Source organism: Flavobacterium sp. HNIBRBA15423 (assembly GCF_052655965.1).
The window spans coordinates 3806319-4037004 of the sequence record NZ_CP199751.1 but is presented as its reverse complement, the minus strand read 5'-3'; the positions used below and the strand labels follow the sequence as shown (position 1 = coordinate 4037004).

Annotated in this window: 203 protein-coding genes and 1 tRNA gene (2 of these 204 only partly in view); 115 read left to right on the top strand and 89 right to left on the bottom strand. The window is 29.2% G+C overall.

The annotated features are described in order from the left end of the window. The 13 genes from ACULEV_RS17975 to ACULEV_RS17915 all read left to right on the top strand — a co-directional run. Positions 1 to 284: the final stretch of a hypothetical protein gene (locus ACULEV_RS17975; protein ID WP_445456431.1), read on the top strand. It extends 379 nt beyond the left edge of the window; the window shows 284 of its 663 coding nt (coding positions 380-663); the start codon falls outside the window, past its left edge; its stop codon occupies positions 282 to 284. A gap of 156 nt (positions 285 to 440) precedes the next feature. Next, positions 441 to 1439: a hypothetical protein gene (locus tag ACULEV_RS17970; protein ID WP_445456430.1), complete on the top strand. Its 999-nt coding sequence runs from the start codon at positions 441 to 443 to the stop codon at positions 1437 to 1439. Between the two features lie 214 nt (positions 1440 to 1653). Then, a complete protein-coding gene (locus tag ACULEV_RS17965; protein WP_445456429.1) occupies positions 1654 to 2472 on the top strand; it encodes a helix-turn-helix domain-containing protein in 819 nt (272 codons plus the stop codon). A gap of 92 nt (positions 2473 to 2564) precedes the next feature. Beyond that, a complete protein-coding gene (locus tag ACULEV_RS17960) occupies positions 2565 to 2987 on the top strand; it encodes an SRPBCC family protein (protein ID WP_445456428.1) in 423 nt (140 codons plus the stop codon). 160 nt (positions 2988 to 3147) lie between these two features. Continuing rightward, positions 3148 to 3513: a glyoxalase gene (locus tag ACULEV_RS17955; RefSeq protein ID WP_445456427.1), complete on the top strand. Its 366-nt coding sequence runs from the start codon at positions 3148 to 3150 to the stop codon at positions 3511 to 3513. 193 nt (positions 3514 to 3706) lie between these two features. Continuing rightward, positions 3707 to 4240, top strand: a complete 534-nt coding sequence (locus ACULEV_RS17950; protein WP_445456426.1) for an STM3941 family protein — start codon at positions 3707 to 3709, stop codon at positions 4238 to 4240. Between the two features lie 183 nt (positions 4241 to 4423). Continuing rightward, positions 4424 to 5071 (top strand): hypothetical protein, encoded by a 648-nt coding sequence (locus tag ACULEV_RS17945; RefSeq protein WP_445456425.1) that lies wholly within the window; start codon positions 4424 to 4426, stop codon positions 5069 to 5071. A 163-nt stretch (positions 5072 to 5234) separates the two neighbouring features. After that, entirely contained in the window at positions 5235 to 5639 is a 405-nt protein-coding gene (locus tag ACULEV_RS17940) for a hypothetical protein (protein ID WP_445456424.1), read from the top strand. Between the two features lie 23 nt (positions 5640 to 5662). Then, positions 5663 to 5845, top strand: coding sequence for a hypothetical protein (locus ACULEV_RS17935; RefSeq protein ID WP_445456423.1), 183 nt, complete (start codon positions 5663 to 5665; stop codon positions 5843 to 5845). Between the two features lie 91 nt (positions 5846 to 5936). Continuing rightward, positions 5937 to 6728, top strand: coding sequence for a hypothetical protein (locus ACULEV_RS17930; protein ID WP_445456422.1), 792 nt, complete (start codon positions 5937 to 5939; stop codon positions 6726 to 6728). 494 nt (positions 6729 to 7222) lie between these two features. Next, on the top strand, positions 7223 to 7804 hold the full coding sequence (locus ACULEV_RS17925) for a hypothetical protein (protein ID WP_445456421.1): 582 nt from the start codon (positions 7223 to 7225) through the stop codon (positions 7802 to 7804). Between the two features lie 180 nt (positions 7805 to 7984). After that, positions 7985 to 8728 carry a lysostaphin resistance A-like protein gene (locus ACULEV_RS17920; protein ID WP_445456420.1) on the top strand — a complete coding sequence of 248 codons (744 nt, stop codon included), beginning with the start codon at positions 7985 to 7987 and terminating at the stop codon, positions 8726 to 8728. Between the two features lie 174 nt (positions 8729 to 8902). Further along, positions 8903 to 9535 carry a class I SAM-dependent DNA methyltransferase gene (locus ACULEV_RS17915; protein WP_445456419.1) on the top strand — a complete coding sequence of 211 codons (633 nt, stop codon included), beginning with the start codon at positions 8903 to 8905 and terminating at the stop codon, positions 9533 to 9535. A gap of 246 nt (positions 9536 to 9781) precedes the next feature. On the opposite strand, the gene ACULEV_RS17910 is transcribed toward ACULEV_RS17915, so the two are convergent. From ACULEV_RS17910 to ACULEV_RS17900, 3 genes are read right to left on the bottom strand one after another with little or no spacing between them, the layout of a single operon-like run. Continuing rightward, the gene (locus ACULEV_RS17910) at positions 9782 to 10015 is read right to left on the bottom strand and encodes a thioredoxin family protein (protein ID WP_445456418.1); all 234 of its coding nucleotides are present in this window, start codon (positions 10013 to 10015) and stop codon (positions 9782 to 9784) included. Positions 10016 to 10027: 12 nt separating this feature from the next. Further along, complete coding sequence (locus ACULEV_RS17905) at positions 10028 to 10906, bottom strand: dihydrodipicolinate synthase family protein (RefSeq protein ID WP_445456417.1); 879 nt, start codon at positions 10904 to 10906, stop codon at positions 10028 to 10030. A gap of 34 nt (positions 10907 to 10940) precedes the next feature. Beyond that, complete coding sequence (locus ACULEV_RS17900; RefSeq protein WP_445456416.1) at positions 10941 to 11402, bottom strand: cupin domain-containing protein; 462 nt, start codon at positions 11400 to 11402, stop codon at positions 10941 to 10943. 97 nt (positions 11403 to 11499) lie between these two features. On the opposite strand from ACULEV_RS17900, the gene pdxR reads away from it, so the two are divergent. The 18 genes from pdxR to ACULEV_RS17810 all read left to right on the top strand — a co-directional run bounded on the left by pdxR (position 11500) and on the right by ACULEV_RS17810 (position 25835). After that, positions 11500 to 12912: a MocR-like pyridoxine biosynthesis transcription factor PdxR gene (gene pdxR, locus ACULEV_RS17895; RefSeq protein ID WP_445456415.1), complete on the top strand. Its 1413-nt coding sequence runs from the start codon at positions 11500 to 11502 to the stop codon at positions 12910 to 12912. Between the two features lie 281 nt (positions 12913 to 13193). Further along, on the top strand, positions 13194 to 13814 hold the full coding sequence (locus ACULEV_RS17890) for a dihydrofolate reductase family protein (protein WP_445456414.1): 621 nt from the start codon (positions 13194 to 13196) through the stop codon (positions 13812 to 13814). A 42-nt stretch (positions 13815 to 13856) separates the two neighbouring features. After that, the gene (locus ACULEV_RS17885) at positions 13857 to 14405 is read left to right on the top strand and encodes a lysozyme inhibitor LprI family protein (RefSeq protein ID WP_445456413.1); all 549 of its coding nucleotides are present in this window, start codon (positions 13857 to 13859) and stop codon (positions 14403 to 14405) included. A gap of 305 nt (positions 14406 to 14710) precedes the next feature. Continuing rightward, positions 14711 to 15277, top strand: coding sequence for a T6SS immunity protein Tdi1 domain-containing protein (locus tag ACULEV_RS17880; RefSeq protein ID WP_445456412.1), 567 nt, complete (start codon positions 14711 to 14713; stop codon positions 15275 to 15277). A gap of 226 nt (positions 15278 to 15503) precedes the next feature. After that, positions 15504 to 16196 carry a helix-turn-helix transcriptional regulator gene (locus tag ACULEV_RS17875; RefSeq protein ID WP_445456411.1) on the top strand — a complete coding sequence of 231 codons (693 nt, stop codon included), beginning with the start codon at positions 15504 to 15506 and terminating at the stop codon, positions 16194 to 16196. 69 nt (positions 16197 to 16265) lie between these two features. Next, positions 16266 to 16895, top strand: coding sequence for a hypothetical protein (locus tag ACULEV_RS17870; RefSeq protein WP_445456410.1), 630 nt, complete (start codon positions 16266 to 16268; stop codon positions 16893 to 16895). Positions 16896 to 16898: 3 nt separating this feature from the next. Continuing rightward, entirely contained in the window at positions 16899 to 17372 is a 474-nt protein-coding gene (locus ACULEV_RS17865) for a YdeI/OmpD-associated family protein (protein WP_445456409.1), read from the top strand. Between the two features lie 159 nt (positions 17373 to 17531). Continuing rightward, positions 17532 to 17882: a bleomycin resistance protein gene (locus ACULEV_RS17860; RefSeq protein ID WP_445456408.1), complete on the top strand. Its 351-nt coding sequence runs from the start codon at positions 17532 to 17534 to the stop codon at positions 17880 to 17882. Between the two features lie 118 nt (positions 17883 to 18000). Then, the gene (locus ACULEV_RS17855) at positions 18001 to 18981 is read left to right on the top strand and encodes a BtrH N-terminal domain-containing protein (RefSeq protein ID WP_445456407.1); all 981 of its coding nucleotides are present in this window, start codon (positions 18001 to 18003) and stop codon (positions 18979 to 18981) included. A 144-nt stretch (positions 18982 to 19125) separates the two neighbouring features. Further along, positions 19126 to 19596, top strand: coding sequence for a DinB family protein (locus ACULEV_RS17850; protein ID WP_445456406.1), 471 nt, complete (start codon positions 19126 to 19128; stop codon positions 19594 to 19596). Positions 19597 to 19891: 295 nt separating this feature from the next. Then, positions 19892 to 20749, top strand: a complete 858-nt coding sequence (locus ACULEV_RS17845; protein ID WP_445456405.1) for a hypothetical protein — start codon at positions 19892 to 19894, stop codon at positions 20747 to 20749. Between the two features lie 339 nt (positions 20750 to 21088). Continuing rightward, positions 21089 to 21553 (top strand): GyrI-like domain-containing protein, encoded by a 465-nt coding sequence (locus tag ACULEV_RS17840; protein WP_445456404.1) that lies wholly within the window; start codon positions 21089 to 21091, stop codon positions 21551 to 21553. 173 nt (positions 21554 to 21726) lie between these two features. Then, positions 21727 to 22197 (top strand): hypothetical protein, encoded by a 471-nt coding sequence (locus ACULEV_RS17835; RefSeq protein ID WP_445456403.1) that lies wholly within the window; start codon positions 21727 to 21729, stop codon positions 22195 to 22197. Positions 22198 to 22423: 226 nt separating this feature from the next. Further along, positions 22424 to 22900 carry a hypothetical protein gene (locus ACULEV_RS17830; RefSeq protein WP_445456402.1) on the top strand — a complete coding sequence of 159 codons (477 nt, stop codon included), beginning with the start codon at positions 22424 to 22426 and terminating at the stop codon, positions 22898 to 22900. Positions 22901 to 23091: 191 nt separating this feature from the next. Beyond that, positions 23092 to 24195 carry a hypothetical protein gene (locus ACULEV_RS17825; RefSeq protein WP_445456401.1) on the top strand — a complete coding sequence of 368 codons (1104 nt, stop codon included), beginning with the start codon at positions 23092 to 23094 and terminating at the stop codon, positions 24193 to 24195. A gap of 173 nt (positions 24196 to 24368) precedes the next feature. Continuing rightward, positions 24369 to 25172: a DUF2314 domain-containing protein gene (locus ACULEV_RS17820; protein ID WP_445456400.1), complete on the top strand. Its 804-nt coding sequence runs from the start codon at positions 24369 to 24371 to the stop codon at positions 25170 to 25172. Positions 25173 to 25236: 64 nt separating this feature from the next. Beyond that, entirely contained in the window at positions 25237 to 25599 is a 363-nt protein-coding gene (locus ACULEV_RS17815; protein WP_445456399.1) for a transposase, read from the top strand. A 20-nt stretch (positions 25600 to 25619) separates the two neighbouring features. Then, entirely contained in the window at positions 25620 to 25835 is a 216-nt protein-coding gene (locus ACULEV_RS17810; protein ID WP_445456398.1) for a hypothetical protein, read from the top strand. Here the strand turns inward: ACULEV_RS17810 and ACULEV_RS17805 are convergent. After that, a complete protein-coding gene (locus ACULEV_RS17805) occupies positions 25832 to 26074 on the bottom strand; it encodes a hypothetical protein (RefSeq protein ID WP_445456397.1) in 243 nt (80 codons plus the stop codon). The genes ACULEV_RS17810 and ACULEV_RS17805 overlap by 4 nt on opposite strands. A 79-nt stretch (positions 26075 to 26153) precedes the next feature. On the opposite strand from ACULEV_RS17805, the gene ACULEV_RS17800 reads away from it, so the two are divergent. Both ACULEV_RS17800 and ACULEV_RS17795 read left to right on the top strand, forming a co-directional pair. Further along, entirely contained in the window at positions 26154 to 26729 is a 576-nt protein-coding gene (locus ACULEV_RS17800; protein WP_445456396.1) for a sigma-70 family RNA polymerase sigma factor, read from the top strand. Between the two features lie 49 nt (positions 26730 to 26778). Beyond that, complete coding sequence (locus ACULEV_RS17795; RefSeq protein ID WP_445456395.1) at positions 26779 to 27678, top strand: sterol desaturase family protein; 900 nt, start codon at positions 26779 to 26781, stop codon at positions 27676 to 27678. 317 nt (positions 27679 to 27995) lie between these two features. Here ACULEV_RS17795 and ACULEV_RS17790 read toward each other — a convergent pair whose 3' ends face one another. The 4 genes from ACULEV_RS17790 to gdhA form a co-directional block, all read right to left on the bottom strand. Continuing rightward, positions 27996 to 33614, bottom strand: coding sequence for a GEVED domain-containing protein (locus tag ACULEV_RS17790; protein ID WP_445456394.1), 5619 nt, complete (start codon positions 33612 to 33614; stop codon positions 27996 to 27998). A gap of 305 nt (positions 33615 to 33919) precedes the next feature. Then, positions 33920 to 34633 (bottom strand): DNA repair protein RecO, encoded by a 714-nt coding sequence (gene recO / locus ACULEV_RS17785; protein ID WP_445456393.1) that lies wholly within the window; start codon positions 34631 to 34633, stop codon positions 33920 to 33922. Beyond that, on the bottom strand, positions 34633 to 36918 hold the full coding sequence (gene porZ / locus ACULEV_RS17780) for a type IX secretion system anionic LPS delivery protein PorZ (protein WP_445456392.1): 2286 nt from the start codon (positions 36916 to 36918) through the stop codon (positions 34633 to 34635). Before porZ ends, recO begins: the two co-directional genes overlap by 1 nt. A 117-nt stretch (positions 36919 to 37035) precedes the next feature. Then, positions 37036 to 38379, bottom strand: a complete 1344-nt coding sequence (gene gdhA, locus ACULEV_RS17775) for an NADP-specific glutamate dehydrogenase (RefSeq protein ID WP_445456391.1) — start codon at positions 38377 to 38379, stop codon at positions 37036 to 37038. Positions 38380 to 38606: 227 nt separating this feature from the next. On the opposite strand from gdhA, the gene ACULEV_RS17770 reads away from it, so the two are divergent. Beyond that, a complete protein-coding gene (locus tag ACULEV_RS17770) occupies positions 38607 to 39389 on the top strand; it encodes a THC0290_0291 family protein (RefSeq protein ID WP_445456390.1) in 783 nt (260 codons plus the stop codon). A gap of 80 nt (positions 39390 to 39469) precedes the next feature. Here ACULEV_RS17770 and ACULEV_RS17765 read toward each other — a convergent pair whose 3' ends face one another. Then, positions 39470 to 40615 carry a cystathionine gamma-synthase gene (locus ACULEV_RS17765; RefSeq protein ID WP_445456389.1) on the bottom strand — a complete coding sequence of 382 codons (1146 nt, stop codon included), beginning with the start codon at positions 40613 to 40615 and terminating at the stop codon, positions 39470 to 39472. A 30-nt stretch (positions 40616 to 40645) separates the two neighbouring features. After that, positions 40646 to 41104 carry a DinB family protein gene (locus ACULEV_RS17760; protein WP_445456388.1) on the bottom strand — a complete coding sequence of 153 codons (459 nt, stop codon included), beginning with the start codon at positions 41102 to 41104 and terminating at the stop codon, positions 40646 to 40648. A 171-nt stretch (positions 41105 to 41275) separates the two neighbouring features. On the opposite strand from ACULEV_RS17760, the gene ACULEV_RS17755 reads away from it, so the two are divergent. The 7 genes from ACULEV_RS17755 to nadD all read left to right on the top strand — a co-directional run bounded on the left by ACULEV_RS17755 (position 41276) and on the right by nadD (position 45637). After that, positions 41276 to 41641, top strand: a complete 366-nt coding sequence (locus tag ACULEV_RS17755; protein ID WP_445456387.1) for a hypothetical protein — start codon at positions 41276 to 41278, stop codon at positions 41639 to 41641. Positions 41642 to 41692: 51 nt separating this feature from the next. Next, complete coding sequence (locus ACULEV_RS17750) at positions 41693 to 42046, top strand: arsenate reductase family protein (RefSeq protein ID WP_445456386.1); 354 nt, start codon at positions 41693 to 41695, stop codon at positions 42044 to 42046. Continuing rightward, on the top strand, positions 42046 to 42939 hold the full coding sequence (locus ACULEV_RS17745) for a DMT family transporter (protein WP_445456385.1): 894 nt from the start codon (positions 42046 to 42048) through the stop codon (positions 42937 to 42939). The genes ACULEV_RS17750 and ACULEV_RS17745 overlap by 1 nt, the downstream gene beginning before the upstream one ends. Positions 42940 to 43028: 89 nt before the next feature. Next, positions 43029 to 43889, top strand: a complete 861-nt coding sequence (locus tag ACULEV_RS17740) for a YicC/YloC family endoribonuclease (protein ID WP_445456384.1) — start codon at positions 43029 to 43031, stop codon at positions 43887 to 43889. Positions 43890 to 43973: 84 nt separating this feature from the next. Next, the gene (gene gmk, locus ACULEV_RS17735) at positions 43974 to 44549 is read left to right on the top strand and encodes a guanylate kinase (RefSeq protein ID WP_445456383.1); all 576 of its coding nucleotides are present in this window, start codon (positions 43974 to 43976) and stop codon (positions 44547 to 44549) included. 113 nt (positions 44550 to 44662) lie between these two features. Beyond that, complete coding sequence (locus ACULEV_RS17730) at positions 44663 to 44992, top strand: four helix bundle protein (protein ID WP_445456382.1); 330 nt, start codon at positions 44663 to 44665, stop codon at positions 44990 to 44992. A 63-nt stretch (positions 44993 to 45055) separates the two neighbouring features. After that, positions 45056 to 45637, top strand: coding sequence for a nicotinate (nicotinamide) nucleotide adenylyltransferase (gene nadD / locus ACULEV_RS17725; protein ID WP_445456381.1), 582 nt, complete (start codon positions 45056 to 45058; stop codon positions 45635 to 45637). Between the two features lie 228 nt (positions 45638 to 45865). On the opposite strand, the gene amaB is transcribed toward nadD, so the two are convergent. From amaB to ACULEV_RS17710, 3 genes are all read right to left on the bottom strand, one after another. Next, complete coding sequence (gene amaB / locus ACULEV_RS17720; RefSeq protein ID WP_445456380.1) at positions 45866 to 47419, bottom strand: L-piperidine-6-carboxylate dehydrogenase; 1554 nt, start codon at positions 47417 to 47419, stop codon at positions 45866 to 45868. A 204-nt stretch (positions 47420 to 47623) separates the two neighbouring features. Next, on the bottom strand, positions 47624 to 48160 hold the full coding sequence (locus ACULEV_RS17715) for a 3-hydroxyanthranilate 3,4-dioxygenase (RefSeq protein WP_445456379.1): 537 nt from the start codon (positions 48158 to 48160) through the stop codon (positions 47624 to 47626). Between the two features lie 92 nt (positions 48161 to 48252). Continuing rightward, positions 48253 to 49359 (bottom strand): endonuclease/exonuclease/phosphatase family protein, encoded by a 1107-nt coding sequence (locus ACULEV_RS17710; protein ID WP_445456378.1) that lies wholly within the window; start codon positions 49357 to 49359, stop codon positions 48253 to 48255. Positions 49360 to 49498: 139 nt separating this feature from the next. Between ACULEV_RS17710 and ACULEV_RS17705 the strand changes: the two genes are divergently transcribed. The 3 genes from ACULEV_RS17705 to ACULEV_RS17695 are packed head-to-tail and all read left to right on the top strand — an operon-like array spanning position 49499 to position 54258. Then, the gene (locus tag ACULEV_RS17705) at positions 49499 to 52285 is read left to right on the top strand and encodes a carboxypeptidase-like regulatory domain-containing protein (RefSeq protein ID WP_445456377.1); all 2787 of its coding nucleotides are present in this window, start codon (positions 49499 to 49501) and stop codon (positions 52283 to 52285) included. 11 nt (positions 52286 to 52296) lie between these two features. Further along, complete coding sequence (locus tag ACULEV_RS17700; protein ID WP_445456376.1) at positions 52297 to 52950, top strand: DUF5017 domain-containing protein; 654 nt, start codon at positions 52297 to 52299, stop codon at positions 52948 to 52950. Between the two features lie 3 nt (positions 52951 to 52953). Next, the gene (locus ACULEV_RS17695) at positions 52954 to 54258 is read left to right on the top strand and encodes a DUF5689 domain-containing protein (RefSeq protein WP_445456375.1); all 1305 of its coding nucleotides are present in this window, start codon (positions 52954 to 52956) and stop codon (positions 54256 to 54258) included. Between the two features lie 481 nt (positions 54259 to 54739). On the opposite strand, the gene ACULEV_RS17690 is transcribed toward ACULEV_RS17695, so the two are convergent. The 4 genes from ACULEV_RS17690 to ACULEV_RS17675 are packed head-to-tail and all read right to left on the bottom strand — an operon-like array spanning position 54740 to position 63353. Beyond that, positions 54740 to 54832 carry an IS1/IS1595 family N-terminal zinc-binding domain-containing protein gene (locus tag ACULEV_RS17690; protein ID WP_445456374.1) on the bottom strand — a complete coding sequence of 31 codons (93 nt, stop codon included), beginning with the start codon at positions 54830 to 54832 and terminating at the stop codon, positions 54740 to 54742. A gap of 15 nt (positions 54833 to 54847) precedes the next feature. Further along, positions 54848 to 55300 carry a hypothetical protein gene (locus tag ACULEV_RS17685; RefSeq protein WP_445456373.1) on the bottom strand — a complete coding sequence of 151 codons (453 nt, stop codon included), beginning with the start codon at positions 55298 to 55300 and terminating at the stop codon, positions 54848 to 54850. 4 nt (positions 55301 to 55304) lie between these two features. Continuing rightward, positions 55305 to 60065, bottom strand: coding sequence for a DUF6443 domain-containing protein (locus tag ACULEV_RS17680; RefSeq protein ID WP_445456372.1), 4761 nt, complete (start codon positions 60063 to 60065; stop codon positions 55305 to 55307). Positions 60066 to 60071: 6 nt separating this feature from the next. Beyond that, positions 60072 to 63353 carry an RHS repeat domain-containing protein gene (locus ACULEV_RS17675; protein WP_445456371.1) on the bottom strand — a complete coding sequence of 1094 codons (3282 nt, stop codon included), beginning with the start codon at positions 63351 to 63353 and terminating at the stop codon, positions 60072 to 60074. A 220-nt stretch (positions 63354 to 63573) separates the two neighbouring features. On the opposite strand from ACULEV_RS17675, the gene hflX reads away from it, so the two are divergent. Next, positions 63574 to 64812: a GTPase HflX gene (gene hflX / locus ACULEV_RS17670; RefSeq protein ID WP_445456370.1), complete on the top strand. Its 1239-nt coding sequence runs from the start codon at positions 63574 to 63576 to the stop codon at positions 64810 to 64812. Positions 64813 to 64887: 75 nt separating this feature from the next. On the opposite strand, the gene ACULEV_RS17665 is transcribed toward hflX, so the two are convergent. The 8 genes from ACULEV_RS17665 to ACULEV_RS17630 form a co-directional block, all read right to left on the bottom strand. Then, positions 64888 to 65817: a hypothetical protein gene (locus tag ACULEV_RS17665; RefSeq protein WP_445456369.1), complete on the bottom strand. Its 930-nt coding sequence runs from the start codon at positions 65815 to 65817 to the stop codon at positions 64888 to 64890. A gap of 46 nt (positions 65818 to 65863) precedes the next feature. Further along, positions 65864 to 66775, bottom strand: coding sequence for a DUF3078 domain-containing protein (locus ACULEV_RS17660; RefSeq protein WP_445456368.1), 912 nt, complete (start codon positions 66773 to 66775; stop codon positions 65864 to 65866). Positions 66776 to 66881: 106 nt separating this feature from the next. Further along, positions 66882 to 67388, bottom strand: a complete 507-nt coding sequence (locus ACULEV_RS17655; RefSeq protein WP_445456367.1) for a DUF2480 family protein — start codon at positions 67386 to 67388, stop codon at positions 66882 to 66884. A 13-nt stretch (positions 67389 to 67401) separates the two neighbouring features. Further along, on the bottom strand, positions 67402 to 69237 hold the full coding sequence (locus ACULEV_RS17650) for an ABC transporter ATP-binding protein (RefSeq protein ID WP_445456366.1): 1836 nt from the start codon (positions 69235 to 69237) through the stop codon (positions 67402 to 67404). Between the two features lie 81 nt (positions 69238 to 69318). After that, positions 69319 to 69642, bottom strand: coding sequence for an SUF system Fe-S cluster assembly protein (locus ACULEV_RS17645; RefSeq protein WP_445456365.1), 324 nt, complete (start codon positions 69640 to 69642; stop codon positions 69319 to 69321). 58 nt (positions 69643 to 69700) lie between these two features. After that, positions 69701 to 70123 carry a SufE family protein gene (locus ACULEV_RS17640; RefSeq protein WP_445456364.1) on the bottom strand — a complete coding sequence of 141 codons (423 nt, stop codon included), beginning with the start codon at positions 70121 to 70123 and terminating at the stop codon, positions 69701 to 69703. Positions 70124 to 70126: 3 nt separating this feature from the next. Beyond that, positions 70127 to 70633, bottom strand: a complete 507-nt coding sequence (locus tag ACULEV_RS17635; protein ID WP_445456363.1) for a hypothetical protein — start codon at positions 70631 to 70633, stop codon at positions 70127 to 70129. Positions 70634 to 70648: 15 nt separating this feature from the next. Further along, the gene (locus ACULEV_RS17630) at positions 70649 to 71869 is read right to left on the bottom strand and encodes an aminotransferase class V-fold PLP-dependent enzyme (RefSeq protein ID WP_445456362.1); all 1221 of its coding nucleotides are present in this window, start codon (positions 71867 to 71869) and stop codon (positions 70649 to 70651) included. Positions 71870 to 72112: 243 nt separating this feature from the next. On the opposite strand from ACULEV_RS17630, the gene ACULEV_RS17625 reads away from it, so the two are divergent. After that, complete coding sequence (locus ACULEV_RS17625) at positions 72113 to 72661, top strand: imm11 family protein (RefSeq protein ID WP_445456361.1); 549 nt, start codon at positions 72113 to 72115, stop codon at positions 72659 to 72661. A gap of 61 nt (positions 72662 to 72722) precedes the next feature. On the opposite strand, the gene sufD is transcribed toward ACULEV_RS17625, so the two are convergent. The 6 genes from sufD to ACULEV_RS17595 all read right to left on the bottom strand — a co-directional run bounded on the left by sufD (position 72723) and on the right by ACULEV_RS17595 (position 77544). Beyond that, the gene (gene sufD, locus ACULEV_RS17620; protein WP_445456360.1) at positions 72723 to 74039 is read right to left on the bottom strand and encodes a Fe-S cluster assembly protein SufD; all 1317 of its coding nucleotides are present in this window, start codon (positions 74037 to 74039) and stop codon (positions 72723 to 72725) included. Positions 74040 to 74101: 62 nt separating this feature from the next. Further along, positions 74102 to 74851, bottom strand: coding sequence for a Fe-S cluster assembly ATPase SufC (gene sufC, locus ACULEV_RS17615; protein ID WP_445456359.1), 750 nt, complete (start codon positions 74849 to 74851; stop codon positions 74102 to 74104). Positions 74852 to 74861: 10 nt separating this feature from the next. Further along, a complete protein-coding gene (locus ACULEV_RS17610; RefSeq protein WP_445456358.1) occupies positions 74862 to 75347 on the bottom strand; it encodes a flavodoxin family protein in 486 nt (161 codons plus the stop codon). A 3-nt stretch (positions 75348 to 75350) separates the two neighbouring features. Beyond that, positions 75351 to 75746, bottom strand: a complete 396-nt coding sequence (locus tag ACULEV_RS17605) for a hypothetical protein (RefSeq protein ID WP_445456357.1) — start codon at positions 75744 to 75746, stop codon at positions 75351 to 75353. Between the two features lie 11 nt (positions 75747 to 75757). Next, complete coding sequence (gene sufB, locus ACULEV_RS17600) at positions 75758 to 77206, bottom strand: Fe-S cluster assembly protein SufB (protein ID WP_445456356.1); 1449 nt, start codon at positions 77204 to 77206, stop codon at positions 75758 to 75760. Between the two features lie 8 nt (positions 77207 to 77214). After that, positions 77215 to 77544, bottom strand: a complete 330-nt coding sequence (locus ACULEV_RS17595; RefSeq protein ID WP_445456355.1) for a HesB/IscA family protein — start codon at positions 77542 to 77544, stop codon at positions 77215 to 77217. A gap of 169 nt (positions 77545 to 77713) precedes the next feature. Here ACULEV_RS17595 and ACULEV_RS17590 point away from each other — a divergent pair, with 169 nt between their 5' ends. From ACULEV_RS17590 to ACULEV_RS17580, 3 genes are all read left to right on the top strand, one after another. Next, positions 77714 to 78574, top strand: coding sequence for an MBL fold metallo-hydrolase (locus tag ACULEV_RS17590; RefSeq protein WP_445456354.1), 861 nt, complete (start codon positions 77714 to 77716; stop codon positions 78572 to 78574). A gap of 77 nt (positions 78575 to 78651) precedes the next feature. Next, positions 78652 to 80247, top strand: coding sequence for a S8 family peptidase (locus tag ACULEV_RS17585; protein ID WP_445456353.1), 1596 nt, complete (start codon positions 78652 to 78654; stop codon positions 80245 to 80247). A gap of 78 nt (positions 80248 to 80325) precedes the next feature. Continuing rightward, positions 80326 to 82203: a M1 family metallopeptidase gene (locus tag ACULEV_RS17580; protein WP_445456352.1), complete on the top strand. Its 1878-nt coding sequence runs from the start codon at positions 80326 to 80328 to the stop codon at positions 82201 to 82203. Positions 82204 to 82256: 53 nt separating this feature from the next. On the opposite strand, the gene ACULEV_RS17575 is transcribed toward ACULEV_RS17580, so the two are convergent. Further along, complete coding sequence (locus ACULEV_RS17575) at positions 82257 to 82955, bottom strand: S24 family peptidase (protein ID WP_445456351.1); 699 nt, start codon at positions 82953 to 82955, stop codon at positions 82257 to 82259. Between the two features lie 340 nt (positions 82956 to 83295). Next, positions 83296 to 83967 carry a hypothetical protein gene (locus tag ACULEV_RS17570; RefSeq protein ID WP_445456350.1) on the bottom strand — a complete coding sequence of 224 codons (672 nt, stop codon included), beginning with the start codon at positions 83965 to 83967 and terminating at the stop codon, positions 83296 to 83298. Positions 83968 to 84311: 344 nt separating this feature from the next. Between ACULEV_RS17570 and ACULEV_RS17565 the strand changes: the two genes are divergently transcribed. The 9 genes from ACULEV_RS17565 to ACULEV_RS17525 all read left to right on the top strand — a co-directional run bounded on the left by ACULEV_RS17565 (position 84312) and on the right by ACULEV_RS17525 (position 94394). Beyond that, the gene (locus ACULEV_RS17565; protein WP_445456349.1) at positions 84312 to 87812 is read left to right on the top strand and encodes a hypothetical protein; all 3501 of its coding nucleotides are present in this window, start codon (positions 84312 to 84314) and stop codon (positions 87810 to 87812) included. 59 nt (positions 87813 to 87871) lie between these two features. Further along, positions 87872 to 90418, top strand: coding sequence for a hypothetical protein (locus tag ACULEV_RS17560; protein ID WP_445456348.1), 2547 nt, complete (start codon positions 87872 to 87874; stop codon positions 90416 to 90418). A gap of 18 nt (positions 90419 to 90436) precedes the next feature. Beyond that, positions 90437 to 90790, top strand: coding sequence for an immunity 22 family protein (locus ACULEV_RS17555; RefSeq protein ID WP_445456347.1), 354 nt, complete (start codon positions 90437 to 90439; stop codon positions 90788 to 90790). 292 nt (positions 90791 to 91082) lie between these two features. Further along, a complete protein-coding gene (locus ACULEV_RS17550) occupies positions 91083 to 91550 on the top strand; it encodes a hypothetical protein (protein WP_445456346.1) in 468 nt (155 codons plus the stop codon). Between the two features lie 2 nt (positions 91551 to 91552). After that, complete coding sequence (locus tag ACULEV_RS17545) at positions 91553 to 91801, top strand: hypothetical protein (RefSeq protein WP_445456345.1); 249 nt, start codon at positions 91553 to 91555, stop codon at positions 91799 to 91801. A gap of 154 nt (positions 91802 to 91955) precedes the next feature. After that, entirely contained in the window at positions 91956 to 92657 is a 702-nt protein-coding gene (locus tag ACULEV_RS17540; protein WP_445456344.1) for a CdiA C-terminal domain-containing protein, read from the top strand. 7 nt (positions 92658 to 92664) lie between these two features. After that, a complete protein-coding gene (locus ACULEV_RS17535) occupies positions 92665 to 93054 on the top strand; it encodes a hypothetical protein (RefSeq protein ID WP_445456343.1) in 390 nt (129 codons plus the stop codon). Between the two features lie 96 nt (positions 93055 to 93150). Beyond that, positions 93151 to 93870 (top strand): hypothetical protein, encoded by a 720-nt coding sequence (locus ACULEV_RS17530; RefSeq protein WP_445456342.1) that lies wholly within the window; start codon positions 93151 to 93153, stop codon positions 93868 to 93870. A gap of 23 nt (positions 93871 to 93893) precedes the next feature. After that, positions 93894 to 94394: a hypothetical protein gene (locus ACULEV_RS17525; RefSeq protein WP_445456341.1), complete on the top strand. Its 501-nt coding sequence runs from the start codon at positions 93894 to 93896 to the stop codon at positions 94392 to 94394. Positions 94395 to 94692: 298 nt separating this feature from the next. Here ACULEV_RS17525 and ACULEV_RS17520 read toward each other — a convergent pair whose 3' ends face one another. Then, a complete protein-coding gene (locus tag ACULEV_RS17520) occupies positions 94693 to 95463 on the bottom strand; it encodes a DUF5995 family protein (RefSeq protein ID WP_445456340.1) in 771 nt (256 codons plus the stop codon). A 114-nt stretch (positions 95464 to 95577) separates the two neighbouring features. Here ACULEV_RS17520 and ACULEV_RS17515 point away from each other — a divergent pair, with 114 nt between their 5' ends. The 13 genes from ACULEV_RS17515 (at position 95578) to ACULEV_RS17455 (ending at position 108640) form a co-directional block, all read left to right on the top strand. Continuing rightward, a complete protein-coding gene (locus ACULEV_RS17515; protein WP_445456339.1) occupies positions 95578 to 96330 on the top strand; it encodes a methyltransferase family protein in 753 nt (250 codons plus the stop codon). 242 nt (positions 96331 to 96572) lie between these two features. Next, positions 96573 to 98633 carry a hybrid sensor histidine kinase/response regulator gene (locus ACULEV_RS17510; RefSeq protein ID WP_445456338.1) on the top strand — a complete coding sequence of 687 codons (2061 nt, stop codon included), beginning with the start codon at positions 96573 to 96575 and terminating at the stop codon, positions 98631 to 98633. A gap of 494 nt (positions 98634 to 99127) precedes the next feature. After that, complete coding sequence (locus ACULEV_RS17505) at positions 99128 to 99604, top strand: M15 family metallopeptidase (protein WP_445456337.1); 477 nt, start codon at positions 99128 to 99130, stop codon at positions 99602 to 99604. Positions 99605 to 99627: 23 nt separating this feature from the next. Then, positions 99628 to 100083, top strand: a complete 456-nt coding sequence (locus ACULEV_RS17500) for a hypothetical protein (RefSeq protein WP_445456336.1) — start codon at positions 99628 to 99630, stop codon at positions 100081 to 100083. A gap of 16 nt (positions 100084 to 100099) precedes the next feature. After that, positions 100100 to 100426 carry a hypothetical protein gene (locus ACULEV_RS17495; protein ID WP_445456335.1) on the top strand — a complete coding sequence of 109 codons (327 nt, stop codon included), beginning with the start codon at positions 100100 to 100102 and terminating at the stop codon, positions 100424 to 100426. Between the two features lie 7 nt (positions 100427 to 100433). Beyond that, positions 100434 to 101471, top strand: a complete 1038-nt coding sequence (locus ACULEV_RS17490) for a patatin-like phospholipase family protein (protein WP_445456334.1) — start codon at positions 100434 to 100436, stop codon at positions 101469 to 101471. A 176-nt stretch (positions 101472 to 101647) separates the two neighbouring features. Continuing rightward, entirely contained in the window at positions 101648 to 102019 is a 372-nt protein-coding gene (gene rnpA / locus ACULEV_RS17485; protein ID WP_445456333.1) for a ribonuclease P protein component, read from the top strand. 69 nt (positions 102020 to 102088) lie between these two features. Continuing rightward, the gene (locus ACULEV_RS17480; protein WP_445456332.1) at positions 102089 to 102910 is read left to right on the top strand and encodes a DUF4349 domain-containing protein; all 822 of its coding nucleotides are present in this window, start codon (positions 102089 to 102091) and stop codon (positions 102908 to 102910) included. Then, positions 102910 to 104544, top strand: a complete 1635-nt coding sequence (locus ACULEV_RS17475) for a S41 family peptidase (RefSeq protein WP_445456331.1) — start codon at positions 102910 to 102912, stop codon at positions 104542 to 104544. Before ACULEV_RS17480 ends, ACULEV_RS17475 begins: the two co-directional genes overlap by 1 nt. A 24-nt stretch (positions 104545 to 104568) precedes the next feature. Beyond that, the gene (locus tag ACULEV_RS17470) at positions 104569 to 106155 is read left to right on the top strand and encodes a hypothetical protein (RefSeq protein WP_445456330.1); all 1587 of its coding nucleotides are present in this window, start codon (positions 104569 to 104571) and stop codon (positions 106153 to 106155) included. A gap of 13 nt (positions 106156 to 106168) precedes the next feature. Further along, positions 106169 to 106783 carry a DUF6705 family protein gene (locus tag ACULEV_RS17465; RefSeq protein ID WP_445456329.1) on the top strand — a complete coding sequence of 205 codons (615 nt, stop codon included), beginning with the start codon at positions 106169 to 106171 and terminating at the stop codon, positions 106781 to 106783. 254 nt (positions 106784 to 107037) lie between these two features. Beyond that, positions 107038 to 107652 carry a DUF6705 family protein gene (locus ACULEV_RS17460; protein WP_445456328.1) on the top strand — a complete coding sequence of 205 codons (615 nt, stop codon included), beginning with the start codon at positions 107038 to 107040 and terminating at the stop codon, positions 107650 to 107652. 163 nt (positions 107653 to 107815) lie between these two features. After that, on the top strand, positions 107816 to 108640 hold the full coding sequence (locus tag ACULEV_RS17455) for an OmpA family protein (protein ID WP_445456327.1): 825 nt from the start codon (positions 107816 to 107818) through the stop codon (positions 108638 to 108640). Here ACULEV_RS17455 and ACULEV_RS17450 read toward each other — a convergent pair. The 10 genes from ACULEV_RS17450 to ACULEV_RS17405 all read right to left on the bottom strand — a co-directional run bounded on the left by ACULEV_RS17450 (position 108637) and on the right by ACULEV_RS17405 (position 131100). Continuing rightward, positions 108637 to 109089, bottom strand: a complete 453-nt coding sequence (locus ACULEV_RS17450; RefSeq protein WP_445456326.1) for a GNAT family N-acetyltransferase — start codon at positions 109087 to 109089, stop codon at positions 108637 to 108639. The genes ACULEV_RS17455 and ACULEV_RS17450 overlap by 4 nt on opposite strands. Positions 109090 to 109163: 74 nt before the next feature. Continuing rightward, the gene (locus tag ACULEV_RS17445; RefSeq protein WP_445456325.1) at positions 109164 to 110144 is read right to left on the bottom strand and encodes a DUF4837 family protein; all 981 of its coding nucleotides are present in this window, start codon (positions 110142 to 110144) and stop codon (positions 109164 to 109166) included. 12 nt (positions 110145 to 110156) lie between these two features. Then, positions 110157 to 111653, bottom strand: coding sequence for a LysM peptidoglycan-binding domain-containing protein (locus ACULEV_RS17440; protein WP_445456324.1), 1497 nt, complete (start codon positions 111651 to 111653; stop codon positions 110157 to 110159). 54 nt (positions 111654 to 111707) lie between these two features. Beyond that, positions 111708 to 112898, bottom strand: coding sequence for a phosphoglycerate kinase (locus tag ACULEV_RS17435; RefSeq protein WP_445456323.1), 1191 nt, complete (start codon positions 112896 to 112898; stop codon positions 111708 to 111710). A gap of 85 nt (positions 112899 to 112983) precedes the next feature. Next, the gene (locus ACULEV_RS17430) at positions 112984 to 113937 is read right to left on the bottom strand and encodes a PorP/SprF family type IX secretion system membrane protein (protein WP_445456322.1); all 954 of its coding nucleotides are present in this window, start codon (positions 113935 to 113937) and stop codon (positions 112984 to 112986) included. 58 nt (positions 113938 to 113995) lie between these two features. After that, positions 113996 to 124465: a T9SS type B sorting domain-containing protein gene (locus ACULEV_RS17425; protein WP_445456321.1), complete on the bottom strand. Its 10470-nt coding sequence runs from the start codon at positions 124463 to 124465 to the stop codon at positions 113996 to 113998. Positions 124466 to 124528: 63 nt separating this feature from the next. Continuing rightward, positions 124529 to 127672 (bottom strand): PorP/SprF family type IX secretion system membrane protein, encoded by a 3144-nt coding sequence (locus ACULEV_RS17420; RefSeq protein WP_445456320.1) that lies wholly within the window; start codon positions 127670 to 127672, stop codon positions 124529 to 124531. Between the two features lie 17 nt (positions 127673 to 127689). Continuing rightward, positions 127690 to 129177: a T9SS type B sorting domain-containing protein gene (locus ACULEV_RS17415; RefSeq protein WP_445456319.1), complete on the bottom strand. Its 1488-nt coding sequence runs from the start codon at positions 129175 to 129177 to the stop codon at positions 127690 to 127692. 189 nt (positions 129178 to 129366) lie between these two features. Next, on the bottom strand, positions 129367 to 130638 hold the full coding sequence (locus ACULEV_RS17410) for a hypothetical protein (RefSeq protein WP_445456318.1): 1272 nt from the start codon (positions 130636 to 130638) through the stop codon (positions 129367 to 129369). A 27-nt stretch (positions 130639 to 130665) separates the two neighbouring features. Beyond that, positions 130666 to 131100, bottom strand: coding sequence for a hypothetical protein (locus ACULEV_RS17405; protein ID WP_445456317.1), 435 nt, complete (start codon positions 131098 to 131100; stop codon positions 130666 to 130668). Between the two features lie 559 nt (positions 131101 to 131659). On the opposite strand from ACULEV_RS17405, the gene ACULEV_RS17400 reads away from it, so the two are divergent. Both ACULEV_RS17400 and ACULEV_RS17395 read left to right on the top strand, forming a co-directional pair. After that, positions 131660 to 132808, top strand: coding sequence for a DNA polymerase III subunit (locus ACULEV_RS17400; protein ID WP_445456316.1), 1149 nt, complete (start codon positions 131660 to 131662; stop codon positions 132806 to 132808). 4 nt (positions 132809 to 132812) lie between these two features. Then, positions 132813 to 133196, top strand: a complete 384-nt coding sequence (locus tag ACULEV_RS17395) for a DoxX family protein (protein ID WP_445456315.1) — start codon at positions 132813 to 132815, stop codon at positions 133194 to 133196. Here the strand turns inward: ACULEV_RS17395 and ACULEV_RS17390 are convergent, their stop codons facing one another. From ACULEV_RS17390 to ACULEV_RS17365, 6 genes are all read right to left on the bottom strand, one after another. Beyond that, positions 133197 to 135470 carry a helix-turn-helix domain-containing protein gene (locus ACULEV_RS17390; RefSeq protein WP_445456314.1) on the bottom strand — a complete coding sequence of 758 codons (2274 nt, stop codon included), beginning with the start codon at positions 135468 to 135470 and terminating at the stop codon, positions 133197 to 133199. A gap of 87 nt (positions 135471 to 135557) precedes the next feature. Then, positions 135558 to 136151 (bottom strand): OmpH family outer membrane protein, encoded by a 594-nt coding sequence (locus ACULEV_RS17385; protein ID WP_445456313.1) that lies wholly within the window; start codon positions 136149 to 136151, stop codon positions 135558 to 135560. A 235-nt stretch (positions 136152 to 136386) separates the two neighbouring features. Beyond that, positions 136387 to 137244 (bottom strand): class I SAM-dependent methyltransferase, encoded by an 858-nt coding sequence (locus tag ACULEV_RS17380; RefSeq protein WP_445456312.1) that lies wholly within the window; start codon positions 137242 to 137244, stop codon positions 136387 to 136389. A 142-nt stretch (positions 137245 to 137386) separates the two neighbouring features. Beyond that, complete coding sequence (gene mnmG, locus ACULEV_RS17375) at positions 137387 to 139264, bottom strand: tRNA uridine-5-carboxymethylaminomethyl(34) synthesis enzyme MnmG (protein ID WP_445456311.1); 1878 nt, start codon at positions 139262 to 139264, stop codon at positions 137387 to 137389. A gap of 164 nt (positions 139265 to 139428) precedes the next feature. After that, positions 139429 to 139848 carry an rRNA maturation RNase YbeY gene (ybeY, locus tag ACULEV_RS17370; RefSeq protein WP_445456310.1) on the bottom strand — a complete coding sequence of 140 codons (420 nt, stop codon included), beginning with the start codon at positions 139846 to 139848 and terminating at the stop codon, positions 139429 to 139431. Beyond that, positions 139841 to 143167: a hypothetical protein gene (locus tag ACULEV_RS17365; RefSeq protein ID WP_445456309.1), complete on the bottom strand. Its 3327-nt coding sequence runs from the start codon at positions 143165 to 143167 to the stop codon at positions 139841 to 139843. The genes ybeY and ACULEV_RS17365 overlap by 8 nt, the downstream gene beginning before the upstream one ends. A 245-nt stretch (positions 143168 to 143412) precedes the next feature. Here ACULEV_RS17365 and gltX point away from each other — a divergent pair, with 245 nt between their 5' ends. Next, on the top strand, positions 143413 to 144915 hold the full coding sequence (gene gltX / locus ACULEV_RS17360) for a glutamate--tRNA ligase (RefSeq protein ID WP_445456308.1): 1503 nt from the start codon (positions 143413 to 143415) through the stop codon (positions 144913 to 144915). A gap of 37 nt (positions 144916 to 144952) precedes the next feature. Here gltX and ACULEV_RS17355 read toward each other — a convergent pair whose 3' ends face one another. Continuing rightward, the gene (locus ACULEV_RS17355) at positions 144953 to 146086 is read right to left on the bottom strand and encodes a hypothetical protein (protein ID WP_445456307.1); all 1134 of its coding nucleotides are present in this window, start codon (positions 146084 to 146086) and stop codon (positions 144953 to 144955) included. 74 nt (positions 146087 to 146160) lie between these two features. Continuing rightward, complete coding sequence (locus ACULEV_RS17350; protein ID WP_445456306.1) at positions 146161 to 146811, bottom strand: outer membrane beta-barrel protein; 651 nt, start codon at positions 146809 to 146811, stop codon at positions 146161 to 146163. A 98-nt stretch (positions 146812 to 146909) separates the two neighbouring features. Between ACULEV_RS17350 and ACULEV_RS17345 the strand changes: the two genes are divergently transcribed. Further along, on the top strand, positions 146910 to 147887 hold the full coding sequence (locus ACULEV_RS17345; RefSeq protein ID WP_445456305.1) for an SPFH domain-containing protein: 978 nt from the start codon (positions 146910 to 146912) through the stop codon (positions 147885 to 147887). A gap of 435 nt (positions 147888 to 148322) precedes the next feature. On the opposite strand, the gene ACULEV_RS17340 is transcribed toward ACULEV_RS17345, so the two are convergent. Next, positions 148323 to 150005, bottom strand: a complete 1683-nt coding sequence (locus ACULEV_RS17340; RefSeq protein WP_445456304.1) for a glutamine--tRNA ligase/YqeY domain fusion protein — start codon at positions 150003 to 150005, stop codon at positions 148323 to 148325. 115 nt (positions 150006 to 150120) lie between these two features. Between ACULEV_RS17340 and folB the strand changes: the two genes are divergently transcribed. Together folB and ACULEV_RS17330 are read left to right on the top strand one after the other, a co-directional pair. Beyond that, on the top strand, positions 150121 to 150477 hold the full coding sequence (gene folB / locus ACULEV_RS17335; protein WP_445456303.1) for a dihydroneopterin aldolase: 357 nt from the start codon (positions 150121 to 150123) through the stop codon (positions 150475 to 150477). Positions 150478 to 150591: 114 nt separating this feature from the next. Beyond that, a tRNA-Cys gene (locus ACULEV_RS17330) sits at positions 150592 to 150662 on the top strand. Between the two features lie 30 nt (positions 150663 to 150692). On the opposite strand, the gene ACULEV_RS17325 is transcribed toward ACULEV_RS17330, so the two are convergent. The 3 genes from ACULEV_RS17325 to rnr are packed head-to-tail and all read right to left on the bottom strand — an operon-like array spanning position 150693 to position 154304. After that, on the bottom strand, positions 150693 to 151373 hold the full coding sequence (locus ACULEV_RS17325; protein ID WP_445456302.1) for a LysE family translocator: 681 nt from the start codon (positions 151371 to 151373) through the stop codon (positions 150693 to 150695). A 46-nt stretch (positions 151374 to 151419) separates the two neighbouring features. Further along, positions 151420 to 152085, bottom strand: a complete 666-nt coding sequence (locus ACULEV_RS17320) for a head GIN domain-containing protein (RefSeq protein ID WP_445456301.1) — start codon at positions 152083 to 152085, stop codon at positions 151420 to 151422. A gap of 41 nt (positions 152086 to 152126) precedes the next feature. After that, entirely contained in the window at positions 152127 to 154304 is a 2178-nt protein-coding gene (gene rnr / locus ACULEV_RS17315) for a ribonuclease R (protein WP_445456300.1), read from the bottom strand. A gap of 116 nt (positions 154305 to 154420) precedes the next feature. Between rnr and ACULEV_RS17310 the strand changes: the two genes are divergently transcribed. The 5 genes from ACULEV_RS17310 to ACULEV_RS17290 all read left to right on the top strand — a co-directional run bounded on the left by ACULEV_RS17310 (position 154421) and on the right by ACULEV_RS17290 (position 160098). Then, positions 154421 to 154660, top strand: a complete 240-nt coding sequence (locus ACULEV_RS17310; RefSeq protein ID WP_445456299.1) for a DUF2007 domain-containing protein — start codon at positions 154421 to 154423, stop codon at positions 154658 to 154660. Between the two features lie 655 nt (positions 154661 to 155315). Further along, complete coding sequence (gene rpiB / locus ACULEV_RS17305) at positions 155316 to 155747, top strand: ribose 5-phosphate isomerase B (protein ID WP_445456298.1); 432 nt, start codon at positions 155316 to 155318, stop codon at positions 155745 to 155747. Between the two features lie 251 nt (positions 155748 to 155998). Continuing rightward, complete coding sequence (locus tag ACULEV_RS17300; protein ID WP_445456297.1) at positions 155999 to 157051, top strand: hypothetical protein; 1053 nt, start codon at positions 155999 to 156001, stop codon at positions 157049 to 157051. 26 nt (positions 157052 to 157077) lie between these two features. Next, the gene (locus tag ACULEV_RS17295) at positions 157078 to 157896 is read left to right on the top strand and encodes an NAD(P)H-hydrate dehydratase (RefSeq protein WP_445456296.1); all 819 of its coding nucleotides are present in this window, start codon (positions 157078 to 157080) and stop codon (positions 157894 to 157896) included. A gap of 78 nt (positions 157897 to 157974) precedes the next feature. Beyond that, positions 157975 to 160098, top strand: a complete 2124-nt coding sequence (locus ACULEV_RS17290) for a Tex family protein (RefSeq protein ID WP_445456295.1) — start codon at positions 157975 to 157977, stop codon at positions 160096 to 160098. A gap of 68 nt (positions 160099 to 160166) precedes the next feature. Here the strand turns inward: ACULEV_RS17290 and ACULEV_RS17285 are convergent, their stop codons facing one another. Then, complete coding sequence (locus tag ACULEV_RS17285) at positions 160167 to 160367, bottom strand: Sec-independent protein translocase subunit TatA/TatB (RefSeq protein WP_445456294.1); 201 nt, start codon at positions 160365 to 160367, stop codon at positions 160167 to 160169. Between the two features lie 130 nt (positions 160368 to 160497). Here ACULEV_RS17285 and ACULEV_RS17280 point away from each other — a divergent pair, with 130 nt between their 5' ends. Genes ACULEV_RS17280 through ACULEV_RS17230 form a run of 11 tightly spaced genes read left to right on the top strand, consistent with a single transcriptional unit; the run spans position 160498 to position 171684 of the window. Next, complete coding sequence (locus tag ACULEV_RS17280) at positions 160498 to 161367, top strand: murein hydrolase activator EnvC family protein (RefSeq protein ID WP_445456293.1); 870 nt, start codon at positions 160498 to 160500, stop codon at positions 161365 to 161367. A gap of 4 nt (positions 161368 to 161371) precedes the next feature. Further along, positions 161372 to 162874, top strand: a complete 1503-nt coding sequence (locus tag ACULEV_RS17275) for a GH3 auxin-responsive promoter family protein (protein WP_445456292.1) — start codon at positions 161372 to 161374, stop codon at positions 162872 to 162874. Positions 162875 to 162876: 2 nt separating this feature from the next. Next, a complete protein-coding gene (locus tag ACULEV_RS17270; RefSeq protein ID WP_445456291.1) occupies positions 162877 to 163755 on the top strand; it encodes a carboxypeptidase-like regulatory domain-containing protein in 879 nt (292 codons plus the stop codon). A 44-nt stretch (positions 163756 to 163799) separates the two neighbouring features. Beyond that, positions 163800 to 165491 carry a DUF6909 family protein gene (locus ACULEV_RS17265; protein WP_445456290.1) on the top strand — a complete coding sequence of 564 codons (1692 nt, stop codon included), beginning with the start codon at positions 163800 to 163802 and terminating at the stop codon, positions 165489 to 165491. A gap of 7 nt (positions 165492 to 165498) precedes the next feature. Continuing rightward, positions 165499 to 166467, top strand: coding sequence for a hypothetical protein (locus tag ACULEV_RS17260; protein ID WP_445456289.1), 969 nt, complete (start codon positions 165499 to 165501; stop codon positions 166465 to 166467). Then, on the top strand, positions 166468 to 167481 hold the full coding sequence (gene rfbB / locus ACULEV_RS17255; protein WP_445456288.1) for a dTDP-glucose 4,6-dehydratase: 1014 nt from the start codon (positions 166468 to 166470) through the stop codon (positions 167479 to 167481). A gap of 11 nt (positions 167482 to 167492) precedes the next feature. Further along, on the top strand, positions 167493 to 168356 hold the full coding sequence (gene rfbA, locus ACULEV_RS17250; RefSeq protein ID WP_445456287.1) for a glucose-1-phosphate thymidylyltransferase RfbA: 864 nt from the start codon (positions 167493 to 167495) through the stop codon (positions 168354 to 168356). Positions 168357 to 168358: 2 nt separating this feature from the next. After that, positions 168359 to 168910 carry a dTDP-4-dehydrorhamnose 3,5-epimerase gene (gene rfbC, locus ACULEV_RS17245; RefSeq protein WP_445456286.1) on the top strand — a complete coding sequence of 184 codons (552 nt, stop codon included), beginning with the start codon at positions 168359 to 168361 and terminating at the stop codon, positions 168908 to 168910. Then, a complete protein-coding gene (gene rfbD / locus ACULEV_RS17240) occupies positions 168904 to 169821 on the top strand; it encodes a dTDP-4-dehydrorhamnose reductase (RefSeq protein WP_445456285.1) in 918 nt (305 codons plus the stop codon). The genes rfbC and rfbD overlap by 7 nt, the downstream gene beginning before the upstream one ends. A 4-nt stretch (positions 169822 to 169825) precedes the next feature. Continuing rightward, complete coding sequence (locus ACULEV_RS17235) at positions 169826 to 170932, top strand: acyloxyacyl hydrolase (RefSeq protein WP_445456284.1); 1107 nt, start codon at positions 169826 to 169828, stop codon at positions 170930 to 170932. Next, a complete protein-coding gene (locus ACULEV_RS17230) occupies positions 170932 to 171684 on the top strand; it encodes a GIN domain-containing protein (protein WP_445456283.1) in 753 nt (250 codons plus the stop codon). Before ACULEV_RS17235 ends, ACULEV_RS17230 begins: the two co-directional genes overlap by 1 nt. On the opposite strand, the gene ACULEV_RS17225 is transcribed toward ACULEV_RS17230, so the two are convergent. Beyond that, complete coding sequence (locus ACULEV_RS17225; RefSeq protein WP_445456282.1) at positions 171681 to 172919, bottom strand: WcaI family glycosyltransferase; 1239 nt, start codon at positions 172917 to 172919, stop codon at positions 171681 to 171683. The two genes, ACULEV_RS17230 and ACULEV_RS17225, sit on opposite strands and share 4 nt — an antisense overlap. A 104-nt stretch (positions 172920 to 173023) precedes the next feature. Here ACULEV_RS17225 and ACULEV_RS17220 point away from each other — a divergent pair, with 104 nt between their 5' ends. From ACULEV_RS17220 to ACULEV_RS17205, 4 genes are all read left to right on the top strand, one after another. Next, on the top strand, positions 173024 to 173416 hold the full coding sequence (locus ACULEV_RS17220) for a hypothetical protein (RefSeq protein WP_445456281.1): 393 nt from the start codon (positions 173024 to 173026) through the stop codon (positions 173414 to 173416). A gap of 597 nt (positions 173417 to 174013) precedes the next feature. Continuing rightward, the gene (locus tag ACULEV_RS17215) at positions 174014 to 174709 is read left to right on the top strand and encodes a hypothetical protein (RefSeq protein WP_445456280.1); all 696 of its coding nucleotides are present in this window, start codon (positions 174014 to 174016) and stop codon (positions 174707 to 174709) included. A gap of 341 nt (positions 174710 to 175050) precedes the next feature. Beyond that, positions 175051 to 175911: an O-antigen ligase family protein gene (locus tag ACULEV_RS17210; RefSeq protein WP_445456279.1), complete on the top strand. Its 861-nt coding sequence runs from the start codon at positions 175051 to 175053 to the stop codon at positions 175909 to 175911. Next, positions 175908 to 176969, top strand: a complete 1062-nt coding sequence (locus tag ACULEV_RS17205) for a glycosyltransferase family 4 protein (RefSeq protein ID WP_445456278.1) — start codon at positions 175908 to 175910, stop codon at positions 176967 to 176969. Before ACULEV_RS17210 ends, ACULEV_RS17205 begins: the two co-directional genes overlap by 4 nt. Here the strand turns inward: ACULEV_RS17205 and ACULEV_RS17200 are convergent, their stop codons facing one another. Genes ACULEV_RS17200 through gmd form a run of 4 tightly spaced genes read right to left on the bottom strand, consistent with a single transcriptional unit; the run spans position 176970 to position 181019 of the window. Next, positions 176970 to 177674, bottom strand: a complete 705-nt coding sequence (locus tag ACULEV_RS17200) for an FkbM family methyltransferase (protein ID WP_445456277.1) — start codon at positions 177672 to 177674, stop codon at positions 176970 to 176972. A 35-nt stretch (positions 177675 to 177709) separates the two neighbouring features. Further along, complete coding sequence (locus ACULEV_RS17195; protein WP_445456276.1) at positions 177710 to 179020, bottom strand: oligosaccharide flippase family protein; 1311 nt, start codon at positions 179018 to 179020, stop codon at positions 177710 to 177712. After that, a complete protein-coding gene (fcl, locus tag ACULEV_RS17190) occupies positions 179020 to 179961 on the bottom strand; it encodes a GDP-L-fucose synthase (protein ID WP_445456275.1) in 942 nt (313 codons plus the stop codon). Before fcl ends, ACULEV_RS17195 begins: the two co-directional genes overlap by 1 nt. Then, entirely contained in the window at positions 179955 to 181019 is a 1065-nt protein-coding gene (gene gmd, locus ACULEV_RS17185; RefSeq protein WP_445456274.1) for a GDP-mannose 4,6-dehydratase, read from the bottom strand. The genes fcl and gmd overlap by 7 nt, the downstream gene beginning before the upstream one ends. Before the next feature lie 169 nt (positions 181020 to 181188). On the opposite strand from gmd, the gene ACULEV_RS17180 reads away from it, so the two are divergent. From ACULEV_RS17180 to ACULEV_RS17165, 4 genes are read left to right on the top strand one after another with little or no spacing between them, the layout of a single operon-like run. After that, complete coding sequence (locus ACULEV_RS17180) at positions 181189 to 182430, top strand: O-antigen ligase family protein (RefSeq protein WP_445456273.1); 1242 nt, start codon at positions 181189 to 181191, stop codon at positions 182428 to 182430. 14 nt (positions 182431 to 182444) lie between these two features. Beyond that, positions 182445 to 183428: a UDP-glucuronic acid decarboxylase family protein gene (locus tag ACULEV_RS17175; protein WP_445456272.1), complete on the top strand. Its 984-nt coding sequence runs from the start codon at positions 182445 to 182447 to the stop codon at positions 183426 to 183428. Further along, positions 183429 to 184781: an undecaprenyl-phosphate glucose phosphotransferase gene (locus tag ACULEV_RS17170; RefSeq protein ID WP_445456271.1), complete on the top strand. Its 1353-nt coding sequence runs from the start codon at positions 183429 to 183431 to the stop codon at positions 184779 to 184781. It abuts the gene before it with no gap. Continuing rightward, positions 184781 to 185533 (top strand): glycosyltransferase family 2 protein, encoded by a 753-nt coding sequence (locus ACULEV_RS17165; RefSeq protein WP_445456270.1) that lies wholly within the window; start codon positions 184781 to 184783, stop codon positions 185531 to 185533. The genes ACULEV_RS17170 and ACULEV_RS17165 overlap by 1 nt, the downstream gene beginning before the upstream one ends. Here ACULEV_RS17165 and ACULEV_RS17160 read toward each other — a convergent pair. After that, positions 185514 to 186839 (bottom strand): phenylacetate--CoA ligase family protein, encoded by a 1326-nt coding sequence (locus ACULEV_RS17160; protein ID WP_445456269.1) that lies wholly within the window; start codon positions 186837 to 186839, stop codon positions 185514 to 185516. The two genes, ACULEV_RS17165 and ACULEV_RS17160, sit on opposite strands and share 20 nt — an antisense overlap. A gap of 111 nt (positions 186840 to 186950) precedes the next feature. Here ACULEV_RS17160 and purD point away from each other — a divergent pair, with 111 nt between their 5' ends. Next, the gene (gene purD / locus ACULEV_RS17155; protein WP_445456268.1) at positions 186951 to 188222 is read left to right on the top strand and encodes a phosphoribosylamine--glycine ligase; all 1272 of its coding nucleotides are present in this window, start codon (positions 186951 to 186953) and stop codon (positions 188220 to 188222) included. A gap of 25 nt (positions 188223 to 188247) precedes the next feature. Here purD and ACULEV_RS17150 read toward each other — a convergent pair whose 3' ends face one another. After that, positions 188248 to 188478 carry a DUF6341 family protein gene (locus tag ACULEV_RS17150; RefSeq protein WP_445456267.1) on the bottom strand — a complete coding sequence of 77 codons (231 nt, stop codon included), beginning with the start codon at positions 188476 to 188478 and terminating at the stop codon, positions 188248 to 188250. Between the two features lie 46 nt (positions 188479 to 188524). Between ACULEV_RS17150 and ACULEV_RS17145 the strand changes: the two genes are divergently transcribed. Further along, on the top strand, positions 188525 to 189451 hold the full coding sequence (locus ACULEV_RS17145; protein WP_445456266.1) for a DUF6427 family protein: 927 nt from the start codon (positions 188525 to 188527) through the stop codon (positions 189449 to 189451). Here ACULEV_RS17145 and upp read toward each other — a convergent pair. Beyond that, positions 189446 to 190099, bottom strand: a complete 654-nt coding sequence (gene upp, locus ACULEV_RS17140; RefSeq protein ID WP_445456265.1) for a uracil phosphoribosyltransferase — start codon at positions 190097 to 190099, stop codon at positions 189446 to 189448. The two genes, ACULEV_RS17145 and upp, sit on opposite strands and share 6 nt — an antisense overlap. A gap of 73 nt (positions 190100 to 190172) precedes the next feature. Between upp and ACULEV_RS17135 the strand changes: the two genes are divergently transcribed. Next, complete coding sequence (locus ACULEV_RS17135; RefSeq protein WP_445456264.1) at positions 190173 to 190778, top strand: DUF4254 domain-containing protein; 606 nt, start codon at positions 190173 to 190175, stop codon at positions 190776 to 190778. A 12-nt stretch (positions 190779 to 190790) separates the two neighbouring features. Next, on the top strand, positions 190791 to 191828 hold the full coding sequence (locus ACULEV_RS17130; protein ID WP_445456263.1) for a glycosyltransferase family 9 protein: 1038 nt from the start codon (positions 190791 to 190793) through the stop codon (positions 191826 to 191828). On the opposite strand, the gene ACULEV_RS17125 is transcribed toward ACULEV_RS17130, so the two are convergent. Beyond that, positions 191818 to 192564: a lysophospholipid acyltransferase family protein gene (locus tag ACULEV_RS17125; RefSeq protein WP_445456262.1), complete on the bottom strand. Its 747-nt coding sequence runs from the start codon at positions 192562 to 192564 to the stop codon at positions 191818 to 191820. The two genes, ACULEV_RS17130 and ACULEV_RS17125, sit on opposite strands and share 11 nt — an antisense overlap. Positions 192565 to 192784: 220 nt before the next feature. Between ACULEV_RS17125 and trpS the strand changes: the two genes are divergently transcribed. After that, positions 192785 to 193753 carry a tryptophan--tRNA ligase gene (gene trpS / locus ACULEV_RS17120; RefSeq protein ID WP_445456261.1) on the top strand — a complete coding sequence of 323 codons (969 nt, stop codon included), beginning with the start codon at positions 192785 to 192787 and terminating at the stop codon, positions 193751 to 193753. A gap of 157 nt (positions 193754 to 193910) precedes the next feature. On the opposite strand, the gene ACULEV_RS17115 is transcribed toward trpS, so the two are convergent. Next, positions 193911 to 194597: a hypothetical protein gene (locus ACULEV_RS17115; RefSeq protein WP_445456260.1), complete on the bottom strand. Its 687-nt coding sequence runs from the start codon at positions 194595 to 194597 to the stop codon at positions 193911 to 193913. A gap of 115 nt (positions 194598 to 194712) precedes the next feature. On the opposite strand from ACULEV_RS17115, the gene ACULEV_RS17110 reads away from it, so the two are divergent. Then, a complete protein-coding gene (locus ACULEV_RS17110; protein ID WP_445456259.1) occupies positions 194713 to 195270 on the top strand; it encodes a porin family protein in 558 nt (185 codons plus the stop codon). 66 nt (positions 195271 to 195336) lie between these two features. On the opposite strand, the gene ACULEV_RS17105 is transcribed toward ACULEV_RS17110, so the two are convergent. From ACULEV_RS17105 to hemB, 3 genes are all read right to left on the bottom strand, one after another. Next, positions 195337 to 197913, bottom strand: coding sequence for a phosphoenolpyruvate carboxylase (locus ACULEV_RS17105; protein WP_445456258.1), 2577 nt, complete (start codon positions 197911 to 197913; stop codon positions 195337 to 195339). A gap of 96 nt (positions 197914 to 198009) precedes the next feature. Then, the gene (gene dprA / locus ACULEV_RS17100) at positions 198010 to 199122 is read right to left on the bottom strand and encodes a DNA-processing protein DprA (RefSeq protein WP_445456257.1); all 1113 of its coding nucleotides are present in this window, start codon (positions 199120 to 199122) and stop codon (positions 198010 to 198012) included. A gap of 254 nt (positions 199123 to 199376) precedes the next feature. Further along, a complete protein-coding gene (hemB, locus tag ACULEV_RS17095; protein ID WP_445456256.1) occupies positions 199377 to 200366 on the bottom strand; it encodes a porphobilinogen synthase in 990 nt (329 codons plus the stop codon). 142 nt (positions 200367 to 200508) lie between these two features. Between hemB and ACULEV_RS17090 the strand changes: the two genes are divergently transcribed. After that, positions 200509 to 201144: a hypothetical protein gene (locus ACULEV_RS17090; RefSeq protein ID WP_445456255.1), complete on the top strand. Its 636-nt coding sequence runs from the start codon at positions 200509 to 200511 to the stop codon at positions 201142 to 201144. Positions 201145 to 201146: 2 nt separating this feature from the next. After that, positions 201147 to 203042 carry a hypothetical protein gene (locus tag ACULEV_RS17085; protein ID WP_445456254.1) on the top strand — a complete coding sequence of 632 codons (1896 nt, stop codon included), beginning with the start codon at positions 201147 to 201149 and terminating at the stop codon, positions 203040 to 203042. A gap of 82 nt (positions 203043 to 203124) precedes the next feature. On the opposite strand, the gene hemF is transcribed toward ACULEV_RS17085, so the two are convergent. From hemF to hemA, 8 genes are all read right to left on the bottom strand, one after another. Next, a complete protein-coding gene (gene hemF, locus ACULEV_RS17080) occupies positions 203125 to 204027 on the bottom strand; it encodes an oxygen-dependent coproporphyrinogen oxidase (protein ID WP_445456253.1) in 903 nt (300 codons plus the stop codon). 41 nt (positions 204028 to 204068) lie between these two features. Beyond that, the gene (locus tag ACULEV_RS17075) at positions 204069 to 204641 is read right to left on the bottom strand and encodes a DUF3575 domain-containing protein (RefSeq protein WP_445456252.1); all 573 of its coding nucleotides are present in this window, start codon (positions 204639 to 204641) and stop codon (positions 204069 to 204071) included. Between the two features lie 36 nt (positions 204642 to 204677). Then, the gene (gene hemE, locus ACULEV_RS17070; RefSeq protein ID WP_445456251.1) at positions 204678 to 205703 is read right to left on the bottom strand and encodes a uroporphyrinogen decarboxylase; all 1026 of its coding nucleotides are present in this window, start codon (positions 205701 to 205703) and stop codon (positions 204678 to 204680) included. Between the two features lie 66 nt (positions 205704 to 205769). Further along, complete coding sequence (locus ACULEV_RS17065; protein WP_445456250.1) at positions 205770 to 206429, bottom strand: uroporphyrinogen-III synthase; 660 nt, start codon at positions 206427 to 206429, stop codon at positions 205770 to 205772. Next, the gene (locus tag ACULEV_RS17060; RefSeq protein WP_445456249.1) at positions 206430 to 207146 is read right to left on the bottom strand and encodes a potassium channel family protein; all 717 of its coding nucleotides are present in this window, start codon (positions 207144 to 207146) and stop codon (positions 206430 to 206432) included. Positions 207147 to 207157: 11 nt separating this feature from the next. Further along, positions 207158 to 208900, bottom strand: a complete 1743-nt coding sequence (locus ACULEV_RS17055) for a TrkH family potassium uptake protein (RefSeq protein ID WP_445456248.1) — start codon at positions 208898 to 208900, stop codon at positions 207158 to 207160. 13 nt (positions 208901 to 208913) lie between these two features. Then, positions 208914 to 209834, bottom strand: coding sequence for a hydroxymethylbilane synthase (gene hemC, locus ACULEV_RS17050; protein ID WP_445456247.1), 921 nt, complete (start codon positions 209832 to 209834; stop codon positions 208914 to 208916). Between the two features lie 10 nt (positions 209835 to 209844). Then, positions 209845 to 211092, bottom strand: a complete 1248-nt coding sequence (gene hemA / locus ACULEV_RS17045; RefSeq protein WP_445456246.1) for a glutamyl-tRNA reductase — start codon at positions 211090 to 211092, stop codon at positions 209845 to 209847. 228 nt (positions 211093 to 211320) lie between these two features. Here hemA and ACULEV_RS17040 point away from each other — a divergent pair, with 228 nt between their 5' ends. The 6 genes from ACULEV_RS17040 (at position 211321) to ACULEV_RS17015 (ending at position 217542) form a co-directional block, all read left to right on the top strand. Continuing rightward, entirely contained in the window at positions 211321 to 212193 is an 873-nt protein-coding gene (locus ACULEV_RS17040) for a helix-turn-helix transcriptional regulator (protein ID WP_445456245.1), read from the top strand. Between the two features lie 126 nt (positions 212194 to 212319). Then, entirely contained in the window at positions 212320 to 213357 is a 1038-nt protein-coding gene (gene hemH, locus ACULEV_RS17035; protein WP_445456244.1) for a ferrochelatase, read from the top strand. Further along, positions 213357 to 214709: an MATE family efflux transporter gene (locus ACULEV_RS17030; RefSeq protein ID WP_445456243.1), complete on the top strand. Its 1353-nt coding sequence runs from the start codon at positions 213357 to 213359 to the stop codon at positions 214707 to 214709. The genes hemH and ACULEV_RS17030 overlap by 1 nt, the downstream gene beginning before the upstream one ends. Further along, positions 214699 to 215244, top strand: a complete 546-nt coding sequence (locus ACULEV_RS17025; protein ID WP_445456242.1) for a CopD family protein — start codon at positions 214699 to 214701, stop codon at positions 215242 to 215244. The genes ACULEV_RS17030 and ACULEV_RS17025 overlap by 11 nt, the downstream gene beginning before the upstream one ends. Positions 215245 to 215315: 71 nt before the next feature. Continuing rightward, positions 215316 to 216731: a sensor histidine kinase gene (locus ACULEV_RS17020; protein WP_445456241.1), complete on the top strand. Its 1416-nt coding sequence runs from the start codon at positions 215316 to 215318 to the stop codon at positions 216729 to 216731. A 34-nt stretch (positions 216732 to 216765) separates the two neighbouring features. Next, positions 216766 to 217542: an enoyl-CoA hydratase/isomerase family protein gene (locus ACULEV_RS17015; RefSeq protein WP_445458562.1), complete on the top strand. Its 777-nt coding sequence runs from the start codon at positions 216766 to 216768 to the stop codon at positions 217540 to 217542. Positions 217543 to 217612: 70 nt separating this feature from the next. On the opposite strand, the gene ACULEV_RS17010 is transcribed toward ACULEV_RS17015, so the two are convergent. The 11 genes from ACULEV_RS17010 to ACULEV_RS16960 form a co-directional block, all read right to left on the bottom strand. Next, positions 217613 to 219325 carry an alkaline phosphatase D family protein gene (locus ACULEV_RS17010; RefSeq protein WP_445456240.1) on the bottom strand — a complete coding sequence of 571 codons (1713 nt, stop codon included), beginning with the start codon at positions 219323 to 219325 and terminating at the stop codon, positions 217613 to 217615. Between the two features lie 155 nt (positions 219326 to 219480). Beyond that, positions 219481 to 220125, bottom strand: a complete 645-nt coding sequence (locus ACULEV_RS17005; protein WP_445456239.1) for an HD domain-containing protein — start codon at positions 220123 to 220125, stop codon at positions 219481 to 219483. A 64-nt stretch (positions 220126 to 220189) separates the two neighbouring features. After that, positions 220190 to 221182, bottom strand: a complete 993-nt coding sequence (locus ACULEV_RS17000; protein ID WP_445456238.1) for an acyl-ACP desaturase — start codon at positions 221180 to 221182, stop codon at positions 220190 to 220192. Position 221183: 1 nt separating this feature from the next. Beyond that, positions 221184 to 221921 (bottom strand): lysophospholipid acyltransferase family protein, encoded by a 738-nt coding sequence (locus ACULEV_RS16995; protein ID WP_445456237.1) that lies wholly within the window; start codon positions 221919 to 221921, stop codon positions 221184 to 221186. An 84-nt stretch (positions 221922 to 222005) separates the two neighbouring features. Beyond that, complete coding sequence (locus tag ACULEV_RS16990; RefSeq protein ID WP_445456236.1) at positions 222006 to 222416, bottom strand: BrxA/BrxB family bacilliredoxin; 411 nt, start codon at positions 222414 to 222416, stop codon at positions 222006 to 222008. Positions 222417 to 222519: 103 nt separating this feature from the next. Continuing rightward, a complete protein-coding gene (locus ACULEV_RS16985) occupies positions 222520 to 223656 on the bottom strand; it encodes a lycopene cyclase family protein (protein ID WP_445456235.1) in 1137 nt (378 codons plus the stop codon). Between the two features lie 62 nt (positions 223657 to 223718). After that, a complete protein-coding gene (locus tag ACULEV_RS16980) occupies positions 223719 to 226820 on the bottom strand; it encodes an efflux RND transporter permease subunit (RefSeq protein WP_445456234.1) in 3102 nt (1033 codons plus the stop codon). A gap of 2 nt (positions 226821 to 226822) precedes the next feature. Continuing rightward, a complete protein-coding gene (locus ACULEV_RS16975; RefSeq protein ID WP_445456233.1) occupies positions 226823 to 227914 on the bottom strand; it encodes an efflux RND transporter periplasmic adaptor subunit in 1092 nt (363 codons plus the stop codon). A gap of 16 nt (positions 227915 to 227930) precedes the next feature. Next, the gene (locus ACULEV_RS16970) at positions 227931 to 229178 is read right to left on the bottom strand and encodes a TolC family protein (protein WP_445456232.1); all 1248 of its coding nucleotides are present in this window, start codon (positions 229176 to 229178) and stop codon (positions 227931 to 227933) included. Between the two features lie 73 nt (positions 229179 to 229251). Continuing rightward, a complete protein-coding gene (locus ACULEV_RS16965) occupies positions 229252 to 230601 on the bottom strand; it encodes an ATP-binding protein (protein ID WP_445456231.1) in 1350 nt (449 codons plus the stop codon). Beyond that, positions 230585 to 230686, bottom strand: partial view of a response regulator transcription factor gene (locus ACULEV_RS16960; RefSeq protein ID WP_445456230.1) — the 3' end only. 591 nt of this gene lie beyond the right edge of the window; 102 of the gene's 693 nt are visible here — the last part of the coding sequence; its start codon lies off the right edge, out of view — the gene reads right to left on this strand; the stop codon is at positions 230585 to 230587. The genes ACULEV_RS16965 and ACULEV_RS16960 overlap by 17 nt, the downstream gene beginning before the upstream one ends.

Below are 230686 nucleotides of genomic sequence, written 5' to 3'. Positions count from 1 at the left end.
TGCTGAACGGACAACTTTCATTCGTTTTTGAAAAACGCCACAAATACAACCGACCTTTGTATTACGACACGACAGCAATGAAAGAAAACAATGACACCGAAGCGTTTAATATTGACAAATCAGAAATAATTGAAGACAGAAGTTACTTTGAAAACGGAAAATTATTGCATCAAATAAACAATCAAGACTGTGGTTCGCCATTTGCAGACGAATATTTACTTGAAGAGCAAAAACGAATAATAACTTATTTTGACAAACTAATTGGACAGAAAAAAAAGAAATAAAAGCCGAACCGCTAACAGCAGTGGCTGTTGCACAACTAATAAAAGTATGTAATTCATAGTTTTCAATAATTTTAAAAAATTAAAAGTAATTAATATTCAGATACTTATATTTTTATTAAAATCACAAAATTGGCATTTAAATAGAAATTATTAGTTGTGCAACAAGCACAGCCGTTTGTAGCAATTGCTAGGCTTGGTGTGTATTCGGAATTTTCTCCGAAAATTCCACGAGGAGTTTTGTACTTGTACTCTTTTGTTATAAATTTACGCAACTGCCACAAGAGGCAACACGTTACCACCAATGCTAAAAAAACGACCTATCACATAATGAAACAAATCCTATTGACACTGTTGGCGATTCTCTTGCTGACAAGTTGCGAATTCATTAGTAACACATTAAAATATAAAGACAAGACCGAGGAGTTTGTCGAAACCTTAATTAAGGAAGACTATAACAAGTGTGTTGACCTGATGGCTATGAACCACGAAATAGCAAAGAACACAAACATCGATACCATGAAACTTGGATTGGCCAATTTCCGGCAATTAATAGTTAAGAACTGGGGAGAGGAGTTGGAATATTCATTTATGAAATCCGAAAAGAAGTTTTCAACTGTTGAAGCCGACAATACACCTCCCAATACGACACTTGTATTGGTTGAATTTAATAATGAAAATGATTTTGGTGTTCTTGAAGTTCTTTTTGACGATACTTCTAAAAAAATATTGAATATAAAGACACTTGACGTTAAGGCACCAATTCCGACAATGACTTATTTTTGGTTATTTGGAATACTTGCTATTTGTATTCCTGTTTTCAACATTTATGTTATCAGACAAATAAAACGGAGTGACTTAAATAAGAAGTGGCTGAAATATATTGCAGTTATTTTCCTCAATGTTCCAGCAATAACTTATGCAGCAGTAAGTGGACTATCATTTAAGCTTTTGAATTTTCAAATTCTGTTAGGAGTTAGTTTTGGTTATATGGGTTATCTAAATTCCTATTGGACGTTTGGAATTCCACTTGGCGGGCTTTATTGGTTTTGGAAACTTAGACAGCGAAAAAATGAAGCGTCAGAAACAAAAATATTAACTGACCAAGATATAGAAACAGAAACAATGGCTGACATTAACAAACCAAAGACTGAATAAAAGTACAGGTGGTAACAGGTGTTTGGCTCAATGGAAAAATGGTTTTGTATTTGGGAGATTTGGCAAATCCGAAAATAGGGCTTAATTTAGTCCCAAACCCGCTGTAGTACCAGAACGTTGTATGCCCTTTTGAAAAACCGACAGACAATAAGAAATCATCACAATAAAAATAGTCCCACAGTTATTATTACAACATAAAAATGTCCGAAAAATAATGGTCGATGGGTTGTCTTGTATTCTTCATAAAACTATAGATACCATAGATATTAACACTGACCACTTTCTTTCTTCTAATGTTTTATCAGTAGTACTTAAAGGCGAACTAAAGTTAGAGACGTATTATGAAGATAGCAGGTACTTTGTAACAAATAATCAAATGGTATTTATACCAAAGGGAAGGTATTTGATTTCAGATATAATCCCTAAAAATGGCGAATTTGAAGCTGTATTTTATTTTTTTGAAACCGAACTTTTAAATCAATTTTTGTCAAGTATAGACCAACAAAAGGTATTAGAAGACGTCTTTACTCTGAAACTTGAATACACTGACCAAATTAGAGTATTTACCGAAAGTATTCTGAACATATACACAGAAATGGCAAACAAAGGGGTTACTAAAATTAAACTATTAGAACTGCTTTATCTCATTTACAACTCAAAACAGCAACAAATTTTTTTACAAATACTTCATTCATTAAACAGTACAAGAAAAAGAAATCTTGAAAATTTAATGATAGAGAATTTCGACAAACCATTATCAATTGAAGATTATGCTTGCCTAACTGGTCGAAGTATTTCATCATTTAATAGAGACTTTCAACGACGATTTAATACAACTCCCAAAAAATGGCTTATAAAAAAGCGACTTGAAAAAGCTGAAAAGCTCTTGCTTACATCAAATCTTCCAATTCAACAAATTTCTCTTGAAGTAGGCTACGAAAACACTTCTCACTTTGTGAATATTTTTGGAAAACTTTATGGTATATCTCCAAAACAATTTCTTATCAAAAATAGACTTATCAAAGAAATTTGAATTTTTGACGAGAAAATGATAGAAATGATTTTATACAATATTTCACTCATTTATTCTTATTTAGCTTTGCTCAAATTTTAAAAAACAAAAAAATGACTAAAGAAAAAGTAAGTGTTAAATCACAAGGAGAAGTAAAATGTAATAGTTCATTAGTTTGGCAAAAATTAATTGAATTCGGAGGTACTGAAAAATTTGTTCCCGAATTAATTGAAAAAACTATTGCAGAAGGGGTTGGTATTGGTTCAATAAGAACGATATATTTAAAAGGAGGAGGCGTAATAATTGAAAAATTCACTTCACTTAATGTTGAGAAAATGGAAATGAAATTTATAATTATTTCTACTCCAATGCCTATCGAAAACTATGAAGGAATTTTTACAGTAAAAAACATTGACGATGTTTTATGTTTTGTATTGTTTGAATCCATCTTTGAAGTAAATCCACAACAAAAAGTTGAAATAAGCAAAGTGATTAAAGATTTTCAAACAGTTTTTATATCTAATTTGGACAAATAAAACGGCATACAACAAGGGTTTGGCAATAGCGGGCGGAAAGTCTAAAATTCACGTTTTGTACTTCGGTAGAAATTTGTATTTTAGTTGAAAGTTTTGGCTTCAAAATGCCCACCATCGCAAAGCCCAAAACGTTGTAAGTAATTTAAAAAAAGTACTCAAAATGAAAATATCAGGAAAATCTATCAGATCTTTTATTGGCTCAAAAAACTATAACATTTCTCGAAAATTTTATATGGATTTAGGATTTGAGGAAGTAATAACCTCTGAAAAGATGTCATATTTCTATATTGGAGAATTCGGTTTTTATTTACAAGATGCATATGTAAAAGATTGGATTGATAACTCAATGATTTTCTTTGAAGTGGATAATTTAGAAAATACTTTGAAATTCATACAAAGTTTAAAGTTGACTGAAAAATATGAGAATGTACGATTATCTGAAATAGTGTTTAACGAATGGGGAAATGAGTTTTTCCTTCACGACCCTTCCGGAATATTATGGCATTTCGGAAATTTTAAATCTTAAAAATAATAGAATATAAAAACTGCTTACAACATTGGTGGCTATAAGTAATTGCTCGGTCTCGTCTACTTCTGCAAATACTCACAGTTTTTTAGTTTTGTGTGTACTTGCAAAGTTAATAGCTAACCAACGCAACTACTCATAGCTGGGGACGTTTTGTGTAATTTTGAGACAAAGATTATTGAAATAAAATTATATGATTAAAGAATATAAATTTAATAAAGAAAGAATATTATTAGGCATCTTTTTTTTGCTTTTAATGCTTTTTCTTTCATTTAATTTCTTGTTGGAACCTGAAAAATTTATTACAAATGTTTTTACGAGAAAAGAAAAATTTCAAATTCTTGGAATAATAGGAATTTTTCTTTTTTCAGCTTCAATATTCTCCTTATTAAAAATTTTATCAAGAAAATATGCTATACAAATTACTGATGAATTTTTGATTGACAATTCAAAATATGAATCATTTGGAAAAATTGAATGGAAAAACATTTCAAAAACTCAAAGAATTAAGAAATATAGCATTGAAATATTTTTAACCGAATCTGTTTTTAAAGACAGAAAAATTAATTTACTTAAAAAATTTCTTCTTTTTATGTATAATTGGAATTATAAAAAAAGTATAATAATTTCAAGTGCTGTATTAAACTGTAGTATTGAAGAACTTTATAAAGAAATTAATTTAGCACATCAAAAAAACAAAAAAACTATACACAACAACCGTTTGTAGCAATTGCTAGGCATGGTTTGTGTTCGGAATTTTACTTCGTCTGTTCGCTTCGCTCGGGTCTCCGAAAATTCTATGAGTAGTTTTGTACTTGTAATCTTTTGTCTTAAATTTACGCAACTGCCACAAGCGACTTAACGTTATAGGGCATTTTAATAGACCACAATAAAACAGATAATTTACATATTGATATTAGCTTTTGGACTTTGGGGTTGCAACAATCAGACAAAGGTAAAAACCGTTGACAAAAGCTCGGTTGACACTTTACCAAATGTTTCAAATGTTTCGACCGACAAACAGAAGCAGAAAATTATAATTAAAAATAAATCGCAATACGACCAGTCGTTTATTGACGGACTTTCCGAATATAACGAGCCAATAAAGCTTATTGAAAATTATATTTTAGTCGGACAAGACACAGTTTATTTCTCCGAGGATTTACAACTTAATAAAGAAACCATTTTCAAAGGAACTAAAGACAAAAAAAACTTTGTTCTAAGCGTTACAAGAATCAACTTGACAAGTTTGAATTACACTTTTCAAATTTTAAATAAAGACTCTAAAGCAATAAGTAACAAATCAGGCAGGGCAACATTGGGTTCCTTGTTTTTTTTAGGTTCAGAAACTGACGATGACGATGACGATGACGATGAGACAGGCGATGGATATTTAAGTGTTGAATATTGGGACAATTCAGCCGACTGTTCTTTTGCAATTAGAATTGGAGAAAAGGACGACAACGGAAAATTTAGAGCTAAAATTAAACTTTCCTGTAAAGACGATAAATTAAAAAACATAGGCTTGGACGACAATCCAACCTTACGAACAGAATAAAAACGCATTATAACAAGCATTTGGCAAAAAAGCGGGTTCAGTGGTTAAATAAAGCTTTATGCTTCGTATCAAGTTCAGTGCTGGCAGAAAGTTTCGTGCTTCGAAATCCACTTCTTCGCCAAGCGGCAAAACGTTGGTGGCAATTATAACGACAGAAAACACAATGAAAAACATTAGACTGATTTTGATTTTGCTAATAGGTGGATTTCTAACATATTTTGCATTTCAATCTCAATACAGAGTTTACTTTTTTGACAGCATTATTGAATTTGGATTAGTAATTATTGGGCTTATAGTTTTCATTTGGACATTTGTTTCAAACCTAAAAACTTACAAAATTAAACATCAAATAAAATGTTTTACTTTGACAATTTTGTGTTCTTTTTTTTCATTAATCATTTTAACACTTCATATTAGAACACAACTAAAATTTGACAAACCAACGTTGGTGAAAGTGTTTTATGATGGTGATTTTAATGGAACAGGAATTGATTTCAAAACTGACGGAACATATATTTTTGACAATTCTACAATAGGATTATTAAGCGACTATTTTTATGGAACATAAAAATTTCTGGAAATAGAATTACGATGGACAAAGACCAAATTGACAATCTTAAAAACTTGAAGTATTTAGAAATTAAAGAAAAAAGTATTGAAAAAAATAATGCAGAATTATACTTATTTAAAATTGATAGTTTAGGAAACTTGATAGATAGTTCAGAAGAATACAGAGTAACAATTGACAACAGAACAAACGAAAAGGAAAAATAACAGCCACTACAACGGATTTAGGCAATTGACTTAATTTAGTTCCAAACTGCTTATAGTGCCAAGACATTGGCAATAATTATGAAAAAACATCATGGCTAAAGAAAAACACTTATATCGGATTTTATTTCTTGCATCAATATGTCTTTTATTGATTAATGACTTATGCCTTAAATATGAATATCATAATTATCTGACTGGAAAGCTGTCGGACTTTGCAGGACTTTTTGCTTTCCCATATTTTTTCAGTTGCTTTTTTCCAAAAAAGATAAAGCCGATTTATATTTTAAGCGGACTTTTATTCGTGTTTTGGAAATCTGAATTTTCACAACCAATTTTTGATTTTGCTAACTTAAACGGAATTGGAATAAACCGAACAGTTGACTATTCTGATTTTATTGCCCTGTTAATTCTTCCAATCTCATACAGCTATTGGAATAGAGAATCTAAACTTTTGATTGAACCTAAAAAATTTTTGAAACCAATAGTAATTGGAATTAATTGCTTATCATTTATTGCAACAACACTTCCTAGAGCTTATGGAGATATCCGAATGAAGTCTGATTTTGAAACTAAAAAACAAGCTAACTTTGAAGAAGCTAAAAGAGCGATGACATTTTATGAATCTTCGCAAGAAGAAAGATTTATTTATCATATAGAAATTCCTAAAAGAAAAATGAAAATTGCGACAAAGATTGCGGTTACAGAAAAACCAACAGGAGTTTTGAATATAAAATTGGACAGTATTTTAAGTTATACAGTTCAAGGAAGTGGATTTATTTTTTGGAGCGGAATTGACAAAGACGATGTGGATTATGCTGAAAATTTGACAAAAGAAGAAATTGAAAGTTTGTTTAGAGAACAACTTGATAAACAAATAAAATAAATAACTATTGCTAACAGCGGTTTTTAAGAAATTGGAGTTTAGAGCTTAATTTAAAGTTTGTTTTGTACTTTTGATTTTAGGTCTTTAACAGAAAGTTTTGGAATGCTTTTCCCCAACTTCTTATAGCCGCAAAACGATAGCAGTAATTGTAAAACTACACTCCCACTCGCCCTCATTTATCACAATATTTTGGTCTTGATTACATCGATTTTATTTTATAAATAAATCGTAGCGTTTGTAATGCAGTTAGCTAAAACTGGACAAACCTGAAAAAACTTAACTTTTAGTTTTTAGTTTTCTTAAAATCAATATATTTGAAAGAAAAAATGATTGAGAAATATTAAAATTACTAATCGTATGGTTACAACTTTTATACTATTACAGTTATAGATTATGTTTGTATAAAGCCATGTTAAAAAGCCTTATTCTCGTTCATTAAGTAAATAGTACTCGTTGCAAACGAACCAGAGGGTAAATAAGTAAGAAACAATATTATGAGTGACGATAAATATTATATTATTAGTGTAGATTATACTTATGGTGGTATTGATCCAATGATGCTTGGTAGCATGCCCGACCTACCTGAGGATAATGAAGACGATTGGATGTTTGGCCAGCCATTTACCGTAGCGCCAGAAGAACCTATTTTCGTTGCTATTAGAGAAGATAACGAAAATCTTACACCGCTTAACTTTTATAAAGACCCACCAGTTGCGACTAAAGCTTTTATTGATGCTTTAGTAGAGGCGGGCGTGAATAATATTGTGACTTATGATGTCTTGCTAAGAAGTCGCACTAACCCCTCAATCACTATTGATGGTTACAAAGCCATTAATATTATTGGATGGGTCAAAGCGGCTGGACCTGGAACCGTTTATCTAACGGATTCCCGAATTGCTGATGCAAGTATGAAAAATGTGGAACTGGAGCCTCGTTCCATTAAAGGTTTATACATGTTCCGCTTGGCTCAAAGTATGCGAACCATTGTTGTCCACGAAAAGGTCAAACAGCATTTGGAAGCGAAGGGTTTCGAAGATCTAATCTTCACAGAACCTGGTGATGCCCTGATTTTGTAGCGTCACTCACTCCCATTGGTGACCTAAAACACCATGAAAAGTGGTATTGGGATAATTTTGCCTCACTTGTTCGCTATCACTTGGGTGGCAAATCTGAAAATAAGGCATAATTTAGTCCCAAACCCGCTGTAGTAGCAGCATATGTTAACCGCAATTAATCAAACCAAAAAATAAAACAGTATGGAAGACGGATTAAAACTTTTTTGGAATAGGTATTTTAAACTCGATTGGAAGTTTGGATTATTTCTTTTGTTATTACTTTGTATTCCAAGATTTGCTTTAGTGCTCAAAGCTAATGAAACTGGTAACTATAGCCTTATTGGAATAATAATGTTGATTTCTGCGATAATCCCTTTTGTTTTCCTAAATAAGCTTGGCCGAAAACAAATAGGAATAGTAAAAACGAATAAACTTAACGCATTAATTTTTGCATTGATTGCAGGTCTTGTTTTTAGTTACGTATTATACTTGATAGGGAATTGTTTATATGGAAATACTTATGAAAACTGGTATGAATATATTGGTAAATCCTATAACATCCCTGACAAAATAAGTGGGCAAGAAAAGAAAATAATGTTTGCAATTATGGCAATTACAGGAATGACTTTTAGTCCAATTGCTGAAGAGTTGTTTTTCCGAGGAATCGTGCATAATAGTTTTGCTAATTCTCTTGGAGATAAAAAAGCTTCAATTATTGACAGTTTAGCTTTTTCTTTAACACATATTTCTCATTTCGGATTAGTTTTCATAAACAACAACTGGGACTTTTATTTAATACCAACCTTGATTTGGGTACTTAGCATGTTCCTTGTAAGTTTACTTTTTTTTCAAATGAAAAGAATTACAGGTTCAATTTGGGGAGCAGCTCTTTGTCATTCTGGATTTAATTTAGGAATGATTTATTGTGTTTTTTATTTGATGTAGAAATGAAATCAAAGAATAAAAGCCGCTAACATACAATATAGCAAATGGCTGGGAAGTTAGTAAATTCGGGTATTGTAGCCCACATTAGGTTTTTATCTTGGAGGATAGGAACGTCCTCCGAAAACCGCCACTTGCCCTATTGTTAAACGTTAGCCGTCAGTTAAAAAAATAGAAATGGATAAATATTTAGAAACATTTGAAACTTGGAATAAAGTAGCAAAATTATACGAGGATAAATTTATGAATTTAGATTTGTATAATGATACTTATGACAAGTTTTGCGAATTATTATTGAAGAAAAATCCATCAATTTTAGAAATTGGTTGTGGTCCCGGAAATATCACAAAATATTTATTGAATAAAAGACCCGATTTTGCAATTCTAGGAACCGACATTTCACCAAATATGATTGAATTGGCAAAAACAAATTGTCCTAATGCAATGTTTGAAGTAATTGATAGTAGAGAAATTGAAAATATAAAGAATAGATTTGATGCAATTGTTTGTGGATTTTGTTTGCCCTATTTATCCGAATTGGATGTTGAAAAATTCATAATGGATTGTAAAAATTTATTAAATGAAAACGGGAAAATATATTTAAGTTTTGTAGAAGGTGAAAAAGACAAATCTGGTTATCAGAAAGGTAGTAGTGGAGACAGAATTTATTTTTATTATCACAATTTAGAAAACGTAACAAATCAATTAAAACGTAACAATTTTGAAAAGCAGTATTTGATACGGAAAAGTTATGAGAAAAATGATAAAACAGAAGAAATACATACAATTATAATAGCGTTTAGTATATGAAAAGTAGGCGATTTCAAAGCACTAAACTTTCGATTAAGCACAAACTTTAATACGAGCATTAATTTACGAATTCAGCACTAATTCGCCTATTTTTTATATACCTTGTTACAAGCTGCCCTTTTGTTTTTTTGGATAGTCAGCTTTGTTGCTATTATGATTTCAGTTTACAATTTGAGTAATTTTTGAACAAAAAATGCTGTTTCTCAAAATGGAAACAGCATTTTACACTATTAACAAAAGGTTATTTTAGCCTTTTACATCTGCCATTGATGCTCCAAAATTGATGTGTAACACATTTCCGTTTGGCGTTACCAAAGCTGGAACAGATTTTACTCCTGCTTTTTCTGCTTCGACAATCCGTGATTTATCGATACCAAAGTGAACTACTTCTACTTTATCTGAACCCAAAAGGTTGATTATGTCGTGTTCTGCACTTAAGCATACAGGACAGCCTGCGTGATAAAAAAATGCTTTTTTCATTTTTATAATTGTTTAAAATTTTGAAAGGATAATTGTTAGTTCTTCTATTTCTAAGTCATTCATTGGTTTAAGTGGGCTTCTTAAATTACCGCCATTTTCGCCTAAAATGGTTAAACCTGCTTTGATGGCTCTTGGCAAACCTTTACCTACAATAAATTGCAAAAGTTCTAATTGTTTGTAGAATAACTCTTGTGCTGCTGTCAAATTATTGTTTTGGATTGCATTGTATAAACTAATATTTAATTCAGGAATAAGGTTCGGAGCGGCTGTGCACCATCCTGTTGCACCTGCGGCAAAGGCTGCTAAAGCAAGCGGATTTGAGCCATTGAAGAAAGCAACATCTTTACCTAATTCTTTTCTTAAAAAATGCATTCGTTGTACATCGCCACAACTTTCCTTAATCATAGTAACATTAGGTATTTCAAGCAATCGTTTTAGCAAATTTGGTGACATATCCACGCCACTTGTTGCAGGATTATTATAAGCCATAATTGGAATGGAAATGCTACTTGCAACTTTATCATAATGTTGCAAAATTTCATCGTCAGTAAGTTTCCAATAACTCATTGGAATAATCATTACAGCATTTGCACCTGCTTTTTCTGCAAATTTAGCGTGGTGGATTGTTCGTTCAGTCGTTAGATTTGAAACACCAACTAAAACAGGAAGTCGACCATTTACTTGTTGTATTGTTGCTTCTGTAATAGCCTCTTTTTCGTCATCGTTTAAGTAGGGCAATACGCCAGTACTTCCCAAAGGTGCTATACCGTGAGAACCGCTAATAACTAAACGTTCTAATAGTTTTTTAAAGAGTTTTATATCAACCTTTTCGTTATTATCAAAAGGCGTGATAGGATAGGCAATTATGCCTTTAAAAGGTACATTCTTCATATATTTATTTAATTGAGAGGTTTGTGTCGTTTATTTAAAGGTCTCTACCTTCTTCTTCCCGAAGTGCAACACCTAAATTTTGAAGGTGTGGAGCATTTTCACACGCAAGGTATTTCGCACTATTTTTACTGTTAAGATTACCGTGTCTATGCCAAGCCCAAGAAGGAATGTAAACAGCATCTCCTGCTTTCCATTCTATTTTTTCATCTTCAATTTCTGTCCAGCCTTCTCCTTCAATTACATAAAGTACTGTTTCGTAAGTGTGTCTGTGCCTATTAGTGATTTGGTCAGGCAACAAACCGCCAATAGTCATACTTACATTTTTTGATGGAAGGTCAATAAAGAAAACAGGATGCTTCCTTTCTGTTGAAAATTGGTCGTGCTCGCCTGCCTTTTCTACGTTTCTATGAACGAATTTTGAAGGTTTCACATACTGTGGACGAGCGTATGTTTCGTGAAAGTCCTTTGAGCTGAATTGCTTTTCATTATTCTCCATTGTTTTTATTTTTCGTTAAAAATTTAATTACAACACAAAAGTACATTATCTTTGGACTACCTAAATAGTCCAGTAATAATGTAAAATAGTAGTCCAGATGCTTAGACCTTGGAAACTCCAAATTGAACTTGTTTTCAATTGTGAAAAATCAATTTTTTTTCAAATTGCTGATGCCATAATTGACGCTATAAAATGTGGTCAATTACAAAAAAATCAAGCCTTGCCAGGTAGTCGACAATTAGCACAACAATTAAAAGTAAATCGAAACACTATTGTAAATGCCTTAGATATGCTTATTGCTGAGGGTTGGATAATTTCCATAGAACGGAAAGGAACATTTGTCGCAGATATTTTGCCTATTCATAAAACCTTTAAAAAGAATGAAGTAATAAGTGTTTCAACAGAAAAATCTTCAATTGGTAAAATAATTTTTGACGATGGTTTACCAGATAGTAGGCTTGCCCCAATGACCGAATTGGCAAGAGCATATCGACAAATTTTTAATCGTAAGGCTCGTTGGCAAATGATGGGTTATGCTAACGAATTTGGGGATTTAGATTTTAGAAAAGCAATTATTTTAATGCTTAATTTCAATAGGGGAATGAATGCTTCTGAAAATGAAATATGTGTAACACGTGGAAGTCAGATGGCATTATATCTCACTGCACATTGTTTATTTCAAAAAGACGATTTTGTAATGATTGAAAATCCGGGTTATAAATCTGCTTGGCAAGCATTTGAAAGTGCAGGTGCAATTTTAATTCCTATTTCAGTAGATAATGAAGGTTTAAACGTAGATGATATTGAAATACAGTTAAAACAAAACAGAAAAATAAAAGCAATTTATACCACGCCACACCACCAATTTCCTACTACGGTTACAATGAGTTTGCAAAGGCGACTGCAATTAATAACATTGTCTAACAAATATGGTTTTACTATAATTGAAGATGATTATGATAATGAATTTCACTTTGGTCAAAGACCCATAATGCCTATTTCAAGTTTTGAAGAAGCTATAAATTTTGTTTATATCGGCACTTTGAGTAAAGTAATTGCACCCGCTTTACGTATTGGCTTTTTAGTGAGTAACCTCGAATTTATTCAGAAAGTAGGTAGTCTGCGTAAAATTATTGATGTGCAAAACGACAATATTATGGAACAGGCTGTACTTCAATTGATAAATGATGGCGAAGTAAAACGCCATCTCAAAAGAACAATGGCAATATATTTAGCCAAAAGGGATTATTTTGAAACTTTATTAAATAAATATTTAGTTGATAAAGCAACATTTATAAAGCCAGAGGGTGGCTTGGCATTTTGGATAGTTCCAAAAATAGAACTTGATGTGTTTGTTATAGCGGAAAAATTAAAAACTCAGGGAATAGAAATTGTCACACCTGATAAATTTAGTTTTTCGACCTCAATAAGTGGCTTTCGTCTTGGCTATGCTTCATTGTCAGAAAAACAGTTGGAAGAAGGCGTAATTGCACTTTCAAAATTATTGTAGATGTAGTTGTTTGTTTTTTTAGGTCGGTTTGTTAGGGTTGCTTGTAACAGAAAAATAACCAAACGGCTAATAGTTCCACAACTGATTTGGGCAATGGGCTTAATGGAAAAATAGTTTTGTATTTGGGATGATTTGCTTCGCTTGTTTGCTATCGCTCGGTTGGAAAATCTAAAAATAAGGCTTAATTTAGTTCCAAACACGCTGTAGGTACTGGAACGTTAGTGGGTATTAAAAGATGACAGATTCAACAATAAAAAACAGGCAAAAAAGTGAATAGAAATATGAGTAAAATAATTTTTGACAGTGGAATATCTCTTGACGGATTTTTCGCAGGAGACAATAGAAGTCCGAAAAACCCTATGGGTGGTGTTTCAGGACAAATTCATTCTTGGATGTTTAACCAAAAAGCATTTTGGGAATATCTAGGAATGGAAGGAGGCAAAGAAGATGGAACTGACGGGAAATTTATAAGTGAGACTATTGAAAGAACAGGTGCATTCATTATGGGAAAACGAATGTTTGAGGAAGGCGAAGTAATTTGGCCAAATGACCTCTATAAAGCAGACGTTTATGTTTTGACACACGAAAAGCGAGAGCCTTGGGTTCAACAAGGCTCAACAACTTTTCACTTCATTAATGACGGAATAGAAAGTGCACTTGAGAAAGCAATACGATCCGCAAAAGGAAAGGATGTAAGAATACAAGGTGGAGCAAATACCATTCAACAATTTCTGAATGCTGGACTTGTAGACGAATTTTTTATTCACATCGCACCTGTTTTCTTGGGTAGTGGAATCCGATTATTTGACGAAATTGACAAAGACAAGTATGACATTGAAATCGAAGAAGTAATCCCATCTGACTTGACTACTCATTTGAGATATAAACTGACAAAGAAATAGAAAAACGACCCGCTAACAATGTTTATAAAAACCTAATTATTTATGAAACACTTTTTATTATCAATGATTTTATGTTTTTTAGGAAACATTGCTCTTGGACAAAATAGTCCAAAAGAGATATCTCCGGAAATTTTGAAAAAAATTAAAGCAGAAGTAGAAACTCAAGTTCCTACATTAAAACTGAAACTTTCAAAACAAGAATTAAATGCTGATGAAATAGAATTTAAAATAGATACATTTCGAATAGAGACAATAGCTTCCAAGAGAATAGAAATTGATTATTCAACAACAGGTATGAATATATCGGTTGATGAAATGACCATTGCTTATGATAAGTTAATGAATAAGTATTACAATAAACTTATGAAGTTGCTTAAACCCGAAGACAAGAAGGTTCTTATTACAGCCCAAAAAGCTTGGTTGGTTTTTCGTGATGCTGAACTTAATCTAATTGGAACTATGACAGATGATGATTATTCAGGAGGCGGAACAATTCAGTCGAACATTCGAGTAGGCTTGTATTCATCTTTAGTTGTCGAAAGAACAATTGAAATTTTTAATTATTATAACGGAATTATTAAAAATGAATAAAGCCATCCGCTAACAGCCATAACTGTTGCTCAACTCTCAATTTTCAAGAATTATAAAATTCAACCTCTTTAAAAACAATTTAAGGGAGGTTTATTTTTACTGCCTATATCTTTATTTTTCTAAACTACAAAAGCCTTTTTAAAGTACTCTTCGATTTTTTTCCTCTTTAAATTGATAAAATTATACCTCCAAAAAAAGTTTTTTATTGTAGCTTAAATCAGCTATTTTTACTTTTAATATAATAGAAATTAATACAAACACAGGTTATTAGACAAACTGATTTAGCCACCATTTAAAACAACAATATGTTAGAAAACTTTAAAAATCATTATCATGCAGAAGCTAACAATATTCTTGCTTCTGAGGAATTAATTAATGAATACAAAGAAAAAGTGCCAAAATTATTAATCGATATATGGACAACTACTGGTTTGGGTAAATATAACAAAGGAATTATAGAATTAATTAATCCTAAAGACTATGAATCGAACCTTTGGACTTGGCTTGGAAAAGTGGTAGAAAACTATACTCCTTTTGCAATTACTGGATTTGGAGAATTATTATATTATCGGAAACTAACGGAAACAGATGAAGATATCTGCATGATTGATATTCAATATAGGAAAATAGAAACATTAGTTTGGAGTATGGAATCGTTTTTTGATGATTTTTTAACAAATGACGAAGACAAAAAAATGTGGTTGAGAGAAGATCTTTTCGTAGAAGCAATTTCAGAAAAAAGTAATTTACAAAACGGTGAAGTTTTTACATTTGTTCCAATTCTTGCCATTGGAGGAGCTGAAGAAATAGATTATTTACAAAAAGGTAGTGCTTGTGTGTATCAAGATTTAGTTTTTCAAATGACAAACTAATTGAGAAATGGTAAAAATAAACTATAGCTAACAGCAGTAATTGTTATACAACTCCTCTTTTTCAAGAATCATAAAACTCAACCAATTGAATTGGAAAATTTGAAATAAAATCTCCCAATAACATTCTATAAGCATAATGCGAGCGAAAACAATAAATTTAAATGTATTGAATATTAACAAACATATGAAAACAGTAGTAAATTGAACATGCTAATAGGAAATAGAAATGAATGATAATACAAAAAGACTTTCACGACTAACTACAATTTTAACACAATTACAAACAAAACAACTTTTGACGGCTTCGGAACTTGCTAATAAATTTTCAGTAAGCAATCGGACAATTTATAGAGACATCAAAGCATTAGAAGAGTCGGGAGTTCCTATTTTAACGGAAGAAGGAAAAGGATATTATTTGATGGAAGGTTATAGAATTCCACCTGTAATGTTTACTGAAAGTGAAGCCAATGCCTTAATCACAGCCGAACAACTTATACTTAAAAATAAAGATACTTCCTTTATAAAAGAATATACCGAAGCAATCAATAAGATAAAATCTGTGTTGCGATACAATACAAAAGAAAAAGCAAATTTACTTTCAAATCGAGTAGTTTTTAGATATAATACGGCTAATGATCAAACCAGTAATTTTTTGTCCACATTGCAATTAGCTTTGACCAATTTTACCTGTTCAGAAATAAATTATGTAAACGAAAAAAACGTAATTACTAATAGAATTATAGAACCATTTGCACTTTACAACACACAAGAAAATTGGGTACTTGTCGCATTTTGCCGATTAAGAAAAGATTTTAGGGCTTTTAGATTGGATAGAATTCAATATTTAAAAGTACTTAATGAACAATTTAAGCCACACAAAATGACACTTCAAGAATATTTTAAAATGTGTGAAATTTAATTTTAACCCTTGACATAAGGCTGTCGCAAGCTCATTTTATTTTTGCAGAATAATTAAAAATTCAAAAAAATGATAAGAGTAAGCAACAATTTTGCAAAAGCCATGGAATTTACAAGTTTCAAGAAAAAAGAAACTGTAACAGATGATGAGCTAATAAATGCAGTCTTGAAATTTGAGACTGTCTTAGAGAAACAAACTGGAGTTATTTTTCATTGTCTGGTGCGTAACTTCAAAAATGAATATGCAAATGTACTTTTCGTAACAGAAATTGATGATTTGAAAAATTTAGAAAAAAAAATAATGGCACTTTCAGAAGCGCAAGATTTTTTCAAATTAATAGATGAGTTAAGTATTAAAATGACATTTCATGCTATATTGAAAGACGATTTTGAAGTGCCAAATGATTTTTCATGCGTTGAATATGGTACTTTTTCCCTTAAAGACAAAAATGAAAATTTCACATTATTGAAAATTTCAGAGGACATTGAAAAAGAATATTTAACTACTTTTGAAAATACAAAAGCTCATTTTATAGGTTCAATAGCAGAAAATAGATTTTCAGAAGTAACAATGGGGAAAACTTTGGGGAAGACCAAAGAAATTTGTTTTGGGTATTTTACTAATCCATTTTGCAAACCATTATTAGAAATGGCAGACGAAACCACAATGGAACTTGATTTTTGGTATTTAATTGCTTAGAAAATGAAAGAACAACTCCCATTAATTGATAAAGAATATTTACTAGAAAAATTTCCAGGTAAAAGTGGTTGGACATTTGCAAAAATTCCCGAGATAATGCAAAATAAAAACACCCCTTTTGGCTGGGTAAGAGTACGAGGTACAATTGACCATTTTGAAATTAAAAATTACAATTTACAATCCATGGGAGATGGTTCTCTTTTTTTGCCAGTAAAAGCTGAAATTAGAAAGAAAATAAATAAAAAAGAAGGCGATTATGTTCACATCATTTTATTTACTGATAATTTACCCACTGAAATTCCTGAAGAATTAAAACTTTGTTTAATGGACGAACCGATGGTTTATGAAACTTTTTTAAATTATTCCAATGGCGAACAAAAAACAATTATAGAATGGATTTATTCTGCCAAAACAGACATAACAAAAGTAGAACGAATTGCTAAAACGATAGATAAAATAATAAAAGCAATAAATTGACCTACTTAAGCACTTACTAATAATAACAATTTATCAAAAAGCGGATTTAGTATTGCTTGACAATTTTATATTTTGAAACCAATTTTTTTGGTTAGCACCAAAACGCTAGTGGTCATTATAACAAACGAATAAAAAAAATTAACCTAAAATATTATAATTATGCTTACAGATGTTAATCCGAAATTACCAATGCGAGACAAGGCAGTAACAAAGAATTACTACTTAAATAATTTAAATTTTAATGAAGTTGGAGATTATGATAATTATTTAATAGTTAGCAAAGACAAAATAGAAATCCATTTTTTTATATTTAAGGAACTTGATCCAAAAGAAAACTATGGACAGGTTTACATTAGAACAAGCGATATTGATAAACTTTATCAGACACTTTTAGACAACAATGTTTTGATTCATCCAAATGGACCTTTAGAAACAAAACCTTGGGGACAAAAAGAATTTGCTTTACTTGATCCAGATAATAATTTACTAACTTTTGGACAAAGCATTTAACTAATAGAACTGATTTAAACTTTTTTTGAATAAAAAAGTTTAAATCAGTTCATATACTAAAAACATTCTGTTGACATACGTTTGTCATTTGGACCTTCTAATTTTGTAGAAAAACAAAATGAAAATTGAAAATTTGAAACCGTTTAACGGACAACATTGTGAAACGACTGCCACAGGAACTTTGTTATTACAACTTGGAATTGACCTATCTGAACCCATGCTTTTTGGTTTAGGTGAAGGACTTGGTTTTATTTTTTGGAATATGAAATCAATGAAATTTCCATTTATCGGTGGACGAATAAAACCAGATGCTTTAACAAAAAACATAGCCAGAAACCTAAACCTTGAATTAAGGGTTAAAGAAACCTCATCGGATAAAAAAGCATGGCAAAATGTTAAAGAACTTATTGATAATGGACATGTTGTTGGACTAAAATTAGACTGCTATCATTTAGAGTATTTTTCAAGAGTATTTCACTTTGCAGGACATTATGTGGCGCTGTATGGTTATGATAATGAAAACGCTTTTTTGGTGGACACTAATCAACAAGGTGGACAAGTGAAAACAAGTTTAAAAAGTTTAGCCTTAGCAAGATCTGAAAAAGGTCCGATGGCTTCAAAAAATTTGTATTACATACTGAATAAAACAGACAGAAAGTTTGATAAAGAAAATGCTATCCTAACTGCTATTTATAATAATGCAAAAGACTATCTTAATCCTCCAATTAACAACATTGGCTATAAAGGAATTTTAAAAACAAGTAAGGAAATATACGCATGGTTTGACACGACTAAAGATATTGAAGGTGACTTTTCTACTTCTGCAATACTTATGGAACGAGCAGGAACTGGTGGAGCATTGTTTAGAAATTTATATCGCGATTTTTTAAAAGAGAGTTACGACTTGTTACAACTTGACACACTTAAACAGGCACACAAAGAATTTGTTGACATTGCAAACTTATGGACAGACGTTTCCAATTTGTTTATGCTAGTCAGTAAAACTAAGGACAAAATATATGTTGAACAGGCTTCTGGCATTTTAAAACAACTTGCAACAAAAGAAAAAAATGCAATGGAAAAATTAGCAGAAATATAGGTAGATGCCTAATAATGATGAGTGCTTCACAGCCTCTTTAGAAGACCGAATTTTCAAAGAGCCTTTCTTTTTAATCTTTCCTTCTCATTATACTTGAAGAGTTGTGTTACAAGCTAAAAAACGACTAAAACCAAAATATAAACAATGAATTCAATTGAAATACTTTTATTGAACTTTTCCGAAACTAGAAGACGTAGTATTAAACTATGGAGCGGAATTCCAAATGAATACCTGAATTGGAAACCTGATGAAAATGCGTTTACCATTATAGAGATGATAAGACATGTATTGGAAGGGGAACATCTTTTCCATAAAATTGTAGAAAACCGAGGAAATTTAGGAAATTACCAATCGCCTTGGAATGAATTAAAATACTCTGACTTGAAAAACGAATTGGATTTTTCCCAAAAGTATAGAGTGGAATTTTTGAATATGGTAAACGAACTGAACGAATCTGAATTAGAAGATATAAGAATTGAGAGAAAAGAAGTTGGGCAAAGTAAAAAATTGGGAGATTATCTAAATCGAATCGCTTATCACGAATCAGTTCACACTGGACAACTGTTGGACTATTTAAGAACAATTGGTATTGAACGACCACAAATATGGGATTAATGAAAAGACAAATTGCCATCATCATCAGCAATTTTGAGCAAAAAAAGAGAATTTTTTTAAAAAGAAACGCAACTAATTACTAAAATTTGCATCTTTTTACTAAATAAACTTATTTCATTGGGCATAATTAGTTTTTGATGAGGTTTTTTTGTTAATACGAATTATTTTCGATAGAAAATAGTATTGAGAATAAGAAAAATTTCATTAAAAAGGTTATCGAATTATTTCGATTATCATTGGCACCTTCGAATTAACGTTTTTAATAATCACACCTAACAGGTTAAATAATATAATTATGAAAAATGTTTTAACTTTAATCATCATTACCGTTTTATTTTTTAGTTGTTCAGAAGATAGTTCAGAAGAGCCTTTAGTCCAACCTCTTCCTGTAAATTCCTCAGAAGTAAATTTGGCAATTGGAATTAAAAATGATGCCGATTTAAATTTAGTATTAAACACATTAAATGGATTGAATTTTGACATTAGACAAATGAATGGCTTTTTTTATAATTCAACTACTCCAGCAAATGAGGTTAGCAATTTAATAAATTTGTTAAATCAGAAAGCTTACATAAATACAGGTGCTTGGAGTGCAACACCTCATAGTGTTTATTTTGATCAAACAGAAAATAAAACCCGTATTTTAAATAGTTTTTTTAATATGAATGTTACAAACCAAACTGACTTAATTAATTTAATATCTTCATTAAATTTGGAAGACAGATTGAGTGAGACAAAAAACATTTGTTTAAGTGTTCCTGTTGGAACTCAAGACTATTGGAAAACTCAAATGATGACTTATCCTTTTGTAAAATGGACGGAAACATTTGACCAAGTTTGTTTATCATATGAACATGCAAATGTAATTTCGGCAAATGTTCCTACTAATGGAAATGTAAATCAGACCATTCCAATTGACATTACTTTTGGCATTTATAATGGTTGTGGTGGTTTTGGTAATATTACCGAAACAAATTCTGGAAATACTAAAACAATAACTGTTACTGCTAAATATGAAGGTTGTTTTTGTACTCAAAATATTGGAACTGTTCAAACTACTTATAATTTTACTCCTACCACTATAGGTATTCATACTATACATTTTTTGCAACCAAACGGAGATCTTTTAACGTATTCAATAAGTATTCAATAAGAAGTATTTGTCAACACACATGCTTGTTGCACAACTCCTTTAAAAGACTAAATTTTCAAGGTAATTATAAAAAATAAACCTCTTTTAATTCCAAAATTTTGGAAATTTAAAAAGAGGTTTGTCTTTTGTCCTACTTTGAGAAGTTGTGTTACAGAAACAACCATTTGGCAAAATAACGTGTTTAGCACAACTTTAAAGTTTTTACATATCTTTGAAATTCAATGTTTAACTAAAATTTTAAGTTTCCTTATTCTGCAAAAGTGGCAAATTCTGGAAATGTTAAAGTCATTCTTAAATAGTAAGCAGAAAATAAATTTGATTCAAATTAGAGCATTCATTATGATAGAAAAAAAAGATGGTTTTAAATTAATTGGGCTAAAATTAAAAGATAAAACTACAAATAAAAACGACCAATCAAGTAAAGATTGTGGTAATTTATGGCAGAAATTTGAAACGGATAAAATTTTTGACCTCATTCCAGCAAAATTATCTAATGAAATATATGCCGTTTATTTTGATTATGAAAAAGACGAAAAATCACCTTTTTCATACTTTATTGGATGCAAAGTAGATAAAGATTTGGAAACACCTAAAGAACTTGAAGAATTAATGATACCCGCTCAGGAGTATTGTAAGTTCAAAGCAAAAGGCATTATGACTAAATGTATAACTGATGCTTGGAAAGAAATCTGGAAGTCTGAAATAAAACGAAAGTTTGATTTTGATTTTGAAGTGTATGATGAAAGAAGTCAGGATTGGAGTAATGCAGAAGTGGATATTTATATTTCGGTAATTAACAAATAGCATATTGAAACTACTTGAAAAGAAACAACGAACTACTAACATTGACTTATTACAATGAGAGCTTGATGTGCAAAATAAGAACTTGACACATCTATTCAAATTCAGTTCTAATAGATAAATTAATGATTCAAACCATTTATACAATACAAAAAAACACTTAAATTCAACAATTTATGAAAAATATAATCCTTTTATTCAGTTTGTTTTTTTGTGCCTTTAGTGTTTTTGAATACAAAGATTTCAAAGTAGAGTGGGTAGAAAATCTAGTTGGAGATTTTTCATTTTCAAAGGAAAATAGTTTGCAATGTGATGCTTGGTGTTACGAGTATGCAGGAGTTTCTGAGATTGAAGCAAAACGATTAAAGAATAAAACTATTCAATGCTATACTTTTACCAATATTGCCACTCATTCTACATTGAATTTTGATATAGTGGGTGATGTTATTAGTAATGCTAGAATTGAATTAATTAGTATTGCCAGCAAAAAGTCAACCTATTTTTGTAGTGAAGGAATAATGAAGATTGATAAGCAAGCTATGAAAAGAGGTATTTTAAAAGCTGAATTTGACATGAAATTTGATCATCCAGAAAATCCAAAAAAATTAATGTTTTGGAAGGGGAAAATCTACACTAAAATTAAATAATACGTAGCATTTATTAACTGGTAAAAGCCATTGTTCTTTTTGTGGTAAAGCAAAAGTATTTTCCATAACTTTGTTTTCAGTAGCTGAAAGATTCTAGATTTTATTTCCGCAAAGAGTATCTACCAGCGAAATATAAAGCAATTAAATTATGTGTAGATATTCGATGACTTCATATAAACCTCATTATGCATGCTTCAAATGTAAAAAGACATTTAAGCGTAGACTTATGCGGGACATCATTCGAGGTAATAATGATTTGGTACAAGCAAAGTGTCCTCAATGTAGCGAACTAATGGCAAATATGGGATTAGATTTTGCATCTCCAAAAAAAGACAATAGTAAAGAATGGAATCATATTAAAGATCTTTATTCTGTTGGCATTACATTTCATTCCTGTGGTTGTAGTGGACCAGGTTATATTCCTAAAGATAAAGAAATGCTAATTGAATATTTTGAGAAAATACTAGTCGATTATGATAAACAATTAACTTTTTGGCGCAACAGGACTGAGCCACTAAACAAAAAGGAAGTACAAAGAGAAAATAGTAAAAATTGGGAAAATTTAAGTCAAATTCCATCTGACAACAGACCAAAAAAGGGAGCAATATCTAATGAGGATGCGAAAAAATATTGGATAAACAAAAAAAATGAAGTTAGGCAAAAAATAGACAAACTCAAGTTGACAAACAAAGCTAAAATCTAAAGTTGCCCAAATGGTTGATAGCAATTTGTAATAATGGTAGAGCTTGAGTTTCTCTCCTATTTTCTCTAAGAAATCAAAAAAAGAGTTTTAATTTTGGGATTATTAGTAATAAATCGTCACAGCAATTACAAGACATAACAAGTTGTAACCAATTTAAATAAAAACTCATTACTAATCATAAAAGTTATACTATGAAATTAAAACTCTTAATCATTTTCTTATTTATCAAAATAGTAGTTTTTGGACAGGAATTTGTTGTAGAAAAAATAAAATTAATTGAAACTGTTACTAATAAGACCGTTTCAGAAATTCCTAAAGTAAGAGATTTAACAAATAGAAACAATCCAGTGGTTGAAAAAATTAACTCTCAAATTCTTGATCGATTTATGATTAATAGTTTTGAACAAACTGAATTGGAAGAAGAATTTAGATGGTTTGATGTTAAATATAACTCTGAGATAAAAGAGAATATTCTTTATATTTCATTTAGTGGAGACTATTATGGTGCTTATTCCAGTTTTATTGAAGACGAATTTTATTTTAGTTTAAAATCAGGAGAATCTTTAGCATTAACTTTATTACCTTTTCAAGCTTTATTTACCTTATCGGGATATTTAGATTTTCTCAACAAATATTGGCTTGAAGGTGTAAAAGAAGAATTTATAGGTGCTATAGAATGTGCAGAATTTGAGCCCTATTGTAGCTATTATGATATTTATAGTTATACTGTTACTAACAATAAATTATCTGTTTCACTTGCAAATGATTGCTTTCCACATGTAGTTCAAGCATGCACTCCTGAATATGGAATAACAGTAGAACTTGATTCTATTAAACAATATTTAAATGAAGTAGGGAAATATGTTCTTTTGGAAAGTAATTATTTATCGAAGTCACCTATTGAAAAATTTATAGCAAATGAGACCTTAAAAGAAAAAGTTCAAAACAACTTATTTTTATTTGGAAAAATTGATAATAAATACGCCATTAGTATGGCTATTAATAGTGATAATCAAGGACAAATTTCAGGATATTATTATTATGATAAAAAGCTTCAAAAATTAAATTTGAAAGGACAAAAAAAGGGTGAAATTATAATATTGACTGAGACATTCGACAATAAAAAAACAGGAATTTTTGAACTAAAGTTTAGTAAAGATTATGATTCAAAAGGATTCTTTTTATCAGCTCCAGATGAAAATGATAAATACATAATTGGAAAATGGATGAATTATGAAAAAACAAAAAGTTTTGAAATTAAATTTACAGAAATAAAGACAAATAATAAAAACTAACGTGAACACATCTTATAGCACTAGAGAGTTTCTGAAAATTAACCAAGTATGAAGCTAAAAAAGCTAGATAAAAACGTTTCGTAATCTCGCACAACATCATGCTATAAACAGTTAGTAGAAATATTACCCAAATAAAGACGAATAGAAAGAATTAAAAATAAAGACCATAAATTATGACAGATAAAGAAATATTTTTTGCAGATGGAAATAATCCAAAAATGATTGAGGCTTTCAAAAATGCTCAAAGAACATTTAAGTATTTTTGGAGAGAGTTGTCATGGGAATACAGAAGAATAATTCCAGGGCTTAATGTGGCTTGTGTAAAAATTGCTTTTACACAAGAAACTGAAAATAAAGAAATTGTAGAACATATGTGGATTAATGATGTACAGTTTGATGGCAAAAAAGTAAAAGGAATACTAATAAATAATCCCAACGAATTGACAAATATTTCTAATGGAGATTTTGTAGAAATTCCTTTAAATCAGATAAGCGATTGGCTTTTTGCTATAGCAGAGAGTAAGCCTAAAGGAGGACTTTCAAAATTATTTTCTTCTACACCAAAACCAAGAGTTTATGGAGGTTTTACAATTCAAGCAATGCGTTCTGAAATGTCAAATCAAGAAAGAAAAGAACATGACAATGCTTGGGGTTTAAATTTTGGTGATTATAACGAAGTTTTGCTTGTGAATGAACAAAAAGAAAATCCAGAAAACTTAGTAGAGCATCCTATGAGCAAAAACATGAAAGAGAAACTTATTGAATTTCTGAAAGAAAATCCTAATGAAATAACTAATGTAGATGAAGATGGTATGACGTTATTACATAAAGAAACAATTGCAGGAAATTTGACGTCGATTGAAGTATTGCTATCAGTAGGTACAGACAAAAATAAAAAAACAAATCAAGGAGAAACCGCTTTAGACTTCGCAAAAAAAATGAATTGGGAGCATATCATACCAGTATTAGAAAAATAAATCGTACCTATCCCTTTAATGGAATGAATTAATTTTGTAAGTGTTATAAATAAAGGCAAAAGTAATGAATTTAACAGAAGTAAATAAAAATTTCAATACACAAGCTAAATGCTTGAAATTATTAGAACAAATACGTTGGGGTAAAAACGTAAAGTGTACTTTTTGCGATTCAAATAGGGTTAAATCGATAAAAAACGAGCAAGGGCGGTACTCTTGTAAAAATTGTAAAAGGTCGTTTTCCGTTATTGTTGGAACAATTTTCGAGGAAACAAGAATGCCTTTACCAAAATGGTTTCAGATTATTACTTTGATGCTTAATGCAAAAAGTAGTGTTTCTGCAAAGGAAATACAACGTAACATAGGTATTACATACAAAACAGCGTATTACGCTTGTATGAGAATCCGAATAGGTATGTTGATGCACTAAACAAATTAAAAATATAGCGTATGGAAGCTAATGAACAATCAAAACCAAAATATAGTGAATTTGAAAAAGACTTTATAAAATTCAATGAAGCAAAAAATGAATTTTTAAAAAAGCATGGTCTTGTAATAGGTGGATTTAGAACATATAAATTTAGGAGTGAAGAAATGCACAGAATAGAATTAGAAACTCTTACTGATGAAAAGGCATTAAACGAACTATATGATATGAAAAACTAAATATAATAAAGATTAACTACATCTAATGAAATTGGCTTTTCTTCTAAAGTATATAAATGTTTAGTTTCAAAAGATATTACATAGTCATCTTTAATTTTAGGGTTTTCAACAATCAAAATATCTAATATTTGGAGTTTAAATTTTGCATCTTTATGAGTTAGTAGTTTGTAATTACCATTCTCATTTGTGTATTGAGATTTAATTTTAGAAAGTTCTGATTTACATTTTTCAAATTCCATAAAGTATATATTAAATATTGAAAACAAATATAAATAAAAAACAGTCTATTCCATTAAAGGGATAGGTGCGAAATAAATAATGACTTTTAACAAAATTTGGAACACACATAAAAAACATTTACTGAATTTCATTAAAACAAAAATTAGTGATGATTTTACTGCTGCTGATATTTTGCAAGAAGTTGGTATAAAATTACATAATAGTTTAAACAAAGAAACTGATATTAAAGACTATAAAACATGGCTTTTTCAAGTTACTAGAAATACAATAGCCGATTATTATAGAAAAAACAAAAAAGAGACGGAAATTGTTTTAATTGAAGATGAAATTGCTATTAACACAAGTGCTTGTGTGTGTGATTTATCAGGCTTTATTATTCAAAATTACCTTCCAGAAAAATATAGTAAGGCTCTTTATTTGAGTGATATTGAACAAAAGTCGCAACAAGAAATTGCTGAAATATTGCACCTGAGTTTAACGGCAACAAAATCAAGAATACAAAGAGCTCGGAAAAAATTAAAAGAATTAGTGATCAATTGCATTGCTATTTCCTATAATAGCAAAGGACAAATCTCTGATTTTAATTTAAAAAAAGATTGTGAACTTCCTCAAGAATTAAAAGCTGAAATGGAAAGGATAAATTTTATTCCATAATCTTGCGTCTTTTTACTTTCTTCTAACGACTACAAGAGAAAGTAAATAAATGAAACATAAAGTAGCACCATTAGTAGTTGTACCAGTATTATTGATTTTAACAGGTACATTGAGTTATTTAACTCTTAAAAACAATTGGAATTTTGAAATAGTATCTTATTCCATTTTTTTGTTTACCCTCGTTTACATTTTAATTTTAGAGCGAATTATGCCTCTTAAAAAAGAATGGCAGCCCAATAAACAGACATTTTGGACAGATATTAAACATTTCATTTTTTCAGCTGCCTTATTTGATGCTTTTGGAAAAACACTCGCTTTATCATTGATTGTTAATATACAAAAGCATTTTTTTACCACGTCTGACTTTTGGAATACCTTGCCTTTTTTGGCAACCTATGTTATTGCCAATCTGATAGGTGAATTTTTTCCTTATTTATATCATAGAATTAGTCATAAAGGAAATACAAACTCCTTTTTGAGTCTTTTTTTATGGAAAATACATTCCATACATCATTTACCAACCAGTTTAAATTGGTTTAAAACAAATTGGATTCATCCAATCAATATGTTTTTAAATACATTTCTTAAAATTACACCAATATTGCTTTTAGGTTTTAACCAAGAAATCATTTTTTTAGTAGGAATTACACATATTGTGATTGCTTATGTTTCACATGCTAATATTGAAACTAGGAAAAGTTTTTTGGATTATTTGATTGTTACACCACAAATACATCATTTTCACCATAGTCAAAACATTGAAGAAGCAAAAAATTTTAGTACTATTTTTCCTTTTTGGGATTTATTATTTGGAACGTATTATAATAGAAAGGGAGCAGTTGAAAAGGTTGGAATTATTAAAGACAATGGAATTTATTACCCAAAGGATAAAGATTATTTTAAACAACTACTATTTCCAATAACAAGCTCTAAAAAGTGTTGCGATTAAGATAAAGCTAGTGTAAATTTATTGTATCTATAAAGACAAATCTTATTTAATAATATCTTAGACTTTCACTTTGTTGCTTTTTACAACCTCTTGTGTAGTGTATGTTGGTTAGTACTGAATTTTATTAACCCACTTCCTTCTATTTTGTTTCACAATTAGTATCTTTTATGATGTGCTAATGATTTGGTTTGGTAAATTGCTTATATAAGATTTATATCTCTGAAAAAAGCAAACAATCTTGGACTTGTAGAATTAAAAAAAAGACCTAAAATTAATTAGGTCTTTCCTTTTTGGTTTTAGATTGGTTCTAACTTTTTTTACTGAATTATTATTTTCTTTGTCATAATCTTATTTTCAGCTTTTACCAGAACCATATAAACTCCTTTTGCCAAGTTAACCGAGACTTTAATAGTTGATTCATTAGAATTCAATTCTTTTTGCATCATTTCTTGACCAATAACATTGAATAATTTTATATTTGATATGAATTTGTTTTCTGAATTATTAATTTGAAGCCAATCATTCTCGTTATTAAAAAACATTGTAAGGCCTTCAATTTGAAAATCACCATTCATTAAAGTTGGATTTTGGAAAACTATTTCAAAACGATTATCAAAAGTACCTGCTTCTACTGTTGTAGTATAATTACTAGTTTTGATATCGTGAATAATCCCTAATAAATTATCTTTTAAATAAATCTCTTTATTAACTGGAATATTCTCTAAATCTTCAATAGAAAAAGTAGCTAAACCTGTATCTCTTGTTTTAACTTGTAATGGCAAAACTACATTTGCATCTATTGAAGGAACTCCTTGTATAATGTACTTTTCTTGTCCTATTTTCCAGTTTAAATCATCAAATTGTGTATCGATATTTTTACCATCATATCGATTGTCATACTCAAAAGTGGTGTTTTCATCCACTGTGACTAATAACTGTCTATGAATACCTCCTGGCGATTGATATCCTAATCTAATTTTCATTCGATCATCGATATAATTAGAAATAGTACTATTAGTAGCTGATCTTACGAAAATTGAATTACCAGAAGTTTCGGTTACAAATTCTCTTTGTCCGTTATTAAAATGAACGATTCCATCATTAATTGCTTCGACAAAAAAGCCTTGTGCTACAGGTATTGATGGTTGTGGCAATTTAGTAGGTGTTCCCCCAGTTCCGACTAATGGATCGTTAATTCCATAAGAAGCATTTACAACTGAACCTGATAAATTTAGCAATGCATAGCCTCCTTGGTATTCTGCTAAAACATGACTTCCACCACCCCAATGTTCCCAAAATTTGAGAGTTCCTGTAATATCAGGATTATCCAAAATAAATTGTCTTGCATTAAGCGCTGAAGGATAAGGATTACCTACTAAATAAATATTATTAGAGGTTATTGGTAAATCTATATCGCCATTATTTGGTTTTCCTTCAAATACATAGTTTTGCTCTTGTTCTATATTTCCTGTATTTGGACCTTTCAGGGTAAAACTTTCACCAGCATTTAAATTACCATTATGCCTTACTTGAATCCAGTTTGCATATAATCCAGGTAGGTTAGTAAATTTCCACATCCAATATGTACTTAATGTTATTGGATTTGTAGGAGCTCCATCAGCAGCGGTATACAAAGGTTGAAAAGTAATGGATGCAGGATTATCTGGATCTGTTCCATCTCTTAATACTTCTTGAATAGTATATGTTCCATTATTAATACTTGTATTAACAGGTGTTACAGGTGAAGAAAAATAATTATAAGTAAAGTTATCCGCAGTTCCTTGTTGGTCTCTTTCTACACTTCCTGAACTCGTTACATCAAGTATACTTCCAAACGTTTGAATTAGTTGGGATTCATCTTGCAAATCAATTTTGCCATCTAGTTTTAAATACCAATTTGTAGTTAAGGCTAAGTCACCAATCATATTTAAAACATTTCCATTATCTACAATTAATCCTGAATTTTCATGACTTGAAGTGGTGTTAATATTGTTTTTTATGTGAACAATTGACCATGGTCTTGTTACTGCATCAATATCCCAATATTGTCCGTATTTCCATGTTGTAGGATTGCTCCAATCGCCATCTGAGGTAGTCTCATAAGGCAATGGTGCTGTTTGAGCATAAATATTTTTAATATTATAAAGTTTTGCTCCTGTAACCAAATCTACACCCGGATTGACTAAATCATCAACAATATCATCTTTAAAAGTATCCATTCTATAATAACGAATTAAACTTGATGCATTTAAAGAAGGAACGTTTAAAGGTATTATTGAGCCCTGAGCAAAATTTGTATTATTTAATTCTTGATACACTATTTTTTGAAGTTGATTATCACTCAACGCTTGATTAAATACTCTTACTTCATCTATTTCTCCTAAAAAGAAATTAGAATTAATAGGTGCAGGTAAACTTCCTATTCTAAATAATTTATTTGTTGAAGTATTAATAGTATTTCCTACAGATTCTGTTATTTTTAATTCTCCATTAACATATAATTTTAATAAAGAATTAGTGCCATCAAATACTCCTGCAATATGAACCCATTTATTGGTTGGTAGTATATTTATAGCTCCAGATAGGGTATAATTTGCTCCATTAAGACTAGCTCCTAATATTTTTGTGTTTGATATTTTTAAATAAAAATTTTCTTGACCAACTACAACTCCCTCGTTACTAAAAGTAGAATCTAATTTTATCCAAGCCATAATTGTAGCTTGATTTAAACCTAATATAATATCCCCAGAATCTTCTACATAATCATTTCTTCCATCAAAATATAATGAAAATTTATCATTAAGATCTCTTGGAGAGCCATAATGTAAGTCATCGGTATCAAAAACATCCATGATACCATCACTGTCTGCATCCAAGGTATCGTCAATTACACCATCATTATTGGCATCTAAACTACTATAATATGTGGTATCAATGTCATAAACTCCCGTGATGTTATTATAAACGTCTAGATAATCGGGCATACCATCACCATCAGTGTCTATAGCTCCCAAATAGCCGTTTGTACCAAAATCATTACAATCAGAGTCATTATCATTTGAATCTGCAATATGCAAAATCCCATCACCGTCTAATTCATCATTGCATATTCCAGAGTTAATATCGTTTCCATCACCTATTCCATTACCTGTTATGTCTAAATCACCTAATCCATCAAATTCTAAAACATCAAAGATTCCGTCATTGTCTGAATCTAAATCAAGGTGATTTGGTACTCCATCACCATCGAAATCATTCGGAGTAAAACCTTCAAATGCATCATGCATTCCATTGCTGTTTGCATCAATCCAAGTTGGTCCAGCTGTTGTTGAATCTTGATCTGGATCTGGATTTGGAATCATAGCCGCTTCAACAATATTAGGAATTCCATCATTATCATTATCTAAGTCAAAAATATCGGCAACTCCATCACCATCAGTATCGCAGAGTGTTTGAGTTATTCTAATATCATCTAATGCCAAATCATTTCCATTTCCACCTGGTGCATTGTTTACAAATTGAATAACAAACTCATTTACAGGCAAAATTATTGAAGTTAAAAATTGTTGCCATTCAGATTGCAAACAAGTATTTCCTGCTGCAGTACATCTTGAAATATCACCCGTATTATAGGTAGCAAGTAAAGCGCTATAATCTGTAGAATAAAAATTTACTGTAATGTTAGGTAAAATTCTAGGCAATGCGCTTGCTGAGAAATTAGCATCCAAATTATCGATATTTAATGCCCAAAAACTATAAGTGATAGGTACTCCAGGTAATATACCTGTAATTTGAGTTTCATAAAATACTCCAGGTGTATAAGAAGCATTAAAAATAGCCATTCGACCATTAGTGTCTCCAGGTGTATGATCATTTGTGGTCGTCCAAGCTCCATCTGCCCAAAAAGCTAAATCAGTTCCTGTATTTGATACGTCATTTGGAGCTACACCATTAGAAATTGAATAGTGAACAGTGTATTTTCCATCACCCAAATTAGAATCTGAATCACATTCATCAACAGCCATAGCTGTCGTACCATCTTCAAAACAATAAGTTGTATTAACACCTGGAGTTCTATCGTCAATTCGAGCTCTATTCAGTCCACTTCCAAAATCTTCAAACAAAAATAAAGTTTCAACCACTACAGCTAATGAATTAGATAAACAATTTGTTTGTTCATTAGAATCGGCTATTCCATCATTATCATCATCTATATCTACATTATCAGTAACACCATCGCCATCAGTATCAAGGTAAGTTTGTGAACCTTCAGCTTCAATTAAAAATGTAAAAGGGTTTTCGTTTGGATCATCACTTACAATAACAATAGTTGCATTAAAAGCACCTATTGTAGCTGGATCAAATGCAATTGTAAATGTAGTCGAATTGCCTGAAGTAAGTATTGTATTCGGAGCAGGCTGACTTATAATTGTAAATGCAGAACTTGAACCAACTAAAAAAGAAACGGGAACATTACCCAAAGTTAAATCTAATAAACCATTATTTTCTATAGTAAATGTTCTTAGTTTTGTTCCTGAATTAATGTCTTGTATACCAAAATTGGTAAAATTAGTTACTTGAGTAGTTGTAGAACCATTTATAATTGTATTTAAATTACCAGTAATTTTTATATTTTGGACAGTCGTTGGAATTTCAGAAATTATAATTTCATAATCTTCAAATTCTTCTGGTTGCCCATCACTATTACCACAAGGATTGTTAGAAGACCAATATCTTCGAGTACCAACTCTCATTATTGTATTGCCTTCAAGTGCAGATGCAGATACAGTAAAATTTATTGGTAAAAAAGGATATGTAGCTACTTCTCCATTTGAATCATAAATTTTTTCATCAACATCAGAAAAGTCTCCATCATGATTATAGTCTATATATGCCGCCCATCCTGAGTGGTGATTGGAACTATTAAGAGATGGATTACCTGTGATAGTAAGAGGATAAGTAGAACCAATATATAAGTCTGCTGCGGGTATATTTGTATAATTTGCATAACCTCCATCATCTCCTGATGTGTTATTTATTGTTGTAGTTTCACCTATTAAATTAACATTAGAAATAAAATGTGTACCTTGTGATTGATTGATTGGAACACAGGCACCAAGTCCTACAGTAATATAAACTGTTGAAGTAACACAATCTCCAGCGGCATCACAAATTGAGTAGTTAAAATTATCTGTTCCAATATAATCAGCTAAAGGAATATATTGGAAAACACCATCAGAAATTTCTGAAACTGTTCCACCCTGCGTTGTTGTTAAAGGAGATGGAATGGTTGTGTAATCATCACCATCTGAACCATCTGAACCAATTACATCATTTAATGAAACATTTATTTGGTTTGATATTCCTGATGTACTATTTGCAATTACAGATAAGTAATCACTCATTGCAATAGGATTAGTAGGAGCCACAATAGTAACAGTATAATCTTCTGTTTCTCCAAAATTAGTTCCATCTATAGCGCAATGATGAGGAATGTACCAATTCACCATGTTTATTCTTAATCTTTTACTACCTAAACTTACACCCACAGGAACTGTAAAGGTGTAATTCACTACTGAATCTGTAGTTGTACTAATTGTTCCTATTTGTTCATTTGCATCATCAAAATCACCATCATTATTATAATCAATCCAAATTCCATAACCTGCTGAACGCCATGAATCAACTCTAAAAGAATGAATTGAAATTGTGTAAGTAGTTCCTTGAGTCAAACTAGTGTTGTTTACTGTTAAGTCTGAATAACTATTTGATGGACTCACAAAAGTTTGACTTACATCTAAAGAGTTCAGTTGAACTCTACTGATGTATAATTGTGACGGGTCGGCAAAATTTGGTGTACAATATTGAGAATGTCCCAATAGCGAATAAAGAAAAGAAAAAAGAAAAATTAATTTAACCTTATTTTGAAATAGCATAATTGTAATTTTTGGCAAAACTAATAAGAAGCGTCTTACATAAAAATTAAATAATAGACAAAAATATTGCAGTGATTAAATAATATATTATTTTGATAAAATAATACAATTAAAGATTTGGTTTTTTTTGAATATATTTAAAAAATAAGCTTTAATTTATTAAATCAAATGAATTATGTTTAATAAATTATATTAAAAACACCCAAGTTAATAAAGTAATGATTTTTTTATTGATTACGAATCATAGTATAATTATGAACAATTTTCTTTATAATAGCTAAATTTTTTATTCCTAAAAAAAGTAATTAATCAAAAATTTGTGTCAAAATCTCTATAGATTTTATTTTTTTACTGTTTTCAATATTAAAGCTATAATAATCAATTAGAATTTTTAAGAGTTGTCTTCTTTGAGAAGAAGAAAAAAGTTTTTCTGTAGAATTAATGTTTACATCTAATAATTTTTTTAAAAGCTCAGATTCTTCAATCGTTAAGGAGTTTAATGATTGAAATTCAGAAAAAACACCTTCACTAATATTAAAATATTTTTTATCAGATAGATTCTCTTGAGGATAAAAACCAAGGTATTTAGTAAGCTGTAATAATAAAATTAGATGAAAATTAAACACTTTATCTTGTGTATCAAACCATTGCAAAGCACTTTCTAAATAATCAAATAATTGTTCGTCTTTACCTTCTTCCTTAATAGTATTATGAAGTATTTCAGACAAAAAAAGCACTATTGATGATTTTATAATATCTAGATATATACTTTGATATGGGTAATATATTTTTACTTCCTTTATTCTCTGTAAATTGCTCTTATTATTATGATAAGCTTCAATCTCAATTTGATTCAATGGTTGAAAAAAAACTTTTTTTTGCTTATTATTTTTCCCTGTAAAAGCATTGTGTATAAAATAAGTTTGAATTCCGTCTAATCTAGTTAAACATTTAACAATTAGACTTTTTTCATTATATTTTAAAGAAGAGATAACAATTGCTTTCGTTTTTATTAACATTATCTAACAATCATTATTTTTTTCACTGTTGAGTCTAAGCCATCTTGAGAAGCAACAAAAACCATATAAACTCCAGAAGCTACTTTGTAATTACCAAAAGCTGAAGTATCCCATTCTATTGTTCCTCCTTCAGAAGTTGTTTCAAAGACTAGATTTCCTTCAATATCTGTTATTTTTACATTTGCTTTATCAGTAAGTCCTGCAATTTTTACTGTTCCGAAAAACTCAGGTCTAACAGGGTTTGGATACACATAAACATTAGTTAAATCATCACTTGATTTTGTTGATACTCCTAAGAAAGAAACCAATCCTTTATCAGTAGCAAAAAACACTTCACCAGTTACATCATCAATCTCAATGTCATTGACATTATTACTTGGTAAAGGAGAATTATTTTTGGTAAACCTATAAATTGTTTGTTGACCATTTGGAGAAACTAAGAAAACACCAGCATCAGCAAGAGACACCCATTTTCTATTTGCGCCATCAACTTTAATATCTAAAATAGATTGTTGATAGAAAAGTTCTTGTGCTAAATCTCCTTCTTGAATAATTATTGAAGTCGTTGTAAGTTCATTTTCTGAGATAAATCTATCTACACTTGAAAGAATTCTTAGCCCTTTAAAAGTACCTATCCATAATTGATTTCTATTATCTATAGCTACACAATTAACTACTCGATCAGGAAGATTACCATTTTCAAAATTAATAACTATAAATTTATTATTTAACTGATCGTTAAATGCTATTATTCCTTCATTATAAGCAGGTATCCATTTTGTGTTGTTTTTATCAATTGCCATTGATCCGTATCTACCAGAAGAATAAGTTGGAGAAATACCATCTAAACTATATGATTGCCATTGCCCATTAGCTCTTAAAACTTTTATAGCCCTCTCAACAAAGGCATTTGTAACCCATAGATTATTATCTTTATCAAAAGTAGGGCTATTAATTCTTATGTCTATATAAGTTGGATCTGGAGGTGATAGAATTAAAGATTCTAATCCATTTGGTCCAGTATTTGTATTATTTAAAATTGTCTTATCTGAACCCTCAAACTTTAATAATCCAGAAAAATAGGAACTAAAATAAACTTGATTTTGATTGGTAGGATTAATAGCTAAATCAGAAATTGACTTTGCTCCTAATAAATCTTCATAAGGGATATTTTCCCAACCATTATTTGTAGAAAAATTACTTACAGGCAAATCATCTAAAGGGTAAGGATTATATTCTTTAGAATAGTCTCCATATACTGCCCATAAAAGATTGGGCGCTTTTTTCACTCTAAAGACATTATTTCTAAATGGTCCGTCTGGTGATATATTTTCAAAAACAAAAGGATTGGTTAAAGAAGTAAAAAAAAGTCCGTTTTTTTCTGTTCCAATAAAAATTTGACCATTCACAACATTTGCTGCTGAAAAATTAACATTAAAATCAGGAATATTCGTAATATGTGCAATTTGATTAAATTGATTATCCAATACAAATACATGGTTTTGAGTAGTTACAATAAGTTCGCTACCATTAGTTTTTATTTTCCTTCCAAATTGACTGTGATTTAAAATAAGTTGAAACGAACCATTAAATCGATAAGTATTATTATCGGTATTCATGGCTACAATTTGATTATTTAAGGTGACTATTCCTAACCAATATCCAGAATCAAAAGTTTGCCATTGACTATAATCATATAAAAAAGGATTTGATAAATCCCCTTTTCTAATTCCATTCTGTCTTGTAACTGCATATATTTCATCATTCAAGACTGTAGTTTGAAGAACTTCTAATTCTTCTCCTGAAGTTCCAATAAAATATGTTGTAATAAATTCAGTAGTTGAAAGATCTAAAACAGAAATTCCATAATCTGTAGCAATATATAATCTACCATTGTGTTCATATAAATCATTTATTTTCTTTTTATTAGGAGCAACTGGAACTTCTTCAATAATATCTACTTTTGTAATAACGCTACCATCATTATTTACAATCAAAAGTAATCCATCTTTATTACCTGCTATTGTTTTTTTGAAGCTTTCAGAATAATGAATCGCTGTTATCGTAGTTGGCTTAAACCCATTTATTGAATTTAAAATAGTTAAATCTTGCTCATTTGTTTTCTTAGTAAAAATACAATTTTCAGTTGCAGCCAAAACTGAAGTTGAAGAAGTTTCAACATCAACAATTTCATTATAGGAAAAATATCCTTTCCACAGTAAATTACCCTGAGATAAAATAGTTTGGCTAATAAATAATAAAAAAAGAAAAAATTTAAATTTCATTATTATAATTTTTACAAATATACTATAAACGTAGAATATAAACTTTAGGTATAAATTTTACAAAAAAAAGGCTCACAAAAAAATTGTAAGCCTTCTTCTATTTTTTTATAAAAAGTATTAAACAACGCCTTGACCTAACATTGCATCTGCTACTTTTACAAATCCCGCAATATTAGCTCCTTTCACGTAATCAATATACCCATCAGCATTTTTACCATACTTAACACATGATTCATGAATATCTGACATTATACGTTTTAATTTCTCATCTACTTCTTCACTAGTCCAACTTAAACGCAATGAATTTTGTGACATTTCTAAACCAGAAGTTGCAACTCCTCCTGCATTTGATGCTTTTCCAGGTGCAAATAATATTTTTGCTGCATGGAAAACTTCAATTGCTTCTGGTGTAGAAGGCATATTTGCTCCTTCAGCCACACAAATACATCCATTTGCAACTAAAACTTTAGCTTCTTCACCATTTAACTCATTTTGAGTTGCACATGGTAAAGCAACATCGCATTTCACTTCCCATGGACGTTTTCCCTCAACAAATTTTGCGTTTGGATATTTAGTTAAATAATCGCTAATACGACCATAATTAACATTCTTTATCTCCATTATGTAAGCTAATTTTTCAGCATCAATACCAGCTTCATCATAAATATATCCAGAAGAATCTGAAGCTGTTACAACTTTTCCTCCTAATTGAGTTGCTTTTTCAATAGCATATTGTGCAACATTTCCTGATCCAGAAACTACAACAGTCTTTCCTGAAAAACTTTCTCCTTTAGTTGCTAACATACTTTGTGCAAAATACACATCACCATATCCTGTTGCTTCTGGACGAATTAATGAACCTCCAAAAGTAATTCCTTTACCAGTCAAAACTCCAGTAAATTCATTTCTTAATCTTTTGTATTGTCCAAACATATAACCCACTTCTCTTCCTCCTACACCTATATCTCCAGCAGGAACATCTGTATCAGCACCTATATGCTTTGATAATTCAGTCATAAAAGCTTGACAAAAACGCATGATTTCAACATCAGATTTGCCTTTAGGATCAAAATCAGATCCTCCTTTTCCTCCACCCATTGGTAAAGTTGTCAAAGAATTTTTAAATACTTGCTCAAAAGCTAAGAATTTCAAAATACTTAAATTTACAGAAGGATGAAAACGCAATCCACCTTTATATGGACCAATAGCTGAGTTCATTTGAATTCTATACCCTCTATTGACTTGTGTTTTGCCAGCATCATCAATCCATGCTATTCTAAACATTATCACTCGTTCTGGCTCAACCATTCTTTCCAAAAGCATTTTGCCTTGGTATTTTTTATTTTCTTCGATAAAAGGGATAACAGTTTCTGCTACCTCCTTAACTGCCTGCATAAATTCAGGCTCGTTTGGGTTTCTTTTAGCTACAGCTTCAATAAAAGATGATACACTTTCTTTCATGATTTTTGGGTTTAATTTGTAATAAATTTAGTTTACATTTTCCTCTTAAGAAAACGTTTTCGTTACTGCGCTGCAAATATACATTTTATTAAATCATGTAGTGTTCAAATTCATAAAAAAAACATTTTCTAAGACCCTTTTTAAGAAAATTTTATCTAAAAAAAAGAAAAAAATTTTTACCTGTCTTTAGTTTTTATATATTTGTCTACAAATGTAATTCTTTAAAGATGCCTAAAATACTAAAAAACCTACTGTTTTTAACTGTTTTTATACCATTTTATGGAAACTCACAGTTAGGATTTTCTCACGAAATTGGAGCTTTTGTTGGTGGTGTTGCCTTTCAATCTGATTTTGGAGTTAGACATGATTTTGATACAAACAAAGGGAATACAGGATTTGCTCTTGGTATAGTTCATTACCTAAATTTTGCTTATAGAGCAGAATGTAATTGCTATACACCGGACAGTTATTTTAACGACCATTTTAAACTTCGTTCAGAATTATCTTTTAACAGCACCAAACTAGAGCACTTTGGAGAATTTGCTGAGAAAAATTCTACTTATGGTAAGCAATTAAAAGCAATGAAAGGTGAAGCTAAAGTAACTGACATTGGTATGCAATTAGAATATTATCCATGGAGTATTAGACAATTTACTGGAAGTACTTCTGGATCTTGGGCTCCATTTGTTGGCTTAGGAGCACATTTTTCTTTCTTTCAAAATAATACTTATTCGGAACTTGGACCATTAGGCACATTAGCGACAACCTATCCAGATTATTTACCCGATGGCTATTCTTCAGAAGGAGGAAATGCTTTTTCTGTTGTTTCTAGTGTAGGTACAAGATATAAATTAACCCCTTTATCAGATTTATTTGTAGAATTAAGATGGCAATATTACTTTTCTGATTGGGTAGATGGTTTAAGAAAAAATCCAGATATTTATAAAGAAAACAAATCAAACGATTGGAATCTTTGGTTAAATTTTGGTTATATTTATTATTTAGATTAATAAAATAAAAACATTATATAATAAATAAAATGCCTTGAAAATTTCAAGGCATTTTTTATTTTGTTCAAATAAATATTCAATTATTTAAGTGCTTGTTCTAAATCAGCTAATAAATCATCTATATCTTCTACTCCAACACTTAAACGAACTAAATCATCTGTTATGCCTATTTCTGCTCTTTTTTCAGCCGGAACAGAAGCATGTGTCATAGTTGTTGGATGATTTGCAAGCGATTCCACACCACCTAAAGATTCAGCCAAAGTAAACACTTTTACTTTTTCTAAAAATTTTACAGCATCTTCCATTTTACCTGAATTGAATGTAAAAGTTACCATTCCACCAAAACCACCAATCATTTGTTTTTTGGCTATATCATGATTTGGATGACTTTCTAATCCTGGATAATATACTCTTTTTACAGCAGCATGATTCTTTAGAAATTCGGCTACTTTTGCACCATTTTCACAATGACGTTGAACACGTAAATGCAATGTCTTTATTCCTCTTAATACTAAATAACTATCCATTGGCCCTAATGTTCCCCCAGTTGCAAATTGAGCAAAATGCAATTTCTCACCTAACTCTTTGTCTTTAACAATCAAAGCCCCTGCAATAACATCAGAATGTCCTCCTAAATATTTTGTAGCTGAGTGCATCACTATATCTGCTCCTAAATCCAAAGGTTTTTGTAAATAAGGTGTTGCAAATGTATTATCTACCGCAAATAATAAATTATGTTTTTTAGTGATTTTTGCTATTTCTGCAATATCCGCTAATTTCATTAATGGATTTGTTGGTGTTTCAACCCAAATTAATTTTGTGTTTTTATTGATTAAAGATTCTAATTTCTCTAAATCTGTCATATCCACAAAATGGAATTTGATGCCAAAATCTTGATAGATACGGGCAAACATTCTATAAGTTCCTCCATATAAATCATCCATAGCGATTACTTCATCACCAGGTTTTAAAATCTTCATAACCGAATCAGTTGCTGCTAATCCAGATGCAAATGCTAAGCCTCTTGTTCCGTTTTCTATACTTGCCAAAGCGTCTTCTAAGGCTGTTCTTGTAGGGTTTGCCGCTCTACTATATTCATAATCACCAACTGGTTTTCCAGGAGACGTTTGTGCAAATGTTGATGTTTGAAATACAGGAGGCATAACTGAACCTGTAACTTTTTCATGATGTTGACCACCATGTATCGTTTTTGTATTGAATTTCATCTTCTTTTATTTTTTGTAAAGATACAATGATTATAAGAATTTTCTAATTTGGAGTATAATTCCTAAATGTACTCCTTCATGAAAGTTATTGAATTCTAAAGCTTGTTTTGCATTTTGAATAGTAAACCCAGTACTTTTTGTTGTGTACTCATAAAAATTCACGAAACTATTTTTTTTGAAATCTTCTTCTATTTTTTCAAATGAAGTAAACAAAATACTTTTTATATAATCTACTTCTTCTTGATTTGTTTTTCCTGTAGGAACTGAACCGTTTTTATAAGTTTCAATAAATTCATCTGAAACATTCATAGGTAAACCCGACAATTTATAAATTAAGGTTTGTTGAGTTGCAATACAATGTCCAATATTCCAAATTACATTGTTACTAAATCCTTTTGGAGTTGTATTTAATTGCTCTAAAGTATAATTTTCAAGAAATTTTAAGAATTGATTTCTAATACTTAATGTGATTCTAAAAGCTGTTTCCATACTACTAAATTTGATACGAAGATACTTAAATGTGTAGAGAAAAAAAGTTAAGATTTTAATAATTTAAACTGCTAGTTTAACTATTATTTAACGACAAACCGCTTTTAAAAAAGAATATTTCGCATTAAATTAGTGGAGAAATAACATTCCTAATAAAAACTATCTTTTAAAATGAAAAAGCTACTCCTTCTTATCGTCCTATTTTTTTCACTTTCTTTTTTAAATAGTTATAGCCAAGAAAGCACTTCAACTGATTTTAAAGATAAAATTTATATTATAAATACTCCTTCAGGAAGTTCTTACAATCATATTTATTTTCCTAAGACCAATTTTATTAAAAAAAGAGGTGGATTTGCTAATTACGACGCGCTTATTGGGAAAAAAATTATAGTAACTAAAATAGTTAAAGAGAAAAAAAAGGGGACAATTGTTAGCATTAAACTTGAAGACGGAAGTAAGTTTTTTGGAATTTATCCCTCAATTGATTCAAACATTAGCAAAGCCATTGAAAAAAAAGAACTACTAGAAGTAAATTAAATACATATTTATCTTTTAGAAGTTAAATATGTACTTTTGTAAAAAAATAGAATGAAAAATACTGTCTTTTACTTAGCTTCTTGTAGTACTTGTAAAAAAATTATAAAATCATTGCCGCCTTCATCTGAACTAGTTTATCATGACATTAGACAAGAGCCTTTAACTGAAGAAATCATAAAAGAAATGAAAGATTTGGCTGGAAGCTATGAAGCTTTATTTAGCAAGAGAGCTCAATTGTATAAAGAACGTGATTTAAAAAACAAAACCTTAACAGAAGACGATTTTAAAGCTTTACTTTTAGAGCATTACACGTTTTTAAGTCGTCCAGTTTTTGTAATTGATAATAAAATTTATATTGGCAATAGTCAAAAAGTTACAAATGAGGTAATAGAAGCTTTAAGCTAATGAACAAAAGAACATTAGCCTTACTTGGAGCCACCTTTGTTGCCTTAATTTATGGTGCCAATTTTACCATAGCTAAAGACGTAATGCCAACTTACGTTAAACCTTATGCTTTTATTTTAATTAGAGTAATTGGAGCCTCAATTTTATTTTGGGGTTTAACTTTTTTTGGTCCAAAAGAAAAAATAGAATTAAACGATTTTCCTAGAATCATTGCAGCATCTTTATTTGGAGTAGCTATTAACCAATTGTCTTTTTTTAAAGGTTTAAGCTATACTTCTCCCATAAGTGCTTCAGTAATTATGGTTACAGCTCCCATTGTAGTTTTAATACTTTCTGCTATTTTGTTAAAAGAAAGGATTGAATTCAAAAAAGTAATGGGCATTTTAATTGGTTTAACTGGAACTTCCATTTTAATTTTATACGGTAAGGATATTCAAAATAGTCCAAATGCCACTTTAGGTAATTTTTTGGTTTTTGTAAATGCATCATCTTATGCGGTTTATTTAATTATTGTGAAAAAATTAATCTCAAAATATCATGCTTTTACCTTTATTAAATGGATTTATACCTTTGGCTTACTATTTACTTTACCATTTGCTATTGGAGAATTTAATGAGATTAATTGGCGAACTATTCCAACAACTATTTATTATAATATTGGGTTTGTTGTTTTATTTACCACTTTTCTTGCATATTTAATAAATCTAATGGCTATGAAAGAGTTAAAACCAACAACTCTTTCTGTTTTTATCTATTTACAACCTTTATTTGCCTCCATAATTGCTATTAGTCTTCAAAAAGACGAATTGAACAGTATAAAATTAGTTTCGGCTGTTCTAATTTTTATTGGCGTTTATTTGGTTACCCAAAAGAAAGTAATTAATAATGAGTGATTAGTAACTAATCTAATTTCTAAATAACTAATTACTTTTTACTTGTCACTAACCACTATTTCTTATCTTTGACACTTTTAAAATATTATATGATACTATCCATGACTGGTTTTGGTAAAGCGACAAAGCAATTACCAAATAAAAAAATAAATGTTGAAATAAAATCATTAAACAGCAAAGGGCTTGATTTGAACATGCGAATGCCTTCTGTTTATAGGGAAATGGAATTAGGACTACGAAATGATATTTCTCAAAAATTAGAGCGTGGTAAAGTTGATTTTTCATTATATATTGAAGTGACAGGTGAAGAAACATCATCAAAAGTAAATGCTCCAATAATAAAAGCTTATATCAACCAAATGAAAGCTATTTTACCAGAAGCTGATGCTACTGAATTAATGAAAATGGCGGTGAGAATGCCTGATGCTTTAAAAACAGAACGTGATGAAATTGATGAAAACGAATGGGCAGAGATTCTTGTAGTTATTAATGAAGCCTTAGAAAACATCCAAACTTTTAGAAAAGACGAAGGAAAATCACTGGAAAAAGAATTCCAATTGCGTATTGCTAATATTCGTTTGTACATGGAACAAGCCTTAGTTCTTGATCCAGAACGTGTAAAAAACATTAAAGACCGCTTACAAACAGCTATTGACGAGCTAAAAGTAACTGTGGATGAAAATCGTTTTGAACAAGAATTGATTTATTATCTTGAAAAATTAGACATTACAGAAGAAAAGGTGCGTTTAAACAATCATCTAGATTATTTTTTAGAAACCTTAAATGGAAATGAAGCTAATGGTCGAAAATTAGGATTCATTACTCAGGAAATGGGAAGAGAAATCAACACTATGGGTTCCAAATCGAATCATGCTGAAATGCAAAAATTAGTGGTGATGATGAAAGATGAATTGGAGAAGATCAAAGAACAAGTTTTGAATGTATTATAAAAGTAATTAGTAAACAGTGATTAGTAATTAGTCGTTATGAAGACTTTTGCTAATTACTAATTACCAATCACTAATCACTAAAATATGAAGAAAGGTAAATTATTTGTGTTTTCTGCTCCTTCAGGTTCAGGTAAAACAACGATAGTAAGACACTTATTAGAAAAAGAAGAATTAAATTTAGAATTCTCCATTTCTTGTACCACTCGTGAACCTAGAGGAAAAGAACAACATGGAAAAGATTACTATTTTATTTCTTGGGAAGAATTTAAAAAGCACATTAAAGCAGAAGAATTTGTAGAATGGGAAGAAGTTTACACCAATAATTTCTATGGTACTTTAAAAGCGGAAGTTGAACGTATTTGGGCTTTGGGCAAACATGTCATTTTTGACATTGATGTAGTAGGCGGTTTACGAATCAAGCATAAATTTCCTGAAGAAACTTTAGCTGTTTTTGTAAAACCTCCTAGTGTGGACGAATTAAAAAGACGATTAAAATTACGCTCTACGGAAAGTGAAGATAAAATCAATATGCGAATTGCCAAAGCTTCTGTAGAATTAGCCACTGCTCCACAATTTGACAAAATTATTAAAAATTATGATTTGGATACTGCTAAGGAAGAAGCTTATCAGTTAGTGAAGGAGTTTATTGGAAAAGAGTAAAAAGAGTAATTAGTGATTAGTCCTCAGTACTTAGTGATATGTACGTCTGTGAATTTTTAGTAGTTAGATAAAATATTTATGAGTGGCATTAAGTCTTATAAAGAATTACTTATTTGGCAAAAAGCATTAGAATTGTTGTTCTAGTATATAAACTTACCCAGAATTTCCCTAAAGAAGAGGTTTATGCATTAACGAGTCAGATAAAAAGTGCTAGCGTTTCCATTCATTCTAATATTGCAGAAGGATTTGGTCGTCAAACAGATAAATCATTTAATCATTTTTTGAATATTTCTAGAGGCTCCTTAAACGAATTAGAAACACAGCTAATTATCGCAAAAGAATTAGAATTTAATTTGGATGAAAAGATACTTAATGAAATTATGCTTTTGATTGAAGAAGAAAGTAAAATGATACATTCTTTTTCAAAAAAACTAAAAGAATAAAAACAGTAATTTAGCACTAAATATTAAAACTAAGTACTAACAACTAAGCACTATGTACTAAAAATGAAAATCGGATTGTATTTTGGAACGTTTAACCCTATTCATATTGGTCATTTAATTATTGCCAATCATATGGCTGAGCATTCTGATTTGAATCAAATTTGGATGGTGGTGACACCTCATAATCCTCATAAAAAGAAAAACACATTACTAGATGATTACCATCGTTTGCACATGGTTCATCTAGCAACAGAAGAATATCCAAACATTCAACCTTGTGATATTGAGTTTAAATTACCTCAACCGAATTATACCGTTCATACTTTGGCACATTTGCAAGAGAAATATCCAAAATATGAGTTTTCATTGATTATGGGTGAAGACAATTTGAATTCGCTACACAAATGGAAAAACTATGATGTCATCCTTCAAAATCATGATATTTACGTCTATCCAAGATTAAATTCGGGTGAAATGGACGAACAATTTGCCAATCATCCTAAGATTCATAGAATAGGTGCTCCAGTAATTGAATTGTCCTCTACTTTTATTAGAAATAGTATTAAAAACAATAAAAATGTGATTCCTATGTTACCTAATAAAGTTTGGGAATATGTGGAGCATAATTTGTTTTATAAGAAGTAGGAAGGAAGTATTAAGATTTTTTAAAGTGTGAAAGTCATTAATTATAACTTACTCACTTTTAGGATAGTATCTCTTAGTATAAAAATAACACATATCTCAACAGAACAAAACCTCACAGTCATATCATTTAGTGGAATAAGAAATCTTACTAAGATTAATACTATTTAAAAGTTAAATGCCCTACAAAGAGATTTTTTGCAGGGCACTTTGTAATTTAGTTATAATAATCTATAAATCAAATTTTATTCCTTGAGCTAAAGGTAATTGATCAGAGTAATTAACAGTATTTGTTTGTCTTCTCATATATACTTTCCAAGCATCAGAACCCGATTCTCTTCCTCCTCCAGTTTCCTTTTCTCCACCAAAAGCACCTCCTATTTCTGCACCAGAAGTACCAATGTTCACATTAGCAATACCACAATCAGAACCAGCGAATGACAAGAACTTTTCAGCTTCTTTTATACTATTTGTCATAATTGCAGAAGATAATCCTTGTGCAACACCATTTTGTATATCAATAGCGTTTTCAACTTCTCCACTATATTTCATTAAATATAAAATAGGAGCAAATGTCTCGTGTTGTACAATTTCAAAATGATTTTCAGCTTCAATAATTGCAGGCTTTACATAACATCCAGATTCGTATCCTTCACCTGAAAGAACGCCTCCTTCTACTAATATTTTTCCACCTTCTGCTTTTGCTTTTTCAATAGCCGCTAAATAGGTATTTACAGCTTCTTTATCAATTAGCGGTCCTACATGTTTATTTTGGTCTAATGGGTTACCAATTTTAATTTGACCATAAGCACCAACAATTGCATCACGAACAGTATCATAAACAGATTCATGAATAATTAATCTTCTTGTTGAAGTACAACGTTGACCACAAGTTCCTACTGCTCCAAAAACCGCTCCTGGAACTACAACTTTTAAATCAGCTGTTGGAGTAATAATTATTGCATTGTTTCCTCCTAATTCTAATAAAGATTTACCAAATCGTTCCGCTACTTTTGCACCAACAATTCTTCCCATACGAGTAGAACCAGTTGCTGAGATCAATGGAATTCGAGTATCAGTAGTCATCATTTCACCTACTTTATAGTCACCATTTATAATACATGAAATTCCTTCTGGTAAGTTATTTTCCTTTAAAATTCCTGCAATAATGTTTTGACAGGCAATAGAGCATAATGGTGCTTTTTCTGATGCTTTCCACACACAAACATCTCCACAAATCCAAGCTAAAGCTGTGTTCCAAGACCAAACTGCTACAGGAAAATTAAATGCAGAAATAATTCCTACAACACCTATAGAATGCCATTGCTCTCTCATTACATGACCTGGTCTTTCTGAAGGTATTGTTTGACCATTTAACTGACGTGATAAACCTACTGCAAAATCACAGATGTCAATCATTTCTTGAACTTCTCCATACCCTTCTTGCAAAGATTTACCCATTTCATAAGAAACCAATTTACCTAATGGTTCTTTTAGTTCTCTCAATTTATTTCCAAACTGACGAACAATTTCTCCTCTTTGTGGAGCTGGCATAGCTCTAAAAGTTTTGAAAGCTGCTGTAGCTTTTTGCATTACTTTCTCGTAATCTTCTTGTGTAGTAGCTTTTACTTTTCCAATTAATTGACCATCTACTGGTGAATAACTTTCAATTAATTCTCCATTTGAAAACCATTCATTTCCCGTTGATGTCCCTAAATTAGTCGCTTTAACGCCTAATATTTCCAATGCTTCTTGCATTCCAAACTGTTGTGCTATTGTTGACATTGTAACTTTTTTACTTGTTTTTGTTATATTTTTACAAATGTATGAAATTGATTTGAATTACTAGCCCTGATAGTAATGATAGCTTTTTGAAAAAAAACTTTAAGTTTTATTGGGATAAAAAAGCGACTAAAAAAAGCTCCTTTTATCGCTCATAAAACCAAAGAGTCTTAAGAAAACTAAAATGAATAGCAGGAAAAGCTACTATTATTCTGTAACAAATCGAGAATCGGTTTCCATAACTGTTCCACACTTAGAACAAGTTCTTAAATTCTCTGAATTATAAAAATGATTAAAATGTTTTAAAAAATCCACTTCAATATTATTCAATTCAAAATAAACTTCATACAACTTATGATTACAATTGTCACAAAACCAAAGCAAACCATCTTTTACAGGCAAATGATTACGTTTTTTTTCGATAACCAGTCCTATAGAACCTTCTAATCTATTAGGTGAATGAGGCACTTTAGCTGGATGTAAATACATATCACCAGCAGTTAATGTCATCGCTTTCTTTTTTCCTTCATCTTGCACATAAACAGTTATCTCACCTTCTAATTGATAAAATAATTCTTCCGTTTCATTATAATGGTAATCTTTTCGTGCATTTGGTCCTGCCACAATCATAACAATATAATCATCAGAATCTACATATAGACTTTTGTTTCCTACTGGAGGTTTTAATAAATGTCTGTTTTCTTCAATCCATTTCGTTAGGTTGAATGGTTTTTGTATGCTCATTTTGAAATATTTTAGATACGTAAAGTTACAAAAAAAGAAAAAGGTTAGTCGAACAATTCTAACTAACCTTTTTATACTCTATTTTATATTTTTTAATTTACCTGTTTAATCAAATAAACGTAAACTGGTAAGTGATCACTAAAACCAGGTACACCATTTGAATTTCTCTTTGGATATCCTTTCCATCGTCCTTCATCTTGAATTAAATAAGGTTTTTTAAATACGTTTGCTTTCCAATAAGTCCAAGAAGAGTAATTTCCTTTTACTAATGGTTCTGAAAGCATAATTTGATCAAATATATTCCATGAGTCTCTATAGCCTAAAGTACCTATACCTTGTTTATACATTTTTTCCATAGGGTTATAAATTCCTAAAGGTTCTAATTCATCTTTACTTCCTACAGCACCAACACCTTTTTTTACACTTTTATTAGTTGGATCATCATTTAAATCTCCCATAGTAATAATTTTTGCTTTAGGATTAATTTTATATAAGGAATCAATAATTTTTCTATTTAACGCACCTGCTGCTTCACGATTTGGACTACTTTTTTTCTCACCACCAGAACGAGATGGCCAGTGATTTACAATAAAACTGATTTCTTCTCCATCTAAATAACCTGTCACTAATAATTGATCACGAGTATAAATTCTTTTAGTAGAAGAATCTACCTCAACATTATCGTCTGTTTCCTCTTCTTTTTCTTCTTTGTTTTTCTTACCATTATTTTCAGCATCCTTATAAATATATAATGGAATATTAGTATAACTTACAGGTATAAAGTATTTTTCCTGATATAAAAGAGCAACATCTATTCCTCTTTTATCAGGAGAGTCAAAATGAACAATTTTATATCCCTTATTAATTAACGTTGGGTGTTTTACTAAATCTTCTAAAACACGTCTGTTTTCAATTTCACAAGCGCCTATCACAACAGGAGAATTAGCAGGATTTTCATCAGTTCCTAATTCGATAATAACGCGACTTAGGTTATCTAATTTTTTTCTGTAATTCTTATAAGTCCATCCTTTATTAGGTAAATACTCTTCATCATAAGTGATTGGATCATTTATCGTATCAAAAAGATTTTCAAAATTATAAAAAGCCACTGTATGAATTTTAAATTTCTTATCTTGTGAATATGATCTGTTTATTGCGAAAATCACAATAAAAGTGATTAAAAAATGTTTAATTTTCATGAAATATATGTTATGTTAATATCAATTTTGGTACAAAATCGGTGCCAAAGGTAAATAATATTATTAAAAGTTATACATTTGCAGGCTGTTAAGTTTAAACCACTTAAAGTTTAAATTATTATTAATTTTTATTCTTTCTATGAAAAAACTTGTATTAAGTACATTATTAGTACTACAAGCCGTTTTTGTTTTTGCACAACAAACCAGTGCCTTAAAGGGTAAGGTAGTTGATTCCAAATCACAAAAACCATTACAAAATGTTGTTGCAACGATTCAAAGTACCAATCAATCTGTTACTACAGATTCAGAAGGTAATTTTACAATTAAATCGCTTCCAGTAGGTGAACCTGTTCTTATAGTTAGTTCCACTGGTTACAGAACACAAACATTTATTTTGGAGGTTACTGCTGGACAAACTTTAGATTTAGGAACAATTGTATTAGAAGAAGATATCACATCAGAACTACAATTAAGTTTAGTTACACTTACTGAAAATGATTTAGGTGATGATAACACAGGATCAGAAAGTACTTCTGGACTTCTACAGTCCTCAAGAGACACTTATCAACAAGCAGCTGCTTTTAATTGGGGTCAAGCACGATTCAGAATTAGAGGTCTAGATAACCAATATGGTACTACCATGATTAATGGTATTTCTATGAATAAGATTTATGATGGAAGACCACAATGGAGTAATTGGGGTGGTTTAAATGATGCCACTCGTAATCAAGAGTTTACAATGGGTTCAGCTGCTTCAGATTACACTTTTGGTGGCATACTAGGAACACAAGAAATAGATACTAGAGCTTCTCACTACAGACCTGGCAATCGAGTTACTATGTCTGGAACAAATACTAACTATAGTTGGAGAGCTATGGGAACACATGCTTCAGGTTTAAATGATAAAGGATGGGCATTTGTAGTTTCAGGTTCAAGAAGATGGGCAGAAGAAGGTTATTTTGAAGGAACAGATTATAGTGCAAATTCATTATTTGCAAGTGTTGAAAAGAAATTTAATGACAAACATAGCCTCAACTTCACTTCTATTTACGCAGAAAACAGTAGAGGAAAATCGTCACCAAACACTCAAGAAGTTACCGATTTAATGGGTGTAAAATACAACTCATACTGGGGATGGCAAGATGGTCAGAAAAGAAATTCAAGAGATAAAGATATAGCAGAACCTATTAATATGTTATCTCACTATTGGAAAATAACTGAGAATACAACTCTTAATACTAATGTGGCTTACCAAACTGGAAAAATTGGTAATAGTAGATTAGATTATCAAAATGGTAATAATCCAGATCCAACTTACTACAAAAAGCTTCCTAGTTATTTTAACAACTTAGGTGCTTATACTGATGCTGAAATTACAGGTTTTGAAAATGATTTCATTAATAATTCACAAATTAACTGGAATGCTATGTATATAGCAAACCAAAATTCTGGCTTTTCAGGAAGAAGTATTTTTGTTTTGTATGAAGACAGAACAGATGATTCACAATGGAGTGCAAATTCTATCTTAAACGCTAGATTATCTGATAATATATCTATGAATGCTGGTGTTAATTTTAAAAAATTAAAATCTCATAACTTCCAAAATCTATTAGACTTAATGGGAGGTAGTTATTTTGCAGATATTGATCCTTTTTATTCAGGAGATAACAGCCAATCTGATTTAAACAACCCAAATAGATATGTAGGTGAAAATGATACTTATGGTTATAACTATAATTTATTTGCAACTGTCTTTGATGGTTTTACCCAATTTAAATTTAATTATAACAAATTTGATTTTTATATAGCTCAAACTTTTTCAAGAACAGAATATCAAAGAGAAGGATTATACAAAAATGGTATTTATGCCGATAATTCTTATGGGAAAAGTCAGAAAACTACTTACGAAAACTTTGGTTTCAAAGGAGGTTTAACTTACAAAATTAATGGACGTCATCTATTAGATTTTAATGGATTATACATGACAAAAGCACCTATAATGCGTAATGTGTTTTCCAATGCACGTTTAAACAATAGTATTACACCAAATTTAACTAACGAGGATATTGTAGCTGCTGACGCAAGTTATATTGTTAGAACGCCAAACCTTAAAGCTCGATTAACTGGTTTCTATAATAAAATTTCAAATAGTTCAGAAATTTCTTTCTATTATGCAGAGAGTATTGGTGATGCAACTAGTGGAGATACTGATTCGTTTGTAAGTGAAATAGTTACTGGATTAGACAAACAATCTATGGGTGCAGAACTTGGTTTAGAATATAAAATTACATCTACAATTACAGCAAATGCTTCTGCTTCTTATGGACAATATATCTATTCTGATAATGCTAACTTAATTACAAATGATGATGGTAGAGCTGCTGAGGGATTGAATCCATTACGTGATTTTGGTACTGTATATCTAAAAGATTATCATCAACCTGGTTTACCTCAACAAGCTTATTCTTTTGGTTTAGAATATCGTGATCCTCACTACTGGTGGATTGGAGCAAATATTAATCATTTATCTGGTAGTTATGTTGATGTTTCAAGTATTTTAAGAACAGATAATTTCATTATTGATTCAGATCCAAATAATACTCAAGGATACAGTTATCCTGGAGCTACAGAACCAAACGTAAAAAGAATCTTAAAACAAGAAAAGTTTGATGACTTTATGTTATTAAACTTAATTGGTGGTAAATCTTGGAGAATTAGTTCAAAAAACAGAAATACATTTGGATTTTTTGCATCCATCAATAACTTGTTAGATGTTGAATACAAAACTGGTGGTTTTGAGCAATCTAGAAAGGCTACATATCCCGATTTAGTTGCCGATCAAGCAAATGGAACACCATCATTTGGAACAAAATATTTCTATGGATATGGAAGAACTTATTTTGTTAATTTTTATATTAACTTCTAAAAAATTGCACCATGAAAAATTATTTTAAAACAATTTTATTTACAGCAATAACTTTAGTAACTTTAAGTTGTTCTAAAGAAGATGATTTTGCTGTCTTTTCAGATTACATACCAGTAGTGATAGGCGAAAATTATGAGAATAGTGATACAGGTTCTGGCTCAAATGAAGTAGCAGCATCTACAATTGGATGGCTAAATGTTAATTTTGCTGGAAGTGGTAGACTTTGGAATGTAAAAAGTTATACTGATCCTGCAACTGACATTAAAAATCAATTTGCTGAATTTTCTTCATTTTATTCTAATGCATCAGATCCAGATGATGAAGTTTGGATGATTACTTCTAAAATGAATTTTGCCGAAACTCCTATTACTGAAAGTTTCACTTTTGATTGTCAAACAAGATTTTCAAATACCGCGGTATTAAAAGTATTAATATCGACTAATTTTAATGGAGAAGAAAATAATATTACTAGTGCTACTTGGGAAGAATTAGCTGTAACATTACCTTCAACAGATAATGTTTGGACAAATAGTGGAGTAATCGACATGAGTAATTACCAAACATTTGAAAATGTTTATATTGCTTTCAAATATACAGGAAGTAAATCTACAGGTGCAACAACTACATTTAGATTAGATAATATTAGAGTTTTTGAAAATAAATAAGCTATGAAGAATTTAAAAATAATCTTAACAACAGCTCTTTTTGCAACTTTTTCTAGTTGCGTAACGGGTGACGATTACAATACTCCAGATTTATCTGGTGAATGTGTAACAATGTCTGCTGATATAAGCATTCAAAATGTTTCAAATTTAGCAACTGCTAGTCCTCAACTATGGAATATTGCTAATGGAAATATTTTAGAGGCTTATGTTACTTCGTCTGACGAAGGAGGTAATTTCTACAAATCCATTTCAATGGTTGCTTTTGACGATAATAACAATGAGTATGGTTTTACTGTTCCTGTAAATGAGTACAACTTGTTTAATATGTATGAACCAGGTCGTAAAGTTTATATTGATTTAACCAATCTCCATTTTATGGAAGATGATTATACCGATGATTTACAAATTGGTGAATTATTTGGTAACGATATTGGTCGCATAGCCTTAGAAAAGTATAAAAATAAAATTTTCCGTTCATGTGAGAAAATAAATGAAGATGAGTTGGTTCATCATATTACTTTAGCAGAAGCATCTAACATAAACTATTTGCATAAATTAATTGAATTTGATAATGTTCAGTTTTCAAACTCTGCTATCGGAAAAACTTATTTTGACGCAAATAACACTGCTGGTTCAGGAACAAATTATTCAATAGTAGATCAAGATGGTAATTCAATACTATTAAGAACAAGTGAATATGCTAATTTCGCTGGTGAGAAAGTCCCAGAAGGGAATGGTAAAATAAGAGGAGTTTTAACAAAATATGGTTCTACTTATCAATTCTTAATAAGAACATTAAACGATGTACAACTTAACAATCCTAGAATTGTTCCATTATTTGAGGAATCTTTTGACACTAATTTTTCTAACTGGACAAATTATAGCGTATCAGGAGCACAACAGTGGTACTTAGCTACATACGGAAATCCAGCTCCTTCTGCAGCTATTAGTGGTTATAGTGGTGGAGCTAATAATGTAAATGAAGATTGGTTGATTTCCCCAGCAATAGACTTAAGTACTGTTTCAACTGCAACTCTTACTTTTGAAACAGCTTCAAGATTTACTGGAAATCTATTAGAAGTGAAAATATCAACAAATTATGTTGGTTCTGGTAATCCAAACTTGGCAACTTGGACAGATTTATCAGCTACTTTAGACACAAACACTGGGAGCTTTATTTGGACAAACTCAGGACCAATTAACCTTTCTTCTTATACAGGAAGCAATGTTTATTTAGCTTTTAAATATACCTCAACTGCATCTGCTTCTAGAACATGGGAAGTTGATAATATTAAAATAGAAGAATAATTATAATTTCAATAATCATAAAAACGCCCAGAAATTCTGGGCGTTTTTTTATGCAAAATTATCTTTAACTTTGTAAAGTTAAAGAAAGACTATGTTAGAAAAAATTGAAGAATTATTCTGTAAAAATTCTATTATTGTAAAATAACACCACATTAAAATCAAGTTGCAAATTTACTTCCTACTATCTACAAAAGTAGATACAGCTGAACTGAATGACATTTTAAACATACTTTATGGATTTATAATAAAACGCCCCCATTACCTAATTCACAACAAATCTAAGACTTAAAATACTAAATCATTGAATTGTGAAGCGAATAATATCGTTACATAAACAAGTTTTTTCTTTGATGCTAAGTTTTCCTCATATTAAAAAACCACTCTAACGAGTGGCTTAATTCTGTTTTTTAGTAATTACCACGCGATACGATAGGATTCATGCAGGAGAAAGGAGTCTCTTTTTACATAATTTACAAATAAATTATTGTCTTTTATTGGCTGTAAAACCATTTTTAATAATATTATTGGAACTACAGCTTGGACAAATTTTGTTATCACTAAATCTGATACACAAGGTTTCATCTTTTGTCTACTGTTTTCTTAATTTATTTATAAAACGTCTTTCAAATTCTTTTTTCTCAATTTCCTTTTCAGAACTATTAAAATCTTTATCTAGTAATTTCCATTCTCCATATTTATTTCTTATTGACACTAAAGCTAAACTAGTGCTAGTTACTGAATTTGATCTAAGCCAACAGTTAAGAATTTCTTGATCTTCTTTATAAAAAACATAAAAATGATACCAGTAATCTTTGTCGTTTTTTCTTCCTTCTATTAAATTATAGCTTTTAGGAATCTTAAGGTTCGGTTCTATTTCTCTTAATTTATTAATCTTACTTATTAATTCATCTTCAGAACAGTTAAATTCATATTTTATAATATTGTTATAACTTCCTGGTGCAAAATTTATCCCAAACCAAATGACTACAATACAAAAAAATATAACTATTGATAGGATAATTTTTATTTTCGATTTTTTCATGAATTTATTTTTTATCAGGTTGATTTGTTACCCCTGCATTTGAAATATGGTACCACATTTGAATTTGCATATAACCTTGCGAAGAAGATAATTTTACTATAGTTTTTGGTAGTGCAGATAATCCTAAACCGATACCTAAAACTCCAGCGTTAATTCGAGTTTTAAGAGGTAGAAATGTATTGGAAGCAATTATTAGTTCTTCTTTTACAAATCTAAAATCAGCACCAATTGCTCTTGTGTCTGTAAATAGTCCAGATGCTCCTTGAATATTAAGTTTATCATATCTTCTATCATGACCAATTGCAGGATATTCAGACAAGTCGTAAGGAACATATGTATAATCATAATCTCCAGCATACGTTCTTGGATTTTCTCCACCAGGATATGTAAGACCAAAGAGATTTTGTCCAATTGTTGATGGATCTAACGCATTGTCATCTACTCCCACCACAACTTCATTTAATTGTATTACTGAATTTCGAGTACCATCTGCATTTAAATTATCACCTTTAATATATTCTATACCATTAAAATTATGAAGAGGTAAATCTGAAAAAGAACACTCCATACAAAGGAAAGTTGATCCAAAAGGAGTATTCTCTTGACTAGTTACATTCGGATCATATCTCACTTCTTTTGTAATATTATCCTCAATCCAACCTTCAGCTTGCATCCCATCAGGATCAACAAAATATATTGGATTATTATAAGCATAGTTGTAAGGTGTCCATCTTCTAGAATTCTCTGCTAATGGGTCAATATTCATCCATCTGCCTATTGCAGGGTCATAATTTCTCGCCCCATAATCGTAGAAATTAAGTCCTAACTCGTCTTGATACTCTTTCCCATTGTACTTGTACTTCTGAGCCACTGCATTAGCTGTAGCTAAGTTAAGTAAATTATTTGAATCTTTGTGTTTTAATCCAAAAGGATAGTAGTTGTTCTCTTCTACAATTTCTGTATTTGGATTTACCTGTCTTAAACTTACATCATCAAACCATACTGTTCCTCCTCCATTGTTATCTATTCTTATGGATAATCGGGTAATATCTGGTTGTACTGTTACTCTCTTTTCGATATAGACCCATCTATTTTTTTGAGTAGTTCTTACATATTCATTTCTATAGCCATACCCTTGATCTACATCCATATTTTGGAATAAATATAAATCTGCACTAGGATTATCACTATAAACCCATGCTGAGAAAATAAATTCTGTGGGTTGCGTTATATTTATAGCTACCCAATTATTTTGCTGTACAACTATTTCTCCTGTAGTTAATTTCTCTATTTTACCAGAGAAGTTACCAGTGTGTTTTTTATTGTTGTCATAAGCAGTAAGAGTATTATATCCTCCATGACTTGTACTTTCCCAACCACTACCATTTTCAAAACCATCGTAAAACAACTCGGTTGTTCCTGAAGTAATGGCACCATCATTGTTAGCATCTGCATATGATAGTCTCACATTGCCTAAATGGTCTTTGTGCTGGAATACATATGAAAAAGCACCATTATTATGCGATACATAACCTTCTGGTTGTGAGAAAAATTGTAGTACATTATTTTCGTAAATATAATTTCCTACGTAAGCTGTAGTTACTGTTGGGCTAGAACTCATTACTACTTTTTCTACTTTTGTTCCAGTAGCATCATATTTGTACAATAGCTTCGGAGATCCTAGTTGATTTGCAAATTCAATTTTAGTGGGTAAATTTAAGTGGTTGTATTCAATGGAAGTAATCCCTTTATTGTTATCTACAACCATATTCCCATTTGCATCATACTCATAATCATCTCCTACAGTATTACCATCTTTAAATCCTTCTATTCCATTAGCAGAAAGTCCATAATTATCTTTTACTCCTTTTAATTGATTGGCATCATAGGTATATGTTAAATAATCAATTCCTATTCCATTGTTTGGATTAGTCGGATTTTGACTTTGTCTATTTAAACCTAAAATATTACCATTTCTGTCGTAACCGTGTATGTTTTCAAGATACTTATTATTAGTTACATCATTTTCCGCAGAATAAGCTGTTTTTAACCTGTTTAAGGCATCATAACTATAATAATAGGATTTTACTGCTGTAGAATTATTATTAGTGGTCCAGTTGGTACTGCTAATATTTCCATTATAAAGAGCTGTTCCTGGTGCTCCAGCAGAAGTATAAGGAGTATCTTGTTCGTTATAATTTAAATGAAAGGCAAAAAGATCATTGCCTAAATGCCCCATATTATTTATATCTTTTAACCAACCTCTTATATTATAAGCATAATCTACTTCTTGTAAGGGAGTACTTTCTGTATTTCCAACACCTTTCTTGATTAATTGACCTAACTCATCATAAGTGTTTTTAACAATCAACTGTTCTGGTTGTGTGTTTATTTTTTGTACTTGAGTTAAAAGTCTATCTGCATGATCATAAGTAAAAGTGTCTATGATAGTTGTAGTAGTTCCGTTTTTTGTATGACTGGTTTGTGTTTTTAAAACCTTTCCTATAAAATCTAGCTTCATTAAAGTCCAGTCTTCAGAGAGTTGGTAGTCATTCTTAACATGTGTTTCCCACGCTCTTCCTTTTGCATCATAGTAAGTAGCTGTAGTTATCCAGCTATTATTTGTCTCTAATACTTTTACTCTTGAAACTGTAGGCAATCCTTTTACATTAGCTACTGCTGTCATCCCTTCCCATGTTCCAGAGCCATTTGCAGGATTAAACGCAACTTGGTTACCTATTTCATAATTATCATAATATTGAATAGTTAGAATTTCTATTTCATCTATTTGAAATGTATTTGGAAAAGCAGTATTGCTGTAATATATACTTGTACCTGCTATGGTAATTGGGTTCACTAATTTGGTTTCGAACCAAACTGGTGTGGTTTGACTATTAACTGTATTTTGAACTGTTGCTCTTGATTGGTTGGGTGTTGGATTTGTCCATATACCAGTGTAAGTAACTCTTCCAAAAGCATCATATTTTGTAAACAACCACTTGTTTTGTGTTTTTAAGTTAGCATCTTGGGTTAAAATAGGACGATCTAGTTTATCATATATAATATATTCCCAGTCTTTTCCTGGTAGCTTCTTTTCGACTAATCTATTTCTAGAATCATATTTGTATTGATAGCCTAGTTTGTTGATGTCATCAACACTTACCGATGTAGGAGCTGGACCTGTAATCGTATTAAGATCTACTTGAAAATCCATATGAACCTCCTTTGCAATCGTACCATCTCCAGTTAAATAAATATTCCCATTTTGAATATAAGCAGAATAGTGCGTATCTGAATAAGTCCCATCTGCTAACTTAATAGTTACTGGACCTAATTGCATATCTGGTAAAATAACATTAAAACCAATAGCTGCTAAATTTATGGCAATACTGCTAGTATTTAATGGAACATTTGCATTATCATAACTTTGAAAATAAAAATATAGTTGGTTATTATCTATACTAAGGTCTCCATCATTTGACCATCCTTGTGTAGGGTGACTATATACTGTTTCTAAGTCTCCAAATCCAATATATGAAAAAGAATAAATTTGTTGCTCTATGGGATAAGTGTTAATCTCTGGAGACAAAACATAAGTTAAGTTCCCATAATCATCATACACATAATACGTATCATGCCATTTGTTTTGATTATGACTTCTTTTTAAAACGACTTGTCCTTGCTTGTTTTTAAACTCTACAATGGTATGGTCATTTATATTGGCTTGTGTTGCTGACCAATTTTCGTCTTTGGTAATGGTTTTATAAAGTTCATTAGCATTATAATAACCTAGATTACTTAAAGAAATATCATATAATCCTAAGGTAGCCTCCCAATTTGCTATAGCTTTAAAATATTTTACTTCATTAGCAATGTTAGTCTGATAATCAAACTTTATTTCTTTACCATTGCTCATTGCCCATGCATTTCCTGGTGCTGCCTGTTTAAACACTCTGCTTAAAGGTGAAGCTTCTAATTCCTTTTCACTATAAGGATTTGTTGTAGTTTCAAAATTAGGATTCCCTGTTAAAGTCACATTATTAGAACCATAAAAACTTACTACTTCATTTGGTTTAATATCTAATGAAGGGGTTGTTGAGGCTATAAAGGGTAGATACTCTTTGGTTTGTCTACCAAATGCATCATATTCTATATGAGTTACAATGTCTTTACCACTTGCAGACTGTTTGTGAGCAATTTGCTGAATAGGCCTTCCTAGTCCATCAAAGTAAGTAATACTTTCGGTCAATCTTGACTCAGGACCAGTAATTCCTGCAAACTCACTTAAAGGATAAGTAAAGATGCCATTAAATGAATTAATATCTCCATAATTATATGAATAATTATCTTCTAAATAAAGCATATTATTCAATACTGAAACTTTAATCAAACCTAAAAAATTAACGCCACAGTCTAAGTTACCTAATACTATATTAGGCAAAGGTATATTTGTTTCTAAAAACGATGTTTGCGACATAGTATTAACGCTCCCATAACTATTAAATATTGAATTAAATTCAACAGTTAATAAATCATCTGTAATGTTTATATTTATAAAACCATTTCCATAATCAGTGAAAAAAGCCTGAGCGTCATTTGTGGATAAATCAATATTTAAATTATAATCCTCATATAAATAATTAACTACATTATTAGGATTTGGAGATTCATAGTTGTAAATTGTTGTCTTAATAAAATTTTTATCTAAGCTTTGTCCAAAAACAAAAACAGGAATTAGCATTAGTATGTATAATAATTTCTTCATCTTGTCTTAGTTTTTATAATGATATTCGTTCTTTGAAACCTTTATCCCATTTGCATCTTTTATAGACTCCAAACGATTAAAATCGTCATATTGATAAGTAGTTATATAGCCTCTCGGGTCGGTTATAGAAGTGACTCCTACTAATAGTTTGTAGGTGTAGGTAGTCACCATTGCATTGGGTAATGCAGTTCTTAAATTATTTAAAGCGAGTAAGAGTTCCATTTCATCATTATCATTTGAAGCGGTTTCTATGCCTTGAATGATACTCGTTGGTAGGGAAGCATAAGTAGCATTTTCTATTTTAGCAACGAGTTGGGTTTTGTTATAGCCCCAAATCAACGACACGGCTTTATCATTTTCTATTGTATATTCAATTAAATTATTCTTATCATCATATTTATTATATCTTATTTTTCTTTCTAAAGGTCCATTTGCTTTAGATGCATAAACTTCATTAGGTGTAACAGTGCTTTGATAATTAGTTACAGGGTTAAAAATCCTATATGTCTCTCTATAAGTAGACAAAAGATTACTTCCTAAATAATTATTAATTTGGATTTTTGCTGATCTATTATTTTTTGGACTTACTAAATATTGATACATAGATAAATCGTTTAAATTCATTGTAGTTCCTGGCAAACTATTTAAATCAACAACATCTGTTGGATAATAATATTCAGTTTTATTAACTTCTCCTCCGTTTACTAGTTTTTCAATAGTTTTAACTAATCCATCTGAATTATAAGTGTAATTATATAAATAATTAATTTCTTCATTATTGCTAAATGTACGAACTGTTTTCTTTATGGGTAAAAAACTTGAGGCTCTATATTTTTTCTTCATAGTTATAAACTTCATAGTTTTCTCCACATTTTGAGTATGCCTTTGCTTACTAGTAGGTTGCTTAAATGTTAATGTAGTATAAACATTATCTTGATATTCATTCTCAATTTCTTTAATTAAATTTTCATCTTCATCATAAACTTTCTCTAACAAGAGCTTTCCCCTTTTATAGGAATTATCTGTAAAAATATTAGCTCCAAAAGCACTATTTGTTATTAAAAAATCATTCATACAATAATTGTAGCTGGGAAAATTTATAATATTAACATATGCATTATCAGCATCATACCGTACTATTTCATTCTCAAACCCAGATAAGTTATTTGAAGTGAATGTAAATTCTTTTTTACCGTTACCTGTTTCTATTTCTGTAACTTTAGAATATCCTACAAAACTACCTGATGTAATATCCTCTAAAAGATTACTCTTATCAAAAAGTTTCCAATGATCTGTATCAAAAGGATGATTGGGAGGAGTAGGGTTTTGAGGGTCAAAAATAGGATCGATTTCATAATCTTGACTATAATATAAATATGAATTGAAGAACTGATTTAAAGGGTGTCCGAAGTATGGATATGAAAATAAAGTTCCAGATGCAATTCCATCAATATTTTCATAAGAATAATTCATTTCTTTGACAATATTTAGATTTTCATCTTTTAAAATTTGTTTCTTTAGTCTAATTCCACCACCATTTACTTCTTGATTAAAAACCTTAAAACTGTTAGACTCGTATTCTAATTCCGAATAACCTCCTGTAGGATATTTTATTCTCTTTAAGCTCCAAGCTTTTGAAAAATTATTTGCTTGTCTATTAAAATGACCTGGAATTGTTGTATAACTCATTCCAGTAATTGGAAAAGGTAATAATGATTTTTCAAATTGATTTGGGTAATAATATAGTTGAGGGTGTTTTTTATTAGTAATTAAATCAGTATTACTTGTAATATCATTAGAATTATTGTAATAACCCGCAAAATCGACTGAAAATGAATTCACTGGAGGTAATTTTATACTTTCATCATACTCAAACTCATAAGCAGGTTTACCAACTTCCTCAATAGATACTAATTTTAAACGAGTATATCTATAACTACTGTATTCGTTAAAAGGATTAAACTCACCTACATTGTAGTCTGATTGAAATTTATCGTAATTCAAATTAAATGATGTTATAATCTCATTATGTTTGTCTTTCACATAAATTTGAGTAATAAAACTACCATTTGCAACGTCCATTCTTGCAATTCCTGGACCACCTATTCCTTCATGATTATAATTAAATTCTATCGATCCTTCATCAAAAACGATTTTCTTTAATATTTTTCTCACAACATCTACTCGAGCAGAAGCAGAAAGTAGATATCCATTTGTAAAATCATTCCATGGAGCATAATAATGACAATTATTCAAATCCTGTAAATCTGGAATGGTCGTATAAGAGTATGACATTTGTGAGGCTTTAAAATCAAAGCCACTATTATTAGAACCGTTAGTATTTGAGTGTGTGGTCTCATATATAAAATTAATTTTTTTTTCAGAATTTCTATCTAAAATCTCTGAAATATGCCATGCAGATATTTGTGCTGGTGAATCAACCTTTTCATAAGAATTATTAACAAAATTATTAGCTGTACCTACTTGAAATTGTTCATTGTAGGAAAAATCACAATCATTAAATGAATATTTTATTCCATTATTAGACACAATAGTAAAATTAAAAAAATCTTTTGTATATAAGTTGTGATTATAATGCCAAGAATTACTAGCAAAATAACCTCTATTTGTTGGGATTTTTTGCAAATCAGTCACTCCATGAATCGATGTCCCTTTTGGTTCCATTTCAACGGGAATACCTATATCTTCGTAGAAAAATTTTGTTTTAAATTCTGGAGAATAAAAATTGTAAATATCTGGGAGAAAATCTACTTGTTTATGATTTTCATCCATTTTTGTATTATTTGTTTTTTGTAAAAAATAGCCAGTTTTTGAAGTATAACCATTATTTTGAAATGCTTGATAATTTTTTTGACTTTCTAGTTGAGGTAAACTTGAATAATCTGGATTTTGGAGATCTCCAGTATTATCAAAATCATTTGCATTTTGAATTGTTCTAGTTATCATAGCACTAGAAAGACTCCAACCTAAACCTACATTTGATGCAATTTGATCAACTTTAATACCGCCAGTATCATAATTTAAAGTTATTGGATATTCAATATTTCCTGTTTTTATGGTGAATATAGGCACTGAAATATTTGCCTTCCCAACGAAATGATTTACAGGATTTAAATTCAACTTTTCAAACGAATACACATCTGGACTGGAGATAGAATACTTTTTAATTTTTTCATTATAGTCAACGTCTGGACTTTGAGAAAATAAATTAGAAATAAAAAAAATATTTAAAATAATAAAAATGATGGAAGTTCTATAATATTTCATGTTTGAATTTTTTGCTAAAAAATACTTTTCCCTTTTGGAAAAAATTCAAAAATACATTTCTTAACGTAAAATTAACAAGTATAAACTACTTTTAAAGACGAGTTTTTTATAAAATATTCCCTCTTGTCTTTCTAAATCATATTTAATCATTTAACGCCCAGAAATTCTGGGCGTTTTTTATACTAAATAATCTTTACCTTTGTAAAGTTAAAGAAAGACTATGTTAGAAAAAATAGAACATCAATTTGAAAAAACGGCTATTGTAGGAATTGTTACTCAAAATCAAGATGAAGAAAAATTAAGAGAGTATCTAGACGAACTGGAATTCTTAACTTATACTGCTGGCGGAGAAGTTGTAAAACGCTTTTCACAAAAAATGGATAAACCAAATCCGAAAACTTTTGTGGGAACTGGTAAACTAGAAGAAATCAAATATTATATAAAAGATAATGATATAACAACCCTTATTTTTGATGATGAGTTAACCCCTTCTCAGTTAAAAAACATAACAAAAGAATTAGATTGTAAGGTCTTGGATAGAACTAATCTTATTCTAGATATTTTTGCACAACGAGCAGAGACTTCTTATGCAAGAACGCAGGTAGAATTAGCACAATGTCAGTATTTATTACCTCGTCTTACAGGAATGTGGACTCACTTAGAACGTCAACGAGGTGGTATTGGGATGCGCGGACCAGGAGAAACAGAAATAGAAACCGATAGACGTATTGTTCGTGATAGAATTTCATTATTGAAAGAAAAAATTAAAACTATCGATAAACAAATGGCTGTTCAAAGAGGTAATCGTGGAGCAATGGTAAGAGTTGCTTTAGTTGGTTATACCAATGTAGGAAAATCTACATTAATGAATGCCATTGGGAAAAGTGATGTATTTGTTGAAAACAAACTTTTTGCAACACTAGATACAACAGTTAGAAAAACCGTTATAAGAAATTTACCGTTTCTTTTAAGTGATACTGTTGGTTTTATTAGAAAACTACCCACGCAACTAGTAGAGTCTTTTAAAAGCACCTTAGACGAAGTTAGAGAGGCTGATTTATTGTTGCATGTCGTAGATATTTCTCATCCTGATTTTGAAGATCATATTGCATCTGTTAATGAGATATTAAAAGATATTAAAAGTAGTGACAAACCCACAATAATGGTTTTCAACAAAATTGATGCCTTTAAATCGGTTTATTTTGATGAAAATGACATAAGTCTTGAAAAAACATCTAAATATTTTACACTTGAAGATTGGAAACAAACTTGGATGAATAAAATGGGAGAAAACAATACTTTGTTTATTTCAGCAACCGATAAGTTAAATTTTGAAGAATTTAGAGAAAAAGTATATGAAGCTGTTAGAGAAATTCACATAACTCGTTTTCCATATAATAAATTTCTTTATCCTGAATACAAAGAAGCTGTTGAAAATGATAATGAGTCTGAGTCCTAAAATAACAAAGACCACTATACTAATAAAAACAAAAAACTGGATTTAAATCCAGTTTTTTGTTTTTATTAATTAACATTAGTCTAGTTTAAAACTTCTAGAACATAGCAACTTTCCTTTTGAACTAAATATATTCAGAAAATAAACCCCTTTGTGCAAACTAAGACCTTCTGTAGAAAATTCTTCTTGTACTTGACTAACTTGTTCTACATATTCCACATTAGATTTAAAACTGTAAACTAGTTCCTTATCATCAATAAAAAGAGTTTTTGTTTTTCCCACATTTTTATTGTTAGTATCAAAAATTTGAACATAAAAATCTGTTCTTCTTTTATCATTACTCTTGTCAACATATAAAGTATATTGTAGTTCCAAACTATTCACCTTAGATGCATTTGTCGTTTCCTTTTTAAGTCCTGATTCTTTTTTATGATACGTTTGTACACTAGAATTTAAGAGTCTAACGTTTCCTTCATATTCTCTAACAATATCTTTAACAGGTGATTCATTATCTTCTTCGCTAATTGAAGTTTGGTCAAATGCAGAATCAATTATATCATTACTTTCTTCATTTGAAACGATTATTTCTTCTACAATACTTTCTTTATTTAAAGGAGGGTTTTCAGCAGGTTTTATTTCATATTGCTTTTTTGCCTTAACTAATTCTCTTTTTAAAGCCATTAATTTAGAAACATCATTTTCTAATGATTCAATTTTAAGAATTAACTCTTCAATTTGTTGATATTTTACATCAAGTTCCGATTTAAGAGAATCATTTTCTGTCTTTAATGTTTGTACTTTTTCTAATTGTACTTTTAGCTCTCGCATTAAAAACTCTTTTTCACTAATCAGTTTTTCAATTTCAATATAAGACATCTCTAAATCAGATTGCAACTCAGAAGAATTGAAAAAGTTCAAATTTTTACCAAAAGTTGTTTTGGTAAGTAAGAAACTCGATGCTAAAACCGTTAATGTTACGGTAGATAGCACCAATGACCATAAGGCCATTTTATACTTTTTTCTTACCATGGTGGTTAATAGTTTAAGTTGGTAATTAAAATCCGTAATTAAATCCTAAGCCTAATACTTCTCTAATTTGAAATGCTCCAATAGCATTATCATCATAAATAGCTTGAAAAGCTACATTAGTAGAAATGTATTTATTAATCTTCATAACCAAATTCATTTGATAGTCAATATCCACATTTTGTGGTTTCTCCAAATAATTTGAATATAAATTCAATATATTTTCCATAGAAATATTTTCCATGATATTGAATTTATAATACCCGTTTAAAGCTGCTCCAAATTCAAAACGTGATGATTTTCCCTGTTCCACACCAAAAGCAGATCCAAACTCTGTAAAATGCTTGTGAACATATATTAAACGTGAAGTAGCTGGTGCAAAATTTACTTTTAAATTATCACTTTTTTTCCACAACATACCTGGTCCAGCTTGTAAATATGCAGGAGAAAAGAAATGAGAGTTTTTTACAAAAATTGTTTCGTTAGTTAAAGGATCTGTAAGCTTTACAAAACCAGCATCCATTTGAGTTTTAAAATTTAAAAAACCTGAATAAAACCAATATCCTTTTGCTTTTTTACCTAATAATGAAGTAAATTCTAAACGATCATCAGATTTTGTAGTTTCCTGTCCTTTTAATTTATTTATACCATAAGCAGCAATGAATTTATTATCCCAAATCAATTCTGGTGTCTTATAATTAAAATCATAATTTAAACCTGCGTTACCAGCAATGTTTGAAGTTCCTCCTCCTAACCATTCATTATTGAAAGCTGATTGATTGAAAAGTAATACAAAATTACCTCCTCTTTTCCAACCCATATTAGTTGTGTCTCTAGCCTTTGCTTCAGCAGCAGAAGTAGTATTAATTAACTCTCCTTCAGTCTTCTGAGAAAAGACACTTAAAGTAGTAAATGATAATAATAAGAGTAACTTTTTCATTTCTATTCCTTTATAAATATAGCTAATTTACACAATTAATATATAAAAACTTACAAACAAAGAATAAAAATTCAGTTAAAATGGTATTTTTTATGGTTGAAATACATTATTTTGACTTAAATAATGGCACTGCAGAACATGCCTCACCAAACATAATGCTCTTAGCAAAAGGGATTAATTTTTGGATAGCTAAGGTATAAATCTGCTGAGGAACGGGCTTTTTAGCACATCCTTTTAAAATTAATGGCTTTTCAGTATAAATACTATAATCCAAACCATCTAGTGAGGTTTTATATGCGAGCAGTAAATAATCATTAATGCTTCCGTGTACACTATTTTTTACAAAAGGTTGTAAATATGCAGCCACTAACGCAAAAGTCCATGCTGGTAAAATAGCTTCTGAACTACAAAAAAGAGCAACACCTTTTCCTGAATATTGTGACCAATTATACTTTTTTAGTTCATCTCGAAAATCTTTTTCTTTCAAAATAAAACCTTCAAAAAGCAATTGCGATATATCTAAAGCTATTATCTCTTCTTTTGGAAAATAATCTTCTAAATCAAAAACTTCTAATTTGCTATTTGCAACTTTATTAACTATCTCATTCTCCATAATTCTTCTTTTTTTATTGATATCCTTCTGCTTGTAGTTGAAACAACTCAGCATATAATTTATCGTTTTGCATTAATTCTTCGTGAGTTCCAGCTTCAAGGATTTTTCCGTCTTCTAAAACAATAATTCTATCTGCTTGACGAACTGTACTAAAACGATGAGAAATAATTACACTTGTTTTATTTTTAATTAAATGAATGAATCGTTCAAAAACTTCACTTTCAGCTTTTGCATCTAATGCTGATGTAGGTTCATCTAAAATCATTACCTCAGCATTTTTCATATAAGCTCTTGCTAAAGCAATTTTTTGCCATTGTCCACCAGATAGTTCTTGTCCTTTTACAAAACGCTTGCCAAGTTGTTGCTCATAACCATAATCTAATTCAGAAACTACTTCTTCTGCTAAACTTAATTTTGCCGCTTTTTCAATTCTTTGAATATTTTCAATTTCATCTATTTTACCAATGGCAATATTTTCCTTAACTGTAAATTCATATCTAAAAAAATCTTGGAACAGAACACCAAAATAAGCTTGGTATTCCTTTTTATTATATCGATTAATATTTATACCATCTAATAAAATTTCTCCTTTCGTAGGCTCATAAAAACGAAGTAATAACTTAGTCAATGTTGTTTTTCCAGCTCCATTTTGACCTACAAAAGCTATCTTTTCACCAGCTTTAATAACAAAGTTAACATTTTTAAGTATTTGATGTTCTAATTCTGGATAAGCAAAATAAACATTTTTAAACTCAAATCCTTGTTTGATTTCTTTTGGTAAAGGCACATCTTCTTTCGTTTTAGGTTCTGATGAAATATCTATGAAATCAAAATAATCCTTAAGATACAATGCGCTTTCTGAAATTCGAGTAAATCTTGAGAAGAAGTCTTGTAAACTTTTCATTAATCGATTAAAACTTCCAGACAAGAAAGTTAATTCTCCTAGAGTAATTACTCCAGATAAAACGCGATAGATAATAAAAACATAAGCTGCATAATAACTTATTGAACCTAAAACATTAAACAAAAAACCATAACTGGATCGTTTAATAACTAGCTTTTTATTTAGATTAAAATATTTGTTTGCCAATGCTTGGAAACGTTCAACAATAAAATTAGTTAATCCAAAAAGCTTTATCTCTTTAGCTGTTTTATCATTAGCTCCAATATATCTTAAATAATCCAATTCTCTTCGCTCAGAAGTCCAACTTCTTGCTAATGAATATTGTTGTTGACTGAAACGAATTTCATTTAAAAAAGAAGGAATTATACTTAAAACAAGTAAAATAATTAAATAAGGTTCAAAATAAATTAAACCAGCAATTAAAGTGATGATAGAAATAGTCGTTTGGGCTTGACCTAAAACATTTGACATTAAATCTACACGACCCATGGTTTGCGTTCTTGCTCGCTCAAGTTTATCATAAAACTCAGAATTTTCAAGAAGGCTTATATCTATTTCATTAGTTTTTTGAATAATTTGAACCGATGTTTGAATATTATATTGGTCACCCAAAATCCCATCAGTTAAAGAAATCGATCTACTGACTAAATCTGAAGCTATTACTAAAACAAATTCGATAGCAACATATTCCCATAATTGAGAATAATCGGTTGTTGAAGTCGTTGTAATACTAATAATTTCATCAATAATCATTTTTCCAACCCAAAGTATTACAACAGGAAGTAAAGCAGCAATAAATCTACAAAATGCAGAAACTAAAAATAATTTTTTATTGGTTTTCCAAATTTCTTTAAAAAAACGAGGTATAAAAAAAAGCGAATTAAATGATGTTTTTAATCCGATTTTTTTTTTGTCATTTAGAGATTTTGGTTGAACTCGTGGCATTTTTGATAGTGTTCAGTATTCAGTAAGTAGTGTTCAGTAATATGTTTTCTGCCAACTAACCACTGAACACTGCCAACTGAATTAAAGCATTCCTAATTCTAATTTAGCTTCTTCGCTCATTAAATCTTTGCTCCATGGTGGATCGAAAGTAATTTCAACTTCAGCAGATTTCACAGCATCGATAGATTTAATTTTTTCTTCTACTTCCATAGGCAGAGTTTCTGCAACTGGGCAATTTGGTGATGTTAATGTCATTAATACTTTTACATCATTATCTTCATTAATCATCACATCATAAATTAATCCCAATTCGTAGATATCTACAGGAATTTCTGGGTCGTAAATTGTTTTTAACACTTTTACAACATTTTCTCCTAGATTTATTTCGTCTTTATATTCTTCCATTTTTTTAATATTCAGTATTTTCTAATCATTTGAAATTCAACTTATATGACTTTTGTCTTTAATTATTTTTCGCATTAAAAGCTAAAGCATACATTTTTATTTGTTTTATCATTGAAACCAATCCATTGGCACGAGTAGGTGATAAATGTTCTTTTAAGCCTATTTCGTCTATGAAATCAGTATTGGCATCTAAAATAGCTTTTGCCGATTGGTTTGAAAAAGCACGAATTAAAATTGCAATAATCCCTTTTGTCAAAATCGCATCACTATCAGCTGTAAAAACAATATTTCCATTATTTTCTTCTGCATGAACCCAAACTTTAGATTGGCATCCTTTTATAATATTTTCTTCTGTTTTGTATTTTTCTTCTATTAAGGGTAATGTCTTCCCTAGTTCAATCATGTATTCATAGCGTTGCATCCAATCATCGAACATAGAAAATTCATCCACAATTTCATCTTGTATGGCTTGTATTGTCATTATTTATTTAATTTTTTCTGCAATTTTTAAAATTGTATTGACTAATTTTTCAATTTCAACTGGTGGAAAACCACCATCAAAATCAGGAGTTGAAAAAATTTCATCTCCTTCTTTTACAACTAAATTTGTTATTGGTGCACCATCGTAAAAACGCTTTTCTGTTGGGGCTTTAAAACCTGCTAATTCTTTTGGATTTAACCCATTGTACGCCTCTTCTAGCATTTTTATTTCACTAGTTGACAGTTCTGCAACCATAGGTTTTTCTTCACTTGAATTTTGAACAGCAATTTTTGAATTTTCAATTGTTATTTTTCTAAAATAACCTCTAGACCTTGATTCATAAATTAATACAGGAATTGTTTGAGTTGTAGTCATTTTTTCATTTTTTTCAGAACCTACTACTTCTGTATTTTCTGATTGAGAAGCTAAAGCCTTATCAGTTGCTTTCTTTTGGCAATTACAACTAGTTATAGTGATAATTAGAGTTGATAAAATAGTTAGTGCTTTCATGTTGTTTTTTGTTTTTTAAGATAACATTAGTTTTGCCTTTTTAACGGCTTCTACAAAGATATCAATTTCTTCTTTGGTATTATAAAACGCAAAACTTGCTCTTATTGTGCCAGGAATCTTAAAGAAATCCATTATAGGTTGCGCACAATGATGTCCAGTTCGTACCGCTATACCTAATTTATCTATAATCGTGCCAATATCATAAGGGTGAATTCCTTCAATATTAAAAGAAATCACTGAAGCTTTTTTAGATAAATCTTCTGGACCATAAATTGTTACTCCTTCAATCTCTTGTACTTTTTTTGTTCCATAAGCCAATAATTCTTCTTCCTGTTTCGCTATGTTATCAAAACCAACAGTATTCATGTAATCTATTGCAGCTCCAAAGGCAATTCCTCCACAAATATTAGGCGTTCCAGCTTCAAATTTATGAGGCAAATCGGCATAAGTTGTTTTTTCAAATGTTACGGTTGCTATCATTTCTCCACCACCTTTGTAAGGAGGCAATTTTCGTAACCATTCTTCCTTTCCATATAACATTCCAACACCTGTTGGGCCACACATTTTATGAGCAGATGCAACATAAAAATCAACATCCAAAGCTTGAACATCAGGTTTTAAATGTGGACAAGCTTGTGCACCATCAATCAAAACTGCTGCACCAACTCCATGTGCCTTTTTAATGATATACTCAATTGGATTTAGAGTTCCTAAAGCGTTAGAAATATGATTACAAAAAACTAATTTTGTTTTATTAGAAAGTAATTTATCATATTCTTCCATGATTAATTCTCCGTGAATACTCATGGGAATCACTTTCAAAATTGCACCAGTATGTTCACAAAGCATCTGCCAAGGCACTATATTACTATGATGTTCCAAAGCAGAAACAATAACCTCATCATCTTTTTGTAAAATTGACGCAAAACCATTAGCAACCAAATTAATACTTTCTGTTGTTCCAGAAGTTAAGATAATTTCATAGTTGTGTTTAGCGTTAAAATGTTTTTGAATTTTCAAACGCGCTTCTTCATAAGCGTCAGTTGCTAATTGGCTTAACGTATGTACTCCACGATGAATATTAGCATTATACCTTGAGTAATAATCGACAATAGTGTCAATTACTACTTGAGGCGTTTGTGACGTAGCTCCATTATCGAAATATACTAAAGGTTTTCCATTTACTTGTTGAGATAAAATAGGAAAATCGGCTCTTACTTTTTGAACATCAAACATTTCATATCAATTTGAATGCAAATTTACAACTTGATTATTTAAAATTGGAATAAATAAAGGTTAAAAATAAAAAGTAAAATTTATCATTTAAATTTAAAAGCAATTTTTAGCTTAACTAAGCGTTTTGTAAATTAAATTTTTGTCAATTTACTTTAATAATATTAACTTTGTTTAAGTTCCTTTAATCATAAATCCTCTGATTTGGATACATTACACCTCATCAATTAATTTTAATAACTACCCATGTATTTTGAACTAACAATAGATATTCTTTCTGATTTCGGCATCGATCGTCCTCAAAATCTACCCACCTTTCTGAGTTTTATTAGCGGTAGCGTTATTACTGAGAATGTTGACAACCCCATGGTATTTAGCACAAATGCTTCATCTGTAGATGAAGTTCCTGATTTTTGGGGAGGTGGTATGCCAATAATGTCCCAAAGTTTTTTAACGCTTTTAGAACAAGCGGGTGTCAACAATCTGCAAAAGTTCCCTGCAGTCATTAAAAGCAATATAAATGGTGAAGTATGGGACGATTATTTTGCGGTTAATATCCTTGGAATGATCCAGTGTGTAGATTTCACCAAATCCACCTACACAGAGATTTTTCCTGGAAGCTTTGACTTTGATGAGTTGGCTATAGATACCAGTCTAACAAAAGATACACTTTTGTTTCGTCTACAGGAATCACCCTCAACCATTATCATGCATAAAAGCGTTGGTAAACACATTATGCAAAGCGATCCAGATGGAATATTAAGTGGATGGGATGTTAAGGAAATTATTCAATAAATTAAAAAAACCGTTACTCATAACGGTTTTTTGCTATTTAAACTTCATTTTAAATCTTTTCCTACAACTCAAATCCCATTTTTACACCTAACTTATTAGCTATAATTTTAGTGATTCTTTGTTTTAATTCTGGTATTTTGATACTTTCAATTACTTCATTTGAAAATGCATACATTAGCAATGCTCGTGCTTCTTTTTTAGGAATTCCACGTTGTTGCATATAAAACATAGCACTTTCATCTAATTGTCCAATGGTACAACCATGTGAGCATTTTACATCATCTGCAAAAATTTCTAATTGTGGCTTTGCGTTGATTGAAGCTTTTTCACTCAATAAAATATTGTTATTTTGTTGGAAAGCATCTGTTTTTTGCGCTTCTTTCTCTACATAGATTTTACCATTGAAAACACCTGTTGCACTATCTCCAATTATTGTTTTATAATTTTGATGGCTTTCGCAATTTGGTTCTGCATGATGTACTAATGTGAAATGATCCACATGTTGCTTATCTCCAATGATTGTGATGCCTTTTAAGGTAGAATCGATACGTTCTCCTTGATGATGGAAATTTAAGTTGTTACGAGTGATATTTCCTCCAAAAGAAAATGTATGCACTGCTACTCTACTTTCTTGTTTTTGTGCTATGTAAGTATTGTCAATCAAATTAGCCGTTTGCACATCATTTTGAATTTTGTAATAATCCACATTGGCTCTTTTTTGTGCAAATATTTCAGTAACACTATTCGTTAAAACTGGATTTGAGTTTAAACTTTGGTGTCGTTCAATAATTTGTACGTGTGTATTTTCTCCAACAATAATTAAATTTCTAGGTTGTACCATCAAAGCGGCTTCTGTTCCTGTAGAAAAATAAATAATTTCAATAGGTTTGTCTGCAACTTTACTTTTTGGTATATTAATAAATGCTCCTTCTTGTGCAAATGCAGTATTTAAAGAGGTTAATGATTCATCTTTATTAGCTATTTGATTAAAATACGTTTCTAAAGTAGGTTTGTATTTTGGCTTTGTTAAGACAGATGACAATAAACATACATCAATTCCTTCGTGTGTTGTTGATGATAAAAAGGAACTAAATTTTCCATCTATAAATACTAATTTATAAGTATCTACTTCATGAAGAAAGTATTTTTTTACATCTTTAAATTCAATTGCATTTTCTTGCTTTGGGAAAACCGAAAAATCATTCTTTAAAATTGCATTTAGAGAAGTGTATTTCCAAGATTCCTCTTTTTTGGTTGGGAAGCCTTTGCTTTCAAAGTTTTTTATGGCTTGATTTCGTACTTCATGCAAATTGGAATCCATATCGAATTTTTCTTCAATTGCAATGTATGACGAAAGTAATTTATCTTTTAAATCCATTGTTTTTTAGTTTACAGTTAATAGTCGCAGTTTACAGTCTGAATACTGAACACTGAGACCACTTACTGAATTTCCGCTTTTATCCAGTCGTATCCTTTTTCTTCTAATTCTAAAGCTAAAGAAGCATCACCAGATTTTACAATTTTCCCATCCATTAAAACATGTACAAAATCGGGAACGATATATTCTAAAAGCCTTTGATAATGTGTAATAATTACTACAGCATTATCTTTGCTTTTTAATTTATTAACACCGTTTGCAACGATTCGAAGTGCATCAATATCTAATCCTGAATCTGTTTCGTCTAAAATGGCTAATTTTGGTTCTAACATAGCCATTTGAAATATTTCATTTCTTTTCTTTTCACCACCAGAAAAACCTTCGTTTAAAGAACGAGAAAGAAATTTTTTATCCATTTCTAACAATTCCGACTTTTCACGAATCTTTTTCAACATCTCGTTAGCAGGCATGTCTTCTAATCCTTTTGCTTTTCGACTTTCGTTAATAGCCGTTTTAATAAAGTTAGTTACAGAAACCCCTGGAATTTCAACAGGATATTGAAACGAAAGAAAAACTCCTTTGTGTGCTCTTTCTTCTGGAGCTAATTCGGAAATTTCTTCTCCATCTAAAAAGATTTCTCCTTTAGACACTTCATAGTTTTCATTTCCAGCTATTATTGAGGAAAGTGTTGATTTTCCAGCACCATTTGGTCCCATAATAGCATGAACTTCTCCTGCTTTAACCTCTAAATTAATTCCTTTTAATATTTCTTTGTCTTCAACTGAAGCGTGTAAATTTTTAATACTTAACATTGTCTATATTTTATATAAAAGCTAATTCTAAATTTTGTGTTTCTTCAGGCTTGTCTGCATTAAAATGCTTTTGTCCTAAATAATTCATTCCTAAATAATCCGCCGATTTTTTAAAAGGAATATAAAAATCATAATCAATTTCACTATCGTGCGAATTTGAAATAACTGCCATGTTTTTACCTCTTAATTTTCTGCCTGTTTCCTTTTCTATTCGAATTAAATCAGAAAATCTATCAAAAAATACTTTCATTATACCACTCATACTATACCAATATACTGGTGTTGCAAAAATTAAAGTATCGTACTTTTCAATTATTTCTTTTACTAATTCAAAAAAATCGTCATTTCTATTCTTGCTTTCGTAATCATAATAAGAAAAAACATAATCACTTAAGTTCACAACTTCAATATTGAATTGACTTGAAATTTCACTTACAATTCGTGTTGTGTTGCCATTTTTACGGGAAGAACCAACTATGATTACTGATTTACTCATTCATTAATTACTTTTTAATTCTTCTATTTCCTCCTTTTTCTCAGGTAAAATTTCTAAAAAGTAATAAACAATTTCTGATATTATTCCTGTAAATACAAAAAGTAACACCCACATTAAAATTTTATTGTTTGTGTCATTTTTATTTGATTTAGTAAGATGAATAATATCGAAAATCTTTATTCCTAAAGATATTAATACAGTAAGGATTAAAATAACAAATGCTCCTATAAATCCTCTAAAAAAAGCCATTGGTGGATTTCCTTCTAAACTATCTTTTTCTAAGCTTTCTATGTTTCCAATGAAAAAAGAAAAAAAGAAAACGAAATATCCAATCATACCAATAATTGGCAAGAAATGTAAAATTCCGATGAGTGTTTTTTGTGTTTTGGTTAAATTCATGATTAATTTTTTTATCCTACAGAACCTTCTAGTGATATTTCCAATAATTTTTGTGCTTCAACAGCAAACTCCATTGGTAATTTATTTAATACTTCTTTACTAAAACCATTAACAATTAAAGCAATTGCTTTTTCAGTTGGAATTCCTCTTTGATTACAATAGAAAACTTGGTCTTCACCAATCTTTGAAGTAGTGGCTTCATGTTCTATTTTTGCAGAGGTGTTTTTACTTTCAATATATGGAAAAGTATGTGCTCCACATTCGTTACCCATTAGTAAACTATCGCATTGAGAAAAATTACGTGCATTGTCTGCTCTTGAAGAAATTTGAACCAAACCTCTATAACTATTTTGTGATTTTCCAGCAGAAATACCTTTTGAAATAATAGTTGACTTGGTATTTTTGCCTAAATGAATCATTTTTGTTCCCGTGTCTGCTTGCTGAAAATTATTGGTAACTGCAATTGAATAAAATTCACCAATTGAATTATCTCCTTTTAAAATACAAGATGGATATTTCCAAGTTATTGCAGAACCTGTTTCAACCTGTGTCCAAGATATTTTTGCGTTTTTTTCACACAAACCTCTTTTGGTTACAAAATTATAAACTCCTCCTTTACCTTCTTTACTTCCTGGATACCAATTTTGAACAGTAGAATATTTAATTTCAGCATTATCCAAAGCAATAAGTTCAACAACTGCAGCATGCAATTGATTTTCATCACGACTTGGAGCTGTGCATCCTTCAAGATAAGAAACATAACTTCCCTCATCTGCAATTACAAGTGTTCTTTCAAACTGACCTGTCCCTCCTTGATTAATTCTAAAATAAGTTGAAAGTTCCATTGGGCAACGAACTCCTTTTGGAATATAACAAAAACTGCCATCAGAAAAAACAGCAGAATTTAAAGCTGCATAAAAATTATCTTTTTGAGGCACAACTGTTCCTAAATATTTTTTAACTAATTCAGGATGCTCTTGGATTGCTTCAGAAATTGAACAAAAAATAATTCCCTTTTCTGCTAATGTTTTTTTAAATGTGGTAGCAACTGAAACCGAATCCATAACAATATCCACAGCTACACCACTTAATTTTTTTTGCTCATCTATAGAAATTCCTAATTTTTTGAAAGTTTCTAATAATTCTGGATCAACCTCATCTAAACTTTCATATTTATCCTTCTTCTTAGGAGCTGAATAATAAGATATTGCTTGAAAATCAGGCTTAACATAATTTACATTTGCCCACTCTGGCTCTATCATTTCTTTCCAAGCTCTAAAAGATTCCAAACGCCACTCTGTCATCCATTCTGGCTCATTTTTCTTTTTAGAAATAGCACGAACAATCTCTTCATCTAAACCAATAGGAAATGTATCCGACTCTATATCTGTATAAAATCCGTATTCGTATTCTTTGTTTTGTAATTCGACTTTTAAATCGTCTTCTGTGTATTTACTCATATTTTTTACTATAAAGAAAAAGATTCACCACATCCGCAAGTTCTTTGCGCATTTGGATTATTAAAAACAAATCCTTTTCCATTTAAACCTCCTGAAAATTCTAAAGTAGTTCCAATTAAATAAAGAAAACTTTTTTTCTCAACTGCAACTTTTACATTATTATCTTCAAAAACTTTATCATTTTCTCCTATTTCTTTGTCAAACTTTAACTCATAAGATAAACCTGAGCAACCACCGCTTTTAACACCCACTCTCACAAAGTCTTTAGTGGCATCAAAACCATCATGGCTCATCATCTCAATGATTTTTTTACTAGCAGTATCAGATACTTTAATCATAACCTAGTTATTTTGATTTTGTCTAAATTAACTGCAAATATAATTCATATAATGCTTATTACAAGGTTTCATAACATTTTTATAACTTATAAATTCATAACTTTTATTTATAAGTGAGTATTCGATTCAATTTCTTTTGAAATTTTGTAAATTGCAAAAAATTCTTCAAATGAACTTATACCCTATTGAAGCGGGTAATTTTAAACTAGATGGAGGTGCAATGTTTGGTGTTGTGCCAAAAACCATTTGGAACAAAACTAATCCTGCTGACTCTAATAATTTAATTGATATTGCAGCTCGTTGTTTATTAATTGAAGATGGTGACCGACTAATCTTAATTGATACAGGAATGGGTACAAAACAATCTGATAAATTTTTCGGTTATTATCATCTTTGGGGAAATGCTTCTTTAGACAAATCCCTAAAAGAGAAAGGATTTCATAGAGATGATATTACCGATGTTTTTATGACACATCTCCATTTCGATCATTGTGGTGGTAGTGTAAATTGGAACAAAGACAAGACAAGTTATGAAATAGCTTTCAAAAATGCAAAATTTTGGACTAATGAAAATCATTGGGAATGGGCTACAAAACCAAACGCAAGAGAAAAAGCCTCTTTTTTAAAAGAAAACATATTACCTATGCAAGAAAGTGGGCATTTACACTTTATTTCTAGACCAAAAAATGGATTTCTAAATGAAAGCGAACTTGGTTTTGGTATATTTTTTGCAGATGGTCATACAGAGAAGCAAATGATTCCTATGATTAAATATAAAGGGAAAACAATATGTTTTATGGCAGATTTATTACCTACAGCTGGTCATATTCCATTACCCTATGTAACAGGTTATGACACTAGACCATTATTGTCTATGGATGAAAAAGATATTTTCTTAAAAACTGCAGTTAATCAGAATTACTATCTTTTTTTAGAACATGATGCTCATAATCCTATCATTACTTTGCAAAATACAGAAAAAGGAATTCGTTTAAAAGATGTTTTTACCTGTGAAGAAATCTTAAAATAGTGTTAACACATTAGTAAAATGTAATTTTTAAAGCAGAATTTTGTCTAATACTAATAAAATACAATAATTTAATATAAATGAGAAATTTAAGACCAATTTATTTATCTACTGCATTAGCACTTATACTGGCAAGTTGCGGTGGTGCAAAACAAATAATTTCAACACCTATAGCTAATATTGATACTTTACCTCTTAAAGTCACTCCATTAGCAGAAAATGATTTAAAAAGATGGAGCCATCTAGATTTAGTAAAAGATACTGTTCCTGGAATGAGTGTAGATAAAGCTTATACTGAATTGTTAAAAGGAAAAAAAAGTACTACAGTTATTGTAGGAATTGTTGATTCTGGTGTAGATATTCGTCATGAAGATTTGAAAAGTGTTATTTGGGTTAACCCAAAAGAAGTAGCAAATAATGGAAAAGATGATGACAATAATGGCTACATAGACGATATTAATGGTTGGAATTTTCTTGGAGACAGTAATAACGAACAGTTAGAAATGACTCGTATTGTAAAACAAGGACCTGGAACTCCTGAATATGATAAAGCAAAAGCAGAACTTGATGCTGAAGTACAAACTGCAACACAAAGAAAACAATTTTATGAAAATCTTTTAAATTCAGCAAAAGAATTACAAGACTATCTTAAAAAAGAAGATTTTACAGAAGCTGATTTAAAAGCAATGACAACAGATAGCGAAGCTTTAAATAATTATAAAGAATTCTTTTTACAAAGAGTTTTTCCAGATGCAACAGTTGCAGATTTTAAAAAACAAGTAAAAGAAGGAATTGATCATTTTGCAGATCAGTTAAATTATAATTTCAATGTAGATTTTGATGGTCGTTCAATAGTAGGTGATAATCCAAATGACATTAATGACACTAAATATGGTAATAATAATGTAATTGGACCTGATCCAGAAGGTGCTAAACACGGGACTCACGTTTCTGGTATTGTGGCTCAAGTTCGTGGTAATAAAAAAGGTGGAGATGGAGTAGCAAATAATGTTAAAATTATGGCTGTGAGAGCAGTGCCTAATGGGGATGAATATGATAAAGATATTGCTTTAGGTATTCGCTATGCTGTAGATAACGGAGCAAAAGTAATTAATGGTTCTTTTGGAAAATATTATTCTCCTCACAAAGAATGGGTTCAAGATGCTTTAAAATATGCCGCTTCAAAAGATGTCTTAGTTATTTTTGCAGCTGGTAATGATTCAAAAGATTTAGATGTTGAAAACAAATACCCAAGTGATTCTTATGATGGTACACCAGAAATTTCTAACAACGTTTTAATCATTGGAGCATTAGCCCCAAGTTATGGTTCCAAAATGGTTGCTACTTTTTCAAACTATGGAACTAAAAATGTAGATATATTTGCCCCAGGTGTTAAAATCTATGCTACAACCCCTAATCAAACGTATGAATATTTACAAGGAACCTCTATGGCTTCTCCAAATGTTGCTGGTGTAGCTGCTTTAATTCGTTCTTATTATCCAAAATTAAGCGCTACTCAAGTAAAACAAATAATCATGGATAGTGGAATTTCATTAAAGAATGATGTAGCTGTTGGTGATGACCAACACAAATCTAATTTTTCAACAATTTCAAAAACTGGAAAAATTGTTAATGCTTACAATGCATTATTAATGGCAGAGCAAATGTCTAAATAATAAAAACAAGTAACCTTAAATAAACAAACCACAAAGAAAAACAACTGTTTCCCTTTGTGGTTTTTAATTTTAAAAAGTATGAAAAAAATAGTAATATTCACTTTGTTTTCGTTTTTTGGTTTTAGCCAAAATAATCCAAATCCTGGTTATTGGCAACAACATGTGGACTATAAGATGGATGTGGACATGAATGTTAAAGATTTTCAATATAAAGGTTCACAAGAATTAGTTTATACAAATAATTCTGCAGACACTTTATACAAAGTTTTTTATCATTTATATCCAAATGCTTTTCAACCTGGAAGTGCTATGGATTCACGTTTACAAACCATTTCAGATCCAGACAGAAGAATGGTTAAAACTTTTAAAGTTGAAAATAAAGAAGTACAAGAAAGTAAAATTAGTACTTTAAAGCCAGATGAAATTGGATATTTAAAAATTTCAAATTTCAAACAAAATGGTTCAGAAGCAAAAACCAAAGTAGTTGGTACAATTTTAGAAGTAGAACTAAATCAACCTATTTTACCAAAACAAAAAACTACTTTTACATTAAATTTTGATGGTCAAGTTCCATTACAAATTAGACGTTCTGGTAGAAATTCTGAGGAAAATATTGCATTATCTATGACCCAATGGTATCCAAAAATAGCTGAGTATGATTTTGAAGGTTGGCATGCGGATCCATATATTGGAAGAGAATTTCATGGTGTTTGGGGAGATTTTGACGTAAAAATTACAATTGACAAAAATTATACTATTGGAGGAACAGGTTATCTTCAAAATAAAAATGAAATTGGTCATGGTTACCAAGACAAAGGAATAGAAGTAAAACATTCTAAAAAAACAAAAACATTAACTTGGCATTTCGTTGCTCCGAATGTTCATGATTTTGCTTGGGGTGCAGATAATGATTATATTCACGATATGATTTTAGGTCCAAATAATGTAGAATTGCATTTTTTCTACAAAAACAAAGCAGAAAATCTTGAAAATTGGAAAAAATTACAACCAAAAACAGCAGAATTATTAGAATTTTATAACAAAAACATTGGTTTATATCCTTACAAACAATATTCTGTTGTACAAGGAGGAGACGGTGGAATGGAATATGCAATGTGTACTCTTATTACTGGTAACAGAAGTTATGGAAGCTTAGTAGGTGTTACAGCTCATGAATTTGCACATTCATGGTTTCAACACATTTTAGCATCTAATGAATCTAAACATGAATGGATGGATGAAGGTTTTACTTCTTTTATCTCAGACTTAGCAATGGAAAGTGTTATGCCTTCCAATGAAAAAGAACAAAACCCATTTCAAGGTGCTTATAATAACTATCGCTTTTTAGCTAAAACAGGAACAGAACAGCCGCTATCGACACATGCAGATAGATATGATGCCAATAGAAATTATGGAATATCAGCTTACAGCAAAGGAGAAGTTTTCTTATCTCAACTAGGGTATGTTATTGGTGTAGAAAATTTAATGAAAACCTTGAAAAGGTATTATAACGATTATAAATTAACACACCCTACTCCAAATGACATTAAAAGAAGTGCAGAAAAAGTTTCAGGGGCAAATTTAGACTGGTATTTATTAGATTGGACACAAACAACCAATACAATTGATTATGCAGTTAAAGAAGTGGCTGAAAACAATTCTAAAACCATAATTACACTTGAAAGAATAGGAAGAATGCCAATGCCAATTGATCTTCTTGTTGTTTATGAAGATGGTTCACAAGAAACTTTTTATATTCCAAATACTTTAATGCGTTGGGAAAAACCAAATCCATACTCTTTAACTAGAACAATTTTAGAAGGTTGGGATTGGGCTTCACCAACATTTTCCTTTTCAATAGAAAAACCAAAGTCTAATATACAAGCAATAGTTATTGATCCAAGTGGTTTAATGGCAGATGTAGATTTAGAAAACAACGTTTTTGAAAAAAAATAATTTCTAATAGAACAATTAAAAAAAGGGAATCTAATAATAAAGATTCCCTTTTTTTAATTCATCGAGTTAATTCTAATACTTGCTTTAACAAGTGCTAAAGCCTTTATTTTAGACATCTCTACATCTTTGTCCTGATGATGCTTGTTTTGGCTCACAAGCCTTACAAATCCATTTTGTTCCGATTTTTGAATGTACTTAACTGTTATGTATTCTTCACCACTCATATCCATACTTAACAAATACATTTCTCCCCAAAAAATCTCATTTTTAATATCATTTACTTCTTTATACAAAACAATATCACCACTTTTTAAAAGGGGATACATACTATCTCCTGTTACATAAACAGCTCCATCACATTTTGGTAATCTAGGAATGGAAATATAATCTAAAGGGGTTTGTGTAGTTCTATCTTGAAATAATGGAACCAATCCAGCTACTGCTTCAATATCATATAAAGGAATTTGTTGCGAATCTAAACTTTTATCGGTTTGTAAAGCAAAAGTATCTACGCTTTTATTAAGCAAAAAGTCTTCATCTTCTTTAAACATTGTACCTTTTCCAGTAAGAAGCCAAATTGGATTTAAATCAGAATAAATAGACAGAATATTTTCTATCACATTAGAGCCTATACTTTTCCCTTCTTTCACAGCCTTAGAAATACTACCTCTTCCCGCTCCAAGACTATTTTCAAAAGCATAAAAACTAAATCCTTTTTTGTCAATATATTGACCTAATCTTTCTGAAACCATTGTTATTAGCATTAAATTCATACAAACATACGAATATTTTCATTAAAAACAATATTTATTAGATTTTTTTCTATTAATAAAAGATAAAATAAGTCTTAAAATTCACAATTCGCTTAATAAAAAAAACACCATACAATTATAAAAACTGTATGATGTTTATAATTATTCAAAAAAAATCTTACCCTACTTGCTTGAATAATTTATTTATTTTTAGAGGAGAATGTATTATATTTAAATCCTATTGCAAATATATATTCTCACTTTAAACTAGAAATCACTATAAATAGTGATTTTAAAAAATTAGGCTGAATTTTTCAGTCATTTTTAACCTAATAGATATCTAAAGCAATTTTTCTATTTCATTCTTTAATTTTTTTCTATCTTCAAGAATTGTATTACTTATTTTTTCTTTTACACAAATGACTAATGTCCTATTTAAAATATGAGTTTCCAACTCATCTGTTACAACTATTTTAATACTATCAATACTATTTTTTACTTCATTACTACTTACCTCATCTATTAAAATACTTTCAAAAACAATTGGAATTTGTTCTAAAATTCTATAAACCAATTCTCTATGAATTTCTACTTCACTATCCATTAACACCTCTATTTTCTTTCCTAAGTGCTTATTTAGGTCATCTTCAACATTCTTACCACATCTTTTCAATTCTAAAAGGCCTATTTTCTTTGTTCCCTTATTTGTTTCAGATAAAAGAAGATAAGCATTGAAATCTACAATAGTAATTCCAGAAATGAGTTTGCAATTTAACAATGTAATACTACTCTTTGTATCGTTTTGATTTCTAGTTTCGAGCCAAATATTTTGCATAGATGAAAATTCTTGAAACTTGACAATTCTTCCACTAAGAACTAACCCATTTGCTAAAAGCACATCGACTTTTAACAATTCTAAACTATCTTCAACTTTCTCTGCAAATAAACTCACTTTTTTACACATCTCAATAACAGAAATGTGCTCTACCGTTTTAAAATATTCTAAATACATTTTTTATTAAATAAAGGGTTTAAAGAAATAATCATACTATTCTTATAAATATGATTCTAACAAATCTATAATGAATTACTTACTCTATAATCACTATTTATAATGATTTATTTTCCTAGGTCAATTTCTTAAATAATAGATTTTTTTCACACACAATGCTCAAATAATCATACAAATACAAAATAATTAGATTTTTTTCTTCAATACATTTGTATAATAGAAAATAATCTTTTATATTTGCATTGTAATTGATTTAAAAGATGAATTACTAAGAATATATTCTTTTCTAAATGGATGCGCAACCAAATAGATAAATTTTTACCTAATTATTTAATTTAAAAAAAATGAGTACAGAAATTAAAAACACGCTCTTCCGATTTGTGACCATAAGAACTCCTGAATCCTTAGAAAAAGAAACTGTTGACAAAGCGTTTGTAAAACATCCTGAAATGGAGGAAACTAATGAAACCTTTACAAGTGTCTATCTCTCTGAAGTACAAGGAATCAAAACTGGAAAAAGAAATGCTTTAAAAGAGGCAAGTGGAAACTTTGAAGATTTCGCTTTAACAAGAAAAGAACAGTTATTTGAAAATGAAATAATTACTAAGCAATTTCTTGATTTTTCAATATGGCTAACCAAAAACAGAAACAGTTTTACTAAAGAAGACCTGAATAATAAAATCACAGCAAACCAAAATATACTTGAAGGTATAGAGAGAAATCTTATTATTGAGTTATGGGATAATCTATTCTATCAAATAGTTAACTCGCAATCAAGTTATTTAAGAGATACCATTTTATCTGTTTTAGTAGCTAATTTTTTTCTTAAAAACTATACATCTGTCATTGAAGACATCAATGAATTAAGAAAATTAGCTCAAGCTAGAGTTATAATACCAAGATCATTATTTGAAAAAGAAAGCACTTCTGCAAAAGAAGCTTTAAAAAGACAAGCTTTGTCAAATTTACCAGAAAACACAAAAAACCTTGATAAAGAAGTTCAAGCCATTGTAAGTAATCAAAAAATTGAAATGCTTAAAAAAGCAGTTGATGAACTGAAGTTTGCACAAAAAAAATATCAAAATGAAAATCAAAAAGCGTATGATATAGCTTATAAAACCAATCAAGCTTTAGTAAAAACAGCTTATGATACTGCTCAAAAAGTAGAAAAAACTTACATTGATCCTGAAACCAACCAAGAAAGAACGGTTACAGAATATGTCGATTTAGTCTTACCTTCTTTTGAGTTTACCAATTTAGAAGAGTTAGACATGACAACTATTACAGATAGTGTCTCAGAAGAAACAGCATCAATCGTAGAAAATAGTATTGCAATCCATGATTTTGAAACATTTAATCAAGTGAATGATTTTATAAATTCTGAGATTGTTTCACAAACTAATTCATTTTTTACAAGTAACAATGCAAATCAAACTCTTATTAGTACAAATGGTGTCCTAATTCCAGTTGCTAATTCAAATACAGATACTTCTAATGCTTTCACTATTTCTGGAGTTGGTTTAGGTTTTACGCCAATAATGCCATTGCAAATTTTATTCAACCAAATTCCAAATGTATCAGACATTGTTTCTGCTTCATATACAGTAGGAGGCAAAGATACAGTCTCACAAGCAAGTACTACATTTGAAAGCACTATTGTAAACGGTAAGTTAACAGCTACAATTTTTACCGAAGGACTAGCTCTTAATGAACTAACAAATTTCGACCTTTCTGGAGAATTTGTTTTAACCAATGGTACTACAGTGATTTTTTCAGGCATAATTAAAGCATATATACCAAAACTGGGTGTGATTGGAGGCTATAGTGTAAAAGGAAAAGGAACTTTTGAATTAGAACTTCTTGATAACACTATTGATATTGGAGATGGCAATACAGGAAATGTAATTGATTATATTCCTACTGGATTTGGTATAAGTCGTTTAGGAGTAGCCGATTATAGAAAAGTAGAGCAAGAAGTATGTTGTTATGTTCCTGGTGAAGTTTCTCATATTGAAAATGTTATGGCTCGTGAGTACAAAGAAAAAACTACGCGTCGTTTAAGAAGAACAGAAGATACAACAACAGTTAGTAACGAACAAGAAATTGAAAAATTAACTGACACAACCTCAACCGATCGTCATGAAATGAACCAAGAAGTGAGTTCTCTTTTGGCTGAAGACACACATCAAGGAAGTTTCGTTAATGCAGGAATTTCATATGGTGTTTTGTCATTAAATGCTGGAGCTGATTTTGCTACAAACACCACTTCGGAAGAATCTAATTCTCAAGCAGTAACTCATGCCAAAGAAATTACAGAAAGAGCGTTAGACCGTGTGGTGAAGAAAGTGAAAGAAGAACGCATTTCTAAGATTATTGAAGAATTTTCCGAAGAAAACACACATGGTTTCGATAATAGAAAAGGAGATAATCATGTTTCTGGAGTATATCGCTGGATTGATAAAGTGTATAAAAACAAAATAGTGAATTATGGCAAGCGATTGATGTATGAATTCATGATTCCTGAACCTTCATCCTTTCACAATTTAGCCACTCAGGATAAAACCAATTATGATTTAATTCTAGAAAAACCTATCGACCCAAGAAAACCTTCAGATGAAACTGCTTTACTGTTAGATAATACATTTGACCAAAAATATTTGAATTGGGCAAAAAAATACAATGTAGCTATTCCTGAAAGGCCTGTACAAAAGATTAAAATAAGCAAATCGGTTGATTTTTCAGGAGATAGAGCAGGTTCAAGTGGAACTAAAGAATTTAATATTCCCGCAAACTATGCCATTACAGAAAACACAAAAATTCATTTCTCATGGAGAAAATGTGAAACTTATCCGGGAATCATTTTCTCTGTAGGAAATACATCTTATTCCTATTCTGGTGGACATGGAGATATTTCAATTAATTCCAGTCAATTAAAAGGGATAACAGACACTTTAGCGGTTAGTTACACTTCATGGGATATAAACAAAGTGACAATCTCCTTTACAATTGAATGTGAATTAGTATCAGAAATTAAAGAAAAATGGAAATTAGAGACTTTCAATGCTATTATTAAAGCGTATGAAGAAAAATTAGCAGCCTATAACGAACAATTAGCGGCTTTAAAATCATTACAAAGTGAAAAAGTAAAAACAAACCCTAATTTTTACCGTCAAATTGAAAATATGGTGTTGCGTAAAAACTGTATGGAATATTTAGTTAGTAATGAAGCGCTAGGAAAAGATTATTTGCTTACTTCTAGTGCTTTAAACGGTAACCGAGTAAACTATAATTCTCTAGAGTTAGAGACCTATACTGCAAAGGTAAAATTCTTTGAACAAGCTTTTGAATGGAATTTAATGAGTTACTATTTCTACCCTTTTTATTGGGCTAACAAAGAGAATTGGAAAGCATTATATAACATTAATGATATTGATGACCCAACGTTTAGAGCCTTTTTACAAAGTGGAATGGCAAGAGTAATACTTACCATAAGACCAGGTTTTGAAGAAGCGGTTAACTGGTATATGGCAACAGGTCAAGTGTGGAATGGTGGTCAAGTACCTACCATGGATGACGAACTATTTGTTTCTATCATAGAAGAACTTCGCAACCCAGAAGGAGAAGTAGATGAAACTTGGGAAAGCAGAGTGCCTACTTCATTAACGCTAATTCAAGCAGGAAGCATTGGATTAAATGTAGAAGGATTGCCATGCAACTCAGATTGTGGAGACCACTTATTGTTTGATTCTGATATGAACCCAATTGTTCAAACAAATACAGCAATAGGAGATTCAGAAACAACAACTGAAACTCCTGTGGATGAAGAACCACCAGCTGGTGCATAAAATAAATTTATTATTAACCTTAAACCCCAACAGATTGTTGGGGTTTTTAAACTAATTTGATGATGAGAGCAATTGAATATGGCTTACTAAAATATGGAGGCTACTCACTTAAGGATTCTGAAACAAACATCTTTGTGTTTAATGATGAAATTAAAGTAGAACCGAAAGAAGAAAGTAACCAAAATACAATTCAAGACAATTCTGTTTTTATAGAACTTGAAAATCAATTTACATTAAAAAAGAACGGAGTTGTTTTAAGTCAAACAGAGTTTGAATATATTAAAAACACCGAACTAACAAGTATAGAAAAAACGCATTCATCTATACAATTCTCTTATAATGAGATTCCTATAATTGCTGATATATATAAAATAAATAATCAAAATTTTGTGCAAATACCTATAGATATAGCAGATCCTCATATATATGCTGAAGAACAAATACTGTTTGGACAAAACATAAAAACAAAACCAGCAAAACCAACTTTAAATACCATTCTAAAAGATAAAAAAATGGCTGTTGTATTGTTTGTTTCAACAGATGGTGCACAAATTGAAAGAGCCTATCAATCCATTGATACTTTATATGAAAATGAAATTGTGCTTTTTATAGAGAAAAACAAAGGAGTGAATACTTTTGGTTCTGTAGTGCGTGTAAAAACGGGAAGTAATATTACCAGTTTAGGTATGTTTCCTTATAAGGATTTAAGCAAAATTGTAAAAATTTATAATACTGACATCGGATCCGATTCTTTTGAAGAAATTTTAAAAGAGCATCTAGAAGATAAAACCGAAAAAGTATATTTAGTGAAAGTTGTTTTTCTTGGTTTTTTTGATAAAGTAGTCAGTTTTGGAACCGATTTAACACTTGAAGCTTTACAACTAGTAGCCGAAGAATTTGCAAAAGGATTTGATCTACTTAAAATTGAAGAAAAAAAATGGAAATACTATAAGGAAGATAGTACTACTATAGAAAATCCTGATTTGTTTTTACCGGGTTTAAGCCTTATAAAGCAAGCCCAATCTAAAAACAATCTAAAAAACGAATTAGATACCAGCAAAATCAATGCTTTAGCCATTGCTCATATTGAGTTATTAGAAAGCACCTTAAAAAACCAAGTAAAAGAGAACCGAAAAGGAAGTGCAAAAGAAAGTTTTACCAAAGAAAAAGCTTTTAAAAAAATTATAAATTTAGTTTTAGAGGCTTTAGCCAATGCCAAAAAATTCCTAAAAAAACCATTAGGAAAAGGTCTAGAAATAGCAGAAGATGCTTTTGTAATGTATAACGCTTTCCTAGTAGGTTTAATAAACGGACTGGTAGAAGCTGTAAAAGGAATATTCGATTTGATTGCCCTTATTTGCGAAGGTTTAATCACTTTAAGAGAAACTGGAAGGGAAGTTTCAAAAAACAGCATAACCTATTTAAGCTTATTTTTTGAAATGATTGAAAACCAACTAGAAGCCTTTATTAATTTATTTAGTAAACAAAACTTAATAGCTATTTTTGAATTTTTCAATAAATGCTTGTTGTTTAGTTTAACATTACCATCTCGTGTTTTAAATTGGGTTACCGATGATAGCAAACCTATAACACTTGATACAATAGGCTATTATTTGGGATATATCATTGGTATAGTTATTGAGATGGTTTTAGAGATTTTAGCCACTGGTGGAGCAAGTAGCGTACTTGCAGCCATAGAGCAACTTGGAAAAAGTTTTGCAGGTCTTTTTAAAGGAATTATAGCAACCTTTAGCAAAGTTGCAAAAAATGGTAAAGCTTTTATAGTAGATAATTTTATTGCTATATTTGCTTTAATAAGAGAAAAATCTAAAAACTTAAAACCGTTATTAGATGATTTCTTTACGTTCATTGAAAGTGTTTTTGCTAAAGTAAAATCTTTTATTATTTTAAGGACAGCTAATGGCACAATAAGATTGGAAATAATACCTATCCAGTCTTTCATCGAAACTGTTTTAAAACTAGTAAAGACAAAATGGGTAAACGACCTTAACAAGGTTGGTTTACAAATTGCAAAAGCAGAAAATGAAATTTATGTTTTTGTACACAAAGGAGAAGAGATTTTCAGAGGCACAAAAAAAGAAGCCAAAGAAGCACTTGAAGACTACTTTAAAAAAGGAGATGAAATAGGTTTAGAAAAGTATTTGGATGAGGTTTTGGAACAGAAGCATTTAGAAAAATTAATTTCTAAAGTACCTGGAATAAAACAATTTTCTAAATGGTTTAATGAAATTAGTTTAACTGAATTTGAAATATTATGGAAAAACAGAAAAGTAAAAAATAAAATATCAGCCTTAATAAGACATCCTGGTGGCTTACATGAATGGTTGATGTGCTCAAGAGCAAATACCTTTAAAAAATGGGGAGTTACTATGGAAGAAATAAAATTACTTCGTACTAAAATAGAAGATGTAATTTTTAAAAATCCACCAGGATATCATGGTGGTCCTGGTTCAACAAAGGCACATAATGAAATATTAGACTTAATAGATAGATCAAATTCATATGATGAATTTAAAATTAAGTTAATAAAGTGGTCAGAAAACAGATTAGAAGGAGGAAGTAATTCTCTACCAAAAGGTTTATAAAAAATAATATATTAAAACATGGAAAAAGAAAATAAAGTATCCATTTGGATTGGAAAATCAAATTCTGAAAATGATTTTCAAAAATATTTGAAAGAAAATTATACTGACGATGGTGATTTCTCGTCAATTTTTATGAATGATTTCAATATAGAATATTATGATAATCAATTTAAAGAAATTCTTTTTAAAGAGAACAGTTCTAAAACAGAAGTACTTAAAGATTTTTCTTACTCTGAAAATTTTATAGAAAAAATAACGGGTATTAATTGGGAAGTAAATAATAGCTTTGTTTTGCTATATAATTTTGAGTATGATAATACCTCGCTGAAATCAGAAGTTTTAAATTTTGTAGGAGTTTTCGATTATCGTTAAATCTTAAAAGATCATAATAAAATAAAACCACAAATATTAATTGTGGTTTTATTTTTAGAATCAAAATCTAACAATAGAATATTTAACTAAAAAAACAAGATTTTGTTTTAGCATATATCTCGCCATTATTCAATCTTTTGTTGAAACTGTTTTAAAACTAGTAAAGACAAAATGGGTAAACGACCTTAACAAAGTTGGTTTACAAATTGCAAAAGCAGAAAATGAAATTTATGTTTTTGTACACAAAGGAGAAGAGATTTTCAGAGGCACAAAAAAAGAAGCCAAAGAAGCTTTGGAAGAATACTTTAAAAAAGAAGATGAAATAGGTTTAGAAAAGTATTTGGATGATTTATTACAATCTGATTTTCTAAAAAAAATAGGTGTAGAAGAAAAAGTTATTTCATTATTTTTAAAAGGTGAAACTGTTACTTTTGAATTTGTATCTAATACAGGAGGCTATGTTTCTGGTTTTTTAACTAAAACACCCAGTGAAATCAAAAGTTACATTTTTTACATAAATGATAAAACAGGTAAAGCTTTAAGATCATTTTTGGAGTACAGAGATAAATCAACTAAAATAGCCAATTCATTTAAAATAAACACACTTGAGTTGGGAGGATCTTCAATTATAAATCAAGATGTTTTGAAAATGGTAACTAAAATGGGGTTTGAAAAAAAAATAATTGATATCCCTCAAAGTTTAGGAGGTAAAAATGGCGAAAAAATGGAAATATTTGTTAAAAAATTTAAAGTAAAATAATTATGGACGCGAAAGAAAAGTATTTAGCAATTAAAAAAAATGATAAAAATGTTTTTGAAATTTTGAATGAATTAAAAAAGGAAAACAATTCAATAGATTCAATGGTTAAATTGAGAGAAATTTTTCCAGAATTAACTTTATTTGAAGCCAAAGAAATTTTAATAGTAAGTGAAACTGATCACAATAGTCTAGAAGAATATCAAAAAGATTTTTTTAATCAAATAAAAGGGTTAGAAGGGGGCGATTTGTAAGATTTTTTAGTAGAAATTTCTTATATAAATCAATTATGCTTAATATATAAAATAATTTTTAAAACACTTGTAAAATAATTTTTCACAAGTGTTTTTTGTTTTTATAAGTAATTATTTCTCTGTTATTTTAAGGACAGTTAATGGCACAATAAGATTGGAAATAATCCCTATTCAATCTTTTGTTGAAACGGTTTTAAAACTAGTAAAGACAAAATGGGTAAACGACCTTAACAAAGTTGGTTTACAAATTGCAAAAGCAGAAAATGAAATTTATGTTTTTGTACACAAAGGAGAAGAAATTTTCAGAGGCACAAAAAAAGAAGCCAAAGAAGCTCTTGAAGAATACTTTAAAAAAGGAGATGAAATAGGTTTAGAAAAGTATTTGGATGAGGTTGCAGAATTTTTTAAAAAAAGAACTAAACCAAGTAAAGCACCGAATAATCTTGCTAAACCAAAAGGGACTGTAACTAGAATTTCTAAAAAAGCTGATATTGAAACAAAAACATCACTAGAATTAGAAAACGAAACTGCTGATATTTTAGCTAAAAATGGTTTTGATATTGAACAAAACCCAATAATTAAAGGCACTTCAAAAGAACCAGACTACCTCATAGAAGGAAAAGTATTCGATTGTTATGCGCCATTTAATAAAAACAAACCTGTAAGAGGAGTTTGGTCAGAAGTTCAAGATAAAGTTTTAAAAGATCAAACCAAAAGAGTTGTAATTAACCTTAAAAATTGGGAGGGAGATGTTTCAAAATTGCAACAGCAGTTTATGGACTGGGCCATTGAAGGTTTAAAAGAAGTAATGTACATTTCAAAAGATGGGAAAATAGATTATATAACATTAAAATAATACAATTATGGCATTAACATATAAATTACAATTTAAAAGAGAACTAGAAGAAAAAAAAGAATTTAAGGAATTAATAGAAAAAAATAACAATAAATATTTTATAATTTCGGAATTATATTCATCAACAGATGGTTATTTTAATAGCAATTTTGAAGGTAAAGAGTTGGAATATGAGTTTGGTGATTCATCATCTATTTCATTTCGAGTAATAGACAAAGAAGCTGATCAAATCGCTTTCCGGAAATCTTTATTAGATACAGTTCATAAAATAACCAATGAAATATATCCAGAAGAAGATTATTATTTTGATTTCAATGGAGATATTATTCATGAAATGCGCGAAAATGGTATTGTAAAAAGAAACAGTAAATCTGGTTTTTATGTAGAAATAGAATAGTACAGTTTACAGGTAATTTATACTACAAACAGCTAATCATTGAAACCCCAACCTAAAAATTGGGGTTTTTTAATACTTTTATAATTATGACGTTCTTTGATAGATACTGCTATTGCTATATTTGCTTTAATAAGAGAAAAATCTAAAAACCTAAAACCTTTATTAGATGATTTCTTTACGTTCATTGAAAGTGTTTTTGCTCAAGTAAAATCTTTTATTATTTTAAGGACAGTTAATGGCACAATAAGATTGGAAATAATACCTATTCAATCTTTTGTTGAAACTGTTTTAAAACTAGTAAAGACAAAATGGGTAAACGACCTTAACAAAGTAGGTTTACAAATTGCAAAAGCAGAAAATGAAATTTATGTTTTTGTACACAAAGGAGAAGAGATTTTCAGAGGCACAAAAAAAGAAGCCAAAGAAGCTTTGGAAGAATACTTTAAAAAAGAAGATGAAATAGGTTTAGAAAAGTATTTGAATGAGGTTGCAGAAGTAACAAAAATAAGAAAAACAGCATTTGTAAAATGGGCAAGTAAATTTGAAAAGAAGTTTCATCATCATTTCGATGGAGAAATTGTAGTTGGTAAATGGAGTAAAAGAGACGCAACTCCAACGCTATGGTCTCAAGGAGCTCATAATCATACAGTAAATGGAACAAAAATTAATATTAAAGAGATAAGAAAACCTGTTGTTTCTCGAATTGAAGATATACCAAATAATGTTCCCTTTAAAGCAAATGTAGAAGTAATTTATAGTAACAGGAATGTTTCAAAACAAAACACATCAAGTTTTTTCCAAAAAATTGGGATATAAATAGAATAAAAGAGGAGATTGCATTGGTTTATGACGAGATGATTAATGCTGGCATACAATTAAAATATGACAATAATAAGTATTTTACTGAAAATAGAAAGTATTTTAATATTCAGATAGAAGTTGATCAATTTGGTAATTTAACAAATGCATATCCTTTAATTAAAATAATAATCATGAAATATCAATTTACCTCCAAAGTTTTTGGACAGGAAGGGATTTATGGATTACAATATGAATCTATAAACGAAAAAGAAAAAGCACTTTTTGAAATAAACTCTCACGAATGGACTTCACAAAAAGTGCAAGAATTAATCAATAAAAGTGAAGCACTACAAAATGATGATTATATTCAATATGAAGTAGAGGGAGGTCATTTAGGAATAATGATAGATAAAGAAAGTGTAGCTTTTTTTAATCTTAGAGAAAGAAAACAAGAAGAAGAAGATTTTGAATGGACATATTCAGAATTCATTGATTTTCTTCAAGAGTTTAAAAAATTTCTTCAAGAAAATAAAAAATAATAAGTATAAAACGTCTTAAGAAATTAAGGCGTTTCATTTTTTACTGTTATTAGATGATTTCTTTACGTTCATTGAAACTGTTTTAAAACTAGTAAAGACAAAATGGGTAAATGACCTCAACAAAGTTGGTTTACAAATTGCAAAAGCAGAAAATGAAATTTATGTTTTTGTACACAAAGGAGAAGAGATTTTCAGAGGCACAAAAAAAACATCAAAGAAGTTCTAGAACAACTGATGAGTTTAAAAAAACATCTAAAAAGCAAATGACACTAACCTGATAGTACATTCCTATAACAGCCTAAATCACACTCCTCAATTTCTCAATTTTTCTCACCACACTTCCTCTTTCAAATAGACGAAGAATTTTGAAGATTAAAGAAGGAATATAACCAGGATTGGTAATTAAATCGGCAATTTTTGTTATTTTTTGGTCTCTGATTAATATACTTTGTGTAAACTGAACATTATCTAATGGAGCCAATTCTACCGCATACTTCCATGCTCCGTTTCTGGCTTCTTGCATGCTAAAATCAATAAGAAAAGTATCAACCTTTTGGGTTTTCTTCAAAATCCATTTTAAAAATGGCCATACATCAGATAAAGCCGTTTCAACATTACCTACTAAAGCTGATAGGACATGATTAATCATATTAAAATCGGCTTCTAAGTCATCTATTTCATTACCTGGAGCAACTTGTGCAGCTGCAATACTTAAATCTAAATTAATATGGGCATTCATTCCTAATAGTAAATGTTGTAACACTACCATCCAAAAATCGTCTGCATATCTAAAAGCAACTTCCCAACACGATGAGGGTTGCAATTCATATTTATATTCATAATACGCTTTGATATATCGATTAGCAAAAATCACATCCAGTTGTTCCATTCGTGGTCCATTTTGAAATATTCCATCTGCAATACCTTCTTTTACTTTTTCAGTTACTTTACAATATAAAACGGCAAAATAACCCATTGTTGATTTCGAAATTATGGCTTCATCAATAATTTTATTTAAGATTAAAATAACCTCATCTATAGTTTGCGCTTGTGGAATAATTTTTGGCATAATTTTGTGATTTTATAGAATGAAAATACTTGCGAAAAATAGTGCATTTAGATCTGTTTCAAAATAAAATTTCAAAATATTTTTTTTATATATTTGGCCTTCATTAAATATCTCATGGCTTTACAAGAAGAATTAGAACAACAAGGTGTTTGGTTATTTAGATACAGAGGTGTTTTGCCTATTATTATTTTAATAATTGGTACACTGCTTTTTTTACAAACCGAATTATACCCTGAAACTTTTTTTCTAAAGAAAACGCCTTATGAGATTTATTATGAAATGCTATGTTTAGTTTTTAGTCTTTTAGGTTTGTTTATTAGAATTTGCGTTATTGGTTATGTTCCAAAAAACACCTCAGGAAGAACGGTAAAAAAGAAAGTAGCAGATAGTTTAAATACTACTGGTATGTATTCATTAGTAAGACATCCTTTGTATGTAGGGAACTTTTTCATGTGGCTTGGTCCAGCTATGTTATCTGGAAACTTTTGGTTTGTGGCATCTTTTACACTTCTGTATTGGGTCTATTACGAAAGAATTATGTTTTCAGAAGAACAATTTTTAAGAGGTAAATTTGGAGAAACCTACTTAAATTGGGCTGAAAAAATTCCAGCGTTTGTTCCTAATTTTAAAAACTTCGTTAAACCTAATCTCACTTTTAGTTGGAAAAAAGTAGTTAGAAAAGAGATTAATGGACTTTTCCTTTTATTTCTTGTTTTCTTCTTTTTTGATTATTTAGGTGTTTTAACTAAAAATGAAACTGATTTTAATCCTTTTTTATTTTACAGTTTAATAATCCTTTTTATTGCTATAATTGTCATAAAAGTCATAAAAAAGAAAACAGATCTTTTAAAACAAGAGAATAGATAAATTTGAAAAAAAAGATTTCTTAAAACTCAGTTATCAATTAGAAAATAGTATTTAATATCTATATATTACTTCCTTTTTAAGGTAAAAATTTAATATGTTTTTAATATTAAAAATGTTAAAAAATAAATTTTTATTAAGTATAAATTTCATTATACTATCTAAAAATCCGGTTTTTGTCTTAAAAGCGGCTAATTTGTATTAAAATTCTCCTTATATTTACTATTATGAATTAAGCCCACATAATGTTAAAAAAAACTATTCCTTTATTTATAACATTACTTATAATAGCTTGGGCAATTTCTTGTTCAAAATCACCTCTGTTAACATCAGTAGAAAAAAATTACCTTAAGAAAAACGACAGTATTAAAGTAGCCGTTTTTCCTTATTATCCTCCATATCAATTTACAAACGATCAAGGATATATGGATGGTATTTTTATAGAATTTTTAGAATTAATTGAAAACAAAACAGATTATAAATTTAAAAGAGTTTATTATACCAATTGGGGTCAATTATTGGAAGACGCTAAAAACAATAAGGTAGATATAATTCTTGAAATTCAAAAAACGAAAGACAAAGAAGATTTTTTAACTTTTTACCCACCTCTTTTTGAATCCAAGCATGCTATAGTTCAAAAAAAAGAAGATTCCATAATTAAAAATCTAAAAAAATTTGGTGCAAAAAAACTTATTCTTCCTTATCAATATTCAATAGTAGAAATCATTCAAAAAAAATATCCAAGCATTACTATTGGTTATGGTAAAGATGAATTAGAATGTTTACAAAAAGTAAATATTGGTGAATATGATGCCTACATAGGTCCGAAAGCTGTCATAAAATATTTAATAACTAAAAACAACTTAAATAATGTTATTATTTCTTCTGAACTTGATGTTTCTTATAGTCCTGGTTTTGCTGTTGTTAAAGACAATAAAATATTACAATCTATTATTAAAAAAAGTCTTAACAGCATTTCAAATAGAGAGAAAAAAATCATCATAGACAATTGGTTGTTTAATATGGTTACTCCATTTTATGAAAAGCCTAATTTTTGGATATGGATTACTTTTTTAATAGTTTGCATACTAATGATTTTTCTGCTTATCAACCGTTATTTAAACTTTAAAATAAAACAACGTACTAGACAATTACAAATTGCTAAAGAAAAAGCAGAAGAAAGTGACCAATTAAAAACCAATTTTATTCAAAACATTTCTCACGAAATTCGCACTCCAATGAATAGTATTATTGGATTTTCTGAACTATTACTAAAAGAAGATCTTACCTTAGAAGAACAAAAGGAATATGCTAAAATAATAGCCCGTAATAGTAAAGAACTTATTGTAAGTATAGATAATATCTTAGAAATTGCTAAACTTCAAACTGAAAAAATAACAATTAAACCCGAAGAAATCGATTTAGATGCATTATTTGAAAGTATTGACAAAAAATATTATCAAAAAGCTAAAGAAAAAAATATAAATTTTGTTGTAGAAAGCAAACTTAATAAAAATGCAGGTTTAGTTTTAATAGATAAGCCAAAACTTTTTAAAATACTATTAAACCTTATAGACAATGCTGTTAAATTTACAAACACTGGATCAGTTATTATACAATATGACATTATTGACAAAGAAATTATTATCTGTATAAAAGACACTGGAATTGGTATTAAAAAAGCAGATCAAGAAATCATATTCAACATTTTTACGCAATCAGAAAAAGAGATCTCTAAAAATTATGGAGGTTTAGGGTTAGGTCTTTCTATAGCTAAAAAAAATGCAGATTTATTAGGAGGCAAAATATCAGTAGAAACGTTAGAAAATCAAGGAAGTACATTTACATTAACTTTACCATTTATACCAGTACCAGAAGCAATTCAAAATACATCTGAAAAAAAACCTGAAACTATCCAAAAACCTGAAAAACATATTATTCTAATAGCAGAAGATGGAGATATTAATTTTATGTTTTTGAAAACAGTTCTAACCAAAATGCCAGAGTTTAATTTTGTAATACATCGAGCTGAAAATGGCAAAAAAGCGGTTGAAATTTGTGAGAAAAACAACCAAATTGAATTAGTTTTAATGGATATTAAAATGCCAATAATGGACGGATATGAAGCTACAAAGAAAATAAAACAATTAAGACCTCAACTTCCTGTTATTGCTCAAACTGCATATTCTACTGAGGAAGATATTCAAAAAGCAATAGCCGCTGGCTGTGATGATTTTATTTCAAAACCAATAGATAGAAGTTTATTAATGCCTATCCTTTCTCGTTACATATTTAAAACTACATAAACATGGCTATTTGTGTTTCTTTTTTCACTGTTAATTTTAGCATAAACCACTCTTTTAAGAATCTTTTGGTAACCATTTCATTCTAATCAATAAATACTACTTTTTCATACCAATATTAACTATGCTATCTCTTCCAAAAATACTAAGATTATCATCGAATTAACGTGGTTGTATAATTATAGCGTAATGTTAAAATTTCATTTTAAAAGTTGCCAATTTCTTAAAAACAGTATTTATATCTCTTTCTCATTTCTCACAATAAATAGCATAAATATAGTTGAATTGTCTTGCAGAATATACCTTAAAAATATAAACTAAAATATACTTTAATAAAATGAAAATATTCTTAGCGTATCTAACTACATACTCAACAAAACGGCTGTCCACACTCATTAAAGTCAAAATTGAATATTTTTTAAGATTATTTTCTGTGTTTTTATTTGCTTGTTAGATTATTTTCTATTATATTTGTATTCTAATTAATGCTTAAAAGAGTGGACAAATATACCAAACAAAGAATACAAAAATTACACCCAAGTGTAAGAGATGAGGTTTATAAAATTATTGAAGAATGTAATATTTCATTAACAGGAAAAGCAAAAATAAGAATCACACAAGGGTTACGCACTTTTGAAGAGCAAGATGAATTATATGCATTAGGCAGAACAAAACCAGGAAAAAAAGTTACTAATGGTAACGCTGGTAAATCCATTCATAATTATGGTTTCGCAGTTGACATTTGCTTGATAATAGATGATAAGATTGCCTCATGGGATACTGTGAAAGATTGGGATAACGATACGATAGCCGATTGGTACGAATGCGTTAAAATATTCGCAAAATATGGTTGGAATTGGGGAGGAAATTGGAAAAATTTCAAAGATTTACCACATTTTGAAAAAAAAGAATACAATAATTGGAGAAAATTATCTAAACTAAAAAAAGATAAAAATGATTATGTAATTTTATAAGCAAACAAATAAACTTTATAAAGATGAAAAACCTAAAAATTAAAATCGCATTATTTGCGATAATTGCCTTAACTAGTTGTCAAGCTATTAAAACTGCTGTATTTGATCAATATTCATATCAAAAAACAACCGAATTAAAAGTAGAGACTCTTATGCTAATGGAAAATGCATCCTTACCATTTGAAAATCACAAAGAAACAGTTATGAAATTACTTTTAGACATTGAAAAACTAAAAGAATATGAAAAAAACAAACCTAATAACGAAATATCTTTTGCAATGTGGAACGTTTTAACAGATAAAGAAAAAAATCTTGTTGGCGGATTTTTTAAACTTTGGAAAAACAAACAAACACTCTCACCCACTTTTGTAGAAGAATCAAAAAAACAAATAGAAGAGGCATTTGATTTATTAATTCAATATGAAATAAAGAAAGATAAAACTTCCAAAGACAATTTATTAGCAATTATATCACAATAACAAACAAAAAACAATCATGGATTTAGAAAAATTAATAAAGGATTTAAAAGAAGCGCTTTTAACCCTACTTGGAAATAAATACAAAGAATTTAAACCAGAAATTCAAAATGACGTTACAGCCTTCTTAAAAGAATCAGAAGAAAAACTGAAACGTTGGATATTACTTTTTGCTGAAGGTTCTTTAACTAAAGAAGAATTTGAATGGCTTTTAAAAAGTCAGAAAGACATTGTTGCTTTGAAAGCATTACAAACAGTAGGAATATCAAAAATTAGAATCAATAACATTAAAAACAGTATTATAAAAACAATAGTTGATATTGTAGTTGCAACTGTTATAAAATAGCAAAACAATGGCAAAAAAAATCAGAGTATTAAGTTTAGATGGAGGAGGAATTAGAGGTATTATTACGGCTGTGGTTTTAAAATACATACAAGAAGAATTACAACGTATCGATAATCCTAATGCAAAAATTGGAGATTATTTCGATTTGGTAGCAGGAAGTAGTACAGGAGGTTTATTAACCGCTATTTTACTTTTTCCAGATAATACTAAAAGTGCTAAGTTTTCTGTAGAAGCCGCTCTCGATTTGTATGCCAAAAAAGGAGATTCTATCTTTAATGTTTCTTTTTGGGAAGAAATCATCAATCCATTTGGATTATTTAATGAGAAAATTTCCCAACGAAACTTAGAACGACAATTAAAAGAAGTATTTGGTGATTTGAAATTAAACGAACTTATAAAACCCTGTTTAATTACTACTTATGATATTAATCAGCGTAAATCGAAGTTTTTTTGTAGTCATGAAGCTTATACTCCTTTAGAAAACTTTTATGTAAGAGATGTTTGTAGAGCCACAAGTGCAGCACCTACCTATTTTGAACCTGCAAAAATAAAATCGCTTTACGATCAAGAATTCACATTAATAGATGGTGGTGTTTATGCCAATAATCCTGCTATGTGTGCTTATGCAGAAGCTAGAAAAATACCTTTTTCAAAAATATTACACGATTCACAAAAAATAGATTATCCAGATATTAATGATATGATCATAATCTCAGTAGGAACAGGAGAAGTTTTAAAACCCTATACCTTTGAAAAATTTGAAAATGCTGGAAAAATAAAATGGATTTCCCCATTAATAGATATTTTATTGTCTGCCAATGCTGAAACAGTGAATTATCATCTTTCTAAAATGTATGAATCACTTGGGCCAAGAAATAAAAAGAATTATTACCGATTAATGCCCCAACTTAGAAATGCTTCACCAGAAATGGATGACACTTCTAAAAAAAATATCTACGAACTCATTCAAGCTGGTTTGTATTTTGTAGATCAAAATAGAAAAATGTTAAATGAAATTGCTAGAAAATTAGTGAAGTATAAATAAGCAGACTAAAACAATACCTTATCCAATTTATAAGCTACTTTCGAGTAGCTTTTTTATTTACAACTATTTTACATAAAATGAAAAAACAGATAATTAAATACTAATGATTTATAGAAAATAACGAATTATAATAACTCCAAATGATTTTACATATCTTTACAGCATCTTAAGCTATCATGAATTTCAAGTATCCAAAAAACGAAAAGCTAAAAAGCAAAAATACTATCGATTTACTTTTTTCAGAAGGTAAATCAGTTTCTAAATATCCATTGCGTTTGGTTTATGTTGAGAATCCTTCTGAAAATGAAATTTTAAAATTCGGAGTTTCAGTTTCTAAGAAATATTTTAAAAGAGCTGTCGATCGCAATTACTTCAAGCGTATTTTGAGAGAATGTTATCGTTTAAATAAACATGTCTTATTGGAAAACATAGAAAAAAACTACGCTATTATGTTTTTCTACCAAACTAAAGAACGACTTTCATACCAAGAAATCAATGAAAAAACAGTTTTGCTGTTTGAAAAATTCATTTCAGAACTAAAAAAATAATTTCTGGCTAAGTTTTTGTGAATCAATATTAGTATATTTAGTAATTACAAAATCTTATCTTTTATGGTTATGAAAAGAATCTTCTATTATTCATTTTTATTCATTTTATTATTTTCCTGCAAAGAAAAAATAGCAGAAAACAGTATTTCGGAAAGTTCTAATTTCAGTTATGATGTTGTTGATGAATCTGAACCAATTTCAAAAAAAAGCCCCTTAGATAAATCCATTGCGAGTGATACTAAAATAATAAAAACTGCTCATTTACGCTTTGAAACGCAAAACTTAGAAACAAGTTTTTCAAACATTTATAAAGCTGCTAAAACCTATAAAGCGTATATTCAAAATGATAATTCAGGAACTGATTATGGTTCGATATACAGAAATATAACGCTTCGCATTCCAAATACAAATTTTGATGTATTTATAAATGAAATAAGCAAAGGAGTAACACATTTTGATAGAAAAGAAATTTCAGCACAAGATGTAACTGAAGAATTTGTAGATGTTGAAGCTCGTTTAAAAGCAAAACGAACTTTAGAAAACAGATATTTGGAAATCTTAAAAAAAGCCAATAAAGTTTCCGAAATTTTAGAAGTTGAAAAACAACTTTCAGTTATAAGAGAAGAAATTGAAGCAGCAGAAGGGAAATTAAAGTATTTACAAAACCGAGTTTCAATGAGTACTATTTCCATTGAAATGTATACCGAAAAACCTGAAGGAACAGGAACAACAGTTTCTTATGGAAGTAAAATGTGGAATGCTGTAAAATCGGGTTTTAATGGATTGTCAAGTTTCTTCCTTGGAATGTTACATATTTGGCCTTTTATCCTTATTTTCGTAGTGTTAATCATTTTTGTACGAAGAAAAATTAGAAGTAAAAAGAAATTATAATGAAGCGATTTTTAAATAAAAAATATATTATTACCTTATTTAGTGTTGGATTTCTATTTTTAGCAGTAAGTTTTAAAAATGATTTTTTTGAAATTGCTAAACAAATTGAAATCTTTACTGAGGCTTTTAAGACAATAAACCAAAACTATGTAGATGAAACTAATCCAGGAGAATTAATGGATATTGCCATCAAAAACATGTTGGCCGATTTAGATCCTTACACTGTTTTCTTTAACGAACAAGATGTATTGAAATTTAAAATTAACAATACAGGTGAATATACTGGAATAGGAGCTATTGTGCAAAGAAAAGAAGGTCGTGTCTTTTTAAAAGAAATTTACAAAGGATTTCCAGCGGATAAAGCTGGTTTAAAACCTGGTGATGAAATTACACAAATAGGAGACATTAATTTAAAAGAATACAAAGAAGATGCATCTCAATTATTAAGAGGAACCAAAAACACTAAGATAAATATTACCTACGAACGTCAAGGTCAAAAACAGAATACTGTTATTATTCTTGATGAAGTTGAAGTTAAAGCTGTTCCTTTTTATGCTTTGTTAGAAGACAAAACAGGTTATATTGTACTTTCAAAATTTACTGAAAAAGCTAGTAGTGAAACCAAATCTGCATTGCTAGAATTAAAAGCAAAAGGCGCAACCAAAATTATCTTAGATTTAAGAGGAAATCCAGGAGGTTTATTACATGAAGCTGTAAATATTTGTAATTTATTTGTACCAAAAGGAGAAGTAATTGTTACTACAAAATCAAAATCTGAAAAACATAATAATACCTATAAAACAAATAATCAACCAATTGATTTAGAAATTCCATTAGCAATACTTATTAACGGAAGTAGTGCTTCTGCATCTGAAATTGTATCAGGAGCTTTACAAGATTTAGACCGTGCAGTTATTGTAGGAAATAGAAGTTTTGGAAAAGGATTAGTACAAAGACCTTTAAATTTATCTTATGGTACACAAGTAAAAGTAACTATTTCTAGGTATTACACCCCTTCTGGTAGATGTATTCAAGCCTTAGATTATGCTCATAAAGATGAAAATAGAAAAGCAATTAAAATAGATAAAAATAATTTTAATATTTTTAAAACTAAAGGAGGAAGAACCGTTTATGATGGTGGTGGAGTTTTACCTGATGTAATTGTTGAAGAAACAAAAAAGAGTACTATTACTGATGCCTTAGTTAAAAATGATGCTGTTTTTGATTATGCAACTACTCTATACTATAAAAACCCTAATCAAACTGGTATTCCTACCATTTCAGACACTGATTTTAATACCTTTAAAACCTTCATAAAGCAAGAAAAATACAGTTTAGATAGCGAAACCGGAAAAGCGTTAAAAGAATTGCTAGAAAAAGCTAAAAAAGAAGAAATTGACGGTTCAATTATAGCTGAATATAAATCATTACAATTAGCTTTAGAAAAAAGCCAGGATGCTGAAGCGAGTAAAAACAAAGAAGAGTTTAAAAAATTATTGCAAGAAGAGTTGATTACTCGTTATCAATATAAAGAAGGTCTTTATGAATTTTATACCCAAAAAGACATTGAGATTAATAAAGCTAAAACTATATTGAATGATAATGTCAAATATACTTCCATTTTAAAAAGATAATATTAACCTTTACCCTCTCAATATATGAGAAAAATTATAAATAAACTTTTCCTTTTTACACTGCTTGGAGTCTTAACCCTATTATTTGTCAATTGTGAATATGAAGAAGATTCTCCAAAAATTGAAAAAAAAGCTGCATTTAAGCAAAATTTAAAAGTTTCTAAAGTTCATTTTAAAGATTTTAAAAACAATGCTAAACTCCTCAATCAACTTACTAAAATAGGAAACAAATCTAATGCATTAACAAGCAATAGAATACTCCTTTCTAATGATAATAGTTTTTATATAGATACTGATTTTGCTTATTATATAGAAGATGAAAAAGGTGGTCATTCTTACACTTTTCAAATCAACAGAAAAAATCCTAACTTATTACTTGAAAATTTAATTTTAAATCAAAACGATAGTACTGGTTATGACTTATATATTGCTCAATATGCTATTACCGAGCAAGAGTATCAAGAATTAGAACAAGGTCATAACCCAGACCTTTCAGAAAAAATAACAATTACACCAGTAGATGGCACATTAATTGATATTAACTCTTTATTAAGTAGAGGAGATGTAGGTGGTATGTGTTTAACTACAACTATAATTCCTGGTAATACTTGTCCTGGAGCAGAACATCATAATTTAGAAGATATTCTAGGAGGTGCCTATTGCCCTTATTTTGAAAATGGAAGTTTTACAGTTTATGCAGAACAAGTGATTTATTCTTATAGTCCTTGTGGTGAAGATCAAGATGGTGGTGGCTCAAGTGATAGTAGTGGCGATAATGGTAGTGGTTATAATGAAGGAACTGGTGGTGATGCCAATAATGACAATTCTTCTACAAACGACCCTAATCCAAACGATGATATAGAAGATACGCAAAGTCCTGTAAACACTACTCCTGTTTTACAAGCCGATATTACAGAACCTTGTGAAACCTTGAAGCAATTAATTGATGCTGATAACGATTTTGAAACTAAAATAGAAACCTTAAAAAATAAAATTAATGAAGGAGTTGACAAGGAATGGATCTTTAGCTTTGAAAGAGTGAGATCTTATGATCCTGCTTCTGGTGCTAGCTATTCTTATAATACAACCCCTGTAGAAGAAGGGGAAACTACCACAACTACAGCATGGCAAGGTGGTGATTATATAGGCAACATACATCTTCATCCTTTTTTTGGACATAAAATTTTTTCATGGCAAGATATAAGAGTACTGCTAGATACTTATGAAAAAGCCCATAGAGGAAATAAAAGACATGTAGTAGTAATGATAATTTGTGAAAACCCAAACAATAGTGCACAACCACTAATTTTTGCATTAAAAGTAAATGATATCGCTAAACTACAAGCAAAAATGGAAGCAGACTGGAATGATCCTAAATTAGCATATATTACCAATGATGAACTACGGTTAAAAAAGATTCATGAAAAACTTGCTGAAAAATATGATGTAAACAAAACAAGCCTAGAAAAATATTTTTTACAAAAATTTGGCGATTATGGCATCGATTTGTACCAAGCCCAAAATGGGGATTTGAATAACTGGAACAAACTAAATCTTGCAAACAATTCCGATGGAGTACCTACTGCCACACCACAACCTTGTAACAATTAAAATAGACAAAAAGATGAAAACAATAATAAAAATAATTACTACTATACTAATTGCTAATTATAGTTATTCACAATGCCCGAATGTTGTAAACCTATATCAAAGACCTCATGTAGATGAAACTGGTTATTATTATAAAGATATAAATAACGTTTTAAGTCCATTTGAAGGTCATTACAAATACACAAATGGTTCAACCTCTTTTGAAATCATATTACAAAAAATGGAAATGTCCACACAACCTGGTAATTGGTATTGTGAAGACATGCTAATAGGTGCTTATAAGTACATAAAAGATGGTGTAGTTGTAATTGATGCATTAAATGATTTAAATAACAATTATGTCGATGGTAGTGAATATTTACTAGGTGGAAATCGTATTTTAACTGGACAGTATTTAGGTTGTAATGATTGTGCTGCAAATGAAAAAAGAGTGGTTTTAAGTATTATGGAACCAGACACCAAGCAATTTTATGATTTATTCATTCGTAAAATTACACATAACGGTCAGGAAGCTATTAAAATATTTCTGTACTTAGACTCTATGACACGAATGAGAACAGTAGGTGATCCTCCACTTCCTCCTTTACAATTACCTGTAAGCCAAGAATTAATTTTAATAAAACAGTAAATTTATTAATCTCATAACGACTTTTAGACCTATTTAAAAGTCGTTTTTTTATTAGTTTATTATTTTGTAGTTTTAATTTTAATTAGAAAACCTAGAAAAATATTTTTTACAGAAATTTGGTGATTATGGCATCGATTTGTACCAAGCACAAAATGGGGATTTGAATAACTGGAACAAACTAAATCTTACAAACAACTCAGATGGAGTACCTACTGCCACACCACAACCTTGTAACAACTAAAATAGACAAAAAGATGAAAACAATAATAAAATTAATTACTACTATACTAATTGCTAATTATAGTTATTCACAATGTAATAATATTGTAGATATTGATGATGCAACCCATGTAGGGAAAACTGGCTATTATTATAAAGACACTCACAATATATTTAATCAATTTGAAGGTCATTACAAATACACAAATGGCTCAACCTCTCTTGAAATAGTATTACAAAAAATGGAACTTTCTTCCAAATTCAACAACCGTTATTGCGAAGATATGCTAATAGGTGCTTATAAATACATAAAAGATGGTGTAGTTGTAATTGATGCATTAAATGATTTAAACAACAATTATGTTGATGGCGGTAAATATATTATTGACGGAAATCGTATTTTAACTGGACAGTATTTAGGTTGTAATGATTGTGCTTCAAATGAAAAAAGAGTTGTGTTAAGTATTATGGAACCAGACACCAAACAATTTTATGATTTATTCATTCGTAAAATTACACACAACGGTCAGGAAGCCATTAAAATATTTCTGTATTTAGACTCTATGACACGAATGAGAACAGTAGGTGATCCACCACTTCCTCCTTTACAATTACCTGTAAGCCAAGAATTAATTTTAATAAAACAGTAAATTTATTAATCTCATAACGACTTTTAGACCTATTTAAAAGTCGTTTTTTTGTTAGTTTATTATTTTGTAACTTTAAATGATAGTAAAAATCGAAAAATTCATAATTTTAATGATATATAGATGTCTGAAGACCCTACTTTACTAATCAATTCTAAAAAATGACATGAAACGGTTTGTCCTTTTTCTTCTACTCTTAAGTTCCTCAATCTTGAAGGCACAAGAGGAAGAAGTACATTCAATTTATTTTGAATTTGATAAGTTTGCTCTAAAAGAAAGTCAAACAAAAGCACTCGTGGAATTTGTAAAAAAAATAGATACTGCAACCATTGAAACAATAGAAATATTTGGTTATTGTGATGATAGAGGAAAAGAAGAATATAATTATAAACTTTCTACCAACAGAGCACTTACTGTTAAAGATGAACTTCTATTAAATGGAATTAAAAACAAGATTATAATTACAATTGAAGGAAAAGGGAGAATTTTAATTGATGATGATTTACTAGATAATATTCCAGAAGTTCGATCAAAAAACAGAAGAGTTGATGTTGTAGTTAATTATAAACCCATTTTAATTGAAGAATTAAAAATTCCGGGAGTTTACAGTACAATACCTAAAAATCCTGTTGTTGGCGATCGAATTTATTTGGATAAATTACTATTTGATAGAGGAAGCAGTCAATTATTATATCCTGCTAGAAAAGAACTAGATAGATTAGCAAAACAACTTCATAAATTTAAAAATATCGAATTTGAAATACAAGGTCATGTTTGTTGTACTCCTTCCTTTCAAAAAGAAGCAATAGATAGAGGTACAAAAAAAAGAGAACTTTCTGTCAATAGAGCGTTTGCCGTTTATAAATATCTTAGTTCAAAAAAAATTAAAAAGGAAAGAATGACTCATAAAGGATTTGGAAACAGTCGCCCTTTAGGAAAAACTCCATTGCTAGATAGACGTGTAGAAATTGTAATTACAAAAGTGAATTAGCTTCTTTTCATTTGAACATGAGGAATATCATCTTCTAAATACACTTCACTAGTTTGAACAAATCCTAATGATTGATAAAACTTGGTTAGATATTGCTGGGCAGAAATAGTAATTTTTGTATCCTCAAAGTATTCTTTAATGGCATCAATTGAAACTTGCATTAACTGGTAACCCCATTTTTTGTCTCGGTATTTTGGACTAACCACTACTCTACCTATTGAGGTTTCATCAAAATAACACCCTTTATCAAAAATCCTTGTGTAAGCAACAATTTCACCATTATAGTAACCAATTACATGTAATGCTTTTTCATCTTTCCCATCAATGTCTTGGTAAACGCAGTTTTGCTCAACCACAAACACTTCAGATCTAAGTTGCAACACAGAATATAGTTCGTTAAGAGAAAGTTCTTTAAAAAGCTTTATTTTAAATTCAATTAAAGATTCCATAAATTGTAAAAACTAAAAATCTCATTAAACCTAAAGTCTAATGAGATTTATATTATTTAACAAAAATAGCGTATTTATTTTAAAAATTTAACTGACTTAATAATTGCTTCTAGTTCAAATACTAAATCACGTTTAGATTTGGAAGGATTATATGTAAAACCCTCTAGGACTAAAAAGCGATTATTTTTGGTGTCTTTTATAGCATAATTAACAAATGGTCCAGCCATAAAATCATTTTTTAAATGCCAATTCCCTTTTGTTTCATAAGTTTTTCTTCCTGAAATTGAAACATCGAAGAACAAAGGAGAGTATGCATCCTCAGTAACCATCCATGTATTGTCTAACGTACCATGAATAAATTGTTTTCCAATGGAATCACGCATTTTTACAATATTATTGACTACATTAGAATCATTCTCTATTACATTAATTGGCACTTCATAAACAAGAATACTATTATAACCAGAATTAAATTCTTTTCTAATCCATAAAAAATCATCTTCTACCATGTCATATTTATACCCAAAACCAATCGTTAGAGCAACACCAAATCGCTCTCTAACTTTTACATCAGTGACAGCAGCTTTCTTTAAACGTACTTGGTTTTCAGTAATCTCACCTTCTTTAATAGCTTGAATAATTTCATTAGCTTTTTTTTCTAACGTAGCTAAAATTTCATCTTTATTTTTACCTACAATATAAAATACTTGTTGTGGCTTTGCAAATTCATCTTTTTTAGCACTAAAACCAGATTGATTCGATTTTTCAACAACAATAATATTTCTACTGTTTCTTACGAAACCTTCAAAAATTTTAGATGGATATTGATTTAATGTAAACGTTGGCTCTTCATTTATAAAGCCATCAATAGGAGCAGCAAATTTCTTTCGTATACTATCTCCAATTTCACCATTCCAAAGGTTTTCATCAATGATAATAGATACATTATTTATCTTTCCATTTGATTCAGTCAAAACTGCATTCTTTTCAGCTGGACTATCTTTACAAGATATTAAAAAAATTAAACTTAAAAATGTAATAAATATTTGTTTCATATAGGTGGCTTTTTATCCATTAATATTCAGTTTCATACCTGGTTTAATATTATTACCACTAATACCGTTCCATTTTTTTATATCATCAGCAGAAATGCCTGGAAATTTTTTTGCAATTGAATATAAAGAATCTCCTTTTTTAACTCTATATACCTGATTACTAGCATTATTACTGGAGTTTGCATGGCCTTTTGAAGCTACTCTTTCAGAAGATAAAATTTTTAAACTTTTTCCAGCCTGAATAGAATTTCCTCTTAAATTGTTCCAGTTTTTTAATTGAGAAATGGTTACATTGTATTTGTCTGCAATTAATCCCAAACTTTCACCGCTCCTTATTTTATGATATTTTGTTCTACTAACTAATACTTCATTAGCATCTGGTAATATTGTTTTTTCTTTAAACGTATCCAAAAAATCAACATATGCATAAACTTTTTCTTCATTTGAAACAAAAAGACCCAGTTTGTTTTTAGGCAATCTTAAATAATGTGCTTTATCTTCTTGATATGGAATAATGTCCAATTTGTAAATTGGATTCAAAAAAGATATTTGCTCAAATGGAACATCTAAAATTTCAGATATTTGCTCAAAAGAAATGCGTCTTTTAACCATTACAGTATCTGTTTCGAAATAGGTTAAAGGAGCTTTCTTTGGTACAAATTTATGCTCTTTATGGTATTCATAAATATACATTGTAGCCAAAAAAGCTGGAACATAATTAGCAGTTTCCTTAGGTAAATTTTTTCTAATGTTCCAATAATTTTGACTTCCACCAGATCTTCTAATAGCTTTGGAAACATTTCCAGGTCCAGCATTATAAGAAGCCAAAACCATACTCCAGTCGCCAAAAATTCTATATAAACTTGATAAATACTGACAAGCAGCTTCAGTTGCTTTCAAAGGATCATAACGTTCATCTACAAAAGAATTTACTTCTAAATCGAATTGTTTGCCTGTTGGATACATAAATTGCCACAATCCTGTTGCACCTACTCTAGATTTAGCTTTTGGATTTAAAGCAGATTCAACTATTGCTAAATACTTAATTTCTAAGGGAACATCATATTTTGCTAAATGCTCTTCAAACATTGGAAAATAATACTCAGAAATTGCCATTAATCTTTCATAAGCACCTTGCCTTTTCTTTAAAAAAGTCTTTATAACATTCTCTAAAGCAGGATTATATTCAATATTAAATGGTGATTTATTATCTAATTTTTTTAGTCTTTTCTTTAATAAGTCTGTAGGTAAATCAAATATAACAATAGAATCGATGTCAATTTCAGTAACATCTGAATACATATTTTCAAATATTTCTTCATTTGATAACTCAGCTAACCATCTTTCATCAATACAATTACTTGTATTGTGGTTAGTGAAAGTGGCTTTAATAGAATCTAAATAAGAAACTTTTAAAACATCTGCATTAACAATATCTCGTTTACTTTCTTGCGCTAACATTGAAAATGTAAACAAAAGAAATAGTATTATAAATTTGTTTTTCATCATCTCTTTAATTTTAGTTTATTTGAGGCTTAATTACTACAACACATTATTATTATTTTAATCGTTTAAAATGGCGGCAATACCAGGTAAAACTTTACCTTCAAGCATTTCTAACATTGCTCCTCCACCTGTAGATACATAACTCATTTTTGGTTCTAGTCCAAATTGTTTTACAGCTGCTACACTATCACCTCCTCCTACTAATGAAAAAGCTCCATTTTTTGTTGCTTCTGCAATTGATTCACCTAGTGTAATAGTTCCTTTTGAAAACGTTTCCATTTCAAAAACACCCAAAGGACCATTCCATAAAATTGTTTTAGAATCATTTAAAATCCTATCAAATATAGCAAGAGATTTTGGACCAGCATCAAGACCTTGCCAACCGTCTGGAATTTGCTTTACATCCACAACTTGTGTTTTAGCATCATTTGAAAAAGAATCTGCAGCAATAACATCAACTGGTAAATGAATTTGTACTCCTTTTTCTTTTGCTTGCTTTAAAATTTCAATCGCCAAATCAAGTTTATCATCTTCACAAATAGAATTACCTATTTTCCCTCCAAGTGCTTTAACGAAAGTAAATGTCATTCCTCCACCAATAATCATATGATTTACTTTGTCCAAAATATTCTCAATAACAGTAATTTTAGAAGAGACTTTACTTCCTCCTAAAATAGCCGTTACTGGCTTTTCAGAGTCAGAAAGAACTTTGTTTATACTTTCAATCTCTTTTGCTAATAACAACCCAAAACATTTTTTATTTGGAAAAAATTGGGCAATTATAGTTGTAGAAGCATGAGCTCTATGTGCTGTGCCAAACGCATCATTAACATAAATATCTCCAAACTTAGAAAGTTTTTCCGCAAAAGCCAAATCTCCTTTCTCTTCTTCATTGTAAAAACGAAGATTTTCAAGCAAAAGAATTTCTCCCTTTTGTAAATTTTCAACAGCTTTCTCAACTTCTAAACCAATACAGTCTTTTACAAATTTTATTTTGTAACCCAATATTTCTTCAACTGAAACAATTATGTGTTGCAAAGAATACTTGTCTTCAAAACCCTTAGGTCGTCCTAAGTGACTCATTAAAATTACACTTCCACCACCTGAAATAATTTTATCAATTGTAGGCTTCGCAGCTTCTATTCTAGTAGTATCAGTTACATTGAAATATTCATCTAAAGGAACATTAAAATCTACTCTTATAATAGCTTTTTGATTGTTAAAATTAAAGTTGTGCAGTGTTTTCATTTATTCGTTATTTTTTTAAATTGTTAAAGTTTACTACAATTCAAAAAAGAACTGCAGTAAACTTTTCAAATTTAATTGTTTATTTTTAATATACAATTCTATTTTGGGTACATGGACAGTTACTTAAACTTTGTAAAAAGTCAAACCCAATTGTAATCATGTGAGTCCCAGAATTATATGATAAAAGCTCATTTGTATTAATTTGATAGGAGTAACCAAAATAGAAATCACTTTTTCTAAGACCTAAAACTGGTCCAACCGTAACTGGCGTAAGAGATTGTTCATTTAAAAATCTTGCAGTAGCACCTATCCAAAAATAATCTTCGTAAAAATGTTTTTTAAATTTAATATTCAAATCTGTTGTCGAACGACCATCACTTTGATAATATTGAACTAAAGCAGAAGGTTCAATTTCAAAAGTAGAACCACTTCTTCTTATTTTACTTCCAAAATAAACTTGGTGATTTAATAATAAATCAGGCTCTAAAAAATTAACTTCTCTAATGTTTTTATCTAAAATATTTGAAGCATTATAACTTATAAAAAAATCTTTATATCTATATAGGAAACCTATATCAAAATTATAATTTTGAGTGGCTCTATCTCCATTAATTGCAGGATCAAGTTGATTACTAAAGTTTTCAATATCAATTCTAAAATGATTCAAATTAAATGAAATACCTAAAGATAAGTATTGCTCGCTATCATAATCTAAAATTAAATGCTGAGCAAAAGATAATTTGGCTCCATATTGTCTTGTATTACCATTTTTATCATTATATAAAAAAACACCAACACCAGATCGATCTGCAATACGAAAATCTGCTGCTAAAGATTGATTAATAGGAGAGTTTTTAATTCCAACCCATTGAGTAAGTCCATTTAAACGGATTCTTGCATTATCTCCAATACCTGCAAAAGTAGGAGACATAGTAAAAGGATTGTCAGCTAAATACTGCGTTTGTTGAGGTATTGTAAGCTCTTGAGCATTCAATTGACACAAACTGAATAGTATTAAGAATAGTGCTACTTTTTTCATTTTAATATCTTTTATTTAATACTAAGCCCATTAAAAAATAGGCTTAGTCTTCTTTTTATTATCTATATAATGTGAAATTACCTACAAACTCTCTAGCATCAGTCTCACCATTCAGTTTCAAAACATACCAATAATCTCCAGAAGGTAATTCATTACCCATGTAAGTACCATCCCAAGATTCTCCTGGACGTAAAGTAATAATTTTTCTACTATATCTATCAAACACATAAGTAACAGCTTTAGGATAGTTATCTAAATAATTAGGACTCCATCCGTCATTAGTTCCATCACCTCCTGGTGTGAAGTAATCAGGAATTTCAACATCAAAGAACTCTATAAAGATATCTTCAGTATCTGTACAACCATTTGCATCAGTAACAATTACAGTGTAAGTATCTGTTTGATTAATAAAATAAACAGTATTAGAGCCCACATAAAGAACAGTACCGTTACTATTTAAAATAGTATACTCATATGGCGGTTCGCCTCCAACTGTCGACATCGTGAATTGGTTTAATCCACTCTCTGTAAGAGTTAAAACTGGTGTTGATGGTAATGTAACTATAAAGTTTACTTGTTGCTGACATGTATTTGTATGTGTCACAGTCACAACGTGAGAACCACTAGTTACATTTTGGAATACATTATCACTAGGTTGAATTACTGCACCATTATCTAAATCAAATGTAAGTTCAGATATATCTATTTCATCATTAAACAAAATAGTTACGTTAGCTTGTGGTAAATCATTAACACAAATTGTTTCAATTATGTAATCTGCTTGTATATCTACTCCAACTCCTATATTAAATTCAACTGTAACAACACATCCATTTTCATCAGTAACAGTAAACAAATAATCTCCTGCACTTAAATTAGTAAAGATAAAATCTCCTGTTAGTGAAGTTTGAGTTGAAACTCCATCTGTTGCAGTATAACCAACTGCTCCCGACATTGTTCCTCCTGAAACCGTAAATTCAACTGATCCACCATCTCCTAAACAAATTTCTGGAATAGGTGTAACACTTACTACTGAAAATACTGGTGGCACATCGATAGTGAAGTCAAAAGGACCCACACTACATCCATTTTGATCTTGAACATAAACAGTATATGTTCCAGGACCTAAATCAGTAAACACACCTGAATTAACAGTTTCATTCGGTACAGATGAAATAGAGTATTGAATTGTTCCTGTTCCACCAGAAGCAACTACTGTAATAGTACCATCTGTTGGATTATCAGCACAAGTTATATTTGTTGAAGTTAATGTTGTAACATCAATTGGAGTAGGTTCAGTAATAGTGAATGATTGAGAAACACCAATACAATCACCATCTGTTACTTGAATTGTATAAGTTCCAGCTGGAACATTTTCAAATACACCTGGGGATAGTTGTGAACCAACATTCGGTAAAATATTATAAACATAGTTTCCTAAACCATTAGTAGCAATGGCTGTAACTGTTGTTGTTCCACCGTTACAAGAAATATAGGCATTCGCCAAATCTATAGCTACTGAAACAGGAATAACTGGTTCAACTGTAATTGAATTTGAAACAACCACAATACAATTATTGGCATCCACTACATAATACTGATAAGTACCAGCAGGAACAGTAAATTGAACTAAAGCACCTCCGAAAGGTATAAAGCCACCATTTGGAGAAGTACTATAACTATAAGGAGCTGTTCCACCAGAAGCAGTTAATTCTAAAATCGCATCCGTTTGACAAGTCGGGTCATAAATTTGTGATAATGTAGCTACCACCTGATCAGCAGGTTCAGTAATAATAACATCTGCTGTTGTAAATGTACAATTGAAAGAATCAGTAATAGTAACATTATATGTACCTGCTCCTAGATTAGTAAACAGATTACTCGTTTGTGGAGCTGATGGTGGTGTTCCTGTTGTAATATTATTTAAAACATATAAATAACCACTTCCATAACCTCCTGTTGTGCCTGAAACTGTTATAGTCGCATTACTATCGCCTATACATAATAAAGCAGTTGGTGTTGCACTTATTGAAGCAGAAATAGGTGTTGGATCTACTAGAGTAACATCTACAGAAAGCACACAACCTACATTGTCTCTTACACTTACTGTATATGTACCTGCACCTAGTCCTGTAAAAGTAGCTATTGAAGACCATGTTGGAGTAACTCCAGGTCCTTGAATCTGATATTCATAAGGTGCACCCCATCCATCTGAACCTACAGCAGAAATACTTCCATCGTTACCTGGATTACAAGTAATAGGTGTATTTGTAACATCAATAGCTAATGTGGCTGTCGGCTGAGTAATTGTAAAACTTGTTACTGCTGGACAGAAAGGACTATTAGTTAAAGTTGTTTGTAATTCATAAACTCCTGCTGATAAATTAGTTACTGTAAATGGACCAGCTGAACCACTAGAACCAGAAGTTACAAGTGTATTAGTAGAATCGTAAATCTCATAAGTAAATGGTCCAGCATCATCTGTAGGTGTCAAGTTTTGATCTACAAAAGTAAAACTCACACTTCCATCTGTGCCTCCAAAACAAGTTACATTGTTATCTACTGTTGCATTAACAATAAATGTATTTGGATTGAATACATAATGGATAGTTTGCACAATACAACCTGTAGTCGCATTTTCTACAAAAATATCATAGCTACCAATAGTTAACCCTGTGAAATTTGGGTTGTTTACTTGAGTTACATTGTATGGCAAAGTATTCGTTGGATAACCCGTTACTGTATAATTTAATGTGGTAGGAACTCCACCAGTTGTAGTCACGTTGATAGTTATATCTTCAAGAGTTGTACAAGTAATTGGCGAAGTAACCGTTACCGTTGGGTTTGATATTTGAATAAATGGTGCTATTGAAGCTGTTGTAGTTCCAATACATCCATTATTATCATAGACATTAATTGTATAATTTCCTCCAGCTACATTCGACTCTAAATAGGTATTACTTGTACCTGATTGAAGAGTTATTCCTCCTTGTATAAATTCATAATTAATATAAGTACCTGAACCGCCTGTTACTCCTGTAACAACAATAGAAGCATTGTTTACAGTATTAGTACCCGCATTACATGCAAATTCGGTTACTGTTGGAGCTGGTACAACTATTACAGCTGGTTCATTAACATCAATATCTAAAGTAGTTGTACAACCTCTTCCTGAAGTTACCACTACAGTATAAGTTCCGGCTAGCAATCCACTAAATACATTTGTATTTTGTGAAGGGAAAGTCATTGGTCCCGCAGTAATTTCATATGTATAAACTGGGTCAGGATTAGATCCAGTTAAATTAATTGTTATAACTCCATTAGAGGCTCCATTACAAGTTACATCAATTACTGTATTAGTAAATGATGGAGCTATAGGTTGAGCTAACGTAACATTAGTTGTTATAAAACATCCAGTGGTGTTATCTGTTACAGTAACATTATAAGAACCCGCTGGCACATTAGAGAAAATATTTCCAGTCTGTGTGATTGGAGCTCCATTTGGATTTATACTATATGTATAGCTTCCTGAACCACCAGCTGCATTTACAGTTATAATTCCATCACTTACACCACAATTTCCTGATGTTGCAACTGAAGGTGTAATGTTCATATTTAATGGTGGATTTATAGTAATTGTTTCTGTTTCAGTACATCCATTTGCATCTCTAATGATAACTGTTTGTGTTCCTGAATTTAATCCAGAAATTGTAAATGGATTTGTTGGATAAGTAGCAAAAGTATTTCCGTTTACACTATAAGTAAATGGAGCAACTCCTACAGCAGCATTCGTAGTAACCGTGATACTATAATTTCCTTCACTTGGGTTACAAAGTGTTGTAGGATCTAAAGTTACAGTTATATCAGGACTTGAATCTGTTGGCACAAATATACTTGTGAATGGCTGAATACATCCATTAGCATCTTGAATATATACATCATATGTACCACCTACAAGATTACTAAACACATTTGATGATTGACCTGGCCAAACAGGTGCTACACCAAAATCAGCTATTTGATAAGTATATGGTGGTGTACCATTAGAACCCGTTACTGTGATTTGTCCAGCTTCAGAACATAGATTATCATTATGAGTCACAGCTGCTGTTAAAGATAACAATACTGGTGATTCTGATATGGTAAAGTTAATAGATGTTTGTGTACAACCATCATTAGGTCCACCGTTCTCTGTAAATAATATAAAATATTCACCTGGAGGAAGTACTCCAAAATTATTTACACTTATAGGAGCACTTGGTGTAAGAACATTTCCAATACCACCTACTGGAGTATTATTTAATGCTTGATATATTTGATAAGAAACACTTGTTCCTGAGTATCCATTAATAGTAAATGAAACACTTCCATCATCAGCACCTGTACAAGTTACATTATGAGGAGTAATTGTTGAAGTAATATTTGAAGGTGTTGGCACTGGTCCAGGAGCAGTTTCAAAATAGTAACAATTTGTACTTTCATCATAAACGATAAAACTATATGTAACACCTGGTATTAAATTAACAAATGTAGAACAGAGCCCTGTAGGGTCTGTAATATCTGCATCTTGATATCCAGGACCTGGATAAGTTGGATATGGAGGAATTAAAGGTGCTAAATCTTGATAAATTGCAAAATGATAAGGCCCTCCAACAACTGCAGTATTTACACAAACTCTTATTGTCCCTCCTGTAGTACAATCTGCAGTTGGAGTAGAGATGTCAATACTTAAACTGTTAGGTGGTGAAGCAATACTAACACTATTTTGTACTAATACACATCCATTTGCATCAACTACCTCAACTGTATAAATTCCAAAGTTTAAGATTGTGAAAGAATGATCTTGCCCAGCAGCAGCAATAAATGTATCCGAATATGTTCCTGTAGAATTATCAATATTGTAAGTAAAAGGTGCTGTACCTCCTGTTACATTAACAACATCAATTGATCCAGGCTCTGTACCTGTTGCTCCACACTGAATATCTGTTTCTATAACTGTAAAATTAATTGGATCTGGTTCGGTTAAGGTAATTGTTGCTGTTTCAGTACATGAATTAGCATCCATAACTGTGACAGTATAAGTACCTGCTGTTAAACCTGTAAAATTACTTCCTGATTGGAAATTAATTCCATCTATACTATAAGTATAAGGAGACAACCCTCCAGAGGCAGTAACAGATATTGCACCATTAGTATCTCCATTACATACATTGAATCCTGTTTGTGTAAGTACAGGTACATTTAATATTGGTAATGGAATAACTGTAATTACAGTAGTAGTTACCGAACAACCTGTAACATCAGTAATTACAAATTGATAATCACCTGGAATTGATGTTGTATAGCTAAATGTATTTCCTGTCACACTATTAACTGTAGGATCTAATACTGTATTAAATATTACTTGATATGTATAAGGTGCGTTTCCACCATTGATTGTTACATCAATAGCTGCATCTGGCGAAGTCGTACAATTTAAACCACTTGTCAAAACAGCATTAGCTGTTAATTGAGGTGCTATATTTATTACTGGTAAAGTAACTTCACAACCATAATCATCTCTTACAATAATAGTATAATTACCTGGAGTTACTGAGAAAGTGTTACTTGTTCCAAAAGTACTTCCATTAATACTATAAGTATAAGGAGCGGTGCCTCCTGAAGCAGTAATAACAATTGTTGCTCCATTTGTACCATCATAACATAAATCTGATGAAACATCAACTATAGCTGTTGGAGTAGTTGGAGCTGGTATATTAATTACTACATCAATAGGGTCTGTACATAATAATGCATCTTGAACCACTACTATGTAATCACCAGGTGTTAAGTTTGAAAAAACATTATTAGCACTTAAACCTACTAAAGTATTTCCTAATCCATCTTGCAATTCGTATTGATAATTAGGTGTTCCTCCTGAAGCAGAAGCTGTAATTACACCGCCATTCAAACAAGTAGCAGGACTAGATAAAACAGCATTTGCAAGTAAAGCATTAGGCTCTCCAATTGTTTGAGTGAAAGGGAAAGAACATGGTGTTGATGATAGATCATATTGAATATCTATTGTATATGTATCAGCTCCTAAACCAGTTATTGTTACTGGTGAAGTAGTTGAATTAATTGGTCCTGTTACATTTCCACTTGAATCAGTAATCGTGTAATAAAATCCATTAATAGGATCAAAATTTTGTGCTGCTATTGTAATTTGACCATCATTAGCTCCATTACAGCTTACATCACTTGTACTTGTAATTTGTGCAGAAAATGCTTGATTACAATCAATTAAAATAGGAAAATCAACTTCAGTAATACAAGCAATAGGTAATTGGAAAACATTAATATCATCAATAACTACATCATTTCCATTAATTACATTACTATATGAACGAATAACAAAACTCAACGAGGTATAAGCTCCAGGGTTTAAAGCCAAGCTATAAGTTTCCCATTGATTTGACTTAGGAACTGCGATTGGAGAAGCTGTTGGTGTTGTAGCAACTATTATTTCTGAAGGTAAGCCTAAATCATAAATTAATTGAATTGTTAAATTAGGATCACCTAAGCTAGGGCTACCACTATTAATCAAATTCATTGCCCATAAGGATACTTGAATATCTTGATTTGGTATAATATTATTTATAGGTTTACTATATAATATTCCGCCAATCCCAGCTGTACCTCCTATGTTTACACATAAAAATCTCCCATTAGGATTAGTTCCATTTGAAGTATGATCTAATGGATCATTCCATGAACCAAATCTTGGATTAATTCTTGGAGTAACTCCGTATTCTCCATCATTAATATAGTCATCTAAGTTACAAGTATAACCTGGAGGATGAACTCCAGACTGGTCTTCAAAACAATACGCTGTGTTAATACCTGGAGTTGTTGTAGGTGCACCCACACCAAAATCTTCAAATAATAAATTACTATATGTAGGAACAGTTAATGTTTCATATTGAACTGTTACCTCATGTGGTCCACATGGCACATCAGTAAATACATTATTATCAGGAGGTGTATTTGGATTTCCATCTAATAAATAAGTATAAGCAAAATTACCTCCATTATTATTTATTGTGACTGTAGTCGTTGCAGTACCATTACAATTAAAATCTGGGTCATCTATAGTAATAGTAGGCTCCTGAGGAACTGGATCAATTGTAACACTAGAACAGAAAGTACATAAGTTTGAATCTCTAATACATACTGTATAAGTTCCAGGTGGCAAATAAGCTTCATTAGCCACTCCCCAAGTTAAACCTCCGTCAAAACTATATTCATAAGTTCCTGTTCCGCCTTGAGGGTTAGTAATTCTGACTCTACCTTCACCATTTGGTCCACAACCTGCTAATTCAGATACTCCTGCAGAAGCTGTTAATGCTATCGCTGGTTGAGTAATTGTAATCGTTTGAGCTACAGTAGAACAGTTGACTCCGTTTAGAGAATATTGAATTAAAGTTTCATAAGTTCCTGCTACTAAATTTGAGAAAATGGGATTTGAACTAAAATTACTTCCATTATCTATACTATATAATATGGTATACCCATTTGTATTGGTTACATTAAACACTATTTGTCCTGTAGATTCTCCATAACATAAAACATCTGTTTGAGTTACTGTAAATTCTGGAGCAGGAATAGCATCGATAGTTACACTTGTTGTTGCAGTACAGTTATTAAAATCTGTAACTGTAAAATTATAAGTTCCTGGTGTTGTTATTACAAAATTAGGAACAGAATAAATATCTGGATCACCGCTAATTGTATATACATAAGGTGGTGTACCTCCAACTGGATAAAGTGTTATTTCACCATCCGTACAAGTAAGTGGTATAGTTACTGCACCTGTAAGAGTTAATAACGGAGGGTCAGATATCGTTATATTTTCTGTATATGTACATCCATCTGTAGTTGTAACATTAAGCGTATAATTTCCAGCATTTAAATTTGAAAATATATAATCATTTGCGTCAATTGGTCCAGCTGAAGCAAATGGATTTCCTCCTAATAGTAATTCATAAGAATATTGAGGGTCCACATTATTTACTTGAACTCTTATTTCTCCTTTGTCACCATTACATAATGCATCTTGAACAATAACATCTACATCAAAGTTTCTTGTATTTACAACTACATTTGGAATACTGAATAAACAATTTCCTACTCCGCCACCAATTTGTTGTGTATATACTGTATATGTACCAGCTGAAACATTATTAAAAACATTATTGTTTTGTTGCCAAGGACCTGTAGCACTTGTTATACTAAACTCATAACCAGTAGGAGGAACACCATTAACTGTAATCGTACCAGGAGTAGCACAAATTTGATCTGTTGCAACAACTGTTGGTGTAAATAAGTTTTTATATACATTAAAATAGTACGTTCTAAAACATCCATTTTGAAATGTAATAGTGACTCTATATTCTCCTGCATCAACTGCATTGAAATTTGGTCCTGTTCCCACTTGAGTCCAATCAGAATCTGGACAAGTTGTATTTGGACATGTTGATGGTGGGTTAGTTGTACAATTAGCTGTCGTACTTAAAACTTCCCAAACTATAGTTTGAGCATTTAAAATTCCTGTTTCAATTAACTGACTATCTGAAGCACCACATAAATAAATTTTAGGCAATTCAGAACCATCTATAGGACAGATGTCAACTTGATCTGCATAAGGAATCACTGGATTAGGAACTACACCATTAAAATCTACAACATTAAAAGTTTCAGTAATAGAAAGACATGGAGCAGGAGCTGTATTCACAACACTATATGTTCCAGTTGTACTTACAGTATAAGATTGACTAGTTGCTCCAGCAATTGCATTTCCTGCAGTAGGTGGAGAACCATTGTGCCATTGATAAGAAACATAACCACTACCTGCTGTTAAAGTAACTGAAGATCCACACAAAACTTCTTCAGCCTGAAATGTACAATCATCAATGTCAGCAATAAAGTTAGTTGCACCAGGAGTAGGGAATAAACACGCGTCTATACCAGAAGCACTTGGTTGCTGATTTTCAACAATATTACCTGAAGTTGAACTACTATATGTTTTATAGGCTTGATTTGTAATTTCATTAGAACAAGCATCTCTTAAATCATAACAATTTTCAGCTACTCTTACTCTTATTCTAATCTGATAATTTGCTCCAAATTCTGTTACTAAATTATCAGGTATAGTAAATGTAAGTGTATTAGACGGTGGTGGAGCAAATGTATACGTTACACCAGGTGGAACAATAATGTCAGCTGGTAAAAAAGTTACATTAATAGGTAACTGATCCACAATTGTAAAACCTGTAGCATCATCATTTCCAATATTTTGAAAGTCTAAATCATAATAGATTTCTTGACCTAAAGCTACAGTAGAATTTCCAATATCATTTCCTGCTAAGTCTCTTACAACTTTGATTAAATTAATTTGCGGTTGAATAACTTCAATCGCAAATGCATTCATATAATAAACATAAGAATCATTATTAGTTTCTAATCTGATTGTAGCATTGGTCGCATTATTTGCAATAACTGCATTTCCTGGGTTTGGTACATTAATTATACCAGCATCAAATCCAAGTAGATTAGAACTATTGATGTTTCTAGTTGTATAAGCTCCATTTATATCATTAATAGTGGAATTAAAAAAGTTATTTGCTGGTCTAGTAGGGATTGTCATACTAGTACCATTAATTCTTAACCTATCATCAACATAAGCTCTATCTCCTTCTAAAGCAGCAAATGCCAATTGAGCTCTTACTGGTCCAATTGGAATAGAATTAAATCCACTTATTGGAATATCTAAAGCAGGGTCACCACTTCTAATATTACTAAATCCATCAAATACAGTAATATTTTTTGCAGTTGTTAAAGGATCTTCATATACCATTATTAAATTCCAACCTCCAGAAGTATTACCTCCCAATCCAGATTGAATATTTCCAACACCATAAGTTCCATTGGCATCTGGTAAAGCTTGAACTAATGTAGTTACATCAAAATATGCAGCGTATCCAAAATTATTACTTGAAACCGCTTGATTTACTGTAAATGTATCAAATAATGTGGTACCTGTTATATTAATATAATTCCCTCCAGGCAATTTAAATTTAACTTGATTTAATAAATTTCTATCTACTTGATTTCCAATATTATTTGGATTATAAACACCAGACCAATACAAACCAGCATAAACAATTCTATAACAACCTGCTGTAGCCACTGGAATAGTTAAATTTGCAGTCGTTGAATTAAAGGTAGAGGCATCTCCATCAATATCAATATACTGCATATTAAAATCATTATTCACTCCAGTACCATTATAGGCATTATTTGGAATTTGAGAGTTCGTTTGCCTATTTAGGATATTATTTCCTATTTGGAGCATATCTCCCTTTAGACCAATAAATGTACCTTCAGGTCTGGGATTAAATGGCACAAAATTCTGGGCAAAAATAGTAGTACTCATCAAAATTATGATGAGATATACTATTCGTTTTAGTAGGGTAATTTTTTGTTTCATAGTATTATAGATTTTAAGACCTTTAAAAGTAATAAAAATTTTAATATAAAATTAACATTTAACTTATTGAACCTGAACGATCTTCATTTTTTTATTGTATGATTTAGTTCCTCTTTTACTTAATTCGTTTGTTGCTGGACTCAATTCGTCAAATTTACCTAAGAAAACGTAATAGTTTCCATCGTAAATATTATAAAACTGATTCACACTTGTTCCACCTTCTGAGACTACTTGTTTAATAAAAGCATCTCTTTGTTTCGTATCCTTAAACTTACCTAAAACAACATAGTAACCACTTGCAACATTATTCATTTTCTTAACAATTGGAATATCGTTAGATATTGGTTCATTATCTAATAAGTTACCACTAACTTCTTGTCCTTGTGCATTTTGATTATTAGCCGTTGAACTCTTGATATTTTCTAAGTTTCTCTGATCATTTTCTATTCTCTGTTGCTCACTATCATATTGTGCTTTCTTAATCCTTCTTAATCTCTCTTCTTCAACATCAGCATTAATTTGTTTTATTTTCGAATCGGCTAATTTTTCAAGCTCAATGTATTTTTGTTTTTTGCTCTTTAAATCATCTAAGACATTTTGATAATACTCATTTAATTGTTTTGTATCCTCATTATTTAGTCCCTTTTCTTTCATTTCATTTAACCTAGCTCTATTAGCATTTTCGAAGTCAAAAATTAAATCATCAAAAACTTTTTTATTGCTTGAAATTTGACTCTTAATAGCATTTAATTGAGCATTTTGTTGTGTTGTACTCACAAATTTTCTTGCTGGTCCTCTATAATTTGGATCATCTTCTGCTATAAATGCTTTTAAATCTAAATCACGCTCTCTCACAAGTGAGTCTAATTTTTTAATTAAATCATCTGATTTTTTAGTTCTTTCATTAATATCACTCTTATAATCCTCTAATAAATTATTAGAAATATTCAATTTACTTTCTATACCAGCAATTTTATCTCCTACCGAAAGTTTGGCATTATTAGCTTGTTCTCTAGCCAATCTATCTTTCTCTGCTTGTTCTTTTGCTAATCTATCTTTCTCAGCTGCCTCTCTAGCCAATCTTTCTCTTTCTGCTTTCTCTTTAGCTAATCTGTCTTTCTCAGCTTGTTCTTTTGCTAATCTATCTTTTTCAGCTGCTTCTCTTGCTAATCTATCTTTTTCGGCTGCTTCTCTTGCTAATCTATCTTTCTCAGCTTGTTCCTTAGCAAGTCTATCTTTATCAGCTGCTTCTCTTGCCAACCTATCTTTCTCTGCTTGTTCTCTAGCTAATCTATCTTTTTCGGCTTGTTCTTTTGCTAGTCTATCTTTCTCAGCCGCTTCTCTTGCCAATCTGTCTTTCTCTGCTTGTTCTTTAGCTAATCTATCTTTTTCGGCTGCTTCTCTTGCTAATCTGTCTTTCTCTGCTTGTTCTTTTGCTAGTCTATCTTTCTCAGCCGCTTCTCTTGCCAATCTGTCTTTCTCTGCTTGTTCTTTAGCTAGTCTATCTTTCTCAGCCGCTTCTCTTGCCAATCTGTCTTTCTCTGCTTGTTCCTTAGCAAGTCTATCTTTCTCAGCTGCTTCTCTTGCTAATCTATCTTTTTCAGCCTGCTCTTTAGCTAGTCTATCTTTCTCGGCTGCTTCTCTTGCTAATCTGTCTTTCTCAGCCGCTTCTCTTGCCAATCTGTCTTTCTCTGCTTGTTCCTTAGCAAGTCTATCTTTCTCAGCTGCTTCTCTTGCTAATCTATCTTTTTCAGCCTGCTCTTTAGCCAATCTCATTTTCTCAGCTTGTTCTTTTGCTAATCTATCCTTCTCAGCTTGTTCTTTTGCTAATCTATCCTTCTCAGCTTGTTCTCTAGCCAATCTCTCTCTTTCTGCTTTCTCTTTAGCTAATCTGTCTTTTTCTGCTTGAGATAAGGCCGCTAATCTATCTTTCTCAGCTTGCTCCTTAGCTAGTCTGTCCTTTTCTGCTTGTGCTAAAGCAGCTAATCTATCCTTTTCTGCTTGTTCTCTAGCTAATCTGTCTTTTTCCGATTGAGATAATGCAGCTAACTTATCTTTTTCTGCTTGTTCTCTAGCTAAACGCTCTTTCTCAGCTAATGCTAATGCTGCCAATCTTTCTCTTTCAGCTTGAGCTAATCTCTCATTTTCAGCTCTTTCTTTAGCTAATCGTTCTCTTTCTGCTTTTGCCTTATCAATTCGCTCTTGCTCAAGTTTTGCAAAAGTAGTATTAACCGCATTTTTCTTTTTAGCATTTCTTTCTCTTAATTTTTGTGCTCTTTTTCTATAATTAAAAGAATCGTCATATTCATCAAATCTATAGGATAAAGAAAATTCATGGCTTGAACCAAAAAATAACGAATTACTAATCGATAAATTATAGGCATAACCAATTAAAAATTTATTTGAAATTGCTACTCCTATTCCTGCATTTGCGCCATATAATGAATTATAGCCTGCTTCCACCCAACCCATTTCCTTTTGATCTAATAAAAAATTTCCTGCAAGTCCAGTTGCTCCATTGCTATTATGTGCACGCAACATTGTGGAAAAATTGGCACCATCAAGAATATTATAATAACTATCTAGTTCTTTAGTATACATTAGATGACCTGAAAAAGAACTGGATTTATTTTCTTTTACAGATTCGCTCGTGGATAAATTATAAGATATTATATTATCTGCTGCGATACCTATATCAAAATTATTAAAATTTAAATTGACTCCAGGTTTGACAGAGATAACTGTTGTAGCACTTAAGTTTCCAAAAAGTGGCTCAGGTGCTTCAGTAATCGCTTTATTAACATCTATACTACTACTTGAAAAATAAGTATTAATACCAAATGTGAAATTTGCTTCTTTTTGTAAAGGAACATTTAAAGAATAATTAACAATACCTCCATTATTTTTAAATATACCTACCGATTGAGAATAAGCCCCTATTCCGAATCTTGATTCGTTACTTATTCTACCCTGATAGTTTATTAAATATAAAACTGGTGCATCTTCAAACTTTACCCATTGTCTTTTATTTACAAGGTTTATAGTTGGTGCTATTTCTCTGGCATAACTAAATGACGGGTTTATCAAAAATCTATTTAATCGTATAGAATTATTTAACGATACATCAAAAGAAGTGTATGCATTTTCTTGTGAGAATGCAGCTGTAAAAAATATACATAAAATTACACTTAAGTACTTGCTTTTCAATTGATTTGTTTGTAGGGTTATTTAATGATAGTTAAAATTCCTTCTTTTATAACTTGACTATCTTTGGACATTTTAAAATAAAAAAATGCTTTGGATTGAAAAGCTTCATCTTCATTTTCGGGCCATGTATTTTGATAATTATCAGTTACATAGACTTGTTTTCCGGAGGAATTATATATTTCGAGGCTTAGGTTATTAGAATTTGTTAGGTTGTAAGGTACTTTAAATTTATCATTAACACCATCACCATTTGGACTAATTAAATTAGGGATTTCGTCCACACTAGGATCAATGACAACTAAATTTAATTCAATTGTTGAGATACAACCAGAATTTTCAGTTATTATTACTGTATATTGACCAGCAGTAGCTATATTTAAAGTATTGGATGTTTCAGATAATATGTTTCCATTAAATGACCACTCAAAAGAAGGAGATAATGCATCTGTTGTTACAATTGCATCAAAATTTCCACCTAATTCCAATTCGTAAGGTGTTCCTACATTTAAGGTAGCATTAAAAGTGATATCATCTAAAACATAAGCTTGATTATTAGGTACACTTACTGTACAAGAACCATTATTTAATGAAGCTGTATAAGAGCCCCCTTGCGTAGCTAAATAAGTATTTGAAGTAGCATTTGGAATAACTGTTCCATTTAAGAACCAACTTATAGGAGAACCATTGGCAACAGGATTACCAGCATTATCTTGTAATAGTAACTCAACTCCAATTGATTCACAAACTTCTGTTTCACCATTTTGAGTGTTTATTTGCAACGTACTTCCACCACTAACTTCTGTAACAGTAACTTGAACAGATTTTGCATTGGTATTAGGAGAGGCAGAACTAGAACATTCAGAACCATAATTAACTTCAACATAATATACTCCCGCTGTCGTAACTGTTAAATTAGGTCCATTTTGACCAGCTATTATATCAAACACCCCTAAAGCATTCCTTTTGCGCCAAACATAAGTTAGGTAAGAATAAGCTAATGGAGTGGTATTTGGATTACCTGTATCAACAATAGAAATCGTAAAGTTTGATCCAGAACAAATAACTACATTTCCATTGGTTACATTTAAAGGAATTTGAGCATTAAAAATTATGTCATAAACAGAAATTACTTGTGATGTAGCAAAACTTGAAAGTGTGGTACTTGTTACTCGTATTTTATAATTTCCACCATAAGTTTGAGCAGGAAAGCTAAAAGTTGCTGTATAATTTCCTGTACCCGATGTTACACTTGTTAAGCTAATTGAAGGATTAGAAATTGTAATTGATGTGGCAAAATTATCATTAGACAAAATTAAATTGAATTGATTACTTCCACTTAAATTAGCATAATTAGTAACGCTAAACGTAAGTGTATGTGAAGGATTTGCACTACTTTGACAAAATGTAACAGGATCAGTAAAACTAAACCCAGGAAATCTAACATTCTGAATGCTTGGAGTTTGAAATACTATACTAGTATTTTTATCAATAGAATTTGCATTCATATTAAATACAAATAAAATTAAAAAAGCTAGTACAAACTTTATGTTATTCGTCCACATCATTTACGAAATATTATTAATCATTTTGTATTCGTTTATAACAACTAAACTGTTAAAATTGGAGTTCAACAACTCCAATTTTAACAGTTATAAAAATAATGTATTTATTTTGTATCCTATAAAATTTATACTTTAATTGATACTACCAATTTTAATTCTAAAATCAGGAGTTTTAGGATTATTTGCATCTACAAACAAATCTTGTGATGGTGTTTTAGAATATCTATTCCCATAAGCTTGTTTACCATAGTATCTTTCTAAATCATCATTTGTTACACCACCATTCTCTGAAACAATGTTATTCTTACAATTGTTGATGAATATTTTTTGCAGTTTAATTTTAGATAATCCTTCTTCTTCAATTGGAATTTTACCATCAAGATATAATGCCGAAGCAAAACCTGTTACTACACTATTTTTAAAATCAAAAAGACAATCTTTATGTATGTAGATAGCTTCTTTAACAAGACCATCAGCTACTTTACCATCAGATTCATTTACAATTGTAAAGTTATCCAAACTAACATTTGTTACTGGTTTAGAAAAATCAGTTAAATCTTTATTGATAAATGAATTTATAGTAACCGCTCTATAATTTGAACTAGCAGAAAAATAAGGGTTTCTTATAGCTAAACCATTATTTACTTTAGCGATTGTTCCTTGAGTAAAATCAAAATCGCTACTTTTACATCTGTATGATACTAATTTAGAAGCCTTTGGATTACCTCCAATAAATTTAAAAGCATTACCATTAGACATACTTACTTGAATTGATTCGAAAACAGTTCCAGAACCAACACCAACTAAAGTTAGTGCATCATACACCGAGTATCTGTCTTTACCTTTCCCTGCAAATTCAATTCTAACATTTTTCATAATTCCAGAGTTATCAGCAGGATTATCTCCACCACCCACAACGAAATTACTAGGAATATTACTCTCTATACGAGACATACTTCCAAAAGTATTTATAGGTGCGTTACCTAGTACAAATATTCCACCCCAATCACCCGATTTTCTTGCGTTTACTGGTTTATCTGAAGTAAATACAATAGGATTTATTACTTGTCCTTCTGCAACTATCTTTGAACCTTTTGTTATGATTATTGCACTAAATTCACTTGAACTAGCTCTAATTACAGTTCCTGGTTCAATTTTTAAGGTAGCATTATTAGTTACATACACTTCACCAACAAGACTATATGTTTCAAGATTTGTTAATGTTAAATCTGAAGAAATATTACCTGTTAAGATTTTTGTTGTTTGTGGGTAATCTTTTCCAACTGGGTTGAAAGAGGACCATCCATTTAACCAATTATTACCACCAACAATCCCCCAATTATCTTGAGCCTGTATTGAAAGTCCTGATAAGACTAGTGCAATTAATAAAATAGTTTTTTTCATAACTTTGACTTTTAATTTTTTCTATGCCTATTCTACTTGTACTTGATGAACAAGTTTTAACACTTCTTCATAAAATAGAATGGCGGTAATTATATTACTAGTATCTGAGTAAGGCAAAATACCTTTTAAAAACTCAGCATTGTTTGCTAAAAATTTCTCTCTATTTTCAGATTCTGTATCCAATAACTTAACATTTTCTTTTGTTGCTGGTATACCTAAATCTGTAAAAGTTACACCTGATTTATTTGTTACTCCAAAATATTGAATTACACTAAATAAAATTTTAACTCTTTCAAGATATAACGGCATTAATTGCCCCTTCGTCATTGCTTCTAAATCTTTACGATCGTGGTAAGTACCGATACCTCTGATATCAATAATAACTTTTTGGCCGTTTTGAGCTACCACATCAACTGATGCTAGTAAAAATAATGCAACTATGCATACGTAAAATTTTCTCATAATAAATTTTGTTAATTTTTCAGTAAATAGGCAAAACAACTACAAATATATGTATTTAAATGTTTTAACAAAATATTTTGATAAAAATGTTAATAAATATTTTAAAAAAAATTTATTGTAACCCTTTTTTATTCATAATTATGTTTGCCGTTAATTAATTTTTTAATCAATATATCAATTAATATCTAGGTATTCAAAATGCGTGCCAAAGTTTTTAAACTTATATAATTCAAGTATGTAATTAGTATAAAATCTTAAAAATAAATATAAAACATTAACATATGACCTTAAAATTCTTCGAATAATTCTAGATAAAGGGTAAAATTCTTAGATAATCATCAATGTACCTTTTCATAAAATTACAAAATAATTTATAAAAATTTAGAATTAAACTGTTAAAATAAACATTCGTGGCAAACATATTTAAAATTTGAAAAATGAAAAAAAGTTGTTTAACTAAAAAACAGATTGTTAATAACTAATTTTAAAAACCAAAATTTAAAAACTGCGATTTAATATAATTTAGGTTTCTTAATTTTCTTATTATTATATTTGTTTCATGCTTTTTAAAGAAATTTTAGGACAAGAACATATAAAAAATCACTTAACCAAGAGTGTTTCATTAGGGAGAATTCCTCATGCTCAATTATTTATAGGCCCTGAAGGCTCAGGAACATTAGCAATGGCTATTGCTTATGCACAATATATTTTATGTTCTAATACAAATAATGAAAACAATACTGGTAATTCAAATTGTAATTTAAAGTTTGAAAATTATTCCCATCCAGATTTACATTTTGTCTTTCCTGTTGCTACAAATGATAAAATTAAGTCTCATGCTGTAAGTTCTCATTTTCTGCAAGAATGGAGACAATTTTTAAAAGATAATCCTTATGGTGGATTGTTTGATTGGTACAATTGTATTGGTATCCAAAACAAACAAGGTCAAATAGGTGTTGATGAAGCTGCGGAAATAAATAAAGCATTGTCTTTGAAAGCTTATGAGGGTGGTTATAAAATTATGATTATCTGGATGGCTGATAAAATGAATACTGCAGCTTCCAATAAGCTACTAAAACTATTAGAAGAACCACCAAATAAAACTGTTTTCATACTAATAGCTGAATCTGTTGATGATATTCTACAAACTATCTATTCTAGATGTCAACTACTTGATTTTATTGGGTTAAGTGAAAGTGTAATCACTGAAGCTCTTATTAGTAAAGAAAATTGTGAAGAAAAAATTGCAAAAAAAATTGCACATCAAAGTGAAGGAAATTTCAATAAAGCTTTACATATATTAAAAAATGATACAGAAGATTTTCCTTTTGAATCTTGGTTTATTGAGTGGGTAAGGAGTGCTTTTAAAGCAAAAGGAAATGCAGCTGCAATTCAAGATTTAATTTTATGGAGTGAAACCATAGCTTCATTAGGTAGAGAAGTTCAAAAACAATTCTTACATTATTGTATTCATTTCTTTAGACAGGCTTTACTTTCTAATTATCAAGCTATTGACTTGGTGTTTTTAGAACCTAAAGAAAATAATTTTGATTTAAAAAAATTTGCTCCTTTTATTGATGGAACCAATATTACTCTTATATTTAATGAATTAGAACAAGCTATCTACCATATAGAAAGAAATGGTAATAGTAAAATTATTCTAACAGATTTATCTATTAAACTAACTCGCTTAATACATAAAAAATAAAATTATGATACAAATTACCCCAATTTTACTACTATTGTTATTAACTATCACCTTTTTACAATCTGGTTATGATAAAATTAAGGATTGGAAAGGGAATGTTTCCTGGTTAAAAGGGCATTTCTCTGGGACAATTTTTGCTAATTCCGTTCCATTGGCCTTATTTATCATTTTAATTTTAGAAATATTTTCAGGTGTATTATGTATTTCTGGAATTATTGAATTATTTACTAACACAACTTCAGAAATAGGTTACTATGGTGCTATTTTATCATGCATAACTCTTTTATTTTTACTTTTTGGTCAACGTATTGCAAAAGATTATGATGGAGCAAGAACGATTGTAATTTACTTTATTCCAGCTATAATGGCTGTATATCTTTTAGGATAGTTACTTTAAAGTAGCTCTAAATAGTCTTAGTTCATCCCAAGAAAAAGTATCTCCATAAACTTCTTTTAATTGGGATAAACTTTCATTTTCATATTTTTCGAAAGCTTTTGCTAATTCGGAAATTTTATCATTTGAAAGAATTTCATCAATTTCAATTACATCCATCTGAATTAATTTTGTAAAGTGATTGTAAATAGTTGTTTCTGTAAGTTTTCTTTTCTTAGCTATTTCAGAAATTGATAAATGCTCCTTAAACAATTCTAATGTTTCTTCAATAGTAGACTTTTTCTCTTTTTTGCTTTTCTTTTTCTTTGGTCGTTCATAATAAGAAACTGATTCTTCATCTTCAATTAAGGCATTATATTCTTTCTTAAAACGTTCTTTTACAATTTCTAATTTATCTGATTTATAGTATTTTAACTCTTTTGAATATAAATTCTCCTTGGTTATTTCTTTTTCTTCAACCAATAGTGTTGCAAGAATTTTTGCTTTCGTTAATTTTAATATTACGGAAAGTAATAATTCTTCTAAAACAATTAACTCATTGAAATAGACTTTAGCATTTTTTGTTCTTTTTATTTCTTCAATTTTAAATAGCAAATCTTCAAAAATAGCATCTAATGTTTTAAAAAAATAATTAAAAGCTGCATCGCATCTTTCCTTAATAAATTCATTATCAATCATTTCCTTATTAAAAATGGATTGCAATTGGTTAATAAATTTTTCAGAAGGAGTTTCTAAAGTTATAATTTTTTCATATTGAATTGTAACCCAATCAATATGCTTAGCTTTAATTGATTTAGATTCCTCTGATTTATAACTATAATAATGATTTCTCCATTCTTGAATTACCTCTTTAAATTGGAAACCATTGCATAATGATTCTAATATAAAATGTAGTTTTTCAATTGCAAAGGTGCTTTTTAAATCTTCTTCCGTAGCCTTATTTGAAGCATAATTAAGTACATTTTCATCACTTGAAATACCATTTATTTGAAAAGGGGAGAGAAGCACAAGTCCTTCCAAAGAACGTAATCGAGAAAGAGCAACATAGGCTTGCCCTGGAGCAAAAACTTGAGAAACATCTAAGGCTGCTTTATCGAAAGTTAATCCTTGGCTTTTATGAACTGTTATTGCCCAAGCCAGTTTAATAGGGTAGTGAACAAAAGTTCCTATTACTTCTTCTTCAATTTCTTTTGTATTTTCATTTACTTTAAATCTTATATTTTGCCATTCATATTTCTCAACTTCTATTGTTTTATTTTCATCTGGAAAATGAATTAAAATTTCTTCTTCTGAGAGTGACTTAATAATTCCCATTTTACCATTAAAGTATTGTTTTTCAATACTTAAATCATTTTTAATAAACATGATTTGTGCACCAATTTTAAGTTCTAATTTTTCTTCAATAGGAAATATTTTTTCTGGAAAATCACCAACAATATCTGGTAAATAGGTATGTTGTTTCCCTTTTAATTCATTTAAAGATTGCTGGTTTATTTCATTTGCTTTTGCATTATGTGTAGTTAATGAAATATACCCTTTGTGATCTTTAAGATTAAAATTAGGTTGAACATATTTATTTAATAAAGCAATGTTTTCGTTTGTAATTTTATTCTTCCGTAAATTATTTAATAACTCAATAAAAACACCGTTCGATTGTCTATAAATTTTACTTAGTTCAATGTATAAAGGAGGAAATTGTTGTATTATGTGAGCATTAAAGAAAAACATACCTGTGTAATAATTCTTCAAAACAAGCCATTCTTCCTGTTTTACTACAGGTGGCAATTGCAATAAATCACCAATAAAAATCACTTGAACGCCACCAAATGGTTTTTCAATTTTTCGAGTTTTCTTCATCATAAAATCGACAGCATCAAGTACATCGGCTCGCAACATTGAAACTTCATCTATAATTAACAATTCCATATTTCGAATAACGGAACGTTTTACTGTGTTCATTTTAAAATGACGCAATAATGAAGATCTGTTTTCAATTTTTATATTAGAAGACAAACTCCTAACATCTTTATGATCAGGAATAAATGTAGCAAATGGTAATTGAAACATGGAGTGAATAGTAACACCTCCTGCATTTAAAGCAGCAATTCCAGTAGGAGCAACAACAACAGTATTTTTATGTGTTATCTTTATAATCTCCTTTAAAAGTGTAGTTTTTCCTGTACCTGCTTTTCCAGTTAGAAAAATAGATCTTTTAGTTTGATTTACAAACTGTAACGTGTAATTGGCTTCAATAGATAAAGAACTCATATGGCATATATTAAAAAACAAATATAAAGAAATGAAAAGCAATAAAAAAGCCCCAAAAAGGGGCTAAATTAAATTTTTATAAAAAGATTACTTTTTTTCTTCTTTTTTATCTGTTTTCTCAACATCATCTTTTTTTGCTTCACCACCATTCTTCGCATTAAATTCATCATTTAATTTCTTTAAAACAGCTTCAGTTATATCATAAGGATCTTTAGCAAATAAAATCGTAGCTGCATCACCTGTGCCATATATATAATCATATCCTTCCTTTTTACCGTACTCTTTGATATAATCTTTCAATTCTTTAACTATAGAAGTTCTAATGCTATCACTCTCTGTTTGAATTTGTCTTAATAGAGCATCTTGTTCCATAGAAAGTTCTTGTTCTCTTTGTTGTAATTCAGCTCCTTTTTGTTGTGCCCAAGCCATACCCTTAATTTGAGCGTTTCTTTGAAAACCAGAAGCCTCCGTTTGAAAAGCTTTTAATTTTGCTTCAAGAGGACGACCCATTTCTTGAGATTTCACTTTGAATTTTGTGTCTTCATCTTTAAATTTAGCATAATCCTGAATCAATTTTGCAGTATCTATGTATGCAGTTTTAAAGTTGTCTTTTTTTTCGTCTTTTTTCTCACAAGAAATAAGTGCAATTGCAACTCCTAAAATCAATAAGGCTTTTTTCATTTTTAATTATTATTATTTGCTTTAAAATATTTATTTGAAATTTTTGGTAAAAATAGTAATTCCATATTAAGTACCAAACTATGTGCTTTTTTTAGTTATAAGTAAAATTTATTACTATCAATTATTATTATAATCAAACACTATTAAAAAAGAGCTTAAATAAAGGGATTTAAAGCCTTTTCTTTTTTAAGCAAAGTATTTTGTTATTAAACGAACCAAGTCTTTTTATCTGGCTTTAAATTGAGTTTTCATCGTTTTTTAATACATAAATATGAGAAGAATACTCCTTTTTAAAAACACCTATGAAATTTGAATAAAAACCAACTAAAAATCCTTTAATAAAATTCATTTTTCCACTTTTATATTTTTCCGACAAAAGCGATACATAAAAACTATCAAACCACATTGGTTTTATTTTTAATATTTTTATTTTATAATTCCAAAATAATATCTGAATGGCTGTTTTAGAAAAATGCCAAAGGTGTCTTGGCACATCATAAGCAGCCCAAAATTCTTTATAATATTTTGCATCAAAAGATTTAAAGTTTGGAACTGCAATAATTATAGTTCCATTAGGTTTAAGTAATCGTTTTAATTCTCTTAGTTGAAAATCTAAATCTGGAATATGTTCTAAAACATGCCACATAGTGATTACATCAAAAGAGTGGTTTTGTAAACTTTCTAAAGAATCTGCAAAATTAACATTTTTAGAAATAGCAATTTGCTTTGCTTTTAAATTTGGTTCTATTCCTATAATTTGCCAACCTTGCTTTTTTGCTTCCACTAAAAAATCTCCCGTACCTGCTCCAATATCCAAAACTGTTCCTTTCTGATTGTATTTAGACAACAATTTTACTTTCTTTCGAATTGCATTAGTTTTTACCAATTGGTAAATTTTTTCAAATAAAGAACGTGTTCCATCTGTATGTGAAATATAATCTTCACTTTCATAATATATACCTAAATTTTCTAAAGTAGGTTGAGGGATAGTTTTTAATAATTGTAATTCTTTATCTTCAATCAAAGAAAAAGATTCTCCTGAAACAGAAAAATCTTTAACTTGAATATATATATTGTTTTCTTTAAAATTCATTTTAATAAAAACTCAAAAGAGTAGTGGTAATAAGGTTTAACAAAATTGTTTCACGTGAAACATTTAATTTAGATGTTCAATAATTAGTTTAAGTTTACATATAAAGTTGCTAATTACAATAAACTAATTTATAAAAAAATTATCAACGTCCCATATAAATTAACAAGACAGAAATATCGCTAGGAGAAACTCCGCTAATTCGTGAAGCTTGTGCAATTGTTTTTGGTCGAATTTTATTTAATTTTTGCTTTGCTTCAATCGAAATTGACTTTATCTTATTAAAATCGAAATTATCTGGAATAATTGCGTCTTCCAAACGATTCAATTTATCAGCGTGATTTTTTTCCTTTTCAATATAGCCAGAATATTTTACTTGAATTTCAGCTTGCTCAATAATTTCATTATCTAAATCATGATCTTCAATATACTGTTTCACTTTACTAAATTTAACTATATCTTCTAAATCTATTTGTGGTCTTGAAAAGACTTTAAACATTTTATCAGGTTGAGACATTAGGCTTGACCCTTTTTCTTCTAAAACTGAATTTGCTTCTTCTGGCTTTAAACTTGTTTCTCTAAAGAAATTCACCATTGCTTCAGATTTAGAAAATTTTTCTTCCATGCGAATCAAACGTTCTTCTTTTGCTAAACCAATTTCATATCCTTTTGGTGTTAATCGAATATCTGCATTATCTTGACGTAACAAAGTTCGATACTCTGCACGAGAGGTAAACATGCGATAAGGCTCTTCAGTTCCTTTTGTAATTAAATCATCTATTAAAACTCCTATGTAAGCTTCATTACGTTTTAAAATAAAAGGTTGTCTTTCTTGCACTTTTAAAGCGGCATTTATACCAGCCATTAAACCTTGAGAAGCGGCTTCTTCATATCCAGTAGTTCCATTAATTTGTCCTGCAAAATATAATCCATCAACCAATTTTGTTTCTAAAGTATGTTTTAACTGTGTAGGAGGGAAGTAGTCGTATTCAATTGCATAACCCGCTCTAAAAAATTTCACGTTTTCAAAACCTGCTACAGAACGCATTGCTTTAAATTGAACATCTTCAGGCAGCGAAGTTGAAAAGCCATTAACATAAACTTCAACCGTATTCCATCCTTCAGGCTCAACAAATAATTGATGACGTTCTTTATCAGCAAAACGATTTATTTTATCTTCAATAGAGGGACAATATCTAGGTCCAATACTTTTTATACGACCATTAAACATTGGACTACGATCAAAACCTTCACGTAAAACATCATGAACTTCATTAGATGTATAAGTCATCCAACAAGATTTTTGCACTGCTAATGGTTTAGTAAGATTAGTATAAGAGAATTTATCTGGAACAGTATCACCAGGTTGTTCTATCATTTTAGAATAATCTAAAGAACGACCATCCACACGTGGAGGAGTTCCTGTTTTCATTCTTCCAGATTCGAAACCAAGTTTTAAAAGATCTTCCGTAATTCCAAAAGAAGCACTTTCTCCTGCACGACCACCTCCAAATTGTTTGTCACCAATATGTATTAATCCATTTAAAAAAGTACCATTAGTTAAAATAACACTCTTCGCTTTTATCTCAATTCCTAATGCTGTTTTAACTCCTACAAGTTTCCCATCTTCCGAAAGAATACTAGAAACCATTTCTTGATAAAAATCTAAATTAGGAGTCTGTTCTAACATTAATCTCCATTCTTCAGCAAAACGCATACGGTCACTTTGAACTCTTGGAGACCACATAGCAGGCCCTTTTGATTTATTCAACATTTTAAACTGAATAGCGGTTTTATCTGAAACTATTCCAGAATAACCACCGAGTGCATCGATCTCTCTAACAATTTGTCCTTTCGCAATTCCTCCCATAGCAGGATTACAAGACATTTGTGCAATATTTTGCAAACTCATAGTAATTAATAGGGTAGAGCAACCCATGTTGGCAGCAGCAGCAGCAGCTTCACAACCTGCATGACCACCACCTACAACAATTACATCATATTTTTCTTGAAATAAACTCATTATATAAAATTAGAAACTAAAAATTAAAAGCTAGAAACCTTTCTAACTATAAATTTAAAACTTCAATAGGTTTTTAAATTTTTAAACATATGTTCCACGTGAAACATATAAAATCATATATTAATAAATTGTTCCACGTGGAACTTATTTTACAAACAGAATAATTAGAGTTCCACGTGGAACATGTTGATTTTTTCTTCCTCCTTTTTTCTCATTAATCTTTCGTCTTCTTCGGTTTTGTCTTTATAACCACAATAATGCAATACACCATGAGCCATCACTCTTTTAAGTTCCGAAAGAAAATTTGTATTAAAATCAGCAGTATTATCTATAACTCTTTCAATAGATATAAATATATCTCCACTAATAACAATACCTTCTGTATAATCAAAACTTATTATATCAGTTAAAGTATCATGATTTAAGTACTGCATATTAATATTATATAAGTACTCATCATCACAAAAAATATAAGTAATTTCTCCTAACTCTTTGTTTTCAGATTTAATAATTTGACTAATCCATGAAGTATATTCTTCTTCATTATCTAAACTAAAGTTTGTTTCGTAATTAAAACTAATCATTGGCTTTAAAATATTCTTGAACTTTTTGATTATAATTCGGCTGCAAAGGTAAACTTTGTCTGTTTAATATTTCAATACTATTTAGATAATCTTTAAACTCTTTAGATAATTCTTTAGAAGATCCGTTATACTCATTTTTATTTGATTTGGATTTACGCTTATTATCTTCACCTTGTTGTTGAATAGCATTCTCAAGTTTTAATAATTCATGTTTTAAGTTAAGCATCTTGTTTAAAGTTTCATTTTTAAAACCTTTATTTATTAATTGTTTCTCGATGTCCTTCATTTGTTGCAAAGCATTTTGACCCATTCCTGACATACCTTCCTTTTCTAAAGCTTTTTGCAATGCGTCTCTTAATTTTTGCTGTTCTTTAATTATTTCTAGGATTTTTCCAGCATTTCCTTCTTGACCATTTTGTCCTTCCCCTTCACCAGCTCCACCTTGTTCGCCTGATTTATTCCCTTTTTCTCCCTTATTACCTTCTTTAGAACCTGGTTTTTCCCCAGGCTTTTGTCCTGGTTTGTCACCTTCTTTCATTCCTTCTTTCATTTTTTCACCTAAACCATCTTGCTTTTTAATAATATCTGGAAGTTGCATTCCTTGACCTTGACCTTTCTTTGGCTTACCTGAACCACTACCTTGCATCTTCATTTGATCACGAACATTGCTTAAGAAATCAGCTAAAGTATTTGCAGCCGTTAAAACATACTGTTGGTGAGATGCACCTTTATAAATATTATTATCCGCTAAAACTTCAAGCGATTTATCTAAATTGTAATGAATTTCTCCTACTTGATTTAAAACGGTTTCAGTAATCATTGGGTTTCTTAGGGAAATTGCAAACAAACTATCATCAATGTGTTTAAACTGATTCTTTAAATCTTGTTGTTCTTTTAAAATCTTATTAAACTGTAACGATTTAATAGCCGTTTTCTTTGTTTGGTTTAAAAGAATTTCTTCATCAAAAGAAAAAGAAAGCAAATTATCCAAAATTTGTCTTAATAATTTTGCATCTTCTTCCATTTGTTCGCTCTCACCACCAGCCATAGACATAGCCATTTTTTGACCCATTTCTTTCATTTTCTCACCAGCAGATTTTTGTTTTTGTTGGGCTTTATTTTTATTATCTTTCTGTAAATCTTCCTCTGATTTGTTTAAATCATTTTGAATGTCCTCCTGTTGATTTTTATCATTTGGAATATCTAAGGGTGATTTTAACTCTTTATTTTCTTTATCTAAATCATCCAGTTCCTTTTTTATTGCTTCAAATTCTTTTGTTAGTTCTTTTTGCTTCTCTAGAGAATTATTTTTGTCTTTAGCTAAATTTTCCTCTTTAGTTCCAAGTTCGTTTAATTTTTCTGCGATTTGTTCTGCTTTCTTTTCAACATAAAAACGCTTTGTTAACTCTACCAATTGTTCTAAATTCTTAGATTGGTTTTTACTATTTTGTTTTAATTTATCAGCTTTATCAAAAAGTTTCTCTTTCTCCATTTTCTTTGATAATTCTTCTAATTCTTTTAAAAGTTTTTCATTTTCCTCTGATTGCTTTTCTGCTTCTTCAAGACGTCTAATTAATTCTTCCTTATCTTTATCTAATTCTTTAGGATTAAAATCTTCTAAATTTTCAGATAATTTTTTAGTAAACTCTTTCATCATTTCATCTTGTTCTTTTTGACGATTAATGAAATCTTCTACTTTCTTTTGATCCTTAAAATCTAGATTCGATTTTTCTTTGTTTAACTTTTGAAGCTTATCTAATTCTTTAATTTGCTTGTCTTGATTTTGTAATGATTTTTCTAAACTATTGATGTTATCATTCTGCTCTTTTAATAAATTATCTTCTAATTCACTTTTTGTGAGTTCATAATGCTTAAAAACAGAAGATTTAGTGCTTTTATAATTATTAATTTGGTCATTATCAAACACTTCAAAGTAATATTCGTAATTAATTCCTTCTATTAATGGAATACCATTAGGAAAACTATAAACAAAACGATCAACAGCCTCTTTTTTTATAGGTAAACTGAATTTATTTAAAACAGAAGGACTGTTCTTATCATAATAAACTATTTGTAATTTAGATAAACCATAATCATCTGCTACTTGACCTATGATAACTTTTTCTTTAATTTTTAAACTATCAGGTGCAAATTGAGTTGTAATGCTAGGGAATTGATCTTTTATAATATTGATTTGATATTGTAATTTTTCAAAATTAGAAACATTAGAATTAGAAGTCACAATTTCATAATCAATAGGGTTTTTGACTCTAGCTGAATAAGTAAAAAAATTGTCAGCTTTTTTAAAAGAATTAATTTTTGAAGCTGAAATAAAATCAATTTTTGATGTTGAAGTTGTAGAAATTTTCCAATTAATTAAAGTTCCTTCTGGAACAATAGCGTTTCCTGAACCTTCAATAGTTTCAGGGTTTTTCTTCAAATAAGAAGGATATTGCAAATACATTTGAAAATTAGAAATAGAAGGAACATCAATTACCTTTAAAATATGTTCTTCGCTAACTACATCATTTGATTGAATATAAAAACTAGTGTTTGCAATTACATTTTTAAAAGTATACTTAAAAACACCATTACCTGTTTTTTCTAAAAAATATTCTTCATCACCAATAATTATAGAAGCATTTTCTGGCATAATAGATCCAATTGCTTTTACTGATAAAGTAAAATCCTTATTCTGTTGTATTGCTAGTTTTTCATTTGTAATTAGAAATTGAAAGGGAGCAGGTGGAATATATTGTGTTTGAAAATGAACAACTCTATCCAAACTATTTGAAATAATATTTGAATTACCTGAAACAAAAAACAAGACTAAAAGCAAAACAGGAACCATTGCATATGGTAAAAACTTTTTGTTATTTGAAAAAGAAATTGCATTTGAAAATGGAATTGGTTTTAAATTACTAGCTTTTTGTTCAATAGATGCAATAACTAATTCAGAAGGTTTTTCATCTGATGATAATTGTAAAAAATTTAGAAGTGAATCTTTAACTTCTTCAAAATGGTTGCCAATAATTTTTGAAGCTTCCTTATAATCTAAACCATTCGTTAACTTGAATAATTTAAAAAGCGGAAAACAAATAAAACGAAATAATAAAAATAACTCCACTAAAATAAATAGCCAAAAAAGGAATGTTCTTCCAGTAATAGGTAACCAAAGAAAATGCTCAATTAATAAAGTAAGAATAAAATACAACAAGCCTAAACCAATAAAAAGCAAGGTGCCTTTTATTAATTCATTGATGTAAAATTTTTTGATAAATGCTTCTAATTTACTATATATAATAGATTTTACTTCCATTTTTTAAACATTAGCTTTTAACCGATAAATTTACGATTTTATTGAATATGAACAGAATAAAAAAAATGCAACTTTAAACTAGTAATAATAAAAGACAAATATATCCTTGAATAGTTCATTCAGCTATTCAAAAGACCAATTTAATTGAAAGAATTACAAGTGAAATAAAACAAAACAAAAAACTTCTAATATCTAATTTCTGACTTCTAATTTGGTATTGTATCTTTGCGAAAAATATATTTGAAATGTCTAAACCAGTTAGAGTACGATTTGCTCCAAGTCCAACAGGTCCGTTACACATTGGTGGTGTAAGGACAGCATTATTTAATTATTTATTTGCCAAAAAACATGGTGGTATTTTTTTTATACGAATTGAAGATACCGATCAAACTCGTTTTGTAGCAGAAGCAGAAGATTATATATTTGAAGCTTTAGAATGGTTGGGAATTTCACCTGATGAAACAATAGGAAAAAATGAAAAGTTTGGACCATATAGACAAAGCGAAAGAAAAGATATTTACAAACAATATGCTGATCAATTGGTAAATTCTGGTTGGGCATATTATGCTTTTGATACAGCAGAAAAACTAGATGAACTAAGAAAAGAAGCAGAAGCTAATAAAAACACATTTATTTATAATCATACTGTTAGAGAAACTTTAGATACATCCATATTATTATCAAAAGAAGAAACAGAAAAAAGAATAGCAAGTGGAGAACATTATGTTATTCGATTTAAAACACCAATAAATGAGGTTTTAGAAATTGAAGATATTATACGTGGAACAGTAAAATTTGATACGAATCTTTTAGATGATAAAGTATTATTTAAAAGTGACGGAATGCCAACTTATCATTTGGCAAATATTGTAGATGATCATTTAATGGAAACTTCACATGTAATTCGTGGGGAAGAATGGTTACCAAGTGTACCATTACATTATTTATTGTACAAAGCTTTTAATTGGGAAGCACCACAATTTGCACATTTACCATTAATTTTAAAACCAATAGGTAACGGTAAATTATCAAAACGTGATGGAGATAAAATGGGCTTTCCAGTATTTCCTTTGGAATGGAAAACTACAGAAGGAACCTCTATGGGCTACAGAGAAAACGGATTTTTTCCAGAAGCTGTAGTCAACTTTTTAGCCTTATTAGGTTGGAATGATGGAACGGAACAAGAAATCTTTTCTTTAGAAGAACTAATTAAAAAATTTGATTTAAATCGAATTCATAAAGCAGGAGCGAAGTTTGATCCAGAAAAAAACAAATGGTTTAATCACCAATATTTACAAAAACAAAGTGATGAGAATTTAGCTGAATTATTTAAAATTGAATTAGATAAAAGAGCAATTCCAACTTCACTTGATCTAACAAAGATTGTTTCTTTAGTAAAAGAACGTGCTAATTTCGTTACCGAATTATACGATCTATCAGATTACTTTTTTGAAGCACCAACATCTTATGATGAAAAAGCATCAAAAAATTGGAAGGAAGAAACACCAGAACTAATGCAAAAAGTAATAGTTGAACTAAATAAAATAGACAATTTCACTTCAGCTAACATAGAAACGCTTTTAAAAGAATGGATGACTGCAAATGAAATAGGAATGGGTAAAGTGATGCAACCACTACGATTAAGTCTTGTAGGAGCTTTAAAAGGACCACATTTATTTGATATTATAGAAATGATAGGTAAAGTAGAAACAGTCAAAAGAATTGAGAAAGCGATGGAAATTTTATAAAAAACAAGGAACCCAGCAAATTGCTGGGTTTTTAGTTTTAATTACTTTTTTTTATTTCTTTATTTAAATCTTCAATTGCTTTGTTTGGTAATTGTTCAATCATCCCAGAAAATCTTTTTGAATATAGAATTTCACCAGTTTTAGAATGTACTACCTGCAAAATTTTATCTGTTTCAATCAAATTAAATTTCAAATAGTAAAAATCATCACCATTCAAAATTTTATTACTTATTTCTTCAGTCTTTAAAACTTCATATTGATAATCATAGTTTTTTTTAAATTTATCAAAACCATTTTTATTCTTATAAATTACATGAATATCATAATGACAATAAACTTCATAAGGAATATATAAAATATTATTTTTTAATGAAAGAATATTTTGAGAAGTAACTATTTCATTAAAAGGAGAAACTTTAGTCTCATTTAAAATATAATTATTAATGTTTTGAAAGTTATTGAATAAAAATCCTGGCTTATTATCGTATAAAAAATCTTCTTTATAAAAATTACTATAAATATTATCATTAAAATCCTTTAAGTCTGACATAAAAGTAGATGGAGAATCAAAATAGTCAAAGTACACTAAAAAATTATCACTTAAAAGAAAACTTGAAATCTCTATAATTGAATGAGATAATACTTCGAACTTATTATCAATTCTCTTAATATCTTTTATATTATTCAAATAATCTTCAGTATCTAATAAAAAAAAACTAAAATAATTGTTATTAAAAGTAGTAGTTTTTTTATCAGTAGAATTTGAAGATACTTTATTAGGAGAAGATCTATTAACAGTATTTGGTGAGCCATTTGAAGAATTTGTATTATTATCATATAAACTAGACTTTTCGAATTTGTAACGATTAAATACAACCTTATTATTTTGATATGTCGCAAAAGAAAAATTACCATTTAAATAATTGTTAATATCAAAATCATCAATACTAATAATTTTATAAGGTGTGACTGTCCATGTACTTTTTAAAACTTCGTCTATTTGCTTTTTCTCGATAAAATTTGAAAAAATAAAAATAGTTTCCGAATTCTTAAATCTCTGCATTCTACCATCATCATAATTCTTAATTTTATTATTTCTAAAATCATATCCTAAAGATATCTGTCCGTATGACCACAAAGAAAAAAATATAAATACAAAAATAACTCTCATAACTTTAACATTAAAATGATTAAAGCCAAATGTAAAACATTCAGCCTTATAATAAAATATTTTTCTTTAGTAAACTATAAATAAAAAGTAATCATTCCACTAAGAATACCATAATTAGCCTTGAACTTTTTATCACCATTTAATAATTTTAAATCGTCTTTTTTATTTAGATTATTCATGAAATTATTTACACCATATTGATAAGAAACATGTAAACGTATGTTTTTAATTCCAACAGTAATTCCAGCATAAATATTACCATTTATCTTTGTTACATCTACAATGTCATTTGCAGTTAATAACGGACTGTCTTTTAATAATTTCAATTTATCTTTTTCATCAATAGCCAATTTACCATTAATTTGAAGAACTGGTCCAATTTCTAATGTTAAATGATTTTCTATAACCATATAACTTCCTGTTAAGAATACTTGAACACCCGATAACTTATATTTAATGTCTTCATTACCAATCAATGGTTGCAATGAAAAATTACTTTCAGTAAAATTCATTCCAAATGCCATTTGCCAATCGTTGTAATAATTACCTCTTAAAGAAAAACCTGCTATCCAGCCCATTTCAGGTTTTGCATTAAATTGATCAGAGAATAAACTCATTTGGGTAACACCACCAGAAATTCCAATACGATTACTATCTCTATTACCATATTGAGCATTTACAGAAAAACTAAAAATCAGGGTTAACAAGCAAATAATTTTTTTCATATTATAAATTTTTTAATAAAAATAAGGTTATTAATCAAATCGTGTAACTTTTTTCGATAAACAGCGTATAATAACTATAAACCAATTAAACATTCATTATGAATCCCATTTTAATTATTTTCCTTGTTATAGGATTATTCATTTTATTCAGTTCTTTCTTTACTGTAAAACAACAAACTGCTGCAATTATAGAGCGCTTTGGAAAATATGCAAGTACAAGAACATCGGGTTTACAACTGAAAGTTCCTGTTGTAGATAGAATTGCAGGAAAAGTGAATTTAAGAATTCAACAATTAGACGTTATTATCGAAACTAAAACTAAAGATAATGTATTCGTAAAACTAAAAGTATCTGTTCAGTTTAAAGTTTTACAAGAAAAAGTATACGAAGCTTTTTACAAATTAGAATATCCTCATGACCAAATTACATCTTATGTATTTGATGTGGTGCGTGCTGAAGTACCAAAGTTAAAATTAGATGATGTCTTCGAAAGAAAAGATGATATTGCTGTTGCAGTAAAAAGAGAATTAAACGAAGCGATGTCAACTTATGGATATGATATTATTAATACCTTAATTACAGATATTGATCCAGATATTCAAGTAAAAAATGCAATGAACCGTATTAATGCTGCTGATCGTGAAAAAACAGCTGCAGAATATGAAGCAGAAGCAGGAAGAATTAGAATTGTGGCTAAAGCTAAAGCAGAAGCAGAAAGTAAAAGACTACAAGGTCAAGGTATTGCAGATCAACGTAGAGAAATTGCTCGTGGATTAGTAGAATCTGTAGATGTATTAAATAAAGTAGGAATTAATTCACAAGAAGCATCCGCTTTAATTGTTGTTACACAACATTATGATACATTACAAGCAATTGGTGCAGATGCAAACAGTAACTTAATTTTATTACCTAATTCACCTCAAGCTGGCAGTGAAATGTTGAATAACATGGTAGCTAGTTTTACTGCAAGTAATCAAGTAGGTGAAGCTATGAAAAAAGCAAACAGTACAAAAAGAAAAGGAACTGGTAAAAAAGATATTTTTGGAGGATCTGAAGAAAATACATCGGAAGAATAGATTTTCTAAAATTTTAAAATAAATAACAAAATAGGAAAAGGACTGCTTTGAAAAAAGTAGTCTTTTTTTGTTGAAAAAACTTTCTAAATTTTTAAAAACAAAAAAGTAATAGTAAAAATAAGTAATTTTAGTAAAAACTTAAAATAAGATTATTTAAAAGACTTTTATAACTATAGATATAAAAACACATTAACTAAAAAAAATAATCTCTTATAATTATTTTATGAATGTCAATTTTAAAAGATATTTTTTATATAAAATAATATTTTAATAGATTTATATTATAATAATTTTAAAAGATACTTTTATTTATTTACATAGTAAATAATTATAATGTAAAAACTAAAACTAATTTAATTTCAAATAAAAAACCTACAAGTTTTTCTTGTAGGTTTATATATAGATTCTGAAACAATTTCAAAATTACACAATCGATTACTGATTACTAACTTTTGCCCAAGTATCTCTTAAACCAACAGTTTTATTAAAAACTAATTTTTCTGATGAAGAATCTCTATCAACACAGAAATAACCCAAACGTTGAAATTGGAAATGATCTAATTCCTTTGCAGATTGTAAACTTGGTTCAACATAACCAGTAATTATTTCCAATGAATTTGGATTAATATATTCTTTAAAATCAACTTCTTTGTTACCATCTGGATTTTCATGAGTGAATAAACGATCATACACACGAACTTCTGCTTCAACAGCATGCTTTATAGAAACCCAATGAATAGTTCCTTTTACCTTTCTTTGACTAGCTTCTGAACCACTTCCAGATTTTGAATCTACATCATAAGTACAATGAATCTCTATAATATTTCCTTCAGCATCTTTTATAACTGATTCTCCTTTAATAATATAAGCATTCTTCAAACGTACTTCTGTACCAAGGGTTAATCTAAAGAACTTCTTATGAGCTTCTTCTTGAAAATCTTCTCTTTCAATATATAATTCTTTCGAAAAAGGCAATTTTCTATATGTCATTACTTCGTCTTCAGGATTGTTTTCAGCTTCTAACCATTCTTCTTGAGCTTCAGGATAATTAGTAATTACTAATTTAACAGGATTTAAAACTGCCATAACACGTGGTGCAACCTTGTTTAAATCTTCACGAACACAAAAATCTAATAAGGAAACATCAATTAAATTATCACGTTTAGCAATTCCAATAGTATTCGCAAAATTTCTAATAGCAGTTGCAGTAATACCACGTCTTCTCATACCAGAAATAGTACTCATTCGAGGGTCATCCCAACCTGTAACATGCTTTTCTTCAACTAATTGCAATAATTTTCTTTTAGAAACAACTGTGTGAGAAAGATTTCTTCTAGCAAATTCACGTTGTTTAGGTCTGACTTTAGTTTCATCATAAATTTGATTCAAAAACCAATCATATAATTCTCTATGAGGTAAAAATTCAAGTGTACAAAAAGAATGTGAAACTTGCTCTAAATAATCACTTTCTCCATGTGCCCAATCATACATTGGGTAAATACACCAATCATTTCCTGTTCTATGATGATGAGCATGCATAATACGATAAATAATAGGATCACGCATTAGCATATTATTTGCATTCATAGATATTTTAGCACGTAAAACATGAGTTCCTTTTTCAAACTCACCTTTTTTCATTCGCTCAAACAAGTCTAAATTCTCTTCGATAGAACGATTTCTATAAGGAGAATCTGTTCCAGGTGTTGTAGGTGTACCTTTTTGAATAGCCATTTCTTCAGAAGATTGGCTATCTACATAAGCTTTCTCTTTTTTTATTAAAAGTACAGCCCAATCATATAATTGTTGAAAATAATCAGATGCATAACATTCCTTATCCCATTTATAACCTAACCACTCCACATCTCTTTTTATAGCATCAACAAATTCTTGTTCTTCTTTAGAAGGATTTGTATCATCAAAACGAAGGTTAACAGGAGCATTATAATCGATTCCAAGACCAAAATTTAGACAAATAGCACTAGCATGACCTACATGTAAATAACCATTTGGTTCAGGTGGAAAACGAAATCTTAATTTATCCTGAGATAAACCTTTCTTTAAATCTTCTTCAATAATTTGTTCAATAAAATTCAATGATTTTTCTTCCGTTGACATAATAATTTTCAATGTTTTGACAAAGATAGAAAATGTTTAATTGTTTGAAGTTTAAAGTTGTTTAAAAGTTAAAAAAACATCCTAACTTTGAACTTGAATCAATAAATAAAACAAAATGGGAACTATCATACTACAAAATATTAGAACTTATTCTTATCATGGTTGCTTAATAGAAGAAGGAAAAATAGGAAGTGATTACAAAGTAGATTTAGAAATAAAGACTAATTTAAAAAAATCGTCTAAAACAGATGAATTACATGATACAGTAGATTATGTAGATTTAAATAAAATTATAGTAGAAGAAATGGCTATAAGAGCAAAATTATTAGAACATGTGGCTCAACGTATAATAGAGAGAATTTTGAGAGAAATACCAGCTGTTTTAAAAGTGAAAATTGGTGTTTCAAAACTAAATCCACCAATAGGAGGTGATGTTGAAGCTGTAACTATTGTAATGAAGCAGAAAAGATAATTTCTTTGAACAAAACAATAAAAAAAACAGAAAAATAGTACATAAAGTAGAAATATTAGAATTAGTTTTTTGAATATTGAAATTTTTATATCTATATTTGCACTCCTAACAAAAGGCGTCGTGGCCGAGCGGCTAGGCACCGGTCTGCAAAACCGTCTACTCCGGTTCGAATCCGGACGATGCCTCAAAAACCTCCAAGTAAACTTGGAGGTTTTTTATTTGAACATTTCAAAACGTTGTTGAAATTTCTGTTTTTCACTTGGAAACAAACCTTGTAGTACAAAAAATAATCCGAAAATTAGAATAATAATACTAATTACTCTTTTAATTTTATAAATATTTTGAGGAGTTAATTTATTTTTTAATTGTTTAGCCAATAGTATTTTAGCAACATCAAAAAATAAATAAAAGAATAAAATAGCTGCAAAGAAAATAGTAATTCTTTCAGTATCCATATTCATTTTTGGTCCATGTGTTATAATGATCATTAACCAAAAACCTAATACTCCGATGTTGATAAAATTGACTAAAAAACCTTTGAAAAATAAAGCAAAATAATTGTTTTTTTTAATATTATCTTCATCTTCAATTATTTCTTGCTTTTTTTTAAAACTTCTTTTTAATTGGATAAAAGATACTAACCCATAACCTAACATAATTAATCCTCCTATTATGAAAAGTGATGGGTTATCTTTTAATTGTTCTAAAAGTTGATTAGTACTTAAATAAGCAATAAGTATAAATAAAATATCACCAAAAACAATACCTAAATCTATTGTAAAAGCAGCTCTAAAGCCTTTGGTTATACTTGTTTCTAATAAAACAAAAAAACCAGGTCCTATAGAAAAAGCTAAAAGCAATCCCCAAGGAATTGCTGATAAAATATCGTGCCACATAAAAAGTATAAAAATCGTATTGAAAGACTAAGTTAAGTAAAAAAAACTACTTAGCTTGTTCGATTGTTCCACCTGCAATTGTTTTTTGGTTAATTTGTTTTGGTTTTCCATGAATTAAAATAGTTCCTCCAGCTCTAACCTTTGCATCTACTAAATCTGTTGCATAAACGTCTGCTTCACCACCTGCATTTCCAGTAATGGTAGTTTGTTTTGTAATTAAATTTTTAGCTTCGTATTTAGCTCCAGAATTCACTAAAATATCAGCATAATCAACATTACCATCTAATTTTAAAATACTTCCTTGTGAAGCTCTTGCATTTAGTTTATCAACATCAAGTTTAATTTTTACTTCAGAGCCTTCTTTAGCAATAATATCAAATAGCAATCCTTCAAAAATTTCATTAGAGGATATTCTTGAACCTTCATTTGCTTCAATAGCATCTATATTAGTATAATAAACTGTTGCTGAAATATTATCTCCTTTTAGTAAATTACCAAAACTCATTCTAATTTTAAGTTCTCCACTTTTATTTACTAACTCAACATCTTCTTTTTTATCTCCTTTTAAAACTACTTTGTTTTCAGTACTTTTTATTAAATAAACATCAATTTTATCAAAAGCAGTAACTTTTGAAAATTCTCCTACTTGTTTTTCTACTTGGGAAAAACCTATTGTACTAACCAATAATATACTATAAAATATTTTTTTCATGACTCTATTTTTTAACTAATTACTATTCACAAATATTTTTCTTATTCTTTTTTTCTTAAATACCAAAAATCTAATTGTTTTTTCACTAAATCAGCATTTTTAACTTTTACATAGACTTCATCTCCTAACTGTAAAATATTTTTAGAAACTTCACCTACTAAAGCATATTGTTTATCATCAAATGTATAATAATCATCTTTTATTTCACGTATACGACACATTCCTTCACATTTATTTTCAATGATTTCTACATAAATTCCCCATTCAGTTACTCCAGAAATTACACCTAAAAATTCTTCATCTTTATGATCTTGCATGTATTTTACTTGCATATACTTTATAGAATCTCTTTCAGCTTGAGCTGCTAAATTTTCCATATCTGATGAATGACGACATTTTTCTTCATAATCTTCTTCATTCACGCTTTTTCCTCCATCTAAATAATGTTGTAACAAACGGTGTGCCATAACATCAGGATAACGACGAATAGGAGAAGTAAAATGACTGTAATAATCAAAAGCTAATCCGTAGTGACCAATATTTTCAGTTGAGTAAACTGCTTTACTCATGGTTCTAATTGCTAATGTGTCAACTAAATTTTGCTCTTTTTTTCCTTGAACTTCTTCTAATAAACTATTTAAAGAGTTCGAAATATCTTTTTTAGATTTAAAATTAATAGAATAACCAAATTTAGAAATAACAGTTTGCAAATTCATTAATTTGTCTTCATTAGGTTCATCATGAATACGATAAACAAATGTTTTCTTTTGTTTACCAATAAACTCTGCTACTTTTCTGTTTGCTAGTAGCATGAATTCTTCAATTAAATGATTTGCATCTTTAGAAACTTTAAAATAAACACCTGTTGGTTCTGCTTCCTCATTTAAATGAAATTTAACTTCTACTTTATCAAAAGAAATAGCACCATTAGCCATTCTTTTTCTACGTAAAATTTTTGCAAATTCATTTAATTTTAAAGTAGCTTCTAGTATTGGTTGAGATACTTTATATTCTTTTCCAGTTAACGAAATTTCAGCAGGAATTATATCAGATTTGCTTTCAATTATAATTTGTGCTTCTTCATATGCAAAACGCTGATCGCTATAAATTACTGTTCTACCAAACCAAGAATCTATAACTTCAGCTTTTTGATTCAGTTGAAAAACTGCCGAAAAAGTAAATTTTTCTTCATGAGGTCTTAATGAACAAGCAAAGTTTGATAACACTTCTGGAAGCATTGGCACTACTCTATCTACTAAATAAACAGAAGTTGCTCTATCATAAGCTTCTTTATCTAAAATAGTACCTTCTTTTAAGTAATGAGAAACATCTGCAATATGAATACCTATTTCATAATTTCCATTTTCTAAAATTTGGAACGATAAAGCATCATCAAAATCTTTAGCATCTTTTGGATCAATGGTAAACGTTAAAACATTTCTCATATCTCTACGATTCGCAATCTCTTCAGGAGTAATCGAAGTATCTATTTTATTAGCATAAGCTTCAACTTCAATAGGAAAATCATAAGGTAAACCATATTCTGCTAAAATAGCATGAATTTCAGTATTATGTTCTCCTGGTTTTCCTAATACTTTAATAACTGAACCAAAAGGAGAATCAGCTTTTTTAGGCCAATCTTCCATATTTACTAAAACTACATCACCATGTTCAGCTCCATTAATTTTATTTTTTGGAATAAAAATATCAGTATACATTTTTGCATTAGTAGTCGTAACAAATGCAAAGTTTTTTTGGATATCAATAACACCTACAAATTCTGTTTTAGCTCTTTCTAAAATTTCTAAAACTTCTGCTTCAGGTTTTCTAGAGCTTCTTCTATTATAAATATAAGCTTTTACTTTATCATTATCTAAAGCATGATTTAAATTGATAAAAGGAACATAAACATCATCTTCTAATTCGTCACAAACGAAATAACCCGATTTTCTCGAAGTCATATCAATTGTACCTTCGTAATATTCAGATTTTGAAACAATTTGGTATTTTCCTATTTCAGTTTCATGAATTTTATCTTGTACTTTCAGTAGTTTTAAATCTCTAATAATTTCATTTCTACTTTTAGTATCATTTAATTCTAAAGCAGCTGCTATTTGTTTATAATTAAAGGATTTTGAAGGCTCCTTTGAAAGGATTTTAAATATTTGTGCGGTAAAATCTTTAGCTTTTTTACCAAATTTTTTTGGTTTCTTACTCATTGTATCTTTTCTAATTAATGTCGAAAGTTACGAAATAGTATTAAGACAAAAGTATTAAGCATTAAGATTTAAATAAAAAATAACTTATTTGTATCTTTATAAAAATGATTATCAATATGAAAGATTATGTCATTGTAGCTATTTTTAATTTTCCTCATGAAACATTTATTATAAAAAATTTATTGGATCAAGAAGAAATTGAGCATGTATTTGAAAACGAAACTTTAGTTTCTATCGATCCATTTGCTTCTATTGCTTATGGAGGCATAAAATTAAAAGTACATCCAAAAGATTTAATAAGAACTAAAGAAATTTTAGATAGCTTTAAAAATGACAATCATTTAAAAATTGTTTAGTTCTAAAAAAAGAGAGTTTTCAACAATTATTAAATACAACAAAAAAGATTTAATTAATTTTTAAAAATTTTGGTGGTTATGATAGCATGTTAATATGTAGAATAAGTTTTCTTGATATGCTACAATTTTAAAGTTTTACATAGTTATACAATTCTATTAACAGTTTCTTTTTTGTTTAAAGTATTGATTTTTAATTTCAATATTGATTTTATTTTTTAGTTATCAACAACTGTTAATTTCTATTTTTATGGTTGTTTTGTATATAACTTTCACTTTGTTTTTTGTTAATAACTACAGTTAATAAACTCATAAGTTTGGAATAAAAAATAAAAACTATTAGACTTTTATTCATTCCTATTTTGGATTATAAAAAAAATGCTACCGTTTGAAAAAAACTTCTCTTTTTTTGTCTTTACTTATTAACAACTTATGTTAATTTAAAGTTACCTGATTATCAATGGATTGTAAAATACTATTAACAATGTTGTGAATTAACGTTAGTTTAACTACTAAGTAACTGATAGATAATGATTTGTAAAATGTTTGAATTTGTGTCTGTAAGGAGTATAAAATATAGAAACAAAACAATTTAATTATAAATAATCTTTTTAGTTTAATATACTTAATTTTGTAAATAATAAACAACAACAATATTATGATTATTTCAATAGGAAATGACCACGCAGGTCCAGATTACAAAAAAGCGATTGTTCAATTTTTAGAAAAACAAGGACACACTATTTTAAATCATGGCACAGATACTTTTGAAAGTGTAGATTATCCAGACTTTGGTCATCCAGTAGCTTATGATGTTGAAAGTAGAAAAGCTGATTTTGGGATTGTAATTTGTGGTTCAGGTAATGGGATTGCAATGACTGTTAATAAACATCAAGATGTGAGAGCTGCACTTTGTTGGACAAAAGAAATTGCAGAATTAGCTCGTTTACATAATGATGCGAATGTAATTAGTATTCCAGCTCGTTTTACTTCTATTGAACAAGCAGTTCAAATGGTAGAAACATTTTTATCAACTGCTTTTGAAGGAGGAAGACATGCAAATAGAGTAAATAAGATAGCTTGTAAATAAAAATTATTAACTATTAAAATTCGTTGAAAATAATAATTTAAGCAAGAAGTTTAACTATAATATTGTTATTGATTCTATTTTGTAATATGCTTAATATTATTGGTAATTATTGTAAATGATTTTCTTTTTTTGAAAAAATTAAAATGAATAATAGTAATATTCAACCCTAATTTTTAAAAGATTCTAAGAATTATATAGTTTAAGATTAATAAACATCTTTCTTTTTCTTAAAAATAGTATCTTACAAAAACATGAGCAACGACAAACAACAATTTAAAAAAGAATATTTTCCTATAAATAAACCACTTCGTGATTATCTTGATAAATATAAAAGATTAACTAAAACGAATGTTTTTTATGATGATTTATTGCGTTTTCAAGGAGCTATTTCTGTTTTTGATAAACTAGGTAAAGATACATTATGGGTGAGAGTTTATTATAACGAATTTGAAAGAGCCGAAATAGATAAAAATCTTAAAAAAATATATACACTTTTACATTCTGATGGAAATGAAAGTAGTTTTGCTTTTTTAAATGTTGACCAAATTGATTTTTGCACTTTTGGAAACTCAAAACCATTTCGAATTAAAGTTAGAAATATTCTAAATGACAATTACACTCATTTTTATATAAAAAAAGCAGATGCTTCTAGGATTTACGGTTTAGAATTAGAACATATATTATCGCCTAATAGGATTAATTATTTAGTTTTTAAAGATACTTTAATAGAAGAGCATATTGTAGGTATTCCCGGAGATGTTTTTATAGAAAAAAATTTAAAAGAGTGTACTGAACACGAAAAAGCTCAAATAGCAAAACAGTTTGTAAAGTTTAATGAACGTTGTATGATTGGCTTATTAGGAGACATGCGTTCTTATAATTTTGTAATTATTCCTATTTATGATTTTGACCAGTTAGTTTTTAAAATTAGAGCCATCGATTTTGACCAACAAAGTTATGAAGGTAGTTTTAAATTATATAAACCCCATCTCTTTAAAGAGAATTTTCAGTATAATCAATTAGTCCAAAATAAATTAAGTCAAAGTTCTATTGAACAGTATCAAAATGAAGAACGGTCAGTTTTAGTAAAAAGATTAAGAGATTCTAAAGTAAGAATTTACGATTTATTAGAAGCGATGAAATCAACTGCATTAGCACCAAAGGAACATATCGAAGAATTGGGAAAGGAAATTTATGAATTTACTCTTGATGTTAATTTTAAAAAAGCAAATTCAATGGGAGAAATCGTTGAAGCTGCTTTGAATTTTATGAAGCGAAATTTTAGATTTGAAGGAGGTGATTAAAAAGCAATACTAAATTTATAAAGAAGATGTTAATTGATATAACTTTCATTAAAAAAATTTATAAAAGGAGAAATGAAAATTCTCACAAAGGAGATTATGGTCATGTTTTATTAATTGCAGGAAGTACAAATAAAATGGGTGCAGCTTTAATTGCCTCAAAAGCATGTTTGCGTTCAGGTAGTGGTTTACTTACAACCAGTATTCCAAAAGAAGAAAAAATGACATTTAATAATTTCATTCCAGAGGCTATGCTTCATTTTAGAGAGGAAGTAATCGATTTTTCATTATATAATGCTGTTGGAATAGGTTCTGGTTTAGAGCAAAATGAAGCAGCTCAAAAATTGGTCTATTCTACTCTTTTAAAAGTAAAAGAAAACCTTGTTATTGATGCTGATGCTTTAAATATTTTAGCAATGAATCAAGATTGGTTTAACCAATTGCCTTTAAATTCAATTCTAACACCACATCCTAAAGAATTTGATAGATTGTTTGGCAAACATAATTCAGAAGAAGAAAGAAGAGTTAAAGCAATAATAAAAGCTAAAGAATTAAATTCTATTATCGTTTTAAAAGGACACAACACTTTTATCACAAATGGGTTTGAATCTTTTGTAAATACTACTGGAAATTCTGGTTTAGCCAAAGGAGGTTCGGGTGACGCTTTAACAGGAATTATCACCGCTTTTTTGGCACAAAACTACACTCCTATTCATTCTGCAATTTTAGGAGTTTATCTTCATGGTTTGGCAGCTGATATTACTTTAAATTCGCAAAGCGAAGAAAGTATGTTGATTACAGATGTGATTGAAAAAATAGGCTATGCTTTTAAGAAGATTCAAGAATAAATTATTCACAATTTCGTTACCATTGCACACCAACTAAAGTAATTTACATAAATTGCACCTCAGAAATTTTATACAAAAATGACCAATATTCAATTTATAAGATCAGTTGTAAACACTGCTGATAAAAACATACAAGCAACTTTACAATTACTTTCAGAAGATTGTACAATTCCATTTATTTCTCGTTACCGAAAAGACCAAACTGGAAATTTAGATGAAGTTGAAATTGAAAACATTGCCAAACTTTCCAAACAATATGATGAAATCGTTAAAAGAAAAGATTCCATTTTAAAAACTATTGAAGAACAAGGCCAACTTACATTAGAATTAAAAACTAAAATTCAAAACAGTTTTGATTTACAAGAAATTGAGGATTTGTATTTGCCTTATAAAAAGAAGAAAAAAACCAAAGCAGATGTAGCTCGTGAAAACGGATTAGAACCATTAGCAAAAATCATTATGGCTCAAAATAATGATGAAATTGAGTTTGAAGCTTCTAAATATATTTCTAAAAATGTGGTAAATGAAGATGAAGCCTTACAAGGAGCTAGAGATATTATTGCAGAATGGATTAATGAAAATATTTTCATTAGAAAAAATTTGCGTCGTTTGTTCCAAAGAAAAGCTATAGTAACTACAAAAGTGGTTAAAAAGAAAGCTGAAGAAGAAGATGCACAAAAATTCAAGCAATATTTTGATTGGTCAGAACCCATTTCAAAAGCACCTTCGCATCGATTATTAGCTATGCTTCGTGCCGAAAAAGAAGGATTTATTAAATTAAAAGTTGAGGTTGATAACGAAGAAGCCATAGATTTTATTGAGGAAAATATTTTAAAAGGAAGAAACGAAAGTACGGAACAAGTAGAAATTGCGATAAAAGATAGTTACAAACGCTTATTAGAGCCAACTATTTCAAATGAAACTTTGCAAGAAGCGAAAGCAAAAGCCGATGAAAAAGCAATAGAAGTTTTTGCTGGAAATTTGGGTCAGCTATTATTAGCACCACCTTTAGGCGAAAAACGAATTTTAGCTATCGATCCTGGTTATAGAAGTGGTTGTAAAGTTGTTTGTTTAGACGAAAAAGGAGATTTGTTGTATAACGAAACCATTTATCCGCATGCACCACAAAATGAGTCGGCTATGGCAATGAAAAAAATACGTTCCATGGTAAATGCTTATAACATTGAAGCCATTTCTATAGGAAACGGAACAGCTAGTCGTGAAACAGAATTTTTTATTAAAAAAATTGCATTTGACAAACCGGTTCAAGTATTTGTAGTTTCAGAAGCTGGAGCATCAGTATATTCTGCTAGTAAAATTGCTCGTGAAGAATTTCCAACTTATGATGTAACGGTTCGAGGTTCAGTTTCTATTGGAAGACGACTTTCAGATCCTTTAGCAGAATTGGTGAAAATTGACGCAAAATCTATCGGTGTTGGACAATACCAACATGATGTAGATCAAACTAAATTAAAAGAAGAATTAGATACAGTTGTTGTAAGATGCGTGAATTCTGTTGGAATCAACATCAATACAGCTAGTAAATCTTTGTTAAGTTACGTTTCTGGAATTGGTGAAAAAATGGCAGAAAACATAGTGGCTTATCGTTCAGAAAATGGTCCATTTGAAGACAGAAAGCAAATCAAAAAAGTACCTAGATTAGGAGAAAAAGCCTATCAACAAGCAGCTGCTTTTATTAGAATTAAAGATGGAAAAAATCCGTTAGATAATTCAGCTGTTCACCCAGAAGCTTATAAAATTGTCGAAAAAATGGCAAAAGATTTAAAAATTTCGGTTAACGAATTAATTGCTAATAAAGAAAAAATAAGTCAAATAAAATTAGAAAACTACATCACTGAAGAAATCGGAATTTTAGGTTTAAAAGACATCATAAAAGAATTAGAAAAACCAGGTTTAGATCCAAGAAAATCAGCCAAAGTTTTTGAATTTGATGCCAATGTAAAAACCATCAAAGATTTACGAACAGGAATGATTTTACCTGGAATTGTAAATAATATTACTGCTTTTGGTTGTTTCGTAGATGTTGGAATCAAAGAAAGTGGTTTGGTTCACATTTCCCAACTAAAAGAAGGTTTTGTTTCTGATGTGAATGAAGTAGTAAAATTACATCAACACGTTCAGGTAAAAGTTGTTGAGGTGGATGAAGCTAGGAAAAGAATTCAATTGACGATGATATTGTAAATAATAAAAGTCCCAAATTCTAGTTATATAACTAGAATTTGGGACTTTTATTATTGGATTTATTAAGACTATTCTTTAGTATCGTCTTCTTTTTTTGTCAATTTTTGATCTTCTTCTTTAGCAGCATTTTTAAATTCTTTAATTCCACTACCTAAACCTTTCATTAATTCAGGAATTTTTTTACCACCAAAAAGTAATAAAATGACAATCACGACAAGAGCAATTTGCCATGGTCCAGTAATACCTAAAAATATTGTTAATGCATTCATGATTTTAATAATTAATAATACAAAGATAACAAGAAAAAGATAAACCTTTATTTTTTAACTAATAATTATACTGTTTAACTTAAAAAACCGTTGTAATTAGTATATTTGTATGTATATAATTAAAAGTTAAATGGCAAAAAAAAGACAGAAAAGACAGTTACTTTTAAACAAGTTATTCAATAAAAGAAGATTAGTTATTCTTAATGAAGATACTTTTGAAGAAACATTCTCTTTAAAACTAAATTTAATGAATGTTTTTGTTGTGGTAACTTTATCTGCTATTTTTTTAATTGGTATTACAACTTATATTATCGCTTTTACTCCATTAAGAGAATATATTCCTGGATATGCTTCAACACAGTTGAAAAAAGATGCTATGAATTTAGCCATAAAGTCAGACTCACTTCAAAAATCAGTTGAATTAAATGATATTTACATCGCTTCTATTAAAAAAGTATTAACTGGAGATTTAGAATATGCAAAATGGAATAAAGATTCTTTAATAGCATCTGAAAAACAAAGCATCGATGAAAATAGCATTGCTACTTCTGAAGTTGAAAAGGAATTGAGAAATAAAGTAATTCAAGAAGATAAATATAATGTTTTTGAAAACGCAAAACCAAAAGTTAATTTTGTTTTGTTCACACCAGCACAAGGAACAATTATAGAAAACTATAGTGCAAAAAATAATTTTTTAGCGGTTAAAGTTGCTTTAGCAAATAATACTCCAATTAAATCGGTTGCTTCAGGAACTATCATTTTTTCTGAATGGACACCATCCTATGGTTATGTTGTAATTGTAGAGCATCAAGAAGGGATATTATCTGTTTATAAAAATGCTGCTTCTGCTACAAAAAAGCAAGGTGATACAGTTAAATCAGGTGAAGTTATTGCGTTAGCGGGGAATACTTCAAATAAAGATGAAAGTATTAATCTTCGTTTTGAGCTTTGGAAAGATGGTTTTCCAATAAATCCCACACAGTTTATTAACTTTCAATAAGAATATGTCAATTAAGATTTTTGCTGCAAAAATTTTTGCGAAACAAGTACATCAGAAAAATCAAAAATGGATTAAAAATCCTATTGAAACCCAGAAGAAAGTATTTCAACAATTAATACAAGCAGCCAAAGAAACACAATTTGGTAAAGAGCATAATTTTAAAAATATAAAATCCTTTGAAGATTTTTCAAATGTTGTTCCAGTACGAGATTATGAGCAATTAAAACCTTATATAGAAAGTGTTGTAAAAGGAGAAGAAAACATACTTTGGAAAGGAAAACCACTATATTTTGCTAAAACATCTGGAACAACATCTGGTGCAAAATATATACCACTTACAAAAGAATCGATGCCTTTTCATATTCAAGCGGCTAGAAATGCCATTTTAAATTATATTCATGAAACAGGAAATGCGAATTTTGTAGATGGTAAAATGATATTTTTACAAGGCAGTCCTATTTTAGAAGATAAAAACGGAATAAAATTTGGAAGATTATCTGGAATTGTAGCACATTTTGTTCCAAAATATTTACAAAAAAACAGAATGCCTAGTTGGGAAACAAATTGTATTGAAGATTGGGAAACTAAAGTAAATGCAATTGTTGATGAAACTATAAAAGAAGATATGGCTGTTATTTCAGGAATTCCTTCTTGGGTGCAAATGTATTTTGAAAAATTAAAAGAGAAAACCAATAAACCCGTAGGGGAAATTTTTAAAAACTTCAATTTATTTATTTATGGGGGTGTTAATTATGAACCCTATAGAGCTAAGTTTGAAAATTTAATAGGTAGAAAAGTAGATTCTATAGAGCTTTTTCCAGCTTCTGAAGGGTTTTTTGCCTATCAGGATTCTCAAAAAGAAAAAGGGATGTTATTGTTGCTCAATTCTGGAATTTTCTATGAATTTATTAAGGCAGATGAGTTTTACACAAACTCTGAAGGTTTGGAACCAAAAAGATATACCATTGGAGAAGTTGAACTAGGTATCAATTATGTTTTAATTATTTCTACAAATGCTGGTTTGTGGGCTTATAATATTGGAGACACCATTCAGTTTACAAGCATAAAACCGTATAGAGTTATTGTTTCTGGTCGAATAAAGCACTTCATTTCTGCCTTTGGAGAACATGTAATAGCAAAAGAAGTGGAAAGTGCTTTGCAAGAAGCAACAGAAGGAACAACTATTTCTGTAAATGAATTTACAGTTGCACCACAAATTTCTCCTCAAGATGGATTACCTTATCATGAGTGGTTTATTGAATTTGAAAATGAGCCAAATGATTTAGAAGAATTTGCTTTAAAAATTGATAAAGCTATGCGCAAACAAAACATATATTATGAAGATTTAATTGTAGGTAAGGTTTTACGAACATTAGTTATTTCAAAAGTGGCTAAAGGTGGCTTTCAAGATTATATGAAATCAATAGGAAAATTAGGTGGACAAAATAAATTACCTAGATTAAGTGATAATAGAAATATAGTGGACAAATTAAAGACTATATTATAAAAATGAAAGTAAGAAAGTTTTATATACTATTATTAATTTTCATCACTTACACAATTTCAGCTCAAATAAAAGGGGTAATTAAAGATAGTCTTACTGGAAATCCTATTCCCTTTGTAAATATTTGGGTTGAAAATGAAGAAATAGGTACTACATCAGATCTTGACGGAAGTTTTTTTATTCTTGTTAAGGATATCAATAAAAAATTAGTTTTTTCCGCTTTAGGATTCCATAAGAAAACAGTTAAGGCTGTAAATGCAAAAGAAGTTTTCTTAAAACCTTCTGTCATAGAACTTAATGAAGTTGTTGTTTTAAATAAAAAAGAGACAAAAGAGATAGAAATAGGCAAAACCCCAAATGCTATTTTGCAAACATTTGATAATGGGCCTAAAATTGAAGCAAAATATTTCCCATACAAAGATTCTTATAACAAGACAAAGTTTATTAAAAAAGTTAGTATTCAAACGGATAGTAAGATTGAAAAAGCTACTATAAAAATCCATTTTTATAGTGTTAATGAAGATGGTTCTCCAGGAGAAGAGTTGTTAAATGAAAATTTATTAGTAACTATAAAGAAAGGAATTTTAAAAAATAAGTTTGATATTTCTAATTATAATTTGGTAATGCCTGAAAATGGTATTTTTGTAGCCTATGAAAAGTTAATGATTGAAAGTAACCAATTAGAAAGACAAATAATTGATCCTTATACAAAAAGAGAGAAAACGCAAAAAACATATTATCCATTAGTTTTATATAATTATGTAGAAAGGGATTTTTTGTATAGTTTTTTTGGTGGAAAATGGAATAAAAAAGTCAATAAAAAAAATTCATTGGATAAATTAACAATATTTGAACCAGCTATTAATCTAACGTTAACCAATTAAAAAATAAAAATATTACCTTTGTCGGTTAGATAAACAAAATATTAATGAAGGACATTAAGAACATTTCGCGTTCAAGAGCGCAAGAGTCGTCAGCAGCTATTGAACGACTGTACATTACGATGAGACATTTATTTAACAGAGGATTTTATAAACCTATGGGTGTTTCAGGTGAAACTTTAAGAGAAGCATTACTTTCACTTCGACCAGAAATTTATGGAAGTATAGCAGAAGAAAAAGTAGAGTTAAATGGATTATTATATGTAATTGAAAGACTTCCCATTGGAATCGAAGAATGCCGTTACATTAATTTAACTTCTGATGAAGGATATTCTAATTCACATTTTAAACCAATTGTTCCACCTAAAAGAAGGAGAAATTGTTATCGCATTGACGATGAACAAATGAATGTGGAAATTACCAGAGGTCGTTCAGATATTTATGATATTTTAACGCACCTAACATTTATTTTTATAGAATCTCATAAGATTAAAAATAGAGTTTTAATTGCAGATGATGGTTCGGTTACAAGAGATTGGCAAAAGTTGGAGCAAGTTGTGAGCCAAACTAAAAAACTAACTTTAATTGAAAGAGAGAAAGCTATTTCACATGCAGCAAATGTGTTGGGAAGAACTTTCGCTGAGGTAAAAGATATTTATGATGATTTTGCTATTTTCGAAGCACCTGATCGTTTTATTCATGTAGTTTATTGGTTAGGAAAACTTGCAATTGAAGAAATAGTAGATAATAACAAACGTACAATAACTTTTAGCCCAATTTTAAGAGAAAGATTAGGTCATCACATTTATGGTGATATTTGGGCAACCAATATAAAGGAAGTATTATTAGCAAATAATTTAATAGAAAGACCATTGCATATTATTAGTGCCAATATGCACAGTGTAATGAATTCGATTTTTGCTGAACCTGTAATAGGAAAAAAATATAAAGAGTCTTCAGAATTTCAAATTTTTGAAGATTTGAGTAGTTCTAGTAACAAAGACTTACGAAAAAAAGTGGAAGAATATGCTTTTAAACAAGGCATGATTTCTTTACCAGATACTTCGGGAACTAATATAGATGTTCAAATTTTTGATACAGCTAAAATAGATTTTAAGAAAACGATATTTTCTAATTCAAAAATAGAAGAGCAAAAACCAGTTTTAATTGTTATGGATTATGCTTTTGGAGAGCAAGCATTTGAAACTATAGATGAATTATTGAAGCCTTTTAAAACAGATAAAAAGAACAAATTGTTTTTAAACGTTGAATCAGTATCAATAATGGGTAAAGCAGGTATTTTACAAGGAGGTAAAGGAGACATTATGATTCCTAATGCTCATGTAAATGAAGGAACTGCTGACAACTATCCTTTTGAAAATGAATTAACAGTTAAAATGTTTGAAGGAAATGGTATACCAGTTTTTTCAGGACCAATGATTACAGTTTTGGGAACATCTTTACAAAATAGAGATTTATTAAAATTTTTCCATGAATCAACTTGGGAAGCTATTGGTTTAGAAATGGAAGGAGCTTATTATCAAAAAGCAATTCAATCAGCTTCAAGAATTAGAAAAAGTATTAATGCTGATGTAAAAGTGCGTTATGCTTATTATGCTTCAGATAATCCTTTGGAAACTGGAAGCACACTGGCTTCAGGAGGTTTAGGAACAACAGGTGTTAAACCAACATATTTAATTACAATTAAAATACTAGAACAAATATTTAACGTAAACTAAATTTTTTATGAGTACAAATTCTCAAGACCAAGAAATTGATTTAGGGCAAGTTTTTAAAAAAATGAAAGACTTTTTCAATTCTTTTTTAGATTTGATTTTTGATTTTATTCTTTTCGTTAAAAGAAACATAATAATTTTAATTGTATTACTTGTTTTAGGTGTTGGTATTGGTTTTTATTTAGATAAAAATAATAAAGCATATAGTCATACTATTATAGTAACTCCAAATTTTGGAAGTGCTGATTATCTTTATGCAAAAATTGATTTATTAAATGCAAAAAACAAAGAAAAGGACACCTTGTTTTTAAATTCTATTGGAATCAAAGAGATTGAAAATTTCGGTAAAATAGAAATAGAACCAATAATTGATGTTTATAAGTTTATAACGAATAAGCCTGAAAATTTCGATTTAATTAAATTAATGGCTGAAGATGGCGATTTACAAAAAATAATTGAAAATGATATAACTAGTAAAAATTATCCTTTTCATAGCATTAAATTTAATACAAAAGGAATAACAAATTATAAAAAAACGGTTGAACCTATTTTAACTTTTTTAAATACTTCAGATTATTTTGAATCGATAAAGAAACAAAATTTGCAAAATATACAAGAAAAAATGATTGCAAATGATAGTACTATAGCTCAAATAAACTCTTTATTAAACGAATTTGCATCTACTTCTTCAAACAATCAAAAGAATGATAAATTAGTTTATTATAATGAAAACAATCAACTAAATGATATTATTAAAACAAAAGAAGCATTAGTAGAAGCACAAGGTAATAACAGAATTAGCTTAATCAATTCAGATAAGACGATTAAGGAAATTAGTTCAACTATTAATATCAAAAATAATGAAGGACTTAAAAATAAAATGAAAATAGTCATTCCTTTTATTTTGCTAATACTTTTCTTTATAGTAGATGTTTTAAGAAGATTTTATAAAAATCAAATTATTAAAAGAAATCAATAAATGATGCATATTTTAATTACAGGAGGAGCAGGTTTTATAGGATCTAATTTTATTCCTTATTTTTTAGAAAACAATCTAGAATATCATTTGGTCAATTTAGATGCCATAACTTATGCAGGTAATTTAGAAAATTTAATAGAAATTGAGAATAATTCTAATTATACTTTTGTAAAAGGAGATATATGCGACAGTCATTTTATCGAAAAATTATTTCAGAAATATCAATTTCATGCTGTTATTCACTTTGCAGCCGAAAGTCATGTTGATAATTCGATTTCTGGTCCAGAAGCATTTATTAAAACCAATGTTTTAGGAACTTTTAATCTTTTAGATTCTTCTAGAAAATTATGGATGAACGGACCTAATGACTATAAAGATGAGTTTAAAAATGCACGTTTTCATCATGTTTCTACGGATGAGGTTTATGGTACATTAGGCGAAACAGGCTTATTTGAAGAAACCACACCCTATGCTCCAAATAGCCCTTATTCTGCTTCAAAAGCAGGCTCAGATATGATTGTAAGAAGTTATTTTCATACCTATGGAATGAATGTTGTAACAACTAATTGTTCAAATAATTACGGACCTAAACAACACAATGAAAAGTTAATCCCAACCGTAATACGTAAAGCAATTGCAGGTGAAAATATTCCTATTTATGGAGATGGAAAAAATGTACGAGACTGGTTATATGTAATTGATCATTGTAAAGGAATTGAATTAGCTTTTAAAAAAGGCAAATCAGGTGAAACTTATAATATTGGCGGTAGAAATGAGCGAAATAATTTATACATTGTTGATTCCATTTGTGAAATTTTAAATAAAAAGCTACCAAAGAAAGAAGGAAAATATCAGGATTTAATTTCTTTTGTTAAAGACCGACCAGGTCATGATAGAAGATATGCTATTGATGCAACTAAAATTGAAAATGAATTAGGATGGAAAGCCGATGAAAATTTTGAAACAGGTATTGAGAAAACGGTTGATTGGTACTTAAAAAAGTTTCAAGTTTAGAAGTTATAAATATGAAAGGAATAATATTAGCAGGTGGTTCAGGAACACGTTTACATCCATTAACCTTAGCAGTTAGTAAACAATTAATGCCTATTTATGATAAACCTATGATTTACTATCCATTATCAACATTGATGTGGGCAGGAATTCGTGAAATATTAATTATTTCAACTCCTCAAGATTTAACACTTTTTGAGAAATTGTTAGGAAATGGTTCTCGATTAGGATGTCGTTTTGAATATGCAGTACAAGAAAATCCAAATGGATTAGCAGAAGCTTTTATAATTGGAAAAGAATTTGTTGGTAATGATAAAGTAGCACTAATTTTAGGAGATAACATTTTTTATGGAACTGGTTTAGCAGAACTTTTACAAGCTAATAATGATCCTAAAGGAGGAATCGTTTATGCATATCATGTTCATGATCCTGAGCGATATGGAGTTGTTGATTTTGATAAAGAAGGGAAGGTTCTTTCTATTGAAGAAAAACCCACAAAACCTAAATCAAATTATGCTGTTCCAGGAATTTATTTCTACGATAATGAAGTATTAGAAATTGCAGCAAATATAAAACCTAGTTCACGTGGTGAACTTGAAATCACAGATATTAATAAAGTATATTTAGAAAAAGGAAAATTGCAAGTATCTATTCTTGACAGAGGAACTGCGTGGTTAGATACTGGAACTTTTCAATCTTTAATGCAAGCTGGGCAGTTTGTTCAAGTAATAGAGGAACGTCAAGGATTAAAAATAGGTGCTATAGAAGAAGCTGCTTATAAAATGGGATTTATTACTACAACAGAATTAAAAAAAATAGCAGAACCTTTATTAAAAAGTGGTTATGGAACTCATTTAATGAGTTTAATAAAAGAATAGGTATGAATTTTATCGAAACTAAATTAAAAGGATGTTTTGTTCTTGAACCAAAAATTATAAAAGATGATAGAGGATATTTCTTAGAAAGTTTTAATGAAAGAACATTTTCAGATGGAGTTGGACAGAATGTACATTTTGTGCAAGATAACCAATCCTTTTCAATAAAAGGAGTTCTAAGAGGGTTACACTATCAAACTGGAGAACATGCTCAAGCAAAATTAGTTCGTGTTTTAAATGGAGAAGTATTAGATGTTGCAGTAGATTTACGTCCAGATTCAAAAACTTATGGGCAATATGAATCTGTTTTATTAACTGGTGATAATCAAAAACAATTTTTTATACCTCGAGGTTTTGCACATGGATTTTTAGTACTAAGTGATACAGCACTATTCTTTTATAAATGTGATAATTTTTATAACAAAGAAAGTGAAGGTGGTTTAATTTTCAATGATTCAAGTGTTAATATAAATTGGAATTTTCCTTCAGAAAAACTAATCATTTCAGATAAAGATAAAGTATTGCCCACATTAGAAAATTCAAAAAAAGTATGGTAGTTTTAATTACGGGTGCCAATGGTCAATTGGGTAATGCAATACGATCGATTGTAGATAAATATTCTTCAATTGATTTTGTTTTTTGTGCATCTACGGAATTGGATATTACTAACAAGAAGAATTGTTTCACAATTTTTGAAAAATATAATCCTAATTATTGTATAAACACAGCAGCTTATACAGCTGTTGATAAAGCTGAAAACGAACCAGAAAAAGCATTTGATATTAATACTAATGGTGCCCAAAATTTAGCAGAAGTTTGTAAAGAATATAATACCATTTTACTTCACATTTCGACAGATTTTGTTTTTGATGCTTATTTTTCGAATGGAATAGCCTATTATGATAGAGAATTGCGTTTACCGTTAAAGAGTAAATTTGGTTTACAAGAAACCGATGTGCCTTTTCCCTCAGGTGTATATGGTTTGACGAAATTACAAGGAGAACAAGCTATTCAAAATATTTGGGATAAATATTACATCATTAGAACGTCTTGGGTATATTCGGAATTTGGTAATAATTTCATGAAAACAATGTTACGTTTGGCTTCAGAAAGAGATACTTTATCAGTTGTAGATGATCAAATTGGAACACCTACATATGCAGTAGATTTAGCAGAAATTTTAATAAAAATATGTGTTACTTCTAATGGTTTTGAAAAAGTAGTTGCTAATTTTGGAATTTACAATTTCAGTAATGAAGGAAGTTGTTCTTGGTACGAATTTGCAAAAGAAATATTTAATCAAAAGGGAATTAATATTAAATTAAAACCAATTTCAACATCAGCTTATCCTACACCTGCAAAAAGGCCAGCTTATAGCGTTTTGGATAAAACGAAAATTAAAGCAGTATTTAATTTATCAATTCAAGATTGGAAAATAAGTCTTTTAAAATGTCTTCAAAAGGTATAGTTAAATGAAAAATAATTTTTTCTTTTTATTATTTTTCTTTTTTCTTTTTTCTTTTTCGCAAAAAAAAGAAAAGAGTTCAACTTATTTTGATGCTCAAATTTTCAGAGGAAATATTTATAAACACACTAATGATATTAGTCATTTAATTACGGGTCATCCAAATGGCTTTATGTTAAGTTATAACTGGAAAACATTTGGAAAAAAAGAATGGCAACAGATTTACAATTATCCAGATTATGGTGTTTCCTTTCATTATTTAGACTTCAAAAACAACTATTTAGGACATAATTTTGCTTTGGGTATTCATTATAATTTTTATTTTTTCAATCGAAATTTAATGTTTAGAATATCACAAGGAATAGGAATTACTTCAAATCCTTATGATAAAGAAACGAACAACAAAAACAATGCTTTTGGAACAAGAGTAATGGATAACACTTATGCATTGTTACAATATAAAAAAGAGAATATTTTTGGTAAAATAGGGTTACAAGCAGGTTTTATGCTTACTCATTTTTCTAACGGAAGGTTTAAAGCCCCAAATAGTGGAATAAACACTATAGTTTTAAATTTAGGGCTAAATTATAACCTTGATGAAGAACAAGAATTTATTATAGATTCTTTACCTTCAAAAGAAAGATACAAAGAGAGAATTAAATATAACATAGCTTTTAGAACAGGAATTTCTGAAGGTCCAGTTCCTGCATTAGGGCAACGACAGTTTTATCATATAGGTTTATATGCAGACAAAAGAATTGGACGAAAAAGCGCTCTACAATTAGGAACAGATGTTTTCTTATCAAGATATTTAAAAGAGTATATTCAATTTGTTTCTGTAGCTTTTCCAAAAAACCACAAAGATTATACAGATTCAAATACAGATTACAAAAGAATAGGCTTATTTGTGGGTCATGAATTATTCATTAATAAATTATCTATAGAAACCCAATTAGGCTACTATATTTACAAACCTTTTGATTATGAAACAGATATTTACCAAAGAGTTGGTGCAAAATATTATCTTTACAAAAATATCTTTACAGGATTAGGTTTAAAAACACATGGTGGAAGAGCAGAAGCAATTGAAGCAACTTTAGGAATAAGATTATAATGAAATACTACAATTACATATTAATTATTAGTTTATTATTTATAGCAACGAGTTGTGGTATATCTGAAGATTGTTTTAAGGGAAATGGAAATAGAATAATACAAAATTTTCCATTAGAAGGTTTTACAAAAGTGAAAGTTTACGATGGAGTGGGTTTAATAATAAAAGAAGGACCAGACTATGAAGTAAGAATTGAAACAAGTGATAATATAATTGATAATTTAGAGGTTAAATTAGAAGGAGATATGCTTGTTGTTAAAGATAATTCGACTTGTAATATTGCTAGAGATTATGGACAGACCATTGTTTATTTAACCACTCCCAATTTAACTGAAATTCATTCTAAAACAAATCAAGATATAAAAAGCGAAGGTGTGTTACGTTATCCAGAATTGAAATTATATTCTATAGATATATCTGATGGGGCAGGAACTGGAGATTTTTATTTGGATGTTGATAATGGTTATATTTTTGTTGAAAGTAATAATGTTTCTAATTTTTTTATTGAAGGACAAGTAAACTACTTAGATGTATTTTTTACATGGGGAAATGGCAGGTTTAATGGTTCAAAATTAATTATTAACAATAAATTTTATGCATTTCATAGGGGTTCAAATGATTTAATTATATTCCCGAATCCAATAATTCTTGAGGGAGACATTTATTCGACAGGAAATATAATTTTAAAAAACAGACCTTATCAAGTTAATATTAATGAACATTATTATGGTAAAGTAGTATTTCAATATTAAGTTGTTAAAACAATATTAATTTTATCTGAAAAGTCATTAAGAATAACTTCTTCTGAAAATTTTTCAATAACATATTTTCTAGCATTTAAACCATGTTTTTCTCTTAATAAATTATTATTTTTTAAATCTAAAATTAGTTTGTATAACATTAAACTATCATCCTGAGATAAGAAGTGACCACAATTTGCCTCATTAAAAACTTTTTTAACTTCAGAATTAATATTCCCAGTAATAATTGATGGCCTTCCACTTGCCATCATACCCAATATTTTAGAAGGCATTACAGAGTCCAAAACGTCGGTTTTTTGAAATAAAAAATGTAAATCTGCACTACAAAGAAGGTTATTTAATTCGTTAAAAGCAACTGGTTCATAAAAATGAATAAATTTAAAATCAAATGTCATTTTTTTAAGTTGTTTGGCAAAAGTTCCATCTCCAACAATTACTATTTCTATTTCATCTTCCATCTTTATTTCATAACACAAGTCAATAAAAATATCCCAATCTTGTTTTTGACCAATATTACCTGAATATAAAATTGAAAACTTTTCTTTCTTAAAATATGTATGATGTTCAAATTTTGCTGGATTAATTTTTTGTGATGAAACCCAATTTGGAAAATAAAAAACTTCCTTACTTTTATTTTTTACTTTTTCTTTAGTTTTTTTTATCATATTAAAGCTTATACTGCTTATTATATTTGCTTTACTCAAAAGAAAACGTTCAGTTTTAAAAATAAATATTTTTAAAAAATTAGAAAGAAAATTATTAAAAATACCAGTTTCAAAGGCTAAGTCAAATTCAAAGTCTTGAATATGTATCCAAAGTTTGGCTTTTCTTTTTTTCGCCAATAAATAAGCTGGAATTATAGAAAAAGTAAAAGGAACGATACAAATTACTAAATCAGTATTTTTTATTTTATTGATATTTATAATAGTTCCCTTAAGGAAACTCATCATCATTTTTATACGTCCTTTAAAAGTTACTTTTTTTGGAACATATATTTTATATCTATATATTTTTATATCATCTATGACTTCTTGGTAATATAAACTTTTATCTTTATAATCATCAGATATTTCCCATTGAGGATAATAAGGAAATCCAGTAATTATATTTACATTGTAACCTTTACATTTCAAATCTTTAGCAAATTCTGTTGTGTAAAAGCCTATAGCAGTTTCTTCAGGATAATAATTACCTGTAATTATTGATATAGTTTTATTAGAATTCATATTAAGAAAGTGATAATAAATAAATGTAGTTTAGTGCAAAAATAATTAAAATAATATTGTTAGATAAGTATTAAATATCTAATTTTGAAAATAAAATAATATAGATGAAAAAAATAATTTTATTATTGAGTTTATTTATTCAATTGTCATGTACTAAAGAACAGAAAGAGGTTTCTATAAAACAAATTGAAAACAAATATCAAATGGAAATATTAGAAATAGATGAAGATAACTTTTATTCTATCATATTAGATAAAACTAATGGAAAAGTTTTTATTGGTTTAAATTCATCTAATTGGTATGAAGCAACTCATGAAATTCCTCTGACAAAATCTAATGATAGCAGATATACAATAAAGGTTAAAAAGACAAAAACACCTAATGGAAATGTGCCACAAATCTTTCTATTTGATCAGGTTTCTGCTGAAACTTATGTATATGTTGTTAATAATGTAGCAAATTTTTATAGTGTAGTTTCACCTTTTGACAGTATATAATAAAAAAAATATTATAATATGGTGAGTATTTTTTTGTTATTATTATTTTTAGTGATTTTTTACTACAAAAGAAAAATTCAAATATACTCACCAGTAGATATATTTTTTATTTTTTATTCTATTGTTATTTTAACAACTATTTTATATCATTATTTAGTTCCTAGTTATCTAAAATTTAATCTTTATAATTTTGATGAAATAACGAGTTTTAGATTTAGATTGACACTTAGTGTTTTTGTAAGGATGATGATTTTTTTTTTGATAGGAACATTTATTTATAAAATTTTTAATTCAAATAGAATAAATGATAGTTTAGAAACCAAAATAATTAAAGAAAGAAAAAAGATAAAATTAAATTATGTATTTCTCTCTAATATACTGATACTAACATTAGTATTAAGTTTGATTTTGGTTTTTTTTGATTATGGCTTAGAATTGTTTTCTAGACCTAAATATTTACCAAATAAAACATCTACTTTTAAAACAGTTTATCAAGTTTTTTTTATATTGATAAGTTTTTTATCAGGTTTTTTGTTTAAAAAAAACAGACTCTTTTCTTTTTTTTCAATCTTAATAACCCTTTTAGTAGGTTTAGCAATGGGTAGCAGATTCGCTTCTGTCTATTTAATTATTTTTGGAATTACTTTTTGGATTTCTATAAATTCTAATAAGAAAAGAATTGTTTTTTTACTTTTTTTTATTCCATTTATCATTTTATTTTTTGGATTTAATATTTCGTTAAGATCGGAAACAAATGTTCATGGATTAATACCTTATGCAAGAATATTATATAAAAAACCATATATAGTTTATGAATACGCATTAAAAAACATATATTATTCTGTGGTTTTTGGTTTTTATGCTACTGCCGATACGATGAAAGTTTATACTTTTTATTCTTGGAGTAAGTTGACAACATGTTTAAACCCTTTGCCTGGTAGAATGACAAATTGGTATCTTATTGCAGATAAAATGAGAAGTAATATTTTTGCTCCATTTACTGCGATAGGTGAATTAGCAAAGTTTAAAGTTTTCTTTTGTATCTATTATATAATACTTGGATACTATTTTAGTTTTGTTGATTCATTTATAAAAAGAAACTTTAAAGAAAGAAAGTATTTTTTGCCGATTATACAAATTCTTATCTTAACTATGTTTATTATTTTTAGTTTTGAGTATAATTTAAGATCAGCTAATAGGTATATTTATTATTCAATGTTTTTATTTATTTCTTTTTATTTTTTAAGAATGTTAAGTGTTAAAAAGAAAGTTTTAAATAATATAGAAACATGAGAGTAAATATATTAAGTAAATATATAGGAATTTTATTTGGCGCTATAATTTTACTACCTTTTAAGCTTAAGCCGATATTAGTTTTTCTTTTTTGTGTTTTTTCTTTTTTTCTTTTTTTTAAAAAAGAAGAAAAAGAAGAAAAAGAAAACCCTAAACCAATATTTAAAAAAATATTCATTCTAAACTTAGTATTAGTCGCATATATATTATCTTTATTCTATTCTTCTAATCTAAGCAGAGCATTTGATTATTTAATACGTAGCTCACCATTTTTAATTTTTCCACTATCTTTCTCTATTTTAAGCAACGAAAACAAAAAAATATTCGTACAATGGTTTTTAATGACCTATATTATTACAAATGCGATATATGTAATACTTATGATTATTTATATATTACATTTGGGTTACTTATCTTCTTCAAATGATTTATACTATTATTATTCTTATATAACATATGAGTTTTACTTTTTGAGTGACCATCCTATCTATTTATCAACCCAATTTGCTTTAGCAGTATTTTTTTTGATTTATAGTAAGTTTATTAAAGTGCTTAAGATAGTATTATTTGTTATTCTGATAACTGGTATTTTTTTCTTATCAAGAAAAGGAGTTATATTTTCTTTTGTTATAGTAATTTCATTTTATTTATTTCAAACTTTGAAAAGCAAGAAAATATTTTTAATTGTATTTGGATTTATATTTTTAGGATTTATTTCCTCTATGTTTGTTCCTGAAATAAGAATGAGATATGAAGAAATATTTGATAAAAAAAAAATTATATACAATGAGGAGACTTCTACAGGAATACGAACAATTCTTTGGAAAAACTCTTTAGAACTCATACAAAAGAAGCCTTTGTTAGGGTATGGTATTGGAGACTCACATGATGTGTTGTGTAAAAGAATTGAGGAAAAAGGTTTTTTAAAAATTGCTAAGAAAAAATCAAATTGTCACAATCAATATTTACAATTCTTATTAAGTATAGGTATAGTTGGTTTATTTTTCTTTTTTTCTACAATTTTTTATTGTTTTCTACAATTTAAAAAACGAGGAGATTTAAGAGCAATTACAATTTTAATTTTTTTCTTATTACTTTTTACTACAGAAAGTTTTTTAGATAGACAAAATGGAATTATAATTTTCACAACATTTATGTCAATTTTAATTTTTATTGATAACAAAAAAAAGGATTTAGTTTGAGAAAAACATTAATTATAGGCCAGTTTCCTTATCCAATTAAAGGAATAAGTTTATCCAACATCACTCTTTATAAAGGTCTGATAAAAAGTGGTTTTAAAGTTGATTATATTAATACAGAGTCTAATAATGATAGGATAGGAACTGATTTTGGATCATTTAGTTTTGCTAAGCTAAGCTTTATTAAACATTATTTTTTATCTTATAAAATTATTTTTTATCAAAATATTTATATTACTATTGGAATTACTTTTTTTGGAGTATTAAAATATGCTCCTTTTATAATTTTAAGCTGGTTATTTGATAAAAATTTAATAGTTCATTTACATAGTAATTATTTAATTACTGAGTATCAGAATCTAAGTGGAATTAAAAAAAATATATTTACATTTTTATTAAAAAAATTTGATAAAGGAATTGTATTATCTGAAAGCTTAAGGCCTAATTTACAACCATTTATTGATAATAAAGATATAATATCGATACCTAATTTTGTTCAGGATGAATTATTAAAAGAAATTAAAATTGTTAAAGATTATTCTGAAATAAAGTTATTTTTTCTAAGTAATTTGCTAGAGGAAAAAGGGATAAATATATTATTAAATGCATTAGAAAGATTACAAAAAGAGAACATTTTTTTTAAAGTGAAGATTGCAGGTTCAATGGTTCCAAGTAATCCTTTATTAGATTTTGAAAAGGTAAAAGATGTTGAATACTTAGGTGTAGTTGAAGGCATAGAAAAACAAAATCTTTTATTATGGGGCAATGTATTTTGTTTACCTACTTTTTTTTCCATGGAAGGTCAACCAATAAGTATCATCGAAGCAATGGCATTCGATAATTTTATAGTTACAACTAAGCATGCAGGAATTCCTGATATCTGTTCAGAAGAAAATGCTATGTTTTGTGATAAAAATTCTGAAGAGGATTTATATGAAAAACTTAAATTTCTATATAACAATTGGATAAACTATATTGATTTAGCAAAAAATAATGGTGTCTATGCAAGAAAAGAATTTACGGAAGTAAAATTTGTTAAAAGAATAATAAGATTATTGTAATTAGTTCTTTATAAAAACACCATCAACCTCTAAAAGTCTTCCACTTTGTTTATCATAATAACCACTCTCTATTGAAAAGGTTTCAAAGTTAAGATTTTTTAATTTTTCCGACATTTGCTCAAAAGATAACGCTCCTTCATATGTTGGCACTAAAGACATTTCAATTTGAATAGCTGTGATAAGAGATAAAGAATATTTTGCACCTTCTAAAACCATATTTTCATAACCTTGTGTGTCAATTTTAAAATAAATATTCTGATTTTTTATATTAAGACTATCAAAAATTGAATCTAATTTTTTAACCTGAATTTTTTCTTTATTTATAAAAATAGCATTAGGTGCACTCTCAGTTAATTGAGGTAAGTTATTTAAAATGGAACTACTTACTGAGTTTTTTGAAATATTAATTTCTGTCCAACCATCAAATTCCCCTAAAGAAATATTATGAACTTCCCAATTTGGATCTTTTTTAGCAACCTTACTCAATTTCTCATAGGCTTCTTCAGTCGGTTCAAAAGATATAATTTTACCTTTATAACCAATACTTCTTAATTCAGAACCATATTGACCAATATTTGCACCAACATCTAATACAATAGAAATATTATTATTTTTCAATAGTTTGATTCTTCTATATAACTCAGGTGTTGGAAATTTAACAATATCAAATTTTAAATTTGAGTTTAAAAAGAGCTTAGTTTTCAAAAGCCAACTTTTATTTTTATAAATAAAATTATTCATTAGATATTAATTGATTTAACAATTTTATAAGATTTAAAAGGTATTAATAATGTCCAAAAAAATATAATTATAAGAGAAGATATTAATACACTATTAATCCCAAAGCCCAAATCTACAAAAAAATATGACAGTGGGATTTTTAATAATATACTTATTATTAAGATAGATATATAAAAATTTAATTTCCCTAAACCACTTAAAAAAAGAATATAGAAATTAACATATATTTTTAAACCTGTTAAAATGGCTGTAAAAAAAACAAGGTTATTAGGTAAGGTTATTGGTTCTTTAATCCAAATTGAAACAACAAAGGGTGTAATAAAAGTTAAAGAGATTAGACATAATAGAATAATAATAAAGAATTGATTAAATTTTTTAAAATCATTAAGAAGTTTTGTTTTATTCTTTTCTAAATAATGTTTAGCAAATAATGACCAAAGTGGTGTCAATGCTGCAAAAAGTATCATATATGGAAACAAAAAAAGCTTATTAACTACTTCATAAGCAACCACTTCTCTAGGGTTAAATGCATTAGAGATAATATAACTGTCAGAAGAAAATATAAATAAAAACCCTATTTGAATAATCATAAACTTTAATCCAAGTTTAAAAACATCATTTAAAAATGAGTTTTCTTTTGTTTTTAGTAAAGAAATCTTTATTGATTCAATTTTAAAAAAACGTATTGTATATAGTATATTAACAAATAAGCTGATACTCCCATTTAAGAAAGATATAAGAATAAGTTTTGCAAAATTCGATAAATTTTGGTTAGAGAATATTACTAAAAAGCAAATTGAAACTAAAAATAAAAACTGATTCACGGCGATGGATTGTTCAGCGTATTTTCCCTTTAAAAAAGCAACATAAAGTGATTTATGAATATTTGCAACGAAAGTCATACAAAAAAAGATAATATTAATGAGTAGCAAATAATTAACTTCATCTTTAGATAATTCTGAAATATTGAAGTTTAACTTCAGATTAACCGTTTTTGTAATTATCAGAAAAAATAAAAAAATAATTAAAGATATAATAATTGAAAATTTGTAAGTTGAACTTATGAAAACAGAAACTTTATCTATTCTTTTCTCGTGGAAAAAAACAGGAATTCTTGTTTTTAAAGAACTTTGAATACCAAAATCCATTAAAAGAACTAATTGAAATACTGTAAAAAGTAAAACCCAAAATCCATACATATCATTACCTAAATAATCAATTAATAAACGAATGGACAAAAACAAAGACATTCCAGAAATGCCTTTATAAATTCCACTCATGATAATATGATTATCAAAAATTTTTTTCATTAAGTAAAGATTTCGTAGTTATCAGCTTTTAACCAATTTAATGTTTTTTGAATACCTTCTTTTAAATTTACTTTATGTTTCCATCCCAAATTGTTAATTTTTGAAACATCTAGTAATTTTCTTGGAGTACCATCAGGTTTTGAAGCATCAAAAGTTAAATAGCCTTCAAATCCAACTATTTTCTGTATTGTTTCAGCCAATTCTTTTATCGTAACATCTATTCCAGTACCAATATTAACAGTTTCAGTATCATTATAGTTTTGCATTAAGAAAATACAAGCTTCGGCTAAATCATCTACAAATAAAAATTCACGCATAGGTGTTCCCGAACCCCAAATTACTACTTCGTTGCTATTATTACTCTTGGCTTCAATAAATTTTCTTAATAATGCAGGTAAAACATGCGAATTTTGTAAATTAAAGTTATCATTTATACCATATAAATTGGTTGGCATAGCCGAAATGAAATTACAATCGTATTGTTTTTTATAAAATTCACACATTTTTAAACCTGAAATCTTGGCTATTGCATAAGCTTCATTAGTCGGTTCTAAAGAGCCTGTTAATAAATATTCTTCCTTTAGTGGTTGCGGTGCAAATTTTGGATAAATACAAGAACTTCCAAGAAAAAGTAATTTTTTTACATTATTTTTATAGGAAGCATGAATTACATTATTTTGTATCATCATGTTATCATATATGAAATCCGCAGGGTATGAATTGTTTGCATAAATTCCACCAACTTTTGCAGCTGCTAAAAAAACATATTCTGGTTTTTCTTTTTCAAAAAAAGCAAAGACTTCTTTTTGATTTCTCAAATCTAAATCTTTTGAAGATTTAGTAATAATATTTTCAAAACCAGTAGCTTTTAAATTTCGGATAATTGCTGAACCAACCATCCCACGTGAACCTGCTACAAATATTTTAGACGATTTTAACATACTCTGGGTAATTTTACATATTGTAAATCATGTTTCATCATGATTTTAACAAGTTGTTCAATTGACGTTTTATTTGGATTCCAACCTAATTTAGTTTTTGCCTTTGTTGGGTCTCCTAGTAAGGTTTCCACTTCCGCAGGTCTATAATAATCAGTATCTACTTCAATAAGTATTTTACCTGTAGCTTTACAGATTCCTTTTTCATTTTCATTTCTATCTTTCCATATTATTTCTATTCCAGCTTCTTGGAAAGCTAATTCACAAAAATAACGTACAGAATATTGAACACCTGTACCTATAACATAATCTTCTGGAATATCTTGCTGCAACATTAACCACATACATTCAACATAATCTTTAGCATAACCCCAATCTCTGAGTGAATCTAGGTTTCCTAAATATAGTTTTTCTTGAATACCATGTTTAATTCTTGAAGCTGCTAGAGTAATTTTTCTTGTAACAAAGGTTTCTCCTCTTCGTTCCGACTCGTGATTGAATAAAATGCCATTAACTGCATATATTCCGTATGATTCTCTATAATTTTTTGTAATCCAAAAAGCATATAGTTTTGCTACACCGTATGGAGAACGAGGATAAAAAGGAGTGGTTTCGGTTTGAGGAATTTCTTGTACTTTTCCATATAATTCGGAAGTTGAAGCTTGATAAATGCGTGTTGTTTTTTCTAATTTACAAATTCGAATTGCTTCTAATAACCTCAGTGTACCAACAGCATCTGTTTCAGCTGTGTATTCTGGCATATCAAACGATACTTTTACATGGGATTGAGCAGCTAAATTATAAATTTCATCAGGTCTAATTTCTTGAACTAATCGAATTAGATTAGTTGAATCAGTCATATCACCATAATGTAATTTAATTTTCTTTTCCTTATGTAGATCTAATAATAAACTTTCAATGTAAAGATGTTCAATACGTTCAGTGTTAAATGTTGAGCTTCTTCTTATAATACCATGAACATCATATTTTTTTTCTAATAATAATTCTGCTAAATAGGAACCATCTTGGCCATTAATTCCAGTAATTAACGCTACTTTCATTTTTCATTTTTTTTAACAACATGCAAATATAACTTTTAACAAGTTATTTTAGTGTCTAACTAAAATAAAAATTAATTAAATTGCGTAATATTTAAACTTATATCAATTGAATTTATTATCTAAATTTATTACTGAGATTAAAAAACAGGAGAAAATAAATATTTTAATTATGTGTTTATTTATTTCTGTTTTTTCCCCTATTATTTTTAGTAACTTACTTTTATGTACTTTATTTTTCTTTATTAAAAAGAAATCAACAAACATCAATTTTGCAATAACATTGCCAATATTGTTTTTTATATGGTTAGCGTTATCTTTTTTTTGGAGTATACAACCAGAGAAAACAATACATTCCATTCCTAGAGAATTGTTTTTATTACTAATCCCTTTCATTTATTTTACAAATGAGAATTTAGCTTTAAAAAAAGCAAAAGATTTTTTTTTAAAAACATACTCTTATTCAGCCTTAATTTTTTCATGTCTTTTTTTAATTAGGGCTATATTCCGTTTTATAATTACTAAAAACTATTCCTTTTTTTTATTTCATGGTGAATATCAAAACGACTATGGCCTTGTTCCTAAAGAGTTAAATGCTGTTCATGTTTCTGTATTTGTTGCAATTGCTTATTTTTATTTTCTCACAAAAAAAAATAAGAGTAAACATAATAAATTTTCAATATTAATTTTATTGCTTTTTATAATTTTATTATCTTCTACTAACATAACAATAATAACCTTTTTACTAACCATTGTATTTTATCTTTTTTTTTCCAAAATTTCTAATAGAATGAGATTAAGAAATAGTATAATTTTATTTTCTATTTTAATATCGTTTACTTTTTTTAATAAGATTTCATTATTTGTTGAATTAGAATTGAAAAACAATACAAATAAAGGAATAGGGCATAATGTAATAAATGAATCCTCAAATTTATCAAATAGGGTTACTATATATGAAGCATGGACAAAAGAGCAATTTTCTCCTAAAGACTTTTTTCCTGGGATGGCATTTCGTGTTTATCAAGCTAGAATGTTTTGTGAATTGGTAAAGCAAAACCCGATTTTTTGGAAAGGATTTGGCTTTAATGCTTCTCAAAATAAATTAGAAGAAAAAGGAGTACAGTTTAATGTTTTCCTTGGAAATGAAAATAATGAAGGTTATCAAAAGAAAAACTTTCACAATCAATATATACAAGTATTTGCTGAATTAGGATTTATTGGATTTATAATTTTATTATTACTCCTTTTTATGAATGCTAAAAATGCATTTAAAAGTAAAGATTTTACTCATATTGCTTTCGCAATCCTAATGATAAGCTTATTTTTGACGGAATCTTTTTTATGGCGTCAAAGAGGAGTCGTCTTTTTTACACTTTTTTATTGTTTATTTAATTCTAAAAGTGTGAAATAATATAATTAAAAAAAATGAAAAGAATATTAATTACAGGTGCAGCGGGGTTTTTGGGTTCTCATTTGTGTGATCGGTTTCTTGCAGAAGGCTATTTTGTTGTAGGAATGGATAACCTAATTACAGGAGATTTAAAAAACATTGAACATTTGTTCAAAGAAAAAAACTTTGAGTTTTACCACCATGATATTACAAAATTTGTTCATGTTCCAGGGAAATTAGATTATATTTTACATTTTGCGTCACCAGCAAGTCCAATAGATTATTTAAAAATTCCAATTCAAACCTTGAAAGTAGGTTCATTAGGAACACACAATTTATTAGGTTTAGCTCGAGTAAAAAAAGCACGTATCTTAATTGCTTCTACTTCTGAAGTTTATGGAGATCCATTAATTCATCCGCAGACAGAAGAATATTATGGAAATGTAAATACAATAGGACCAAGAGGAGTATATGATGAAGCAAAACGTTTTCAAGAGTCAATTACAATGGCATATCATACTTTTCATGGTCTTGAAACTCGTATTTTGAGAATTTTCAATACTTATGGACCAAGAATGCGTTTAAATGATGGAAGAGTTATTCCTGCATTTATTGGACAGGCACTTAGAGGTGAGGATTTAACTGTTTTTGGTGATGGGAGTCAAACACGTTCCTTTTGTTATGTAGATGACCAAGTTGAAGGTATTTGGAGGTTATTGCATTCTGATTATCATTTGCCAGTAAATATTGGCAATCCTGATGAGATAACGATTAAAGATTTTGCAGAAGAAATCATTAAATTAACAGGAACGACTCAAAAGATTATTTATAAAGATTTACCAATGAATGATCCTTTGCAAAGACAACCAGATATAACTAAAGCCAGAGAAATTTTAGGTTGGGAACCAAAAATTGGAAGATCGGAAGGAATGAAAATAACTTATGATTATTTTAAATCTCTTTCTCAAGAAGAGTTAGCAAAGGAAGAACATAAAGATTTTACAAAATACATTTTTTAAGTGTCACCAAGAACAGGAAGATATTCAGGCTATATTAGGCCATTTTCATACGTAGTTGACTTAACTATAATCAACTTATTAGCCTTTTATTTTCTTCCCAAAGGATTAAATAATTTTGGGTTTCATTTTTTTATCTCATTCTCTTGGATAATAATTTCATCTAATGTGTCTTTTTATGAGGTATATAGATTTACAAAAGAGTTTCAGATATTTGGAAAATTAATTAAACAATACTTGTTTTTTTTAATTTTTAACTTCGCATATCTAGGGTTTTTTTATAAGTTTTCTGAACCTTCTCAAATGGTCAAGTTTATTTCTTTATCATTAATTTTTATTTCTTTTGAGAAGTTTACTATTTATTATTTATTGAAAAAGTTTAGAGTAACTTTTGGAGGAAATTTTAGAAGAGTAATTATAGTAGGACATGGAAAACAAGTTGATAAATTGATTCATTTTTTTAAAGAAAACCCCGATTACGGTTATAAACTTGAAAAAGTAATTGATGTTAAAGAAGCAAAAAAAAATTCATTTGAATCTTGTTTTAATTTTGTTTTAGAAGAGAGAATAGATGAAATATATTGTTCGATTTCTAGTTTAAGTAATAGTGAGTTAAATCTTTTTGTAGATTTTACAGATAATAATTTAAAAAAGCTAAAATTACTTCCTGATAATAAAAATGTTTTATCTAGAAATTTAATTTTAGATTATTATGATTATATTCCAATAGTTTCTCTTCGCAATATACCCTTAGATAAAAGAGTAAATCAAATTATTAAAAGAGTTTTTGATATAGTTTTTTCTTTTTTTGTAATCGTTGGTCTTTTATCTTGGTTAACTCCTTTAATTGCGTTATTAATAAAAATGGAATCAAGAGGTCCAGCTTTTTTTAAACAAAAAAGAAATGGCTTGAATTATGAAGAGTTTTTTTGCTACAAGTTTAGATCAATGCATTTAAATCCAATTGCTGATTTAGAACAAGTTCAAAAGAACGATCCAAGAATAACTAAAATTGGAAAATTTATCAGAAAAACAAGCATTGATGAATTACCACAATTTTTTAATGTATTACTTGGTGATATGTCAGTCGTTGGACCAAGACCTCATATGGTCAGTCATACAGAAATGTACGCAAAAAGTGTTGATAAATTTATGGTTCGTCATTTTATAAAACCAGGTATAACGGGTCTTGCACAAATAAATGGTTTTAGAGGTGAAGTAGAAAACAATAGGCATATTATAAATAGAGTTAAATATGATATTTTTTATATTGAGAACTGGTCTGTTATATTAGATATAAAGATTATTTTTTCTACTATTCTAAATGCAATCAAAGGAGAAGAAAAAGCATACTGATGAATGCTTTAGTATCAATAATAACACCAACATTTAACTCAGCAAATTTTATTGCTGAAACGATTCAATCTGTGCAAAAACAAACTTATCAAAACTGGGAGATGATTCTTGTTGATGACTGTTCTTCAGATGAAACGGAAGATATTCTTAAAGCCATTATTCTAAAAGATACTAGAATTCAATTTTACAAGTTGAATCAAAATTCAGGACCAGCCGTTGCCAGAAATACAGGTATAGAAAAAGCAAAAGGTGATTATCTGACTTTTCTTGATGCTGATGATATTTGGTTTCCAAACTTTATTGAAAAAAGTATAAAAACGATTATTGAAACTAAAATTTCGTTTGTGTTTTCTTCTTATAAACGTTCCAATGAAAATTTGGAATTTATTTATTCAGATTTTATTGTTCCGAAACATGTTACTTATACAGATATTTTAAAGTCGAATTCTATCAGTTGTTTGACAGCATTTTTAGATATTAAAGTATTAGGAAAGAAATTCATGCCCTTAATTAGAAAACGCCAAGATATGGGCTTGTGGTTACAATATTTAAAAGAGATTCCGTTTGCTTATGGCATTCAGGAAGCACAAGCTATTTATAGAATTAGAAAAAATTCACTTTCTAGGAAAAAATCAGATTTAATTAAATACCAATGGCAATTTTATAGAGAAGTTGAAAAATTGAATATGTTTCAATCTATGTATTATATGTTACATTGGATGTATCATGGTTTTATGAAATATCGAAATTAAAGAGTGATTCAAATTGTTTTAATTTTCCTCTTTTAGAGCGTTTCAAGACTTCTTTTCTATTATAGATAAAATGTAAATTGGGCTCTAAATAAACAGCGATTGCTTTTTCGATTTCAGTTATTTGCTTTAAATTTAATTTGTTTTCACTCACATAATCAATTTCAAAAGTGTCTAATTTCGTTTGACGAATGATAAATTCTTTCACATTACCATCATCTTCAATAATACTTTTGGTAACATAATAAAAAGTTAATCCAGGAGATTTTTTCCCACTTGGTAAAATAGCAATATCATTTGTTCTTCCAATTAATTTCTTTAAAATAGGTTTTTTAAAAGTACTCAATTCATCTAAAACACCTATATCACCTATTTCATAACGAATAAAAGGATGTGCTTTATTAAATAATGAAGTAATTACAATTTTGCCTTCTTTACCGTTTGGAACGGGTTGATTATTTGCGTCTACTATTTCTACAAACAATGTTTCTGAATTAATTTGCCATTCACCACTATTATTCTGAAAGGCAATTAAATCTAATTCTGAAGCACCATATTCATTCACAATTGAAACACCTAAATATTTCTCTAGTAATACCTTGTCTTCTTCAAATAACATTTCTGAAGTTACCATACAGACTTTTAAAGTCGGACAAACATCGGTTAAAATAATGTTTTTTGTTTGCAGATATTTTCCAAATAAAACTATTGAACTTGTATAGCCATTGATATAATCAAATTTTTTAGTTTTGAATTTTTTCAAAATTTTTTCAAGAACTTTTTCAGACAAATCAAAAATGGGAAAACGATATCTATTACTTAAGAAGTCTTTAAAACGTTCTTTTCGGTAACCAATAAAATCTAAAGGAATTCCATAAAAACGAGCTTGATATGATTTATTAAAATCAATTCCATGCCATCCAAATCGATAAATAATTGAAGCCCAAGTTATAGCATGTGCATCTTTATCCTTTGCAAAAACAAAAGGATCACCACTTGAACCAGAAGTTTTATTTACAAAAATCGATTTTTCAGTATAATCATTGGAAAGCCTTTCTCGTAAAGGTTTTTGTAAATCTTTTTTGGTTAGAACGGGTAAAGTATTCCAACTATCACAAGTGTCTTTACCTACTAATTCTCTGTAAAAAGAGTTGTTTTTTAAATGATAGTTAACAATTTCTATTTTTTTAGTTTCGATATATTTTTGATACTCTTCTTCAGGGATATTTAAAATTTTATCCAATTCAACTTGGGCTTTTTCAATAGGAAAGCCATTTAATTTAAGAGTAAGATTAAATAAGTTGAACATAAGATAAATTTAAATTCAAAAATATAAAAAGAAGAATCGATAAACTATTGCATTGAAACTTTTTTTTCTATTGAAAACAAAGTATTTTTGCCAAAGAAACAACACAACAAAATGACTATATTACTTTTAGGTTCGGGAGGACGCGAACATGCGTTAGCATGGAAAATGCTACAAAGTCCAAAATGTACTTCTTTATTTGTAGCTCCAGGAAATGCAGGAACAGCTACAATAGCAAAAAATATCAACATAGATCCAAATGATTTTGAAAGCATCAAAGATTTCGTAAAAAAAGAATCTGTAGAAATGGTTGTTGTAGGTCCAGAAGATCCATTAGTAAAAGGAATTTATGATTTTTTTAAAAACGATTCAGAGTTAAATCAAATTCCAGTAATTGGTCCATCAAAAATAGGAGCTCAGTTAGAAGGAAGTAAAGAGTTTGCCAAAGAGTTTTTAGTAAAAAACAATATTCCAACTGCAAGATATGAAAGTTTTACTGCTGAAACGGTAGAAAAAGGATGTCAATTTTTAGAGACATTGAATGCGCCTTATGTATTAAAAGCAGATGGTTTGGCTGCAGGAAAAGGGGTTCTAATTTTGCAAGATTTAGAAGAAGCAAAAAAAGAATTAAGAAGCATGCTTGTTGATGCAAAATTTGGACAAGCATCTTCAAAAGTTGTAATTGAAGAATTTTTAGACGGAATAGAATTAAGTTGTTTTGTTTTGACAGATGGGAAATCATATAAAATATTACCTACTGCCAAAGATTATAAGCGAATAGGAGAAGGAGATACAGGTTTAAATACTGGTGGCATGGGAGCAGTTTCCCCAGTTCCATTTGCAGACAAAATTTTATTAGATAAAATTGAGCAAAGAATTGTTAAACCAACAATAGAAGGTTTACAAAAAGACAATATTGAATATAAAGGATTTGTGTTCATTGGTTTAATTAATGTTAAAGGAGAGCCTATGGTTATAGAATATAATGTTAGAATGGGTGATCCAGAAACCGAAGTTGTAATGCCAAGATTAAAAAGTGATTTGGTTACTATTTTTGAAGCTATAGGTAAACAAGAGTTGGAAACAGTTACTTTAGAAATAGACGAAAGAAGTGCAACTACAATTATGGTAGTTTCTGGAGGTTATCCAGAAGACTATGAAAAAGGAAAAGTAATTACAGGTATAGATACTATTACAGATTCTATGGTGTTTCATGCAGGAACAAAATTAGAAAATGGAAAAGTAGTAACTAATGGAGGAAGAGTTTTGGCTATTACATCCTATGGAAATTCATTTGAAGAAGCCATAAAAAAATCTTATCAAAGTATAGATAAACTACAATTTGATAAGGTGTATTATCGTACAGATATTGGTTTTGATTTATAAATGAAATTCCTCTATAAGAGGAATTTTATTTTAAAAATGAATGAGCTGTTGTGTCTTGAGAATCTTCATTATTTGCTTTGTGAGCATTTAACTGTTTCACCCAATACACCATAGCGATACAACAAATTATGATAAAAATCCAATTTATAGTATTTGCGCCCCACCAATTAGTTAATTCCATTTCTCTTAACCAGTGAAAAGGGACAAATAAATAATCGGTAAAAAGTGTACCAATTCCTTCAAAAAATGATTTCATTTTAATAATGTATTATATTTACATTACAAAAGTATAAAATATCCTGATGATAGCAAGCATTTTTAATAAAACAAGACCTTTTAATTATGTAATTATTGCAACGTTACTTTTAGTAGCATTTGTTTTATATTCTTTTTCTCATGTAACGTTCACGGGTTGGAAGGGAATTTTATATGGAAGTTTTTATTTCATAGCCATAGCAGCATCTTGTTTGTTGGTTAATTTTATATCATTAAAAAACACATTAACCAGAAATAATAATTATGCTATTTTATTGTTTTTTATTTTTTTGATGTTTTTTCCAACAATTTTTAAAAATAAGAATATTTTAATTTCTAACTTTTTATTACTTCTTTCTTTGCGAAGATTAATTTCATTGAAATCGATGAAAAACACAAAAGAAAAGATTTTTGATGCTTCATTTTGGATTTTTCTGGCTGCATTATTCCATTTTTGGAGTATTTTGTATATTTTTCTGGTATTTATTTCAATTATTTTACACGTTTCAAGAGATTATAAAAATTGGGTTATACCAGGAATTGCCTTATTTAGTGTTGCTATTTTATTTTTTATTTTTAATACAATAAGTGAAAACGCACTTTTAGAAGATATTTTTAATAAAACTTACATAAGTTTCAATTTTACTTATTTTGAAAATATTTATCAAAATATTGCTCTAGCAGTCTTTTCATCGATTGGATTTTTGTTTTTTATTAGTATGATAATGACATTAAATACAAAATCTATGAATATGAAGACCTCATATAAGAAAATCATATTTTCTTTTTTATTAGGATTAGCAATTTATACTATTTCAGCAGATAAAAACAATAGTTGTTTGGCTTTTTCATTAGCACCTTTAGCTATAATGGGAGCAAATTTTATCGAAAATCAAGAAAATAAAATTATTAAAGAAGGAACATTATATATTCTCTTTTCATTAGGATTATTATTTTTTGTATCACAATTATAATTTTATTCCATAAGCCAAGTCCCCAGCATCACCTAAACCAGGAATAATATAATTTTTTTCATTCAATTTTTCATCAAGAGCAGCAATCCATAAATGAACATTTTCAGGAACGTTTTCTTGTAAATATTGAACACCTTCTGGAGCAGCAATAGCAACAGCAATATGAATTTCTTTTGGTTTTTGCTCTAGATGTAATTTGTGTAAAACAGCCACAATAGATTGACCAGTAGCTAGCATTGGATCTATTAGAATAAGTGTTTTATCTTCTAAATTGGGAGCCGCTTGATATTCGACTCTAATTTCAAATTCATTATCGTTATTTGGATGATATCTATAAGCTGAAACAAAGCCATTATCTGCAGCATCAAAAATATTCATAAAACCTGTGTGAAGAGCTAAACCAGCTCTTAATATAGAACACAATACAATTTTATCTGAAATTTGAGTAGTCTCCTTTATTCCTAAAGGTGTTTTTATTTGAATACTTTCATAATCTAATACCTTACTTAATTCATAAGCCATAATTTCACCTATACGTTCAATGTTTTTACGAAAACGCATGCTATCTTTTTGTATGGAAACTTCTCTTATTTGAGCTAAAAAATGATTTAAAACACTGTTTTCTTCAGAAATATAATGGATATGCATGGCATTAGTTTTTAATTTTCAGTATAAAAGTACAAAAAAACCTTATTTTTGTAGAAATTTAAATTAGTTAATCATGTTTGCAGAATTTGCATTTCCCATATTTGAACGTTCAATAAAGGAATACCACATTATCGATGATGTCTACCAACCTACACAAAACCCTTATGAAAAAGGAACAATTGAGCATTTATTATATGCTAAAAATTGGGTTGACACAGTACAATGGCATTATGAAGATATTATTCGTGATCCACAAATTGATCCTGTAGCTGCATTAGATTTAAAACGTAAAATTGATGCTTCTAATCAGGTTCGTACAGATATGGTAGAATATATTGATAGTTATTTTCTTCAAAAATATGCTGATGTTCAGGTGAAACCCAATGCAAAAATTAATACAGAAAGTCCTGCTTGGGCAATAGATAGATTATCTATTTTGGCATTGAAGATTTACCATATGAATGAAGAAGCAAATAGAGCAGAAGCATCACCAGAACATAGAGCAAAGTGTCAAGAAAAATTAAACGTTTTATTAGACCAAAAAAGGGATATGTTTGCTTCTATTAGTCAATTAATTGAAGATATTGAAACAGGTGATAAATACATGAAAGTGTACAAACAAATGAAAATGTACAATGATGAGGAATTAAATCCTGTGTTGTATCAAAACAAAAAATAGTCATCAAATAAGATGTCTAAGACGAAACATATTTTAGTAATAAGGCTCTCAGCTATGGGTGATGTCGCAATGACAGTTCCTGTGTTGAGAGCTTTTTCTATTCAATATCCAGAAATTAAAATAACCGTAGTTTCTAGACCTTTTTTTAAGCCTTTTTTTATGGATATTCCTAATGTTAATTTCTTTGTAGTTGATTTAAACGAAAGACATAAAGGATTTTTAGGTTTATTGAGGTTGTTTTCAGATTTAAAAAAGCTAAAAATCGATTTTGTTGCCGATTTGCATAATGTATTACGTTCCAAAATAATTCGAACCCTGTTTTGGTTTTCTGGAAAAAAAGTAGCCGCAACAAACAAAGGAAGAAAAGCTAAAAAAGAACTAACAAGACAGGAAAATAAGATTTTTCAACCAGTAAAGTCCATGTTTGAAAATCATATTGAAACCTTTGTAAAATTAGGTTTTTCACTAGATTTATCTAATTCAGTTTTTCCGGAAAAAGTTATTTTACCAAAAGAAATTCTAAATGAAATTCCATTTTTAAACAAAAAAAAAATAGGTATTGCTCCTTTTGCTCAGTATGAAAGTAAAGCATATCCTTTGGATTTAATGCAAAAAGTAATTGATGAATTGGCTACAAATTCAAATTATTCGATTTATCTTTTTGGAGGCGGAAAAAAAGAAATAGAATTACTAAATAAGTTACAAAACAATCATAAAAATGTTGTTGTTTTAGCTGGGAAATTAAAATTGGAACAAGAACTAGCTATTATTTCTAATCTAGATGTTATGCTTTCTATGGATTCTGGAAACGCACATATTGCAGCTATGTTAGGAGTAAAAGTAATTACACTTTGGGGAGCAACACACCCTTATACAGGTTTTAAACCCTTTAATCAACCAGATGATTATTGCATAACTTCTGACAGAGAAAAATTCCCATTATTACCTACATCTGTTTATGGAAATAAACAAGTAGAAGGTTATGAAAATGCAATGCGAACTATTTTACCAGAAAAAGTCGTTACCAAAATCAAAAACGTTATTTCTTGATATAAAATTCTAATTCTTCTAAAATAATAGTTCTCGTTTGTTGTTTTATTTCTTGTCTACTTCCAAGAGTTAAGCCTTTAGTTTCAATAAAAGGAAGAATTTTTACACGCATTCTTCCTGTAGTTCCACTAAAAAAACGGAACGGAAAACGTTTTTTATTATCTAGAAAAACCATTGGAACAATAGGAATTTGGTGTTCAATAGCTAATCGAAAAGCACCATCTTTAAACTCATCTAGAATAATATTCTCATCATCAGGAACACCTCCTTCAGGAAAAATACAAATACTCAGCCCTTGATGCAATCTTTTTTGAGCTAGTTCAAACACTTTAAATCTGCTCTTGCTACTACTTCTATCCACCATAATACAAACTCGTTTGAAAAAGAAACCAAAAACAGGAATTTTAGCCAGTTCCTTTTTTCCAACAAAAACAAATGGATTATTTTTAACTACCAGAAGCATAAGCATAATGTCTAGCATAGAAGTATGATTGGCAACCAACATATAACTTTCCCCTTTTTCTAATTTTTGTTCAAAATCAATTTTATAGTAAAAACCCATTCCATATAAAATAATCTTTGCCCAAAAACGAGCTAAGAAAAAGAATTGTGGATACGTTTTCTCACTAAGAATAGTTAGAAATAAAATAGGAAATAAGATAATTATAGGTATGATTACCAAAAGATAAAACCAAATTCTCCAGACTATCCAAAAAGCATATTTTAGTATTTTCATATCTTGAAACCAAACATTAGGGTATTGTTTAAACCATTTTCCTGCTATTCGTTATATCTTTTAAACTGTGTTTAAAAGGATGCCACTACTATCAGGGTTAAATACAAACAAAAGGCATTTTAAAAAATTCCCTCAAAAATAACAATATTATTCAACCTTTTAAGAATAACCTTTTACCATTTCTGTAAAAGTGCTATTTTTGTGGCAAACAACAAGAAAAATGTCAAAAATTTTAACTGGAATTCAAAGTACGGGAACTCCACATTTAGGTAATTTATTAGGAGCTATTTTACCAGCAATTGAAATGGCAAATAATGCTGCTAATGAATCTTTTCTTTTCATTGCCGATTTACATTCGATAACGCAAATAAAAGATGGAAAAACATTAAGAGCAAATACGTATAGTGTTGCTGCAACATGGCTTGCTTGTGGTTTAGATGTTAATAAAGTTGTTTTTTATCGTCAGTCAGATGTACCTCAAACAACGGAATTAGCTTGGTATTTAAGTTGTTTTTTTCCATACCAAAGGTTAAAATTAGCACATTCTTTCAAAGATAAAGCCGATAGATTAGAAGATGTAAATGCGGGTTTATTTACTTATCCTATGTTAATGGCTGCGGATATTTTATTATATGATGCGGAACTAGTTCCAGTAGGAAAAGATCAAGAACAACATTTAGAAATAACTAGAGATGTTGCGTCAAAATTTAATAATCAAATGGGAGAAACTTTTGTTCTGCCAGAAGCTAAGATTGATGAAGAGATAATGATTATACCTGGTACAGACGGACAAAAGATGAGTAAGTCTAGAAACAATACGATTAATATATTTTTAGAAGATAAAGCTTTACTAAAGCAAATTAAAAGTATCCAAACCGATAGCACACCTTTAGAGGAACCAAAAAATCCAGATACTTGTAATTGTTTTGCTTTATACAAATTATTAGCTACTCCAGAACAAACAGCAGTAATGCGTGCTAATTATTTGGGAGGAAATTATGGTTATGGTCATGCCAAACAAGCTTTGTTTGAATTAATTGTAGAAAAATTTGCAACAGTAAGAGAGAAATACAATTATTACATCAATAACCTAGAAGAAGTAGACGCTTTACTAAAAGAAGGAGCTGCAAAAGCAAGTATAGTTGCCAATGGAGTTTTAGGAAGAGTTAGAGAGAAATTAGGGTATTAAAAAACAGAAGTTAGAAATAGGAAAAGCCTTGTAGTTTTAAATTTGTTTAGAATGTTCAAGGCTTTTTATTTAGATGCTGATTCGCCTAGGCGAATCAGCTTGACAGGATTGTGTTTTTGTATTTTGTCATTCCGAACTTGTTTCGGAATCTTTACTATTAAAAATAAACAATAGGCAAACCGAAACCATTATTTACTTCTTTCATTAACCATTTATTTTTTATCTTTTTAGAAATTACGATTATTGGGTTTATGTTATGAAACTTATATAATTCAATATATGCAATATCTTTTTTGTTGTTAAATAAAACTCTTGAAGGACTAATTAAAACCCCATTAATTTCTGGGTCATCAAAAAATTCACCCTTAGCTGAAACAGAATCTCGAAAAATAATTTTTATGTCCAAAGAACAACTATTAAACTCATTCCTGCCTATTTTTCTTTCACCTTTAACTGCTACAAAATTGTAACTTTTATAATCTTTTTTTAAATCTGGTTCCATTAAATAATTTGTTAAACCAATTTTAAGTTTTTTGTTTTCGAATGCTACACTTTTTAATGAATCAATATAAATATTTTTCTTAATAATATATTCTTCAAATATTTTCTCTTGAATATTGTTAAGTCTTATGATTTCATTTTTATTAAGACTTAATGTATCAATATATGGAGGAGGTGGAGGTAATAAATGAAACGTAGTTGCAAAATTTGGAATCACTTCGGGCAATAGATCACACAAAACCTCTGCTTCTAGTTCTTCGTAGGTTTTTTCTACTGTTTTAGTTCTTTCTTGGCAATTACTAAAAAACAAGGATAGCATTAAAATAAAAAAACTTTTTTTCATAAATAATTTTAAGGAAAGGGACGTCAAAAATTAAGCCGAAAAAAAATCATATTTGGTTAGATTGGCACAATATTTGAAAAATCCCATCCATATATAAAAACAAATAATTATTATTATGAAAAAAGTACTAGTATTTGTTGCTATTGCAACATTTGGTTTTTTAGAAAAAACTTCAGCTCAAGACATTAAGTTTGGTTTAAAAACAGGATTAAATATTGCTAACATTACAGGTAGCGATGCAGATAAAAATAATCTTTTTGGCATTCATATTGGAGCAATTTCTGAAATTATAGTTTCGGATAAATTTTCTGTTCAACCCGAATTATTGTATTCGAGTCAAGGTTCTGAAATAGGAAATTCTTTTAAGATTAAATTAGATTATCTGACTTTACCTATTATGGCAAAATATTATGTTATGCCAAAATTAAGTTTAGAACTTGGACCTCAAGTTTCTTTTTTATTAAGTGATAAAATTGAATTTGAAGGAGCTGGTAGTACTGACGCAGAAACAGATGCTGCTTCTACTGATATAGGTTTAAATGCAGGTGCGGGTTATAAATTTGATTCTGGAATTTTTATGCAAGCAAGATATAATTTTGGAATTACTACTATCTCAGAAAATCCAGATATTAGAAATAGTGTATTCCAACTTTCCTTGGGTTATCAGTTTTAGATAACTCTTATTATATTTAAAAAAAGCATTCTTTGGTAAGAATGCTTTTTCTATTTAAATTCTTTTTTAAGCTGAATTTCTACTAGCATTAATATTTCCAAATAAAGAACGCATCACGATTTTTTCATAAACCGCAATTTGCTTTTCATCTGGTGATGGATTTTCTTTTAGCTTTTTAATTTTTAATAAGGCATATTGTTGGATAGTCAATAAGGGCAAGACAATTTTTTCTCGCATTGCAACTGAAGCTTTTCCATCGGGATAATTCTCCATTAATTCTGAAAAACCTGATATTTTTAATAGTAAACGTTTCGTTTCTAAATATTCAGTATGAATAATGGTCCAAAAAGCACCATATTCTGGATCACTTTTCATATAAGCTGTTAATGGAAAAAAGGATTTACTTAAAGCCATCATACTGTTTTCTAGTAGTGTTTTAAAGAATAAGGAGTTCTTGTATAAGTTTTGTACATCTCCCCATTTTCCGTTTTCTTCAAAATGTTTTAAAGCACTTCCTACTCCAAAAAAACCTGGTACGTTTTGTTTTAATTGGCTCCATGAACCAACAAAAGGAATTGCTCTTAAATCGTCTAAATTCAATTGTGCAGATTGTTTTCTTTTTGATGGACGACTACCAATATTCGTTTTGGCATAATAATTCAGCGTACTCATGTTTTCTAAATAAGGTACAAATTTAGGATGATTTTTAAAATCGATATATTTTTGATAACTAACTTCGGAAAGCTTTTGCATTACTTCTTTTTCTTTAGCAGTCAAATGATTTTCTTCGTGATGAAACACTTGGTTATTTGCTCCAGCACTTAACAAATTCTCTAAATTATAACGACAAGAATCAAGAGTGCCAAAATTTGAACTAATGGTTTGTCCTTGAACGGTTAATTGAATTTGTTTGTTTTCAATTTCTGGACCAAGAGAGGCATAGAATTGATGTGTTTTTCCACCACCACGAGCAGGTGGACCACCACGACCATCAAAAAAAACGACTTTAATGTTATATTTTCTTGACATAGTTGAAATAGCTGTCTTAGCATTATAAATTCCCCAATTGGCCATTAAATAACCACCATCTTTGGTACCATCTGAAAAACCTAACATAATGGTTTGTTGATTCCCTCTATTTGCTAAATGCTCTTTGTAGGTTGGATTGGTATATAATTGTTCCATTACTTGATCTGCTTTTTGTAGGTCTTCTACACTTTCAAATAAAGGAACAATATCAACTGGAGGATTTTTCCAATTAGTTAAGCGGAATAAAGCCAGAGCTTCCATAACATTTAATGCACTTTCATTATTACTAATGATATATCGGTTGCAACCTAATTCACCATTTTTTTCTTGAATAGTTTTCATGGCTCTTATGGAACCAAGAGTTGATTTTGTATCATCTTCTGTAAAATCGTCTTCATTTAAATTAGCTGTAACTGTAGATAGAATTGTAATCTTATCTTTTTCATCTAAATTATTATATTCTACAGAAAACAAGGCTAGATTTTTAGAAATAATATCTTGAAAAACGGCTTGATGGATTTTACTGTTTTGTCTAATGTCTAAAGTGGCAAAATGATAACCAAAAACGCTAAGTTTATTAATTAAATCTTCAATTTCATCGAGATATAAAGATTGATGTTGATTGATGAGTAGGTCTTTAATTTTTGTAAGTTCAGTTGCTAGTTCTTCTTTGGAAATGAAAACAGTTCCTTCTGAATAGAAAACCGAACGATATAATTTATTTTCGACAGTATTTACTAATTCTTCAACACCAGAAAAAGTTAATTTTCGTTTTAATTTTCGAATATCGAGATAGTAACATTTTAAAATTGCGGTGCGTAATCTATCAGCTACTTTTAAAGTGATTTCTGTAGTTACAAATGGATTTCCATCTCTATCGCCTCCTGGCCAAAAACCAAGGTTAAAAATATCATTATTTAATTGGTCTTTCTTTTTAAAAATGTTCTTTTGAACATATTGCATCATTTCACCCACAGTATGATAAAAAACATTTTCTAAGTACCAAACAAGACTCACTGCTTCATCAAAAGGTGTTGGTTTTTCTTTTTTGATAAATGGAGTTTTTCCTAATTGAGCTAATAGTTCTTTAATAGTATTTAAATCATTTATTTTTACAGCTTCTGTTAAATCGGTAATAATTCCTAAAACAGATCCAGGATAAAACTGAGTAGGATGAGCCGTTAAAACAGCTCTTACTTTAAAGTCGTTTAAAAAAGCAATTAATTCTTCTTTTTTAAAACGTTGTTCTGCTCTTTCTTTAATACTTCTTAGCGAACCACTTCCTTCTAAATTATTAACGACATTAAAAGCGGCATCTTCAATTGCATCAAATAAAACCACTTGTCTTTCTACATATTGAATGAAACGAAACATTAAATTTATTTTTTCTTCATCTGTTGTGTTTTCTAAGTACTTAGCAATAAAAGTATCGAAGATTTCTTCTGGACTTTGATTTTTTTTATATCCTTGTTCACATACTTCTGAAAATAGTGGTAATAAAACACCTGTGTTATTAATTTCATCATAAGGTAAGGTGATGAAAATACTATTATAAATATTAAACTTTGATGCTACGTTTTGCTCGAATCGCTCTAGTTTTGGTAATGAATACATTGCAAATAAATTTGACACTAAATTACATCATTAATTTTAAAGGAGTCTATTGATTACAGTTATAAATTAAACATGTTGTTATTTTTTTATGATTTTTTAAATTAATTCAAATATTTTTCCTGGTAATGGTCTAATTACTCCTTTTAATTCCATATTTAATAAAATGGATGAGGTTTTAAAAATTGGAATTGCGCAGTCTAGTGCGATTATGTCAATGGTTTCATTATTCTTTTTTTGAAGATATTCGTAAATTTTTTGTTCTTCTTCATTTAAGGAAACAAATAATTGTTTTTGAATAGCTTTTTCTTCTTTTTTGCTTTTCGAATTAATTTCCCAATTTAAAATATAGATTAAATCGGCTACAGATGTTAATACATTTGCTCTTTGTGTTTTGATGAGGTTATTACAACCTTGACTGTATTTATCTGTTGTTCTACCAGGAACAGCAAAAACATCTCTATTATAATCATTAGCAATTTGAGCTGTAATTAATGATCCTCCTTTTTCAGCACTTTCAATAACTATAGTAGCTTCGCTCATTCCTGCTACAATGCGATTTCGTTTTACAAAATTTTCCCTATCTGGTTTCGAATCACTCCAAAATTCGGTTAGAAATCCTCCGTTTTCTTCCATTTTTACCATGTATTTTTTGTGAGTTTTTGGATAAATTTGGTTTAAACCATGTGCTAAAACCCCTATGGTTTGTAAATTAAAATCCATAGCAGCTTGGTGAGCAACAATATCAACACCATAAGCAAAGCCACTCACAATTATAGGGTTTAAAGGAGTTAATTCTTCAATTAATTTTTTAGTAAATTCAGAGCCATAAGTAGTTATTTGTCGGGTGCCTACAATACTAATTATTTTTCGATTTGATAAATCTATATTTCCAGACTGAAAAAGTAGAACAGGAGCATCAATACATTGTTTTAGTCTTTCAGGATAATGATTGTCTTGGTAATACCATAAATTAATATTTTCCTTTTCTATGAAACGTAGTTCATTTTCTGTTTTTTGAAAAACAGTTTTATCTTGAATGTTTTTTAATAATGATTTTCCAATGCCTTCAATTTTAGCTAAAGTAGCTTTTTTAGCTTTGAAAACTTCTTCGGCAGAACCGCAATGATGGATGAGTTTTTTGGCAAGAATATCGCCTACTCCTTCAACTTGCAATAACGCAAGCGTGTAGTATAATTTGTTTTGTAACATGGCGTGTAATAAAAAATAATGGCTTATATATTACACAAATGTAGTTTTTATTTTGGAATTTGCAAATAGTAAAATAGATAACTTACTAGTCCTGATGGTAGTGGAAATCTTTTAATAATTTGTAAGAAGGACGTTTTTTTGTGAAGTCAAATGTGGACAAATTTTTAAAAATTGAAGCGAACAGCAGGAATTACACTTATAAAAATTCCTAAACCATTCGCTTCTAGTTTTACTTAGTAATAATTTATTTTGAATTATTTTAAAAGTTTCACAATATCTTTTGCAAAATAGCTTGCAATAATATCGGCTCCAGCTCTTTTCATTGCTGTAGTTTGTTCCATCATAACTGCATCGTGGTCTAGCCAACCTCTTTCAGCTGCTGCTTTAATCATAGCATATTCTCCTGAAACTTGATAGACTGCTACAGGAACTTCTGACATGTTTTTGATTTCTCGAACGATATCTAAATAAGCAATCCCAGGTTTAACCATGACAATATCTGCTCCTTCTTCGATATCCATTCTTGTTTCACGAATAGCTTCTTCTCTATTGTGATAATCCATTTGATATGTTTTTTTATCTTTAGGAATATCAATTAAGTCTACTGGTGCAGAATCTAATGCATCTCGAAATGGACCATAATGTGCAGAAGCATATTTGGCACTATAGCTCATGATTCCTGTATTTATAAAGTTTTCTTCTTCTAATAATTCTCGGATATCTAAAATGCGTCCGTCCATCATATCACTTGGTGCTACAAAATCGGCTCCAGCTTTTGCATGAGATAATGCCATTTCTGCTAGTAAATTTGACGTAATATCATTTACAACTTGTCCATTTTCAATAATTCCATCATGACCATATATAGAATAAGGATCAAGAGCAACATCGGTCATTACAATCATTTCTGGAACAGCATTTTTAATCACTTTTATAGCACGTTGCATTAATCCATTAGGATTTAAAGCTTCGGCTCCTTTATTGTCTTTTAAATTATCAGCTACTTTTACGAAAACCAAAACCGATTTTAGACCCATTGCCCATAATTCTTTAACCTCTTTTTCAAGAAGATCTAAACTATAACGAAAATAATTAGGCATCGATGGAATTTCTGCTTTGATGTTTTTTCCTTCAACCACAAAAAGCGGAACAAGAAAATCGTTTGGAGTTAATATGTTTTCGCGTACTAAACTTCTTATGGATTCGTTAGTTCTTAATCGTCTATTTCTTCTTAATGGGAACATACTATAATTTAATTTAAAGTGCTTTTGAATAGTAAAAATTATCAAACAAAGTTAATGAAATTCAAATAAAAATAATGTTTTAGTGGTGTAGTATTCTTAGATGAAAGCATAAAAATTAGATTAATAATCCTAAATTTGTAAAATGAAAAAAATTATGATTTTAGCCTTGTGTTTTTTCTTAACAGGTTGTTTTGAAATAACAGAAAGAATTAAACATAACAGTGATGAAAGTGGTGATTATAGTCTAATTGTAGATTTTTCTAAATCTTGGTTTAGAACAAAATCAGCTATATGGTTAGAAGAAGTAGATGGAGTAAGTATTCCAAGTGAAGAAGATATTAAAAATAAATTAGCCGATTTTAGGACACAAGCTTCTAAAATAGAAGGTGTTTCTTCAGTTACCACTAAATATGATTTTAAGACCTATATTTTTACTTTTAAGTTTAAATATAGTAATTTAAAAGCACTTAATGCTGTTTTAAATAGTATGAATAATGAAGATCCAATTACACATTTTAGTAAATCCAAAGAAAATTCTTTTCAGCGATTTGCTTCTTATCCTATTCCAAAAAATTTGGTAAACAATGAAGATAAAAAAGAAGATTTGAATGATGCTCATATTACAACGATTTATACTTTTGATAAGGAAGTTTCGCAACTTACGAATCCTAACAGTAAACTTTCTAAAAGCAAACAAACCGTTTTTTTAAAACAAAATATATATAACGTTTTAAAAAACAATACCTTAATGAATAATACAATTTATTTTAATCCTTAATTATGAAAAAACAGTTACATGTTTTATTACTATTAGCCAGCACATTTGTTTTTGGTCAATTAACTCCTAACGAGTTTGATTATTTTGTTCAATTTAATGGAAGTCAATTTTCTAAAAAAGTGAGTTTAGATGAAATATTAAACCACGATGCTATTAAAAAGATTTCAAATACTAAAAAAGATTTTAATATTAAAGATTACACCTCTTTAATAAGAATGGATAAGGATATTATTATTCATGGAAATTTTTCTTCAGATAGTATTCCTTTTTACCAAATTACTATTCCGATTAAAAACCGTGAAGAAGTGAAAGCTCTTTTGACAAAGAAAAAAGAAGAAGAAAAACTAACTCTTAAAGATTCTATTATTGATGAAATAATCGATTATGAATCTTATTCGGTTTATAATAATTCAAAAGATCAATTTTCAATAGCATGGAATAATGATTATTTGATTTTTATAGAGTTTATTAAACCTATTTTAAGAAATGAGAGTTACTCTAATCTTTATACTATTCCACAACCCATTTATGATGAGGAGATTATTGAAATAGGAGAACCTGTGGAAGAAGCAGAATATGCAGAGGAGTATAATGAAACAGAATATGTAGAAGAGGTTGTTGTAGAATCAAATGAGAATGAAGAACAACCTGTTGAATGGGCAGTTGAAGTTGAAGATGAATCATCTGAGGATTATGATTATAATTATGAGGAAGAAAATAATGAATATTTGCAACAAGTTGAAGAGGAAAAATTAAAAAGGAAAGAAAAGCAAAACGAACATATTGATTTTCTCTTTAATAATGGCTTTATAATTCCAACATCTGATAAAATAAATCTAAAAGCAGATGTTTCTGCTTGGGTTAATTATCAATCGGTATTTAATTCCATTAAAGATTTTTCTGGAATTGTAAAATCAATGATGGGTGGTTCGAGAAATTTAAGTTCGGATGATATTGATAGTTTTATCAAAGGAGTTAATTTTAACATGTATTTTGAAAATAAAAATGCTAGAATAGAACAAATAATAGAATATTCTAAGCCATTAGCTACAGTAATGACTAAAGTAATTAATCGAAAAATAAATAAAAATACTTTCAAATATTTTCCAAGTCAGACACCTTTGGCTTATATGAGTTATCATATTAACTCGGAAGAAATATTAACTAATTTTCCGTCTATAACTGCTCAAATGTATAATGATAATAGATTTTTTAAGAAGGAAGACATGGAAATAGTTACTGATTTAATTAGCACAATGCTTGATGAAAAAGCAATTGCAACACTATTTGATGGTGATTTTACTGTTTTTCTACATGACATTTCTCAATATGATTATACTTATAAAAGTTATGAATATGACGAAAATTATGAGGAAATTGAAGTAGAAAAGACAGATAAAAGAACTACTCCTATTTTTACTTTTTTGTTTACATCAACCCATAAAACTATGGGAAATAAACTTTTAGATTTAGCAGAAAGAAAAGGAGTGCTTGCTAAAGAAAATGGGTTTTATAAAGTTAATGGTTCGGAAAAAGAAGCAGGAGATTTAAAAATAATAAAAGATGGTGATGTAGTAGTTATTACTAATGGTTTAAGTTTCCTAAATAATTCTAATTCTAATTTTACAAGTAATTTTAAAAAGCAAATTAAAAACAATTATATGTATGGAAATCTTAATTTAAAAGATTTAATTGTAAAATATGCTTCTAAAGAAAACTTAGGAAAGGATGCAACAAAAATGATAAAGATGAGCGAGCAATTCGAAAAAATTGATTTTAAATCTTCAAAGAAAATGGAAAACAATAAGTTGCAATTTGAAATGAGTTTACATTCTTCTAGTTCAGATAAAAATATTATTTTACAAACATTAGATTTAGTTTCTTTTTTAAATAATTAGTTAGAAACTACTAAACAAAAAAGCAGTAATTTAAAATAAAATTACTGCTTTTTTGTTTTACTATATCCTTTTAGGACATCACCTATAACCAATCTTTAGGGCTTTCTAATATTTTAATCAGTTTTTCTTCTTCACTACCTTTCTCAGGATGATAATTATAAATCCATTGTACATGAGGTGGTAAACTCATTAGAATACTTTCAATTCGTCCATTGGTTTTTAAACCAAATAAAGTACCTTTATCATGAACTAAATTAAATTCCACATAACGACCACGACGAATTTCTTGCCATTTTCTTTGTGCTTCTGAATAAGTTAGACCTTTGCGTTTTTCAACAATTGGAATGTAAGCATCTAGAAAACTATTCCCTATTTCTGTGACAAAATTGTACCAATCATTCATTTTCATAGTTTCGGTTTCTTTTAAATAATCAAAAAATAAACCACCTATTCCACGAGCCTCATTTCTATGTGAATTCCAAAAATAATTGTCACATTGTTTTTTATATTTTGGATAAAATTCTGGACTAAATTTATCACAAGCAGTTTTACACGTTTGATGAAAATGGATTGCATCTTCTTCAAATAAGTAATAAGGAGTTAAATCTTGTCCACCACCAAACCAACTATTGATTATTTTACCTTTATCATCATACATCTCGAAATATCTCCAATTGGCATGAACGGTTGGCACCATTGGATTTTTAGGATGAATTACTAAACTTAAGCCACAAGCAAAAAAATCTACTTCACCTACATTAAACAAATTTTGCATAGAATGGGGTAATTTTCCATGAACAACAGAAATATTTACACCACCTTTTTCAAAAAGGTTTCCGTTTTCAATTACACGAGTTCTTCCGCCACCACCTTCTGGTCTACTCCATAAATCTTCTTTAAAATAGGCTTTTTCATCTATTTCTTCAATTTCTTTACAAATTTGATCTTGAAGTTTTTGTATGTATGTATAAAATTTATTTTTCATAATTTATTTTTCAAATATTACTTTGCTTTACAAAAATAATATTATAATTTGTAAACCAACATTACTCCTCCTCGATACAATATCCATTCGCCACTTTTATTAAATTTATCTCGATTATCATATCTTTCATTAGTATTTATTTTATATCCTTTATAAAATCCTTGACTTGAACCACCACCAACAAAAATTTCAAGATTCCACTTTTCGTTAATTAGGAATTGATAACCAGTAGTCAATCCATACATTATATTATATCCTTTTTGATAAAAATTGGTTGACCAATAATTGTATTTTTGTAATTTATATATTCCTCCTCCAATATGGGCACCTAGGAAAAAACCTTTTCCAAATTCTTTAGTATAATAGCGAAATTCAGGAAAAAGTAAAATAAATTTTTGTGGAGCATGGTTTACTGATTCCCAAAATGAAACGGTAATATCAATTTGAAAAGAGGTATGACTTCCCAGTTTAGTTTCTATACCTAAATTTGGAATACCTACTAATACAAAAGCAAGATTGCCTTTTAAATTAGTTTGACCATTTAAACATAAAATGTCTAAAGACAAAAATAAAAAGAATATAAAAAATCTTATTTTTTTAAAATTTAGATTCATAAGTTATATCTTTTTATTTTTGCAATACAATCTTCTTTACTTTTTATATTCTTTCACGGCTTCTACAAAAGCTTTTGCATGATCTACAGGAATATTTGGTAGAATACCATGTCCAAGATTTACTATGTAATTATCTTTACCAAATTCATTAATCATTTCATGAACCATTTTTTTGATAACAGGAATAGGAGATAACAATCTAGAAGGATCAAAATTCCCTTGTAAGGTGATTTTTCCTCCTGTTAAATATCTAGCATTTTTAGGAGAACAGGTCCAATCTACTCCAATAGCAGAAGCTTTAGATTTTGCCATATCATTAAGCGCAAACCAACATCCTTTTCCAAAAACGATAACCTTTGTTGAATCAGCTAAAGCTTCTACAATTTGATTAATATATTGCCAAGAAAACTCAGTGTAATCAGTAGGAGATAACATTCCACCCCAAGAATCAAATATTTGAACCGCATTTACACCATGTTTTACTTTTTCTTTTAAATAAAGAATGGTAGTATCTGTAATTTTCTGTAATAATAAATGTGCAGCGACTGAGTTTGAAAAACAAAACCCTTTAGCTTTATCAAAACTTTTCGAACCTTTTCCTTCCACAGCATAACAAAAAATTGTCCAAGGAGAACCTGCAAAACCAATTAATGGTACTTCATTATTTAATTTCTCTCTTGTCATATCAATAGCGTCCATTACATAGCCTAAAGTTTCATTAATATCTGGAATAAAAACTTTATCTACATCGCTTGCTTTACGAATAGGATTTGGTAAAACAGGACCAATATTGTCTTGTAATTCAACATCGATTCCCATTGCTTGAGGAATTACTAGAATATCTGAAAATAAAATGGCAGCATCAGGTTTAATAATACGAATAGGTTGAACTGTAATTTCAGATGCTAATTCAGGAGTTTTGCAACGAGTAAAGAAATCATATTTTTCTTTTATTGCTATAAATTCAGGTAAATATCTACCTGCTTGACGCATCATCCAAACTGGTGGTCGTTCTACTGTTTCGTTATTAAGAGCTTTTAAAAATAAATCGTTTTTTATCATTGATTTAAAGGTTTAAGAGTTTAGGGTTTAAGAGTTTAAAGTTGTTATTAAACTATAAACCTAAAACTAGTAATTATAATATTTTATTACTTCTTCAATTACATTTTCAACACTAGGTTTAGATGCAATTATTATGTTTTTTGATATGTTTTCTAATGTTTTTGCAGTTGTGTTTCCAATACAAAAACAAGTAGTTTGATTCTCTATTTTGTTTTTTTGTAAATAGCTTTCTACGGCTGATGGACTAAAAAATAAAATGGCATTGATTTCTAATACCATATTTTTGGGTTGTAAAACCGTTTTGTAAACTTTTATTTCATTAAAAGCAACGTCATTTTCGATTAACTTTTTTGGTAAAATATCTTTTCGAATAGTTCCGGAAAAGAAAGTAAACTTTTTATTGGAGTGCTTTTCAACAATTATTTCAGCAAGAGTTGAGGCATCTGTTGCAAAATCAACAACCTTAAAACCATTCTTTTCTAAATAAATTTTTGTTTTTTCTCCTACACAAAAACATTCTTTACTTTTAAGACTATCAATATGGGTTTTTTTTAAAAGACTTTTAATAGCGTTTTTACTAGTAAAAATGAAGTTGTCATTTATTTGGGTTAACGAAAATTTAAGTGTTTTTATTTTTATGAAATTGGCATGTACAAGGGCAAACTTTTTTTTATCAAGTAAGGCAATTTGTTTTTTTGAAAGTTTTTTTGTACTTAAAACAATCATTTAGATTTTTTTATTTCTCAAATCATATTCTTCTTGTCCCAAGCAATAATTCTCAATGTCTTTATTATTCCCATAAACCACTAAAACATCATCCTCTTGAACTATAGTTTCTGGATCTGGTCTACCAATTGATTCTTTTACTAGAGTTCTTTTACCTATTAAATTTCGCTTTTCTTTTTTACGAATAATAGTTACTAATGTTAAACTGTATTTATCTACCGAATCTAATTCTCTTAATGTTTTTCCGTAAAATTCTTTTTTTGCTCTTACTTCAGAAATAGTAAAATTATTATCTAACTGGTAATTCTCTAAAGTAGACTTGAAATTAATTTGCTTGGTTAAACGATCTGCCGAATCTTGTTCTGGGTGAATTATACTGTAAATACCCATTGCCTCAAGAACTGTATCGTGAATAGGCGATAATGCTCTACTAATAATTTTCACATTGCTTAATTTTTTAATAATAGCAGTGGTAATAATAGCTGCACCTTCATTTTCACCAATGGCTACAACTACTTTATCTGAATCTTTTAAAGGGACAGCCTCATAAGCTAATTCATTGGTTGAATCCATACAAATAGCATGAGATATTTTATCTTTTACAAGATTTATTTTATCCATTTGTTTATCTATACCAATGACTTCATTTCCAGTTTCTGTTAAACTCAAAGCCAAAGACATTCCAAAATTTCCAAGGCCAAAAACAATTATTTTCATTTGAAACTTTTTTAGTTAATCAAAATATTTTCTTTTGGATACTCATAAAATTGATGGTTCATTTGACGTAATAAACCAATCATTAAATTGAGCATTCCTATTCTTCCTATAAACATCACAGCAATAATAACGTATTTACTAGGTTCTGATAATGAGGGTGTAAAATTTAAACTTAAACCAACCGTACTGTAAGCTGAAAAACATTCAAAAACAACTGTTAATACAGGAGTGTCTTCTGGTTCAAAAATTAATAAGGCCATTATTGCTACTCCTATAACAATTAATGATATACATAAAATTGCGAAAGCACGCGAAGTTGATTCGCTCGTGATTCTTCTTCCAAAAATTTGAATTCTGCTCTTCCCTTTTGCGACAGCAAATATATTTAATGTTGCTAATGCAAAGGTACTTGTTTTTACACCACCTCCTGTAGAAGCAGGCGAAGCTCCTATCCACATTAAAAAAATAATAAATAATAGTGATGGAATTTTCATATTTGTATAATCGACTACATTAAAACCAGCAGTTCTTGGAGTAACTGAGCTAAAAGCAGCATTAGTAATTTTTCCAAAGACTGTTTTATGTTCTAATAAGGTATTATTATATTCAGAGATAAATAAAAACAACCATCCACCAACTAGTAATATGATTGTTGTATAAATTACAATTTTTGTATTTACAGTAATTACAGGTACTTGTTTATGAATTAATTTTTTATCAAATAATTCTAAAACATAAGTTTTAATATATTTAAAAAAATTGAAAATAATATTATGACCAAAACCACCGAAAATAATAAGAATCATTATTACCCATTGAAAAAAATAATGGAAGCGAATACTTTCATCATAGAGTCCGTTTGAAAAAATAGAAAAACCAGCATTACAAAAAGCAGAAATGGAATGAAATATGGAAAAGAAAAATTTATTCTCTATGGCATAATTATTCACAATAGACGAATAGATAAACAAAGCTCCTATGATTTCAACACTAACGGTAAAAATAACAACATGTAAGGCTGCTTTAAAAACATCTTTTAACCCTTCCTGAGCAATAAAATCTTTTGTATTTAAACCTTCCTTAAAGGATGAACTTCCTCTAAAGAAGAAAGCAAAGAAAGAGGTGAAAGTTAATATTCCAATTCCTCCTAATTGAATCAATACTAAAATTATGGATTGTCCTACTGTTGTAAAATCGACACCTGTATCTACAACAGCTAAACCCGTTACACATACTGCACTAGTTGCAGTAAATAATGCATTTGTAAAACTAATTCCATTTGTTGTTGCACTTGGTAACATTAGCAAAAAAGAACCAGATAATGCAAGAATTAAAAAACTACCTACAAAAACAATAGCAGGATTAAAATAGATATCATAAATATGTCTAACAAGAACTAATAGTCTTAAAAGAAAATATACAATTAAACCTCCTTCTAAGACGGGTTTAATTTTTTGTAAAATATAATGATAACTAAAATCGGTATTGGAAAGAGAAATAATAAAAGAGATAATTAGCAATAAAGAAATGATAATCATGTTCACTAAAGCTACTTTCTTATTGCTTTTGTATTTGTAAATAAAAAACTTAAAAGTATTAAAAACGAGTAGTAACACTGTTAAAATGAGTAATCCAATTACATGAGGATTATTAAAGTTTTCTGCAAAATCATAACCAAAGTCAAAGACTATAAAAAGCAGTACAATAATGTCAAAAAAGCGATAAATATAATTGAGTAATGATTCTCTTTCCATTTTTAGCAGTGATTTATTTCACTTTTAATTGTGTACGAAGTTCTCTCATTAAAGAGTTTCCTCCTTGATTTAAGATTTCGTTTGCACAATCTTTTCCAAAAGATTTATAATCAGCAAAATTACAATTTTTTTTAATGCAATGTTTCTCTTTTCCATCTAAAGAAAATAACACACCTTCAAAATTTATTTTATCATTTTCTATTGTTGCTAATGCACCAATTGGAGCCGTACAACCACCTTCTAAAGTTTTTAGAAATTGTCTTTCAATGAATGTACAAATTTCTGTTTCTTGATGATTTAATTTATTTAAAACATCTCTTGAAAAAGCATCTTTCTCCATTGCCACAACAAGCATAGCACCTTGTGCAGGAGCAGGAATCATCCAATCTAAATTAATAAAAGTTTCTGGTTTTAAATTTATCCTTTCTAAACCAGCAGCTGCAAAAATAGCTCCGTTCCAGTTGTTATCTTTTAATTTTTGCATTCTTGTATTTACATTGCCACGTAAATCTTCAACTGTATGAGTAGGATATTTATGCAACCATTGTGCTTTTCTTCTTAAACTTCCAGAGGCAATTGTTCCGTTAGTTTCTAAAAAATCTAGATTTCCTTTATGTACAAGAATATCTAATACATTAGCACGTTCTAAAACTGCAGCCTGAACAATTCCTTTTGGTAAAGTTGTAGGAACATCCTTCATAGAATGAACTGCAATATCTACTTCTCCTTTTAACATAGCAATATCAAGTGTTTTTGTAAAGATGCCTGTAATGCCTAATTCATATAAAGGTTTGTCAAGAATAATATCACCCGTTGATTTTACTGCGATTATTTCTGTTTTGTACCCTAATTCTGTAAGTTTATTTTGAACTGTATGTGCTTGCCAAAGAGCTAATTCACTATCACGAGTTCCTATACGTATTGTTTTTTCCAAAAGAAGTAATTTAATGATTTAACTGAAACACTTTTTCAATCCATTCAATACTTTCATCAACCATAGTGTTTTCATGTTTTAAATGATTGGCAAAATGTGTAGTGATTTTTTGAATGATTCGGTCACTAATAATTTCAGCTTGTTCTTCATTAAAATTATCCAATTTTTTTCTTTGATAATTTAATTCCGATTTTTTTATTGAAGATAATTTCTCTTTTAATGAATGAATTGTTGGAGCAAATTTACGTGCTTTTGACCAAGTCATAAATTCTTCTACAATTTCATTAATAATTTTTTCTGCTGCAGGAATATGTTCTTTTCTTTTCTCTATTGTTTCATCAGTTACTTGTGATAAGTAATCTAAATGCACTAAAGAAACTCCTTCAACATTGTTTACATTTTCATTTACATTTTTTGGTATCGATAAATCTAAAATAAGTAAGGGTTTTTTTAGATTTAAAATTGCAGCATCAATTGTTGGATTTTGAGCTCCTGTTGCTACAATCAAAACATCTGATTTTTGAATTTCTAGCTGTAGATTTGCATAATCTTTTACTATAAGATTGAACTTTCCAGCAATTTTTTCTGCTTTTTCTCTTGTTCGATTGATTAATACAATATGATCGTTTTTGGTATGTTTTACTAAATTTTCACAAGTGTTTCTACCAATTTTTCCTGTTCCAAAGAGTAAAATATTCTTAGTTCCAATTTCGGACACATTATTCATTATATATTGAACAGAAGCAAAAGATACTGAAGTAGCACCAGAACTAATTTGCGTTTCATTTTTTACTCTTTTGCTAGCTTGGATAACTGCATTCACAAGGCGTTCAATGTAAGAGTTTCCTAAACCTAGTTTCTTACTTTCAGTAAAACCAATCTTTATTTGTGAAATTATTTCAAAATCACCAAGTATTTGACTGTCTAATCCTGTACCTACTTTAAATAAATGCGAAATAGCTTCTCTGTTTTTATAAATGTAAGCTATCTTTTGAAAATCTTCAACAGTACCTAAACTGTTGTCACAAAGTAATTTTATTAATTGGAATGGATGTTCTGCAAATCCATAAATTTCAGTACGATTACAAGTCGAAATAACAAATAAACTTTCAATGTTTTCGTTTTTCGCTTGATTTAATAAATCTATTCTAGTCTTTTCATTCAAACTAAATTTACCTCTCATTTCGGCATCTGCTTTTTTATAGCTTAGCCCTATTGCATAGAATGTAGTGTGCTTGATACCTGTAAAGTTATCCATATATTGTACTTACCTTATAGTGAAACAAAATTAAGACAGTACTTGGTTTAAAAATAACGCTCAAAGTACTTTTTATGTCGATTGCAGATTTTTTGTAAAAATTATGATTTGTTTTTAGTATTTAAGCTATTTTTGTAGTAAAATTGGTTATTGAGAACTTGTTTATTTATAACTAATCTAAATAAGTTTAAAATTCATACCTTCTTTTTTAATTTAAAAAACAACGCTATGAGTTCATTTGAAGAAATAAAAATTGAGACTGACTTTACACTACTTCGCTTTCAAAATGATTCTAATGTGATGGAACGTATTGAGAAACAAGTAAAAACAGGGTTGATTCAATTTCACTTTAATGTGAAAGGAAAAGCTAAATTTATTTTTAATCAAGGCACTTATGCATTGGATCTAAATGAGGAAAAATCGCTTTTATTGTATAATCCTCAAAAAGAATTGCCTTTACATTTAGAGGTAAGTCCAAAAACTTGGATTATTTCAATGCTAATTTCCATAAAAAAGTTTCATGCTTTGTTTTCTAATGAAGCTGATGTAATTCCTTTTTTAAGTCAGGAAAATTTGGACAAAAAGTATTATGGTGAAGAAGATATTAGTCCTTCTATGGCTATTGTTCTCAATCAAATTTTTCATTATAATCAAAATTCTTCTATCAAAAATTTATATTTGAAAGGGAAAGGATATGAATTAATGAGTTTGTATTTTAACCAAAATGAAGATCCTAATGCAGAACATTGTCCTTTTTTAATCGATGAAGAAAATGTATTGAAGATAAAAAAGGCAAAAGAAATTGTTATTGAAAACATGGCCGAACCTCCAGGTTTACAGGAATTAGCAGATAAAGTTGGGTTAACCTTAAAAAAACTAAAAGTAGGTTTTAAACAAATTTATGGAGATAGTGTTTACAGTTTTTTGTTTGATTATAAAATGGAATATGCTCGAAAAATGCTTGATTCAGGTTCGTATAATGTAAATGAAGTAGGTTTGAAAGTTGGGTATAGTACTTCAAGTCATTTTATAGCTGCCTTTAAGAAGAAATTTGGAACCACACCAAAAAAATATTTAATGAACTTGAATTTAAATGTTTAAAAGATAAATCATTGATTTATTTAATATTCGAATAGAAAAAAATAGTAAAAATATAACATAGTAAAAATTTTGATTATTTACTTTTATCTAAGTTAATAATCATAGTAAAAATACAATTTAGAATAAATGAAAAAAGGAGTATTATTAGTCAATTTAGGTTCACCAGAAAGTCCCACACCAAAGGATGTGAAACCATATTTAGATGAATTTTTAATGGATAAATATGTAATAGACGTTCCATTTTTATTACGTGCCCTATTAGTAAGAGGTATTATTTTACAAACGAGACCTAAAAAATCCGCTGCTGCTTATAAAAAGATTTGGTGGGAAGAAGGTTCTCCTCTTATTGTACTTTCAAAAAGAATGAAAGCAAAAGTAGAACAAAATGTAAGTGTTCCCGTTTCTTTAGCCATGCGATATGGTAATCCAAGCATTGAAAGTGGTTTAAAAGAGTTAAGCGATAAAGGAGTTACAGAAGTATTATTGTTTCCATTATATCCACAACATGCTATGGCTTCAACTGTAACTATTTTGGTTTTAGCTGAAGAATTACGTAAAAAGAAATTCCCACACATGAATTTTACTATTGTTCCAGCTTTTTATAACCAAAAAGATTACATTAGAGACTTGTCAAATTCAATTAAAAAGCATTTAGAAGGTTTTGAATATGATCATCTGTTGTTTTCTTATCATGGAATTCCAGAAAGACATGTTCGTAAGACAGATGTTACAAAAAGTCATTGTAAAATTGATGGAAGTTGTTGTAATACACCTTCACCAGCTCACGAATTTTGTTATCGTCATCAATGTTATGAAACAACAAAACAGGTGGTAGAATTTTTAGGAATTGAAGAAGGAAAATACAGTCAAACTTTTCAATCTCGATTAGCTGGTGATAAATGGCTAACTCCATATACAGATGTTGAAATTAACAAGATGCCAGAAAAAGGAATAAAAAAATTAGCAGTTGTAACACCAGCCTTTGTTTCAGATTGTTTGGAAACATTAGAAGAAATAGCAATGGAAGCAAACCATCAATTTAAAGAACATGGAGGAGAAGAATTTAAAGCGGTTCCTTGTTTAAATGATGATGACGATTGGTGTAAAACTTTAAGTCGATGGATTGACCAATGGGCTTTTCAAACTGAAGAGAAAAATGCATAATGGCAGTTTCTTCTAAAGAGTTAGGTACATTGTCTATTAGGGAATTATTAATTAAACAATCTGTTCCTGCATCAATAGGTATTTTATTTATGTCGGTTAATATTTTAATCGACACTATTTTTGTAGGACAATGGATAGGTTCTTTAGCAATAGCTGCAGTTTCTGTTGTATTACCTATCACATTTTTAATTTCTTCATTAGGAATGGCTTTAGGAATAGGTGGAAGTTCTATAATTTCAAGAGCGTTAGGAGCTAATAATAGAGAAAAGGCATTAAAGACGTTTGGGAATCAAATTATGATGACCTTAGGTTTAGCGATGAGTTCTGTTATTATAGGATTTTTCTTTTCGAATGAAGTTTTACTTCTTTTTGGTGCTAACGGAGCTATAATGAAATCTGCAATGGAATTCTTTATTCCTGTTTTATATGGCGTTCCTTTTTTAGCACTTTGTATGATGGGAAATACAGTAATTAGAGCAGAAGGAAAGCCAAAATTTGCTATGATTGCTATGATTATTCCAGCTTTTAGTAATATTATTTTAGATATTTTTTTCATTAAAGTTTTAAATTTAGGAATGTTTGGTGCTGCTTTGGCTACTTCTATTTCTTATTTTATGTGTTTTGCTTTTATCTTATGGTTTTTTATTTTTAAAAGTGAATTGCGATTGCAAGTAAAACATTATTTTCTAGACTTTAAAATTGTTTCAGAAATTACTTCGTTGGGTTTTGTAACTTTTGCTCGTCAAGGAGTTGTGGCAATATTATCTATTATTTTAAATCATACTCTTTTTTTTCATGGAGGTGAAATTTCGGTAGCTATTTATGGAATTATAAGTCGCATGTTAATGTTTTCTTTGTTTCCAATATTAGGAGTTACTCAAGGATTTCTCCCTATTGCAGGCTATAATTATGGAGCTAAGAATTATGTTAGAGTTAGTGAAACAATTTCTACATCTATAAAATGGGCAGCAGGTTTAGCGACAGTTATTTTTATAATTATTTTAGTTTTTGCCGAACCCATTGTAGCTATTTTTTCTACAGATGCCACAATAATAAAAGAAACGCCAAGTGCTTTACGAATGGTTTTTGCTGCATCACCTATTATTGCGATTCAGTTAATAGGAGCTGCTTATTTTCAAGCTGCTGGTAAAGCAATTCCAGCACTTTTATTGACTTTAACTAAACAAGGTTTTTTCTTAATTCCGTTGATTTTAGTTTTACCAAATTATTATGGTATTTTTGGAGTATGGATAGCCTTTCCTATTGCAGATATTTTATCTACTTTAGTGACAGGTTTCTTTTTAAAACGAGAAATGAATCGGAAGTTAACATTAGCTCAAGATGGAATATAATTATATAAAAGCGTTACACTTAATCTTTGTAATTACTTGGTTTGCTGGGTTATTTTACATAGTTAGATTATTTGTATATCATGCAGAAGCAAAACAAAAACCGCAACCCGACCAAGATATTTTGACTAAACAATATCAATTAATGCAATATAGATTGTGGTATATCATAACTTGGCCAAGTGCTGTTTTAGCAAGTATTTTTGCCTATTGGATGTTGTTTTTTACAGAATCAGGAAAATTTTGGTTAACCCAACCTTGGATGCATGTAAAGTTGGCATTTGTTTTGTTACTCTATATTTATCATGGAAAGTGCCATCAAATTTTTAAACAGTTGCAAAAAAACGAAGTGAAACATAGTTCTAATTTTTTCAGAATTTGGAATGAAGGAGCTACACTTATATTATTTGCTATAGTTTTTTTAGTAATATTAAAAAATGCTTTAAACTGGATTTACGGTGTTATAGGTATTTTTGTTTTTTCTATTCTCATTATGTTAGGATTTAAATTGTATAAACGCATTCGAGAAAAAAAATAATTAAATAAGTAGAAGTGTACACAATTTTTAATATAAAACATATTTCTCTTCGATTAAGAATATTTCTTTCCATGATATTTTTAACACTTATTGCGTCTATTTTAATTGCCTTAGTTTCTTATTACCAATTCAAAAAAGAAGCCAGAGAATATCACCAAGACAGATTAGAACGAAAAGAAAATGCTATTATTGAGAATATTAATTATATATTAAACAATACTAGTTTTCCTTTAACAACAGAAAATATTCAATATATATTTAAAGAAAAAATACATGAAATAGCAGATATTCATAGTATTGAAATAAACTTTTTTGATTTAAAAGGGAATTTAATTATTTCTTCAAAACCAGTTTTTAAAATGGATAGTATTCGACCAGAAATAAATACTTCTACTTTAAAAATTTTACAAGGTACTATAGATAAGAAATATGTAGAGTTTACTAAAATTGACGGACTACCATATCGATCTTCTTATTCTTATATAAAAGATAATAAATTTAAACCTTTGGCAATATTAAATTTGCCTTATGAAGAAGACACCGAATTTTATGACAATGAAATCAATAATTTTCTAATTCGTTTTAGTCAAGTTTACTTTGTGATGCTATTAATTTCTATTTTCCTTTCTTATTTTCTTTCCAGTTATATTACAAAATCGTTAAAAATAATTTCCGATAAAATTCAGGAGACCAATTTTAATCAACAAAATCAAAAAATTGTATTAGACGAAGGAAGTAAAGAGATTAATTTATTGATAGAGTCCTATAACAATATGGTGGATAAGCTTGAAGATAGTGCAACAAAACTAGCTCAAAGTGAAAGAGAACAAGCATGGAGGGAAATGGCTAAACAAGTTGCTCATGAAATTAAAAATCCTTTAACGCCTATGCGCTTAACGGTACAAAATTATCAAAGACGATTTGATTTAAATGACCCAAAGGCAAAGGAAAAACTAGATGATTTTGCCAAAACTTTAATTCAACAAATTGACACTATGAGTTCAGTTGCAGGTGCATTTTCTAATTTTGCCTCTATGCCAGCTCAACAAAATGAAACTTTAAATGTTGTAAAAATTGTTCAATTAGCATTAGATATTTTTAATGAAGATTTTATTCATTTTTCATTCTCTGAAGAAGAAATTATTGCCAGTTTAGATAGAACTCAATTAATAAGAGTAATTACTAACTTGGTAAAAAATGCCATTCAAGCTATTCCAGAAGAACAGGAAAAAAAAGATATTTTTGTGAGTGTTTATAAAGATGAAAATAATGCTATTATTTTGGTAAAAGACAATGGAAAAGGAATAACAGAACAAAATAAAGCACGTATTTTTGAACCAAAATTTACTACAAAATCTAGTGGAATGGGTCTTGGTTTAGCTATAATAAAAAATATTATAGAAAATTATAATGGAACAATAACTTTTAAAAGTGAAGAAGGAAAGGGAACAGAATTCTTAGTTTCTTTTCCAATAACAGCAGAATAAGAATTTAAAAATAATTAGATAAAACTTAAAAAACATAAAAATGGAAAATATTTTAATTGACAAATTAGATAACATTGCAATTATTACAATTAACAGACCCGAAAAATTAAACGCATTAAATAAAGCTACAATTTTAGAATTGCATGAAGGATTTAAATCTTTAAATGAAGATAAGTCAATAAAAGTTATCCTAATAACAGGAAGCGGAGAAAAAGCATTTGTAGCAGGAGCTGATATTTCTGAATTTGCTCATTTTTCAGAAGAAGATGGAGGCAAATTAGCAGCAAAAGGACAAGAATTATTATTTGATTTTGTTCAAAATTTATCCACACCAGTTATTGCTGCAGTAAACGGTTTTGCATTAGGTGGTGGATTAGAATTAGCAATGGCTTGTCATTTTAGAGTAGCAAGTGATAATGCTAAAATGGGATTACCAGAAGTAACCCTTGGAGTCATTCCTGGTTATGGTGGAACACAACGATTATCTCAATTAGTAGGAAAAGGCAGAGCAATGGAAATGATCATGACAGCAGGAATGATAGACGCAGAAACCGCAAAAAATTACGGACTTGTAAATCATGTTGTTCCACAAGCAGAGTTGTTAGACTTAGCAAAAGGAATAGCTTCAAAAATTGTAAAAAATTCTAGTACAGCTATTTCAAAAGCGATTGAAGCAATTAATGCTAATTTTGAAGATGGAGTAAATGGATATGAAGTGGAAATTAAAAATTTTGGAGCTTGCTTTGGTACAGAAGATTTTAAAGAAGGAACAACAGCTTTTTTAGAGAAGAGGAAAGCTAATTTTAAGTAAATAATTTTAAAATATAATAATAGGCTGTTTGAATATAAAAAAATATCAAACAGCCTTTTTTTATTATTTATTATATTGAATAAGACTCAACTCTTTCAGTGTTTTCGGAGAAATTCTCATCAAAAATAGTATTTACAAAATTCCATTTTGATTCTACATTATTTGTTGTGAACGTAAGTGTTAAATAACCTCTATCAGATGCGTTTATATAATTAAGATCATCGATTAAAATTTGCATAGCATTTTCAAAGCCTGTAATACTAGATGCATCTATACCCAAATAATATTCTAAACCAGGTGAAGTTACTGAGGAAGTGGCAAATTCTTTTCCTATTTCGTTAGAATTATTAGCTACTAAATTAGTATACCAAGCATTGTGCGTATCACCTGCTAAACAAACTACTTTTTTGCCAGCAAAACTACTATATAATAATTCTCTTTCAACAGGATAACCATCCCAAGCATCTAAATTATAAGGCAAAACTGTGGTTATTCTTGCGATTTCTGCACTGGTAAGTGTTGGATCACCATTTAGATAACGTAATTTTATAGTGACTAATTCTGTTAGTGTTTGTTGAAATTGTTGTAAAGCAGCTTGAGAACCACCTACAACAGCACTTAAACTTAGTAACATTTCTGCTGGAATAAACATTTTACCCATTAATACTTGTTGTCCTAAAACTTGCCAATGTGCTGAACTACCAGTAACTTGAGAAATTAGCCAGTTTCTTTGAGTTGTTCCTAATAAGGTACGAGTTGGGTTTAGCCAATCCGCTTGAAAATTGGTACTATTGAAATTACCAGTTGCATCAATATAATTTACATAATCTAATTGTTTGTCTCTTCCAATGACACGAGTATCTAGCATTATTAAGTTTACTAGATTACCAATGTTAAAATTTCTGTAGATTAAACTCGAATCATTTGAACGCAAAGGTAAAAATTCGCTGTAAGCTTTAATAGCATCTGCTTTTCTAGCATTAAAGTTACCTTCGTTTGCTTGATGATTTTCGGCTCCATCTTTATAAGTATCATTTGCAATTTCATGATCATCCCAAACACAAATAAAAGGTTTCTTTTGGTGAGCTAATTGTAAGTTTTTATCCGAACGATATTGTTTATAGCGCGTTCTATATTCTGATAAATTTAAGATTTCATTTGCAGGCTCATGTGCTCTATCTAAAGAAGTTGTGTATTCATTAGTTCCATATTGACCCTGACCATATTCATAAATATAATCACCTAAATGCACAATAATATCTGCATTAGAGTTTGCCATTGCTTTATAAACATTGAATAACCCTGCTGGATAATTGGAACAAGAACAAACGGCTAATTTAATAGTGTCTGTAGAAACTGGCAAAGTAATGGTTTCGCCAGTTACCGAAACACTCCTGTCTTCCTGATTAAAAAAACGATAATATAACTTTCTATCTGCTTCTAAATTTTGAAGCTCGATAGCTAATGTATAATCTCTAGTGTTATCTGTAATGACTTCACCACTTCTAAAAACGGATTCAAAATTATTATCATAAGCCACTTGCCAATAGATTTTAGCTTCAAGTTTATTTGTATTATATCTTGTCCAAATAATAACTTGATTGTGGGTAGGATCAAAACTAGCCACACCATGTGGGAAATTATCAGGCGTATAATCTTCTGGAATACCAAAAATAGTATCATCATCAGTACAACTGATGAAATTAGGAGCTAAAAGAAGCCCACCAGTTGTTAAAATGGAATTGACTAAAAATCGTCTTCTTGATAAAGAATTCTGACTCATTACTTCTATATTTAAATTTCATCAAAATTCAAATATTAGATTTACAAAGACTTTATCGAATGATTAATTAAAGATTAAATTAGTATTTAAAACAGTAATGTTATTTGTTGTTTTTTAAGAAATGAATAAATCATCATTATTTTAACATTAATGAATTATTTCTCACCTTCCCATTCAGCATAAAATTGTGCTAGGAATTTCTCCATAAAGGTATGACGTTCCTTAGCTAATTTTTTGCCAGTTTCGGTATTCATTTTATCTTTTAAAAGTAGTAGTTTTTCGTAGAAATGATTTAATGTTGGTGCTTCACTTTTTTTATATTCTTCTTTACTCATGTTGAGGTTAGGTTGAATATTAGGATTGTAAATTGGTCTGTTTTTAAAACCACCATAATTAAATGTTCTAGCAATTCCGATGGCTCCAAGTGCATCTAAGCGGTCTGCATCTTGAACAATATCTAATTCTTTTGAAGTAAATTTCTTTTCAAAGTTTCCTCCTTTGAAAGAAATGTTATCAATAATAGCAATCACATGGGCTATTGTATTTTCGGCAACTTTTTGGTTAACCAAAAAATCTCGCGCTACTTTTGGACCTATTTTTTCATCACCATTATGAAATTTGCTATCTGCAATATCATGTAATAAAGCTCCTAGTTTTACAATTTCAAGATTGCAATCTTCATCTTTAGCAATTAGTAAAGCATTTTTATAAACACGTTCAATATGAAACCAATCATGTCCTCCTTCTGCATTTTGAAGTTTTTCTTTTACGAATAAGATGGTGTTGTCTACTAAAGACATATAATGACAGTATTAAAAAAGATGTAGTTTCATTAAAACAACATCTTTATTCTATTTTTTAAATCTATTTTACCAAAGCTGGTTGAACCCACTTAAAAATATGAGATTCTTCAGGAATAACTAAACGTTCAGATACTCTAGCCATTCTAGCGGGTAATTTCATTAAGAAATCTCTTGCTTTTTCTGCTTCGTCGGTAAGGTTTACAATTTTATCAATTTCCCATTTGTCAATTAACTTTTGCATAATATCTACATAATCATTAGCAGTATAAACACCAATACGTTGCGCAGAATCAGAAAAATGCTCAAAAGCAGTGCTTATTTTTTGTCCTGATTCTCTTAAAAAGTGAGCAGGCATTGTGATTTTATTTTTCATCATATGCTGGAAAGCTAACATCATTTCACTTGGATCAACTTCAAAAATTCTACTTACAAATGTACTATAAGCTTGATGATGACGCATTTCGTCACCTGCAATTAAGCGACACATCTTAGCTAACTTATTATCACCAAATTTCTTAGCCATTTGTGCCACACGATTGTGTGAAATATAAGTAGCTAATTCTTGAAAACTAGTGTAAACAAAATTTTTGTATGGATCATTACTTGTACCAATATCGAAACCATCATTGATTAAATGTTGGGTTGTCATTTCAATTTCACGCATATCTACACGACCAGATAAATAAAGATATTTATTTAATGTGTCGCCATGACGGTTTTCCTCACCTGTCCATTGTCTGATCCATTTACTCCATCCATTTCCTCCATTTTCTTGATCTACACCTTCTACTTGTGTTAACCAAGATTCATAAGTAGGTAAAGCTTCTTCAGTAATTGTGTCACCTACTAAAACTACCCAAAAATCATAAGGTAAATCTTTTGCAATTTCTCTTAATTCTGTGACTTCATCAAAGAATTTTTCATTTTGAGAATTAGGTAATAAATCGGTTGGTTGCCAAATTTTTTCAACTGGAATCAAAAATTCTTCAACAAAGGAATCAATTTTCTTTTCCAGAAATTGCATTACTTCTAATCGAACATTTTTTATTGACATTTTATTTAATTTTTATATTTTCTGTAATTATTTTCTCTGTTCTTTCAAAAATCTCTTCAAACGTGTAATCAGAAATTTTTAAAGGTTCATGAACTTGAAACTCTAAACGATTTCCTAATCCTAAAGGAAAAGTGCCAAAACGAGACATTTTCCATGAATTATTAATTGTTACCGGAGCAAAATAAGCATCAGGAGCAAATTTGTATAACATTTTTAAACCGTTTACTGAAAAAGGTTTTGGAACACCTGTTTTACCTCTTGTTCCTTCCGGGAAAATAACTACCGAATAATTATTTTTATTGATAAACTCACCACATTTTTTAATTTCTGATAAGGCTTGTTTTCCATCTTTTCTATCAATTAAAGCAGAACCTCCGTGTCTTAAATTATATGAAACACTTGGTATTCCTTTTCCTAGTTCTTTTTTGCTAATAAATTTTGGATGCCAATCACGTAAAAACCAAATTAATGGTGGAATGTCATACAAACTTTGATGATTAGCAACAATAATTAAAGGAACATTTTTTGGTAATTTTTCTTTTCCTTTGAAACTATATGTGGTTCCAAGAATAAAAGTATTTCTTACCAGAAATAAATTTAATATGGCAACACTCCATCGATGTGCATTATAACCAAATACATTAAAACAAATCCATTGAATAGGATGAAAAAGGCATAACCAAAATAAAAATAGTACATAATAGACTATTGATAATGGATAAGAAATTATCTTTTGCATAACAGATAGACTTTTTGACAAAGTTACTATATAAAACAAAAAAACCATCATTAAAAGATGGTTTCATTGTTTTAGATAATTGAATTAACAATATTCGTTATATGCATCTTTTAAATTTTCTGCTATTAATTCTGCTGGACGACCTTCAATATGATGTCGTTCTAACATGTGAACTAATTCTCCATTCTTAAACAAAGCCATACTTGGCGATGAAGGAGGAAAAGGAAACATTTGCTCTCTTGCTGCATCAACAGCTTCTTTATCTACTCCTGCAAAAACAGTAATTAAATTAGCTGGTTTTTTTGCACCATCTAAACTCATTTTTGCTCCTGGACGTGCATTTCTAGCTGCACAACCACAAACAGAGTTTACTACTACTAAAGTTGTTCCTTCTTTTTGAATTTCATTTTTAACATCAGCTGCTGTATATAATTCTTTAAAACCTGCTTCAGAAAGTTCTGCACGCATTGGTTTTACCATTTCTTCTGGATACATATTTTTTTATTTTAAAATAATAATACAAAGTTACAAAGATTAAATAATTGTATGTATAATAAAATCATAAAGATTTGTTATAACCTTATAAAGAAATCAAAAATCAAAGAATTCTATTCAATAGAGCGTTTATAAAAGGAATCTTGGGACATTTCCAGATAATTTTTAAATCTTCTAAAAAAGAAGTCTCTTCGTCTAAAAAACGAAAAATTAAAACGGGATTTCCTTTTTTGAATAAGGAAGAAAATACTTTTGACCCTAATGCATTGTTTTTGAATAAAACATCAATAAATAATAAGTCATATATCCAAAATTTATCTTTTTTATGAAATTTGGTTAAATCATTTTCATTTTGAAGGAATGTAACCAAAGCCTTTGATTTTTTAGTTACATTTTTAAACGTGAAACCCGTACTTGCTTTTGTCCAACCACCAGCAGAACCTATATTGATACTGTTTTTAGTATTGTGTTCCCAAAATTTATAACAAGTCATAGGAATGCTACCTTGTTCTTTTTCTACAATCTCGTATTCAGTTATTCCTAATTTTTGAATATACTTTACAAGTTCTTCTTCATATTCCTCTTTTGGAAGTAAATCTTTTGAAAATAAAGTGTATTCTAATAAGGCTTCGGTTTTTGATGTGGGTAAAACATACATGAATCTGGTATTTCCTTTTTGGGCAACTGAAAAATCCATGAAAGTGGCACAATTTGAATTAAAAACAGGTTCTTTGGATTTAATATACCAACCTATAAAATGCTGTTGTAATAAAGGATATTTGTTTTGAGAAATTACAATTTTAGGATTAAAAATAGAATTGAAAACAATATTAGCTGTAAATTCTTGTTGGTTAGTTTTTATAACACATTGATTACCCAAATCTTCAAAAGAAAGAACTTTTTCGTTAAGGAAAGTAATGTTTGTATGTTTAGAAATCTTTTCAAAAATAAAATTATAAAAATCTAAACCTCTTATCATTTTATATTGAAAGGGTTGGATTTCTAATTCTTTTATAAAAATATCATTTGTAAAGAAAGTAGTTTTCCATTTTTTCGAAATAATCTCATTAAAAATATTAGATTTATCCCAAAAACACCATGTTCGATCATTAGATTTTTTAGAATTTTCGTCAATTAATAAGATGGATTTATCTTGAAAATTAGCACTCATAATTATTTCATAAACCGTCATCAAAGCCGATAATCCTGAACCTGTAAAAACGTAATGATAATGTTGCATAACAGTAAACCGCTATCATAATTAGAGATAACGGTTTACAAAAATAAGGAAGCAAAAAGGATTTAATCTATTTTTTCGTGTTTTCTTCTGTTGAAAATCCAAAAGATGATAGGGAAGACTAAAAGCGTTAATATTGTCGCTGTAATTAATCCTCCAATGATAACAACAGCAAGAGGTTTTTGACTTTCAGAACCAATTCCAGTACTAATAGCTGCCGGTAATAAACCAATGGAAGCCATTAGAGCAGTCATTACAACTGGACGCGTTCTTACTTTGACTCCTTCTAAAATAGCTGTTGCCAAATCCATTTTTTGCTTAATGTTATTGTGAAATTCCGTAATTAAGATAACACCGTTTTGAATACAAATTCCAAATAAAGCGATAAATCCAACACCTCCTGAAATTCCAAAATTAATTCCTGTAACATGTAAAGCAACAATTCCTCCAATAATTGCAAAAGGAACATTGGTTAAAACTATAAGTGAATCTTTTGTATTGCCAAACATGATAAAAAGCAATACAAAAATTCCAATTAAACTAATAGGAACCATTTCAGCAAGTGTTCCTGTTGCTCTTACTTGGTTTTCAAATTCTCCTGTCCACCCAATGCTGTAACCTGTAGGTAATTTGATGTTTTTTGCTACATTTTTTTGAGCATCTGCAATGGTGCTACCCAGATCTCTGTCGCGAACCGAAAATTTTACACCAATAAAACGCTTAGTATTGTCTCTGTAAATAAAAGCTGGACCTGTAATTTTTTTTATTGTAGCAATTTCCTTTAAAGGTATTTTTGCTCCAGAAATAGTAGGAACTTTGATGTTTGAAATATCATTTTCATCATTACGGTAGTCTTTTTGATATCGAATTCGCACGTCAAACTTCTTTTCACCTTCGTATTTTTGGGTAGCGGTTTTTCCTCCGAAAGCCATTTCTAAAACCGCTTGAGCATCTGAAAGTTCAACACCATATGCAGCCATACGTTCACGGTCGAGAATTACACTTACTTCGGGTTGCCCTACGTTTCTTAAAATCCCAACATCTTTTATTCCTTCAACATTTTCAATTTGTTTGATAACTTCATTGGCAATTTTATCCAATTCTTCTAAATCGTCTCCATAAATTTTAACAGCATTAGAGGCATTAATTCCGGCTACACTTTCAGCAACATTGTCAATAATAGGTTGTGAATAATTGTAACCAATTCCTTGATACTGTTTTAATTTTTCATCCATTTCGCGAACTAAATCATCCATAGAAATTTTGCGTTTCCATTCGTCTTTATGTTTAAGATTCACTTGCATTTGTACATAGTAAAAACCACTAGGATCTGTACCGTCATTACTTCTTCCTACTTGACTTAAAACACCATTTACTTCTGGAAACTTTTGAAGTTCTTCTCTTAAAACTGCTGTTTTTTCAACCGTTTCTGTTAATCCTTGACTCATTGGAAATTTTGCTTCAACCCATAATGCTCCTTCGTTGAGTTGAGGTAAAAATTCGGTTCCTAAAAATTTAGCCGAAATAAAAGTAAGCACCATTACAGAGAGCGAAATGACTAATGTTTTAACTTTATGCTTGAATGTCCAGTTGAAGCCTTTTTCTACAATTCTGTTCCAAAAATCTACAAAAGGGTTGTGTTTTTCTTTTACGTTTTTATTCAAGAATAAATGGCATAAAACGGGAACTAAAGTTAAAGTAAACAATAATGCACCAAGCAATGCAAAACCTAAAGTATAAGCTAATGGAGAAAACATTTTTCCTTCCACTTTTTCAAAAGCAAAAATGGGCAATAAAGCAGTGATGATGATTAATTTTGAAAAGAAAATGGCTTTTCCAAGTTCGGTTCCTGTTTTTTTAATGACACTTCCAATGGCTAATTTGTTGAACTTTTCCATTCCTTTTTTCTTGGCCAAGTGATCTAATGTTACAAATATTCCTTCAACCATTACAACGGCTCCGTCAATAATAATTCCAAAATCTACCGCTCCTAAGGAAAGTAAGTTAGCACTCATTCCCATTAGTTTTAAACATAGAAAGGCAAAAAGTAACGAGAGTGGAATTACAATAGAAACGGTAACAGTTGTTCTCCAATCTGCCATGAATAAAAACACAATAACCGTTACAAAAAGAATACCTTCGAGCATATTATGCATTACGGTTGAAGTGGTATAATTCATTAAATTGTCTCTATCGTAAAACGTCTCCATAGTAACATCGCTTGGAAGAATACGATCGTTTAATTCTGTGATTTTTTCTTTGATTCTGCCTAATACCTCTTTCGGATTTTCTCCTTTTCGCATGACAACAATTCCTTCTACTACATCATCTTGGTGATTTAATCCTACTTGACCCACTCGAGGCATAGATGATTCTGCCACATCTGCAAGATTTTTTACTAAAACGGGATTTCCACCAGTTTCTTTTACTATAATATTTTCAATATCTGAAACCGAGTCTAATAATCCAACACCTCTGATAACATAAGCTTGTTTGTTTTTTTCAATAACATCACCACCTACATTAAGATTACTTTTGTTAACTGCTTCAAAAACTTCCAATGGTGTTACATCATATTTTGATAATCGGTTTGGGTCAACACTAACTTCATACGTTCTTTCTTGTCCACCAAAAGCAACTACATCAGCAACACCAGGAACTGCTCTTAATTGTCTGTCAATAACCCAATTTTGAATGGTTAACAAATCACGTGAATCTCTGTTTTTACTTTGTAATACATATCGGAACACTTCACCTGTAGGGCCATAAGGTGGTTGCACATCTGGAGTTACATCATCAGGCAATGAAACGTTTTGAAGTAAATTGTTTACTTGTTGTCGTGCAAAAAAATCTTCAACACCATCTTCAAATATAATTTTGATAACCGATAATCCAAACATGGTAATGCTTCGAACACTGGTTTTTTTCTGCACAGAATTCATCGAAATTTCGATAGGAGTGGTTACAAAACGTTCGATTTCTTCGGCACTTCTTCCATTCCATTCGGTAACTATAATAATTTGGGTATTGGTTACATCAGGAAATGCTTCGATGGGCATTTTTTTAAAGGCAACAAAGCCAGAAATAATTAAAATACTTACCCAAAAGAAAGTAAAGGGTTTGTTTTTTAATGAAAATGCAATAATATTTTTAATCAATTTATTCATAATTAGTCATTTAAAGCATCGTAAATAAGTAGTTGATTGGTTGTAAGAACTTTTTCGCCTTCTTGTAAACCAGCCGCAACATAAGTTGTATTGCCTACTTGTCTGAAAATTTCAATGGCTCTTGTTTCAATATTATTTTTGTCTTTAAAAATCATGACAAACGATTTGCTTTTATCAAACACTATAGCATCTGATGGAATGGCAATCATTTTTTTGTTTTCGGTATATGAAATTTTGATAGAAGCTCGCATTTCGGGTTTCAATAGAAAATCTTTGTTATCTAGTTTTACACGAGCTTTCATAGCTTTTGTTTCTGGGTCAATAATATTGTAGATTTTATCTACTTTACCATAGAATTTTTTGTCTTGATAAGAAAGTGTTGTTATTTCAGCATCGTTGCCTATTTTTACTTGACTGATGTCGGATTCATTTACATTTGCAATGGCCCAAACATCTGTAATTTCTGCAACGTCAAATATATTATCTGTATTGTCGCTTCTTAGTAGCATTCCTTCATTGATGTTTTTTTGAATAACAAAACCACTTAAAGGTGAGAGAACTTCATAAATAGCACCTGGTTTTATGTTGTAAATTTTATAGGTTTGAGAAATTCTGTTTAATTGTGATTTTGCCTTTTCTAATTCGCCTTTTGCTTCCACCACATCTTTTTCAGTGACTAGTTTACCATCAAAAAGTTCTTTAGCAACTTTGTATTTGTTTTGAGCCACCGTTACATCATTTTTAGCATCATCTAATTCTTTCTCAAAGCTAGCTACTTCAGTACTTCTAATGATAGCCAAAACTTGACCTTTGTTTACATAATCTCCTAATTCTACATTTACTTTAATAACGTTTCCACCTACAACAGGATATATTTCAACAAATTTGTTATTGTCAGAAGTTATTTTACCAAAAAAATTAAGTTGGTTTTTTAAAAATTCTTCTTGAGCTGTTGCTGTTTTTGTGGTAGATAGCATTTTATCGCTCATTACGAATGTTTCTTTAACATCCGAATTTGTTTCTTCTTTTTTGCAGGCTGATGTTGAAAACAAAAGTATCAAGCAAAAGATATTGATAAGTTTTATTGATGTCATTTTATATTTTTTTGGTTTAATAGATAAAATCATTGGTTATATAATTTAGGTTTTCACCGCTAAGGATTAATTCTTTTTTAATTTGATTTAAATAGAGCGTACTTTGATTGTAACTTTCCATGAAATCAGTAAATTCAATTAAAGAAATATTCTTTTTTTGAAAATTATTTAGAATACCTTGATTAACGGTTTCAAAATCATGTATAGATGATTCGCTTTCTTTGTATTGTTTTTGATGAAAATTATAGGTTTGAATAGCTGTTGTAACTTTAGCTTTTAATTCTAATTCTTTTTGCTCTTTTAGCTTTTTGTTTTGTTGAAGTTCTGTTTGTGCTATTTTTATATTTCCTTTGTTTTTGTTCCATAGTGGCAGCGGAATTGCCAGAGTAAGATTAGTTTGGTTATTAAAAGCCCCACCTCTTTGATCATAGCTAGCTCCTAATGTTATATCGGGTGTTGCTAATGATTTTTGCCACTTTATATAGAGTTCATTGTTTTCAATTAGTTTTAAATTAAAACGATATTCGGGGTTTTTTTCTAATGCAATTTCCTGAAGTTTAGTTTCGAGATAAAGAATTGGCTTGTTTAGCTTTTCTTTTAATTCTTGCTCATTAAGGGTAGGAAGAAAATCTTCGCTTGTTGCCGTTAATATTTTTAAATTTTCTCTTTTTTCAAGAATTTGTTTGTTGATTTCAAGCATGTCGTTTTTAAAAGCCAACAATAAAGATTGCAATCGAACCAAATCTTTTAATGCTATGTTGCCTTTATCGGTTTGAGTTTTGTATGCAGCAACTAAATTTTCTAAGTAATTTAATTGTGTTTCGATGCTTTTGAACTTTTGATATTCGAAATACAATTCATAAAAATTTTGTCGGGTTTGTAACGCTAAATTTCTAACCAATTGTTCGTATTGAAGTTCGGCTAACGCTACATTGTTTTTAGCAAAATTGATTTCGTTTCTTTTTTTTCCGCCCAAATAAATTAATTGTTCGATAGCCAATTGCTTTTGACCATTTTTTCCAGCGTTAAAGAAGCGATTTTCGTTTGGGTTATAAAAATTGACTTCTGTTGTTACCACAGGATGTTCCCATATTTTTGCTTGAATAACAGCTGCTTTTGAAGCATCAATATTATATTGTTCGGCTAATAATAATAAGTTGTTTTTTTGGAATAGATTTTCACACTCAGACAAACTCATGGTTTTTTGTCCAAATGAAAAACTGGTACAACTTAAAAAAAGGAAGAACACCAAAGACTTTTTCATTTTGTATATTTTTATTGCATACAAAATTGAAGCTGTCGTCTTTAAATCAACTTAAAATGACCTTAAAAAAGCCTTAAAATAGAATTATGAATGTGTTTAGATTAGTTTCTTTATTATAAGAAATGGTATAGTCTGAGACTTGTAAAATTCGGTTAACGATTCGTAATCCTAGTCCTAATCCATTTGTGTTTTTAGCATTACTTCCTCTCATAAAAGGCTGAAATAATGTTTTTACTTCTTCATCTGAAAGCGTTTTACCCGAATTAGTAAATGATAAAACCATTTGATTATTATGAATAGTTATGGTAACATTCACCCATTTTTCATCGGTATACAAGTAAGCATTTTTTAAAAGGTTAGTAAATGCAATTTCAATTAGTTTTGAATTCCCATTAATTTCTAATTTATCAAACAATTGTTCGTCATCAGTCATTGAAAAATTAATTTTAAAATCTGGGAAAAGTTTTTTAATCTTTTCAAAACTATTGTATAAAGCTTCATCAACCCTAGTTTTTTCTATTTTTTCGTTATTTCTTGAATCTACTTTTGACAAGATTAATAACGAATTTATTAATTCTTTAAGTTGTTCGATGTCTGAGAATAATGATTTGAAAATAACTTTATTTTTTTCGTCTACAGCTTGAATTTGGTTTTCTAGTTGAGCAGAAATACGAGCAATTGGTGTTCGTAATTCATGTGATGCTTGAGCCGTGAATTCTTTTTGTTTTTGGTAAGCATCAGAAATTCTGTTCATCATAAAGTTGAATTCGTTGCTAAGTAAGCTAATTTCATTTTTGCTGTTTTGTTTGCTTTCTAAAGTAACTTCAAGGTTTAAATCATTTATTTCACTTATTTTTTTGTGAAAATTTCCTAATGGAATAAGTTGTTTTTTTATGATATAAAAAGTTAAAAACCAAGTTAAAACCGTAAATAAAATATAAGAACCCGTTAATAAATATATTAGAAAATACAAATTTCGTTTACCATAATTATCATTTGCAGAAATTAAGGCATAATAATCTTTTTTATTGGTATCGTAAAAGAATCCATAAATTTCATGGTCTTTATCTTTTTCTAAAAACGATTTATGGGTTTTTAGATAGAGTAAATCTGATTTTGTCCATTTAATTTTTGTGTCGTCTAAACTGCTATAGATTAAATTAAAATTCTCATCAAAAATTAAGGTTTTTTCATCGTAAAGTTGGTTGATGGAATTTTTATCAATTATTCTTAAAATATCATTATCAATTTCCTTTACTTCAATTAAAAGTTTTATTGTATTAATGGCTTTTTCATTTAATCGTTCTTCAAATTCTTGTTTTCTAAAATCGGAAAAAATAAAAATGATAATAGCACAAATTAAACCAAATAGTAAGGTGAAAATAATGCTGATATAAAATGATATTTTAGATTTTATCGTCATCGTCTGTTTTTAAATAATAGCCAAAACCTACTTTTGTATGTATTAATTTTTCATTGGGATCTTTATCTATTTTTTTTCGTAAAAA

What these genes read in the sequence shown, in the direction of transcription:
- ACULEV_RS16985 (WP_445456235.1), bottom strand. Translation starts at nt 223,656, where the DNA reads ATGCAACATTATCATTACGTTTTTACAGGTTCAGGATTATCGGCTTTG.
- ACULEV_RS17425 (WP_445456321.1), bottom strand. Translation starts at nt 124,465, where the DNA reads ATGAAACAAAAAATTACCCTACTAAAACGAATAGTATATCTCATCATA.
- ACULEV_RS17400 (WP_445456316.1), top strand. Translation starts at nt 131,660, where the DNA reads ATGCTTTTTAAAGAAATTTTAGGACAAGAACATATAAAAAATCACTTA.
- ACULEV_RS17680 (WP_445456372.1), bottom strand. Translation starts at nt 60,065, where the DNA reads ATGAAGAAATTATTATACATACTAATGCTAATTCCTGTTTTTGTTTTT.
- ACULEV_RS17295 (WP_445456296.1), top strand. Translation starts at nt 157,078, where the DNA reads ATGTTAATTGATATAACTTTCATTAAAAAAATTTATAAAAGGAGAAAT.
- fcl (WP_445456275.1), bottom strand. Translation starts at nt 179,961, where the DNA reads ATGTTAAAATCGTCTAAAATATTTGTAGCAGGTTCACGTGGGATGGTT.
- ACULEV_RS17150 (WP_445456267.1), bottom strand. Translation starts at nt 188,478, where the DNA reads ATGAAATCATTTTTTGAAGGAATTGGTACACTTTTTACCGATTATTTA.
- ACULEV_RS17520 (WP_445456340.1), bottom strand. Translation starts at nt 95,463, where the DNA reads ATGCCAAAAATTATTCCACAAGCGCAAACTATAGATGAGGTTATTTTA.
- ACULEV_RS17890 (WP_445456414.1), top strand. Translation starts at nt 13,194, where the DNA reads ATGAGTAAAATAATTTTTGACAGTGGAATATCTCTTGACGGATTTTTC.
- ACULEV_RS17265 (WP_445456290.1), top strand. Translation starts at nt 163,800, where the DNA reads ATGAAGGACATTAAGAACATTTCGCGTTCAAGAGCGCAAGAGTCGTCA.
- ACULEV_RS17490 (WP_445456334.1), top strand. Translation starts at nt 100,434, where the DNA reads ATGGCAAAAAAAATCAGAGTATTAAGTTTAGATGGAGGAGGAATTAGA.
- ACULEV_RS17805 (WP_445456397.1), bottom strand. Translation starts at nt 26,074, where the DNA reads ATGGAATTTGAAAAATGTAAATCAGAACTTTCTAAAATTAAATCTCAA.
- ACULEV_RS17005 (WP_445456239.1), bottom strand. Translation starts at nt 220,125, where the DNA reads ATGTCTTTAGTAGACAACACCATCTTATTCGTAAAAGAAAAACTTCAA.
- sufC (WP_445456359.1), bottom strand. Translation starts at nt 74,851, where the DNA reads ATGTTAAGTATTAAAAATTTACACGCTTCAGTTGAAGACAAAGAAATA.
- gmk (WP_445456383.1), top strand. Translation starts at nt 43,974, where the DNA reads ATGAAGAAAGGTAAATTATTTGTGTTTTCTGCTCCTTCAGGTTCAGGT.
- ACULEV_RS17410 (WP_445456318.1), bottom strand. Translation starts at nt 130,638, where the DNA reads ATGAAAAAAACTATTTTATTAATTGCACTAGTCTTATCAGGACTTTCA.
- ACULEV_RS17870 (WP_445456410.1), top strand. Translation starts at nt 16,266, where the DNA reads ATGATAAGAGTAAGCAACAATTTTGCAAAAGCCATGGAATTTACAAGT.
- ACULEV_RS17310 (WP_445456299.1), top strand. Translation starts at nt 154,421, where the DNA reads ATGAAAGATTATGTCATTGTAGCTATTTTTAATTTTCCTCATGAAACA.
- ACULEV_RS17920 (WP_445456420.1), top strand. Translation starts at nt 7,985, where the DNA reads ATGGAAGACGGATTAAAACTTTTTTGGAATAGGTATTTTAAACTCGAT.
- ACULEV_RS17085 (WP_445456254.1), top strand. Translation starts at nt 201,147, where the DNA reads ATGAAAAAACAGTTACATGTTTTATTACTATTAGCCAGCACATTTGTT.
- ACULEV_RS17930 (WP_445456422.1), top strand. Translation starts at nt 5,937, where the DNA reads ATGGCTAAAGAAAAACACTTATATCGGATTTTATTTCTTGCATCAATA.
- ACULEV_RS17285 (WP_445456294.1), bottom strand. Translation starts at nt 160,367, where the DNA reads ATGAATGCATTAACAATATTTTTAGGTATTACTGGACCATGGCAAATT.
- mnmG (WP_445456311.1), bottom strand. Translation starts at nt 139,264, where the DNA reads ATGAGTTTATTTCAAGAAAAATATGATGTAATTGTTGTAGGTGGTGGT.
- folB (WP_445456303.1), top strand. Translation starts at nt 150,121, where the DNA reads ATGGGAACTATCATACTACAAAATATTAGAACTTATTCTTATCATGGT.
- ACULEV_RS17955 (WP_445456427.1), top strand. Translation starts at nt 3,148, where the DNA reads ATGAAAATATCAGGAAAATCTATCAGATCTTTTATTGGCTCAAAAAAC.
- ACULEV_RS17115 (WP_445456260.1), bottom strand. Translation starts at nt 194,597, where the DNA reads ATGAAAAAAAGTTTTTTTATTTTAATGCTATCCTTGTTTTTTAGTAAT.
- hemB (WP_445456256.1), bottom strand. Translation starts at nt 200,366, where the DNA reads ATGTTCCCATTAAGAAGAAATAGACGATTAAGAACTAACGAATCCATA.
- ACULEV_RS17405 (WP_445456317.1), bottom strand. Translation starts at nt 131,100, where the DNA reads ATGAGAAAATTTTACGTATGCATAGTTGCATTATTTTTACTAGCATCA.
- ACULEV_RS17950 (WP_445456426.1), top strand. Translation starts at nt 3,707, where the DNA reads ATGATTAAAGAATATAAATTTAATAAAGAAAGAATATTATTAGGCATC.
- ACULEV_RS17570 (WP_445456350.1), bottom strand. Translation starts at nt 83,967, where the DNA reads ATGTATTTAGAATATTTTAAAACGGTAGAGCACATTTCTGTTATTGAG.
- dprA (WP_445456257.1), bottom strand. Translation starts at nt 199,122, where the DNA reads ATGTTACAAAACAAATTATACTACACGCTTGCGTTATTGCAAGTTGAA.
- ACULEV_RS17215 (WP_445456280.1), top strand. Translation starts at nt 174,014, where the DNA reads ATGGGTAGCAGATTCGCTTCTGTCTATTTAATTATTTTTGGAATTACT.
- ACULEV_RS17630 (WP_445456362.1), bottom strand. Translation starts at nt 71,869, where the DNA reads ATGTTTGATGTTCAAAAAGTAAGAGCCGATTTTCCTATTTTATCTCAA.
- ACULEV_RS17180 (WP_445456273.1), top strand. Translation starts at nt 181,189, where the DNA reads ATGTGTTTATTTATTTCTGTTTTTTCCCCTATTATTTTTAGTAACTTA.
- ACULEV_RS17960 (WP_445456428.1), top strand. Translation starts at nt 2,565, where the DNA reads ATGACTAAAGAAAAAGTAAGTGTTAAATCACAAGGAGAAGTAAAATGT.
- ACULEV_RS17415 (WP_445456319.1), bottom strand. Translation starts at nt 129,177, where the DNA reads ATGAATGCAAATTCTATTGATAAAAATACTAGTATAGTATTTCAAACT.
- sufB (WP_445456356.1), bottom strand. Translation starts at nt 77,206, where the DNA reads ATGAGTAAATACACAGAAGACGATTTAAAAGTCGAATTACAAAACAAA.
- rnpA (WP_445456333.1), top strand. Translation starts at nt 101,648, where the DNA reads ATGAATTTCAAGTATCCAAAAAACGAAAAGCTAAAAAGCAAAAATACT.
- ACULEV_RS17145 (WP_445456266.1), top strand. Translation starts at nt 188,525, where the DNA reads ATGATAGCAAGCATTTTTAATAAAACAAGACCTTTTAATTATGTAATT.
- ACULEV_RS17105 (WP_445456258.1), bottom strand. Translation starts at nt 197,913, where the DNA reads ATGTATTCATTACCAAAACTAGAGCGATTCGAGCAAAACGTAGCATCA.
- ACULEV_RS17395 (WP_445456315.1), top strand. Translation starts at nt 132,813, where the DNA reads ATGATACAAATTACCCCAATTTTACTACTATTGTTATTAACTATCACC.
- ACULEV_RS17855 (WP_445456407.1), top strand. Translation starts at nt 18,001, where the DNA reads ATGAAAATTGAAAATTTGAAACCGTTTAACGGACAACATTGTGAAACG.
- ACULEV_RS17755 (WP_445456387.1), top strand. Translation starts at nt 41,276, where the DNA reads ATGAAAAAGCTACTCCTTCTTATCGTCCTATTTTTTTCACTTTCTTTT.
- ACULEV_RS17350 (WP_445456306.1), bottom strand. Translation starts at nt 146,811, where the DNA reads ATGAAAAAAATTATTTGCTTGTTAACCCTGATTTTTAGTTTTTCTGTA.
- ACULEV_RS17460 (WP_445456328.1), top strand. Translation starts at nt 107,038, where the DNA reads ATGAAAACAATAATAAAATTAATTACTACTATACTAATTGCTAATTAT.
- ACULEV_RS17020 (WP_445456241.1), top strand. Translation starts at nt 215,316, where the DNA reads ATGATATTTTTAACACTTATTGCGTCTATTTTAATTGCCTTAGTTTCT.
- ACULEV_RS17905 (WP_445456417.1), bottom strand. Translation starts at nt 10,906, where the DNA reads ATGAAGAATGTACCTTTTAAAGGCATAATTGCCTATCCTATCACGCCT.
- upp (WP_445456265.1), bottom strand. Translation starts at nt 190,099, where the DNA reads ATGCATATCCATTATATTTCTGAAGAAAACAGTGTTTTAAATCATTTT.
- ACULEV_RS17430 (WP_445456322.1), bottom strand. Translation starts at nt 113,937, where the DNA reads ATGAAAAAAGTAGCACTATTCTTAATACTATTCAGTTTGTGTCAATTG.
- ACULEV_RS17585 (WP_445456353.1), top strand. Translation starts at nt 78,652, where the DNA reads ATGAGAAATTTAAGACCAATTTATTTATCTACTGCATTAGCACTTATA.
- ACULEV_RS17055 (WP_445456248.1), bottom strand. Translation starts at nt 208,900, where the DNA reads ATGGAAAGAGAATCATTACTCAATTATATTTATCGCTTTTTTGACATT.
- ACULEV_RS17745 (WP_445456385.1), top strand. Translation starts at nt 42,046, where the DNA reads ATGAACAAAAGAACATTAGCCTTACTTGGAGCCACCTTTGTTGCCTTA.
- ACULEV_RS17320 (WP_445456301.1), bottom strand. Translation starts at nt 152,085, where the DNA reads ATGAAAAAAATATTTTATAGTATATTATTGGTTAGTACAATAGGTTTT.
- amaB (WP_445456380.1), bottom strand. Translation starts at nt 47,419, where the DNA reads ATGTCAACAATAGCACAACAGTTTGGAATGCAAGAAGCATTGGAAATA.
- ACULEV_RS17500 (WP_445456336.1), top strand. Translation starts at nt 99,628, where the DNA reads ATGAAAAACCTAAAAATTAAAATCGCATTATTTGCGATAATTGCCTTA.
- nadD (WP_445456381.1), top strand. Translation starts at nt 45,056, where the DNA reads ATGAAAATCGGATTGTATTTTGGAACGTTTAACCCTATTCATATTGGT.
- ACULEV_RS17235 (WP_445456284.1), top strand. Translation starts at nt 169,826, where the DNA reads ATGAAAAATAATTTTTTCTTTTTATTATTTTTCTTTTTTCTTTTTTCT.
- ACULEV_RS17800 (WP_445456396.1), top strand. Translation starts at nt 26,154, where the DNA reads ATGACTTTTAACAAAATTTGGAACACACATAAAAAACATTTACTGAAT.
- ACULEV_RS16990 (WP_445456236.1), bottom strand. Translation starts at nt 222,416, where the DNA reads ATGTATCCAGAAGAAATGGTAAAACCAATGCGTGCAGAACTTTCTGAA.
- hemE (WP_445456251.1), bottom strand. Translation starts at nt 205,703, where the DNA reads ATGATAAAAAACGATTTATTTTTAAAAGCTCTTAATAACGAAACAGTA.
- ACULEV_RS17560 (WP_445456348.1), top strand. Translation starts at nt 87,872, where the DNA reads ATGATGAGAGCAATTGAATATGGCTTACTAAAATATGGAGGCTACTCA.
- recO (WP_445456393.1), bottom strand. Translation starts at nt 34,633, where the DNA reads ATGTTAATAAAAACGAAAGCAATTGTTATCTCTTCTTTAAAATATAAT.
- ACULEV_RS17455 (WP_445456327.1), top strand. Translation starts at nt 107,816, where the DNA reads ATGAAACGGTTTGTCCTTTTTCTTCTACTCTTAAGTTCCTCAATCTTG.
- ACULEV_RS17935 (WP_445456423.1), top strand. Translation starts at nt 5,663, where the DNA reads ATGGACAAAGACCAAATTGACAATCTTAAAAACTTGAAGTATTTAGAA.
- ACULEV_RS17435 (WP_445456323.1), bottom strand. Translation starts at nt 112,898, where the DNA reads ATGAAAACACTGCACAACTTTAATTTTAACAATCAAAAAGCTATTATA.
- porZ (WP_445456392.1), bottom strand. Translation starts at nt 36,918, where the DNA reads ATGAAATTTAAATTTTTTCTTTTTTTATTATTTATTAGCCAAACTATT.
- ACULEV_RS17230 (WP_445456283.1), top strand. Translation starts at nt 170,932, where the DNA reads ATGAAATACTACAATTACATATTAATTATTAGTTTATTATTTATAGCA.
- ACULEV_RS17175 (WP_445456272.1), top strand. Translation starts at nt 182,445, where the DNA reads ATGAAAAGAATATTAATTACAGGTGCAGCGGGGTTTTTGGGTTCTCAT.
- ACULEV_RS17885 (WP_445456413.1), top strand. Translation starts at nt 13,857, where the DNA reads ATGAAACACTTTTTATTATCAATGATTTTATGTTTTTTAGGAAACATT.
- ACULEV_RS16975 (WP_445456233.1), bottom strand. Translation starts at nt 227,914, where the DNA reads ATGACATCAATAAAACTTATCAATATCTTTTGCTTGATACTTTTGTTT.
- rnr (WP_445456300.1), bottom strand. Translation starts at nt 154,304, where the DNA reads ATGAGTAAGAAACCAAAAAAATTTGGTAAAAAAGCTAAAGATTTTACC.
- ACULEV_RS17445 (WP_445456325.1), bottom strand. Translation starts at nt 110,144, where the DNA reads ATGAAACAAATATTTATTACATTTTTAAGTTTAATTTTTTTAATATCT.
- ACULEV_RS17645 (WP_445456365.1), bottom strand. Translation starts at nt 69,642, where the DNA reads ATGGAAGAATATAAAGACGAAATAAATCTAGGAGAAAATGTTGTAAAA.
- rfbB (WP_445456288.1), top strand. Translation starts at nt 166,468, where the DNA reads ATGATGCATATTTTAATTACAGGAGGAGCAGGTTTTATAGGATCTAAT.
- ACULEV_RS17040 (WP_445456245.1), top strand. Translation starts at nt 211,321, where the DNA reads ATGAGTTCATTTGAAGAAATAAAAATTGAGACTGACTTTACACTACTT.
- ACULEV_RS17380 (WP_445456312.1), bottom strand. Translation starts at nt 137,244, where the DNA reads ATGAATTTTAAAGAAAACAATATATATATTCAAGTTAAAGATTTTTCT.
- ACULEV_RS17450 (WP_445456326.1), bottom strand. Translation starts at nt 109,089, where the DNA reads ATGGAATCTTTAATTGAATTTAAAATAAAGCTTTTTAAAGAACTTTCT.
- rfbA (WP_445456287.1), top strand. Translation starts at nt 167,493, where the DNA reads ATGAAAGGAATAATATTAGCAGGTGGTTCAGGAACACGTTTACATCCA.
- ACULEV_RS17635 (WP_445456363.1), bottom strand. Translation starts at nt 70,633, where the DNA reads ATGAAAGCACTAACTATTTTATCAACTCTAATTATCACTATAACTAGT.
- ACULEV_RS17480 (WP_445456332.1), top strand. Translation starts at nt 102,089, where the DNA reads ATGAAAAGAATCTTCTATTATTCATTTTTATTCATTTTATTATTTTCC.
- ACULEV_RS17025 (WP_445456242.1), top strand. Translation starts at nt 214,699, where the DNA reads ATGGAATATAATTATATAAAAGCGTTACACTTAATCTTTGTAATTACT.
- ACULEV_RS17580 (WP_445456352.1), top strand. Translation starts at nt 80,326, where the DNA reads ATGAAAAAAATAGTAATATTCACTTTGTTTTCGTTTTTTGGTTTTAGC.
- ACULEV_RS17835 (WP_445456403.1), top strand. Translation starts at nt 21,727, where the DNA reads ATGAAAAATATAATCCTTTTATTCAGTTTGTTTTTTTGTGCCTTTAGT.
- ACULEV_RS17160 (WP_445456269.1), bottom strand. Translation starts at nt 186,839, where the DNA reads ATGTTCAACTTATTTAATCTTACTCTTAAATTAAATGGCTTTCCTATT.
- ACULEV_RS17365 (WP_445456309.1), bottom strand. Translation starts at nt 143,167, where the DNA reads ATGGAAGTAAAATCTATTATATATAGTAAATTAGAAGCATTTATCAAA.
- ACULEV_RS17280 (WP_445456293.1), top strand. Translation starts at nt 160,498, where the DNA reads ATGGCAAAAAAAAGACAGAAAAGACAGTTACTTTTAAACAAGTTATTC.
- ACULEV_RS17345 (WP_445456305.1), top strand. Translation starts at nt 146,910, where the DNA reads ATGAATCCCATTTTAATTATTTTCCTTGTTATAGGATTATTCATTTTA.
- ACULEV_RS17030 (WP_445456243.1), top strand. Translation starts at nt 213,357, where the DNA reads ATGGCAGTTTCTTCTAAAGAGTTAGGTACATTGTCTATTAGGGAATTA.
- ACULEV_RS16980 (WP_445456234.1), bottom strand. Translation starts at nt 226,820, where the DNA reads ATGAATAAATTGATTAAAAATATTATTGCATTTTCATTAAAAAACAAA.
- ACULEV_RS17655 (WP_445456367.1), bottom strand. Translation starts at nt 67,388, where the DNA reads ATGGAGAATGAGATAGTTAATAAAGTTGCAAATAGCAAATTAGAAGTT.
- ACULEV_RS17910 (WP_445456418.1), bottom strand. Translation starts at nt 10,015, where the DNA reads ATGAAAAAAGCATTTTTTTATCACGCAGGCTGTCCTGTATGCTTAAGT.
- ybeY (WP_445456310.1), bottom strand. Translation starts at nt 139,848, where the DNA reads ATGATTAGTTTTAATTACGAAACAAACTTTAGTTTAGATAATGAAGAA.
- rfbC (WP_445456286.1), top strand. Translation starts at nt 168,359, where the DNA reads ATGAATTTTATCGAAACTAAATTAAAAGGATGTTTTGTTCTTGAACCA.
- gltX (WP_445456308.1), top strand. Translation starts at nt 143,413, where the DNA reads ATGTCTAAACCAGTTAGAGTACGATTTGCTCCAAGTCCAACAGGTCCG.
- ACULEV_RS17510 (WP_445456338.1), top strand. Translation starts at nt 96,573, where the DNA reads ATGTTAAAAAAAACTATTCCTTTATTTATAACATTACTTATAATAGCT.
- ACULEV_RS17355 (WP_445456307.1), bottom strand. Translation starts at nt 146,086, where the DNA reads ATGAGAGTTATTTTTGTATTTATATTTTTTTCTTTGTGGTCATACGGA.
- ACULEV_RS17865 (WP_445456409.1), top strand. Translation starts at nt 16,899, where the DNA reads ATGAAAGAACAACTCCCATTAATTGATAAAGAATATTTACTAGAAAAA.
- ACULEV_RS17075 (WP_445456252.1), bottom strand. Translation starts at nt 204,641, where the DNA reads ATGAATCTAAATTTTAAAAAAATAAGATTTTTTATATTCTTTTTATTT.
- ACULEV_RS17675 (WP_445456371.1), bottom strand. Translation starts at nt 63,353, where the DNA reads ATGAAATATTATAGAACTTCCATCATTTTTATTATTTTAAATATTTTT.
- ACULEV_RS17340 (WP_445456304.1), bottom strand. Translation starts at nt 150,005, where the DNA reads ATGTCAACGGAAGAAAAATCATTGAATTTTATTGAACAAATTATTGAA.
- ACULEV_RS17770 (WP_445456390.1), top strand. Translation starts at nt 38,607, where the DNA reads ATGCCTAAAATACTAAAAAACCTACTGTTTTTAACTGTTTTTATACCA.
- ACULEV_RS17000 (WP_445456238.1), bottom strand. Translation starts at nt 221,182, where the DNA reads ATGTCAATAAAAAATGTTCGATTAGAAGTAATGCAATTTCTGGAAAAG.
- ACULEV_RS17210 (WP_445456279.1), top strand. Translation starts at nt 175,051, where the DNA reads ATGACCTATATTATTACAAATGCGATATATGTAATACTTATGATTATT.
- ACULEV_RS17815 (WP_445456399.1), top strand. Translation starts at nt 25,237, where the DNA reads ATGAATTTAACAGAAGTAAATAAAAATTTCAATACACAAGCTAAATGC.
- purD (WP_445456268.1), top strand. Translation starts at nt 186,951, where the DNA reads ATGACTATATTACTTTTAGGTTCGGGAGGACGCGAACATGCGTTAGCA.
- ACULEV_RS17440 (WP_445456324.1), bottom strand. Translation starts at nt 111,653, where the DNA reads ATGATGAAAAACAAATTTATAATACTATTTCTTTTGTTTACATTTTCA.
- ACULEV_RS17135 (WP_445456264.1), top strand. Translation starts at nt 190,173, where the DNA reads ATGTTTGCAGAATTTGCATTTCCCATATTTGAACGTTCAATAAAGGAA.
- ACULEV_RS17290 (WP_445456295.1), top strand. Translation starts at nt 157,975, where the DNA reads ATGACCAATATTCAATTTATAAGATCAGTTGTAAACACTGCTGATAAA.
- ACULEV_RS17125 (WP_445456262.1), bottom strand. Translation starts at nt 192,564, where the DNA reads ATGAAAATACTAAAATATGCTTTTTGGATAGTCTGGAGAATTTGGTTT.
- ACULEV_RS17715 (WP_445456379.1), bottom strand. Translation starts at nt 48,160, where the DNA reads ATGAGCATACAAAAACCATTCAACCTAACGAAATGGATTGAAGAAAAC.
- ACULEV_RS17165 (WP_445456270.1), top strand. Translation starts at nt 184,781, where the DNA reads ATGAATGCTTTAGTATCAATAATAACACCAACATTTAACTCAGCAAAT.
- ACULEV_RS17820 (WP_445456400.1), top strand. Translation starts at nt 24,369, where the DNA reads ATGACAGATAAAGAAATATTTTTTGCAGATGGAAATAATCCAAAAATG.
- ACULEV_RS17475 (WP_445456331.1), top strand. Translation starts at nt 102,910, where the DNA reads ATGAAGCGATTTTTAAATAAAAAATATATTATTACCTTATTTAGTGTT.
- ACULEV_RS17860 (WP_445456408.1), top strand. Translation starts at nt 17,532, where the DNA reads ATGCTTACAGATGTTAATCCGAAATTACCAATGCGAGACAAGGCAGTA.
- ACULEV_RS17110 (WP_445456259.1), top strand. Translation starts at nt 194,713, where the DNA reads ATGAAAAAAGTACTAGTATTTGTTGCTATTGCAACATTTGGTTTTTTA.
- ACULEV_RS17535 (WP_445456343.1), top strand. Translation starts at nt 92,665, where the DNA reads ATGGCATTAACATATAAATTACAATTTAAAAGAGAACTAGAAGAAAAA.
- ACULEV_RS17465 (WP_445456329.1), top strand. Translation starts at nt 106,169, where the DNA reads ATGAAAACAATAATAAAAATAATTACTACTATACTAATTGCTAATTAT.
- ACULEV_RS17845 (WP_445456405.1), top strand. Translation starts at nt 19,892, where the DNA reads ATGAAAAATGTTTTAACTTTAATCATCATTACCGTTTTATTTTTTAGT.
- ACULEV_RS17650 (WP_445456366.1), bottom strand. Translation starts at nt 69,237, where the DNA reads ATGCCACGAGTTCAACCAAAATCTCTAAATGACAAAAAAAAAATCGGA.
- ACULEV_RS17710 (WP_445456378.1), bottom strand. Translation starts at nt 49,359, where the DNA reads ATGAAAATTAAACATTTTTTAATCACTTTTATTGTGATTTTCGCAATA.
- hemA (WP_445456246.1), bottom strand. Translation starts at nt 211,092, where the DNA reads ATGGATAACTTTACAGGTATCAAGCACACTACATTCTATGCAATAGGG.
- ACULEV_RS17625 (WP_445456361.1), top strand. Translation starts at nt 72,113, where the DNA reads ATGTATTTTGAACTAACAATAGATATTCTTTCTGATTTCGGCATCGAT.
- ACULEV_RS17325 (WP_445456302.1), bottom strand. Translation starts at nt 151,373, where the DNA reads ATGTGGCACGATATTTTATCAGCAATTCCTTGGGGATTGCTTTTAGCT.
- ACULEV_RS17795 (WP_445456395.1), top strand. Translation starts at nt 26,779, where the DNA reads ATGAAACATAAAGTAGCACCATTAGTAGTTGTACCAGTATTATTGATT.
- ACULEV_RS17390 (WP_445456314.1), bottom strand. Translation starts at nt 135,470, where the DNA reads ATGAGTTCTTTATCTATTGAAGCCAATTACACGTTACAGTTTGTAAAT.
- ACULEV_RS17640 (WP_445456364.1), bottom strand. Translation starts at nt 70,123, where the DNA reads ATGACAATACAAGCCATACAAGATGAAATTGTGGATGAATTTTCTATG.
- gdhA (WP_445456391.1), bottom strand. Translation starts at nt 38,379, where the DNA reads ATGAAAGAAAGTGTATCATCTTTTATTGAAGCTGTAGCTAAAAGAAAC.
- trpS (WP_445456261.1), top strand. Translation starts at nt 192,785, where the DNA reads ATGTCAAAAATTTTAACTGGAATTCAAAGTACGGGAACTCCACATTTA.
- ACULEV_RS17760 (WP_445456388.1), bottom strand. Translation starts at nt 41,104, where the DNA reads ATGGAAACAGCTTTTAGAATCACATTAAGTATTAGAAATCAATTCTTA.
- rfbD (WP_445456285.1), top strand. Translation starts at nt 168,904, where the DNA reads ATGGTAGTTTTAATTACGGGTGCCAATGGTCAATTGGGTAATGCAATA.
- ACULEV_RS17010 (WP_445456240.1), bottom strand. Translation starts at nt 219,325, where the DNA reads ATGAGTCAGAATTCTTTATCAAGAAGACGATTTTTAGTCAATTCCATT.
- ACULEV_RS17065 (WP_445456250.1), bottom strand. Translation starts at nt 206,429, where the DNA reads ATGATTGTTTTAAGTACAAAAAAACTTTCAAAAAAACAAATTGCCTTA.
- ACULEV_RS17850 (WP_445456406.1), top strand. Translation starts at nt 19,126, where the DNA reads ATGAATTCAATTGAAATACTTTTATTGAACTTTTCCGAAACTAGAAGA.
- ACULEV_RS17565 (WP_445456349.1), top strand. Translation starts at nt 84,312, where the DNA reads ATGAGTACAGAAATTAAAAACACGCTCTTCCGATTTGTGACCATAAGA.
- ACULEV_RS17765 (WP_445456389.1), bottom strand. Translation starts at nt 40,615, where the DNA reads ATGAAATTCAATACAAAAACGATACATGGTGGTCAACATCATGAAAAA.
- ACULEV_RS17605 (WP_445456357.1), bottom strand. Translation starts at nt 75,746, where the DNA reads ATGAATTTAACCAAAACACAAAAAACACTCATCGGAATTTTACATTTC.
- hflX (WP_445456370.1), top strand. Translation starts at nt 63,574, where the DNA reads ATGTTAGAAAAAATAGAACATCAATTTGAAAAAACGGCTATTGTAGGA.
- ACULEV_RS17900 (WP_445456416.1), bottom strand. Translation starts at nt 11,402, where the DNA reads ATGGAGAATAATGAAAAGCAATTCAGCTCAAAGGACTTTCACGAAACA.
- ACULEV_RS17090 (WP_445456255.1), top strand. Translation starts at nt 200,509, where the DNA reads ATGAAAAAAATTATGATTTTAGCCTTGTGTTTTTTCTTAACAGGTTGT.
- hemF (WP_445456253.1), bottom strand. Translation starts at nt 204,027, where the DNA reads ATGAAAAATAAATTTTATACATACATACAAAAACTTCAAGATCAAATT.
- ACULEV_RS17300 (WP_445456297.1), top strand. Translation starts at nt 155,999, where the DNA reads ATGAGCAACGACAAACAACAATTTAAAAAAGAATATTTTCCTATAAAT.
- ACULEV_RS17840 (WP_445456404.1), top strand. Translation starts at nt 21,089, where the DNA reads ATGATAGAAAAAAAAGATGGTTTTAAATTAATTGGGCTAAAATTAAAA.
- ACULEV_RS17825 (WP_445456401.1), top strand. Translation starts at nt 23,092, where the DNA reads ATGAAATTAAAACTCTTAATCATTTTCTTATTTATCAAAATAGTAGTT.
- ACULEV_RS17740 (WP_445456384.1), top strand. Translation starts at nt 43,029, where the DNA reads ATGATACTATCCATGACTGGTTTTGGTAAAGCGACAAAGCAATTACCA.
- hemH (WP_445456244.1), top strand. Translation starts at nt 212,320, where the DNA reads ATGAAAAAAGGAGTATTATTAGTCAATTTAGGTTCACCAGAAAGTCCC.
- ACULEV_RS17750 (WP_445456386.1), top strand. Translation starts at nt 41,693, where the DNA reads ATGAAAAATACTGTCTTTTACTTAGCTTCTTGTAGTACTTGTAAAAAA.
- ACULEV_RS16970 (WP_445456232.1), bottom strand. Translation starts at nt 229,178, where the DNA reads ATGAAAAAGTCTTTGGTGTTCTTCCTTTTTTTAAGTTGTACCAGTTTT.
- ACULEV_RS17875 (WP_445456411.1), top strand. Translation starts at nt 15,504, where the DNA reads ATGAATGATAATACAAAAAGACTTTCACGACTAACTACAATTTTAACA.
- ACULEV_RS17915 (WP_445456419.1), top strand. Translation starts at nt 8,903, where the DNA reads ATGGATAAATATTTAGAAACATTTGAAACTTGGAATAAAGTAGCAAAA.
- ACULEV_RS17060 (WP_445456249.1), bottom strand. Translation starts at nt 207,146, where the DNA reads ATGAAAATAATTGTTTTTGGCCTTGGAAATTTTGGAATGTCTTTGGCT.
- ACULEV_RS17275 (WP_445456292.1), top strand. Translation starts at nt 161,372, where the DNA reads ATGTCAATTAAGATTTTTGCTGCAAAAATTTTTGCGAAACAAGTACAT.
- ACULEV_RS17695 (WP_445456375.1), top strand. Translation starts at nt 52,954, where the DNA reads ATGAAGAATTTAAAAATAATCTTAACAACAGCTCTTTTTGCAACTTTT.
- ACULEV_RS17705 (WP_445456377.1), top strand. Translation starts at nt 49,499, where the DNA reads ATGAAAAAACTTGTATTAAGTACATTATTAGTACTACAAGCCGTTTTT.
- ACULEV_RS17880 (WP_445456412.1), top strand. Translation starts at nt 14,711, where the DNA reads ATGTTAGAAAACTTTAAAAATCATTATCATGCAGAAGCTAACAATATT.
- ACULEV_RS17270 (WP_445456291.1), top strand. Translation starts at nt 162,877, where the DNA reads ATGAAAGTAAGAAAGTTTTATATACTATTATTAATTTTCATCACTTAC.
- ACULEV_RS17495 (WP_445456335.1), top strand. Translation starts at nt 100,100, where the DNA reads ATGGATTTAGAAAAATTAATAAAGGATTTAAAAGAAGCGCTTTTAACC.
- ACULEV_RS17700 (WP_445456376.1), top strand. Translation starts at nt 52,297, where the DNA reads ATGAAAAATTATTTTAAAACAATTTTATTTACAGCAATAACTTTAGTA.
- ACULEV_RS17195 (WP_445456276.1), bottom strand. Translation starts at nt 179,020, where the DNA reads ATGAAAAAAATTTTTGATAATCATATTATCATGAGTGGAATTTATAAA.
- ACULEV_RS17925 (WP_445456421.1), top strand. Translation starts at nt 7,223, where the DNA reads ATGAGTGACGATAAATATTATATTATTAGTGTAGATTATACTTATGGT.
- ACULEV_RS17470 (WP_445456330.1), top strand. Translation starts at nt 104,569, where the DNA reads ATGAGAAAAATTATAAATAAACTTTTCCTTTTTACACTGCTTGGAGTC.
- ACULEV_RS17555 (WP_445456347.1), top strand. Translation starts at nt 90,437, where the DNA reads ATGGAAAAAGAAAATAAAGTATCCATTTGGATTGGAAAATCAAATTCT.
- ACULEV_RS17830 (WP_445456402.1), top strand. Translation starts at nt 22,424, where the DNA reads ATGCGGGACATCATTCGAGGTAATAATGATTTGGTACAAGCAAAGTGT.
- ACULEV_RS17685 (WP_445456373.1), bottom strand. Translation starts at nt 55,300, where the DNA reads ATGAAAAAATCGAAAATAAAAATTATCCTATCAATAGTTATATTTTTT.
- ACULEV_RS17385 (WP_445456313.1), bottom strand. Translation starts at nt 136,151, where the DNA reads ATGAAAAAAGCCTTATTGATTTTAGGAGTTGCAATTGCACTTATTTCT.
- ACULEV_RS17940 (WP_445456424.1), top strand. Translation starts at nt 5,235, where the DNA reads ATGAAAAACATTAGACTGATTTTGATTTTGCTAATAGGTGGATTTCTA.
- ACULEV_RS17130 (WP_445456263.1), top strand. Translation starts at nt 190,791, where the DNA reads ATGTCTAAGACGAAACATATTTTAGTAATAAGGCTCTCAGCTATGGGT.
- ACULEV_RS17810 (WP_445456398.1), top strand. Translation starts at nt 25,620, where the DNA reads ATGGAAGCTAATGAACAATCAAAACCAAAATATAGTGAATTTGAAAAA.
- ACULEV_RS17610 (WP_445456358.1), bottom strand. Translation starts at nt 75,347, where the DNA reads ATGAGTAAATCAGTAATCATAGTTGGTTCTTCCCGTAAAAATGGCAAC.
- ACULEV_RS17220 (WP_445456281.1), top strand. Translation starts at nt 173,024, where the DNA reads ATGAAAAAAATAATTTTATTATTGAGTTTATTTATTCAATTGTCATGT.
- sufD (WP_445456360.1), bottom strand. Translation starts at nt 74,039, where the DNA reads ATGGATTTAAAAGATAAATTACTTTCGTCATACATTGCAATTGAAGAA.
- ACULEV_RS17260 (WP_445456289.1), top strand. Translation starts at nt 165,499, where the DNA reads ATGAGTACAAATTCTCAAGACCAAGAAATTGATTTAGGGCAAGTTTTT.
- ACULEV_RS17665 (WP_445456369.1), bottom strand. Translation starts at nt 65,817, where the DNA reads ATGGCCTTATGGTCATTGGTGCTATCTACCGTAACATTAACGGTTTTA.
- pdxR (WP_445456415.1), top strand. Translation starts at nt 11,500, where the DNA reads ATGCTTAGACCTTGGAAACTCCAAATTGAACTTGTTTTCAATTGTGAA.
- ACULEV_RS17515 (WP_445456339.1), top strand. Translation starts at nt 95,578, where the DNA reads ATGGCTTTACAAGAAGAATTAGAACAACAAGGTGTTTGGTTATTTAGA.
- ACULEV_RS17965 (WP_445456429.1), top strand. Translation starts at nt 1,654, where the DNA reads ATGGTCGATGGGTTGTCTTGTATTCTTCATAAAACTATAGATACCATA.
- ACULEV_RS17595 (WP_445456355.1), bottom strand. Translation starts at nt 77,544, where the DNA reads ATGATTAAAGTATCTGATACTGCTAGTAAAAAAATCATTGAGATGATG.
- ACULEV_RS16965 (WP_445456231.1), bottom strand. Translation starts at nt 230,601, where the DNA reads ATGACGATAAAATCTAAAATATCATTTTATATCAGCATTATTTTCACC.
- ACULEV_RS17225 (WP_445456282.1), bottom strand. Translation starts at nt 172,919, where the DNA reads ATGAATTCTAATAAAACTATATCAATAATTACAGGTAATTATTATCCT.
- ACULEV_RS16995 (WP_445456237.1), bottom strand. Translation starts at nt 221,921, where the DNA reads ATGCAAAAGATAATTTCTTATCCATTATCAATAGTCTATTATGTACTA.
- ACULEV_RS17790 (WP_445456394.1), bottom strand. Translation starts at nt 33,614, where the DNA reads ATGCTATTTCAAAATAAGGTTAAATTAATTTTTCTTTTTTCTTTTCTT.
- ACULEV_RS17575 (WP_445456351.1), bottom strand. Translation starts at nt 82,955, where the DNA reads ATGGTTTCAGAAAGATTAGGTCAATATATTGACAAAAAAGGATTTAGT.
- gmd (WP_445456274.1), bottom strand. Translation starts at nt 181,019, where the DNA reads ATGAAAGTAGCGTTAATTACTGGAATTAATGGCCAAGATGGTTCCTAT.
- ACULEV_RS17590 (WP_445456354.1), top strand. Translation starts at nt 77,714, where the DNA reads ATGAACTTATACCCTATTGAAGCGGGTAATTTTAAACTAGATGGAGGT.
- rpiB (WP_445456298.1), top strand. Translation starts at nt 155,316, where the DNA reads ATGATTATTTCAATAGGAAATGACCACGCAGGTCCAGATTACAAAAAA.
- ACULEV_RS17545 (WP_445456345.1), top strand. Translation starts at nt 91,553, where the DNA reads ATGGACGCGAAAGAAAAGTATTTAGCAATTAAAAAAAATGATAAAAAT.
- ACULEV_RS17660 (WP_445456368.1), bottom strand. Translation starts at nt 66,775, where the DNA reads ATGAAAAAGTTACTCTTATTATTATCATTTACTACTTTAAGTGTCTTT.